The organism is Nocardioides sp. 503, from assembly GCF_004522095.1.
Classification (GTDB): domain Bacteria; phylum Actinomycetota; class Actinomycetes; order Propionibacteriales; family Nocardioidaceae; genus Nocardioides.
Map to the genome: position 1 here is coordinate 278,790 of NZ_SPUI01000003.1, position 225,455 is coordinate 504,244.

Annotated in this window: 220 protein-coding genes and 3 tRNA genes (2 of these 223 cut by a window edge); 75 read left to right on the forward strand and 148 right to left on the reverse strand. The window is 71.7% G+C overall.

Annotated features, from left to right (window positions below):
* A protein-coding gene (locus E4622_RS08680) for a uracil-DNA glycosylase (protein ID WP_134739818.1) crosses the window boundary here: on the forward strand, positions 1-94 show its final stretch. The gene continues 611 nt to the left of window position 1, outside the view; 94 of the gene's 705 nt are visible here — the last part of the coding sequence; its start codon lies off the left edge, out of view; it ends in the stop codon at positions 92-94.
* A gap of 43 nt (positions 95-137) precedes the next feature.
* On the forward strand, positions 138-911 hold the full coding sequence (locus E4622_RS08685; RefSeq protein ID WP_245155955.1) for a class III extradiol ring-cleavage dioxygenase: 774 nt from the start codon (positions 138-140) through the stop codon (positions 909-911).
* A gap of 214 nt (positions 912-1,125) precedes the next feature.
* Here E4622_RS08685 and E4622_RS08690 read toward each other — a convergent pair whose 3' ends face one another.
* Genes E4622_RS08690 through E4622_RS08705 form a run of 4 tightly spaced genes read right to left on the reverse strand, consistent with a single transcriptional unit; the run spans position 1,126 to position 6,951 of the window.
* The gene (locus E4622_RS08690; protein WP_209021846.1) at positions 1,126-2,085 is read right to left on the reverse strand and encodes an aldo/keto reductase; all 960 of its coding nucleotides are present in this window, start codon (positions 2,083-2,085) and stop codon (positions 1,126-1,128) included.
* A 46-nt stretch (positions 2,086-2,131) separates the two neighbouring features.
* Positions 2,132-3,706: an FMN-binding glutamate synthase family protein gene (locus E4622_RS08695; RefSeq protein ID WP_134739819.1), complete on the reverse strand. Its 1,575-nt coding sequence runs from the start codon at positions 3,704-3,706 to the stop codon at positions 2,132-2,134.
* A gap of 40 nt (positions 3,707-3,746) precedes the next feature.
* The gene (locus E4622_RS08700; protein ID WP_134739820.1) at positions 3,747-5,306 is read right to left on the reverse strand and encodes a succinic semialdehyde dehydrogenase; all 1,560 of its coding nucleotides are present in this window, start codon (positions 5,304-5,306) and stop codon (positions 3,747-3,749) included.
* 1 nt (position 5,307) lies between these two features.
* Entirely contained in the window at positions 5,308-6,951 is a 1,644-nt protein-coding gene (locus tag E4622_RS08705) for a GMC family oxidoreductase N-terminal domain-containing protein (protein ID WP_134739821.1), read from the reverse strand.
* Positions 6,952-7,045: 94 nt separating this feature from the next.
* Here E4622_RS08705 and pdxY point away from each other — a divergent pair, with 94 nt between their 5' ends.
* Both pdxY and E4622_RS08715 read left to right on the forward strand, forming a co-directional pair.
* On the forward strand, positions 7,046-7,897 hold the full coding sequence (gene pdxY, locus E4622_RS08710) for a pyridoxal kinase PdxY (protein ID WP_134739822.1): 852 nt from the start codon (positions 7,046-7,048) through the stop codon (positions 7,895-7,897).
* A 69-nt stretch (positions 7,898-7,966) separates the two neighbouring features.
* Positions 7,967-8,749 (forward strand): hypothetical protein, encoded by a 783-nt coding sequence (locus E4622_RS08715; RefSeq protein WP_134739823.1) that lies wholly within the window; start codon positions 7,967-7,969, stop codon positions 8,747-8,749.
* A gap of 6 nt (positions 8,750-8,755) precedes the next feature.
* Here E4622_RS08715 and E4622_RS08720 read toward each other — a convergent pair.
* The 3 genes from E4622_RS08720 to E4622_RS08730 form a co-directional block, all read right to left on the reverse strand.
* Positions 8,756-8,828, reverse strand: a tRNA-Thr gene (locus E4622_RS08720).
* Between the two features lie 64 nt (positions 8,829-8,892).
* Positions 8,893-9,789: a transketolase gene (locus E4622_RS08725; protein ID WP_134739824.1), complete on the reverse strand. Its 897-nt coding sequence runs from the start codon at positions 9,787-9,789 to the stop codon at positions 8,893-8,895.
* Positions 9,786-10,448, reverse strand: a complete 663-nt coding sequence (locus E4622_RS08730; RefSeq protein WP_209021847.1) for a thiamine pyrophosphate-dependent enzyme — start codon at positions 10,446-10,448, stop codon at positions 9,786-9,788. Before E4622_RS08730 ends, E4622_RS08725 begins: the two co-directional genes overlap by 4 nt.
* Positions 10,449-10,530: 82 nt before the next feature.
* Here E4622_RS08730 and E4622_RS08735 point away from each other — a divergent pair, with 82 nt between their 5' ends.
* Entirely contained in the window at positions 10,531-11,757 is a 1,227-nt protein-coding gene (locus E4622_RS08735) for an MFS transporter (RefSeq protein ID WP_134739826.1), read from the forward strand.
* Here the strand turns inward: E4622_RS08735 and E4622_RS08740 are convergent.
* The gene (locus E4622_RS08740) at positions 11,754-12,485 is read right to left on the reverse strand and encodes an SDR family oxidoreductase (RefSeq protein ID WP_134739827.1); all 732 of its coding nucleotides are present in this window, start codon (positions 12,483-12,485) and stop codon (positions 11,754-11,756) included. The two genes, E4622_RS08735 and E4622_RS08740, sit on opposite strands and share 4 nt — an antisense overlap.
* A gap of 121 nt (positions 12,486-12,606) precedes the next feature.
* Here E4622_RS08740 and soxR point away from each other — a divergent pair, with 121 nt between their 5' ends.
* Genes soxR through E4622_RS08755 form a run of 3 tightly spaced genes read left to right on the forward strand, consistent with a single transcriptional unit; the run spans position 12,607 to position 16,089 of the window.
* The gene (gene soxR / locus E4622_RS08745) at positions 12,607-13,023 is read left to right on the forward strand and encodes a redox-sensitive transcriptional activator SoxR (RefSeq protein WP_348536980.1); all 417 of its coding nucleotides are present in this window, start codon (positions 12,607-12,609) and stop codon (positions 13,021-13,023) included.
* Positions 13,020-14,852, forward strand: coding sequence for a glycoside hydrolase family 13 protein (locus E4622_RS08750; protein ID WP_134739829.1), 1,833 nt, complete (start codon positions 13,020-13,022; stop codon positions 14,850-14,852). The genes soxR and E4622_RS08750 overlap by 4 nt, the downstream gene beginning before the upstream one ends.
* Positions 14,853-14,862: 10 nt before the next feature.
* Positions 14,863-16,089, forward strand: coding sequence for a DUF4032 domain-containing protein (locus tag E4622_RS08755; RefSeq protein WP_134739830.1), 1,227 nt, complete (start codon positions 14,863-14,865; stop codon positions 16,087-16,089).
* A 71-nt stretch (positions 16,090-16,160) separates the two neighbouring features.
* Here E4622_RS08755 and E4622_RS08760 read toward each other — a convergent pair whose 3' ends face one another.
* The 7 genes from E4622_RS08760 to cysS all read right to left on the reverse strand — a co-directional run bounded on the left by E4622_RS08760 (position 16,161) and on the right by cysS (position 24,165).
* Complete coding sequence (locus E4622_RS08760; protein ID WP_245155956.1) at positions 16,161-17,315, reverse strand: acyl-CoA dehydrogenase family protein; 1,155 nt, start codon at positions 17,313-17,315, stop codon at positions 16,161-16,163.
* 38 nt (positions 17,316-17,353) lie between these two features.
* Positions 17,354-18,508 (reverse strand): sulfotransferase, encoded by a 1,155-nt coding sequence (locus E4622_RS08765; protein ID WP_134739831.1) that lies wholly within the window; start codon positions 18,506-18,508, stop codon positions 17,354-17,356.
* Positions 18,505-19,542 carry a zinc-binding dehydrogenase gene (locus E4622_RS08770; protein WP_134739832.1) on the reverse strand — a complete coding sequence of 346 codons (1,038 nt, stop codon included), beginning with the start codon at positions 19,540-19,542 and terminating at the stop codon, positions 18,505-18,507. The genes E4622_RS08765 and E4622_RS08770 overlap by 4 nt, the downstream gene beginning before the upstream one ends.
* A gap of 64 nt (positions 19,543-19,606) precedes the next feature.
* On the reverse strand, positions 19,607-20,236 hold the full coding sequence (locus E4622_RS08775) for a TetR family transcriptional regulator (protein ID WP_134739833.1): 630 nt from the start codon (positions 20,234-20,236) through the stop codon (positions 19,607-19,609).
* Positions 20,237-20,261: 25 nt separating this feature from the next.
* Positions 20,262-21,809, reverse strand: a complete 1,548-nt coding sequence (locus E4622_RS08780) for a metallophosphoesterase (protein WP_245155957.1) — start codon at positions 21,807-21,809, stop codon at positions 20,262-20,264.
* 8 nt (positions 21,810-21,817) lie between these two features.
* Positions 21,818-22,771 carry a 23S rRNA (guanosine(2251)-2'-O)-methyltransferase RlmB gene (rlmB, locus tag E4622_RS08785; protein WP_134739834.1) on the reverse strand — a complete coding sequence of 318 codons (954 nt, stop codon included), beginning with the start codon at positions 22,769-22,771 and terminating at the stop codon, positions 21,818-21,820.
* Positions 22,771-24,165 carry a cysteine--tRNA ligase gene (cysS, locus tag E4622_RS08790; RefSeq protein ID WP_134739835.1) on the reverse strand — a complete coding sequence of 465 codons (1,395 nt, stop codon included), beginning with the start codon at positions 24,163-24,165 and terminating at the stop codon, positions 22,771-22,773. The genes rlmB and cysS overlap by 1 nt, the downstream gene beginning before the upstream one ends.
* Before the next feature lie 102 nt (positions 24,166-24,267).
* On the opposite strand from cysS, the gene E4622_RS08795 reads away from it, so the two are divergent.
* On the forward strand, positions 24,268-25,557 hold the full coding sequence (locus tag E4622_RS08795; RefSeq protein WP_134739836.1) for a C39 family peptidase: 1,290 nt from the start codon (positions 24,268-24,270) through the stop codon (positions 25,555-25,557).
* 119 nt (positions 25,558-25,676) lie between these two features.
* Here the strand turns inward: E4622_RS08795 and E4622_RS08800 are convergent, their stop codons facing one another.
* The gene (locus tag E4622_RS08800; RefSeq protein ID WP_134739837.1) at positions 25,677-26,414 is read right to left on the reverse strand and encodes an SDR family oxidoreductase; all 738 of its coding nucleotides are present in this window, start codon (positions 26,412-26,414) and stop codon (positions 25,677-25,679) included.
* Complete coding sequence (locus E4622_RS08805) at positions 26,411-28,033, reverse strand: molybdopterin-dependent oxidoreductase (protein ID WP_245155958.1); 1,623 nt, start codon at positions 28,031-28,033, stop codon at positions 26,411-26,413. The genes E4622_RS08800 and E4622_RS08805 overlap by 4 nt, the downstream gene beginning before the upstream one ends.
* 32 nt (positions 28,034-28,065) lie before the next feature.
* On the opposite strand from E4622_RS08805, the gene ispF reads away from it, so the two are divergent.
* Positions 28,066-28,542 (forward strand): 2-C-methyl-D-erythritol 2,4-cyclodiphosphate synthase, encoded by a 477-nt coding sequence (gene ispF, locus E4622_RS08810; RefSeq protein WP_134739838.1) that lies wholly within the window; start codon positions 28,066-28,068, stop codon positions 28,540-28,542.
* Positions 28,543-28,614: 72 nt separating this feature from the next.
* On the opposite strand, the gene E4622_RS08815 is transcribed toward ispF, so the two are convergent.
* Complete coding sequence (locus E4622_RS08815; protein ID WP_134739839.1) at positions 28,615-29,325, reverse strand: FCD domain-containing protein; 711 nt, start codon at positions 29,323-29,325, stop codon at positions 28,615-28,617.
* Positions 29,326-29,419: 94 nt separating this feature from the next.
* Here E4622_RS08815 and E4622_RS08820 point away from each other — a divergent pair, with 94 nt between their 5' ends.
* Entirely contained in the window at positions 29,420-29,947 is a 528-nt protein-coding gene (locus E4622_RS08820; RefSeq protein WP_245155959.1) for a gluconokinase, read from the forward strand.
* Positions 29,947-31,332 (forward strand): gluconate:H+ symporter, encoded by a 1,386-nt coding sequence (locus E4622_RS08825; protein WP_134739840.1) that lies wholly within the window; start codon positions 29,947-29,949, stop codon positions 31,330-31,332. Before E4622_RS08820 ends, E4622_RS08825 begins: the two co-directional genes overlap by 1 nt.
* 37 nt (positions 31,333-31,369) lie before the next feature.
* Here E4622_RS08825 and nirD read toward each other — a convergent pair whose 3' ends face one another.
* On the reverse strand, positions 31,370-31,732 hold the full coding sequence (nirD, locus tag E4622_RS08830; protein ID WP_134739841.1) for a nitrite reductase small subunit NirD: 363 nt from the start codon (positions 31,730-31,732) through the stop codon (positions 31,370-31,372).
* Between the two features lie 110 nt (positions 31,733-31,842).
* Between nirD and E4622_RS08835 the strand changes: the two genes are divergently transcribed.
* Positions 31,843-32,523: a 2-C-methyl-D-erythritol 4-phosphate cytidylyltransferase gene (locus E4622_RS08835; RefSeq protein WP_134739842.1), complete on the forward strand. Its 681-nt coding sequence runs from the start codon at positions 31,843-31,845 to the stop codon at positions 32,521-32,523.
* Here E4622_RS08835 and E4622_RS08840 read toward each other — a convergent pair.
* Together E4622_RS08840 and E4622_RS08845 are read right to left on the reverse strand one after the other, a co-directional pair.
* Positions 32,507-33,079 carry a 2-C-methyl-D-erythritol 4-phosphate cytidylyltransferase gene (locus tag E4622_RS08840; RefSeq protein WP_134739843.1) on the reverse strand — a complete coding sequence of 191 codons (573 nt, stop codon included), beginning with the start codon at positions 33,077-33,079 and terminating at the stop codon, positions 32,507-32,509. The genes E4622_RS08835 and E4622_RS08840 overlap by 17 nt on opposite strands.
* A 76-nt stretch (positions 33,080-33,155) precedes the next feature.
* Positions 33,156-33,641, reverse strand: a complete 486-nt coding sequence (locus E4622_RS08845; RefSeq protein WP_134739844.1) for a CarD family transcriptional regulator — start codon at positions 33,639-33,641, stop codon at positions 33,156-33,158.
* 220 nt (positions 33,642-33,861) lie between these two features.
* Here E4622_RS08845 and E4622_RS08850 point away from each other — a divergent pair, with 220 nt between their 5' ends.
* The 3 genes from E4622_RS08850 to E4622_RS08860 all read left to right on the forward strand — a co-directional run bounded on the left by E4622_RS08850 (position 33,862) and on the right by E4622_RS08860 (position 36,202).
* Positions 33,862-34,749, forward strand: a complete 888-nt coding sequence (locus tag E4622_RS08850) for a UbiA family prenyltransferase (RefSeq protein ID WP_134739845.1) — start codon at positions 33,862-33,864, stop codon at positions 34,747-34,749.
* Between the two features lie 83 nt (positions 34,750-34,832).
* Complete coding sequence (locus tag E4622_RS08855) at positions 34,833-35,459, forward strand: hypothetical protein (RefSeq protein ID WP_134739846.1); 627 nt, start codon at positions 34,833-34,835, stop codon at positions 35,457-35,459.
* Complete coding sequence (locus E4622_RS08860) at positions 35,459-36,202, forward strand: phosphoglyceromutase (RefSeq protein WP_134739847.1); 744 nt, start codon at positions 35,459-35,461, stop codon at positions 36,200-36,202. Before E4622_RS08855 ends, E4622_RS08860 begins: the two co-directional genes overlap by 1 nt.
* Positions 36,203-36,403: 201 nt before the next feature.
* Here E4622_RS08860 and phoU read toward each other — a convergent pair whose 3' ends face one another.
* Entirely contained in the window at positions 36,404-37,066 is a 663-nt protein-coding gene (gene phoU, locus E4622_RS08865) for a phosphate signaling complex protein PhoU (RefSeq protein ID WP_134739848.1), read from the reverse strand.
* A gap of 120 nt (positions 37,067-37,186) precedes the next feature.
* On the opposite strand from phoU, the gene E4622_RS08870 reads away from it, so the two are divergent.
* The 4 genes from E4622_RS08870 to E4622_RS08885 all read left to right on the forward strand — a co-directional run bounded on the left by E4622_RS08870 (position 37,187) and on the right by E4622_RS08885 (position 40,480).
* On the forward strand, positions 37,187-38,344 hold the full coding sequence (locus tag E4622_RS08870; protein WP_134739849.1) for an ATP-binding protein: 1,158 nt from the start codon (positions 37,187-37,189) through the stop codon (positions 38,342-38,344).
* Entirely contained in the window at positions 38,341-39,018 is a 678-nt protein-coding gene (locus E4622_RS08875; RefSeq protein ID WP_134739850.1) for a response regulator transcription factor, read from the forward strand. Before E4622_RS08870 ends, E4622_RS08875 begins: the two co-directional genes overlap by 4 nt.
* Before the next feature lie 112 nt (positions 39,019-39,130).
* Entirely contained in the window at positions 39,131-40,078 is a 948-nt protein-coding gene (locus tag E4622_RS08880; RefSeq protein ID WP_134739851.1) for a DMT family transporter, read from the forward strand.
* Positions 40,079-40,126: 48 nt separating this feature from the next.
* Positions 40,127-40,480, forward strand: a complete 354-nt coding sequence (locus E4622_RS08885) for a DUF1304 domain-containing protein (protein ID WP_134739852.1) — start codon at positions 40,127-40,129, stop codon at positions 40,478-40,480.
* Here the strand turns inward: E4622_RS08885 and E4622_RS08890 are convergent.
* The 3 genes from E4622_RS08890 to E4622_RS08900 all read right to left on the reverse strand — a co-directional run bounded on the left by E4622_RS08890 (position 40,448) and on the right by E4622_RS08900 (position 42,702).
* Positions 40,448-40,984 carry a YbjN domain-containing protein gene (locus E4622_RS08890; RefSeq protein ID WP_134739853.1) on the reverse strand — a complete coding sequence of 179 codons (537 nt, stop codon included), beginning with the start codon at positions 40,982-40,984 and terminating at the stop codon, positions 40,448-40,450. The two genes, E4622_RS08885 and E4622_RS08890, sit on opposite strands and share 33 nt — an antisense overlap.
* Positions 40,981-42,240 carry a D-inositol-3-phosphate glycosyltransferase gene (gene mshA, locus E4622_RS08895; RefSeq protein ID WP_134739854.1) on the reverse strand — a complete coding sequence of 420 codons (1,260 nt, stop codon included), beginning with the start codon at positions 42,238-42,240 and terminating at the stop codon, positions 40,981-40,983. Before mshA ends, E4622_RS08890 begins: the two co-directional genes overlap by 4 nt.
* A 120-nt stretch (positions 42,241-42,360) precedes the next feature.
* Positions 42,361-42,702, reverse strand: coding sequence for a hypothetical protein (locus E4622_RS08900; protein ID WP_134739855.1), 342 nt, complete (start codon positions 42,700-42,702; stop codon positions 42,361-42,363).
* Positions 42,703-42,748: 46 nt separating this feature from the next.
* Between E4622_RS08900 and E4622_RS08905 the strand changes: the two genes are divergently transcribed.
* Together E4622_RS08905 and E4622_RS08910 are read left to right on the forward strand one after the other, a co-directional pair.
* Positions 42,749-43,519: an SDR family oxidoreductase gene (locus tag E4622_RS08905; protein ID WP_134739856.1), complete on the forward strand. Its 771-nt coding sequence runs from the start codon at positions 42,749-42,751 to the stop codon at positions 43,517-43,519.
* A 73-nt stretch (positions 43,520-43,592) separates the two neighbouring features.
* On the forward strand, positions 43,593-44,282 hold the full coding sequence (locus E4622_RS08910) for an amino acid racemase (protein WP_134739857.1): 690 nt from the start codon (positions 43,593-43,595) through the stop codon (positions 44,280-44,282).
* Positions 44,283-44,410: 128 nt separating this feature from the next.
* Here E4622_RS08910 and E4622_RS08915 read toward each other — a convergent pair whose 3' ends face one another.
* Complete coding sequence (locus tag E4622_RS08915) at positions 44,411-45,763, reverse strand: protealysin inhibitor emfourin (protein ID WP_134739858.1); 1,353 nt, start codon at positions 45,761-45,763, stop codon at positions 44,411-44,413.
* Positions 45,764-45,920: 157 nt separating this feature from the next.
* Between E4622_RS08915 and typA the strand changes: the two genes are divergently transcribed.
* The 7 genes from typA to E4622_RS08950 all read left to right on the forward strand — a co-directional run bounded on the left by typA (position 45,921) and on the right by E4622_RS08950 (position 55,588).
* A complete protein-coding gene (gene typA / locus E4622_RS08920) occupies positions 45,921-47,810 on the forward strand; it encodes a translational GTPase TypA (RefSeq protein WP_134739859.1) in 1,890 nt (629 codons plus the stop codon).
* Between the two features lie 312 nt (positions 47,811-48,122).
* Entirely contained in the window at positions 48,123-49,553 is a 1,431-nt protein-coding gene (locus E4622_RS08925) for an MFS transporter (RefSeq protein WP_134739860.1), read from the forward strand.
* A 345-nt stretch (positions 49,554-49,898) separates the two neighbouring features.
* Positions 49,899-51,227: an ABC transporter substrate-binding protein gene (locus E4622_RS08930; protein WP_245155960.1), complete on the forward strand. Its 1,329-nt coding sequence runs from the start codon at positions 49,899-49,901 to the stop codon at positions 51,225-51,227.
* A gap of 10 nt (positions 51,228-51,237) precedes the next feature.
* The gene (locus E4622_RS08935; RefSeq protein WP_134739861.1) at positions 51,238-52,254 is read left to right on the forward strand and encodes a sugar ABC transporter permease; all 1,017 of its coding nucleotides are present in this window, start codon (positions 51,238-51,240) and stop codon (positions 52,252-52,254) included.
* Positions 52,251-53,069, forward strand: a complete 819-nt coding sequence (locus tag E4622_RS08940) for a carbohydrate ABC transporter permease (protein WP_245155961.1) — start codon at positions 52,251-52,253, stop codon at positions 53,067-53,069. Before E4622_RS08935 ends, E4622_RS08940 begins: the two co-directional genes overlap by 4 nt.
* Complete coding sequence (locus tag E4622_RS08945) at positions 53,066-54,532, forward strand: GH1 family beta-glucosidase (RefSeq protein ID WP_134739863.1); 1,467 nt, start codon at positions 53,066-53,068, stop codon at positions 54,530-54,532. Before E4622_RS08940 ends, E4622_RS08945 begins: the two co-directional genes overlap by 4 nt.
* 18 nt (positions 54,533-54,550) lie before the next feature.
* Complete coding sequence (locus tag E4622_RS08950) at positions 54,551-55,588, forward strand: LacI family DNA-binding transcriptional regulator (RefSeq protein ID WP_245155962.1); 1,038 nt, start codon at positions 54,551-54,553, stop codon at positions 55,586-55,588.
* Positions 55,589-55,715: 127 nt separating this feature from the next.
* Here the strand turns inward: E4622_RS08950 and E4622_RS22720 are convergent, their stop codons facing one another.
* Positions 55,716-56,666: a hypothetical protein gene (locus E4622_RS22720; protein ID WP_167736024.1), complete on the reverse strand. Its 951-nt coding sequence runs from the start codon at positions 56,664-56,666 to the stop codon at positions 55,716-55,718.
* A 188-nt stretch (positions 56,667-56,854) separates the two neighbouring features.
* Here E4622_RS22720 and E4622_RS08960 point away from each other — a divergent pair, with 188 nt between their 5' ends.
* A complete protein-coding gene (locus E4622_RS08960; protein ID WP_134739864.1) occupies positions 56,855-57,859 on the forward strand; it encodes a TIGR03617 family F420-dependent LLM class oxidoreductase in 1,005 nt (334 codons plus the stop codon).
* Here E4622_RS08960 and E4622_RS08965 read toward each other — a convergent pair.
* Entirely contained in the window at positions 57,808-58,776 is a 969-nt protein-coding gene (locus E4622_RS08965; protein WP_167736025.1) for a DMT family transporter, read from the reverse strand. The genes E4622_RS08960 and E4622_RS08965 overlap by 52 nt on opposite strands.
* On the opposite strand from E4622_RS08965, the gene E4622_RS08970 reads away from it, so the two are divergent.
* On the forward strand, positions 58,775-59,338 hold the full coding sequence (locus tag E4622_RS08970) for a MarR family transcriptional regulator (protein WP_134739866.1): 564 nt from the start codon (positions 58,775-58,777) through the stop codon (positions 59,336-59,338). The two genes, E4622_RS08965 and E4622_RS08970, sit on opposite strands and share 2 nt — an antisense overlap.
* A gap of 104 nt (positions 59,339-59,442) precedes the next feature.
* Here the strand turns inward: E4622_RS08970 and E4622_RS08975 are convergent, their stop codons facing one another.
* Both E4622_RS08975 and E4622_RS08980 read right to left on the reverse strand, forming a co-directional pair.
* Positions 59,443-61,578, reverse strand: coding sequence for a fibronectin type III domain-containing protein (locus E4622_RS08975; RefSeq protein ID WP_209021850.1), 2,136 nt, complete (start codon positions 61,576-61,578; stop codon positions 59,443-59,445).
* Between the two features lie 154 nt (positions 61,579-61,732).
* Positions 61,733-62,944 carry a HupE/UreJ family protein gene (locus E4622_RS08980; protein WP_134739867.1) on the reverse strand — a complete coding sequence of 404 codons (1,212 nt, stop codon included), beginning with the start codon at positions 62,942-62,944 and terminating at the stop codon, positions 61,733-61,735.
* A gap of 190 nt (positions 62,945-63,134) precedes the next feature.
* Here E4622_RS08980 and E4622_RS08985 point away from each other — a divergent pair, with 190 nt between their 5' ends.
* The gene (locus E4622_RS08985; protein ID WP_134739868.1) at positions 63,135-63,833 is read left to right on the forward strand and encodes a hypothetical protein; all 699 of its coding nucleotides are present in this window, start codon (positions 63,135-63,137) and stop codon (positions 63,831-63,833) included.
* 80 nt (positions 63,834-63,913) lie between these two features.
* The gene (locus tag E4622_RS08990; RefSeq protein WP_167736026.1) at positions 63,914-64,411 is read left to right on the forward strand and encodes a thioesterase family protein; all 498 of its coding nucleotides are present in this window, start codon (positions 63,914-63,916) and stop codon (positions 64,409-64,411) included.
* On the opposite strand, the gene E4622_RS08995 is transcribed toward E4622_RS08990, so the two are convergent.
* From E4622_RS08995 to E4622_RS09010, 4 genes are all read right to left on the reverse strand, one after another.
* The gene (locus E4622_RS08995; RefSeq protein ID WP_134739869.1) at positions 64,408-65,004 is read right to left on the reverse strand and encodes a rhomboid family intramembrane serine protease; all 597 of its coding nucleotides are present in this window, start codon (positions 65,002-65,004) and stop codon (positions 64,408-64,410) included. The two genes, E4622_RS08990 and E4622_RS08995, sit on opposite strands and share 4 nt — an antisense overlap.
* Positions 65,001-65,897 (reverse strand): LLM class flavin-dependent oxidoreductase, encoded by an 897-nt coding sequence (locus tag E4622_RS09000; RefSeq protein WP_209021852.1) that lies wholly within the window; start codon positions 65,895-65,897, stop codon positions 65,001-65,003. Before E4622_RS09000 ends, E4622_RS08995 begins: the two co-directional genes overlap by 4 nt.
* Before the next feature lie 36 nt (positions 65,898-65,933).
* Positions 65,934-67,253 (reverse strand): MFS transporter, encoded by a 1,320-nt coding sequence (locus E4622_RS09005; protein ID WP_167736027.1) that lies wholly within the window; start codon positions 67,251-67,253, stop codon positions 65,934-65,936.
* A gap of 80 nt (positions 67,254-67,333) precedes the next feature.
* Positions 67,334-68,104 carry an enoyl-CoA hydratase-related protein gene (locus E4622_RS09010; protein ID WP_134739871.1) on the reverse strand — a complete coding sequence of 257 codons (771 nt, stop codon included), beginning with the start codon at positions 68,102-68,104 and terminating at the stop codon, positions 67,334-67,336.
* Positions 68,105-68,298: 194 nt separating this feature from the next.
* On the opposite strand from E4622_RS09010, the gene E4622_RS09015 reads away from it, so the two are divergent.
* Entirely contained in the window at positions 68,299-68,598 is a 300-nt protein-coding gene (locus tag E4622_RS09015; RefSeq protein ID WP_134739872.1) for a GIY-YIG nuclease family protein, read from the forward strand.
* 182 nt (positions 68,599-68,780) lie between these two features.
* On the opposite strand, the gene E4622_RS09020 is transcribed toward E4622_RS09015, so the two are convergent.
* The 12 genes from E4622_RS09020 to rfbA all read right to left on the reverse strand — a co-directional run bounded on the left by E4622_RS09020 (position 68,781) and on the right by rfbA (position 80,378).
* Entirely contained in the window at positions 68,781-71,405 is a 2,625-nt protein-coding gene (locus E4622_RS09020; protein ID WP_134739873.1) for a M12 family metallo-peptidase, read from the reverse strand.
* A gap of 116 nt (positions 71,406-71,521) precedes the next feature.
* Positions 71,522-72,193: a dihydrofolate reductase family protein gene (locus E4622_RS09025; protein ID WP_134739874.1), complete on the reverse strand. Its 672-nt coding sequence runs from the start codon at positions 72,191-72,193 to the stop codon at positions 71,522-71,524.
* Entirely contained in the window at positions 72,190-72,711 is a 522-nt protein-coding gene (locus tag E4622_RS09030) for a hypothetical protein (RefSeq protein ID WP_134739875.1), read from the reverse strand. Before E4622_RS09030 ends, E4622_RS09025 begins: the two co-directional genes overlap by 4 nt.
* The gene (gene folP / locus E4622_RS09035) at positions 72,708-73,571 is read right to left on the reverse strand and encodes a dihydropteroate synthase (RefSeq protein ID WP_134739876.1); all 864 of its coding nucleotides are present in this window, start codon (positions 73,569-73,571) and stop codon (positions 72,708-72,710) included. The genes E4622_RS09030 and folP overlap by 4 nt, the downstream gene beginning before the upstream one ends.
* Positions 73,568-74,488, reverse strand: a complete 921-nt coding sequence (locus E4622_RS09040) for a glucosyl-3-phosphoglycerate synthase (RefSeq protein ID WP_134739877.1) — start codon at positions 74,486-74,488, stop codon at positions 73,568-73,570. Before E4622_RS09040 ends, folP begins: the two co-directional genes overlap by 4 nt.
* A gap of 34 nt (positions 74,489-74,522) precedes the next feature.
* A complete protein-coding gene (locus E4622_RS22725; RefSeq protein ID WP_167736028.1) occupies positions 74,523-74,696 on the reverse strand; it encodes a hypothetical protein in 174 nt (57 codons plus the stop codon).
* A gap of 143 nt (positions 74,697-74,839) precedes the next feature.
* A complete protein-coding gene (locus E4622_RS09045) occupies positions 74,840-75,343 on the reverse strand; it encodes a DoxX family protein (RefSeq protein WP_134739878.1) in 504 nt (167 codons plus the stop codon).
* Positions 75,344-75,419: 76 nt separating this feature from the next.
* Entirely contained in the window at positions 75,420-76,331 is a 912-nt protein-coding gene (locus tag E4622_RS09050; RefSeq protein WP_209021853.1) for an alpha/beta hydrolase, read from the reverse strand.
* Positions 76,332-76,340: 9 nt separating this feature from the next.
* Complete coding sequence (locus E4622_RS09055; protein WP_167736029.1) at positions 76,341-77,558, reverse strand: O-antigen ligase family protein; 1,218 nt, start codon at positions 77,556-77,558, stop codon at positions 76,341-76,343.
* Between the two features lie 116 nt (positions 77,559-77,674).
* A complete protein-coding gene (locus E4622_RS09060) occupies positions 77,675-78,451 on the reverse strand; it encodes an N-acetylmuramoyl-L-alanine amidase (RefSeq protein WP_134739880.1) in 777 nt (258 codons plus the stop codon).
* Positions 78,448-79,452, reverse strand: coding sequence for a UDP-glucose 4-epimerase GalE (gene galE / locus E4622_RS09065; RefSeq protein WP_134739881.1), 1,005 nt, complete (start codon positions 79,450-79,452; stop codon positions 78,448-78,450). Before galE ends, E4622_RS09060 begins: the two co-directional genes overlap by 4 nt.
* Positions 79,453-79,499: 47 nt before the next feature.
* Complete coding sequence (gene rfbA / locus E4622_RS09070) at positions 79,500-80,378, reverse strand: glucose-1-phosphate thymidylyltransferase RfbA (protein WP_134739882.1); 879 nt, start codon at positions 80,376-80,378, stop codon at positions 79,500-79,502.
* Positions 80,379-80,400: 22 nt separating this feature from the next.
* Here rfbA and rfbB point away from each other — a divergent pair, with 22 nt between their 5' ends.
* Both rfbB and E4622_RS09080 read left to right on the forward strand, forming a co-directional pair.
* On the forward strand, positions 80,401-81,399 hold the full coding sequence (gene rfbB, locus E4622_RS09075; RefSeq protein ID WP_134739883.1) for a dTDP-glucose 4,6-dehydratase: 999 nt from the start codon (positions 80,401-80,403) through the stop codon (positions 81,397-81,399).
* A gap of 198 nt (positions 81,400-81,597) precedes the next feature.
* The gene (locus E4622_RS09080) at positions 81,598-82,995 is read left to right on the forward strand and encodes a bifunctional dTDP-4-dehydrorhamnose 3,5-epimerase family protein/NAD(P)-dependent oxidoreductase (protein ID WP_134739884.1); all 1,398 of its coding nucleotides are present in this window, start codon (positions 81,598-81,600) and stop codon (positions 82,993-82,995) included.
* Here E4622_RS09080 and E4622_RS09085 read toward each other — a convergent pair.
* From E4622_RS09085 to E4622_RS09115, 7 genes are all read right to left on the reverse strand, one after another.
* Complete coding sequence (locus E4622_RS09085; protein WP_245155963.1) at positions 82,962-84,728, reverse strand: nucleoside-diphosphate sugar epimerase/dehydratase; 1,767 nt, start codon at positions 84,726-84,728, stop codon at positions 82,962-82,964. The two genes, E4622_RS09080 and E4622_RS09085, sit on opposite strands and share 34 nt — an antisense overlap.
* 154 nt (positions 84,729-84,882) lie before the next feature.
* On the reverse strand, positions 84,883-86,343 hold the full coding sequence (locus E4622_RS09090) for a polysaccharide biosynthesis tyrosine autokinase (RefSeq protein WP_134739886.1): 1,461 nt from the start codon (positions 86,341-86,343) through the stop codon (positions 84,883-84,885).
* Between the two features lie 108 nt (positions 86,344-86,451).
* The gene (locus E4622_RS09095) at positions 86,452-86,736 is read right to left on the reverse strand and encodes a DUF2516 family protein (RefSeq protein ID WP_209021854.1); all 285 of its coding nucleotides are present in this window, start codon (positions 86,734-86,736) and stop codon (positions 86,452-86,454) included.
* Positions 86,737-86,854: 118 nt separating this feature from the next.
* Positions 86,855-87,538, reverse strand: a complete 684-nt coding sequence (locus E4622_RS09100) for a hypothetical protein (protein WP_134739887.1) — start codon at positions 87,536-87,538, stop codon at positions 86,855-86,857.
* A gap of 43 nt (positions 87,539-87,581) precedes the next feature.
* Positions 87,582-87,959 (reverse strand): helix-turn-helix transcriptional regulator, encoded by a 378-nt coding sequence (locus E4622_RS09105; RefSeq protein ID WP_134739888.1) that lies wholly within the window; start codon positions 87,957-87,959, stop codon positions 87,582-87,584.
* A gap of 251 nt (positions 87,960-88,210) precedes the next feature.
* Complete coding sequence (locus E4622_RS09110; RefSeq protein ID WP_134739889.1) at positions 88,211-89,176, reverse strand: asparaginase; 966 nt, start codon at positions 89,174-89,176, stop codon at positions 88,211-88,213.
* Positions 89,176-89,526 (reverse strand): phosphomannose isomerase type II C-terminal cupin domain, encoded by a 351-nt coding sequence (locus E4622_RS09115; protein ID WP_134739890.1) that lies wholly within the window; start codon positions 89,524-89,526, stop codon positions 89,176-89,178. The genes E4622_RS09110 and E4622_RS09115 overlap by 1 nt, the downstream gene beginning before the upstream one ends.
* A gap of 100 nt (positions 89,527-89,626) precedes the next feature.
* On the opposite strand from E4622_RS09115, the gene cysC reads away from it, so the two are divergent.
* The 5 genes from cysC (at position 89,627) to E4622_RS09140 (ending at position 96,219) form a co-directional block, all read left to right on the forward strand.
* A complete protein-coding gene (gene cysC, locus E4622_RS09120) occupies positions 89,627-91,519 on the forward strand; it encodes an adenylyl-sulfate kinase (protein ID WP_245155964.1) in 1,893 nt (630 codons plus the stop codon).
* The gene (locus tag E4622_RS09125; protein ID WP_134739892.1) at positions 91,516-92,544 is read left to right on the forward strand and encodes a sulfite exporter TauE/SafE family protein; all 1,029 of its coding nucleotides are present in this window, start codon (positions 91,516-91,518) and stop codon (positions 92,542-92,544) included. Before cysC ends, E4622_RS09125 begins: the two co-directional genes overlap by 4 nt.
* A 118-nt stretch (positions 92,545-92,662) precedes the next feature.
* A complete protein-coding gene (gene cysD, locus E4622_RS09130) occupies positions 92,663-93,577 on the forward strand; it encodes a sulfate adenylyltransferase subunit CysD (RefSeq protein ID WP_134739893.1) in 915 nt (304 codons plus the stop codon).
* The gene (locus E4622_RS09135) at positions 93,577-94,860 is read left to right on the forward strand and encodes a GTP-binding protein (protein WP_245155965.1); all 1,284 of its coding nucleotides are present in this window, start codon (positions 93,577-93,579) and stop codon (positions 94,858-94,860) included. Before cysD ends, E4622_RS09135 begins: the two co-directional genes overlap by 1 nt.
* Before the next feature lie 438 nt (positions 94,861-95,298).
* Positions 95,299-96,219 carry an oligosaccharide flippase family protein gene (locus E4622_RS09140; protein ID WP_134739894.1) on the forward strand — a complete coding sequence of 307 codons (921 nt, stop codon included), beginning with the start codon at positions 95,299-95,301 and terminating at the stop codon, positions 96,217-96,219.
* Positions 96,220-96,256: 37 nt separating this feature from the next.
* Here E4622_RS09140 and E4622_RS09145 read toward each other — a convergent pair whose 3' ends face one another.
* The 12 genes from E4622_RS09145 to E4622_RS09200 all read right to left on the reverse strand — a co-directional run bounded on the left by E4622_RS09145 (position 96,257) and on the right by E4622_RS09200 (position 108,349).
* The gene (locus tag E4622_RS09145; RefSeq protein WP_167736030.1) at positions 96,257-97,435 is read right to left on the reverse strand and encodes a glycosyltransferase family 4 protein; all 1,179 of its coding nucleotides are present in this window, start codon (positions 97,433-97,435) and stop codon (positions 96,257-96,259) included.
* A 1-nt stretch (position 97,436) separates the two neighbouring features.
* Entirely contained in the window at positions 97,437-97,997 is a 561-nt protein-coding gene (locus tag E4622_RS22730) for a DapH/DapD/GlmU-related protein (RefSeq protein WP_167736031.1), read from the reverse strand.
* Entirely contained in the window at positions 97,994-99,124 is a 1,131-nt protein-coding gene (gene wecB / locus E4622_RS09155; RefSeq protein WP_134739896.1) for a UDP-N-acetylglucosamine 2-epimerase (non-hydrolyzing), read from the reverse strand. Before wecB ends, E4622_RS22730 begins: the two co-directional genes overlap by 4 nt.
* Positions 99,121-100,236: an NAD-dependent epimerase/dehydratase family protein gene (locus tag E4622_RS09160; protein WP_134739897.1), complete on the reverse strand. Its 1,116-nt coding sequence runs from the start codon at positions 100,234-100,236 to the stop codon at positions 99,121-99,123. Before E4622_RS09160 ends, wecB begins: the two co-directional genes overlap by 4 nt.
* Positions 100,233-101,342 carry an SDR family NAD(P)-dependent oxidoreductase gene (locus tag E4622_RS09165; protein WP_134739898.1) on the reverse strand — a complete coding sequence of 370 codons (1,110 nt, stop codon included), beginning with the start codon at positions 101,340-101,342 and terminating at the stop codon, positions 100,233-100,235. The genes E4622_RS09160 and E4622_RS09165 overlap by 4 nt, the downstream gene beginning before the upstream one ends.
* The gene (locus E4622_RS09170) at positions 101,329-101,937 is read right to left on the reverse strand and encodes a GNAT family N-acetyltransferase (protein ID WP_134739899.1); all 609 of its coding nucleotides are present in this window, start codon (positions 101,935-101,937) and stop codon (positions 101,329-101,331) included. The genes E4622_RS09165 and E4622_RS09170 overlap by 14 nt, the downstream gene beginning before the upstream one ends.
* Complete coding sequence (locus E4622_RS09175) at positions 101,934-103,181, reverse strand: glycosyltransferase family 4 protein (protein WP_134739900.1); 1,248 nt, start codon at positions 103,179-103,181, stop codon at positions 101,934-101,936. Before E4622_RS09175 ends, E4622_RS09170 begins: the two co-directional genes overlap by 4 nt.
* 2 nt (positions 103,182-103,183) lie before the next feature.
* Positions 103,184-103,771, reverse strand: a complete 588-nt coding sequence (locus E4622_RS09180) for a sugar transferase (RefSeq protein WP_134739901.1) — start codon at positions 103,769-103,771, stop codon at positions 103,184-103,186.
* Positions 103,768-104,916 (reverse strand): DegT/DnrJ/EryC1/StrS aminotransferase family protein, encoded by a 1,149-nt coding sequence (locus E4622_RS09185; protein ID WP_134739902.1) that lies wholly within the window; start codon positions 104,914-104,916, stop codon positions 103,768-103,770. Before E4622_RS09185 ends, E4622_RS09180 begins: the two co-directional genes overlap by 4 nt.
* 109 nt (positions 104,917-105,025) lie before the next feature.
* Positions 105,026-106,759 carry a DUF4012 domain-containing protein gene (locus E4622_RS09190; RefSeq protein WP_134739903.1) on the reverse strand — a complete coding sequence of 578 codons (1,734 nt, stop codon included), beginning with the start codon at positions 106,757-106,759 and terminating at the stop codon, positions 105,026-105,028.
* A 120-nt stretch (positions 106,760-106,879) separates the two neighbouring features.
* Positions 106,880-107,293: a hypothetical protein gene (locus E4622_RS09195; RefSeq protein ID WP_134739904.1), complete on the reverse strand. Its 414-nt coding sequence runs from the start codon at positions 107,291-107,293 to the stop codon at positions 106,880-106,882.
* A gap of 201 nt (positions 107,294-107,494) precedes the next feature.
* Complete coding sequence (locus E4622_RS09200) at positions 107,495-108,349, reverse strand: 3-keto-5-aminohexanoate cleavage protein (RefSeq protein WP_134739905.1); 855 nt, start codon at positions 108,347-108,349, stop codon at positions 107,495-107,497.
* Between the two features lie 165 nt (positions 108,350-108,514).
* Here E4622_RS09200 and dtd point away from each other — a divergent pair, with 165 nt between their 5' ends.
* Positions 108,515-108,940: a D-aminoacyl-tRNA deacylase gene (dtd, locus tag E4622_RS09205; RefSeq protein ID WP_134739906.1), complete on the forward strand. Its 426-nt coding sequence runs from the start codon at positions 108,515-108,517 to the stop codon at positions 108,938-108,940.
* Between the two features lie 209 nt (positions 108,941-109,149).
* Here the strand turns inward: dtd and E4622_RS09210 are convergent, their stop codons facing one another.
* From E4622_RS09210 to E4622_RS09225, 4 genes are all read right to left on the reverse strand, one after another.
* A complete protein-coding gene (locus E4622_RS09210) occupies positions 109,150-109,446 on the reverse strand; it encodes a DUF1416 domain-containing protein (RefSeq protein ID WP_134739907.1) in 297 nt (98 codons plus the stop codon).
* Complete coding sequence (locus E4622_RS09215; RefSeq protein ID WP_134739908.1) at positions 109,446-110,294, reverse strand: sulfurtransferase; 849 nt, start codon at positions 110,292-110,294, stop codon at positions 109,446-109,448. Before E4622_RS09215 ends, E4622_RS09210 begins: the two co-directional genes overlap by 1 nt.
* Before the next feature lie 11 nt (positions 110,295-110,305).
* The gene (locus E4622_RS09220) at positions 110,306-110,770 is read right to left on the reverse strand and encodes a DUF4395 domain-containing protein (RefSeq protein WP_134739909.1); all 465 of its coding nucleotides are present in this window, start codon (positions 110,768-110,770) and stop codon (positions 110,306-110,308) included.
* Positions 110,771-111,023: 253 nt separating this feature from the next.
* The gene (locus tag E4622_RS09225; protein WP_167736032.1) at positions 111,024-111,455 is read right to left on the reverse strand and encodes a VanZ family protein; all 432 of its coding nucleotides are present in this window, start codon (positions 111,453-111,455) and stop codon (positions 111,024-111,026) included.
* 110 nt (positions 111,456-111,565) lie between these two features.
* On the opposite strand from E4622_RS09225, the gene gmd reads away from it, so the two are divergent.
* Both gmd and E4622_RS09235 read left to right on the forward strand, forming a co-directional pair.
* The gene (gene gmd, locus E4622_RS09230) at positions 111,566-112,564 is read left to right on the forward strand and encodes a GDP-mannose 4,6-dehydratase (protein WP_209021855.1); all 999 of its coding nucleotides are present in this window, start codon (positions 111,566-111,568) and stop codon (positions 112,562-112,564) included.
* A gap of 2 nt (positions 112,565-112,566) precedes the next feature.
* Entirely contained in the window at positions 112,567-113,544 is a 978-nt protein-coding gene (locus tag E4622_RS09235) for a GDP-mannose 4,6-dehydratase (protein ID WP_167736033.1), read from the forward strand.
* A gap of 3 nt (positions 113,545-113,547) precedes the next feature.
* Here E4622_RS09235 and E4622_RS09240 read toward each other — a convergent pair whose 3' ends face one another.
* Entirely contained in the window at positions 113,548-114,018 is a 471-nt protein-coding gene (locus E4622_RS09240; RefSeq protein ID WP_134739913.1) for a thioredoxin family protein, read from the reverse strand.
* Positions 114,019-114,183: 165 nt separating this feature from the next.
* Positions 114,184-114,339: a hypothetical protein gene (locus E4622_RS23130; protein ID WP_245155967.1), complete on the reverse strand. Its 156-nt coding sequence runs from the start codon at positions 114,337-114,339 to the stop codon at positions 114,184-114,186.
* 233 nt (positions 114,340-114,572) lie between these two features.
* Here E4622_RS23130 and E4622_RS09250 point away from each other — a divergent pair, with 233 nt between their 5' ends.
* Both E4622_RS09250 and mshD read left to right on the forward strand, forming a co-directional pair.
* On the forward strand, positions 114,573-115,313 hold the full coding sequence (locus E4622_RS09250) for a response regulator transcription factor (RefSeq protein ID WP_134739914.1): 741 nt from the start codon (positions 114,573-114,575) through the stop codon (positions 115,311-115,313).
* A gap of 21 nt (positions 115,314-115,334) precedes the next feature.
* On the forward strand, positions 115,335-116,141 hold the full coding sequence (gene mshD, locus E4622_RS09255) for a mycothiol synthase (RefSeq protein WP_134739915.1): 807 nt from the start codon (positions 115,335-115,337) through the stop codon (positions 116,139-116,141).
* A gap of 6 nt (positions 116,142-116,147) precedes the next feature.
* Here the strand turns inward: mshD and E4622_RS09260 are convergent, their stop codons facing one another.
* The 11 genes from E4622_RS09260 to E4622_RS09310 all read right to left on the reverse strand — a co-directional run bounded on the left by E4622_RS09260 (position 116,148) and on the right by E4622_RS09310 (position 124,416).
* Complete coding sequence (locus tag E4622_RS09260) at positions 116,148-117,170, reverse strand: hypothetical protein (RefSeq protein ID WP_134739916.1); 1,023 nt, start codon at positions 117,168-117,170, stop codon at positions 116,148-116,150.
* Complete coding sequence (locus E4622_RS09265; RefSeq protein WP_134739917.1) at positions 117,167-118,150, reverse strand: vWA domain-containing protein; 984 nt, start codon at positions 118,148-118,150, stop codon at positions 117,167-117,169. Before E4622_RS09265 ends, E4622_RS09260 begins: the two co-directional genes overlap by 4 nt.
* Positions 118,147-119,115, reverse strand: a complete 969-nt coding sequence (locus tag E4622_RS09270) for a VWA domain-containing protein (protein WP_134739918.1) — start codon at positions 119,113-119,115, stop codon at positions 118,147-118,149. Before E4622_RS09270 ends, E4622_RS09265 begins: the two co-directional genes overlap by 4 nt.
* A complete protein-coding gene (locus E4622_RS09275) occupies positions 119,112-119,576 on the reverse strand; it encodes a hypothetical protein (RefSeq protein ID WP_134739919.1) in 465 nt (154 codons plus the stop codon). The genes E4622_RS09270 and E4622_RS09275 overlap by 4 nt, the downstream gene beginning before the upstream one ends.
* Positions 119,560-120,447 (reverse strand): DUF58 domain-containing protein, encoded by an 888-nt coding sequence (locus E4622_RS09280; protein WP_134739920.1) that lies wholly within the window; start codon positions 120,445-120,447, stop codon positions 119,560-119,562. Before E4622_RS09280 ends, E4622_RS09275 begins: the two co-directional genes overlap by 17 nt.
* A 4-nt stretch (positions 120,448-120,451) precedes the next feature.
* Positions 120,452-121,402, reverse strand: coding sequence for an AAA family ATPase (locus E4622_RS09285; RefSeq protein ID WP_134740757.1), 951 nt, complete (start codon positions 121,400-121,402; stop codon positions 120,452-120,454).
* A gap of 204 nt (positions 121,403-121,606) precedes the next feature.
* Positions 121,607-122,260 carry an NUDIX domain-containing protein gene (locus tag E4622_RS09290; RefSeq protein ID WP_134739921.1) on the reverse strand — a complete coding sequence of 218 codons (654 nt, stop codon included), beginning with the start codon at positions 122,258-122,260 and terminating at the stop codon, positions 121,607-121,609.
* Positions 122,261-122,297: 37 nt separating this feature from the next.
* Positions 122,298-122,510, reverse strand: coding sequence for a hypothetical protein (locus tag E4622_RS09295; protein ID WP_134739922.1), 213 nt, complete (start codon positions 122,508-122,510; stop codon positions 122,298-122,300).
* Positions 122,511-123,506, reverse strand: a complete 996-nt coding sequence (locus E4622_RS09300) for a folate-binding protein YgfZ (protein WP_134739923.1) — start codon at positions 123,504-123,506, stop codon at positions 122,511-122,513.
* A complete protein-coding gene (locus E4622_RS09305; RefSeq protein ID WP_134739924.1) occupies positions 123,503-123,925 on the reverse strand; it encodes a transcriptional repressor in 423 nt (140 codons plus the stop codon). The genes E4622_RS09300 and E4622_RS09305 overlap by 4 nt, the downstream gene beginning before the upstream one ends.
* Positions 123,922-124,416 (reverse strand): FABP family protein, encoded by a 495-nt coding sequence (locus E4622_RS09310; protein ID WP_134739925.1) that lies wholly within the window; start codon positions 124,414-124,416, stop codon positions 123,922-123,924. The genes E4622_RS09305 and E4622_RS09310 overlap by 4 nt, the downstream gene beginning before the upstream one ends.
* Positions 124,417-124,438: 22 nt before the next feature.
* On the opposite strand from E4622_RS09310, the gene E4622_RS09315 reads away from it, so the two are divergent.
* Both E4622_RS09315 and E4622_RS09320 read left to right on the forward strand, forming a co-directional pair.
* Entirely contained in the window at positions 124,439-124,801 is a 363-nt protein-coding gene (locus E4622_RS09315; RefSeq protein ID WP_134739926.1) for a DsrE family protein, read from the forward strand.
* 19 nt (positions 124,802-124,820) lie between these two features.
* Positions 124,821-127,124 (forward strand): hypothetical protein, encoded by a 2,304-nt coding sequence (locus E4622_RS09320; protein WP_134739927.1) that lies wholly within the window; start codon positions 124,821-124,823, stop codon positions 127,122-127,124.
* A 6-nt stretch (positions 127,125-127,130) separates the two neighbouring features.
* Here the strand turns inward: E4622_RS09320 and E4622_RS09325 are convergent, their stop codons facing one another.
* Positions 127,131-128,198 carry an alpha/beta hydrolase gene (locus E4622_RS09325; RefSeq protein WP_245155968.1) on the reverse strand — a complete coding sequence of 356 codons (1,068 nt, stop codon included), beginning with the start codon at positions 128,196-128,198 and terminating at the stop codon, positions 127,131-127,133.
* Between the two features lie 58 nt (positions 128,199-128,256).
* Here E4622_RS09325 and E4622_RS09330 point away from each other — a divergent pair, with 58 nt between their 5' ends.
* From E4622_RS09330 to E4622_RS09340, 3 genes are all read left to right on the forward strand, one after another.
* Positions 128,257-130,440, forward strand: a complete 2,184-nt coding sequence (locus E4622_RS09330) for an RNA degradosome polyphosphate kinase (RefSeq protein ID WP_134739928.1) — start codon at positions 128,257-128,259, stop codon at positions 130,438-130,440.
* A gap of 101 nt (positions 130,441-130,541) precedes the next feature.
* Positions 130,542-131,159, forward strand: a complete 618-nt coding sequence (locus E4622_RS09335) for a DUF47 family protein (RefSeq protein WP_134739929.1) — start codon at positions 130,542-130,544, stop codon at positions 131,157-131,159.
* A 6-nt stretch (positions 131,160-131,165) separates the two neighbouring features.
* Positions 131,166-132,170 carry an inorganic phosphate transporter gene (locus E4622_RS09340; RefSeq protein ID WP_134739930.1) on the forward strand — a complete coding sequence of 335 codons (1,005 nt, stop codon included), beginning with the start codon at positions 131,166-131,168 and terminating at the stop codon, positions 132,168-132,170.
* A gap of 90 nt (positions 132,171-132,260) precedes the next feature.
* Here E4622_RS09340 and E4622_RS09345 read toward each other — a convergent pair whose 3' ends face one another.
* From E4622_RS09345 to E4622_RS09355, 3 genes are read right to left on the reverse strand one after another with little or no spacing between them, the layout of a single operon-like run.
* Positions 132,261-132,683, reverse strand: a complete 423-nt coding sequence (locus tag E4622_RS09345) for an arsenate reductase ArsC (protein ID WP_134739931.1) — start codon at positions 132,681-132,683, stop codon at positions 132,261-132,263.
* Entirely contained in the window at positions 132,680-133,768 is a 1,089-nt protein-coding gene (gene arsB / locus E4622_RS09350) for an ACR3 family arsenite efflux transporter (RefSeq protein WP_280633750.1), read from the reverse strand. Before arsB ends, E4622_RS09345 begins: the two co-directional genes overlap by 4 nt.
* Positions 133,765-134,109 carry a metalloregulator ArsR/SmtB family transcription factor gene (locus E4622_RS09355; RefSeq protein WP_134739932.1) on the reverse strand — a complete coding sequence of 115 codons (345 nt, stop codon included), beginning with the start codon at positions 134,107-134,109 and terminating at the stop codon, positions 133,765-133,767. The genes arsB and E4622_RS09355 overlap by 4 nt, the downstream gene beginning before the upstream one ends.
* A gap of 45 nt (positions 134,110-134,154) precedes the next feature.
* Between E4622_RS09355 and E4622_RS09360 the strand changes: the two genes are divergently transcribed.
* On the forward strand, positions 134,155-135,501 hold the full coding sequence (locus E4622_RS09360) for an NAD(P)-binding domain-containing protein (RefSeq protein ID WP_134739933.1): 1,347 nt from the start codon (positions 134,155-134,157) through the stop codon (positions 135,499-135,501).
* A gap of 74 nt (positions 135,502-135,575) precedes the next feature.
* Here the strand turns inward: E4622_RS09360 and E4622_RS09365 are convergent, their stop codons facing one another.
* The 6 genes from E4622_RS09365 to E4622_RS09390 form a co-directional block, all read right to left on the reverse strand.
* Entirely contained in the window at positions 135,576-136,643 is a 1,068-nt protein-coding gene (locus E4622_RS09365) for a hypothetical protein (protein ID WP_134739934.1), read from the reverse strand.
* A gap of 165 nt (positions 136,644-136,808) precedes the next feature.
* Positions 136,809-137,579 (reverse strand): phosphate ABC transporter ATP-binding protein PstB, encoded by a 771-nt coding sequence (gene pstB, locus E4622_RS09370; protein ID WP_209021922.1) that lies wholly within the window; start codon positions 137,577-137,579, stop codon positions 136,809-136,811.
* A 131-nt stretch (positions 137,580-137,710) separates the two neighbouring features.
* Positions 137,711-138,619 carry a phosphate ABC transporter permease PstA gene (gene pstA / locus E4622_RS09375; protein ID WP_134739935.1) on the reverse strand — a complete coding sequence of 303 codons (909 nt, stop codon included), beginning with the start codon at positions 138,617-138,619 and terminating at the stop codon, positions 137,711-137,713.
* Position 138,620: 1 nt separating this feature from the next.
* Complete coding sequence (gene pstC / locus E4622_RS09380) at positions 138,621-139,553, reverse strand: phosphate ABC transporter permease subunit PstC (RefSeq protein WP_134739936.1); 933 nt, start codon at positions 139,551-139,553, stop codon at positions 138,621-138,623.
* A gap of 21 nt (positions 139,554-139,574) precedes the next feature.
* Positions 139,575-140,531: a PstS family phosphate ABC transporter substrate-binding protein gene (locus E4622_RS09385; RefSeq protein ID WP_134739937.1), complete on the reverse strand. Its 957-nt coding sequence runs from the start codon at positions 140,529-140,531 to the stop codon at positions 139,575-139,577.
* Between the two features lie 195 nt (positions 140,532-140,726).
* Positions 140,727-141,596: an NUDIX hydrolase gene (locus tag E4622_RS09390; RefSeq protein WP_134739938.1), complete on the reverse strand. Its 870-nt coding sequence runs from the start codon at positions 141,594-141,596 to the stop codon at positions 140,727-140,729.
* Positions 141,597-141,644: 48 nt separating this feature from the next.
* Between E4622_RS09390 and E4622_RS09395 the strand changes: the two genes are divergently transcribed.
* Positions 141,645-142,709, forward strand: a complete 1,065-nt coding sequence (locus E4622_RS09395; RefSeq protein ID WP_134739939.1) for a hypothetical protein — start codon at positions 141,645-141,647, stop codon at positions 142,707-142,709.
* An 89-nt stretch (positions 142,710-142,798) separates the two neighbouring features.
* On the opposite strand, the gene E4622_RS09400 is transcribed toward E4622_RS09395, so the two are convergent.
* From E4622_RS09400 to E4622_RS09465, 15 genes are all read right to left on the reverse strand, one after another.
* Positions 142,799-145,036 (reverse strand): heavy metal translocating P-type ATPase, encoded by a 2,238-nt coding sequence (locus E4622_RS09400; protein ID WP_134739940.1) that lies wholly within the window; start codon positions 145,034-145,036, stop codon positions 142,799-142,801.
* A 13-nt stretch (positions 145,037-145,049) separates the two neighbouring features.
* A complete protein-coding gene (locus E4622_RS09405) occupies positions 145,050-145,256 on the reverse strand; it encodes a heavy-metal-associated domain-containing protein (RefSeq protein ID WP_134739941.1) in 207 nt (68 codons plus the stop codon).
* A 13-nt stretch (positions 145,257-145,269) separates the two neighbouring features.
* Positions 145,270-145,572 (reverse strand): metal-sensitive transcriptional regulator, encoded by a 303-nt coding sequence (locus E4622_RS09410; protein WP_134739942.1) that lies wholly within the window; start codon positions 145,570-145,572, stop codon positions 145,270-145,272.
* Between the two features lie 93 nt (positions 145,573-145,665).
* Positions 145,666-145,839 carry a hypothetical protein gene (locus E4622_RS22735; protein ID WP_167736034.1) on the reverse strand — a complete coding sequence of 58 codons (174 nt, stop codon included), beginning with the start codon at positions 145,837-145,839 and terminating at the stop codon, positions 145,666-145,668.
* A gap of 180 nt (positions 145,840-146,019) precedes the next feature.
* Positions 146,020-146,223, reverse strand: a complete 204-nt coding sequence (locus tag E4622_RS09415) for a cold-shock protein (protein WP_056863399.1) — start codon at positions 146,221-146,223, stop codon at positions 146,020-146,022.
* A gap of 287 nt (positions 146,224-146,510) precedes the next feature.
* Positions 146,511-147,071, reverse strand: coding sequence for a hypothetical protein (locus E4622_RS09420; protein WP_134739943.1), 561 nt, complete (start codon positions 147,069-147,071; stop codon positions 146,511-146,513).
* 93 nt (positions 147,072-147,164) lie between these two features.
* Positions 147,165-147,920, reverse strand: coding sequence for a sulfite exporter TauE/SafE family protein (locus E4622_RS09425; protein WP_134739944.1), 756 nt, complete (start codon positions 147,918-147,920; stop codon positions 147,165-147,167).
* Positions 147,921-147,926: 6 nt separating this feature from the next.
* Positions 147,927-149,114 (reverse strand): L-2-hydroxyglutarate oxidase, encoded by a 1,188-nt coding sequence (gene lhgO, locus E4622_RS09430; RefSeq protein WP_134739945.1) that lies wholly within the window; start codon positions 149,112-149,114, stop codon positions 147,927-147,929.
* A complete protein-coding gene (locus E4622_RS09435) occupies positions 149,111-151,966 on the reverse strand; it encodes an FAD-binding and (Fe-S)-binding domain-containing protein (protein WP_134739946.1) in 2,856 nt (951 codons plus the stop codon). The genes lhgO and E4622_RS09435 overlap by 4 nt, the downstream gene beginning before the upstream one ends.
* The gene (locus E4622_RS09440; protein WP_134739947.1) at positions 151,966-152,940 is read right to left on the reverse strand and encodes a cyclase family protein; all 975 of its coding nucleotides are present in this window, start codon (positions 152,938-152,940) and stop codon (positions 151,966-151,968) included. Before E4622_RS09440 ends, E4622_RS09435 begins: the two co-directional genes overlap by 1 nt.
* A gap of 3 nt (positions 152,941-152,943) precedes the next feature.
* Complete coding sequence (locus E4622_RS09445; RefSeq protein ID WP_167736035.1) at positions 152,944-153,837, reverse strand: carbon-nitrogen hydrolase family protein; 894 nt, start codon at positions 153,835-153,837, stop codon at positions 152,944-152,946.
* A 2-nt stretch (positions 153,838-153,839) separates the two neighbouring features.
* Entirely contained in the window at positions 153,840-154,814 is a 975-nt protein-coding gene (locus tag E4622_RS09450; RefSeq protein WP_134739949.1) for an ABC transporter permease, read from the reverse strand.
* Complete coding sequence (locus E4622_RS09455) at positions 154,811-156,400, reverse strand: sugar ABC transporter ATP-binding protein (protein ID WP_134739950.1); 1,590 nt, start codon at positions 156,398-156,400, stop codon at positions 154,811-154,813. Before E4622_RS09455 ends, E4622_RS09450 begins: the two co-directional genes overlap by 4 nt.
* A 1-nt stretch (position 156,401) precedes the next feature.
* Complete coding sequence (locus E4622_RS09460; RefSeq protein WP_134739951.1) at positions 156,402-157,415, reverse strand: ABC transporter permease; 1,014 nt, start codon at positions 157,413-157,415, stop codon at positions 156,402-156,404.
* Between the two features lie 14 nt (positions 157,416-157,429).
* On the reverse strand, positions 157,430-158,725 hold the full coding sequence (locus tag E4622_RS09465; protein WP_167736036.1) for a substrate-binding domain-containing protein: 1,296 nt from the start codon (positions 158,723-158,725) through the stop codon (positions 157,430-157,432).
* Positions 158,726-158,905: 180 nt separating this feature from the next.
* On the opposite strand from E4622_RS09465, the gene E4622_RS09470 reads away from it, so the two are divergent.
* Positions 158,906-159,607 carry a GntR family transcriptional regulator gene (locus E4622_RS09470; RefSeq protein WP_134739953.1) on the forward strand — a complete coding sequence of 234 codons (702 nt, stop codon included), beginning with the start codon at positions 158,906-158,908 and terminating at the stop codon, positions 159,605-159,607.
* Positions 159,608-159,619: 12 nt separating this feature from the next.
* On the opposite strand, the gene E4622_RS09475 is transcribed toward E4622_RS09470, so the two are convergent.
* Positions 159,620-160,861: an MFS transporter gene (locus E4622_RS09475; RefSeq protein WP_134739954.1), complete on the reverse strand. Its 1,242-nt coding sequence runs from the start codon at positions 160,859-160,861 to the stop codon at positions 159,620-159,622.
* Between the two features lie 82 nt (positions 160,862-160,943).
* Between E4622_RS09475 and E4622_RS09480 the strand changes: the two genes are divergently transcribed.
* Positions 160,944-161,825 (forward strand): LysR family transcriptional regulator, encoded by an 882-nt coding sequence (locus E4622_RS09480; protein WP_167736037.1) that lies wholly within the window; start codon positions 160,944-160,946, stop codon positions 161,823-161,825.
* A gap of 112 nt (positions 161,826-161,937) precedes the next feature.
* Here the strand turns inward: E4622_RS09480 and E4622_RS09485 are convergent, their stop codons facing one another.
* Positions 161,938-165,528, reverse strand: coding sequence for a M14 family zinc carboxypeptidase (locus E4622_RS09485; RefSeq protein WP_134739956.1), 3,591 nt, complete (start codon positions 165,526-165,528; stop codon positions 161,938-161,940).
* Positions 165,529-165,812: 284 nt separating this feature from the next.
* Here E4622_RS09485 and E4622_RS09490 point away from each other — a divergent pair.
* Positions 165,813-165,885: transfer RNA gene (locus tag E4622_RS09490), tRNA-Lys, on the forward strand.
* Positions 165,886-166,199: 314 nt separating this feature from the next.
* Here E4622_RS09490 and E4622_RS09495 read toward each other — a convergent pair.
* The 9 genes from E4622_RS09495 to E4622_RS09535 all read right to left on the reverse strand — a co-directional run bounded on the left by E4622_RS09495 (position 166,200) and on the right by E4622_RS09535 (position 177,072).
* Positions 166,200-166,856 (reverse strand): hypothetical protein, encoded by a 657-nt coding sequence (locus E4622_RS09495; RefSeq protein ID WP_134739957.1) that lies wholly within the window; start codon positions 166,854-166,856, stop codon positions 166,200-166,202.
* 146 nt (positions 166,857-167,002) lie between these two features.
* A complete protein-coding gene (locus tag E4622_RS09500; RefSeq protein WP_134739958.1) occupies positions 167,003-168,790 on the reverse strand; it encodes an ABC transporter ATP-binding protein in 1,788 nt (595 codons plus the stop codon).
* Complete coding sequence (locus tag E4622_RS09505) at positions 168,762-170,564, reverse strand: ABC transporter ATP-binding protein (protein ID WP_209021856.1); 1,803 nt, start codon at positions 170,562-170,564, stop codon at positions 168,762-168,764. The genes E4622_RS09500 and E4622_RS09505 overlap by 29 nt, the downstream gene beginning before the upstream one ends.
* Positions 170,565-170,585: 21 nt before the next feature.
* Positions 170,586-171,584, reverse strand: coding sequence for a 2-dehydropantoate 2-reductase N-terminal domain-containing protein (locus E4622_RS09510; RefSeq protein WP_167736038.1), 999 nt, complete (start codon positions 171,582-171,584; stop codon positions 170,586-170,588).
* The gene (locus E4622_RS09515) at positions 171,581-172,750 is read right to left on the reverse strand and encodes an acyl-CoA dehydrogenase family protein (RefSeq protein ID WP_134739960.1); all 1,170 of its coding nucleotides are present in this window, start codon (positions 172,748-172,750) and stop codon (positions 171,581-171,583) included. Before E4622_RS09515 ends, E4622_RS09510 begins: the two co-directional genes overlap by 4 nt.
* Positions 172,747-173,934: an LLM class flavin-dependent oxidoreductase gene (locus E4622_RS09520; RefSeq protein ID WP_134739961.1), complete on the reverse strand. Its 1,188-nt coding sequence runs from the start codon at positions 173,932-173,934 to the stop codon at positions 172,747-172,749. Before E4622_RS09520 ends, E4622_RS09515 begins: the two co-directional genes overlap by 4 nt.
* Complete coding sequence (locus E4622_RS09525; RefSeq protein ID WP_134739962.1) at positions 173,931-175,094, reverse strand: LLM class flavin-dependent oxidoreductase; 1,164 nt, start codon at positions 175,092-175,094, stop codon at positions 173,931-173,933. The genes E4622_RS09520 and E4622_RS09525 overlap by 4 nt, the downstream gene beginning before the upstream one ends.
* A 243-nt stretch (positions 175,095-175,337) precedes the next feature.
* Entirely contained in the window at positions 175,338-176,168 is an 831-nt protein-coding gene (locus E4622_RS09530) for a sulfurtransferase (RefSeq protein ID WP_134739963.1), read from the reverse strand.
* 1 nt (position 176,169) lies between these two features.
* Complete coding sequence (locus E4622_RS09535) at positions 176,170-177,072, reverse strand: LysR family transcriptional regulator (RefSeq protein WP_134739964.1); 903 nt, start codon at positions 177,070-177,072, stop codon at positions 176,170-176,172.
* A 141-nt stretch (positions 177,073-177,213) separates the two neighbouring features.
* On the opposite strand from E4622_RS09535, the gene E4622_RS09540 reads away from it, so the two are divergent.
* From E4622_RS09540 to E4622_RS09555, 4 genes are read left to right on the forward strand one after another with little or no spacing between them, the layout of a single operon-like run.
* On the forward strand, positions 177,214-177,993 hold the full coding sequence (locus E4622_RS09540; protein ID WP_245155969.1) for an alpha/beta fold hydrolase: 780 nt from the start codon (positions 177,214-177,216) through the stop codon (positions 177,991-177,993).
* A 2-nt stretch (positions 177,994-177,995) separates the two neighbouring features.
* Positions 177,996-179,372: an FAD-linked oxidase C-terminal domain-containing protein gene (locus E4622_RS09545; RefSeq protein WP_245155970.1), complete on the forward strand. Its 1,377-nt coding sequence runs from the start codon at positions 177,996-177,998 to the stop codon at positions 179,370-179,372.
* Between the two features lie 14 nt (positions 179,373-179,386).
* Positions 179,387-179,887 (forward strand): flavin reductase family protein, encoded by a 501-nt coding sequence (locus E4622_RS09550; protein ID WP_134739965.1) that lies wholly within the window; start codon positions 179,387-179,389, stop codon positions 179,885-179,887.
* Positions 179,887-181,233 carry an MBL fold metallo-hydrolase gene (locus E4622_RS09555; protein WP_209021857.1) on the forward strand — a complete coding sequence of 449 codons (1,347 nt, stop codon included), beginning with the start codon at positions 179,887-179,889 and terminating at the stop codon, positions 181,231-181,233. Before E4622_RS09550 ends, E4622_RS09555 begins: the two co-directional genes overlap by 1 nt.
* Here the strand turns inward: E4622_RS09555 and E4622_RS09560 are convergent, their stop codons facing one another.
* The gene (locus E4622_RS09560) at positions 181,234-183,528 is read right to left on the reverse strand and encodes a molybdopterin-dependent oxidoreductase (RefSeq protein ID WP_134739967.1); all 2,295 of its coding nucleotides are present in this window, start codon (positions 183,526-183,528) and stop codon (positions 181,234-181,236) included.
* Positions 183,529-183,740: 212 nt separating this feature from the next.
* Between E4622_RS09560 and E4622_RS09565 the strand changes: the two genes are divergently transcribed.
* The 9 genes from E4622_RS09565 to E4622_RS09605 all read left to right on the forward strand — a co-directional run bounded on the left by E4622_RS09565 (position 183,741) and on the right by E4622_RS09605 (position 193,629).
* The gene (locus E4622_RS09565) at positions 183,741-185,390 is read left to right on the forward strand and encodes an ABC transporter substrate-binding protein (protein ID WP_134739968.1); all 1,650 of its coding nucleotides are present in this window, start codon (positions 183,741-183,743) and stop codon (positions 185,388-185,390) included.
* 6 nt (positions 185,391-185,396) lie between these two features.
* Complete coding sequence (locus E4622_RS09570; RefSeq protein ID WP_134739969.1) at positions 185,397-186,407, forward strand: ABC transporter permease; 1,011 nt, start codon at positions 185,397-185,399, stop codon at positions 186,405-186,407.
* On the forward strand, positions 186,404-187,273 hold the full coding sequence (locus E4622_RS09575; RefSeq protein ID WP_134739970.1) for an ABC transporter permease: 870 nt from the start codon (positions 186,404-186,406) through the stop codon (positions 187,271-187,273). Before E4622_RS09570 ends, E4622_RS09575 begins: the two co-directional genes overlap by 4 nt.
* Entirely contained in the window at positions 187,252-188,955 is a 1,704-nt protein-coding gene (locus E4622_RS09580; RefSeq protein ID WP_134739971.1) for an ABC transporter ATP-binding protein, read from the forward strand. The genes E4622_RS09575 and E4622_RS09580 overlap by 22 nt, the downstream gene beginning before the upstream one ends.
* A complete protein-coding gene (locus tag E4622_RS09585; RefSeq protein WP_134739972.1) occupies positions 188,952-190,040 on the forward strand; it encodes an LLM class flavin-dependent oxidoreductase in 1,089 nt (362 codons plus the stop codon). Before E4622_RS09580 ends, E4622_RS09585 begins: the two co-directional genes overlap by 4 nt.
* Before the next feature lie 5 nt (positions 190,041-190,045).
* Entirely contained in the window at positions 190,046-191,011 is a 966-nt protein-coding gene (locus E4622_RS09590) for an NAD(P)-dependent oxidoreductase (protein ID WP_167736039.1), read from the forward strand.
* The gene (locus E4622_RS09595; RefSeq protein WP_134739973.1) at positions 191,008-192,177 is read left to right on the forward strand and encodes an LLM class flavin-dependent oxidoreductase; all 1,170 of its coding nucleotides are present in this window, start codon (positions 191,008-191,010) and stop codon (positions 192,175-192,177) included. Before E4622_RS09590 ends, E4622_RS09595 begins: the two co-directional genes overlap by 4 nt.
* 28 nt (positions 192,178-192,205) lie before the next feature.
* On the forward strand, positions 192,206-192,388 hold the full coding sequence (locus E4622_RS09600) for a hypothetical protein (RefSeq protein ID WP_134739974.1): 183 nt from the start codon (positions 192,206-192,208) through the stop codon (positions 192,386-192,388).
* Between the two features lie 68 nt (positions 192,389-192,456).
* Positions 192,457-193,629 carry an ATP-binding protein gene (locus E4622_RS09605; RefSeq protein WP_134739975.1) on the forward strand — a complete coding sequence of 391 codons (1,173 nt, stop codon included), beginning with the start codon at positions 192,457-192,459 and terminating at the stop codon, positions 193,627-193,629.
* Between the two features lie 22 nt (positions 193,630-193,651).
* On the opposite strand, the gene E4622_RS09610 is transcribed toward E4622_RS09605, so the two are convergent.
* From E4622_RS09610 to E4622_RS09620, 3 genes are read right to left on the reverse strand one after another with little or no spacing between them, the layout of a single operon-like run.
* The gene (locus E4622_RS09610) at positions 193,652-194,362 is read right to left on the reverse strand and encodes a response regulator transcription factor (protein WP_134739976.1); all 711 of its coding nucleotides are present in this window, start codon (positions 194,360-194,362) and stop codon (positions 193,652-193,654) included.
* The gene (locus tag E4622_RS09615; protein ID WP_134739977.1) at positions 194,359-195,642 is read right to left on the reverse strand and encodes an ATP-binding protein; all 1,284 of its coding nucleotides are present in this window, start codon (positions 195,640-195,642) and stop codon (positions 194,359-194,361) included. The genes E4622_RS09610 and E4622_RS09615 overlap by 4 nt, the downstream gene beginning before the upstream one ends.
* A gap of 60 nt (positions 195,643-195,702) precedes the next feature.
* A complete protein-coding gene (locus tag E4622_RS09620) occupies positions 195,703-198,309 on the reverse strand; it encodes a penicillin acylase family protein (RefSeq protein WP_134739978.1) in 2,607 nt (868 codons plus the stop codon).
* 79 nt (positions 198,310-198,388) lie between these two features.
* Between E4622_RS09620 and E4622_RS09625 the strand changes: the two genes are divergently transcribed.
* The 3 genes from E4622_RS09625 to E4622_RS09635 all read left to right on the forward strand — a co-directional run bounded on the left by E4622_RS09625 (position 198,389) and on the right by E4622_RS09635 (position 199,880).
* Complete coding sequence (locus tag E4622_RS09625) at positions 198,389-198,712, forward strand: FmdB family zinc ribbon protein (RefSeq protein ID WP_134739979.1); 324 nt, start codon at positions 198,389-198,391, stop codon at positions 198,710-198,712.
* 95 nt (positions 198,713-198,807) lie between these two features.
* Positions 198,808-199,461, forward strand: a complete 654-nt coding sequence (locus E4622_RS09630; protein WP_134739980.1) for an SAF domain-containing protein — start codon at positions 198,808-198,810, stop codon at positions 199,459-199,461.
* 50 nt (positions 199,462-199,511) lie between these two features.
* Positions 199,512-199,880 carry an MscL family protein gene (locus E4622_RS09635; protein WP_134739981.1) on the forward strand — a complete coding sequence of 123 codons (369 nt, stop codon included), beginning with the start codon at positions 199,512-199,514 and terminating at the stop codon, positions 199,878-199,880.
* Positions 199,881-199,982: 102 nt separating this feature from the next.
* Here E4622_RS09635 and E4622_RS09640 read toward each other — a convergent pair whose 3' ends face one another.
* Both E4622_RS09640 and E4622_RS09645 read right to left on the reverse strand, forming a co-directional pair.
* Positions 199,983-200,231, reverse strand: coding sequence for a hypothetical protein (locus tag E4622_RS09640; protein WP_245155971.1), 249 nt, complete (start codon positions 200,229-200,231; stop codon positions 199,983-199,985).
* On the reverse strand, positions 200,228-201,472 hold the full coding sequence (locus E4622_RS09645; RefSeq protein ID WP_134739982.1) for an LCP family protein: 1,245 nt from the start codon (positions 201,470-201,472) through the stop codon (positions 200,228-200,230). The genes E4622_RS09640 and E4622_RS09645 overlap by 4 nt, the downstream gene beginning before the upstream one ends.
* A 196-nt stretch (positions 201,473-201,668) precedes the next feature.
* Here E4622_RS09645 and E4622_RS09650 point away from each other — a divergent pair, with 196 nt between their 5' ends.
* Positions 201,669-202,298: a histidine phosphatase family protein gene (locus tag E4622_RS09650; protein ID WP_134739983.1), complete on the forward strand. Its 630-nt coding sequence runs from the start codon at positions 201,669-201,671 to the stop codon at positions 202,296-202,298.
* A gap of 191 nt (positions 202,299-202,489) precedes the next feature.
* Positions 202,490-202,565: transfer RNA gene (locus E4622_RS09655), tRNA-Arg, on the forward strand.
* 450 nt (positions 202,566-203,015) lie between these two features.
* On the opposite strand, the gene E4622_RS09665 is transcribed toward E4622_RS09655, so the two are convergent.
* The 8 genes from E4622_RS09665 to E4622_RS09700 form a co-directional block, all read right to left on the reverse strand.
* Positions 203,016-203,624 (reverse strand): hypothetical protein, encoded by a 609-nt coding sequence (locus E4622_RS09665; RefSeq protein ID WP_134739984.1) that lies wholly within the window; start codon positions 203,622-203,624, stop codon positions 203,016-203,018.
* 128 nt (positions 203,625-203,752) lie between these two features.
* The gene (locus E4622_RS09670) at positions 203,753-204,316 is read right to left on the reverse strand and encodes a hypothetical protein (protein WP_134739985.1); all 564 of its coding nucleotides are present in this window, start codon (positions 204,314-204,316) and stop codon (positions 203,753-203,755) included.
* 242 nt (positions 204,317-204,558) lie between these two features.
* Positions 204,559-205,728 carry a Fic family protein gene (locus E4622_RS09675; RefSeq protein ID WP_134739986.1) on the reverse strand — a complete coding sequence of 390 codons (1,170 nt, stop codon included), beginning with the start codon at positions 205,726-205,728 and terminating at the stop codon, positions 204,559-204,561.
* A 267-nt stretch (positions 205,729-205,995) separates the two neighbouring features.
* Positions 205,996-206,343: a hypothetical protein gene (locus E4622_RS09680; RefSeq protein WP_209021860.1), complete on the reverse strand. Its 348-nt coding sequence runs from the start codon at positions 206,341-206,343 to the stop codon at positions 205,996-205,998.
* A gap of 27 nt (positions 206,344-206,370) precedes the next feature.
* Positions 206,371-207,195 carry a hypothetical protein gene (locus E4622_RS09685; RefSeq protein WP_134739987.1) on the reverse strand — a complete coding sequence of 275 codons (825 nt, stop codon included), beginning with the start codon at positions 207,193-207,195 and terminating at the stop codon, positions 206,371-206,373.
* A complete protein-coding gene (locus E4622_RS09690; RefSeq protein ID WP_134739988.1) occupies positions 207,192-207,890 on the reverse strand; it encodes a hypothetical protein in 699 nt (232 codons plus the stop codon). Before E4622_RS09690 ends, E4622_RS09685 begins: the two co-directional genes overlap by 4 nt.
* Before the next feature lie 65 nt (positions 207,891-207,955).
* Positions 207,956-208,378 (reverse strand): hypothetical protein, encoded by a 423-nt coding sequence (locus E4622_RS09695; RefSeq protein ID WP_134739989.1) that lies wholly within the window; start codon positions 208,376-208,378, stop codon positions 207,956-207,958.
* Entirely contained in the window at positions 208,375-208,836 is a 462-nt protein-coding gene (locus tag E4622_RS09700) for a hypothetical protein (RefSeq protein WP_134739990.1), read from the reverse strand. The genes E4622_RS09695 and E4622_RS09700 overlap by 4 nt, the downstream gene beginning before the upstream one ends.
* 156 nt (positions 208,837-208,992) lie before the next feature.
* Here E4622_RS09700 and E4622_RS09705 point away from each other — a divergent pair, with 156 nt between their 5' ends.
* Positions 208,993-209,532 (forward strand): hypothetical protein, encoded by a 540-nt coding sequence (locus tag E4622_RS09705; protein WP_134739991.1) that lies wholly within the window; start codon positions 208,993-208,995, stop codon positions 209,530-209,532.
* Positions 209,533-209,542: 10 nt separating this feature from the next.
* Here the strand turns inward: E4622_RS09705 and E4622_RS09710 are convergent, their stop codons facing one another.
* From E4622_RS09710 to E4622_RS09785, 16 genes are all read right to left on the reverse strand, one after another.
* Entirely contained in the window at positions 209,543-211,426 is a 1,884-nt protein-coding gene (locus E4622_RS09710; protein WP_134739992.1) for an SGNH/GDSL hydrolase family protein, read from the reverse strand.
* A 37-nt stretch (positions 211,427-211,463) separates the two neighbouring features.
* The gene (locus E4622_RS09715) at positions 211,464-213,605 is read right to left on the reverse strand and encodes a tail fiber protein (RefSeq protein ID WP_134739993.1); all 2,142 of its coding nucleotides are present in this window, start codon (positions 213,603-213,605) and stop codon (positions 211,464-211,466) included.
* The gene (locus tag E4622_RS09720) at positions 213,602-217,678 is read right to left on the reverse strand and encodes a phage tail tape measure protein (RefSeq protein ID WP_134739994.1); all 4,077 of its coding nucleotides are present in this window, start codon (positions 217,676-217,678) and stop codon (positions 213,602-213,604) included. The genes E4622_RS09715 and E4622_RS09720 overlap by 4 nt, the downstream gene beginning before the upstream one ends.
* A gap of 24 nt (positions 217,679-217,702) precedes the next feature.
* On the reverse strand, positions 217,703-217,960 hold the full coding sequence (locus E4622_RS09725) for a hypothetical protein (RefSeq protein WP_134739995.1): 258 nt from the start codon (positions 217,958-217,960) through the stop codon (positions 217,703-217,705).
* Positions 217,961-218,140: 180 nt separating this feature from the next.
* Positions 218,141-218,485 carry a hypothetical protein gene (locus E4622_RS09730; protein ID WP_134739996.1) on the reverse strand — a complete coding sequence of 115 codons (345 nt, stop codon included), beginning with the start codon at positions 218,483-218,485 and terminating at the stop codon, positions 218,141-218,143.
* 32 nt (positions 218,486-218,517) lie between these two features.
* Entirely contained in the window at positions 218,518-218,901 is a 384-nt protein-coding gene (locus tag E4622_RS09735) for a hypothetical protein (RefSeq protein ID WP_134739997.1), read from the reverse strand.
* A gap of 2 nt (positions 218,902-218,903) precedes the next feature.
* A complete protein-coding gene (locus E4622_RS09740; protein WP_134739998.1) occupies positions 218,904-219,323 on the reverse strand; it encodes a hypothetical protein in 420 nt (139 codons plus the stop codon).
* 43 nt (positions 219,324-219,366) lie between these two features.
* Positions 219,367-219,552: a hypothetical protein gene (locus E4622_RS09745; protein ID WP_134739999.1), complete on the reverse strand. Its 186-nt coding sequence runs from the start codon at positions 219,550-219,552 to the stop codon at positions 219,367-219,369.
* A gap of 27 nt (positions 219,553-219,579) precedes the next feature.
* Positions 219,580-219,993 (reverse strand): hypothetical protein, encoded by a 414-nt coding sequence (locus E4622_RS09750; protein WP_134740000.1) that lies wholly within the window; start codon positions 219,991-219,993, stop codon positions 219,580-219,582.
* A 4-nt stretch (positions 219,994-219,997) separates the two neighbouring features.
* Complete coding sequence (locus E4622_RS09755) at positions 219,998-220,330, reverse strand: hypothetical protein (RefSeq protein ID WP_134740001.1); 333 nt, start codon at positions 220,328-220,330, stop codon at positions 219,998-220,000.
* 86 nt (positions 220,331-220,416) lie between these two features.
* Positions 220,417-220,626, reverse strand: a complete 210-nt coding sequence (locus E4622_RS09760) for a hypothetical protein (protein ID WP_134740002.1) — start codon at positions 220,624-220,626, stop codon at positions 220,417-220,419.
* A gap of 14 nt (positions 220,627-220,640) precedes the next feature.
* Positions 220,641-221,888, reverse strand: coding sequence for a phage major capsid protein (locus E4622_RS09765; protein ID WP_134740003.1), 1,248 nt, complete (start codon positions 221,886-221,888; stop codon positions 220,641-220,643).
* A gap of 69 nt (positions 221,889-221,957) precedes the next feature.
* Positions 221,958-222,812 (reverse strand): head maturation protease, ClpP-related, encoded by an 855-nt coding sequence (locus E4622_RS09770; protein ID WP_134740004.1) that lies wholly within the window; start codon positions 222,810-222,812, stop codon positions 221,958-221,960.
* Positions 222,802-224,052: a phage portal protein gene (locus E4622_RS09775; protein ID WP_209021861.1), complete on the reverse strand. Its 1,251-nt coding sequence runs from the start codon at positions 224,050-224,052 to the stop codon at positions 222,802-222,804. The genes E4622_RS09770 and E4622_RS09775 overlap by 11 nt, the downstream gene beginning before the upstream one ends.
* On the reverse strand, positions 224,049-224,252 hold the full coding sequence (locus E4622_RS09780; protein ID WP_134740005.1) for a hypothetical protein: 204 nt from the start codon (positions 224,250-224,252) through the stop codon (positions 224,049-224,051). The genes E4622_RS09775 and E4622_RS09780 overlap by 4 nt, the downstream gene beginning before the upstream one ends.
* Positions 224,253-224,262: 10 nt before the next feature.
* A protein-coding gene (locus E4622_RS09785) for a hypothetical protein (protein WP_134740006.1) crosses the window boundary here: on the reverse strand, positions 224,263-225,455 show its 3' portion. The gene runs 340 nt beyond the window's last position; only the last 1,193 of its 1,533 coding nucleotides appear in the window; the start codon falls outside the window, past its right edge; its stop codon occupies positions 224,263-224,265.

Consider the following 225,455-nt stretch of genomic DNA (forward strand, 5'->3'; position numbering starts at 1 on the left):
CGGCTTCTTCGGCTCCCGCCCCTTCTCCCGCGTCAACCGGCTCCTCGAGGAGCGCGGCGGGCAGCCCGTCGACTGGTCGCTGCCGCCTGCATGAATCCCCGACGCGTCGGGCTTGACCCGTCGGATATAGTTGAATCGTGAACTACCCGATGCCCGCCCTCTACCTCGGCCACGGCGCGCCGCCGCTCCTCGACGACCCGATCTGGTCGGGACAGCTGGCCGCGTGGGCCCGCGACCTCCCGCGCCCGAAGGCGATCCTCATCGTGAGCGCCCACTGGGAGTCGGCACCGGTCAGCCTGAGCGCCAACGGCGCCCCCCTGGTCTACGACTTCGGCGGCTTCGACGCGAAGTACTACCGGATGACCTACGAGACCCCCGACGCCACGGCGCTCGCCCGACGCGTGGCGGCGATGATGCCGGCCACCGAGCCCGTGCACCAGCACACGTCGCGCGGCCTCGACCACGGCGCGTGGGTGCCGCTGCGGATCATGTACCCCGACGCCGACATCCCCGTGCTGCAGATGTCGCTGCCCACCCAGGACCCGGCCCGACTGATGGCGCTCGGCGAGCGGCTGCGGCCGCTGCGCGACGAGGGCGTGCTGATCATCGGCAGTGGGTTCCTCACCCACGGGCTGCCGTTCCTCAAGGAGTTCCGCATCGAGGCGGCCGCCCCCGGCTGGTCGCAGGAGTTCGACGCCTGGGCCGGCGAGGCGCTGGCGCGCGGGGACGTCGACGCCCTCGCCAACTACCGCGCCGAGGCGCCGGGCATGCCCTACGCCCACCCCACGGTCGAGCACTACACGCCGCTGTTCGTCACCCTCGGCGCCGCCACCACCCCCGACGACCCCGGCATCCAGGTCATCGACGGCTTCTGGATGGGGCTGTCCAAGCGCTCGCTGCAGGTTGCCTGAGCAGCGGAGCGCGACGCGAGGCACGAGCGCCGCGCGTGGGCGAGCGAAGGTCGAGCGGGCCTCGCGCCTGAGCTTGCGAAGGCGCGACAGGAACGTCGAGACCCGGCGAGCTGAACGCCGATGGCGAGCCTTCCGGGGATTTCCTGGCGCTTCTGGGCCAGAACTCCGGCCCAGAAGCGCAGGTTTTTCAGCATCTGCTGAAAAACCTGCTCGCTCAGCCCGCCGTGACCTCGTCCAGCTCGACCAGGTCGGCCTCGGACGGCGTCCAGCGGAGTGCGGCGGCGTTGAGGCGGACCTGCTCGGCGGAGGTGGCGCCGGAGATCACCGACGACACGCCGGGCTGCGCGGCGAGCCCCGCGATGGCGACGTCGAGGACGGAGAGGTCGCGGGCGGCGGCGTACGCCGTCAGGGCCTCGATCCGGTCCCAGTCGGCCTCCGCGAGCCACTGGGCGCGCGAGGCGTCCAGGTCGGCGCGCGAGCCGGCGGGGGCGGCCTGGCCGCGGCGGTACTTGCCGGTGAGCAGGCCGTACTCCAGCGGGAAGAACGGCAGGATGCCCAGGCCGTAGGCCTCGCACGCGGGCACCACCTCGTCCTCGACCGTGCGGTCGAGCAGCGAGTAGCGGTTCTGCACGGACACGAAGCGCTCCAGCCCCGCCGTGCGTGAGGTCCAGTCGGCGTCGGCGACCTGCCAGGCGTCGAAGTTGGAGCAGCCGAGGTAGCCGACCTTGCCCTCGTGGACGAGGTCGGTCAGGACCGAGAGGGTCTCCTCGATCGGCGTCACGTCATCGGGCACGTGCAGCTGGTAGAGGTCGATGTGGTCGACGCGCAGGCGCCGCAGCGAGCCCTCCACCGCGCGCCGGACGTAGCGACGGGAGGCGCGCACGCCGTGGTCCGCGCCGTACTCCCCGCGCATGTCCATCCCGAACTTGGTGGCCACCACGAAGTGGTCGCGCTGCCCGGCCAGCGCCTCCCCGAGCAGCGTCTCGCTGGCGCCCGGCGGCTCGCCGTAGGTGTCGGAGGTGTCCAGCAGCGTCACGCCCGTCTCGCGGGCCGCCGCCAGGATGTCGCGTACGCCGTCCAGGTCGACGCGTCGGCTGAACGCGTTGCACCCGATGCCGACGGCGCTCACCATCAGGCCCGAGGACCCCAGCGCGCGGTACTCCATCTCGCTCATGCCGCCGAGCCTACGGCTGGCCCTACGACCGGACCCACGACCGGCTCTACGCTCGGCCCGATGCACCGGTGGCGACGTCGGCCGCGCGCTCGGAGCCCGGCACCGTCATCAGCCGGCGGACGTCGTCCTGGAGCGCCGCGCCCAGCTCGCCCCATCCGGGCTCGTAGCCGTAGCGCTCGCGCAGCGAGACCCGCGAGCGGGTGCCGTCGAGCAGGTCGACGTCCTCGGGGCCGATCAGCCCCGGGTGGACGACCCCCACGGCCTCGCTGACCTTGATCAGGTCGCGGCGCAGCGAGGTGACGTAGTTGGCGGCCCGCACCGACTTCAGCGTCGGGTCCAGCCCGCGCTGCAGCCAGGCGTTCTGCGTCGCGACGCCGGTCGGGCAGTGGTCGGTGTGGCACTTCTGGGCCTGGATGCAGCCGATGGCCAGCATCGCCTCGCGGCCCACCTGGATCATGTCCGCGCCCAGCGCGAACGCCACCGTGGCGGTCTCCGGGATGCCGAGCTTGCCACCGCCGATGAACGTCACGTCGTCGGTCAGCCCCGCGGCGGCGAAGCGCCGGTAGACCTCGCTGAAGGCGATGCGGAAGGGGTAGGCGACCGAGTCGGCGAACACCATCGGCGCCGCCCCCGTGCCGCCCTCGCCACCGTCGATGTTGACGAAGTCGACGCCGCGCTGACCGCCGACCATCTCCGCGACCAGGTGGTCCCAGAAGTCCAGGTTGCCCACGGCCGACTTGATGCCGACCGGCAGCCCCGTCTCGGCGGCGACCATCTCGACGAAGTCGAGCATCGAGTCGACGTCGTGGAACACCTCGTGCCGGCTCGGCGAGGCGCAGTCGACGCCGGCCTGGATGCCGCGGATCTCGGCGATCTCGTCGCTGACCTTGGCGGCCGGCAGCATCCCGCCGAGCCCCGGCTTGGCGCCCTGGGAGAGCTTGATCTCCAGCGCCCGCACCGGCGCGCTCGCCACGAGGTCCTTCAGGCGCCCCAGGTCGAAGCGGCCGTGCTCGTCACGGCAGCCGAAGTAGGCCGTACCGATCTGGAAGACCAGGTCGCCGCCGTTGCGGTGGTACGGCGAGAGCCCGCCCTCGCCGGTGTTCTGCAGGCAACCGGCCAGGTCGGCGCCGCGGTTGAGCGCCTCGATCGCGTTGGCCGAGAGCGAGCCGAAGCTCATGCCGGAGATGTTGACCACCGACGGCGGCCGGAAGGCCTTGGCCCGGCCGCGGGCCGCGCCGATGACCTTGGCCGCCGGCACCGGGACGCCCTCCTCGGCGTGCCGCCCGGTCGCGGCGCCCGGCCCGGTGAACGTGCGGTGCTTGATGATCGGGTAGCCGACGACGTTCTCGACGTCGTTGTCGGTGCCGAAGCCGAAGTAGGAGTTCTCCAGCTTGGAGGAGGCGTAGACCCAGCGCCGCTGGTCGCGGCTGAAGGGGCGCTCCTCGTCGTTGGAGGTGACGATGTACTGGCGCAGCTCGGGACCGAACCGCTCCAGCTGGAAGCGCAGGTGCCCCACGACGGGGAACGTGCGCAGGATCGCGTGCTTGCGCTGGGTGAGGTCGTGTGCGGCGACGGCGCCGAGCGCCGCGGCGCCGAGGGCCGCGACCCGGGTGAGCTTCATGCTCTAGAGGTACCCGCAATCGGCACCGGGCGATAGGGCGTCAGCGGATCCGTGTCTTGCGCATCATCCGCAGCCCCGAGAGCATCCCCTTGACGTACTCGTCGTAGTCCTGGCCCGGGCGGGCGCCCATGACCTGCTTCTTGAGCACCGCGAGGTTCTGCACGTCGGTGTACTTGGTCAGGCCCTGGTCGCCGTGGCGCGCGCCGACGCCGGACTGCTTGACCCCGCCCGAGGGCGTGCCCTTGGAGGCGAACGCCGTCGCGAGGATGTCGTTGATGTTGACGTTGCCGGACTGGATGCGTCGTGCCACGTCCTCGGCGCGCTTGAGGTCGCCGCCCCACACCGAGGCGTTGAGGCCGTACTCGGTGTCGTTGGCGAGCTCGACGGCCTCGTCGACCGTGCGGTAGCGGTGCAGGCCCACGACCGGGCCGAAGGTCTCGGTGGAGCCGGCCAGCATGTCCTTGGTGACGCCCTCGAGGATCGTCGGCTCGAAGAACGCCGGGCCGAGGTCAGGGCGCGCCTTGCCGCCGGTGACGACGGTGGCGCCCTTGGCGACGGCGTCGTCGACGTGCGACTGGACCCGCTCCTTGTGGTCGGGCGAGACGAGCGAGCCCATCTCCGGACCGAAGTCGTACGTCGCCCCGACGTTCAGCGCCTCGGCCGCGGCCGTGAAGCGAGACTTGAACTCGTCGTAGCGCGACTCCGGCAGGTAGATCCGCTCGATGTGCATGCAGATCTGGCCGGTGTTGCCGAACACCCCGAAGACCGCGCCCTGCACGGTCTCCTCCATGTCGGCGTCCTCGAGCACGATCATGGGGTTCTTGCCGCCGAGCTCCAGGCAGCAGCCGATGAGGTTGCGTCCGGCCCGCTCGCCGATCACCCGGCCGGTGGCGGTGGAGCCGGTGAACATCACGTAGTTGGCGTTGTCGATCAGCGTCGGCCCCACGTCCGGGCCCTCGCCGCAGACCACCTGGAAGAGGCCCTTCGGCAGCCCGGCGTCCTCGAGCATCTGGATCCCGTAGAGCGGGGACAGCGCGGTCTTGTTGTCGGGCTTGAGCACGACGCCGTTGCCGGCGATCAGCGCGGTGATCGCGTCGGAGAGCCCCGTGGCGAAGGGGAAGTTCCACGGGGCGATGACGCCCACGACGCCCTTGGGCTGGCGGATCTCCGTCGAGGTCGTGAGGAACGGCACCGGTCCCCCGCGCTTGACCGGCGCGAGCAGGTGCGGGGCCCGCTTGATGTAGTGGCTCATCACCATCGGCGGGTCGCAGCTCTCCTCGATCGCCATCCGCCGGTTCTTGCCGCTCTCGACCTGGATCAGGTCGGTCGTGGTGACCGCGTTGTCGAGGAAGAGCTTGTGGGCGCGCTTGAAGACCCCCAGCCGCTTCTTGAGCGGCCACGAGGCCCACTCGTGCTGCGCGGCACGAGCAGAGGCGAACGCGCGCTCGATGTCGGCGGGGGTCGACTGCGGCAGCTCGACCAGCACCTCACCGGTGTAGACCTCGGTCAGCTTCCAGGTGCCGCCGCTGGTCGAGGGGATGCGGGCCACGAGACCCTGCAGGAACGCGTCGGTGACCGACGCCGGGCGCTGCAGCGTCATGTCAGGCCCCCCGCGACGCGGTGCCGCCGAGGACCAGGTCGGCCCCGCGTTCGCCGATCATGATCGCGGGCGCGTTGGTGTTGCCGCCGGTGATCGACGGCATGATCGAGGCGTCGCACACGCGCAGCCCCTCGATGCCGCGGACCTTGAGGTCGGGGCCGACGACGGCGAGCTCGTCCACGCCCATCCGGCAGGTGCCGACGCCGTGGTAGACCGACGTGGCCCGGTTGAGGATCGCGTCGCGCAGCGCCTGGCCCTTGACGCTCGCGCCGGGGTGGATCTCCTCCTTGACCGCGCCGCCGAAGGCCGCACCGCCCATGATCTCGCGGACCATCTCGGAGCCCTCCGCGAGCACCTCGAGGTCCGCGGGGTCCGCGAGGTACTGGAAGTCGATGAGCGGCGCCGCCGTCGGGTCGGAGGAGGCGAGGCGCAGCGTGCCGCGGCTCTTGGGGTAGATCAGCGTGGAGAGCAGGGTCAGCGACGTGCGCGGGTCGACCTTGTGCTGGATCGGCTCGTCCTGGTTGGGCGAGACGTAGGACCACGGCAGCAGGTGCAGCTGCAGGTCGGGTACGTCGGTCGCCTGCGAGGTGCGCAGGAAGGCCACCGACTCGAAGACCGAGTTGGCCAGGAAGGTCTTGCCCGGTCGCAGCGCCTCCTGGGCCACGCCCTTGGCGAAGAAGAACGCGTTGCCGCGCATCTTCGAGGTCGTGGTGTGGAAGGTCAGCGCGTGGAACATGTGGTCGTGCAGGTTGTCGCCGACGGGCAGGTCGGCGAGCACCTTGATGCCGTGGTCGATGAGGTGCTGGGCGTGCCCGATGCCCGAGAGCATCAGCAGCTGCGCCGAGCCGACGAAGCCGGCCGAGAGGATGACCTCCTTGCCCGCGCGGACCGTGCGGCGCGAGCCGTCCTTGTCGGTGACCTCGACCCCGGTGGCGCGGCCGCCCTCGATGGTGACCTTGGTGACCAGCACCTCGGACTGCAGCTGCAGGGACGGCACCTCGAGGTTGTGGAGGTAGCCGCGCGAGGCGCTGTAGCGCAGCCCGTCGGCGGCGTTCTGCTGCATCCGGCTGACGCCCTCCTGCGACTCGCCGTTGTAGTCGTCGAGGATCTTGACGCCGAGTGCGTCGGAGGTCGCCTGGATGAACTGCAGGGAGCCCTCCTGGGGCGCCTTGTTGCGGGTGATCCTGATCGGCCCTCCGGCGCCGCGGTACTGGTCGGGGCCGCCCTCGAAGTCCTCCAGGCGCCGGTAGGCCTCGTTGACCTCGTCGGCCGACCAGCCGGTGTTGCCCTCCGCGGCCCAGGAGTCGTAGTTGGCGCGGTTGCCGCGCACGTAGACCATGCCGTTGATCGAGCTGGAGCCGCCGACGACCTTGCCGCGCGGGACCGGCATCTTGCGGTCCAGGAGGTGCTTCTGCGGGGTGGAGTAGTAGCCCCAGTCGACGCGGGCCTTGATCTGCGGCACGGAGTGCATCGGGCCGATCATCCCGGGCTTCTTGACGAGGTACTGCTCGTCGCTCTTGCCGGCCTCGAGCACGATGACACTGGCTCCCGACTGGGCCAGGCGGCCGGCCAGGGCGGCGCCGGAGCTGCCGGACCCGACCACCACGTAGTCGGCTTCATTCCTGTAGGGCGCAGCCTTGGCCATGTGTCGGTTCCTCGCGTCGGTCGGGTGATGGCGGCCACAACTGTAACGCGTTCTAGTTTGCCCCGTACACCCTTCCGCGAGGAGACTCAGCGGCGTGCAGATCCTCTCCATCCAGTCCTCCGTCGCCTACGGCCACGTCGGCAACTCCGCCGCCGTCTTCCCGCTCCAGCGCCTCGGCCACGAGGTGTGGCCGGTCATCACGGTGCACTTCTCCAACCACACCGGGTACGGCGCGTGGCGCGGGCCGCTGCTCGCGCCGGCCGACGTGGCCGAGGTGATCGCGGGCATCGGCGACCGCGGCGTCCTCGGCCAGGTCGACGCCGTGCTCTCGGGCTACCAGGGCGACCCGGCCATGGGCCAGGTCATCCTCGACGCCGTCGCCCAGGTCAAGGCGGCCAACCCCGACGCGGTCTACTGCTGCGACCCGGTCATGGGCGACGTGGGGCGGGGCATGTTCGTCCGGCCCGGCATCCCGGAGTTCCTGCGCGAGGTGGTCGTCCCCGCCGCCGACGTGATCACCCCCAACCACTTCGAGCTCGACTTCCTCGCCGGCACCACCACGACCACCCTCGACGAGGTGCTCGCCGCGGTCGACATCGTCCGCGAGGGCGGCCCCCGCGACGTGCTCGTCACCAGCGTGCTGCACACGGACTCGGCGGCCGACACCCTCGACGTGATCGCCGTCTCCGACGAGGGCGCCTGGGCGGTCACCACTCCCCTGCTGCCCATCACGCCCAACGGCTGCGGCGACGTGACCGCGGCCCTCTACCTCGCCCACCTGCGCACGACCGGCTCCCCCGAGCTCGCCCTGGCCCGCACCACCTCGTCGGTCTTCGGCATCCTCGAGACCACGCTCGCCGCCGGCACCCGCGAGATCCAGCTGGTCGCCGCCCAGGACGCCATCGCCGACCCCGCCGACCGCTTCCCGGTGCGGCGGCTGCGCTGAGCGTCGGCTCGGCCGTGGCAGGATGCCGGCATCCCTGCCGCCGTGCCGAGAGTGTGGAGAGTCCGTTCCATGATGTCTCGCCGTCGGATCCCGGCTCTCGTGGCCCTCGTCGTGGTCGCGCTGCTCGTCGTCGTCGCCTGGCGGTGGTGGTACCTCGACGACGGGCGCCGCGCGGACTGGGCGCGAGACGACCTTGCGGACCTGCCGGGCGTGCACGGGGTCGTCGACCGGGACGGTGTGCCGGAGGTGGAGCTGAGCAGGGACGTCGGCACCGAGGAGATCGCGGACGTCCTCGACGAGGCAGCGGACTACAGCGAGCTCGTCGAGCAGGCCGGCGGCGGCGCCTTCGTCACGGTCCGCGGAGGCCAGGCCGTGGTCCGCGTCGGGGACGGCCAGACGAGGGTCGAGCCCGACGCGCTCGACGAGGTCGGGGACTGGCCGCGTGTCCTGGAGGACGTCGAGGTGCTCATCACCGCCGGCGACGACGGCCTCCGGCTGAGTGCGACGTCCCGGTGGACCCCGTCGGTGCGGACCCTGCACTGGATGGCCGACGGGCTCAGCGCCTCCGACTCCGCGACGGCGGACTCGGTGCGCGAGCTAAGCGCGACGAAGGACGAGGGCACGCCCTCGCGGGTGCTCAGCCCGCCCGACCGGAGCATCACCGAGAGCAGCCCGGTGCTCGGCGGGCTCGCCGCGCTGGGCGACCTCAACCCGGTGATCGTGATGAGCGTGCCTCACGACGGTGTCGTGAGCGTCAGGACCGGACCCGACGAGATAGACCGGGCCCGCCGACGCGTGACATCCGCGACGAGCCCGTACCCCGACCTCGCGGTCGACGTCACGACCGGCTGACGACAGAGCCGCGTGAGAGAATCGAACTCTCGACATTCGCATTACAAGGGCGATGCTCTGCCAACTGAGCTAACGCGGCACGCGCTCTCGCGCGGGGCAATCCTAGGTGGTCCCGGCCTGGCACCGGCCACCCGCGCCGCGCCTCACGCGGCCGGGCGGAGGAACTCCTCGAGCGAGCGCGCGATGCCGGCGGCGTCGAGGCCGTGGGCGGCGACGTGCTGCTCGGGGGTGCCGTAGCGGCGGTGCTCGGCGCGGTCGACGCCGAGGGCGAGCAGGCGGTGGGGCACGTCGCGCAGGGCGTCGGCGACGTGGCGGGCCGACGTGCCGGCCAGCCAGGGCTCGACGAGCACCACGTCGGGGCTCCCGAGCGCGGCGCGCAGCCCGCAGGCGTCGAAAGGGCGCACCGTGCTGGTGTAGAGCACGGTGACGTCGCGCCCCGCCGTGGCCGCCACCACCGCGTCCAGCACCGGGCCGATCGCGACGACGGTCGCCCCGGCGCCACGGCGTACGACGTGGAAGGTCCCCGGCGTCACCGCGAACGCGCAGGCGTTGGCCTGGCCCACGACCCGCACGTAGTGCAGCCCCGAGCCGGCCACGGCCGAGCGCAGCACCATGTCGGTCTCGACGGCGTTGCCAGGGGCGTGCAGGGAGATCCCGGGCAGCGTGTCGAGCAGCGCGACGTCCCCGGGCGACTGGTGGGTGCGGCCGGCGCCGGACATGTCGAAGGACCCACCGGCCCCGACCAGCACACCGCCGACGTCCTGGTGGGCGAAGCCCAGCTTGACCTGTTCGAAGGCGCGCTCCACCAGGAACGACCCGAAGGTGTGCACGATCGGGCGCAGCCCCGTCAGCGCCAACCCGGCGCCGACGTTGACGAGCAGCTGCTCGCGGATGCCGACGTTGACCACCCGGTCGGGGTGGCGCGCCTCGACCTCGCGGAGGTACTGCCCGGAGATCTCGGCGTAGACCAGCGCGACGGAGTCGTCGGACTCCACCAGGTCGGCCGCGGTGGCCGCGAGCTGGCGGCGTGCGTCCCTCATCGCCGGCCCACCTCGGCCACGACGACGCTCGGACAACCGACCGCGCGGTGCGCGAGCGCCTTCTCCAGCAGGTCGTGGTCGCGGCCGTCCACGGTGACGGCGTGCCAGCCCTCGGTGCGGAAGCGCTGCTCGATCCGCCCCTCGACGGCGTACGACGCCGAGCGGTTGTCGACGACCACGACCGTGAGCGCGTCGAGCTCCAGCGCGGCCGCGAGCTCGAGGGCCTCGTGGTTCGAGCCCTCGTCCAGCTCGGCGTCGCCGACGAGGACGACGACCCGCGAGCCGATGCCCTGGGCGCGCAGCCCGAGCGCCGTACCGACGGCCAGCGGCAGCCCGTGGCCGAGCGAGCCGGAGGAGATCTCGACTCCGGGCACGAGGTTGCGGTCCGGGTGGTGCCCCAGCGGGGAGTCGTAGCCGCCCCAGCCCGCCAACCACGACTCGGGGAAGAAGCCACGCTCGGCGAGCACGGCGTAGTAGGCCATCGGGCCGTGGCCCTTGGAGAGATAGAAGCGGTCGCGGTCGGCGTCGGCCACGCGCTCGGGCGACACGTCGAGCACCCGCTCGTAGAGGACGCGCAGGACGTCGAGGGTGGAGGTGGCGGCCGCCGAGTGCTTCTCGTCGCCCGTCATCAGGCTCATGAGGCTGGTCGTGGTGCTCATGCCGACCATGCTCGAGCTTCAAGTCGACTTGAAGTCAAGACCCCGCCCCCCGGAGCCGCCCGACCTTTGACAGACTCCTCCGGTGACCGACGCGCCCGCCCCTGAGAGCCGCGCCGCGCGGATCCTGGTCCTGGTCGGCATCGTGGTGCTGGCCTTCAACCTGCGCCCCGCCGCCGTGAGCGTGGGCCCGGTCCTGGACGAGATCCGCGACGGACTCTCGATGTCCGGCACGGAGGCCGGGGTCCTCACCTCGCTGCCGGTGCTGGCGTTCGCGCTCTTCGGCGGGCTGGCGCCGCGCTTCGCCCGCGCGGTCGGCAGCCACCGGCTCACGCTGCTGGCGCTGCTGAGCGTCGTCGTCGGCCTGTTCTTCCGCGCCCGAATGGAGAACGTCCTGCCATTCCTGGCGCTGTCCCTGCTGGCCCTGGCCGGCATGGCGACGGCCAACGTGCTGCTGCCGTCGCTGATCAAGGCGCACTTCCCCGACCACACCGGGCTGATGACGTCGATCTACTCCACCGCGCTCGCCATCGGCCTGACCCTGGCCTCGGTCACGACGGTGCCGATCAGCGAGGCGACCGGCGGCTGGCGCGACGGCCTGGCGACCTGGGCGTTCACGGCCGCCATCGCCGCGCTCCCCTGGCTCGCGCTCATCCGCCACGACCGGCCGCAGGGCGACCCCGACCGCGCCGGCCACGCCCCGATCAGCCTCCTCGCCGTCGCCCGCACCCGACTGGGCCTCGGCATGGCGCTGTTCTTCGGGATCCAGTCGCTCCAGGCCTACGCGATCTTCGGCTGGTTCGCCGCGATCTTCCGCGACTCCGGCTACTCCGCGACGCAGGCCGGCATCCTGCTCGGCGTCGTCACCGGTGTCAGCATCCCGCTGTCGTTCGTGATCCCCACGCTCGCCGCCCGGATGCCCGACCAGCGGCCGCTCGTGTGGGCGATCCTGTCGTGCTACCCCGTCGGCTACCTCGGCATGATCCTGGCGCCGTACGAGGGCGCCTACCTGTGGGCGGTCCTGGTCGGGATCGGCACCACGACGTTCCCGCTGATCCTGACCCAGATCGGGCTGCGCTCCCGCACCCCCGCGGGCACCGCGGCCCTGTCCGGCTTCACGCAGTCGACGGGCTACCTGCTGGCGGCGCTCGGACCGTTCGGCGTCGGGCTGCTCCACGACGTCAGCGGCGGGTGGACCGTGCCGCTGGTCGCGCTCACCGTGCTGACGGTCCCGCTGGTGGCAGTGGGGTTGTCGGTCTCGCGCCCGGCCTACATCGAGGACGAGCTGGACGAGCGTCGGCGCACCGCCTAGCTCATGCCGCCGTCGAAGGCGAGCACGCTCCCGGTGATCATCCGCGCCTCCTTCGAGGCGAGGTAGACGATCGCGGAGCCGAGCTCGGCCGGCGTGATCGCGCGCCCGGGCAGCAGCATCATCAGGCGGTCGGCGACGCGGGCGTCGAGGTCCTCCGGGAAGATGCTGGCCACGTGGGACACGATCGGGGTGTCGACGGTGCCGGGGCAGACCGCGTTCACCCGCACCCGGTGCGGCGAGAGCTCGAGCGCCAGCGACCTGGTCAGCATGGTGAGCCCGCCCTTGGCGGCGGCGTACGCCGCGGCGTAGGGCTGGGGAACGTTGCCGGCCACCGAGGAGACGTTGACGATGTTGCCGCGGCTGGCCTTGAGGTGCGGCAGGGCCGCCTGCATCAGCATGAACGGGCCCTTGAGGTCGACCGCGTGCACGCGGTCCCACTCGGCGTCGGAGATCTGCTCGAACCGCCCGAACTGCACGATGCCCGCGACGTTGGCCAGCACGTCGATCCGCCCGCCCGCCGCGCAGGTCGCGATGGCCGCGTCCACGGACGCCCGGTCGCCGACGTTGCACTCGACGTAGGTCACGCCGTCGGGCACGGTCGCCTGGATGTCGAGGCCGAAGACCACGTCGCCCAGGTCGCGGAAGAGCTCGGCCGTCGCGAACCCGATGCCGGACGCGGCCCCGGTGATGACGACGACGCGCGGGCTCGGGGCGGGGGTCTGGCTCATGGCGCGGAGCGTACCAGCGGACTAGAACGTGTTCTAGGTTTGCGGACCGGGTCCTGCTCGGCGGACCGCGCATGTTGAAGTTCGCTTGAGGTACCGGCAGGCTGACGGAGTGGAGCTGACGGTGGGACAACTGGCGGAGAGGTCGGGCGTGGCGACGAGCGCGATCCGCTTCTACGAGTCGCGGGGGCTGGTGCACTCGCGGCGCACGACGGGCAACCAGCGGCGCTACCCGCAGGCCGAGCTGCGGCGGGTGGCGTTCATCCGCACCGCCCAGCGCGTCGGGCTGTCGCTCGACGAGATCGCCGAGGCGCTCGCGACCCTGCCGGACCGCCGGGCTCCCACGAAGTCCGACTGGCACCGGCTCAGCAAGGCCTGGCGGCCGCGCCTCGACGAGCAGATCCGCCGCATCGAGCTGCTGCGCGAGCGGCTCGACGGCTGCATCGGCTGCGGCTGCCTGAGCCTTCGGAGCTGCGCGCTCACCAACCCCGGCGACGCCGCGGCCGCCCGCGGCACCGGGGCGGTGTTCCTCGAGCCATGAGCCTCCTGCACGAGCCGCACCACGACGGCTCCCCCCTCTACCTGCCTGATGACCGCCCCACACCCGACGGCACCGTCACGGTGCGCATGCGCACGCACGTCGACGACCCCGTCGCCGCGGCCTGGGTGCGCACGACGTACGACGCCGAGCCGGTCTTCCACGAGTGCCGGCGCGAGGCGCCCGACCCGGCGGACGGCAGCACCGTCTGGTGGTCGGCGGAGCTCCCGGTGCACAACCCGGTGACCCACTACCGCTTCCTGCTCGCCGACGACGCGCAGGACGAGGCGACCGCCCCTCGTCAGCGCTGGCTGACGGCCGCCGGGATCGTCGAGCACGACGGGCCGGACGCCTTCGACTTCACCGTCACCTGGCACGAGCCGGCGCCCGACTGGGGCCGCGACGGCGTCGTCTACCAGGTCTTCCCGGACCGCTTCGCCCGCTCGGGCGCGGCCGACGGCCGCCCCACCCCCGACTGGGCGCTGCCCGCCGCGTGGGACGACGAGGTCGTCTTCGAGCTCGACGACCCGCGCACGGCGGTGCAGCTCTACGGCGGCGACCTGGACGGCGTGGTCGAGCACCTCGACCACCTGGCGCAGGTGGGCGCGACGATCCTCTACACGACGCCGGTCTTCCCCGGGGAGAGCAACCACCGCTACAACGCCTCCACCTTCGACGGCGTCGACCCGCTGCTCGGCGGCGACGAGGCCTACGCCCGGCTCAGCGCGGCCGTCCACGACCGCGGCTGGCGGATCCTGGGCGACCTCACCACCAACCACACCGGCGACACGCACGAGTGGTTCCTGGACGCCGCCGCCGACCCGGAGTCGGACCGCCGCACCTGGTACCACTTCGCGCCCGACGGCACCTACGAGTGCTGGATGGGCTGGCAGAGCCTGCCCAAGCTCAACCACGCCGACGCCGGGGTGCGGCGCGCGATGGTGGCCGGACCCGACAGCGTGGTCGCCCGCTGGCTGCGCCCGCCGTTCGACGTCGACGGGTGGCGCATCGACGTCGCCAACATGACCGGCCGGCTGGGCGCGATCGACGTCAACCACGACGTCGCCCACGACGTACGGCGCACGGTCGCCGAGGGCCTGCCCGACGGGCTGGTCATCGGCGAGCACAACCACGACGCCTCGGGCGACCTCGACGGCGCCGGCTGGCACGGCACCATGAACTACTCCGGCTTCGCCTGGCCGGTCTGGTCGTGGCTGCGCGACCCCGCCTCCCCGGCCCGCGCCTTCGGCCGGCCGGTGCCGGCGCCCCGGCGCGGCGGCGGCTCCGCCCAGCGGGCGCTGCGCGAGTGGCAGGCCCGCTACGGCTGGCGCGCCACCAGCGCGTCGTGGAACGTGCTGGGCTCCCACGACAGCGCCCGGATCCGCACCGTGACCGGCGACCCGGCGCTGCACCGGGTCGCGGCCGGGCTGCAGTTCACGCTCCCGGGCGTGCCGATGGTCTTCGCCGGCGACGAGCTCGGGCTCGAGGGGATCGCCGGGGAGGACTCACGCCGCCCGATGCCCTGGCACCGCCCCGAGACCTGGGACCACACCACGCTGGCGACGTACTCCTCGCTAGCAGCGGCCCGCGCCGAGCACGTCGCGCTGCGCCGCGGGAGCCTGCGCTGGGCGCACGTCGACGACGACTGCCTGATGTACCTGCGCGAGCACCCGGCCGGGTCGGTGCTGGTCTGCGCCCGCCGCGCGCCGGGCCCGGCGGTCGACCTCCCGGCCGACCTGGTCACCCTCCGCGAGCCGCTCGTCTCGACGGAGGCCGAGCCCGTGGGTCCGCACTCCTCCGACCACCCGGGACTGACCGTCTGGCGGGTCTAGGGTGAGCGCCATGGCGCTCCACATCGTGGCGAACCGGCCCGACCCGGCCCTCCTGCGCCTGCCCTGGGCGACGTGCCTGGAGGAGTGGGACGACGAGTACGTCGTGCCGCTGCCGCGCGGCCTCTCGCGCCACGTCGTGCGCATCGTGCGGCTCGGCACGCGCACCTACGCGATCAAGGAGACCGTCGCGGACATCGCGTTCAAGGAGTACCACCTCCTGCGCGACCTCAACCGGCTCGGCCTGCCGGCCGTCCTGCCCCAGGGCGTCGTGACCGGCCGCGTCGACGAGCAGGGCGAGGAGCTCCCGGCGGCGCTGCTGACCGAGCACCTGCAGTTCTCGCTGCCCTACCGCAGCCTGTTCGCGCACGGGCTCACCGCCGACAACGTCCCGTCCCTGATGGACGCCCTCGTCGTGCTCCTGGTCCGCCTGCACCTCGAGAGCTTCTTCTGGGGCGACGTGTCGCTGTCCAACGTGCTGTTCCGCCGCAACGCCGGCGGCTTCGCGGCGTACCTCGTGGACGCCGAGACCGGCGAGCTGCGCGGCAGCCTGTCGGAGCAGATGCGCGACTACGACCTCACCATCGCCACCGAGAACGTCTTCGCCGAGCTGCTCGACCTCCAGGCCAGCGGCTCCCTCGACGAGCATGCCGAGGCGCTCGAGATCGCGCACTCGATCCGGGAGCGCTACGCCGACCTGTGGGCCGAGCTCACCGACGTCGAGGAGTTCTCCGCCGAGGAGATGTGGCGCATCGAGCAGCGCATCGAGCGGCTCAACGACCTCGGCTTCGACGTCGACGAGCTCGACATCGTCACCGACATCGGCGGCGACCAGGTCCGCATCCAGCCCAAGGTCGTCGAGCTCGGCCACCACCGCCGCGAGCTCCAGGCCCTCACCGGCCTCAACGTCGAGGACGGCCAGGCCCGCCGGCTGCTCAACGACATCGCCTCCTTCACCGCCCACTACGACCTGGGCCGCGAGGACCGCACCCTGGTCGCCAACCGCTGGCTCACCAAGACCTGGGAGCCGCTGGTCGCGATGATCCCCGCCGAGCACCGCGGCAAGCTCCCGCCGGCGGAGTTCTTCCACGAGGTGCTCGTCCACCGCTGGTACCTCTCCGAGCAGGCCGGCCACGAGGTCGGCATCTTCGACACCGCCCGCGACTACATCGAGCACGTCCTCCCCCACCGCCCCGACGAGGTGGTGGAGGTGTCGTCCGGCGGCGACTCGTCGGGGTAGTCCCTAACAAATTCGTGGCCCGGCGGCCCCGGGGACCACGAATTCGTTAGGGACTATCCCGACCGTGCAGCTCAGCGGAGGAGGTCGCGGCCGATCACCATGCGCTGGATCTGGTTGGTGCCCTCGAAGATCTGGGTGACCTTGGCGTCGCGGAAGAGGCGCTCGACGGGGTAGTCGCGGGTGTAGCCGTTGCCGCCGAGGACCTGGATGGCGTCGGTGGTGACCCGCATGGCGGCGTCGCTGGCGGTGAGCTTGGCGATGCTGGCCTGGCGGGAGAAGGGGCGGCCGGCGTCCTTGAGCCGCGCCGCGTGGAGGTACGTCGCACGCGCGCGCTCGACGTCCGCGGCCATGTCGGCCAGCAGGAACTGCATCCCCTGGAACTCCCCGACGGCGCGGCCGAACTGCTCGCGCTCGCCGGCGTAGGCCACGGCGTGGGCGAGCGCGGCCTGCGCGATGCCGGTGGCGACGGCGGCGATGCCGAGCCGGCCGGCGTCCAGCGCCGAGAGCGCCACCCGCATGCCGGCGCCCTCGTCGCCGATGCGCTGGGCGGCCGGGATCCGGGCGCCGTCGAAGAGCACTTGCGTGGTCACGTCGCACGCCAGCCCGAGCTTCTTCTCGGGGGCGCCGAAGCTCATGCCCTCGGTGTCGGCCGGGACGATGAACGCGGACAGCCCGCGCTTGGGGTCCTCGCCGGTGCGGGCGAACAGGATGTAGTAGTCGGCGCACGAGCCGTTGCTGATCCACTGCTTGGTGCCGGTCACGACGTACTCGTCGGTGGCGGGGTCGAGCACGGCCTTGGTCCGGATGCCGCTGACGTCGGAGCCGGCCTGGGGCTCCGAGAGGCAGTAGGCGCCCAGCCAGTCGCCGCCGAGCATCCGCGGCAGCCAGGTCGCGCACTGCTCGTCGGAGGCGTTGGTCGAGACGACCGTGGCCGTCAGGGAGTGCACGCTCGCGCCGACGCCCACGCTCGGCCACGCGGTGGCGATCTCCTCGATCACCTGGAGGTAGACCTCGTAGGGCTGGGCGCCGCCGCCGACGTCCTCGGCGAACGGCAGGCTGAGCAGTCCCGAGCGTCCCAGCAGGCGGTAGGCGTCGGCGGGGAACTCCGCGCGCTCCTCCATCGCGTCCACCTGCGGCGCGAGCTCGCGCGCGGCGATGTCACGGGTCAGCGCGAGCAGTGCCTCGGCGTCCTCGTCGGGCAGCAGTCGGTCCACGGTGGTCGGCACGCCTCCCACCCTATGACCGCCCCCTGACCGGTCGGTCGTCAGCCGGTGACGGCCTCGGGCTCGACGCCGTAGCGCTCGGAGTAGCCCGCGAACCGCTCGCGCAGCTCCCCCTCGTCGAGGCCGAACTGCGCGACGTCGTAGGCGTGGGTCCCGAAGGCGCCGCGCGGCCGGTCCGCGACCGACGCGGCCATCGCGTCGAAGGCGCCGGCGCCGGGCTCGAGCCCGAGCGAGGCGTAGAGCGACCCGACGGTGGCGACGGGGTCGCGCGCGAGGTCGGCGTAGTGGACGTCGAGGATCGGGTGCTCGGGGCGACGGGCCCGGAAGTCGTCGATGCGCGCGACCGACTCCGCCAACGTGTCGGTCCAGTGGGCGGCGATGTAGTCGCGGTGGTCGGCGTCGGAGAACGTGCTCGACATCGTCGAGATCAGGCTGCACACCGAGCCGGTGAGCACGACCGGGTCGCGGTGCAGCAGCACCAGCCGCGCGTCGGGGTAGGTGTCGACGAGCGCGTCCAGGGCGAGCGCGTGGTGCGGGCTCTTGAGCGTCCAGCGCCCGCGCACCCCGCCGCTCTGCAGCACCTGCAGCACCATGCGGTGGTAGGCGTAGGCCGGCGCGTCGTCCGCGGCGCGCCACCACGCGCCGTACGACGGGACGTTGGCGATCGCCTCCCACGAGATGCTCTGGAAGGCCTGGCCCATCACCGCGATGCACTCGGTGGCGTCGGCGGCCCCCTCGTGGTGGATCTTGCTGATCTCGGGGTTGAGCATCTCGAGCATGTCGACACCGCCCTGCGCGGCGTCGACGCGCGGGCCGCTGCGCCGCTCGTCGGGCGCCGGCGGCGGCACCGAGTCGCCCGACTCCCACGCGAGGAGGGCGCGGTTGGCCGGGTCGCGGTCGAGCAGGTTGGAGAGGAACGTCGTGCCGGCGCGGAACATGCCGATCACCACGACCGGCGCCTCGATCCGCTCGTCGAGCACCTCGGGGTGGCGGGTGGCCCAGTCGACGACCTTGAGCCGGTTGGTCAGCGCCGCCACCACCGCGGGCCCGAGCGCCACGCCACCGAGGTCGTTGAGCTGCGCCTCGCCGTCCAGCGCGGCGACGTAGTGGTCCAGCCCCTCGCGGAACGCCGGGTCGCCGAAGTCGTCGAGCCCCGTGGCCGCGCTGGCCTGGGCCAGCAGCTCCTCGCTGTTCATGCGCGTGCTCCCGTCGTGAGGTCGGCGACCGTGCGCCCCGTCGTACGGCGGGCGGCGTGGGCCTCGAGGGCCTCCGCGACGCCGTCGAGGCCGACCGTGCGCCCGACGACCGGCCGCACCCGGCCCTCCGCGACGAGCTCCAGCAGCGCCGCGTGGACCCGGGCGCCGGTGGCGGGCGGGAACGGGTTGACCCCGAACTGGCGGAACGCGCGCGGCACCTCGAGGTAGGCCAGGATCACGCCCATGGCGGTCATGTTGGCCATGGACAGCTTGCGCAGCGCCCGGCCGGTCAGCCCGGACTCCGGGTCGTCGTTGAAGCCGACGGCGAGGTAGCGGCCCCCCAGCGCACCGCAGGTCCACATCGTCTCGGTCTGCTCGCCCCCCACGGGGTCGAAGATCACGTCGGCGCCGCGCTCGCCGGTCTCGTCCATGACGACGTCGAAGACGCTCTCGGTCTCCTGGTCGATCGCCCGGGCCGCGCCGAGCTCGAGGCACAGCCGGCCCTTGTCGGCCCCGCCGGCGACCGCCAGCACGCGGGCGCCCGCGGCGACCGCCAGCTGGATGGCGGCGGTCCCCACGGCACTGGCCCCGCCGCGGACCACCACGGTCTCGCCGGCCCGGAGCCCGGCCCGCTCGTGCAGGGCGAGGTAGGAGACGTGGAAGGGCAGCGTGAACGCCGCGGCCGACACGTCGTCCAGCGAGGGCGGCGCCTCGAAGAAGCTGCCGGCGAGGGCCCTCTCGGCGAGCCCGCCCAGCGACTGCGGGCAGATCCCGACCACGCGTCGTCCGAGCCACTCCTCCATGCCCGCGCCCGCGGCCTCGACCACGCCGGCGACGTCCATGCCGAGGGTGAACGGCGGCTCGGCCATCACCGCCGCGACCCCGCCGCGACAGCGCGCGATGTCGCCGAAGTTGAGGGAGGCCGCCGCCACGTCGACGCGCACCTCACCCGGCCCCGGCTCCGGGACGGCCACGTCCTGGACCTCGATGGCGTCACTCGGTGACGCGTGACGGACGACGCGGACTGCGCGCATGGCGACCCTCCCCCGGCCCCGACGACGATGTCGGGGACCGGTCGGAACCTACTGAGAGGTGGTACTACGCGTCAACGGTCGGTGCGGTCAGCATCGCGGACGCCATCTGCACCAGGTTGGCGACGAACCGGTCGGTCGGCATCTGGTGGCGGTGGTTCTCGTCGCCGGCGAGCGAGCGCACCCGGCGCGCGACCGTGCCGAGCACGAACGCCGTCATCAGGGCGAAGCGCTCCGAGCGCAGCTCGTCGTCGAGGTCCGGCAGTCGCTCGTGCAGGGTGCGGAAGACCTCGTAGCCGCCGCTCCCGGCCAGCGCGGCCTCGACCTCGGGGCTGTAGCTCGAGGGGTCCTGCTCGGCGAGCTCGGCGATGATCACCAGGTAGCTGGCGCCGCTCGGCCCCTGCTCGGCCAGCTCGACCGCGGGCCGGACGACGGCCTCCACGACCGACGCCACGTCGTCGTCGGAACGCTCGCGCGCCTGACGGAGGAGCTCCAGCTCGCGCTCCTGGAGGAAGGCGTTGTGCTGCTCCAGCACCGCGACGAGGAGCCCGTCGCGGCCGCCGAAGTGGTAGTGGACGGCGCCGCGGTTGCGCTGACCCGCCTGTCGGGTGATCTCGACGAGCGAGGCCGACTGGATGCCCTGGTCGGCGAAGCCCTTCGTCGCCGCCTCCACGAGTCGCTGCCGGGTGGTGACCATCCCCGCAGCGTAGAGCCTTACGGTGTCAGCCGCTGTCATCCAAGGACAAGAATTCTCCGACGTCGAAACGGCCGTTGGTCTGCAGGATCACCGGCTGCAGCCCGACCGGCCGTCCGTCGTCGTAGGTCACCAGCGTCACCTGCGCGGCGCGGCGCAGCTTGCTGCCGATCGCGATGGCGTACGCCGCCCCGCCGGTCGTGCCGGTCGTGAACGTGTAGCCGACGGCGCCGTCCTCCGCCGTGACCGCCGTCGGGCCCTCCTGGGTGTGCACGTGGCCGCCCAGCACGAGGTCGGTGCATCCGCGCGCGAGCGCCTCCGCGCCGAGGTCGGCGTCGTGCACGAGCAGGGTGGTCACCCGCTCGCCGTCCTCGTCGGCCGCGCAGGCGGCGTCGGCCAGCCGGTCGCCGACCTCGGAGAAGCTGAGCCCGGTCTCGTCGCGCCACGTGCCCAGGCCGCTGGAGCGGGGGTCGGCGACGCCGAGCAGCCGGCTGCCGCCGGGTCCGTCGACGGGCTCGCCCTCGAGGACCGTCCAGCCCTGACCGTCGAGGTAGTCGCCGACGAAGGTGCCGTTGTCGTGGTTGCCGGTGACCGCCCAGCGCTCGTCGAGGTCGTCGAAGGCGGCCGTGAGCGAGTCGAGGGAGAACGCCTCCCAGGTCTTGCCCGTCGAGGTGTCGTCGCCCGCGTCGAAGACCGCGGTGGCGCCGCCCGCGTCGCCGACGGCGCGCGCCACGGCGTCCATGCCGATGTTGTCGTGACGGTCGGAGACCAGCGTCACGACGGTCTCACCGTCCTCGGGCTCGCGCAGCTCGAGGCCGGCTGCGTCCTCGGCGGCCTGCGCGTAGAAGTCCTGGCTGCGGGCGTAGGTGTCGACCGCGCTCTCGATGAGCCGACGGGTCTGGGAGGTGGTCACGTCGCCGCGCACCTCCACCCGGGCGGCCTCGTCGGGCACCGCGACCGTCGGGCCGAGGAAGTCCGCCAGCGAGACCCAGTCGCGCTCGGCGGCGACGCTCTCCTCGTCGGCGTCCCAGGGCTCCCAGAGTCCCACGACCATGAGGGCCGCGATCAGGCCCGCCAGCGCGCCCTGCCGGGTCGCCGCCAGCCGCAGCAGCTCGCGGCGCCGGGCACTGCCGACGAGGGCGAAGACCAGGACCGGCACCAGGCCGATGATCGCCCCGCGCAGCACGGCGTCGACGAGCATCTCGCGCAGCGCGTCGCCGACCTTGGCGGCCACGCCGTCGGGCTGGCTGGCCAGCAGCGCGTAGCGCTCGACCAACGCCTCGGTGGAGGGCGCCTCGGTCTTGCCGAGGGTGATGTCGGCACCCACGGGGTAGCCCGAGTCGACCCGGAGGTCCGGCAGCACCGGGCCGGTGTGCAGCACCACCCGGCCGCTCAGGTCCGGCCGGATCACCGCGTCGTGGCTGGCCAGCGTGACGGTGCGGCTGCTCGTCAGGAACAGCACCGCGATCGCGACCAGCGCGAGCGCGCCCCACGCGGCGGCGTAGGCCAGCGCGAGCGCCCCGCGCACCGCCGTACGCCGGATCCGCGGGCGCGGCTGCGGCGTCTCGACCGTCACCGGCTCGGTCAGGTCCGCGCCTGGGCGATCGCGTAGAGGGCCACCGACGCGGCCACCCCGGCGTTGAGGGACTCCACGTTGTTGGCCATCGGGATCGACAGGAGCTGGTCGCAGGTCTCGCTCACGAGCCGCGAGAGCCCGTCGCCCTCGGAGCCGACCACGAGCACGAGCGGTCCGTCGGCCAGGTCGAGGTCGGGCAGCGAGACGTCGCCGTCGGCGGCGAGCCCGACCACCATGCACCCGGCGTCCTGGAACGCCTTGAGCTGGCGGACCAGGTTGACCGTCTGCGCGACGGGGATGCGCGCGGCCGCACCGGCGCTGGACTTCCACGCCGACGCGGTCATGCCGGCAGCGCGCCGCTCGGGGATGACGACGCCGTGTGCGCCGAACCCGGCCGCGCTGCGGATGACCGCCCCGAGGTTGCGCGGGTCGGTCACCGAGTCGAGCGCCACGATGAGCGCCGGCTCGTGGTTGGCCGCGGCCAGCTCGAGCAGGTCGTCGGGGTGGGCGTACTCGTAGGTGGGGATGCGTGCGGCGAGGCCCTGGTGGACCGCGCCGCTGGTCATGCGGTCCAGCTCGCCCTTGCTGACCTCGAGGAGGTTGAGGCCCCGGTCCGCGCAGATCGCGAAGACCTCGCGCAGCCGGCCGTCGCGCTCGGCGCCCTCGGCGACGTAGACGGCCGTGACGGGGACGTTCTCGCGCAGCGCCTCGACGACGGAGTTGCGCCCGGCCATCCACTCGGCCTCAGTGGTCTTGCGGCGCTGCTTGCTCGCGCCGCTGCCCGTGCGACCGCCGGCGCTCTTGGTCTTCTCGGCCTTGTAGGCCTTGTGGTACTCGCGCTCCTTGGCCTTCGGCGTCGGGCCGCGGCCCTCGAGGCCGCGCTTGACCCGCCCGCCGGACCCGGCGGTCGGCTTCTTGCTGGTCTTGCGGATGGCGCCCTTGCGGCTGCTGTTCCCTGGCATTACCACGTCCACCTTGCTCCGGCAGGGGTGTCCTCGATCTCGATCCCCGCTGCCTTGATCTGGTCGCGGATGGCGTCCGCGCGCGCGAAGTCCTTGTCGGCCCGGGCCTGGGCACGCTGCTCGAGGAGCCCGGCGACCAGCGCGTCGACCGCGCCCGACAGCTGCGTCAGCCGCGCGTCGTCGCCGGAGCCGCCCCACGCCGGGTCGGCGGGGTGCAGCCCGAGCACGTCGAGCATGGCGAGGACGTCGGCCACCTGGGCCGAGACGTCGTCGCCCGTCGCCAGCAGTCGGTTGCCCTCGCGCACGGTGTCGTAGAGGACCGCCACGGCCGCCGGAGTGCCGAGGTCGTCGTCCATCGCGGTCACGAACGCCTCGGGCAGGTCGCCCTGCTCGCCGGCGGGCGCGCGGTCGAGGAAGCCCTCGATGCGGCGGAAGCCGGCGGCGGCCTCGTCGAGCGCCTCGAAGCTGAACTCGACGTGGGAGCGGTAGTGGGCCATCAGGAGGTAGAAGCGCAGCTCGATGCCGCGGTAGCTCTCCAGCACGGCCGGGATCGTGAGCGAGTTGCCCAGCGACTTGCTCATCTTCTCGCCGGCGGTGGTGATCCAGGCGTTGTGCATCCAGTACGACGCGAAGGGGCGGCCGGCCGCGCGGGACTGGGCCTGCTCGTTCTCGTGGTGGGGGAAGCGCAGGTCGACGCCGCCGCCGTGGATGTCGAAGGCCGGGCCGAGGTACTTGCCGGCCATCGCGGAGCACTCGATGTGCCACCCGGGGCGGCCGGGTCCCCACGGGGACGGCCAGGCCGCGGTCGCCGGCTCCGTGTCCTTCTTCCAGCCCTTCCACAGGGCGAAGTCGCGCGGGTCGCGCTTGCCCCGGGGGTCGGCGTCGGAGGCGGCCTCCATGTCGTCGATGCCCTGGCGGGTGAGCTCGCCGTAGGACGGCCACGACCGCACGTCGAAGTAGACGTCGCCGGAGCCGTCCTCCGCGGCGTAGGCGTGGCCCTTGGCGATCAGCTCCCCGATCAGCTCGACCATCTCCGGCACGTGGCCGGTGGCGCCGGGCTCGTAGGTCGGCGGCGCGACGTTGAGCGCGGCGTAGGCGCGGTCGAGCTCGCGGTGCATGGCGTAGGCGAGGTTGTACCAGGGGCGGCCCTGCTCGGCGGCCTTGGTGAGGATCTTGTCGTCGATGTCGGTGACGTTGCGGATGAACGTCACGTCGAGCCCGCGGTGGCGCAGCCAGCGCTGCAGGACGTCGAAGACGACCCCGGAGCGGACGTGTCCGACGTGCGGCTCGCTCTGCACCGTGAGCCCGCACAGGTAGAGACCCGCCTTCCCCTCCTCGAGGGGGACGAAGTCACGGACCTCGCGGGTCGCGGTGTCATAGAGCCGGAACGTCACCTGCCGAGTCTAGGAGCCCCGCGTCCCGAGGTCAGCATCGAGCGTGCGGTGACGACCGCCTCACCTGTGACAGGAGTGACGGATGTGACCTATCGTGGGCGGGTGCGCCTCCCCTTCCCCGCCCTGCTCGCCACCACCGCCGCCGCCGGCCTGACCGCGGCCCTCTGCGCGCCGCTCGTGCCGTCCGCCGGTGCCGCCTCGTCGTCCTCGACCGCCTCGTCGGCTGCCACGACCACGCCGCGCTCCATCGCCTACACCGAGTGGGACACCGGGCCGCAGCTGCGCGCCGGCACCGCGAAGGGCGCTCGCGTCATCAAGGGCGGCCGCCTGGCCGTCACACCGACCGCGGCCGCACGCCGTACGTATGCGGGGCGCAGCTACCAGGTCGGCCGCTGGGTCTCGCCGTGGAGCGCGACCAGGTTCGGGCTGACGGAGCTCATCGCCTCGTGGGAGGCCACGACGCCCGGCAACAGCTGGGTCGAGATCGAGGTGCGCGGGCGCACCAAGGCCGGCGCGACCTCGAGCTACGACGTGCTCGGCCGCTGGACCTCCGGCGACGCCTACACCAAGCGCCAGACCGTCTCGGGCCAGAAGGACGACCTGGCCCGGGTCTCGGTCGACACGTGGCGCAGCAACGCCGCCGCCGGCCTGACCTCCTACCAGCTGCGCGTCTCGCTGATGCGCCTGCCCGGCAAGCCCAGCCCGACCGTCGACACCGTCGGCGCCGTGGCCTCGCGGCTGCCGTCGGGCCAGGTCGCCGAGTCGACGCCCGGCGTCGCCCGCGGCACGGTGCTCGACGTCCCGCGCTACTCCCAGATGATCCACCGCGGCCACTACCCGCAGTGGGGCAGCGGCGGCGAGGCCTGGTGCTCGCCCACCTCCACCTCGATGGTGCTCGGCTACTACCGCAAGCTGCCGCGGCCGGCGCGCTACTCCTACGTGCCCTCCGACCACGTCGACCCGTGGGTCGACCACGCCGCCCGCATGACCTACGACCACGCCTACGACGGCACCGGCAACTGGCCGTTCAACACCGCGTACGCCGCCGGCCTGACCGGCCACGCGTTCGTCACCAAGCTGCGCTCGCTGCGGGAGGCGGAGCAGTTCATCGCGGCCGGCATCCCGCTCGTCGCCTCGGTCGCGTTCGGCCCCGGCGAGCTCAGCGGTGCCCCGATCTCCTCCACCGAGGGCCACCTGCTGGTGATCGTCGGCTTCACCAGGTCCGGCGACGTCGTCGTCAACGACCCGGCCGCCTCGACGCGAGCGGGCGTGCTCCGTACCTATGACCGCGGGCAGCTCGAGAACGCCTGGCTCCCCACCACCGGCGGCACCGTCTACGTCATCACCGACGACGCCCACCCGCTCCCGGACACCGCCCACACCAACTGGTGACCCCCCGCCTCGGGGGTCGAGGAGGGACGAAGTCCCGTCGCGAAACCAAGCGGGCCGCCCCCGGAGGTTGAGGAGGTTGCGCAGCAACCGTCTCGAAACCCGCTGGCCGCGCAGGGCCGTCAGACGCCGTAGCCGCCGTCGACGTCGAGCTTCTGGCCGGTGACGAAGCCGGCGCGGTGCGACGCCAGGAAGCACACGGCCTCGGCGACGTCGGCGGCGTTGCCGAAGCGGCGCAGCGGGATGTTGCGGCGGGTGATCTCGAGCGCCTCGTCCGTGAGCTCGCCGGAGGAGATCAGCCGTTCGGCCATGCCGTCGGTGAGCATGCCAGGGCCGACGCAGTTGAGCCGGACGCCGTAGCGCCCCTCCTCCGCGGCGAGCGCCCGCACCATCGCCTCGACGGCGGCCTTGGGCGCGGACGACAGCCCGTCGCGCACCGGGAACCGCGACGTCGCCGCCGTGGTCACGGCCACCACCGAGCCGGCGCTGGCGCGCAGGTGCGGGAGCGCGGGCTGGACGACGGAGAAGAAGCCGGCGGCGTCCGTGGCGAGCTGCGTAGCCAGCTCCCTCGGCGCGACCGTGGACAGGTGGACCATGGGGACGTGCGGCCCGGCGGCGTACACGAGGGTGTGCAGGCCACCCAGATCCCCGACGGCACGGTCGACGACCGCGGCGCCGGCGGAGAGGTCGGCGAGGTCCAGCTCGTACGCCGGGTGGTCGCCCGCGGGGCGGCGCGTGCGGTAGGTGACGCCGACGGCCGCGCCCCTGTCGGCCAGCATCGCGGCGATCGCCAGCCCCAGCCCGCCGCTGCCGCCGACCACGAGCGCGCCGCCGGGGCGGTCGGCGAAGTCGGCGCTCACGCCGAGACCGACACGTCGACGCCGTGCCAGCCGGTGGCGCCGTCGGGGAGGACGTCGCGCTCGACGCCGGTCTGCACGAGGCCGTCCTTGTCGGTGGCCCGGACCTGCAGCACGTGGTCGCCGGGCTCCAGGTCGACCACCGCCCGCCACTGCACCCACGTGTCGACGGTCCCGGGGTCGGCGATCTCGCCGGCCGTCCAGGCGCCGCCGTCGACGGAGACCTCCACGCCCGCGATGCCGGTGTGCTGCGCCCACGCCACGCCGGCGACCACGACCTCGCCCGGCTCGAGCTCCGCGCCGGAGCCCGGGACGTCGATGCGCGACGACATCTTCACCGGTCCGCGCTCGCCCCAGCCCTTGGTCGTCCAGTAGGCCTGGACGTCGGCGAACCGGGTCACCTCGAGGTCGACGACCCACTTGGTGGCCGAGACGTAGCCGTAGAGACCGGGCACGATCGAGCGCACGGGGAAGCCGTGCTCGATCGGCAGCGGCTTGCCGTTCATGGCCAGGGCCAGCATCGCGTCGCGGTCGTCGGTGAGCGCCTCGATCGGCGTGGCACAGGTCCACCCGTCCTCGGAGGTCTGCAGCACCGCGTCCGCGCCCGGGCGCACCCCGGCCTCGGCGAGCAGCGTCGCGATCCGCACGCCGCTCCACCACGCGTTGCCGATGAGGTTGCCGCCGACGACGTTGGAGACGCAGTTGAGGGTCACCCAGGCCTCGGTCTTCTCGAAGGCGTTGAGCTCGTCGAAGGTCACCACGACCTCGCGGTCGACCAGGCCGTGGATGCGGACCTGCCACTCCGCGGGGTCGATGACCGGGACCGAGATCGCGGTGTCGATCCGGTAGAAGTCGTCGGCCCTGGTCAGCCACGGCGTGACGTCGGCGGTCCCGAGGAGGGCGCTGGGAGGTACGTCGGGGGCGGTCACGCCGGGCAGCCGCAGCAGCCCGCGGATCCGCTCGACCTCGCGGCGACCGGCGCCGACGAGGCGGCCCAGCACGCCGACGACGGCGGCCGCGCCGGCCATGGCGGCCGCGCCCACCAGGAAGCCGCGCCGCGACGACTCCGGCAGCCCGGCCTGTCCGGCCCGGTCCGTCGAGCCGGTCGCCTCGGCCGCAGTCGTCGCGTCGGCGGGGGTCGTCGCGTCGGCAGGGGTCGTCGCGTCGGCCCCGGGGCCCGCACCGTCCGCCGTACGGAGGGGGGCGGTGAGCAGCGAGAGGGCCAGCAGCCAGGTGACGAAGCCGACGGCGACCGGGAGCGCGTCGCTGCCGTTGGCCGTGCCCTTCGGCAGGAGCACGGCGAGGGCGGCCACGAGGGCCAGCGCGAGCAGCACCAGTGTCGGCGCCCACGAGGAGCGCCGCGCCAGGCGGCCCACGAGCGCGAAGAGGCCGACGCTGAGCAGCAGGATGACGGCGACGAGGACCGGCTTGTCGCGGTGCCCGAGCACGTCGATGGCCGCCTCGGCCAGGGCGCCGGGCGTCAGCCGGATGACGTCCTCGGCCACGGCCACGACCGGCGACTCGCGGATCGAGAGCGCGTTGGCCGTGAGATAGCTCGTCGACAGCCCCGCCGCACCGGCCAGGATCCCGGCCAGCGACCACGCCCAGCGAGTCGTCTTCACACCCTCGATTGTGGCTCAGGCATCATCTTCGGGTGAAGCAGCCCCGGATCGGCATCGGCACGGACGTCCACCGGCTCGTCCCCGGCGTGCCTCTGCACCTCGCCGGGCTGTCCTGGCCGGACGAGCCCGAGGGGCTCGAGGGCCACTCCGACGCCGACGTCGCGGCCCACGCCGCCTGTGACGCCCTCCTCTCCGCCGCGGGCCTGGGCGACCTCGGCTCCAACTTCGGCACGGCCGACCCGGCCTGGGCCGGCGCCTCGGGCGCGGCCCTCCTCGGCGAGACCGCCCGGCGCGTGCGCGAGGCCGGCTTCGAGGTCGGCAACGTCGCCGTGCAGGTCATCGGCAACCGCCCCCGGCTGGGCCCGCGCCGCGCCGAGGCCGAGGCCGCCCTTTCGGTGGCCCTCGGGGCCCCGGTGACGGTCTCCGCCACGACCACCGACGGCCTCGGCCTCACCGGCCGCGGCGAGGGCGTCGCCGCCATCGCCACCGCCCTCCTGCTGACCACCTAGCGACGTACGCACCGGTGCTCGAGCAGCGAGGAGCCCTGGCGACGAGCGCCCGTCGAGATCTCCGCCGGCCGACTAGGGGCCCTCTCCCAGCTCGGCCCGCATCGCGACCGCCGACTCGTCGATGATCTCGCGCATCGCGGCCTCGGCAGCGGCCGGCTCCCGCTCGCGGACGGCGCGGGCGACGGCGTCGTGCAGCGCGATCGCGTGCGGGTTGGGGCGGCTGGGCATCAGCCCGTGGTGCGTGCGCCCGGCCAGGATCTCCGCGACGACGGCCGCCATCGAGCGCAGCATCTCGTTGCCCGAGGCCGCGAGCAGGGTGCGGTGGAAGACCACGTCGGCCTGCAGGTAGGCCTCCAGGTCCCCCGTGCGCCCGTGGACGAGCATGTCGCTGGCCGACGAGGCGAGGACCCCGCACTGCTCCACCGTCGCGCGCTCCGCGGCGAGGCTGGCCGCGACCGGCTCGAAGCCGCGGCGCAGCTCGGAGAGGGACAGGAGCTGGGCGCTGCGCTCGGGGCTGTCCAGGCGCCACCGGATCAGCAGCGGGTCGAAGACGTGCCAGTCCGACCGGGGCAGGACGGTGACCCCCACGCGGCGCCGCGAGGCGACCATCCCCATCGACTGCAGCACCCGGATCGCCTCGCGCGCCACCGGCCGCGACACGGCGTGCTCGCGGGCGATCGCCTCCAGGGTCAGCACCCGACCGGGCGCCAGGTCCCCGGTCACCAGCCGCAGCCCGAGCGCGTCCAGGACGCTGCCGTGCAGGCCGGGCGAGGAGGCGGTCACGGGGTCATCCTGACAGGCAGACCCCGGAAAAAGAACAGATCTTTACATCCAGTTCTCTTGCAATGATCAGATCATTTGGGGCAGGCTGTGGGCCATGTCACGAGACGACGGTCACATCATCCCCGGCCCTGTGGTCGTCATGGGGGTCTCCGGGTCGGGCAAGAGCACCGTCGGGGCCGCGCTGGCCCAGCGGCTGCGCGCGCCGTTCGCCGACGCCGACGACTTCCACCCCGAGGCCAACGTCGCCAAGATGACCGCCGGCCACGCGCTCGACGACGACGACCGCCGCCCCTGGCTCGAGGCCATCGGCGTGTGGCTGGCCGCCCACGAGGCGGGCGGGGTGATGACCTGTTCCGCGCTCAAGCGCGCCTACCGCGACCAGCTGCGCGCCCACGCCCCCGCCACGACGTTCGTGCACCTGCACGGCGAGCGTGCCGTCATCACGCGGCGCCAGGCCACCCGGCCCGGCCACTTCATGCCGGCGTCGCTGCTCGACTCGCAGTTCGCGACGCTCGAGCCGCTCGAGGACGACGAGTCCGGCTTCGTGGTCGACGTCGACCAGTCCGTGGACGACATCGTCGCCGAGGCCGCCCGCCACCTGACCACCCCCGAGGAGAACTGATGTCCCCGACCATCGTCATGGCCGCGACCGAGCTGACCGAGCCGGTCGCCGGAGGCGGGCGGCTGGTGCTCTCCGCGCTCGTCGGCATCGCGCTCATCGTCGCGCTGATCACCTTCCTCAAGGTGCACCCGTTCCTGGCGCTGATCGTCGGCGGGCTGGCGGTCGGCATCGTGGCCGGCGTCGACGTGGCCGACGTCGTCACCAGCTTCACCACCGGCTTCGGCACGACCGCGGCCGGCGTCGGCATCCTGATCGCGCTCGGCGCGATGTTCGCCAAGCTCCTCGCCGACTCCGGCGGCGCCGACGAGATCGTCGACGCCATCGTGGGCCGAGCCAGCACGCGGAGCCTGCCGTGGGCGATGGCCGCGGTCGGGGCCCTCATCGGGCTGCCGATGTTCTTCGAGATCGGCCTGGTCCTGCTGATGCCGGTGATCTACCTGGTCGCCCGCCGCGCGCAGCTCTCCCTCGTCACCGTCGGCATCCCCGCCCTCGCCGGCCTGTCGGCGATGCACGGGCTGGTGCCGCCGCACCCCGGCCCGCTCGTCGCGATCGACGCGCTCGGCGCCGACCTCGGCACCACCCTGGCCCTCGGCGTCCTGGTGGCCGTGCCCACCGTCATCGTCGCCGGACCGCTGTTCGCTCCGATCGCCGGTCGCTGGGTCCCCGTCCCGGCCCCCGACCGCTTCGACGCTCGCGAGACCGAGGAGGCCGTCCGCCGGCCGTCGTTCCCCGTCACGCTCTTCACCGTCCTGCTGCCGGTGATGCTGATGATGGGCAAGGCGCTCGCCGACATCATCATCGACGACGAGGAGAACGGCCTCCAGCGCGTGCTGGACGTGATCGGCACCCCGGTCGTCGCGCTGCTCATCGCCGTCATCGTCGCGATCTTCACCTTCGGCCGGGGCGCCGGCATGGACGGCGAGGCCGTCGCCAAGTCCATCGAGTCCTCGCTGCCGCCGATCGCCGGCATCCTGCTCATCGTCTGCGCGGGCGGTGGCTTCAAGCAGGTCCTCGTCGACACCGGCATCGGCACCAAGCTGGCCGACTGGGCCCAGGACTTCGACGTCTCGGTCATTCTGCTCGCCTGGCTGCTCGCCGTCCTGATCCGCCTGGCCACCGGCTCCGCCACGGTCGCGACCATCACCGCCTCGGCGCTCGTCGTCGGCCTGGCCGAGGGCCTGAGCCAGGGTGAGACCTCGCTGGTCGTGCTCGCCGTCGGCTCCGGCTCGGTCTTCTTCTCCCACGTCAACGACGCGGGGTTCTGGCTGGTGAAGGAGTACTTCGGCATCTCCGTCGGCCAGACCATCAAGACCTGGTCGGCCATGGAGACCATCCTCTCGGTCACCGGCCTGGTCTTCGTCCTGCTCCTCAACATCGTCATCTAGCCGGCCGAGCCAGATCCATGTTCCGGGACGCCCGTCCTCAGGCCGCGTCGACCTTGCGGTGGCCGATGTGGACGACGCCGTCGACCACCTTGACGTCGTACGCCGGCACCGAGACGTGCGCGTCCTCGAGGCACTTGCCGCTGCGCAGGTCGAAGGCGTGCTTGTGGGACGGGGAGGCGACGAACGGGACCTGGTCACGGGTCCCCACGATCCCGCGCGCGATGACCGAGGCCTTGGCGAACGGGTCGTGGTTGCCGAGGGCGTAGACGTGGTCGTCCTGCGTCCGGAAGATCGCGATCGCCTGGCCGTGCACCAGCGCCGTGACGCCGCGCTCGACCTCGAGCTCGGCCACCCGGCAGACCGGCTGCCACTCCTCTGCGTAAGGGGAGCGAGGGGTCATCGCGACCTCCTTTCGTGACTCGGAACCTAGGTCGCGCGTGTGTGCCCCCTGTTTCGCCGTGTAACAGCCGTGAAAATGAATCCGCGCCCGCGGCTTCGTAGACTCCGGCCGTGCCTGCCGCCGTCGTCGTCCTCGCCGCCGGCTCCGGCTCCCGCGTCGGCGCGGGCGTCAACAAGGTCCTGCTCCCCCTGCGCGGGCGCCCCGTGCTCGCCTGGTCGGTCACCGACGCCCTCGCCGTGACCGACGTACGGCGGGTGGTGCTGGTCGTGCGCGACGGCGAGCAGGACGAGGTGGCGCAGGCGCTCGCCCCCCACCTGGGGCCGGCGGAGGTCCACCTCGTGACCGGCGGCGAGACGCGCCACGACTCCGAGTGGGCCGCGCTGCGCGCCCTCGCCGACGACATCCGCTCCGGCGAGGTCGACGCGGTCGCCATCCACGACGCCGCCCGTCCGCTCGCCGGGGCGCCGCTCCTCGAGGCAGCCCTGGCCGCCGCGCGGGAGCACGGCGGCGCGATCCCGGTGGTCCCGCTCGCGGGGCTCCTCGGGCGCGACGGCCGACACCCCGGCACGGCGCTCGCCGGGGTGCAGACCCCGCAGGCCTTCCGCGCCCCCGAGCTGCTGGCGGCCTACGAGCAGGCCGCCGCCGAGGGCTTCCAGGGCACCGACACGGCCAGCTGTGTCGCGAGGTACGGCGCATGGCCGGTCGCCGCGGTGGCCGGGAGCGCGCGCAACCTCAAGATCACCTTCCCCGAGGACGTCGCGCTCGCCGAGGAGCTCACGCAGGCGCGGTGAGCGCGGCCAGGACGGCGACGTCGTCCTCGGAGGAGACCCGGCGCGCGGCGGCCGGCGCGTCGGCGTACTCGACCGGGAAGCGCGCGGCCAGCGCCGCCACCAGCTCGGCGAAGTCGAGGCTGGGCAGCCCGTCGAGCGCCGCCACCACCGTGGCCGGCAGGACCACCGGGGAGCACACGGTGAGCAGGCCGTCCCGGTCGACGGTCTCGCCCACGAAGCCGTCGGCCACGACCTTGACCGTGTCGGTCACGGGGCGCACGCCCACGACGACGGCGCCGCTCGCGGCCGAGCGGGAGACGCACGCGGCGATGAAGGACGCGGGCGTCATGGGGCAGAGGCTGTCATGGAGGACGAAGGGCTCGCCGGAGTCGACCAGCCCCGCCCACTCGGTGCCGAGGTCGACCGGCGTCACCCCGGCCTCGCCCAGCGCCCACACCGCGCAGGTCACGAGCGCCTCGCCGTGGATGAGGGCGAACGGCAGCGACCCGCGGCCCTCCTCCACCACCGTCCCGAGGGTCGGCTGGGGGTCCGCGTCGTCGTACGGGCTGCTCGTCATGGTGCTCCCAACCTAGGACGGACGAAGGCCCCCGGCAGCAGCCGGGGGCCTTCGGTGGAGCGGGTGGAGCGGTCGCTCAGGAGGCGAGGACCTCGTCGAGGATGGCCTCAGCCTTGTCCTCGTTGGTGTGCTCGGCCAGGGCCAGCTCGGAGACCAGGATCTGGCGCGCCTTGGCCAGCATCCGCTTCTCGCCGGCCGAGAGGCCACGGTCACGCTCGCGGCGCCACAGGTCGCGCACGACCTCGGCGACCTTCATGACGTCGCCGCTGTGCAGCTTCTCGAGGTTGGCCTTGTAGCGACGCGACCAGTTGGTCGGCTCCTCGACGTGGGCGGCACGGAGGACGTCGAACACGCGGTCCAGGCCCTCCTTGTCGACGACGTCACGCACACCGACCAGGTCGAGGTTGCACGCGGGCACGCGCACGACCAGGTCCTGCTGGGCCACGATCCGGAGGACGAGGTACTCGCGGTCCTCGCCCTTGATGGTCCGCATCTCGATGTCCTCGATGACAGCGGCCCCGTGATTTGGATAGACAACCGTTTCGCCGACGGTGAAAGTCATATGTGATGAACCCCTTCCTAGGTGTCCATTCTAACACGGCCCTGGGCCGACACTTTCGGCGTTTCTGCAGGTCAGAGGCCTGCCGCAGGCTTGACGAAATCGACTTCGTGTGGTGGAGCCCCTCTCCGTCTACGCCTCCGACGGGCTGCGCCGAGGACGATCGCGAGGCGAACTGCGGCGTTCGTCGCCTCCCCGGCGCGCCGTGACCGATACTGCACGGATGGCCAAGACGCAGCGCTGGAGGCGACGCAGCCCCGCCCCGGAGACGGCGGTCGACGCGACCGTCGACCCCGTCGAGGACGAGGCCGAGGACGGCACGACGCTCACGGACCCCGAGCCCCCCGAGCCCGACGAGAAGACCGCCGAGGACCGGGCGCCGGCGCGCCCTCGTGGCCGCCTGCGACTCACCGACCGGGTGCCCGTGCTGCTGCTCCAGGCGGCGCACCCCCGCCAGGCGGTGCTGACCGCCGCCTTCGTGGGCCTCGCCGCCGCCCTGTCGGGGCGCGCCACCCGCGAGGTCGTGGTCGTCGTGGCCACCGTCCTGGTCGGGCAGGCCATCCTGGGGTGGCACAACGACCTCACCGACCGCGCCCGCGACGCCCGCCACGACACCCCCGGCAAGCCGATCGCCCAGGACCGCCTCGACCCCGGCACCGCGTGGTTCGCCCTGACCTGCGCCGTCCTGCTCGTCGTCCCGCTCTCGATCACCTCCGGGGTCACGGCGGGCGGCGTCTACCTGCTGTCCCTGGTCGTCGGGCTGCTCGGCAACGTCGCCCTGCGGCAGGGGCTGCTGTCCTGGCTGCCCTGGGCCCTCTCGTTCGGGCTGCTGCCCGCCTACCTGTCGTACGGCGGATGGGGCGGCGAGTTCCGCGGGGACGCCCCTCACCCGGTCATGACGCTGCTCTTCGCCCTGCTGGGCGTCGGCGTGCACTTCCTGCGGGCCCTGTGGGGCCTCGTGCCCGACCACGAGGACGGCTGGACCTACCTGCCGCTCAAGCTCGGGCTGCGACTCGGGGCCACGCGGCTCCTGGTGCTCTCGGGGGTCTACACCGCGGTCGTGCTGGCGCTGATCGCCTTCGCCGGCACCTACACCGGCCTGGCCCGCTGACCGCCCGGTCCGGGCGCGAGCCGGGGCACTAGGCTGAGGGCATCATCGCCGTGCGGCGCCCGATCGAACCGAAGGCTCTGACGATGCATCACCGCAGCAAGCTCGTCCTCGCCGTGGGAGCGCTCCTGCTCACCACCCCCGCGCTCAGCTCGTGCGGCTTCAACCTGGCGACCGACCGGATCAACACCGTCCAGCACGGCGGCACCAACCGCGACGCCTCCGTCGACCTGCTCGCGGTCGTGATCGTCTCGGCCACCGAGGGCTCCGGCACGCTCAGCGGGCGGATCGTCAACAGCTCCACGGACTCGACCGAGCTGAGCGCCGTCACCGCGCTCGACGACGCCTCGGTCAGCACCGGCGAGATCGCCTCGGTCGAGCTGGCCTCCGGCACCGCCCTGGCCATGGCCGACATCGGCGCCGGGATCCGCGTCGAGGGCGACTACCAGGCCGGCGACATCATCGACCTCACCTTCGAGTTCACCAACGGCGAGCAGGTCGAGGTGGAGGTCCCGGTCGTGCGCGAGTGCGGCTTCTACGACGGCCTCGACTCCGCCCCCACGATCGGCGAGGGCGGGCCCAGCGGCCCCAGCGAGACGTCCAGCGAGTCCCCGAGCCCCTCGGACGACGAGCCCTCCACCGAGCCCACCGACGAGGCCGGCGAGCAGACCGACGCCTCCTCGTGCGAGACCGAAGCCGACGAGGCGCACTGATGACCCACACCCTGATCCTGCTCCGCCACGGCGAGAGCGAGTGGAACGCCAAGAACCTCTTCACCGGCTGGGTCGACGTCGCCCTCACCGAGAAGGGTCGCGCCGAGGCGGTGCGCGGCGGCGAGCTGATGCGTGAGGCCGGCGTACTGCCCGACGTCGTGCACACCTCCCTCCAGCGCCGCGCCATCAACACCGCCTACCTCTCCCTCGACGCGGCCGACCGCCACTGGATCCCGGTGAAGCGGTCGTGGCGCCTCAACGAGCGCCACTACGGCGCCCTGCAGGGCAAGGACAAGAAGCAGACGCTCGAGCAGTACGGCGAGGAGCAGTTCATGCTCTGGCGCCGCAGCTTCGACACCCCGCCGCCGCCGCTCGCCGACGACGACGAGTGGTCGCAGGTGGGGCTGCCCCAGTACGCCGACCTCGGCGACGACATGCCGCGCACCGAGTGCCTCAAGGACGTCATCGAGCGGATGCTCCCCTACTGGGAGTCCGACATCACCGCCGACCTGGCCGCCGGCAGGACGGTCCTGGTCGCCGCCCACGGCAACAGCCTGCGCGGGATCGTCAAGCACCTCGACGGCATCAGCGACGCCGACATCGCCGGCCTCAACATCCCCACCGGCATGCCCCTGGTCTATGAGCTCGACGACTCCTTCGCCCCGACCACCCCGGGCGGCACCTACCTCGACCCCGAGGCGGCCGCCGCAGCCGCCGCCGCCGTCGCCAACCAGGGTCGCTGACCGCGAGCGTGCTCGCGACGTCAGCGAGATCGAGCGAGCCCCGCGACCGAGCCTGCGAGGTCGCGACGAGCGGGTCGAGATCCGGTCAGCTCGAGGAACGACCGACCCAGGTCCGACGTACGTCGGGATAGTCCCTGACGGTCGTGTCGTTCGAACAGGCTTCCAGCGACACAAGCGTCAGGGACTACCCCGGAGTCCGGCTCAGCCGAGCGCGTCGACCGAGCTGGGGTTGTGGCCGGTGACGACGAAGACGATGCGGTTGGCCACGGAGACGGCGTGGTCGGCGATGCGCTCGTAGTAGCGGCCGAGCAGGGCGATGTCGACCGCCGCCTCGACGCCGTTCTGCCAGTCGTCGGAGAGCAGCTCGATGAAGCTCTGGCGGCGCAGCTGGTCCATGACCTCGTCGTCGCGACCCAACTCGATGGCCGCCTCGACGTCGCGGCCGGTGATGATCTGCGAGACCCGGCGCACCATGTCCTCGGCGACCTCCGCCATCCGCGCCACCGTGGGCTGCACCTCGACCGGCACCGCCACCTGCGGGACGCGCAGCCGGGCGATCTTGGCGACGTGGACCGACAGGTCGCCCATGCGCTCCAGCTCGCTCACCATCCGCAGGGCGGACACCACGGTGCGCAGGTCGCCGGCGACCGGCTGCTGCAGCGACAGCAGCGCGAAGGCGTTGTCCTCGACCTGCTCCCGGGCCCGGTCGATCGCGACGTCGGCGCTGATCACCTGCTCGGCGATCGCGGCGTCACCGGTCATCAGGGCCTGGGTGGCCAGGCCGACGGCCGTCTCGACCTGGCGGCAGATGCCGGCGAGGTCGACGAACATCGCATCCAGCTGGTCATGGAAGAGCTCACGCATGTCCTGGACCGTAGGCGGCCGAGGTGTCCGGCAGGGGCGCAGGCGTGAACGACGGGTGAACACTCGGAAGTCACGCCTCGCTGGGCGAATTGGTGATGAACACGGCCGTACGATTCCTTCGTGGACCCGACGACGCAGGCGTTCCTCGCCGCACTGGCGGGTGCCCTCGTCGCGGGCGGCGGAGTCCTCGCCTGGGCGATCAGCGAGCGCCAGCAGCAGGGCAGCCGCGACGTCGAGGAGCCCGTCGTCCCGCCGGGCGTCGCCGCGGTGCTCTCGGTCCTGCGCAGCAGCGCGGTCGTCGTGGACGAGGCCGACGTCGTGCTGAAGGCGTCCGCCCCGGCGTACGCCTTCGGGCTCGTGCGCGGCGCGCAGCTGGTGTCGAGCGAGCTGGCCGAGCTGGTGCGGCAGGTACGCCGCGACGGGCAGATCCGCGAGACCGAGCTGGTCATGGCGCGCGCGATCGGCCCCGACCGCCACGTGACCGCCCGCGTCGCCCCCCTCGGGTCGCGGCTGGTGCTCGCGCTGGTCGAGGACCGCACCCGCGAGCGGCGGGTGGAGTCGGTGCGCCGCGACTTCGTCGCCAACGTCAGCCACGAGCTCAAGACCCCCGTGGGCGCGATCCGGCTGCTCGCCGAGGCGATGCACGAGGCCGCCGACGACCCGGTCGCGGTGAAGCGGTTCGCCAACCGGATGCTCACCGAGAGCGACCGGCTCTCACGCCTGGTGCAGCAGGTCATCGAGCTGTCGCGGCTGCAGGGCGACGACCCGCTGGACTCCCCCGCGCCCGTCTCGCTGGACCACGTCATCGAGGTCGCGATGGACACCAGCGCCATCGACGCCTCCTCCAAGCGGATCCGCATCGTCAGCAGCGGCGCCTCCGGCCTCGTGGTGCTCGGCAACGACGAGCAGATCACCGCCGCCGTGGCCAACCTCGTCGCCAACGCCGTCGCCTACTCCGAGCCGGACTCCACGGTCCTGGTGACCACGAAGCAGTCGGAGGAGATCGTGGAGATCTCCGTGGTCGACCAGGGCATCGGGATCCCCACCACCGAGATCGACCGGATCTTCGAGCGGTTCTACCGTGTGGACCCCGCCCGCCACCGCTCCACCGGCGGTACCGGCCTGGGCCTGTCCATCGTCAAGCACGTCGCCGCCACCCACGGCGGCGAGATCCGGGTCTGGTCCGCGGAGGGCCAGGGCTCGACGTTCACCCTCTCGCTGCCCCACCATGCAGGCAGCAGGACCACCGATCGACAACTGCAGGAGGAGATCCAGTGACGCGCGTACTCGTCGTCGAGGACGAAGAGAGCTACAGCGACGCGCTCGCCTACATGCTCCGCAAGGAGGGCTTCGAGGTCGCGATCGCCGCCGACGGCCACGCGGCGCTGAGCGAGTTCGACCGCAACGGCGCCGACATCGTCCTGCTCGACCTGATGCTGCCCGGGATCCCCGGCACCGAGGTCTGCCGCACGATCCGCCAGACGTCCAACGTCCCGGTGATCATGGTCAGCGCCAAGGACGACGAGGTCGACAAGGTCGTCGGCCTCGAGCTGGGCGCCGACGACTACGTCACCAAGCCCTACTCCCCGCGCGAGCTGGTCGCCCGGATCCGCGCCGTGCTGCGCCGCGGCACCGACCCCGACCTCACCCCCGACACCCTCGAGGCCGGCCCGGTCCGCATGGACGTCGAGCGCCACGTGGTCACCGTCGACGGCCACGAGCAGCGGCTGCCGCTCAAGGAGTTCGAGCTGCTCGAGATGTTCCTGCGCAACCCCGGCCGGGTGCTCACCCGCGGCCAGCTGATCGACCGCGTCTGGGGCTCCGACTACGTCGGCGACACCAAGACCCTCGACGTCCACGTCAAGCGCCTGCGCGCCAAGCTCGAGCCGGAGCCGAGCGAGCCCAAGTACCTCGTCACCGTCCGCGGACTCGGCTACAAGCTGGAGCTCTGAGCCCTCACCGGGGCCTGCTCCCGGCACGGCGGCGACAGCCTGTCCGCATCTCGCGCATCGACGTCCGAAAACCGCGTGTCGGTGGGCCGCAGCGGTCCCTAGGCTGTGACGAGTGACGACCACCGCGGCCTCCGGCCGCCCCACGCAGACGAGCACCGCTCCCCCGACCTGGCTGCCGGTCGCCGCCGTGGCAACCACCCTGGTGCTCTGGGCCTCCGCGTTCGTCGCGATCCGTCACCTCGGCCACGACTTCTCCGCCGGACCGCTGTCGCTGGGCCGCACCCTGATCGGGGCCCTCGTGCTCGGAGCGCTGGCCCTGAGCCGCGGGCTGCCCCGGCCCAGCCGAGGAGACTGGGTCTCCCTGGTCACCATCGGCGTGCTGTGGTTCGGCGTCTACAACGTCGCCCTCAACGAGGGCGAGCAGCGCGTGGACGCCGGCACCGCCGCGATGCTGATCCAGGTGTCACCGGTGCTCATCGCCCTGCTGGCGGCGGTGTTCCTCTCCGAGCGGTTCACCATCTACCTCGGGCTCGGGCTGGCCCTCGCCTTCTCCGGGGTCGCGGTCATCGGGCTGACCACCTCCTCCGACGACGGCGGCGGGCGCGACCTGCTCGGGGTCGCGCTGTGCCTGGTCTCGGCCGTCGTCTACTCCGTGAGCCTGATCCTCCAGAAGCCGCTGGTCGCCCGCCTCTCCGCGCTGCACGTGACCTGGCTGGCGTGCACCATCGGTGCGGTGGCCTGCCTGCCGTTCGCCCCGGCCCTGCTGAGCGAGGCCGGCGACGCGCCGACGTCGTCGTTGCTGTGGGTGGTCTACCTCGGGGTCTTCCCGACCGCGGTCGCGTTCACCACCTACGCCTACGCCCTGCAGCACATGACCGCGAGCAGCCTGGGCGTCACGACGTACCTCGTGCCGCCGATCACCATCGTCATGGGGCTGGTCTTCCTCGACGAGGTGCCTCCGGCGATGGCCTACGTCGGCGGCGCGCTCGCCCTGGTCGGCGTCGCGGTGGCCCGGCGCAAGCCGCGCTCGCACGCCCGCCAGGAGCCGGCACCCGCCTGACGGCGCGCACCCGCCCCACGAGGGGTCCGGTGCTGTCATGCTGCGGGGATGTCTGTCGTCGCCAACGTCCTGGTCGGCCTCGTGGCCGCCCTGCACCTGTACTTCCTCGTCCTCGAGATGTTCCTGTGGACCGAGCCGCTGGGGCGCAAGACCTTCAACAACAGCGTCGAGCTCGCCGAGACCACCAAGGTCCTCGCCGCCAACCAGGGCCTCTACAACGGCTTCCTGGTGGCCGGGCTGGTCTGGGGGCTCGTGAGCGACCAGACGGACGTCAAGGTCTTCTTCCTCGCGTGCGTCGTGGTCGCGGGCCTCTACGGCGCCGCGACGGTGAGCCGCCGCATCCTGCTCGTGCAGGCGCTGCCGGCGGCCCTAGGGCTCGCTGCGGTCCTCGTCGCCGCCTGACGCGGCGGCGGCGTCCTCGGCCTCCAGCCAGCCGCGGAAGGCCTCGAGGTTGTGCGTCGGCTCGCCGCGCAGCTTGCGCCACTCCCACTCCTTGCGGATGGACGTGGCGAAGCCGAGCTCGAGGATCGCGTTGAACGAGTCGTCGGCGTAGGTCAGGACCGAGCCGAGCAGCCGGTCCAGCTCGTCGGGGCTCACCGACGCCAGGGGCAGCCGCGCGTCGAGGTAGATGTCGCCCAGCCGGTCGACGGCGAACGCCACGGCGTACATCTTCAGGTTGCGCTCGAGCAGCCAGCGGTAGACGCGCTCGTGGTTCTCGTCGGGCTTGCGGCACACGAAGGCGTGCAGCCCCAGGGCGTGCGGCCCCACGTCGAGCCGGACGGCGGTCTGCAGCTTCTTCTCCCCGGGCAGGGTGAGGGAGAAGACGCCCTCGCTCGCCTCGTCGAACTCGATCTGGTTGTCGCGCAGGTAGTCGCGGACGAGCTCGGCCGGCGGGTACGTCGTCACGACACCGACTCTCGCATGAGGCTGTGTGCGCGCTCGTAGACCGCCAGGGTCTGCGCCGCCGTGGACTCCCAGGAGAACTGCCGGGCCTGCTCCAGGGCTCCGGCCTGGAGCCGGACCAGCAGGGCGGGGTCGGTGAGGGGCCGCGCGAGCGCCTGCGCCCACGCCTGCGGGTCGTGACCGGCGACCAGCAGGCCGCTGTGGTCGTCGCGGACGACGGTCGTCAGACCGCCCACGGCAGCGGCGACGACCGGGGTGCCGACCGCCTGCGCCTCGGCGGCGACCAGGCCGAACGACTCGTTGTAGGACGGGACGGCGACCACGGTCGCGGCGGCGTACCAGCAGGCCAGCTCGGCCTGCGAGACCGGGGGCACGAAGCGCACCACGTCGTCGATGCCCAGCTCGGTGGCCAGGGCCGCCAGCGACTCGGGCCGGTCGAGGCCAGAGCCGGACGGGCCGCCGACGACCGGGACGACCAGCCGGGCGCGCAGCCCCGGGTCGCGCTCCAGCAGGGCCGCGACCGCGCGGAGCAGCACGTCGGGCGCCTTGAGGGGCTGGATGCGGCCGGCGAAGAGCAGCACGTGGGCATCGGTCGCGAGCCCCAGCGACGCGCGCACCTCGGCCTGGTCGAGCGGGCGGAACACCGACAGGTCGACGCCGGGGTGGATGACCTGCACGCGGTCGGGCTCGGCGTCGTAGAGGTCGACGAGCTGGCGCGCCTCGAGCCCGGTGTTGGCGATGAGCACGTCGGCGGCCTCCACGACCTGCTCCTCGCCGATGAGCCGCGCGGACGGCTCGGGGGTGTCGCCCTCGGCGAGGGCGGCGTTCTTGACCTTCGCCATCGTGTGCATCGAGTGCACCAGCGGCACGCCCCAGCGGTCGCGCGCGAGCGCGCCGACCTGCCCGGAGAGCCAGTAGTGGGAGTGGACCGCGTCGTAGTGGCCCAGCGGCTGCGCCGCCTCGGCGCGCAGCACCTCGCGGGCGAAGACGCACAGCTGGCCCGGCAGCTCGTCCTTCGTGAGCCCCTCGAAGGGCCCGGCGTGGATGTGGCGCACGGTCACGCCGTCGCAGGCCTCGACCAGCGGCGGCAGCGCGGAGTTGGTCGCGCGCGTGAAGATGTCGACCTCGATGCCCTGGCGCGCGAGCCGCTTGGACAGCTCGATCACGTAGACGTTCATCCCACCCGCGTCACCCGTGCCCGGCTGGTCGAGAGGCGAGGTGTGGAGGCTGACCATCGCCACCCGGCGGATCCGCTGCATCTGACTCCTCGTGTCCCCATGGCCTCCCCTGCACCGGAAGGTCTCCCCTCCACCGAACCACGCCGGCGCGCCGCTGATTCCCGCGGGTCGTCCGGTGGTCGTCCGGTGGTCGTACGGCGTTCAGCCGGCGTGCGATCCCGCGGGCCGGCCGGACCCCCGCGCCATCGCGAGCAGGCAGGCCAGCGCGATGGCGGCCCCGGCCACCGCGTCGACCAGCGAGTCCTCCGCCGCGCCGTGCAGCACCTCCACCACCGACCAGACGAGCACCGGGAAGCAGACGGCCACGACCAGGCGCAGCCACGGCGCGCTGCTGCTGACGAGTCCGGCGCCGGCCGCGGCCAGCGCCACGCCCAGCAGGGTCAGGCCCGGCCAGCGCAGCTCCTCGAGGCCGGCGGCCTGGCGCACCACCCAGGCCAGACCCCCGAGCACGCCCGCGACGCGGGCCACGAGCATCAGGTGCACGGGGGGAGTCTGCCACCGGCTCGGAGCGGGCGGCCAGAATGTCCCCATGCCCTCCACCTCCTCCCCCACCTCGCGGCCCACGGCCGTCGTCACCGGCGCCAGCAGCGGCATCGGCGCCGCCACCGCGCGCACCCTGGCCCAGGCCGGCTTCCACGTCTTCTGCGCCGCCCGCCGCGCCGACCGGGTCGAGGCCCTGGCCGCCGAGATCGACGGCACGGCCGTCGTGTGCGACGTGACGTCGCAGGACGACGTCGCCGCGCTGGCCGCGCAGGTGGGCCAGCGGCTCGACGTACTCGTCAACAACGCGGGCGGGGCGTTCGGCGCCGCCCCCGTGGCACAGGCCGACAGCGACGAGTGGCGGCGCATGTACGAGGTCAACGTCATCGGCCTGATGCAGGTGACGCGGGCGCTGCTGCCGGCACTGGTCGCCTCGGGCGCCGGGGTCATCCTCAACGTCGGGTCGACCGCCGGACGCGTGGCCTACGAGGGCGGCGGCGGCTACACCGCGGCCAAGCACGGCACCCAGGTGGTGACCGAGACCCTGCGCCTGGAGCTGTGGGACCAGCCGGTCCGGGTGTGCGAGATCGCGCCGGGGATGGTGAAGACCGACGAGTTCGCGCTGGTGCGCTTCGAGGGCGACCGCGAGCGCGCCGAGGCCGTCTACGAGGGCGTGGCCGAGCCGCTCACCGCCGAGGACGTGGCCGACGCGATCGGCTGGATGGTCACGCGCCCGGCCCACGTCAACATCGACGAGCTGGTGATCCGCCCGCGCGCGCAGGCCGCCCAGCACAAGGTGCACCGGGTCCCGCGGGACTGAGCCCCCGCGCCCCGTCCGTTCGGTCATCGGGCGGTCGCCGGGACCATCCCTCACGAGGTGGCAGACTGCGCGCGTGCAGACCATCGGACTCGTCGGCGGCATGAGCTGGGAGAGCAGCGCCGTCTACTACCAGGCTCTCAACGAGGGCGTCGAGCAGCGGGTCGGCGGCCTGAGCTCGGCGCGCACGATGCTCGCGAGCGTCGACTTCGCGGAGGTCACCGCCCTGCAGGAGCAGGAGCGCTGGGACGACGTCGCCGCGATCCTGGTCGCCGCGGCGCAGGGCGTCGAGCGCGCCGGAGCCGACTTCCTCCTGCTGTGCACCACGACCTTCCACCGCGTCGCCGACCAGGTGGAAGCCGCCGTCGGCATCCCGGTGCTCCACCTGGCCGACGTCGTCGCCGAGGCCTGCAAGGCCCAGCAGGTGACGTCGGTGGGCTTCCTCGGCACCGAGTTCGCCATGTCGCGCTCGTTCTTCACCGACCGGCTCGCCCAGCACGGTCTCGAGGTGCACGTCCCCGACGCGCGCCACCACGCGGCGCTCAACGCGATCATCTACGACGAGCTGGTCCACGGCCGCGTGCTCGACACCTCGCGCCGTACGGTCGTCGGGCTGATCGACGACCTCTGGGACGCCGGCGCCGGCGGCCTGGTCCTCGGCTGCACCGAGCTCGAGCTGCTCGTCCGCCAGCCCGACTCCGAGCTGCCGCTCTTCCCCTGCACCACCCTGCACGTCGCCGCCGCGCTCGACCGCGCGCTGGGCTGAGGCGCCGTGAGTTTCACCGGGTACCCGGTGAAACTCACGCTCCCGTCACGAAGTTTCGTACCGGAAGCATGAGATTCACCGGGTAAGCGGTGAATCTTGGGACGGAAGTGACGGTCGCCCACACCACCTCACTGGTCGAGGACGAGCTCCACGACGCGGCGCAGGTCCTCGGTGAGGTCCTGCTCGAACACCCGGGCGGAGGCGCCGGGCAGCTCGACGTCGTAGACGAAGCGGTCGGGCTGGGGGCGGCCGGTGCGGAGGCCGGTGAGGTCGATGCGCTCCACCAGGCCGCGCAGCTCGCCGGCGCGCTCGTCGTCGCCGTCCAGGTCGACCTCGGCCTCGCTGGTCAGGCCGGCGAAGCCGCCCCCGCGCCGGACTCGAACGCTGCGCGAGCGCTCGCTCGGAGCGGGCGGCGGCAGCCCGGGGCCGCCGGCGCTGTCCCCGGCCGCGGCCGCGGTGACGCCGACCTGCGCCCAGGCCGCCTCGACGTGCTCGGCGACGCCCAGCTCGCGCGCCGCGGCCACGGTCGCCGCGGCGAAGCCGGCGAAGTCCGTGCGGGCGCCGACCTGTCCGCCGGTGAGCGCGGCGTACCAGACCCGACCCGCGCCGTCCCAGCTCGTGCCCCCGATGCCGAGCGCGGCGAGGTGGAAGGCCCGGTTGGGGATGCCCGAGTTGAGGTGCACCCCGCCGTGGTCGTCGGTCGTCTCGACGTAGTCGTCGAGGTGCGCGGGCTGCGGGTCCCGGCCGAGCGCGGGGTCGTCGTACGCCGTGCCGGGGTTGGCCATGTCGCGCAGCCCACGTGCCTGGACACCGGGGAGGAACAGGCCCTCGCCGATCAGCCAGTCGGCCTCGAGCGGGGTCTGGGCCAGCAGCCGCTGCTTGAGGCAGGCGGCGAAGACGTCGCTGACGGACTCGTTGAGGGCGCCGGACTGGCCCTGGTACTCCAACCCCGCCGTGCGCTCGGTGACGGCGTGGCTGAGCTCGTGGGCGAGCACGTCGACCGGCTTGGTGAACCGGTCGAACACCTCGCCGTCGCCGTCGCCGAACACCAGCTGGGTCCCGTCCCAGAACGCGTTGGCGTAGTCGCGCCCGTAGTGGACCGTCAGCGACACCGTCGCGCCCTCCCCGTCGTAGGACGACCGGCCGTAGACCTCGTCGAAGAGCGCCAGCGAGCCGGCGATGCCGAGCGCCGCCTCGTCCACGGCGGCGTCGCCCGAGAGCGGGTCGCCGGCCGCCCGTACGACGGCGCCGGGCAGGTCGGTGCCGTTGCCCGCCGTGTGCACGACCCACGCGGGCTCGCCGACGGCCGTGGTCGACGTCCTCGCCGGCCCCGGCGCGGGGCGACCGGCGAGCAACAGCCGCGACGACCGCAGCCGGTCGTCCTCCGCCAGTGTCCCCTCCCAGCGCGCGGCGACGTCGGGCCGTGCCCAGGCCAGGTGCTGGAGCAGGTACGGCGGAAGGAAGCAGCGGGTCCGAGACATGGGGTCCACGCAACCTCACCGTCCGGGCTGCCACAACCCCCTCGGACGCGCCCGCGCCGGGGGCGTCCGCCGATGCGGGTGCCCGTGCGTGGGCCGACTAGACTCATCAAGGCCCTCGGGCCCCCTGAACCTCCACCGGAAGAGTCGTCGTACACCCATGTCTGCCATCAAGACCGCCAACCTGCGCAACGTCGCCATCGTCGCGCACGTCGACCACGGGAAGACCACGCTCGTCGACGCCATGCTGCGTCAGGCCGGCGCCTTCACCGAGCACGAGGCGGAGAGCGTCGCCGACCGGGTGATGGACTCCGGTGACCTGGAGCGCGAGAAGGGGATCACGATCCTCGCGAAGAACACCGCGATCCACTACAACGGCGCGTCGGCCCCCGAGGGCATGACGATCAACATCATCGACACCCCCGGCCACGCCGACTTCGGTGGCGAGGTCGAGCGCGGCCTGTCGATGGTCGACGGCATCGTGCTGCTCGTCGACGCTTCCGAGGGCCCGCTGCCCCAGACCCGCTTCGTGCTGCGCAAGGCGCTCAACGCCGACATGCCCGTCGTCCTGGTGGTCAACAAGGTCGACCGCCCCGACGCGCGCATCGAGGAGGTCGTGGACGAGACCTACGAGCTCTTCATGGACCTGCTCGACGAGTCGCACAGCCAGGACGCGCTGGACTTCCCGGTCGTCTACGCCAGCGGCAAGGTCGGCATCGCCGCGCTCGCGCAGCCGGCCAACGGCACCATGCCCGAGGGCAAGGACCTCGAGCCGCTGTTCAAGACGATCATCGACACGATCCCGGCGCCCAAGTACACCGAGGGCGCGCCGCTGCAGGCTCACGTCACCAACCTCGACGCCTCGCCGTTCCTCGGCCGCCTCGCGCTGGTCCGCATCCACGAGGGCCACCTCAAGAAGGGCCAGCAGGTCGCCTGGATGCGCCGCAACGGCGACGTCAAGACCGTCAAGATCACCGAGCTGCTCGTCACCGAGGGCCTGGAGCGCAAGCCCGGCACCGAGGCCGGCCCCGGCGACATCGTCGCCATCGCGGGCATCCCCGAGATCACCATCGGCGAGACGCTGGCCGACCCGGAGAACCCGGTCGCGCTGCCGCTCATCCACGTCGACGAGCCGGCCATCTCCATGACCATCGGCACCAACACCTCGCCGCTGGTGGGCCGGATCAAGGGCACCAAGGTCACCGCCCGCCTGGTCAAGGACCGCCTCGACCAGGAGCTCATCGGCAACGTGTCGCTGAAGATCCTCAACACCGAGCGTCCCGACGCCTGGGAGGTCCAGGGCCGTGGCGAGCTGGCGCTGGCGATCCTCGTCGAGCAGATGCGCCGCGAGGGCTACGAGCTGACCGTCGGCAAGCCGCAGGTGGTCACCAAGGACATCGACGGCAAGCGCCACGAGCCCGTCGAGCGCCTCACCATCGACGCCCCCGAGGAGTACCTCGGCACGATCACCGAGCTCCTCGCCTCCCGCAAGGGCCGCATGGAGTCGATGACCAACCACGGCACCGGCTGGGTCCGCATGGAGTTCCTGGTCCCGGCCCGCGGCCTGATCGGCTTCCGCACGGAGTTCCTCACCGACACCCGCGGCACCGGCATCGCCCACCACATCTTCGAGAAGTACGAGCCGTGGGCCGGCGAGATCCGCTCGCGCAACAACGGCTCGCTCGTGGCCGACCGCAAGGGTGCCGCCACGGCGTACGCCATGACCTCCCTGCAGGAGCGCGGCGTGATGTTCCTCGAGCCGACCACCGAGGTCTACGAGGGCATGATCGTCGGCGAGAACTCCCGCGCCGACGACATGGACGTCAACATCACCAAGGAGAAGCAGCAGACCAACATCCGGTCCGCGACCTCCGACAACTTCGAGAAGCTGATCCCGGCCAAGAAGCTCTCGCTCGAGCAGAGCCTGGAGTTCTGCCGCGAGGACGAGTGCGTCGAGGTGACGCCCGAGTCCGTCCGCATCCGCAAGGTGATCCTCGACGCCAACGAGCGCGGGAAGATCGCGAGCCGAGCGCGTAAAGGGAGCAAGTAACCCGCCTCGATCCCAGACAGTGAGCTGACCGCCGACGTCTGGCGGGTTGCTTGCTCCCTTTCTGTGAGGCGAGCGATTCGCGACGAAGGAGCGACGATCGCGAGCCGGGCGCGCAGGGGCAGCAAGTAGCCCGTCGTCCGGCTGCACGTCCGGGGTAGTCCCTGACGTTGGTGTCATCGAAGCGCTCTCCCGATGACACGAACGTCAGGGACTACCCCTGCGACGTGACACACGTCCCATGCAAGAACGGTTGCCGACGGCAACCAACTCGGTAGGCTGCAGCTTCCCGACCGCTGCCACCTCGAGGATCTCGTGACCACCGTCTCCACCCCTGCGTCCACCGCCGAGCCTGCCGTTCCCGTGGGACCGGGGCTGTCCGTCGCCGTCCTGTGCCTGGGCGGGCTGATCGCCGCGCTTACCCAGACGTTCGTCATCCCGCTCCAAGGCGAGCTGCCGGTCCTGCTGTCGACCTCGGCGGCCAACGCGTCCTGGGTCATCACCGCGACGCTGCTGGCCGGCGCCGTGGCCATGCCGATCGCCGGCAGCCTGGGCGACCTGTTCGGCAAGCAGCGGGTGCTCTTCGCCAGCGCGCTGATCCTGGTGGTCGGCTCGCTCGTGGCCGCCCTGTCCGACTCGCTGCTCCCGATGCTGGCCGGCCGCACCCTGCAGGGCATCTCCATGGGCTTCATCCCCGTGGCGATCAGCCTGATCCGCGACATCGTCCCGCCGGCGCGTACGGGCACCGCCATCGCCGCGGTCAGCGCCACCCTCGGGGTCGGCGGGGCCATCGGCCTGCCGCTGTCGGCGTGGATCGCCGACAGCTACGACTTCCACGCGCTCTTCTGGGTCTCGACCGTCCTCGCCGCGGTGGTCGCACTCGCGGTCGCACTCGTGATCCCGCACGTCCCCTCGGCTCGCGGGGGCCGGCTCGACCTGGTCGGTGCACTCGGCCTCGCCGTCGGCCTGGTGTCGGTCCTGGTGGCCGTCACCAAGGGCCGCGAGTGGGGCTGGGACACCGCGCGACCGTGGACGTTCATCGGCGTCGGCCTGGTCGTGCTCCTCGCCTGGGGTCGCTACGAGCTCTCCCACCCCGCTCCGCTGTGCGACCTCCGCGTCACCGCCCGGCGCCCCGTCCTGCTCACCAACCTGGCGGCCGTGGCGATCGGCTTCGGGATGATGGGCCAGGCGATCATCGTGCCGCAGCTGCTCCAGCTCCCCGAGCTCACCGGCTACGGCCTGGGCCAGTCCCTGCTCGCCGCCGGCCTGTGGATGGCGCCCGGCGGACTGGTCATGATGGCCTTCGCGCCCGTCTCCAGCACCCTCATGACCCGCTACGGCGCCCGCGTGACGCTCGCCGTGGGCGCTGCCGTGCTCGGCAGCGGCTACCTCGTCGCCGTCGCCTTCCACGGCGCCCCCTGGCAGCTGCTCGTCGTCTCGTGCGTGACGTCGGCGGGCGTCGGCATCGGGTACGCCGCGATGCCCGCGCTCATCATGGCCTCCGTGCCCGCGACCGAGTCGGGCGCCGCCGTCGGCGTCAACTCGCTCATGCGCTCCGTGGGCACCACGACCGCCAGCGCCGTTATGGCCAGCGTCCTGGCCGCGTCGCTCACCGACTTCCACGGCTTCCCGGTGCCCTCCGAGGGCGCCATGGAGCTCGGCTTCCTGATCGGGGCGGGTGCCGCCTTCCTCGGCGTCGTGCTGACGCTGCTGATCCCCCGCCGCAGCACCGCCGCCGTCGCGTAGACGTCACCAGCCGCACCAGCGGCCCCACTGCCCGCCGATAACTCACGCTTCCCGTACGAAGCTTCGTGCGGGAAGCGTGAGTTTCACCGGGTACCCGGTGAATCTCCCGCGCCCGGACGCGCCTCCGCGCGCTCCGCTGCACTGAACACACTCACCCCTGCGATGGAAGCGCTCCCACCTCACAGCCAGACGAATTACGCCGAGTCCAGGCAGAAGGTTGCGGTGGCGATGTGACGCATGTCATCTTGAACGCGCCAAGACCGTGGAAGCGCTCTCACACCGAGTGCGCCCCATCCCCCGGGCCATCCGGCCCGCAGCCCAGCACTACGGCAGGAGCGTTCCCCCGTGCAGATCTCACCCTTCGGGCCCCGTCAGGAGCCCCGTCCGCCTCACACCTCGAGCCCGACCAGCACCACGCGCCGCCGGCGCCTCGCGCTGGCGTCGGTCGGCGCCCTGGTCCTCAGCCTGGGACTCGCCGCGTGCGGCGGGGACGACGAGGCCAAGGACGGCAAGACCACCCTCACGGTGGCGACCTTCAACGAGTTCGGCTACGAGGGCCTGCTCGACGAGTACATGAAGGAGAACCCCGACATCAAGGTCGTCCAGAAGAAGCTGGGCACCTGGGAGGAGCACCGCGACAACCTCTACACCAAGCTCGCGGCCGGCTCCGGTCTCTCCGACATCGAGGCGATCGAGGGCGACGGCATGCCCGCCATCCTCGAGGAGAAGGGCGCCTTCATCGACCTCAGCGACGACGCCGTCGACGGCCGCTGGCTGGACTGGAAGGTCAAGGCCGGCACCAACGCCGACGGCGAGCTCATCGGCTACGGCACCGACATCGGCCCGGAGGGCATCTGCTACCGCTCCGACCTGTTCAAGAAGGCCGGTCTGCCGACCGACCGCGAGGAGGTGGCCGCGCTCTTCGCCGACTGGGACACCTACTTCCAGACGGGCAAGGACTTCGTGAAGAAGATGCCCGACACCGCCTGGTACGACTCCTCCAAGGGCACCAGCCAGGCGATGATCAACCAGCTGGCCTACCCCTTCGAGGACGAGGACAACAAGGTCGTCGCCACCTCCAACCCCGAGGTCCGCGAGGTCTTCGACACGGTCACCTCGATGCAGTCGGCCGGCCTGGCGACCAACCTCGACCAGTGGTCGCCCGACTGGGTGGCGGCGTTCCAGAACGACGGCTTCGCCACGATGGCCTGCCCCGGCTGGATGCTCGGCATCATCGAGGGCAACGCGGCCGGCGTGAAGGGCTGGGACATCGCCGACGCCTTCCCCGGCGGCGGCGGCAACTGGGGCGGCTCCTACCTCACCGTGCCCGCCATGGGTGAGCACCAGGAGGAGGCCAAGAAGCTCGCCGAGTGGCTCACCGCCCCCGAGCAGCAGGTGAAGGCCTTCGACGCGAAGTTCACCTTCCCCAGCCAGGTCGAGGCCCAGGAGGACCCGGTCCTGCTGAAGGCGACCCAGCCGTTCTTCAACGACGCCCCGGTCGGCCAGATCCTGTCCAACCGCGCCCTGGCCGTGGAGCTGCAGCCCTACAAGGGACCCAAGTACGCCGACATCATCACCGCGTTCCAGGCCGCGATCCTCCGGGTCGACCAGGGCCAGGAGTCGCCGGACGAGGCATGGGACTCCTTCACCGCCGACGTCGAGCGGATCGGCTGAGCCCGAGTCGATGACCTCGCAACCCACCACCGCGCCCGCCGGGGAGGTCTCCTCCTCGACCTCCCCGGCCGGGCCGGCCCAGGCGGTGGAGCCGCTGCCCAGGGACACGCCACCCCGGCTGACCCTGCGGCAGCGGCTCTCCCGCTGGGACGTGCGCTTCTCCCCCTATCTCTACGTGTCGCCGTTCTTCCTGCTGTTCCTCGTCGTGGGCATGTTCCCCCTCGCCTACACCGCCTACGTGTCGGTGCACGAGTGGGGCCTCATCGGCGGCAAGGGCGAGTACGTCGGCCTCGACAACTACCGCGCGATCTTCGCGGACCGCTACTTCTGGCGGGCGATGCGCAACACCGTCAGCATCTTCCTGCTGTCCTCCATCCCGCAGGTCATCGTGGCGCTCGCGGTCGCGGGGCTCCTCGACACCCAGCTGCGGGCCAAGACGTTCTGGCGGATGAGCGTGCTCATCCCCTTCGTGGTCGCGCCCGCCGCGGCCACCCTGATCTTCGGCAACCTGTTCGGCGACCGCTACGGCCTCATCAACGGCGCACTCGGCCTCGTCGGCATCGACCCGATCGCCTGGCACGTCGACACCCTGCCCAGCCACATCGCCATCGCCTCGATGGTCAACTGGCGCTGGACCGGCTACAACGCGCTGATCCTGCTCGCCGCCATGCAGGCGGTGCCCCGCGACCTCTACGAGTCCGCGGCGCTGGACGGGGCCGGCAAGGTGCGCCAGTTCCTCTCGGTCACGATCCCGATGATCCGTCCGACGATGATCTTCGTGGTCATCACCTCGACCATCGGCGGGCTGCAGATCTTCACCGAGGCCCGCCTCTTCGACAACGTCGGTCTCGGCGGGTCCGACCGCCAGTGGCAGACCGTGACCCTCTACCTCTGGGAGCTCGGCTGGCGTCTGCGCGACCTCGGCATGGCCTCGGCCGTGGCGTGGCTGCTGTTCCTCTTCATCGTGATCTTCGCGCTGGTCAACCTCGCGGTGTCCGCACGCCTCGGGGCAGGAGGCCGCAAGTGAACCGCCGTCCGGGTTTCCTCGTCTACGGCCTGCTGGCGGCGTTCGTCCTCGCCTCGGCCCTGCCGCTCTACTGGTCGCTCATCGTGGGCTCGCACACCAAGGAGGTGGTCACCCGCGAGGTGCCGCCGCTGCTGCCCGGAGGCCACTTCTTCAGCAACGCCCAGCGGGTCTTCGAGACCGTCGACTTCTGGAAGGCCCTGGGCAACAGCATGATCGTGTCCACGGTCTGCGCCACGTCGGTGGTGTTCTTCTGCACGCTCGCCGGCTACGCGTTCGCCAAGCTGAAGTTCCGCGGCAGCAAGGCCCTGATGGTCTTCGTCGTCGGCACGCTCGCGGTGCCCACGCAGCTGGGCGTCATCCCGCTGTTCATCCAGATGGCCAAGCTCGGCTGGACCGGCCACATCTGGGCGATCATGGTGCCCACGCTGGTGACGGCGTTCGGCGTCTTCTTCATGCGCCAGTACCTCGTCGACGCCATCCCGGACGAGCTCATCGAGGCCGCGCGCGTCGACGGCTGCTCGATGTTCGGGACGTTCTGGAACGTCGCCGTGCCGGCCGCCCGACCGGCGGCCGCGATCCTCTGGCTGTTCACGTTCATGACCGTCTGGACCGACTTCTTCTGGCCCATGATCGTGCTCCCCGCCACCAACCCCACCGTTCAGATCGCACTCGCCCAGCTCCAGAGCAGCTACTACGTCGACTACAGCCTGGTGCTCTGCGCCGCGGTCCTGTCGACGATCCCGCTGCTGGCGCTGTTCGTCCTCACCGGCCGCCAGCTGGTCGCCGGCATCATGCAAGGAGCAGTCAAGGGATGACCCACCAACTCGACACCCGCGCCGAGGCCCTCCCGGGCCAGGAGCTGCGGTTCCCGCCCGACTTCCTCTGGGGCGCGGCCACCGCGTCGTACCAGATCGAGGGCGCCACCGGCGAGGACGGCCGCACGGCCTCCATCTGGGACACGTTCGCGAGCGTGCCCGGCGCCGTCATCAGCGGAGACACCGGCGACCCGGCGTGCGACCACTACCACCGCATGCCGCAGGACGTGGAGCTCATGAAGCGCCTCCACCTCGGCAGCTACCGCTTCTCGGCGGCGTGGCCGCGGGTGCGCCCCGACGGCGGCGCGGTCAACCCGGCCGGCGTGGACTTCTACTCCCGCCTCGTCGACGAGCTCCTCGGCCAGGGCATCAAGCCCTGGATGACGCTCTACCACTGGGACCTGCCTCAGAAGCTCGAGGACGCCGGCGGCTGGACCAACCGCGACACCGCCTACCGCTTCGCCGAGTACGCGCTCTCCCTCTACGACGCCCTCGGTGACCGGGTGCCCGTGTGGACGACGCTCAACGAGCCGTGGTGCTCGGCGTTCCTCGGCTACACCGGCGGCCAGCACGCGCCGGGCCGGCAGGAGGGGGTGGCCGGCCTGGTCGCCGCGCACCACCTGATGCTCGGTCACGGCCTGGTCGTCGACGAGCTGCGGCGGCGCGGCACCACCGCGCAGCTCGGCATCACGCTCAACCTCACCGTCGCCGACGCCCACGACCCGACCGACGACCTGGACCGCGACGCCGCACGCCGCATCGACGCCCTGCACAACCGGGTGTTCCTGGACCCGATCCTCACCGGCCGCTACCCGGTGGACCTGCTGGGCGACACCGCCCACCTCACGTGGGACGCACGCCCCTGGGGCACGGTGGTCCGCGAGGGCGACCTCGCCCTGATCAGCACCCCGCTGGACGTGCTGGGCGTCAACTACTACAAGGGCGACGCGGTCTCGGGGCGCCCGCAGGAGCACACGACCGGGGTCGACGGCGCCCACGCGGAGCGGGCGACCAGCACGCCGTTCGTCGGCTGCGAGGACGTCACCTTCCCCAGCCGCGGGCTGCCGCAGACCGCCATGGGGTGGGAGGTCCAGCCGGAGGGCCTGACCCGGCTGCTCAAGCGCCTGGACGCCGACTACGACGTACCTCAGCTCTACGTCACCGAGAACGGCGCCGCCTACGCCGACGAGGTGGGCGCCGACGGGCGCGTCGACGACCCGGAGCGCGTGGCGTACGTGATCGCGCATCTCGCCGCCGTGCATGCGGCCATCGCCGACGGGGTCGACGTGCGTGGGTTCTTCCAGTGGTCGCTGCTCGACAACTACGAGTGGGCCTACGGCTACGACAAGCGCTTCGGCATCGTGCACGTCGACTACGACACGCAGGTCCGCACGCCGAAGACGAGCGCGCTGGTCTACGCCGAGGTGGCACGTACCGGACGCCTGCAGGCACCGGAGAGCTGAGTCGATACCGTGGCGCGCGTGGAGGGGACCCGCAGTCTGGCAGGGCCGGGCGGTTCACCGACCCTGGACGAGGTCGCACGCCTCGCCGGGGTCTCGCGCGCCACGGCCTCGCGCGCCATCAACGGCGGCAACCGGGTCAGCTCGCAGGCGCAGACCGCGGTGGACGACGCCGTCCGGGCGCTGGGCTACACGCCCAACCCGGCGGCGCGCAGCCTCGTCACGCGGCGTACCGACTCCGTGGGGCTGGTCGTGCCCGAGCCCGACGAGCGGGTCTTCTCGGACCCGTTCTTCGCGCGGACCCTGCGCGGCGTCACCCGGGTGCTCGCCGAGCGCGACCTCCAGCTGGTGCTGCTGCTGACGCGGCCGGGTGAGGAGGAGGCGCGGATGCTGCGCTACCTGCGCAACCGCCACATCGACGGCGCGCTGGTGGTCTCCCACCACCGCAGCGACAGCCTCGCCGACCACCTCGCCGCACTCGACCTGCCGTGCGCGTTCGTGGGGCGGCCGTGGACGAGCGCCGACAAGGTCGCCTACGTCGACACCGACAACCTCGCCGGTGGGAGGCAGGGCGCGAGCGCCCTGATCGAGCGCGGCTGCCGGCGCATCGCCACGATCGCCGGACCGGACGACATGAGCGCGGGCGTCGACCGGCTCGAGGGCTGGCGCTCGGCGATGCGCGAGGCCGGCCTCGCGACCGACGCCGTCGTGCACGGCGACTTCACCGAGCGCGGCGGCGAGATCGCCGCCACCACGCTGCTGGAGCGCCACCCCGACGTCGACGGCATCGTCGCGGCGTCCGACCTGATGGCCGCCGGCGCCCTGCGGGTGCTGACGGCCTCGGGACGCTCGGTGCCCGGCGACGTCGCGCTCGTCGGCTACGACGACCTGGGCGTCGCGGAGCGCACGGTCCCCCAGCTCACCACCATCCGCAACCCGATCTCCGAGATGGCCGAGCAGGCCACCCGGCTGCTCCTGCAGCAGATCGACGGCGACAGCAGCGTCCGCGCCATGCGGGTCATCTACCCGCCCACGCTGGTCCGGCGCGACAGCGCCTGAGGCGCGCGCGGCGGGCAGTTTCCCCAAGGTATGCAGGGGAAGCTGCACTTCCCACGGTGTGCAACCCGAGGGAAGTGCCGCTTCAGGTGCATACCTTGGGGAAACTGTCGGCGGTCGCGCCGCCCGGCTAGCCCCCGGCGACGAGCTCCTCGCGCCGTGCGGCGAGCGCCTGCTCATCGGTCTCGGCCGCGCCGATCCTGCGGTCGAGGTCGCGGCGGACCTTGGCGACCCGCTCCTGCGCGGACGTCGTACGGCGGCGGGCATCGGCGATCCGGTCCTTCACGGCCCAGTCGCTGAAGATGTTGTCGAACCAGACGTCGAAGGTGCGGGTCATCCCGTCGACCTCGACGCCGTCGACCTGGCCGACGCCGACGTCGACGAGCTCGGCGGAGAGGTGCCGCAGCGCCGTGTCGGCGTCGCGCAGCCGCTGCTGCGCCTGGTCCATGCGGTCGTACTTCATCGCGTCGGTGAGCATGCCGCCGCCGAAGAAGGTGTCGTACGTCGCCCAGTCGCCGGCGCGCGAGAGCAGGTCCGCGGCTGCGGCCAGCCGGGAGGCTGCTCGCTCGGCGGCCGCGGATGCCTCCCGCAGCTCGGTCAGCTGGGAGCGCACGAACCCCAGTCGGTCGGCGAGCCCGGCCAGCTCGGTGCCGGCCTCGGTGTCCGCGTCGCGCAGCACCCGCTCCTTCGCCGCGACCGCCTGATCGCGGCGGGTGCGGACGTCTCCGAGGGCCTGGCGCGCCGCGCGGACGGTCACCAGCTCCGCCTCGGCCTGGGCCAGGCGCGCGTGGGCCTGCGCGGCGGCGTACTCCGCCTGCTGCTGCTCGGCCTGCTCGGTGGCGAGCTCGGTGTCGCGGGCGCCGCGCAGGGTCGCCCAGATGCGGGTGGGGCTGTAGCTCTCGAGCGCGCGGACGTCGGCCGCCTCGGTCTGCGCGGAAACCCGCGCCGCCTCGGCCGCCCGGGCCGCCGCCGCGACGTCCTCGCGGCAGCGCTCCTCGCGGGCGCTCAGACGGGCGTGCTCGGCGACCGCGGTCGTGGCGGCGGCGAGCTCCTCGGTGGCCTGGGCGAGGTCGGTGGTCACCTCGCCGAGTGTTCCAGACCTCGGCGCTCCCCCGCCGCGACAGCGCCTGCTCCCGACGGAGTTTCACCGGGTACCCGGTGAAACTCACGCTTCCGGTACGAAACTTCGTGCCGGGAGCGTGAGTTTCGTACCGGGAGTGGCCGCGAGAAACTGCAACGTGTTCTAGTCGACGGCGGTAGGTTCGTCCCATGCTCCTCGACCTGCAGCTCGACGGCCGTCCCGACACCGCCGCGGCGCGCGCGCAGGAGCTGGTGGGGGCCGGGGTCGCGGGGCTGTTCACGTTCGAGGGGCCGCACGACGTCTTCTTCCCGCTCGTGAGCGCGGCCGGGGTGGTCGAGACGGACCTGATGACCAACGTCGCCATCGCGATGCCTCGCAGCCCCATGCACCTGGCCCATGCCGCCTACGACCTGCAGCTGCTCTCGCGGGGACGGTTCCGGCTGGGGCTGGGCTCGCAGATCAAGCCGCACATCGAGAAGCGCTACGGCGCCACGTGGAGCCCGCCGGCCGCGCGGATGCGCGAGATCGTGCTGGCGGTCAAGGCGATCCTCGGCTCCTGGCAGGACGGCACCCGGCTCGACTTCCGCGGGGAGCACACCCAGCACACGCTGATGCCCCCGACGTTCGTCCCCGGACCGCACCCCTACGGGATCCCGCCGGTCCTGCTGGGCGCCCTCGGCCCGGTGATGACGCGCACGGCGGCCGAGGTGGCCGACGGGCTGCTGGTGATGCCGTTCCACAGCCACCGCCACTTCCGGGAGCGCACGCTGCCCGCGGTCGAGGAGGGGCTCGCCCGCTCCGGACGAGACCGCTCGTCGTTCTCGGTGTTCCCCCAGGCGATCTGCGCCATGGGCCGTACGCCGGAGGAGCAGGAGGCCGCGGCGGTCGGCGTGCGTGGGCTGCTGGCCTTCTACGGCTCGACGCCGGCCTACCGCCCGGTCCTCGAGGTCGAGGGCTGGGGCGAGGTGCAGCCCGAGCTCAACGCCCTGTCCAAGGTCGGCGACGTCGCGGCGATGATGGCGCTGGTCGGCGACACGATGCTCGAGACCCTCGCGGTCCGGGGCACGCCCGAGGAGTGCGCCGCCGAGCTCACCCGCCGCTTCGGCGACCAGGCCGAGCGCGTCTGCGCCTACTTCCCCGGCTACGAGCCCCCGCTGGACCAGGTCTCCGCGCTCGCCTCCGCACTCCGCTGACGCGGGAGGGCGGTCGTGACGACGACGCCGGCGACCACCAGGGCGAACCCCACCAGCTCGACGGGCGGCGGCAGACGGGCGTCGTGGATGTAGGAGTAGGTGTAGCCGGCCACGGTCTCGACGGTGATGAGCAGGCCGGCGAGCGTCGTGCTGAGCGCCGCCGAGGCGGCGTTCCACAGCGCCGTGCCGAGCCAGGACACCGCGAGCCCGAGCACCAGGGACACGGCGAGCAGCGCCCCCGCGCCCGTGACGGTCGCGTCGCGGGACCCGGTCGTCGGTCCCACCAGCAGGGCGACCGGCACCAGGAGGAGGGCGAGCGGGCCGGTGAGGGCTCCGATGGCGCTCGACCACTCCGAGCCGCCCACCTCGGGGTTGCGTCGGAGGAACACCGCGTTGGCGAGCCCGTAGCTGGTCCAGGTCGCCACGGCCAGGACCGCCGCGCCCAACCCGATCATGGTGGCACCCGTCGAGGAGCCGTCGGCGGCGGCCAGCTGGGGGACGTTCACGAACCCCAGACCGACTGCCACGAGGAGCATCGGGCCGGCGAGATGCCGCCACGCGTAGGTTCCCTCGCGCAGGTTCGCGGCGATCGCCATGACCACGGGGATGCTGCCGACGACGGTGGCCGCCACGGGCGCGCCCGCGCCCTGGATCGCGATGACCAGCAGCAGGTAGTAGCCGACGTTGCCGGTCACGGCATAGGCCAGTGCCGGTCGCCAGTGGCGGCGCAGCAGGGCGGTGGACGCAGGCCCACGCCGTACGGTCACCGCGACGACGGCCAGGGAGAGCAGCCCGTAGACGAGGTAGCGGCCCACGGTCACCGAGACCGCCGACCACCCGGGCGCCAGGTCCGGCAGGACGAAGGCCAGACCCCACAGGAGGCCGGCAGCCGTACCGGCGAGCACTCCGCGGCCCATGCTGTCTCCCCCCGAGCGGTTCGTGTGGGACAATATATGTATGAGCATTGCACATAGTTCGCGAGCGGCCAACCTCCTGGGCGCCGTCGCCACCGGCCTGGTGGACCGCTTCCGCGAGGCAGGCGACTGGTCCGACAGTGCGCGGGCCGCGCTCGTCCAGCTCGCCGACCATCCCGGGCTCACGGTGGAGGGGCTCCGGCGCCGCATGGGCCTCACGCACTCCGCGACCGTGCGGATGGTGACGCAGCTGGAGGCTCAGGGGCAGGTACGGCGCGGCGCCTCCGCTCACGACCGGCGCGCGGTCGCCCTGCGGCTCACTCCGGCCGGCATGGCGACCGCGGACGGCCTGCTCGCCCAGCGAGGAGCCGTCCTCGCCGACGCCCTGTCAGTGCTGAGCCCCACGGAGCGGCGTCTCCTCGAGGGCCTGCTGGACCGGGTGCTCGACCAGCTCCCGGACTCCGCGGACCGGGCCACCACCATCTGCCGCCTCTGCGACCTGCGCGCCTGCCCCCAGTCCCGCTGCCCCGTGGAGCGCAGCTACCTGCGCCACCTGGACCCCTGACGCCCGCCCCGCCGGGACAGTCCCTCCCCTGAGACGCACAACGGGCCCGGCGGAGGGGGGAGCCGCCAGGCCCGTTGTTGTCATGCGGTCATGCGGTCATGCGGTCAGCGGCGCGCCTTGACCTTCGCGGTCGCGGTGCTCACCTTGGTGACGGTGGTGTAGCCGGCCTGGCGGCCGGTGACCTGCACCGAGATCCGCTTGCCCTTCAGCTTGCCCGTGACGGTCAGGCTGCGACCGGTCGCGCCGGCGATGACCTTGCCGTTGGCGAGCCACCGGTAGCCGAACGACGTACCGGGCGTCCAGGCGCCGGGCAGGGCCGTGAGGCGCTTGCCGACCTTGGGCGATCCGGACACGCGCGGGCTCGAGGAGCGCAGCGTCCCGGCCACGACCGGCGAGGTCGCGGGAGCCGTCACGGAGGCGTCCTCGTAGAGCTCGTGGCTGCCCACGATCTCGACGGTGATGGCCTTGCCGAGCTGGGCGGCGCCCAGGACGACCGAGGCGCCGGTGCCGCCGAAGGCGACCCCGTCGGCCTTCCAGTGGTACGTCGGCGTCGTGCCGGGCGTCCACTCGCCGGTCACCGTGGCGGTCAGCGTGTTGCCGACCTTCGGGGTGCCGCTGATGGCGGCGGCCGCCGGGGCGGAGACCACGCGGTGCACGTTGACCTGGTCGACGACCGAGCCGATGCTGCCGCGGGGGTTCTTGGCGGCCTTCCAGGAGCCGTCGACCAGCGACAGGGCGTTGGACGCCGTGCCGCACCACTCGCCGTCGACGGTGTTGCGCTGCACGGCCGGGTTGGGCGTGCTGCCGTCGCACTCACCGCTGCGGATGTTGGCGATCGTCAGCTTCTTGTCGGTGACGGCGACCCGGACGTAGGTCGGGACGTGCTCCTGGTTCTCCACCGAGTTGGCGAAGTGGCGCACGTGACCGTCGGCGTCGGGACCACCGAGCGGGTCGGGGCCGTAGTCGCCGCGGTTCTTGGTGATGTCGGGCTCGCTCAGGTCGTAGTACTTCGAGCCGGAGGCGGAGTTGGCGGTGACGTAGAGGACGCCGCCCGGGCCGGCGGTCACGTCGGGCGCGCCCGGCTGCTCGCCGTCGTTCGCCTTCTTGCCGCGCTTGAGGAGGTAGCTGCGCGAGTAGGAGTGATCGTGGCCCTGCAGGACCACGTCGACGCCGAGGCGGGAGAACGCCTTCGGGAAGTCGATGCGGCGCTTGGCGTTGTCACCGTCGTCGGCGTGCGAGGCCGGCGAGTAGATCGAGTGGTGGTAGACGAGGACGGTCCACTTGGCCTCGGCACCGTGCTCCTCGATGACGTCGGTGACGTAGTTGATGTGCGCGGCGTTGCCGGTCCCGGTCGCGCCGCTGCTCACCGAGTAGCTGTTCGAGTTGATGTCGACGAACAGCACGTCCTTGTACATGTACCAGTAGTTGCCGCCCGAGGTGTTGGACGCCGGGTCGCCGTTGGAGTAGTACTCGCTGGAGTTGTCGGCGTTCGGCACGTGGAAGTGCTGCTCGTAGTTCTTCTTGCCGACGTCGTGGTTGCCGATGGTCGCGGCCCACGGGGTGGAGCGCAGCTGGTCGGGGCCGAGGAAGGCGTCCCACTCGGTCTCGCGGTCGGCGGTGTTGACCTGGTCGCCGCCGGAGACGTACAGCTCGGCCTCGGGGTCGAGGTCGGAGGCCACGTCCATCGTGTGCTCCCAGCCCGCGCCGTCGAGGGCGGTGTCGCCGGAGGAGCCGATCTGCGGGTCACCGAAGAAGAGGAAGTCGAAGTCGCCCTTCGCGGCACCCGTCTTGAAGGTGTACGTCGCCGACCAGTGGCCTTCGCTGCCGACCCGGTAGCTGTACTGGGTGCTCGGCGCGAGGTCGTCGAGCACCGTGTAGCCGTGGGCGAGCTCGACGGTGGGGCTGGCGTAGCCGGCCGCGGCACCGCTGGTGTTGAGGTCGACGTCGCCGGGGATGGTCACCGCCGAGGTGGGGAAGGTGCCGCCGGTGCCGAGCGCGCTGGTCGGAGCCAGCTGCACGCCCTGGGCGCCGTCGGTGCTGCCCGACCACGAGACGACGCGCTCGGTCTGGTCGGCGCCCACGGTGAGGACGATGTCGGTGATGTCGGCGGCCGGGGAGTCGGCCTGCGCGGACGGCAGGTTGAGGCCGCCGTAGACGGCGGCGCTCAGGGTCACGGCCGCGACTGCGGCTGCGGCCCGGCGACGGCCGCGAGGGGCGGCCGACGGGTGGAGGAGCTTCATCGAAGTGCTTCTTTCTCGACGAGGGAGGCGTGGAACCTGCGGTCAGGGCCGCAGCCCGGCCAACCTGTCGTCGTGGGGTGTCTCGTTCGTGAACGGAGGGCGTCTCCGGCCCGGCCGGGCGCGGAAGACGCCGCGCTCCGACCGCCGTACGCCGCTAGCCCAGGACGCGCTGGACGAACCAGACCAGGCCCATCACGGCGACCCCCGCCGAGACCAGACCCGTCACCCACAGGGCTGCGACCGGAGAGCGCCGGCGCAGCAGCACCAGCAGGGGGAAGGCCACCGCGATCAGGACGAGCTGCACGGTCTCGATGCCGACGTTGAACACCAGCAGGGACCACAGCAGCGTCCACGACCACGCCGCGTCGATGCCCAGCGCGCCGGCGAAGCCGAGGCCGTGGACGAGGCCGAAGCAGAACACGACGCCCAGCCGGCCCCACCCCGCGCGGTCCAGGCTGAAGTGGCCCCCGGAGGAGGACTCGATGTCCAGCGCGGCGCCGCGGCGGCGCCAGAGCGCTACCAGGTGCCAGGCCGCGACCACGGCGATCGACAGCGCGATCACCGGCTCGACGAGGTCGGCCGGGACGTCGACGAGCCCGAGCGCGGCGAGGACGAAGGTCACGGAGTGGGCCAGGGTGAAGCTCGTCGCGGCCAGGACCACCTCGCGCAGCCGCCGGGAGCCGGCGATCAGCGCGACCAGGAACAGCACGTGGTCGAGGCCGCCGTAGAGGTGCTCGGCCCCGAGCCGGAAGAACTCCCAGAACCGCTCGGCGCTGGACTGGTGCGTGGAGAACGACGGGTTCTCGGTGTCCAGGGCGGCGCTGCCCTCGCGCAGGTCGAGGTCGTAGGTGACGACGGTCTTGGTGTCCTTGACGTAGCCCTCGTCGTCCGGGAACAGCTCGCTGGTGACCTCGTGCGCGTCGGCGGCCGGGCAGTCGTAGTCGAGGACGAGGTGGGCGTAGGGCACGTCGCGCAGCTCGATCTCGTAGTCGCCGTGCACCGACGGCGTGCAGGCCGCCCCGTCGGCCGTGACCGCGAACCGGTCGGTGACGTAGGCGACCACCGCGTCGGAGTGCTCGCGCAGCACCGTCGCCTGGGCCGGCAGGTCGCCGTCCTCCCACGCCGCGGTGCCCTCCTGGAAGAGCAGGTCGTCCTCCTGGTCCTCGGCGGCGGAGACCACCAGGAGGTCGTACTCCAGACCCAGGTCGACGCGGACCACCCCGGTCTCGGGCGACGTCACGTCGGCGAAGACCGTCGAGGAGAAGCCGTGCGCCTGCGCGCTCCCCCACGGCAGCAGGACGGTGAGCGTCGCGAGCACGAGCACGAGCAGGGCGCCGGCGGCGGACCGGCGGAGGGCAGGGGGCACCAAGGACTCCTTGAGAGGGGGTGAGCGCGCGTCACCCTGGCGGGGTCATGCCAACGATCGGGGCGCACTCGGCGAACGACTGGCGAACAGGCGGTACGTCGGGCCTCTGCGCGTGTGTGGGGGCATGGCGCTCCTGCACACTGGCGACGGCCCCGCTCCGACGCGGTGCCCCGCCGATCCCAGGAGAACCGTGCTTCCGCGCCCCACGACGACCGTCGCCGTCGCCCTCGCCGCCCCCCTGCTGGCGGTGCTGCTGACCGGCTGCGGCGCCGACCCCGACCGGGGCGCGGCCGCGCCCGCAGCGTCGTCCCCCACCGGCGCCCCGACCTCGGCGGCGACGACCGCCGGGCCGGGCTTCGCCCCCGCGACGCCACCGCCCCCGGCCGGGACCTTCACCCCGAGCCCCGGCTCCTGGGACGGGGTCGCGCCGGAGCCGGGCTACCGCGTCGTCCTCCTCACGACCGAGGAGGACGCCGGGACGCGCGCGCTGTCCGGGGCAGTGCGGGCCTGGGCCGAGGAGGTGCGCGCCGACCTGACCGTCATCGAGGCCGACGAGCCCCACGACTACGTCGCCCGCATCCAGGAGTCCGCCGACGAGGCGGCCGACCTCGTCGTGACGACCGGCGAGGGACTCGTCGACCCGCTCGCCCTGGTCACGGCCAGCAACCTGGACCGCCAGTTCCTGGTCGTGGGCGCCGAGCTGGCCGAGCCCACGCTCAACGTCACCGCGGCGGACTGGACCGGCGCGTCCTACCGCGGGGAGGGCCTGGGCCGGCCCTCGACCCACGACCCCGCGACGTTCACCCCGGAGCGCGCCGCGCGCGCCGTCCGCGCCGGCGTGACCGCCGTACTGACCGGCCACTCCGGCACCGTCGTCTGGCTCGACTAGCGCGGGGATACCCGGTCGACCGGGGATCCCTGCAGCACCCACCCGACCCCGTGCGGGCCAGCGGCGGGTACGGTCGGCCCGTGACTGCTCAGCCCGCCTACGACCAGGTCGCCGCACTCCCGGCGTACTCCGAGCAGGCCATCCCGGCCGCGTTCGAGGACTTCAACGGCCACCTCAACGTGCGCCACTACCTCGGGATCGCCAGCGAGGGGCTCGACGAGTCCCTGGTGGAGGTCGGCATCCCGCAGAACTGGCCGCTGGCCGCCGGCCAGGCCGTGTTCTCCGCGGAGCACCACCTGACCTACTTCTCCGAGCTGCGCACCGGCGACCGGATCTCGGTGCGCGTGCGGCTGGTCGGCCGGTCGCGCCGCGCCGCGCACGTCGTGGTCTACCTGCTCGACGACTCGCACTCACGCGTCAGCTACGTGATGGAGGAGGTGCTGCTCCACATGGACATGGAGACCCGCAAGACCTCCGACTGGCCCGAGGACGTCGCCGACCGCATCGACGAGCGCCTCGCCGAGGAGAAGCAGCTGCCCTGGGTGCCGGCGCTCTCCGGCTCGATGCGGCTGCGCTAGAGCGCACCTCGACCGCGCCGCTCGCTCAGCGCGTACGCCGCCAGCGCGCCACCGGCTGCCCCGAACAGGTGACCCTGCCAGGAGATGCCCTCCTGCCCCGGCATCACCCCGAGCAGCACGCCGCCGTAGAGCACGAACAGCACGACGCCCAGCGCGATCTCGCGCAGCCGACCGGTGAAGAAGCCGCGGACCAGCAGGTAGACCAGCCAGCCGAAGATCAGCACCGAGGCGCCCAGGTGGGTGGTGCCGTCAGGCGCGACCAGCCACACGCCGACGCCGCCCACGACCCAGATCACGCCGGTGACCGCCAGCCCGCGGGCGAAGCCGGACACGAGCACCAGGAACAGCAGCACCAGCGCGGGGACGGTGTTTGCGGCCAGGTGGCCCCACCCGGCGTGCAGCACGGGGGCGAACACGATGCCGAGCAGGCCCTCGCCCTCGCGCGGCTGCACGCCGTACTGGTCGAGGCGGTGGCCCACCGCCGCGTCGACGATCTCGAGGGCCCACAGCAGCACCACGAAGGCGCCCGCGCCCAGCGCCGCCTGCGACCAGGCGGAGCGGGCCGCAGGGCTGTCGAGGCGGGAGGTGCTCACCGGAGCAGCTCCGCGACGCGCTCGACCTGGGTGACGTCGGAGCCGGTGGGGATCAGGTGCACCTCGTCGGCGCCGGTGTCCTCGAAGCGCCGCAGGGTCTCGCGGAGCTCCTCGAGCGTGCCGGCGAAGCCCGTGGTGGGTGCCATGGCGTCGACCAGGGAGACGGGCAGCCAGTTCATGTAGTGGCGCAGGTGGCGGTGCACCTGCGCGCGGGCCGACCCGTCGTCGTCGTCCAGGGCGAACCAGAACGACGTGGTGAGCCGCGGGGCGGGGCGTCCGGCCTCCGACCACGCGGCCCGCGCCCGGTCGAAGAGGCCCGCGACCGCGGCGGTGTCGAGGTCGAGCGTCACCCCGGCGAGGCCGTCGGCCCAGGCCGCGGAGTGGCGGATCGTGCGCGGCCCCATCGTGCCGACGAGCAGCTCCGGCCCGCCGGGTTGCGCCGGCGGCGGACCGACCGGGCGGGTGGCACCGGTGACGTCCTCCCCGGACCACACGCGTCTCATCACCGCGACCCGCTCGGCCATGCCGCGCATGGTCTGGGTGGCGGGGTCGGCGCCCGCGGCGCGGTAGTCCTCCTCGCGACCACCGACGCCGAGGCCGACGGTCAGCCGGCCCTCGCAGAGACGGTCGCCGGTAGCGAGGGCCTTGGCGAGCCAGACCGGGTCGTGGAGCTGGGGGACGATCACCGTGGTGACCACCCGCACCCGTGAGGTCCAGGCCGCGACGGCGCCGAGCAGGGTGAGCGTCTCGGGGTTGTCGAAGGCCATGCGCTCGCCGAAGCACAGCGAGGCGAACGGCCCCTCGTCGATCGCCCGCGCCCATTCCTCCAGCGTCCGGGCGCCCTGCTCCCACAGGTCGGGCTCCATCACCGGCAGCGTCATCCCCACGTGCATGGCGACACTGTGGCAGAGAGTCGGTGAGCGGTGGGCTCAGACGGGCTCGGGCACGCGCCGGAGCTCGGGCACCAGGGCCACGAGCCCGAGCAGCGGCAGGGCCGCGAGCATCGCCATCGACGCGGGGATCCCGGCGACCTCGCCGAGGCCACCGACCACGGCGGAGCCGACCGAGCCGCCCACGAGGAACAGCAGGGTGGCGACCCCGAGCGCGACGCCGCGGACATCAAGGGCCACCGACTCCCCCACGGCCGCCATCAGGGCGGGCTGGCCCAGCCCGAAGGCCACGGTCACGAGGGCGACCGCCACGACCAGGACGACCGGTGAGACCAGCCAGGTGCCGAGCGCGGCGAGGAGGAGAGCGACGGTCGAGACGATGCCGGCCAGCCCCAGCGCGGCGGCGGGACCGATCCGCGCCAGCAGGGTGCCGGCCGTGCGCGGCATCACCATGGCGAGCAGCGCGCTCGGCACGAGCAGCAGGCCGACCTGCCACGCCTCCCAGCCCTCGTGAACGAGCACGGCCGGTACGGCGACCAGGTGCGCGAACCACGCGGCCGGGATCGCCGCAGCGGCCAGCGAGCTGCGGACGACGGTGGCGTCGCGCACCACCGAGAGCGGCAGGAAGCCGAACGGCCGCTGGCGCACCCGCCACGTCACGGCCGGGACGCCGAGCACGAGCAAGACACCGCCCACCAGGGCGATGAGGAGGCCGGCGGCCGGCGACTGCACGAGCAGCACCAGCCCGGCCGCAGTCGCCGCGACCAGCACGGCCCCGAGGACGTCGAGGCTCGCGCCGGAGCCTTCCGGGCTGAGCGCGCGCCACAGGAAGGGGATGACGGCCACGCCCAGGATCGGCAGCGCCATCACCAGCCGCCACCCGAACGCGTGCTCCAGCAGGCCGCCGGCCAGCGGGCCCAGGCAGCTGATCGCGGCGGCCATGCCGGCCAGGCGGCCCAGCGCGACGCCGCGCACCTCACCGTCGTACCGCTTGCTCAGGACGGCCACGCCAAGCGTCGGGACGGCGGCGGCGCCGGCGCCCTGGAAGACCCGGCCCACGAGCAGCACCTCGAACGACGGCGCGAACGCCGCCACGAGCGCCCCAGCGGTCATCAGCCCGATGCCGACCAGCAGCGGGATCCGCACGCCGACCAGGTCGGAGACGCGGCCGTAGACGGCGGTCGTCACCGCCAGCATCAGCACGTAGAGGGTGATCGTCCAGGTGGCGTCACCGACGCCGACGCCCAGGTCCTCGCCCAGCAGCGGCAGCGCGATCGCCGCGGAGGAGGAACCCATGCCGGCCAGCCCGAACAGGATCCCGAGCAGCACGGACACGCGTCGTGAGTCGTTCGGGGTCATGTGACGGCACAACACCACCCCGCCACCCCCCATTCCCACGCCGGTGGTTGAGGTGCGAGCGAAGCGAGCCTCGAAACCACCTACCGCCCGAACGCCGGCCGCTCCTTCGCGAGGAACGCCCGGACGCCCTCGGCGAAGTCCGGACCGGTGTAGACCTCGCGCAGCACGTCGGCGTCGCCCTCCGGGCTCGCCTCGAGCCGCCGGGAGCGGTCGAGCAGCTGGTGCTTGGTGGCGCGCACGGTGACCGGCGAGAGGGCCAGGAGCCCCTCGACCAGCGTCTCGAGCTCGGCGTCCAGCGCCTCGACGTCGGCGACGACCGACATCACCGCGCCGACGGCGTAGGCGCGGTCGGCGTCGACCAGCCGCGCCGCGAGCAGCATCTCGCGGGTCAACGACTCCCCGAAGACCGCGGCGCAGCGGTAGACGATCGAGCCGGCCAGCGCGTTGCCGAGGGTGCGGGCGATCGGGTAGCCGAAGCGGCTCCCGGCGGTCGCGAGGCGCAGGTCGCAGTGGGTCGCCACGGCCAGCCCGCCGCCCACGCACACCCCTGACACCGCCGCCACGGTCACCTGCGGCAGCGCGTGCAGCGACTCGAGCAGCTCCCGGATCCAGTCCTCGTAGGCGACCGCGTCGGCCTCGAGGAAGTCGGAGATCTCGTTGCCGGCCGCGAACGCCCGCCCACCGGCCCCCCGCAGCACCAGCACCCGCACGGAGCTGTCGTCCCGCAGCTCGGCGCACAGCTCGCGCATCCCGGCGTACATCTCCCGGGTGAACGCGTTGTGCCGCTGCGGGCGGGCGAACGTCACCTCCACGACCCCGTCGGTACGCCGCACCTGCAGCTCGTCACTCACGTCCCGGAGCCTAGGCCAGCGCACCACCCCGGTGGTTGAGGTGCGACGAGCGCCAGCGAGGAGCCTCGAAACCACCGCACACGCGCAGGTGGTTTCGAGGCTCGCTGCGCTCGCACCTCAACCACCGAGGGCGCTGTCCACAGGTGGAGTTCGAGCACCTCGACGCCACACGCGTCCAGGCGCAACCTCTTGTCATGCCCTACACCTACATCGTGCGCTGCAGCGACGACAGCTACTACGTCGGCAGCACCTGGGACCTCGATGCCCGCCTCTGGCAGCACAACAACGAGGGCGGCGCGGCCTACACACGGCACCGTCGCCCGGTCGTCCTCGTGTGGAACGCCGAGTTCGACTCGATCGCCGACGCCTTCGCCGACGAGAAACAGATCCAAGGATGGAGTCGGTCCAAACGCGAAGCGCTCATTCGCGGCGACTTCGGTGCTCTGCCGGAGCTCGCCAGCCGCCCGTCAGCCAGGAGAGCCGACGGTGGTTGAGGTGCGACGAGCGCCAGCGAGGAGCCTCGAAACCACCCCCCACGCTCAGCTGGGGTGGTTTCGAGGCTCGCTGCGCTCGCACCTCAACCACCGAGGCCGGCTCGCTGCGCTCGCACCTCAACCACCGCGGCCGGCTCGCTGCGCTCGCACCTCAACCACCGAGGCCGGCTCGACCACGACGACTAGCGGATGCGGATCCTTCCGTCGTTGAGGTCGAAGAAGTAGTTGCCGTTGGCGGCGATCATGATCCGCGCGTTCTTCGACTTGCGGCGGGGGATGCGGACGGTCTCGCGGCCGTCGTTGGGGGTGGCGGAGCGCAGGGTGTAGCGCCAGGTGCGGCCACCGTCGACGGAGAGGAGGATCCGGACCCGCTTGGCGAGCTTGCGGGTGCCGTTGACCTTCCACGTGACCCGGTGGACCGAGCCGCGCTTGAGGATGACGTTCTTGGCGCGCTGGGAGGTCACGAGGAACGGCCCGGCGCTCGGGTCGAGGCGCAGGGTGACGCCGTCGTAGGCCACGCCGCCACCGTTGGGGAAGGTGTCGCGCGCCGTCAGCCGGAAGTGCATGGCCGGCTTGGGCGAGCCGGCCGTGCCGACGTAGCCCCGGGTCGGCAGGAACTCCGAGTAGCACGCGCGGACCTTCGACGGCACGGGCGTGTAGTCGTCCAGGTCGTCGGGCAACGGGGCCACGGCCGGGCAGCGACCCGTCTTGGCGTTGGTGTTGCCCTGGAGGATCTGGCTGAGGTCCGGGAACATCCGGGTGCCGTTGGTGCCGGCCAGGTTGATGCCGGGCGACGGGGACTCCAGCGTGCCGGCGTCGCTCACCGCTGCGGCCGTGCCGAAGACGCGGAAGAGCGGACCGTTGAGCTTGCGGTTGGAGACCAGCGCCGTGCCGCCGTCGGTCGTCTGGGTGTCCTCGGCGCCGATGTCCATCTGCTCCCAGAGGTAGACGAGTTTCTGGCCGTCGCGGTCGCGCGCCGAGCCCTTGAGCTGGAACGGCGTGCGCACCGGGATCGTCCGGTTGGCCGGGGCGCGGACCACGGGCGCGTGGTTGCGGGTGGTGGTGGTCGAGACACCGCCGTTGTCCGGGGCGCCGCCCTTGGCGGTCTCGCCGACGAAGCCGGAGGCTCCGCCGGTCGTGGCACCGATGCTCAGGGGTGCCACGTCGACGTGGGTGCCCGGCGCCTCGGGGTCGGCGGTCGGCGCGAAGATCACCTGGAAGCCGGTGTCGTCGGGCAGCGTGAGCGGGGCGATGTCGTTGGTGGGGGTGTTGAAGGGGTCGTAGCCCCACCCGGCGATCGTCACGTCCTGGCCCACGAGCCCCTCGACGGCGGTCTCGATGCCGGCCGCGTTGTAGTTGGCGCCGCGGGTCAGCGTCACCGACGACGCGCCGAAGGTGAGGTCGACGCTGTCACCGTTGTCGGCGAAGTCGCGCAGCGACACCGTCTGCACCTCCACGACCGGAGGCACGACGCCCTCGGTGTAGGCGGTGACCTCGTCGAGCGTCTTGCCCGCGAAGTAGGGGTCGGTGTGCGGCTGCAGGTCGTCCTGGAGGCAGATGCCGGCGTAGGCCATGACCGAGGAGCCGGAGCCCGGCTCGACCGACGTGCCGCCGTTGCGGTTGCCGCCGGCGCACGAGCCCTGGACGCCGTTGAAGGTGTGGTTGCCCGCGAACTGGTGACCCATCTCGTGGGCGACGTAGTCGATGGCGAAGAAGTCGCCCTTGGGCTGCGGGAGACCGGTGCAGCCGCCGCCCTTGAAGTCCCAGCCGACCACGCCGAGGTAGGCGACGCCGCCGCCGTTGACGCCGAGGGCGAGGTGGCCGATGTCGTAGTTGGACGCGCCGATCAGCTGTCCCAGGACGGTGCGGTTGCGCCCGAGGCCAGGCACGTCGCAGTAGTCGAGCTGGGAGTCCACGTCGTCCTGGGGGCCGGGCCCGCCCGCGTCGGCGGGGTCGAAGCACGGGTGCGCGCCGCACGGCCCGTCGGGGCCGGTGGCCTCCGCGGTCGTGTCGAGGTTGAGCCGGTCGGTCTGGTTGACCAGGCGCAGGTTGATCGCGAGGTCGTCGTTGTAGATCTGGTTGACGCGGTTGATCAGCGTCACCTTCTCGGCCAGCACGTTGTCGGTGCCGAAGTAGGCGGCGTACGACGGGTCGCTGGTCAGCGCGAGCCGGTAGACCTTCTGCGTCACCACGCCGCCCGGGGCCGTGCGGGCGCTGCCCTTGCGCAGCGCCTGGCGCACGGCCGGCGCCTCGCGCTCGGCGACCTGCTCCTCCATGCGCGGCACGGAGCCGCCGTAGTAGCTGAGGTGCTCGGTGGTGCCGCGACGGTCGTAGGCGGGGTCGACGTACCAGGCGCGCTGGCCCTGGGGGCCGCGGACGGCGGCGTGCAGGCCCATCGGCGTGACGTCGAGCGCGATCGAGGTGGAGGGGCGGTCCAGCGAGCTGCCCGCGAAGGTCTCGAGCTCGGGGTGGGCAGCGGCGAGCTTGGACTCCATCACCTGGGTGCGCTGCACCGCGAAGCGCTCGAGGGTGCCCGAGGGCGTCGGCACGCGGAAGACGACGCGGCCCTCGGCGCCGGCCGCGGGGGCCTGGGCCAGCGCGGCGCGCACCTGGCCGAGGTCGACGCGGACGGCGGCGTACTTGTCGGGAGCGATGCGGACGCGGTCGCCGGTGGGCGCGAAGCCCGGGAGGGACCGGTACATCGTGGGGCGGTCGGGTGCGGCTCCGGCGGAGGCGTCCAGCGCGGGCAGCATCCCCGCGGCCAGCACGACCGCGACTGCCGCGACGAGGCGGCGTGAACGAGACATCACGGGTGAGGCTCCTTGCTCTGGGAACGCCTGCCCACCGAGGCACAGGACCGAGACTCAGCACTCTAGGAGCGCCCGCCGACGGTGGGAAGCACCCCCGAGGAGGAACTTCCCGGTCAGCGCCTGACGAACCAGCGGGCGAGCAGTGTCCCGTCCTCCTCGAGGAGCGTGTGGAGCTCGAGAGGCACGTCGAGCCCGGGCGCTGCCACGATGCGCGGGTGGTCGCCGCCGACCAGCTGCGGCACGACCGTGCTCGTCAGCTCGTCGGCCACGCCCTGCGCGAGGAGGGCCCCCAGCAGCGAGGGTCCGCCCTCGGAGAGCAGGTCGACCAGGCCGCGCTCGACCAGCCGCTCCTTGAGCAGGGCCAGATCGACCTCGTCGTCGCCGAGCGTCAGCACCTGGTCGGCGCCGAGCACGTCGCGGGCCTCCCCCAGCCCCGAGGCGCCGGCGGTCGTCGCCATGAGCACCGATCCGGCCGGCGCGTCCCGCAGCCGCTCCGGTACGTCGGCGCGCCGGCTCACCAGCACGATCGGGACGTCCACGGGTCGGTAGCCCTCGGTGCGCGCGGTGCCGGCGCCCACGACGATCGCGTCGGCCAGCCCGCGCAGGGTGTCGAAGACCTGCTTGTCGGCGGCGTTGTTGATCGAGCCGCTCTTGCCCGACTCGCCGGTCGCCGCCCCGTCCACCGTCGAGACCATGTTGACGCGCAGCCACGGCGTGCGCGGCGCGGCGTACAGCGCCGGCAGGTCCGCCTCCTCCCCGGAGGTCGAGCCGATCAGCACCCTCATCGCCGCACGCCTTCCATCCGCATCACCCAGTACTGCACGCCGAACGGATCGGCGTCGTAGTCGATCGTCACCGAGGCCGGGTCGACCTCGACCTCCTGAGCCAGCCGCAGCAGCCCACCGACGTCGGCCCACAGCTCGCGCGCGAGGTCGGTGTCGACGGCGCCCGGTCGTCCGGCCCCCAGCGCGGCCCGCAGGTCGTCGTCGAAGCCCACTGCCCGGTCGTCGAGGTGTCCCGGCGCCTTCTCGGTGCGCGTCGCGCTGCCGTTGGCGACCACCACGACTCCCTGCGCCGGTGGTCGAGGTGGGACGGAGTCCCGACTCGACACCTCCCCGCACAGGTACGCCGCCACGCGACCCCCCTGCTCGGAGGCGAGCACCCCCGGCCCGGGGCCGAGCCAGGCGACGGCGTCGAGGCAGGCGGCGCGCAGGTCCGCGACCGGGTCCTCGAGGCCGCCGTACGACGGCAGCAGCGCGAGCACCCCGGGAACGAGCGCGATGCGGACCGGCTCGCCGCTCACTGCAGGCCTCGGATGGCGCGGCGCGGCGGGCGGCGCCCGGCGATGGTCCACACCATGTCGACGGTCTGACGGGTCTCGACGACCTCGTGCACGCGGTAGACGCGCGCGCCGGCCAGGGCACAGACGGCCGTGGCCGCGAGGGTGCCGGTCAGCCGCTCACCCACCGGGAGGTCGAGGGTCTCGCCGACGAAGTCCTTGTTGGACAGAGACACCAGCACCGGCCAGCCGGTCGCCACCATCTCGTCGAGGCGGCGGGTGACCTCGAGGGAGTGGAAGGTGTTCTTGCCGAAGTCGTGGGCCGGGTCGATGACGAGGGACTCGCGCGCGACGCCGGCGGCCAGCGCGCGCTCGGCGTAGCCGACCGTGTCCTCGATCGCGGAGCGCACGACGTCGTCGTACTCCACGCGGTAGGGGCGGGTGCGCGGCGTCGCTCCCCCGGTGTGGGTGCAGATCATCGCGGCCCCGAACTCCGCCGCCACGTCGACCAGCTCGGGGTCGGCGCCGCCCCAGGCATCGTTGAGCACGTCGGCGCCGGCCTCGCAGACCGCGCGTCCCACCTCGGCGCGCCAGGTGTCGACGGAGATGACCAGGCCGGGGAATGTCTCGCGGACCTGCGCCACGAAGTCGACGACCCGGGCCTTCTCCTCGGCGGCGTCGATCTCGACGCCGGGCGCGGCCTTGATGCCGCCGATGTCGACGATCTCCGCGCCCTGCTCGACCACGAGCCGGACCCGCTCGAACGCCTTGTCCTCCGCCCAGGTGGCGCCCTTGTCGTAGAAGGAGTCGGGCGTGCGGTTGACGATCGCCATCATCAGCGTGGCGTCGTCGGCGAACGTGTGGCGGCCCAGGCGCAGCGTCATGCGCTCACCGCCGCGGGCCGCTCGCCCACGTCGACGAGTCGCTCGGCCGGCACGATCGTCCCGCCCTCGGAGCGGTACTGACGCAGCACCACGCTCCCCCCGGTGGTCGAGGTGCGCGCGGAGCGAGCCTCGACACCACCCCGACGCCGCTCGACAGCCGCCAGGATCTGCGTCGCCATCGCGCCGAGGTCCAGCAGCGTCTGGTGTCCGTGCGAACGCCGCCCGAGGTCGACCTGCGCGATCGCGCCCGGTCCGCGCGCGGCCAGGGTGTCGATGAGCGCGGCCAGCTCGACGGCGTACCCGGTGGGCACCGACAGCGTCTCGAACAGCGAGCGGCGTACGGCCCACTCCCCCGCCAGCGGCTGCACGAGGCCGGCCAGCTCGGGGTACTCCAGCGCCAGCACCGGCCGCGCGACCAGCTCGGTGACGCGCCCGCCGTCGAGCGGACCGCCCTCGCCGCCGAGCAGCGGGCGCTCGTAGAAGCCCTTGACCAGCGCCACCTCCGGCTCGGTCAGCAGCGGCCCGAGGAGGCCCGGCACGAAGTGGGTGTCCCAGTCGAGGAGGTCGGCGTCCATGAACACGATGACGTCGCCGGTGGTCACGAACAGCGACTTCCACATCGCCTCGCCCTTGCCCCGCGTCGTCCCGAGGTCGGGGCGGATCTCCGATGAGCGGTGCACGACCGCGCCGGCGTCCGTGGCCACGTCGTACGTCGCGTCGGTGGAGTCGGAGTCGATCACCACCACCTCGTCGAGCAGCGCCACCGTGTCGACCAGCGCGCTGCGCACCCGTGTCACCACGTCGCCGACGGTGGCGGCCTCGTTGCGCGCGGGCACGACCAGGCTCACCCGGGTCTCCCCCTTGGCGGCCAGCAGGTCGTCGAGGGACCAGTCGTCCCAGTGAGCGGTGCGGAGCACGTGGCGAGCGTAGCCAGGTGCCCGGTACTGCGGTTCAGCCGATGAGCACCCGACGGAGGCGGCCCAGGCTGGCCCGAAGGCGCGCCCTCGGACGGTGCTGTCCCTCACCGGCGCCACCAGGCCCTTCGGACACCAGCTCCAGGCGCAGGTGGTCGTCGTCCATCCCCATCCACTCGGCGACCTCGAGCGGCAACGGTTCCCAGGCCATGCCCCCACGGTGCCGGGCACCCCGCAGCAGCGCATACCCCAAATGGGGGAAAGCGGCGGAGCAGGGGCGCCTGCGACCACCTCACTTGGGGTGGAACCGCCCCTGGCCTGGTCACAAGACGACGACGCCGTGTCAGGATCGGGCTACAGCTGACCGGCCGGGGTGGCGCGGCGGGCCGCCTCGAGCGCGCCGTACGCCGCGGCCACGCCGAGCGCCGCGGCACCCAGCGCGTAGCCGACGCCCTCGCGCTCGGTGCCCAGCAGGCGGTCGAGCGAGAGGTCCCCCGGACCGTCCTCGGCGATGGCCAGCACGGCCGCGATGAGGACCGCGTTGTACTCCCAGCCGCCCTCGCTGTTCCATGGCCCGTTGGCGCGGTGGGCCTTCTGGATCGCGACCAGCATGGTGCCGGTCAGCGAGGCGCTCGCCAGCGGCGTGAGCAGGCCCGCGGCCAGCAGCGCGCCGCCGACCGTCTCGGTCACCCCGGCGGCGTAGGCGTTGCGGCGCGGCGGGTGCATCCCCATCGCCTCCATGCCGGCGGAGAGCCCGTCGATGCCGGGCCCTCCGAACCAGCCCTTGAGCTTCTGGGTGCCGTGGCCGACGAACAGGCCGCCGATCAGGACGCGGGTGGCGAGCTTGGCGAGCTTCATGGGGTCTCCGAGGTGTCGTAGGTATTCAAATCTTCAACCACAACGTCGGGGAGCCGCCGGATCATCCCAGCTGGTGTCAGCCGTGCAGCAGGGTCCGCGTCCGGCTCACGAGGTCCTCGACGGCGGCAGCGGCAGCCGGGCTGGCGGGCACCATGTCGATGAAGCCGTGCACGAGGCCGTCGTACCGGAACCTGTCGACGGGTACGCCGGCCGCGTCCAGCGCCGCGGCGTAGGCCTCGCCCTCGTCGCGTAGCGGGTCGAACTCGGCCGTCGCCACCAGCGCCTTGGCCACCCCTGCCACCTGACCGAGCAGCGGGGAGACCCGTGGGTCGTCGAGCTGGTCCATCGGCACGCCGTAGTGGGTGAAGAACCACTCCATCGTGGCGTTCTCCAGCAGATAGCCCTCGGCGTTCTCCGTGCGCGAGGGATAGTCGCCTAGGACGTGCGTCGCCGGGTAGATCAGGAGCTGCGCATCCACGAGGTCCGGGTGCTCCTGCGCGATGACGGCCGCCAGGTTGGCGCCGGCACTGTCACCGCCGACCGCGACGACCTCGCTGCCACCGAGCTCCGCGCGACGCTCCGCCACCCAGAGCAGCGCGGCGACCGCGTCGTCGACGGCGGCGGGGAACGGGGCCTCGGGGGCGAGCCGGTAGGCGACGGACACCACGACCATCTCGGCTCCCGCGCAGAGCCGTCGGCAGAGCTGGTCGTGGGTGTCCAGGTCGCCGATGACGAACCCGCCGCCGTGGAGGTACAGCATCGTGGGCCAGGGACCGTCGCCCTCGGGTCGGTAGGTCCGAGCGGGCAGGTCGGCGACCGTCAGGTCCTCGACACTGCCCACCGGGACGACGTCCTCGGGCTTCACCCAGTCGACCGACATCGCGCGCAGCGCACGGCGGCCTTCCTCCGGCGTGCCCTCGTGCATCGGCGGGTAGCCGGACGAGGCGATGAGGTCGAGGAGGGCTCGGGTGGCGGGATCCAGGGGCACGCGCCCAACCTAGCGAGCGAGGGACCTTGAGACCTTGGAAGCACGAGACTGTGCCGGGTCCGGAGCCGATGACGCAGCCGGGGGACGCGTTGGAGGCAGCGCGGTCGCGAGCCCCACCCCGATCAGCACCCACAGGAGGCGAGTGCCGCCCAAGTCACTCGACACCATGGCATTGGCTATAGCGAAGAGACTGATGGCGAACAGCGCCAGGTCCGTCGTTGAGATCCCGGAAGCGGCTCTGAGCCTCGCGACCGCAATGACAAGGATGCACACCAGGCCGATGAGCGCGACGAAACCTCCCTCTAAAGCCGCTTCGATGAAGATGTTGTGCGCGTACTGCCGAGCGCCGGCGGCGACGTAGAAGCTCTGAGGGAGAGTCACTGTCTCGACCATGTCGCCCCATCCGGTACCCGCCCAAGGTCGTTCTGGTATGGCTTCGAGACAGCGATGCCACAACGTGATCCGTTCCTCACTTTGGAGTTCTCCCAGCCGCGCGGTGGCCGTCCCACGTGCCCCAGCAACGAGGGAGTAAGAGGCATATCCCGCGACGGCCACCAGCGCGAGCCCTTGGAACCGGCTGCGGCCCCGACCGAACGCGAACACCAACGCAAGAGCCAGTAAAGCAGCGAGTAGGGGCCCTCGACTTCCGGTCGTGCTCGACTGAAGCGCACATCCAAGCGACAGAACTACAAGCACTAGTCGCTTCGCAGGCGCCTTCACCTGGAATGCCGCGAGGCTCAATATGAGCGTCGCCAGCGCGCAGATGAAGCCGACGCCTAGGGGTGATGCGCCTGCGATCGTTGCGCGCCCACTGAGGGGATCGGTCGTCCCAGCAACGAACAGCGTGACCGATACTCCGATTCCGACCACGGCAAGGCAAGCGACGAATGCTCGTCGAGCACGATCACTTCGAAGTAGCTCTATCGCGCAGAACGCGCCAACGAACCCGATGACCATCGCAGGCAGCTTCGCCGCCGAGTACGAAGTTCCACCTGATTCGAAGATCCCCGGGAGGAAAGAGACGAAGAGAATCAGCAGGAGGGCGTGCGGCCGACCCACCAATAGATTCCTCGACAACCACGCGTGCAGCGCGACGACGCTGGTCAGGCCCAAGAAGACGATGGTCGGGTCCACAGGGACGCGATCGAGCGCCGGCAGGGCTTGATTGGACACCGCGAGTCCGCCGAGAAGAGTCCCGCCCACTACCCCGGCGCGCGAGTCACCCACTGCGTGCGCCGTGGGACTCATGGCGTTCTGCGGGTCTGGCCACGCGCAGCGAACAGGCACGACACCGCTTCGCCGTCTCGGCCCTCAGCAATACGTCGGTGACCCATGCCGGCATCCTAGCGATCGAGGTGTGCGCGCACCGCCGCCGTCAAGGCACGGGCGTACCGATCCTGGCCCCGCCTGCTCGTCATCCTCCGCGCATCACGGCGGTCGCGCATGTTGCCCAGCTCCACCATGACGGTCGGTACGTCGGACAGGTTAAGGGTCGCGAGGTCCCCACGGAAGTCGAGGCCGTCGCTGCCGGCGATGTAGTTCGCCACGCGGAAGCCGTTGTCGCGGAGGGCGGCGCGCGTCTCCACCGCCAGCCGCCTCGAGGGGCGGAAGATGTCGTGCGTCCAGCGACGCCGGTCCGTCGGCGCGATGACGTGGAAGCCGCGGGCGCCGGTCGTGTAGGAGCCGTCACCGTGGATGCTGATCTTGAGATCGGCCCCGGCCCGGTTGCCTGCCCGTCCGCGCACGTCGACGCACGGCCCCCAGCGGTCCTGGCGGTTGCTGTCGCGCGTGAGCACCACGCGGGCCCCGAGGGCCTGCAGCCGCGCGCGCAACCGAAGTGCCACCCGCCAGGCGAACGTCGCCTCGGCGTAGCCGCCGCGCGTCGAGGTGCCCGTCGTGTTGCACGGCTTGCGGCTGCCGCCCGCGGGGACGAGGCGGTTGATGCGGCGCGGGAAGCGATGGTTGCCGAGCTGGTGCCCCGGGTCGACGACCACAAGCCGGCCGGCCAGGGGCAGCGACGCTCGCTCCGACCCCTCCGCCGGCGCGGAGGAGGCCGGCCCGGCCGGGGCCAGGCTCAGCAGGAGCGCGGCGACACCGGCCGCCGCCGTACGACGGATCACTCGTAGCCCAGGATCTCCTGGCGCTTCTCGCCCCAGGCCAGGGCCGAGGCGATGGCGTCGTCCAGGGAGAGCTCGGTGCGCCAGTCCAGCAGCTCGCGCGACTTGTCGACGTTGGCGAACGCGCCGACGGCATCCCCGGGCCGCGGCGGCGCCTCGGCGATGGGCACCTCCTGGCCGAAGACCCGCTCGAACGACGCCACGAGATCTCGCACCGTCACGCCCTCGCCGGTCCCGACGTTGATGATCGAGCTCGGCGCGTCGACGGCGGTGATCACGTCGTCGAACCTCTCGATGGCGCGCACGTGGGCCCTCGCGAGGTCCCAGACGTGGATGTAGTCGCGGATGCCGGTGCCGTCGCGGGTCGGGTGGTCCACGCCGGTGATGGTGAACGCGTCCTTCTGTCCACGCGCCGCCATGACCAGCTGGCCGAGCACGTGGGACGGCTCCTTGGCGTAGATGCCGGACTCGAGGTCGGGATCGGAGCCGACGGGGTTGAAGTAGCGCAGGATGATCGCGCTGAGGTCGGTGGCCGCGGCCATGTCCTGCAGGACCTGCTCCATCATCCGCTTGGTCCGTGCGTACGGCGACGGCGGGTCGAGCGGGTCCTCCTCGGTCACCTCGAAGTCGTCCTTGGTCGCGTAGAGCGACGCCGAGGACGAGAACAGGACGCGCGTCCTGCCCAGGGCGTTGAGCTCGTCGAAGAGCTCCAGCGACTTGGCGACGTTGTCGCGGTAGTAGAGGTAGGGCTTCTCCACGGACTCCGGGACGACGATGCGCGCGGCCATGTGGATGGTGGCGTCGAGGTCGGGGTGGTCGGACACGATGCGGCGCAACAGCTCGCGGTCGGCGATGTCACCCTCGTAGAAGGCACGGTCCTTGACGAACACCCGCGGCCCGGTGAGCAGCGAGTCCAGGATGACCGGCGTGTGGCCGGCCTCCTCCAGCGCCTTGGCCGTGGTCGATCCGATGTAGCCGGCGCCGCCGGTGACGAGAACCTTCATCCGGGCAGCCTAGCGACGGGCCGGGAGCGCCGGACCATCCTGCTGGGCTACTCCTGGTGGCGCGGCTCTTCGAGCAGGTCGAGCAGATAGGCGCCGTAGCCACTCTTGAGCAGGCTCTTCCCGATCTCCGCCAGTCCGGCGTCGTCGATGAAGCCGAGCCGCCAGGCGACCTCCTCGGGCGCGCCGATCTTGGTGTCCTGCCGCTTCTCGATCGCGCGGACGAAGTTGCTGGCGTCGTTCATGTCGTCGAAGGTGCCGGTGTCGAGCCACGCGGACCCGCGGGGAAGGACCTCGACCTGGAGGCGCCCCTGGTCGAGGTAGAGCCGGTTGAGGTCGGTGATCTCCAGCTCCCCGCGTGCCGAGGGCTTCAGGGCCTTGGCCATCTCGACCACGTCGTTGTCGTAGAAGTAGAGGCCGGGCACGGCGTAGTGGCTGCGCGGGTGCTCCGGCTTCTCCTCGAGCGAGAGCGCCTTGCGGTGCTCGTCGAACTCCACCACGCCGTACGACGAGGGGTCGGCCACGCGGTAGCCGAAGACCGCGGCGCCGTCGATGTCGGCGAAGCGGCGCAGCCGGGTGCCGAGCCCGGCGCCGTGGAAGATGTTGTCGCCCAGGACCAGGCCGACCGTCTCGGAGCCGATGTGCTCCTCGCCGATCACGAACGCCTGGGCCAGGCCGTCGGGCGAGGGCTGCACGGCATAGCTGATCTCGATGCCGAACTGGGACCCGTCCCCCAGCAGCCGGCGGAACTGCTCGGCCTCGTGCGGGGTCGTGATGACGAGGATCTCCCGGATGCCTGCCAGCATCAGGGTCGACAGCGGGTAGTAGATCATCGGCTTGTCGTAGATCGGCATGAGCTGCTTGCTCACCGCATGGGTGATCGGGTGCAGTCGGGAGCCGGTCCCGCCCGCCAGGATGATTCCGCGCATGCGGAGACTCTAGGGTGAGCGCGTGGAACACGTACTCGTGACCGGCGGCGCCGGCTTCATCGGCTCCAACTTCGTCCATCACCTCGTGCGGGAGACCTCGGCGCAGGTGACCGTGCTCGACAAGCTGACCTACGCCGCCTCGCGCGAGTCCCTCGAAGGCCTCCCGAGCGACCGGGTGAGCCTGGTCGTGGGTGACGTCGCCGACGGCCCCACGGTCGACGGCCTGGTCGCCGAGGCCGACGCGGTCGTGCACTTCGCCGCGGAGTCCCACAACGACAACTCGCTGACCGAGCCGGGCCCCTTCATCCAGACCAACATCGTCGGCACCTTCCAGGTCCTGGAGGCCGCACGCCGCCACGGCACCCGCCTGCACCACATCTCCACCGACGAGGTCTACGGCGACCTGGAGCTCGACGACCCGCAGCGCTTCACCGAGGCGACGCCCTACAACCCGAGCAGCCCCTACTCCGCGGCCAAGGCCGGCTCCGACCACCTGGTGCGCGCCTGGGTGCGCAGCTTCGGCGTGAAGGCGACCATCAGCAACTGCTCCAACAACTACGGCCCCTGGCAGCACATCGAGAAGTTCATCCCCCGCCAGATCACCAACGTCATCGACGGGGACCGGCCCAAGGTCTACGGCGCCGGCACCAACGTCCGCGACTGGATCCATGCCCAGGACCACTCCGCCGCGGTCTGGCTCATCCTCCAGCAGGGTCGCATCGGCGAGACCTACCTGATCGGCGCCGACGGCGAGCGCAACAACCTCGAGGTGGTGGGCAGCATCCTGGAGCACTTCGGCCGCTCCGCCGACGACTACGACCTGGTCACCGACCGGGCAGGCCACGACCTGCGCTACGCCATCGACTCCACCAAGCTGCGCGACGAGCTCGGCTGGCGCCCGGTCTACTCCGACTTCGAGGCCGGCCTGGCCCGCACGATCGAGTGGTACCAGGAGCACGAGGACTGGTGGCGCCCCCACAAGCAGGCCACCGAGGCGTCGTACGCCGCCAAGGGCCAGTGACCTCCCCGGTGGTCGAGGAGGCACGAAGTCCCGGCTCGACACCACTGACCGGTGGTCGAGCCGCACTCTCGGTGGTTGAGGTGCGAGCGAAGCGAGCCTCGAAACCACTGACCGGTGGTCGAGCAGCGAGGAGCGCCAGCGACGAGCGCCCGTCGAGACCCCGCGAGCCGAGCACCGACCGCAACCACCGGAGGATCCATGCCTGACCTCACCGTCGAGACCACCCCGATCCCGGGACTGCTGGTGGTGCGTCTGGACCTCCGCACGGACGCGCGCGGCTTCTTCAAGGAGAACTGGCAGCGCGAGAAGATGGTCGCGCTGGGACTGCCCGACTTCGGGCCGGTCCAGAACAACATCTCGTTCAACGCCGACCGCGGCACCACGCGCGGCATCCACACCGAGCCGTGGGACAAGTTCATCTCCGTGGCCAACGGCCGGATCTTCGGCGCCTGGGTCGACATGCGCGAAGGCGAGACGTTCGGCGCGACCTTCCACGTCGAGATCGACCCGTCAGTGGCGGTCTTCGTGCCCCGCGGCGTCGGCAACAGCTATCAGACGCTCGAGGACGGGGTGGCCTACACCTACCTCGTCAACCAGCACTGGCGGCCGGACATCGCCTACCCGGCGCTGGACCTCGCCGACCAGACGACCGACATCCCGTGGCCGATCCCGCTGTCGGAGTGCGAGATCTCGGACAAGGACCGGCACAACCCCCGACTCGCGGACGCCTCGCGGGTGCCGCCCTCGCGACCGCTCGTCCTCGGAGCGGAGGGACAGCTAGGTCGAGCCCTGATGGCGGAGTTCCCCCACGCGCTGGGAGTCACGCGCCGAGACCTGGACATCACCGACCCCGCATCGCTCACAGCCTGGCCGTGGCACGACCACGAGGTCGTGCTGAACGCCGCCGCCTACACCGCCGTCGACGCCGCCGAGACGCCCGAGGGCCGGGTCGCTGCCTGGCGGGCCAACGCCTCCGGCCCCGCGGCGCTGGCGCGTCTCGCGGAGCAGCACCACTTCACGCTGGTCCACTTCTCCTCCGAGTACGTCTTCGACGGCACCGCGGCGGAGCACCCGGAGGACGAGCCACTCTCCCCTCTCGGCGTCTACGCCCAGTCGAAGGCCGCCGGGGACCTCGCCGTGTCGGCGACCGCACGCCACTACGTGCTGCGCACCTCGTGGGTGATCGGCGAGGGCCGCAACTTCGTGCGGACGATGCAGCAGCTCGCCGCGAAGGGCGTCTCCCCCGGTGTCGTGGACGACCAAGTGGGTCGGCTGACGTTCGCCGACGAGCTGGCCCGCGCGACCCGGCACCTCCTCGACACGGGGGCGCCGTACGGCACCTACAACGCGACCAACGGCGGTCCCACGACCAGCTGGGCCGACGTGGCGTCGGCGGTGTTCACCCACTCAGCACGGACCGCCGAGGACGTCAGGCGCATCACGTCCGAGGAGTACTCCGCAGGTAAGGAGCTGGCCCCTCGGCCGGCGAGCTCGGTCCTTCCGCTGGGCAAGCTCGAGGCGACGGGCTTCGCTCCCACCGATGCGATGACCGCACTGCGCGACTACCTGACGGGCAGTGCTCCGGCCGAAGGGTGAGGAACGCGGGCCGAGCTGCACAGATCGGCCATGGCTCCGCGGACGGTGTCGACCGTCCCGACAACGGGGAGTGACGCAACGCTCTCCGGCGACATCAGAGGCACCGGCACGTGGGACACCATCTGGTGGACCGGGCGGACGTCCTGGGGCTCGTCGTCGGCGAAGAGCTCCTCGTGCATCTTCTCGCCCTCGCGCAGGCCGGTGAACTCGATCTCCACCCGCGCGCCCGACTGGTCGATGAGCTGGTGCGCGACGTCGACGATCCGCACCGGGTCGCCCATGTCGAGGACGAGAGCCTCGCCCGCGCCGCCGATGGCCGCGGCCTGGATCACCAGCTGGCAGGCCTCCTCGATCGTCATGAAGTAGCGGGTCACCTCGGGGTCGGTCACCGTCACGGGCCCGCCCTCCGCGATCTGCTTGGCGAACGAGGTGAGGACCGAGCCTCGGCTGCCCAGGACGTTGCCGAAGCGGACCGACAAGAAGGTGCCGTCGGCGTCCTGCGCCTTGGCAGAGGTCAGGCACTCCGCGATGCGCTTGGAGTAGCCCAGGACGCTGCAGGGGTTGGCCGCCTTGTCCGTCGAGATGTTGACGAACCGGTCGACGCCCACGAGGTCGGCGGCGTCGAGGATGTTGCTGGTTCCGTAGATGTTGGTCTTGACGGCCTCGGCGGGGTACTGCTCCAGCATCGGCAGGTGCTTCAGTGCTGCGGCGTGGAAGACCACGTCGGGGCGGCGGGCCGCGAAGATCGCGTTCACCGCGGTCTGGTCTCGAATGTCGCAGAGGATGACCTCGTCGGAGTCGAGCAGCGCCCGACCATGGATCGAGAGCTGCAGCGAGTGAAGAGCTGACTCGTCTCGGTCGAGCATCATCAGCTCAGCAGGTCCGAAGCGGTGGATCTGCCGGCACAGCTCGGATCCGATGGACCCGCCGGCGCCGGTCACCAGGACCTTGCGGCCCGTCAAGTAGTCGGCGATCGACGCCACGTCGGTGTCGAGCTGGTTGCGGCCGAGCACGTCGGTGAGGTTGATGTCGCGCAGGTCGCGGATCCCGACGTGCTCGTCGAGCAGCTGGGTGCTGGCAGGGAGGACCTTGACGGCCAGATCGACGTCGAGCGCCGCCAGGCGAAGCCGGTTGATCGTTCCGGCGTCCGCGCTGGGCAGGGCCAGGACCACAGTCCCGACGCCGTACTCGACCGCCTTCTCCGCAAGCTGTGCGGTCGTGCCCACCACGGGGATGTGGCGGATGCGCAGGTGACGCTTGCGGCGGTCGTCGTCCAGGATCGCGACCGGGCGCCACTGGCGCTGCGGGTCGCGCATCATCGAGCTGATCAGCTCGCGGCCGGCCTCACCGGCGCCGACCACCAGCACGCGCGTCGATCCGTCGTCCGCGAAGCGCTCGTCGTCGTACTCGTTGAAGCGGCGCCACGACGCTCGCGCGTAGGCCATCAGGACGAGCGCGAGCAAGGTGGCGCCGGCGGGCACGGTGCGCGGCACCCACTGCGTGAACAGGTTGACCAGGGTGACTAGACCACCGGAGCTCGCGGCACACACGCCGAGGAGCAGCATCTCCTCCAGGCTGGCCACCCGCGCACGTCCCTGGTGCAGCTTGACCACGCGGGCAAGCGCGAGGAAGAGCAACGCGGTGAGGGCGCCCACCGCCGCAACCTCGCGCCACGGCACCCAGTCGGCGTCGGTGTCGAACCGGAGCCAGGCGAAGACGAAGTACGAGATCATCCAGGCCGAGACATCCAGCCCTGCTGAAAGAACGAGACGGTGGTGACGCACACGGGCGACGATGCTGCTCACGGGGACACGGCTCCAAACCTTCGTTGTGCCCCCAGAATTATCACTATAAAGAGGCCTCTGTGGCCAGTTACCGAAATCGCAGTCAAACTCCTGGCGAAGACTGGACATCCGCGTCTGCGCCGCGTGACGTCGCGGTGTCGATCTTGGTCGCCTTCGTCCGCTTGCCCGCGGAGGGCTGCTCGGAGGCATAGGAGTAACCGTAGCCATAGCCGTAGCCGTAGCCGGCCGACTTCTTGGCGGGCGCGAGGTTGACCACAACGCCGACGCACTTGGCGTCGACCTGCTCAACCCGCTCGAGCGCATGACGCAGCTGGTCTCGGGTCGTCTTGCCGTGGCGCACCACCGCCAGCATGCCGTCGGCCTGCGCCGAGAGGAGGGCGGCGTCCGTGACCGGAAGCAGTGGGGGGGCGTCGAGGATCACGACGTCGAAGCGCTCGCGGAGGTCCTTGATGAGGACCTCCATGGCCTGCGACTGCAGCAGCTCCGACGGGTTGGGCGGCAGCTGGCCGCACGCCAGGACGCTCAGGTCCGTGCCGTCATAGGTCTGCAAGGCGTCATCGAGGGAGACCTTGCCGATGAGCACGCTGGTGGTGCCCACCGCCTCGTCCAGGCCGAGGCGCCGCGCGATGAGCGGGCGCCGAAGGTCGCACTCGACGAGGGCGACGCGCTCGCCCGCCATCGACAGGGTGATCGCGAGGTTGACCGCCGTCGTCGACTTGCCCTCGGCCGGCAGCGAGCTCGACACCACGAACACCCGACGCTCGTGGTCGACGTCGACGTACTGCATGTTGGTCCTCAGGACGCGGAAGGCCTCGGCCCAGGGCGTCGACTCGGCCAGGGCCACGGCCGGCGCCTTCTTGACGGCGGCCGGGTCGCTGTTGATGTGCCCGAGAATGGGAGCCGACGTGACCAGACCAATGTCGTCGGACGATGACAAAGAAGTGTCCATAACGTCGCGGAGCACCGCCAAGCCGATCCCGATCACAAGGCCGAGCAGGGCACCGAGGCCGATGTTGCGGACCGGTTGCGGGCTCACGGGCGACGACGTGACCTGCGCATTGTCTACGATCGAGGCCGTGATGACCGCGTCTCGCTTGCCGGGTGGAGTCTCTAGGTCGGCGACAAGGTCACTGAGAGCCTCGGCGTAGGCCTGGGCGATGTCGCGCGCCCTGGTCGGGTCGGGATCTGTGGCGGTGAGAACGATGTTGACGGTCTCAGGGACGACCTGGGCTGAGATCGCCGATCGAAGGCTCTGCGGGTCGTTAGCCGCCGCGCCGCCCAGATCGTTGGCTACTCGATCAGCCAGCTTGCGCGTGGGGACGAGGTCGACGTAGGACGAGGCCCGCTGGGTGGCGAAGGTGTTGCCCGCGAGAGCATCACTGGTGTCTGCGGGTGTCGTGGACACGAAGATCCGCGCCGAGGAAGCGTACTGAGGGGTGGCCTGCCACGTGAGGAAGCCGGCAGCAGCCACGCATAGGAGGAAGACCACGACAACGAGCTTCCAGCGACGACGGATCGTCTGCCAGTAGTCCTTGAGTTCCACGATGGTCCCGTCCTGTTGTGCGCGCCCCACGTGTGCGCGCAGCCACCTTAACGGCAGGTCAGGGGGCGAATGAAACCGACCAGCGGGCAGGAAAGCCCCGCTGCAGCGCTACCGACGGCGGAGACCGGAGAGCGCCGGGCGCACGTCGACCAAGAAGACGATCGCTGCGATCGTGAACGCGAGGTTGATGAGCGAGCCGAGGATCGGCAGCAGCTGCATGACCACGGCCAGGCCCAGGATGATCGTCCAGGCCGGCTTCGTGAGCTTGCCGGCGGCGACGTACGCCTCGCCCGAGTAGGTCAGCGCGGTCACGAACGCGAAGATCTTCACCGCCAGCAGCGCCAGCACCAGCACGAGCCCGACCGTGCCCTGGAGCCCCACCATGCCGTCCATGGCACCAGCGTATCGGGGGCGGGGCAGGCACTCGCACGACGAGGCCCCCGGAGGACGTACCTCCGGGGGCCTCGTGGTCCGTTCAGAACAGCGTCAGCTGTCCCTCGTCGGGGTCTCTTCAGTCGCCGACCTTCGCAGCGGCGTCGGTGGCCGCCTTCGCGGCGCTCGACGCGGTCTTCTTCGCGGCGGTGGTCGTGGCCTTCGCGCTGCTGCGCGCGGGGCCGGTGGACTTCTTCGCAGTCGTGGCCGTCTTGCGAGCCGTGGTCTTCGCCCTGGTGGCGGTCGACTTGGTGGCCTTCGCACCCTGGGTCTTGGTCGTCTTGGCCTTGGCCGTGGCGGTCTTGGCGGACGAGACGGTGGCCTTCGTCGACTCCTGGTTGCGCACGCGGGCGACGAGCTTCTCGCCGCGCTGGGCCAGGTCGGCGTAGGTGCCGGTCACGGTAGAGACGTTCTCGTTGACGGCGCTCTGGACCTTCGTCGGGATGGCGAGGGCGTCGGCCTGGAGGGCCTCGACGCGCGCCTCGACGGCGGCACGGCGGGAGCGGGCGTCCTTGGACAGCGCCTCGACCCGCGCGTTGACGACGGTCAGGGCCTGGTCGCGCAGCGCCTTCGGCTCGAGGTCGAAGCCGGTGACGGTCTTCTGGACGTCCTTCTGGTAGCCCGCGAGCACCTTGCGCACGTCGGCGACGTAGTCGCGGACGATCTCGACGGCGAGGTCGGTCGCGCCGACGCCCGCGTAGAGCGGCTTGGCCGCGACGGGAGGGAGGTCGAGCGTCTTGATGTCGAACTTGGCCTTGGCCATGTCGTTCTCCTTTGGGTGGTGCGGTGGGGTGAAGTCGTGCGGGTCAGTCGTCGGCGGGCGTGGATCCGGCGTTCATCGCCAGGAACGACGAGTAGACGTCGAGCAGCGACTGCTTCTGCCGCTCGGTGAGGCCGCTGTCGTTGAGCACGGCCAGCTCGACCGAGCCGCCGACGCCGTCCTCCGGGCTGATGATCCCGGCGCGGATGTAGAGCTGCTCCGCGGAGATGCGCAGCGCCTTGGCGATCTGCTGGAGGACCTCGACGGACGGCTTGCGCAGTCCGCGCTCGATCTGGCTCAGGTAGGGGTTGGAGACTCCGGCCTGCTCGGCGAGCTGACGGAGCGAGAGCCGCGAGGCGACCCGCTGCTCCTTCAGGTAGTCCCCGAGCGACTCGACGGTCTTGCCGACCTTGCCCTTTGCCATGCCTCCATAGTGCTAACTCCAGCAAGCAAAATGCAAACTATGGCGGGGTGACATGAGGCACAAACCCTCTCATTAAGCCAGAACCGAGTCCGATTCCAGCAAGCACGATCGTCTGGCTCGGTGGTTGAGGCGTGAGCGCAGCGAGCCTCGAAACCACACCACCGGTGATCGAGCAGCGAGGAGCGCCAGCGACGAGCGCCCGTCGAGATCCCCGCACCCGACCGCAGGCCGCAAGCCAGGACGAGACCAGGTCAGAACGACGCGCGGATCTCCCCGACGCGCACGCCGCCGCCGAGCAGCTCGTGCACACCGGTCCGCCGTACGGCGTCACCGTCGACCCAGTCCTCGGCGTCGACCCCGGAGCGGTGCAGCGCCGCAGCCATGAGCACGGGGCGCACTCGCGGCGCCCCATCGTCGGTCTTGAGCGCGAAGGCGCGCCCGTCGGGCAGGGCCACGACGTAGCAGGACTCCGCTCCGGCCTTGCCGATCGCGCCCGGCATCGCCCGCAGGAGCGCGAGCTCGTCGCGCCGAGTGCCCGACACGAACTCCGGGTGCCGCCGGATGGCGGCCGCGATGCGTGCCTCCGGCCCCTGCTCCGCGACGGCGAGCGCCCGGAAGGCCCGAGCCAGGCCGACCAGCGTGGTCGAGAGCAGCGGTGCCCCGCAGCCGTCCACGGCGACGGTCTCGACCGGCACGCCGGTGAGCTCGGCGAACGTCGCCAGGATGCGCTGCTGCAGCGGATGCTCGGGCTGGAGGTAGGTGCCGAGGTCCCAGCCGTTGATGACGCACGTGGCGAGCATCCCTGCGTGCTTGCCGGAGCAGTTCATGGCGATCGACGTCTTCGGCAGGCCGGCGCGCAGCGCCTCGGCCCGCGCCTCGTCGTCGAGCGGGTAATCGAGCGGGGTCTGCAGCGCCGACTCGTCGATCCCCGCAGAGGCCAGAATCCGTCGGACGCCGTCGATGTGGAAGGCCTCGCCCGAGTGCGAGGCGCAGACCAGGGCCAGCAGGTCGTCGGGCAGGTCGAGACCAGCCCTCACCATGGCGAGTGCCTGCACCGGCTTGTTGCAGGAGCGCGGCAGCATCGGGCTCTCGACCGGCCCAACGGACCAGTCGACGCGGCTGTCAGCCGCCAGGGCGACGACCGACCCGTAGTGGTGCCCCTCGACGAAGCCCGACCGAACGATCTCGGCGATCGGCGGGCTGCTCGACGCCGCCATCACTCGGCCCGACCGAAGTCGTCCTCGAGGCGGTTGATGTCATCCTCGCCCGTGTAGGCACCCTGTTGGACCTCGATGATCTGCAGGTCCTCGGAGTGCTCGTTGGAGAGCCGGTGCGCTGCACCGCGGGGCACGTCGATGCACTCGCCAGGCCCGGCCACCACGACCTCACCGTCCACGCTGCACGTCGCGATGCCGAAGATGACGACCCAGTGCTCCGAGCGGTGCCGGTGGGTCTGGAGGGAAAGGCGCCTGCCGGGGTGCACGACGATCCGCTTCACCTTGTAGCCCTGACCGTCCTCGATGACGTGCCAGCTCCCCCAAGGGCGGTCTTGCGACAGGTCGGACATGGGCTCACTCTCGTCGGTGGCGCAGCGCTGCGCTGCCGAACGCTAGCAACGGTCAGCGGTGCGTTCGGGAGCGCCCCGAAAGATGCGGCAGGATGAGCGGGTGTCCAACTCACGCGCGCCACAGCACTGCCCCTTGCCGCGCGAGCTCGATGACCTCGAGCTGCTCAGCATCGGGGCGCTGCTGCCGACCCGGTCCTTCAACGAGCCGGGCAGCGCCGTCACCCTGACCCTGCCTGCCGAGGTGGCGGCCGCGGCGGCAGAGGCCGGCGCCGTCGAGCTGGTCGACCCGGAGGGTCTGCCGCTGGCGCGAGTCAGCGTGGGATCAACCGACGGCTGGTCCGTCGAGCCGCTCACCCACGCCCAGCACGGTCCGTTCCGCAGCCACTACCTCTCCCCCGCGGTCGTGCGGGAGCGCTACGCCGGCCGGGTCTTCGTGCCGGTCACGGACGCGCTGACGGACGTCCAGCTGCGCGAGATCCGCGACCTCGGCCCGTCGGTGCTGCTCACCCTCGTGGGCCACGGCACGCCTGAGCTCTCCCCCGTCGCGCTGCTGCGGGCCACCCTGGCCGCAGCCGACTTCCTGGACGCCGTCGTGGTCGCCGTCCCCCTTGCGTCCCACGGCGTCGCGACGGTTGACCACGACCTTGGCGTGCAGGTGGTCGCCAACTACGCCGGCATCGACCGGGTCCACGGCCTGCAGGACGGCGGGGAGCTTCCCCTGGAGATCGCGGAGATCGTGGAGGCGGACCATCCCGCGCCTGACGAGCAGGGGCTCGTGCTGTTCTTCACCGGTCTGTCCGGGAGCGGCAAGTCCACCCTCGCCCGCGCCCTGATGGACCGAATCCTGGAGCGCGGCGAGCGCACGCTGACCAGCCTTGACGGCGACATCGTACGTCGCAACCTCTCCTCCGGCCTGACCTTCTCCAAGGAGGACCGCGAGACCAACATCCGCCGCATCGGGTGGGTGGCTGCCGAGATCTCGCGCCACGGCGGCGTGGCCGTCTGCAGCCCGATCGCGCCGTTCGACGAGACCCGTCAGCAGGTGCGAGCCATGGTCGAGGAGGCCGGCGGTGCCTTCTTCCTCGTCCACGTGGCCACGCCCTTGGAGGAGTGCGAGCGGCGTGACCGCAAGGGCCTCTACGCCAAGGCCCGGGCCGGCAAGATACCCGAGTTCACCGGGATCTCGTCGCCCTACGAGGAGCCCCAGGACGCCGACGTGCGCGTCGACACCACGGGCCGCTCGATCGACGACGCGCTCGGCGACGTGCTCGAGGCGCTCGCCGACGCGGGGTACCTCGACCTCACCGACGATCCGGGATTCGAGACGGGCGGTAGCGCGCCCTCCTCAACCCCCGACGAAGCGGCGCCCCCCTCGGAGGTCGAGGGGGTCGCGCAGCAACCGTCTCGAAACCCAGGCGACGTGATCGATGATGACCGCGACGCGCCCATCGAGGACCGCACGCTCAACGTGCTGTTCGTGTGCACCGCCAACATCTGCCGCTCCCCCTACATGGAGCTGTCGGCGCGCGCGGCCACGGCCGAGGACGCGAGCGTCGTCTTCCGCAGCGCCGGCACCCACGGGTTCCGCGAGCACGCGATGGACGCCGTCATGGCCGAGGCGCTGGGTCGTCGAGGGGTCGACAGCGTCGGATTCGTGAGCCGTCCCCTCAGCCCCGCCCTCGTCGAGCAGTCCGACCTGGTGCTGACCGCTGAGACTTCGCACCGCGCGTTCATCCTCCAGGACCACCCCACGGCCTTCCGCAAGGTGTTCACGCTCGGGCAGTTCGCCGACGCCGCGGCCGGCATCGACCTCGTGGGGCCGGGGCTGCTCGCCGCCGTCAGCGAGCGGCGCGGCAACGCCGAGACCAGCCAGGACGTCCACGACCCCTACGGTCGCGGTCCTGAGGCGGCCGAGGCCTGCGCAGCCCAGATCGACGAGCTGCTGCGCGTCGTCGTCCCGGCGCTCACCGGGTCCACGAGGATCGGCGCATGAGCGACCTCGTCACCGCCGACTTCCCCTCGATCCTCGCGGCGGCATTCTTCGTCGGGATCGTGGTGGGCCTGACCGGCATGGGCGGCGGGGCGCTGATGACCCCGGCGCTGATCTTCTTGGGAGTGGGCGACACGGCCCGGATCGTCACGGCAGACCTCACCGCCGCCGCGATCTACAAGACCGGCGGAGCGATCGTCCACTCCCGCGAAGGCTCGCCCAACCTCGACCTCGCGAAGTGGCTGATCCTGGGATCGGTCCCGACGGCCCTGGCCGGCCCCCACATCCTGGCCGGGGTGGTGGACCCCGAGGACATCGACGACGTGCTCAAGATGAGCATCGGTTTCGCGCTGCTCCTCGCGGCCACGACGTACGCGCTGCGGCTCTACATCAACCTGCGCCGGGTGCGCGCCGGCGGCTCGGGCGGGGACCCCCACCCTCAGGTGCGGCCCCTCCCGACGCTGCTCGTCGGCGCCCTCGGTGGCCTGCTCGTCGGCATCACCAGCGTCGGCTCGGGCTCGGTCATCATGGTGGCGCTGCTGATGCTCTACCCCGGGCTCTCGGCGGTGAAGCTGGTCGGCACCGACCTCGTGCAGGCCGTGCCGCTGGTGCTCGCCGCCGCGATCTCCAACATCGTCGTCAACGACGGTCTCGATCTCGGCCTGACCCTGCCGCTCGTCATCGGATCGGTGCCCGGGACCATCCTGGGGAGCAAGCTCGCGCCGCGGGTCCCGCAGTCGTTCATCCGCCGCGCCATCGTCGTCGTGCTGACCATGTCCGGAGTCGCGCTGCTCGACAAGGCCGGCTGGGCGCCGCTGGGCGTCGAGGAGACGCACCCGATCCTCATCGGCGGCATCGGCCTGGCCATGGTGGTCCTAGTCCCCCTGGTGTGGGGGCTGCTGCGCAAGGAGCAGGGCCTGCCGATGTTCGGCGCCCCGACCGTCGCCCAGCTCGAGGACATGGGCTACCACCAGCCGGCCGGCCGGCCCGCCGGCAAGCCGGCGGCGCCGGAGGATGCCAGCCCGTAGGACGCCGCATGCCGGCGAAAAGTGATGTGCCACACTCGACAATGCTCGCTTCTTCGTCACCGGAGAGGCACGTGGCTACGATGTCGGTTGCTGTCCACCGAGAGGTCCCTGTTTCCCCATGTCGCAAACCCACCCCGACTACCGGCTGAGCCAGCTCGACCAGCTGGAGGCCGAGTCGATCCACATCTTCCGTGAGGTCGCCGCCGAGTTCGAGAAGCCGGTCCTCATGTTCTCCGGGGGCAAGGACTCGATCGTCATGCTCCGCCTCGCGGAGAAGGCGTTCTACCCCGCCAAGATCCCGTTCCCGGTGATGCAGATCGACACGGGCCTGGACTTCCCCGAGGTGCTGGTCACCCGCGACAACTGGGTCAACCGGCTGGGCGTCCGGCTCGTCGTCGCCAGCATCGACGACGCGATCGCCAACGGCGTCGTCGTCGACGACGGCAAGACCAGCCGCAACCGGATGCAGACCGGCACGCTGCTCAACGCCATCGAGGAGAACGGCTTCACCGCCGCCTTCGGAGGCGGACGCCGCGACGAGGAGAAGGCCCGCGCCAAGGAGCGCGTCTACTCCCACCGCGACGAGTTCGGCCAGTGGGACCCCAAGATGCAGCGCCCCGAGTTGTGGAGCCTCTACAACGGGCGCCTCCACGCCGGCGAGCACATGCGGATCTTCCCGATCTCCAACTGGACCGAGCTGGACGTCTGGGACTACATCGGTCGCGAAGGCATCGAGATCCCGCCCATCTACTTCTCCCACCAGCGCCGCGTCTTCGAGCGCGACGGCATGCTGATGAGCGAGACCCCGCTCAACCCGCTGCGCGCAGGCGAGGTGGCCGAGGAGCGCACCGTCCGCTTCCGCACCTGCGGCGACATCACCCTGACCGGGTGCGTGGAGTCCACCGCGTCCACCATCCCCGAGATCATCGCGGAGGTGTCGATCGCCAAGCTCACCGAGCGGGGCGCGACCCGCGGCGACGACCGGTTCTCCGAAGCAGCCATGGAAGACCGCAAGAAGGAAGGCTACTTCTGATGCCCGACGCCACCGACTCCATCACGGCCAACATGGACATGCTCCGCTTCGCCACGGCCGGCTCGGTCGACGACGGCAAGTCCACCCTGATCGGGCGGCTCCTCCTCGACTCCAAGTCGATCTTCGAGGACCAGCTGGAGGCCGTCCAGGCCACCAGCGTCTCCAAGGGCTACGACTACACCGACCTGGCCCTGCTGACCGACGGTCTGCGCTCCGAGCGCGAGCAGGGCATCACGATCGACGTCGCCTACCGCTACTTCGCCACTCCGGCACGCAAGTTCATCATCGCCGACACCCCCGGGCACGTGCAGTACACCCGCAACATGGTCACGGGCGCCTCCACCGCAGACCTCGGCCTGGTCCTCGTCGACGCCCGCCAGGGCCTCACCGAGCAGTCGCGCCGCCACGCAGTGATCCTGTCGCTGCTCCGGGTCCCCCACCTCGTGCTCGCGGTCAACAAGATGGATCTCGTTGACTTCTCGCAGGAGGTCTACGACAAGATCCATGCCGAGTTCACGACGTTCGCGACCAAGCTCAACATCCCCGACCTCGAGGTCATCCCGATCTCGGCGCTGGCCGGCGACAACGTCGTCAACCGCTCCGAGAACATGGACTGGTACTCCGGCCCCACGCTCATGCACCACCTCGAGAACGTCCACGTGGCCTCCGACCGCGACCTGGTCGACGTCCGCTTTCCGGTCCAGTACGTCGTACGGCCCAAGTCCGACGAGCACCACGACTACCGCGGCTACGGCGGCATGGTCGCGGGCGGCGTGCTCAAGCCCGGCGACGAGGTCGTGGTCCTGCCCAGCGGCATGACGTCGAAGATCGCCGGCATCGACCTGTTCGACCAGGAGATCACCGAGGCCTTCCCGCCCATGTCGGTGACGGTGCGCCTCGAGGACGACGTGGACGTCTCGCGCGGCGACATGATTGCCCGCCCGGCCAACGCTCCCAAGCCCAGCCAGGACATCGACGCGATGATCTGCTGGATGGCCGACGCCCCGCTCAAGCCCCGCCAGAAGCTGGCGATCAAGCATACGACCCGCTCCGCCCGGACGCTGGTGAAGGACATCCAGTACCGCCTGGACGTCAACACCCTGCACCGCGACCAGGAGACCAAGGAGCTCGGGCGCAACGAGATCGGTCGCGTTCAGCTGCGCACCACGGTGCCGCTGCTGTGCGACCCCTACTCGAAGAACCGGACCACGGGTTCGTTCATCCTCATCGACGAGGCCACCGGCATCACTGTTGGGGCCGGAATGATCAACTCCGGCGCGTAACTTGTCGCACCACTCTCGCGTCGTTGAGACGCCGCAGAGATACCGGGACGCGGGTAGGCGGAAACTGCAGTGGTAGGCGCCGCTTCCAGCAGCCCCCGGCGAGCGGTTCTTTCCATTGCGGCGGGAACGGGGGCGGCAAACCTCATCGTCGTCGCGGGTTCCCCCGTCATTGCGTACCTCTTCACGCCGTCGGAGTTCGGCACGTTCTCTAGCATCGCCGCAGTCGCGTTCATTCTCACTCCACTCCTCTCGTTACGCCTCGAGTTAGCAGTTCCCCTTGCTGAGGACGAAGTTGATAGCCGCACCTTGGTGGTCGTCGGCTGCGCGTGCTCACTCGTCCTTGGAGGGATCGTCGCCACTGCGCTCCTCACGATCAGCTTGGCCACTGGTAACGCGCTCTCCCACTGGGCCTGGACCGCTCCCCTCATAGCGGCGCCCATGGCCGTATTCCAGCTGTTGAACGCCCTCGCCATCCGCTCCCAGCGCTACGGTGCGATCGCCATCAGGAACGTCACCGTCGGCCTGGCCACCCTTGCTCTCCAGGTCGCATTGGGTGCTGCTGGTCTTGGTGTCAGTGGCCTGCTTCTCGGGTGGGGGCTCGGGCAGCTGGCTGGAGCGTTGTCTCTGCTCCGGAAGAGCGGTTTGAGCGATGCGAGCGCACGACAGAGCTACACCCTTCGCCAGGGCAAGGCGATCCTTCGGCGATTCCGACACGTTCCGACGGTCCTGGCGCCGGCCGGCGCACTCAACGTCATGGGATTGCAGTTGCCCGTCATCCTCCTCGCTGCACTTCACGGACCTGACGTGGCCGGGCAGTTTGGATTGACCCAGCGAGTCTTGACCGCCCCGGTGGCTCTGATTGGTCTAGCCGTCGCTCAGGTGTACCTGGGAAGTCTTGCTGCTGTGCGCCGAGCGGGCGGCGAGCCGCCCGTACGCGTGTTCCGTGATGCCACGCGCCAACTGGCTGTCATTGGCGCCATCGGCACAGCCGTCCTTCTCGTGTTCAGCGAGCCCCTCTTCCTATGGGTCTATGGAAGCTCGTGGGCCACCAGCGGACAAATGGCACGCATGCTGAGCATCGCCTTGCTGTTCCAGATCGTCGCGTCGCCCTTGTCGCAGACCCTGGTGGTCTACGGAAGACACAAGACGCAGTTGGCCTGGGACTCCAGCCGACTGCTCATCGTCGGATCGACGGTGTACTTCAGTAGTGCGTTGGGAGCCTCTCCCGTGCAGACGGTCGCCGGACTCTCCCTGGCCACAGCCGCCACCTATGCCCTGTCGTGGTACTTGTCCTGGCGAACGCTGGCCGTTGCGCACGCGCAATGGAGCCAAGAGCGGCCGCCTCGCCAGCTCGCGTGAGCAGTGAACGAGCGATCCATGCGCACAGGCCGCGGACTCACTGATACAGCCCGACGTGCTCCAGCACCTGGCGCGCAATCCCGGCACCACTGAACCTTGCGTTGCGCCTCGCGCGCTCGTCTCGCCGCTCGTCTGCGCGATCCTCACGGGAGTACTCATCGAGCGCGCGCGCCAAGCCGTCGACGCCCGTCTGCGTCTCAAAATACCTACCCGTGCCGGGTTCAACCAGATGTCCCACCCACTCGTTGTGAGGAAGCACGACGAAGAGTCCGGTGCCCATAGCTTGCTGAATGGAGATGGCTGGCAGCCGCGGCCAGACACCGATATCAGCCGCGTTGTACAAGGCGTTCAGACTTTCGGCATCTCGAAAGTCTAGAACCTCGACGGGGCAGGCGTCCTGGCCACGGGCAGCGACCATCGCGCGGATCTCCTCGCTGTACTCAGAAGAGTCAGCGCCGACAAGGAAAACGCGGAGGTTGACGTCCTGACGACTTGTGAGGTCGACCGCATTGACGATGTCTTCGATTCCCTTGTATCGCTGAAACTTGCCCACAGTGACGATGAGCACGTCGTCCTCGCCTAAGCCCAACTGAGACCTCGTAGCACGACGGAGCTCGGCGTTGTGAAAGAACCTGTCTGCGTCGTACGCGAGAGGCAGTACGTCCGCTGGCGTCTTGCCGAAGAAGCCGCGCAACCGAGTGATCGTGTCTGGTGTGTATCCGTAGGCGTGCACGGCACGCGAATTCACGTAACGGTAGGCAACGCCCTTCGAGATGGTGAACGCAACCCACTTCAAGGCCTGTTTCCACTGGGGCAGCGCCAGCCACATTGCGGCATTGTCGCCGTAGAGCGCGACGCGCCTCTTGCCCGCGGAGGCGAGTGACGCAGCGATGGGCAAGCCCTGGCCTGGCATCACCTGGACCACCAGATCGTGATCTGAGCGTCGTAGGTACGACACGGCCAGGGACGACCAGACCATGGACCGGACCTCCCGCACCGGGAACCTCGTCACAGTGACTCCGTTCTCGATCGTCGTGCCTGAGTCGTAGCCACGATCACGCCCCAGCTTCTCCAAGTGAGCATCGTTGAAGATCGGAGAAACTCGATCCCCTGCAATCACTTCAACCTCGCCATAGCGGGAGAACGCCTCGGCCAAGGCAACCTCTTGGTAGCCGCTGAACCAGTCGAAGTAGCCGCAGACCAGAGCGATACGCACGTCAGTCTCCCCGAAGCTCACCGGCGAACCGCGGCGCCAGCAGCGGTCCATCCAGCACTCGTGAGTGCTCCGCCTCTTCACGCTGACTGCTGAACCGGTCGCCGATCTTGGTCGCCGGTACGCCTGCGACCACGGAGAAGGGCGGGACGTCCTTGGTGACGACGGCGTTGGCAGCCACGATCGAGCCGCGCCCTAGCCGCACACCGCGCCTGATGATGGCGCGATACCCCACCCAGACATCGTCCTCGATCTCGGTCCTGCTCTGTCTGGGTCTGCCTGAGAACTGCATGGGAGTGCCCACAAGGTCGGTGACATGGTCGTCCCCCACAATGGCGACGTGGCTCGCGAGCATGGTGTAGCGACCGATCGTCACACCGGGGTCGATCTGGCAACCTGGCGCGACGAAGACGTACTCCGCGCAGGTGAGGTCCTTGGCTACCACCGCCGTTGCGTGCACGTATGCCGTCGGATGGACAGCCTTGAGGCCCTTCCTCACATGAATGGCCTTGTTCCGAAGCACGCGCAGGTTCTGACCTAGTCCGCTGTCGCGTGAGAGCCTCATGTCGCCGACTCCCTGATGCCAGCCCACGTCTTGTGACGGTGCGCCGTAGAGAGAATGAACCGGTATGTCCTCAGAGACGTGTCAAGCACCTCGTACCCAGCGGGAAGCGCACCTGACCCCTCACGGGCGAAGTCATCCATGACCGACCGGACGGCTGCGACGACATCGCCGCGGTGCAGTCCTGTCATGATGATCGCGCCGGCGTCCAGGGCTTCCGGCCGCTCGATGGAGTCTCGGAGGGTAACCGCAGGAAACCCCAGGACGGAGCTCTCTTCCGAGATGGTGCCGCTGTCGGAAAGGACGCACGCGGCCGCAGTCTGCAGCTTGTTGTAGTCGTGGAAGCCGAAGGGGTCCATGAACTCAATCCCCCTGACCTGATCGAAGTCATCCAATGCCTCCAAACGCTTGCGGGTGCGGGGATGGGTCGACACCACCACGCGATAGCCCCACTCCTCCCGCACTGCTGAGAGGCAGTCGAGCAGCATCCGGAGCCGGACGGGCGAGTCGACGTTCTCCTCGCGGTGCGCGCTCACCAGGAAGAACTTGGCCGGCTCCAGCCCGAGCCTCTCCACGACGTCCGAGGAATCGATCTGGCCGCGGTAGTGCTCGAGCACCTCTCGCATGGGCGACCCAGTGAGCAGGATTCTCCGTGGATGCAATCCCTCCGCCAGGAGGTTGCGCCGCGCGTGCTCCGTGTAGACGAGGTTGAAGTCGGCGACATGGTCCACCATCCGGCGGTTCGTCTCCTCCGGGACGTTCTCGTCGAAGCACCGGTTGCCCGCCTCCATGTGGTAGGTCGGGATGCGAAGCCGCTTCGCCATCACAGCTGCGATACAGCTGTTCGTGTCCCCCAGGACGAGTACGGCGTCCGGCTGCTCGGCCCGCATCACCTCCTCGACGCGGATCAACGTCTCTCCCAGCACGCGCCCGAGGGTGGAGGTGTCCACCTCTAGGAAGTGATCAGGCTCTCGGAGAGCCAGGTCGTCGAAGAAAACCTGGTTGAGCGAGTAGTCATAGTTCTGCCCGGTATGAACCAGGACATGGTCGACCGAGCGGTCCAGGCGCTCGATCACACGGGCGAGGCGAATGATCTCCGGCCTCGTTCCCACCACGGTCATGACCTTCATGTGCGGCCTTCCAGAGCGACGACTTCGGGGTACTGATCCGGATTCTCGGGATCGAGGAGCTGATCAGCCCAGAACATGGTGACGAGATCCTCGGTGCCGACATTGTTGATGTTGTGCACCCACATGGTGGGCATGTCGACGAACCCTGGCCGCTCTCCGTCGAGGCGAAAGGTCACCACGTCGTCCGTCAACAGGCGACGCAAGGAAATCTCCGCCTGTCCTCTCACGACAAAGAACCTCTCCACCTTGTGCAGGTGGTAGTGATCCCCACGTGTGAAACCCGGACGAGTGGTCGACACGAAGGCCTGACCCGTCCCTCCGTGGCTCCGTGCGGTCTCAACGAGCACCCCGCGGTCGTCGGCGTGTACCTGCGGATAGAAGGGGAACGCCTGCGGAAACGTGTAGGACCTGTAGGTGTTGAAGAGGTCGACGAGGAACTGCTCGCTCAGGTCCGGCACCTCGCCACGCGAGTAGAGGTCACGGAAGCCAACCAGCAGGTCCAGCACCTCGGAGACGAGGCGGCGTTCGGCCCGAGGCCGGATCTGGACGTTCTGCTCCCCCTGCATCGCCTCGATCAGGCACTCGGCTGCAGCCTGCGCGTGAAGCAGCGGGATCTCCTTGTCCCCCACGACCGACGGCGAGCCGCCCTCGGCCAGCACACTGCAGAAGGTCGCCACGAAGGAGTTGTAGTGCGGCTTCCCATGCTCACCGAACAGGTTGGGAAGCAGGACGTCGGCCAGAGAACCGCCCACTCGTGCCGCGGCCTCCGCCAGCATTCCAGCCGCCACCCTCTTGCCGGCGCCGTACGGGCTGTCTTCTAGCTCGGCTTGGATCGAGTTGGCGTAGACCAACCGCATCGGCCGCCCCGAGGCCACAACTCCGGCAGCCACCGCGCGAGCGAGGTCCTCATTGCCCTGTCGCACCGCCTCGTCCGACTCGGCGCGGTTGACCCCCGCGATATGGATCACAACGTCAGCGCTCGCGATGGCCCTTTCGAGGTCTGCCTGGTCTTCACGACCCAGGCGTGTCGCGTCGATCCCGTGCATGGCGCGTAGGCGGCATGCGGTGTGCCAGCCGAGGAAGCCGTAGCCACCCGTGATGACAACCCTCACGCGGTCGACTCCACCGGTCGCCCCGCAGCAGCCAGCTCGCGCCGAATGGCAGGAAGAGTGAGCAACAACGTCTTGACGCCCTCCACGTCCAGGCGCTCCGTGTTGTGAGAGGTGTAGTCGTGGTCGATCAGCTCCCGCTCGCCCTCTTCGAAGAAGAGTTCGTACTCCAACGAGCGCGCGTCGAGGGGCACCCGGTAGTAGTCGCCGTGGTCGTCGGCCTTCTGCAGCTCCTCTCGGCTCAGCAGCGACTCGTACAGCTTCTCGCCGTGGCGCGTGCCAAGGATGCGGATCTCGGGGTTCTCGACGCCGAAGAGAGACGCCACCGCCAGAGCGAGGTCCTTGACCGTGCTTGCCGGCGCCTTGCGCACGAAGAGGTCGCCCGGCTTCGCCTGGGTGAAGGCGTACTCGACCAGATCGACCGACTCGTCCAAGGACATGAGGAAGCGAGTCATCGTGGGGTCCGTCACCGTCAACGGCTTGCCCGTGCGCAGCTGCTCGACGAAGACCGGGATGACCGATCCACGGCTGTACATGACGTTGCCGTAGCGGGTGATCGAGACGATCGGCCCATCCTCACCGCGGTGGCGCGCGTGCGCCTGCGCCACCTTCTCCATCATCGCCTTCGAGATGCCCATGGCATTGATGGGGTAGACCGCCTTGTCGGTGCTCAGGCAGACCACCGACTCGACGCCAGCGCGTTCGGCTGCCCTGATCACGTTGTCACTTCCGGTGACGTTCGTGAGCACGGCCTGCTGGGGGAAGAACTCGCAGCTGGGCACCTGCTTGAGGGCGGCGGCATGGAAGATGTGCTTCACACCGTTGACAGCGTCTTCCACGCTGCGTGAGTCACGGACGTCGCCCACATGGAACTTCACCCGCCCGTCCCCGAGCTCGCGCCGTAGGTGGTCCTGCTTGGCTTCGTCCCTGCTCAGGATCCGGATCTCGTCGATGTCGGTCGCCAGCAGACGACGGACCATGGTGGACCCAAACGACCCAGTCCCGCCGGTGACGAGAACTGGGCCACTATTCGAACTCACGGTTCGGTGTTCCTTCCGATTTCGGATCGACCATGCAGGCAGTTGCGCCCGCGCGTCAGACGGCCCCATCCTGCCACGTGTAGCAGTTCATCTTCCGCCCCTCCGGAGTTTCGAAGGAGCCGTGCAACCCCCAGTTCGCGCCACGGTAGAAGGCGTTCACCCGGTCGTTGTCCTCGCTGTCGGTCGTGAGGTACGCCTCGCCGACGCCGGCCTCGACCACGGATGCCGTCCATGCCTCCAACAGGCTCTTGGCTGCGCCGGTACCTCGCGCCTCGTCCGCCACGCAGATGGAGCTCAGGAGCGCGCCGGGCACCTCCAAGGGCGTCTGGCCCCGGTAGGTCACGGCACGGAGAAGGCGGGGCGCGATGCTAGGTCGACGAAGCACGAGCCTGAGGCTCGCAAGAGCGAAGGCGTACCAGCGTCGGATCAGCAGACGGCGGAAGAAGCCGGCGGGCTGCGTGTGACCGACCGCCACGCCGACCAGCTGACCCGCCTCCGAACGAGCCACGAGCGCGATTCCCTGCGGTTCGAGGAAGGCCCTGTAGAACTCCCGCAGGAAGGGCTCCCCCAAGCTGCTGAGGAAGAACGAGGGGAAGGCCTTGCGGTGCAGCGCCGCGGCCTCTCGGACGTCGTCCCGGGTGAGCTCCCTGATCGTCACGTTCATGCTCCGCGCCCCCGCCGAGCTGCGCTGATCAACAGCTTCTCGATCGTGTCGACACCCTGGTGATAAGCGAACGTCCGTTCGTAGTACTCCCTGGCGGCACGCCGCCGCCCCGCCAGCCCCTGTGTCCCCAGGTTGGCGGCCTCCTGCAGGGCCCCCACCAGACCGCCCACGTCACCAGGTGCCACGGCCCAGCCCGCGCCCGAGTCGTTGACCACCGATGCCGCGTCTCCGCTCAGCGAGCCGACCACGACGCCGCCTGCCGCCAGGATCGCCTGCAGCTTGCTCGGCATGGTCACGCGCGCCAGCGGGTGGTCGTTGAGGGCCACGTAGTTGACGTCCGCGGCTGCCGCTAGCGCCGGCATCTCGTCCCTCGGCAGGCGCCCGAGGAAGTGCACGTTGTCCGCTCCGATCCGCGCGGCCATGTCTCGCAGGCGACTCTCCTCGGTGCCCGACCCGGCGATGAGGCACACGACGGACGACCGCTTCATCCGGCCGCAGGCCTCGATCAGGGTCTCGAGCCCCTGAGCGCGTCCGAGTGTCCCGGCGTACACGACTGCAAGCTGGTTCGGGTCGAGGCCATACCCTCTGACCTCTGGTCGGGAGGTCGGCTTGTGGAGCGTCTCATCGGCCCACATGGGCGCGTAGGCGAGCTTGGCGCGAGGGACTCCCCGCTCAGCGAGAATCTCGCCGACACCGGGCGAGATGTAGGCGACGTGCTCCGCCGTCCGGTACATCCAGTTGCACACCCCGTCCACCGCACGAAGCGCGGTCCGACCGCGCCCGCTGTCCGAGCCGAGCCCGACCGCCGCCAAGGTGTCTGGCCACAGGTCCAGGACGTGCACGACTGAGGGAGTCCTGCGGAAGAGGTGCTGGACGGCGAGGGGAAGACCGATCGTCACTGGCGAGTAGTTGACCCACAAGGCATCCACGTGTCGGAACGACGCCGGAACGCCGGCAACCGCAGCGGATGCGGCGAACGAGCCGTAGTTCAAGAGCCGTCGAGACATGGACTCGCTGTGCGATGGATACAGAGCCACCCGACTCACCCGCACGCCGTCCGCCTCTTCGGTCGACCGAGGGCGGATGCGATAGCCGGCGGCGAGAACTCCGTCCGGATAGTTCGGGTACCCGGTCACCACCTCGACCGAGTGCCCTCGCGATGCCAGTCCACGCGCCAGCGCCGCAGGAAGCGCGGCCGGTCCCGGTTCCGGGTCGTACCACTGGGTGAGCATTCCGATACGCATTCTCATCCCCTCGCGACGGCTGAAATCGTGTCGCCCAGGACTTTCAAGTCCCCGACCAGGGTGCGCGTGCGCGCGTACTGCAGATAGAGCTCGACCTTCTGCGGCAAGATCACCTGCACGTAGTAGGACTCTGCATCGGCGGCGGATGCCAAGAGCTCGGCCTCGCGCCGAAATGCGATGGAACCAGGATCCGTGATCCCCGGGCGGAGCGCCAGGATCTCCTGACGCGCCTCGGCCGGCCACAACGCCACGTACTTGGCGAGCTCCGGACGAGGTCCGACCAGGCTCATCTCGCCCCGCAGCACGTTGACGAACTGAGGCAGTTCGTCGAGCTTGGTCGACCTCAGCCAGCGACCTACTCGGGTGATCCGCGCATCACCTCCGGCGGTCACGCTGGCCCCGGAGGTGGCATGAGACATGGTCCGGAGCTTCAAGATCTCGAAAGGGACACCGTGCCTGCCGATTCGCTCCTGCCGGAACACCACCGGCCCCCGGGAGTCCAACCTGACGGCGGCGCAGGAGAGCGCGAGCAAGGGGGCCGACAAGAGCAGCCCGACAGCAGCGACGACAACGTCGATGGCGCGTTTCATCCAGTCGCCGCCTCACGAACCGCATGCACGACCCGGTCCACGTCGTCGCTCGACATGGACGAGAAGATCGGCAGGCTCACCACCCGCTGGAACTCCGCCGTGGCGGCGGGGAAGTCGCTCGGCGCATGGCCGGCGAAGTCGCGCCAGTAGGGCTGCAGGTGGAGCGGTATGAAGTGGACGCTGGACCCGACTCCAGACCGTGCGAGCGATGCGATGAACGCGTCACGATCCGTCCCGGACGGGACTCGGATGACGTACAGGTGCCAGGCGTGGAGGTCGGCGCTCGCGGCAGGTACAGGCAGGCCCAACCCGAGATCTGCGAGCTCGCGGTGGTACCGGTCGGCTATCGCAGCGCGCTTGTCACGCATCTCCGTGGCCCGACTCAGCTGCACCAAACCCATCGCTGCGGCGGGGTCGGTCATGTTGTACTTGTATCCGGGCGCAACGACTTCGTAGCGCCATGAGGGCACGTCCGACCGATAGCGATCGAAGGCGTCACGGTCGATCCCGTGCAGCCGCATGATGCGGATGCGCTTCGCGATCTCCGGGTCGCGAGTGACGACCATGCCACCCTCTCCGGTCGTCATGGTCTTGGTCGCATAGAAGCTGAAGACGACGGCCTCGCTCTCGCCGGCACCCACCATCTGCCCCTCGGTGACGGTCGGCAGGGCGTGGGCAGCGTCCTCGACCACCTTGAGGCCGTGTGACAGCGCGAAGGCACGAAGCGCACTCGGGGAGACGCCCAGTCCGGCGAAGTGGACGGGCATGATCGCCTTCGTGCGAGCGGTCACGAGCCGCGCCGCCTGCTCAAGGTCGATGTTGAGGGTGTCGGGGTCCACGTCGACCAGGACCGGAGTAGCCCCCAGGTAGCGCACCACCTCCGCCGTCGCCGTGAAGGTCCACGTGGGGAGCAGTACCTCGTCGCCTGCCGTGATGCCACAGGCCTCCAGAGCGAGGTGCAGGCCCGCTGTGGCTGAGTTGACGGAGACCGCCTCGACGCCGCTGTCGAGCAAGTCGGCGAAGGCTGCCTCGAACTCCTTGACCTTCGGTCCGGTCGAGACCCAACCGCTGCGAAGGGCCGTCACGACGGCATCGATCTCCGCCTCCCCGATGTCCGGGAGCGCAAAAGGCAGCTTGTCTCGCATGTGATTCTCCGTTCGTGCCTTCACAGATGAGAGGTGGTGTTGGGCCTCGCTCGACCCGCGCGATCCGCTTGACCCGAAGGCACTGACGGCCGTCCACGCGAGCGCACGTTCAGCAGGCGCTCTTGAAGGTGAGATCCTTGCTCCCCGGCTGGATGCCGGGCGTCAGACTGACCTCGCCGGCTCCCGTCTGGCCAGGGCCGCTCGTCATGGTCCAGGTGATCACCACGTCGTCACGGGTCGCGATCAAGATGGCAAGCACCACCACGGGTCGCCCGTCGATGGTCTGCGCATCCAGTGTCTGACGCTTCCCGTCCACCTTCAACTGATCGATGGAGCCGCCATAGGGACCGTAGATGCGGACGAGCGTGAGCTGTGCACCGGGTTCGGTCCCAAACGTGCCGCCGCCCGTCACCGAATCGGGCAGCTTGGCAGCCTCGGCCGGAGCGATCGCCTGGCTGAGGCTCATGGACCCGGACACGGTCTGTTGATCCTGGGAGCATGAGGTGGCTCGCGCGTCGGCCCAGTAACGCAGGTAGAAGGACATCTTCGAACCGGTCGCGTCGTTGACACCTACGTCGATGTGAGGAGTGCTGCCCTCATCCCCCGACAGTCGGCCCTGGATTGCTGAACCTTCCAACTCAGTTGAAACTGCCGGGTCGAATGACGCGAGCAGGAAGCGCCGCTCCGTTGCCGCTCGACTCAGGCCCCGCACCATGTCCACCGGAGAGGGAGGGTCGCGGGTCAACCGATCGAAGATGGCGCCGGCCGCATCCTCGAACAAGACATCTTGAGCCTGCACATCGAGGTTGCGATATGGCTTGTTCAAGAGCTCGTCGACAAGGTTCTCCGAAGTCAAGGTGAGGTCCCCAACCGAAACTGGGCCAGTGCCCTCGAGCAGGTAGGACATCGCGACGGGATCGAGGGAGATCACGCCGTCGATGGGGGTCGAGGGGAACTTGGCGTCCCAGTGTGCGCGCCACAGCTCCGCTGCCCGGGGGAAGTCGGGGGTGAAGCCGGGGTCCTGGAAGTACGTGCCGACCTCCTCGCCATAGACGGCGACCTCCTCCTCGGTGAGGGGCAGGACCGGCTTCTGAGCCGTGGGGAAGTCGAGAGCAGTGCCCTGCTTGACCATCTCGAGCTTGCCGTCCTCGGCGTGCACCTGGGCCCAGGCGCCAGGCATGCCGCCGGTGGCGCGAATCTCTGCGTTGTTCTGGAAGATGAGCAGGTAGTCGCGGGGACCGTCGGCCCCCACCATCGTCGGCAGCACCGCCGTAGCCGTGTCCGCTGCCGTGAGCGACTGGGCAGCCTCGTCCACTCGGTCGACGTAGTCGTCGAAGCGTGGGCGGAACGCGCCTACGAAGCCGCCACTGTCGATGTCATCGACCTCGTCAGCCGCCTGCTGGAAGGCGGCACCGGCTTCCGACACCGGCCCCTTGAGACCCTCCACGACCGTGACGTCGATGCGACCGTCGACCGAGAGCCGGTCGAGGTCGTCGATGGTGGCGGCAAGCGGTGTGATCCCTTCGTCGGCCATGACGTCGAGCGAGCTGCTCAGCGCGCGGACGCCCTGCACGTCGTCGCCGAGAAAGGGGAGCTTGGTCAGGGTCGCCCACCACCATCCGTCAGTCCGATCCGACGCAGCCGAGGACGCTTCTTGCAGGTCCGCGATGGCCTGGTCACGGGCATCGCTGTCGTTGTCTCGAACTGCGGCGGTGAGCGCATCGACGCTGGCTTCTGCGTCACGCAGGTCTCGTTGGACCTGCCATGCCTGCCATCCGGTGAGCAGAACCGCTGCGAGAATCACCCCGCCCAGTACGGCCAGGACCCTGCGACGTGTGACCACGCGGGCATCCTCTCAGGTCCGCTGCGCTCTGGTGGCAAGTGGATCATTCCCAGACCACGGTCGATCGTGCTCGGGCATGCGAAAGGCCCCACGTCACCGTGGGGCCTTCAGCAAGTCGTGTCAGCGGCGGCGCTTGACGACCTTGAGCTTGTAGGAGTCGCGCGAGCCCTTCCAGACCGAGTTCTTCGCCGGGGTGAACACCATCGTCACCGTGTAGCGGCCGGCCTTGCGCAGACGCGGGCCCTTGACGGACTTGGGGGATCCGGTGAAGGAGGTCGTGCGGGTGTTGTTGACACCGGGACCCTTGACGGTGACCTTGACCGAGCCACGCGGCCGGGCGTTGCCGTTCGCACGCACGTTGATCTTGAACTTGGGCGCGGTGTTCTGCTTCACCGACTTGGGGCCCGTGATCGACGAACTCGTGGCGATGCAGCCCGTGTAGGGGCAGGCAGCCGTGGACGGGGAACCGGTGAAGGCCACCAGCCCGGACGCGATCAGGAACGAGGCCAGCAGGCCCACGATCAGCTTCTTCATCAGGTATCTCCCCATGTGACGCCCTCGAGACGTCGGCTAAGTATTTGAAAGTGCATGAGTAGTGAATCACACCGCCATGACGTTTTGCCAGTTCAGAGCACCTTTCGTGCCCAAGAGGACTCCTATCCGGAAAGTTCACCGAATGGCCTACGTCGCGTGGCCCGTTGGGGCTATTGCCTTCCCCGACGCATGCTGGGTGCGCTAGACGATCGGGACCGCGTCGGCGATGTTGAGGAGGTTCCGCGCTTCGGCAGGGGTCATCGGCCGGCGCTGAGCCAGCGCACCCAGTGAGACCACACGCTCGACCAGCTGGGCGTTGCTCTCCACCGGGACGCCCCGACTGATGGTCAGCACGTCCTCCATCCCCACCCGCAGGTGGCCGCCCTTGGACAGGGACGCGAGGGCGACGGCAAGGGTCGTGCGGCCGATGCCGGTGGCCGACCAGGACGTGACCTCCGGCGGCAATGTCGCGACGCCCGCCACGAGGGCGTCGGCGGTGCCAGGCATCCCGCCGGGCACGCCCATGACGAAGTCGCAGTGGACACGACCGCCGTACGGGAGGCCGAAGCGGTCGATGAGGCGGGTGAGGGCGTGGGCCTGGCCGAGGTCGAAGAGCTCGAACTCCGGGACGATCTGTCGCTCCTGGCTGAGCTGGTAGAGCTCGCAGACGAACGGCCAGGGGTTGGAGAAGACGTCGTCGCCGAAGTTGGTGGTGCCCATGGTGAGGCTGCACGAGTCGGGCCGTGCGTCCAGGACCTTGAGGCGCTTGTCGAGGGGGTCGTGCACCGAGCCACCCGTCGAGAGCTGGACCACGAGGTCGGTGCTCTCGTGGAGGGCGTCGACGGTCTCGGTCAGGAGGCCCAGGTCGAGGGTCGGGCGATGCCCGGCGTCGCGCACGTGGACGTGGATCATGGCGGCGCCGGCAGCCTCGCAAGCCTGGGCGGTGGCGACGAGCTCCTCGAGCGTCGTGGGGAGCTGCGGGCAGTCGACCTTGGACGTCTCGGCGCCGGTGGGGGCGACCGTGATCAGCAGGGCCTCGGGAGGTACGACGGACATGCGGGTCATGGTGTCAGAGCGGCCGCAGAGGTGGTGGTGGGCGGTCGGCGGTCCGGGGTCTCGACGGGTGTTCGTCGCTGGCGCTCCTCACTGCTGGACCACTGGTGGGTGGTTTCGAGGCTCGCTCCGCTCGCACCTCAACCACCGTGAGCGAGGATCTCTGTCATGAGGGCGGTGGTGCAGCGGGTGGTGTCGGCGGCGGTGAGCATCGACGGGGAGGTGACCGGAGCCATCGACGGGCCCGGGCTGCTGGTCTATCTCGGGGTGACGCACTCCGACACCGAGGAGACCGTCCGGTGGCTGGCGCGGAAGGTGTGGGGGGTGCGCATCCTGCGGGAGGAACAGTCCGCCTCGGACGTCTCGGCGCCGATCCTGGTCGTCAGTCAGTTCACGCTCTACGGCGACGCCGCGAAGGGGCGTCGCCCCACGTGGGCGGCGGCAGCGCCTGGCGCCGTCAGCGAGCCGCTCTACGAGGAGTTCTGCAGGGAGCTGCAGACGCTGGGTGCGAGCGTCTCGCGCGGGGTGTTCGGCGCCGACATTCGGGTGGAGTCGGTCAACGACGGGCCGGTCACTCTCGTGCTGGAGCGGTGACTCAGCCGACCTGCATGGACTTGTAGACGACGAAGGCGGTGATGACCACCAGCACGAGCAGCCCCGCCAGCTGGAGGTAGGCCATCCGCTTGCGTGCCACTGCCGGGTTGCGCTTCGTCACTGCTGCCTCTCAAAGACACGGTATTAGACGCAGCATAGGAGCGGCCCCGGGCGTGTGTCTTGCGAACACACGGCCCGGGGCCGAACTCTCAGAGGCGGACGTTCACCTCGGCGACCGAGCCGACCGCCGCGACGACGCGGTTGTCGACGGGGTCCGCCTTGGGGGCGAGGGTGCGCAGCGTCCACTCGCCCTCGCCGGCGAAGAACCGGAAGTGGCCCGTGGCCGAGGTCGGGACCTCGGCGGTGAACTCACCGGTGCGGTCGAGAAGGCGCACGTAGGCGTTGCCGACGGGGTCCTCGCCGCGGAAGACCTGGCCCTGGATGATGGCCTCCTTCTTGACGTCGACGCCGTCCAGCGACAGCCCGCCCTCGGTAGCGCCGCACATCAGGCGTCCCCGGGCTCGTCGCCCAGCGCGATCGGGACGCCCACCAGGGAGCCGTACTCGGTCCAGGAGCCGTCGTAGTTCTTGACGTTCTGGTGGCCGAGCAGCTCCTTGAGCACGAACCAGGTCAGCGACGAGCGCTCGCCGATGCGGCACAGCGCGATCGTGTCCTTGGAGTCGTCGATGCCGACATCGGCGTAGAGCGCCTTGAGGTCCTCGTCGGACTTGAAGGTGCCGTCGTCGTTGCAGTTCTTGCTCCACGGCACGTTGAGCGACGTGGGCACGTGGCCGGCGCGCTGCGCCTGCTCCTGCGGGAGGTGGGCCGGGGCCAGCAGGCGACCGGCGTACTCGTCGGGGCTGCGGACGTCGATGAGGTTCTGCACGCCGATGGCGGCGACGGCGTCGTCGCGGAAGGCGCGGATGGACGTGTCCTGGTCCTGCGCGGAGTACGTCGTCTTCTCACGCGTCGGGACCGCGTCGGTGAGCTCGCGGGAGTCGAGCTCCCACTTCTTGCGGCCGCCGTCCATCAGGACGACGTCCTGGTGGCCGTAGAGCTTGAAGTACCAGTAGGCGTAGGCCGCGAACCAGTTGTTGTTGCCGCCGTAGAGCACGACGCGGTGGTCGTTGGAGACGCCGCGGTCGGACAGGAGGGCCTCGAACTGCTCCTTGTTGACGAAGTCGCGGCGGACCTGGTCCTGGAGGTCGGTGGTCCAGTCGAGCTTGATCGCGTTGCGGATGTGGCCCTTGTCGTAGGCCGTGGTGTCCTCGTCGACCTCGATCAGGACGACGTCGGGGTTGTCGAGGTTGTCCTCCACCCACTGGGGGGAGACGAGGGAGCTCTCGCGAGTCATGGTGTTGCCTTTCAGTTGGTTGCGGACCGGCCGGCGGCGACCGGGCCAGACGTGCTGGTGAAGCGGCGGATGAGCAGGTAGAGCTCGCAGCCCAGGCAGAACCGGAAGACCGCGTTGAGCAGGGCGGCGGTCAGGGCGAACCCGGTGGCCACCAGGCCGAGGAGGTCGGCACCGGAGAGGAAGCCGATGACACCGACGAGCGCGAAGCCGAGGCCGACCGCCTGGGCGAACCGCGGCGGGGCGGGGTCCTCCCACTCGGGCGCCTTGGTCAGGCGAGGGCGCACGAACGTGCGGAAGAACCAGGAGTGGGGGCTGCGCTGGACGCCCAGGACGGCGGCCCAGGCGAACAGCGCAGCCTGGACCGACAGCAGCACGGTGGCGAAGGTGCTGGGCGCGGTGGCGAGCACCGTCGCCAGGACGACGGCGGTCACCGCAGCGTTGAGCTGCGGGCCGCGCGAGTCGATCTGGGTGCTCATGGCTCTCCTGTGTCCTGGCTGCTGGGGAAGGCAGGGACCCGTGGCGCTCGGTGCGCGCGGCTCGGCAGGAAACTAGAGTGAACTAGTAGACTTAGCGGAGCAGTGGACGGGGCCCGTCAGGACATTCGACACAGGGACGAGTGGACGCGGCAGTGGTCCACCGCGCGTCGCTTCGTCAACCAGGTCGAGGTCATGACTCCAGAGTAGGGAGGGCCCTGTCAGGACGCCCAATCGGTGTCCGCATCGTGGATGGTCAGTCCGCCATTCGAGATGACCACGCTCGGGCCAGGCCCACGGACGCTCCGCCGAGAAGGGCGCCGAGCGCGTTGGCGACGACGTCGACGTACGTCGCCGAGCGCTCGTCGAGCAGCAGCGCCTGCACCACCTCCACGCTCCCTGCGAACACGAAGCCGTAGGCCGTCCAGTCGCGCCACGTGCGGCCGGCCCAGATCAGGGCGGCCAACCCGGTGGCCGGCACCAGGATCGCGACGTTGCACAGGAACTCGACGCGCGAGGGGACGAGCAAGCGGTCGGGGGCGCCGAGCCGGTCCAGGACGTCGCCGACCCAGCTGACGCTCGAGGAGGGGGTGTCCACCGACGGCGTGAGCAGCGCGAAGAGCAGCACCGCCAGGTAGCAGAGCAGCAGGACGCGCGCCGCTCGCCGTGTCCGGTCCCTCGTCTCCACGACGGACACCGTCCCATGTGGGCGAGCGGGGCCAGGGAGCCCCCCGGGCCGGGATCTCTATGCTCGTGGGCCATCCGACCTCCACTGCAGGGCAAGAGAACGGGACCACCGTGCCGAAGCGCGCATTCATCACCGGCATCACCGGCCAGGACGGCTCGTACCTCGCGGAGCTGCTGCTCGCCAAGGGCTACGAGGTGCACGGGCTCGTGCGCCGGTCCTCGAGCTTCAACCGCGGCCGGATCGACCCGATCTACCTCAACCCCGAGGCCAGCGAGCGGCTCTTCCTCCACTACGGCGACATGACCGACGGGGTCAGCCTGGTCAACCTGGTCCTCGAGATCCAGCCGGACGAGGTCTACAACCTGGCGGCCCAGAGCCACGTCCGGGTGTCCTTCGAGATGCCGGAGTACACCGCGTCCGCCGACGGCATCGGGACGATTCGCCTGCTCGAGGCGATCCGCGCCGCCAAGCTCGACTGCCGCTTCTACCAGGCGTCCACCTCGGAGATGTTCGGCGCGACTCCCCCGCCGCAGGGCGAGGACACGATCTTCTACCCGCGCTCGCCCTACGCCGCCGCGAAGCTCTACGCCCACTGGATGACGGTCAACTACCGCGAGGCCTACGACATGTACGCCGTGTCCGGGATCCTCTTCAACCACGAGTCGCCGCGACGCGGCGAGACGTTCGTGACCCGCAAGATCACCAAGGCGGTAGCAGCGATCAAGGCCGGCGTCCAGGACGTGCTGATGCTCGGCAACATCGATGCGGTGCGCGACTGGGGCTACGCCAAGGAGTACGTCGAGGGCATGTGGCGGATGCTGCAGGCCGACGAGCCGAGCGACTACGTGCTGGCGACTGGCGTCGGCACGACGGTGCGCGAGTTCGTGCAGATGTCCTTCGAGCACGCCGACCTGGAGTGGCAGGACTACGTGATGTTCGACCAGCGCTACGAGCGGCCCACCGAGGTGGACGCGCTCATCGGCGACCCGTCCAAGGCACGCGACCTGCTGGGCTGGAAGGCGGAGACCGGCGTGCGGGAGCTCGCGCGCCTCATGGTGGACGCGGACGTCGCCGCGCTCGCCGAGGGGTTCGGCACCCAGCCACGATGACCATGTCTCGGCAGACCGCGCTCGTCACCGGGGTCTCGGGCCAGGACGGCGTGTACCTCGCCCGGCGCCTGGTGTCAGAGGGCGTCCGCGTGGTCGGCACGGTGCGCCCGGGTGACGAGGCGAGCCGGGCGATGGCGGTCTACCTGGACGGCGTCGAGGTGGTCGAGCACGATCTGCGCGATGACGCTGGCTTCCGTCACCTCCTCGAGGCACACCGACCGACCCGGGTGTTCAACCTCGCCGGCTTCTCCTCCGTCGGCGCCAGCTGGGACCACCCCCAGCTGGTGGACGACGTCAACGGCGCCGCCGTCGAGCGGATGCTCGCCGCCCTCCTCGAGCTGCGCGACGAGCAGGCCGTCGACGTGCGGTTCTTCCAGGCGGGCTCCGCCGAGGAGACCGGCGACGCCTCCGACAGCCCGTATGCACGCTCCAAGGCTCGGGCTCACGCAGCGACCACGCGCTTCCGCGACGAGCACGGGCTCTTCGCCTGCACGGCCGTGCTGCACAACCACGAGAGCCCCCTTCGACCCCAGCGCTTCGTGACCCGCAAGATCGTCCGCGCCGCCGCCGAGATCGCCCTCGGGCGTCGCGACGAGCTCACGCTGGGCAACCTGGACGTGGCACGCGACTGGGGCGCCGCTGCCGACTACGTCGACGCGATGGTGCGGATGCTCCAGGCCGCAGCTCCGGCCGACCTGGTCATCGCCACGGGAGTGACCCACACGCTGCACGACCTGCTGGTGACGGCCTTCGAGGCAGCGGGGGCGGGCGACCCGGCGGCGTACGTCGTGCAGGACCCTGCCCTGCTTCGGCCCTCGGACTCCCCCACCATGGCCGCCGACCCGTCGCAGGCGCACCGGATGCTGGGCTGGAAGCCGACGCAGACGTTCGAGGACGTCGTGGCCCACATGGTGCGCGTGGACCTCACCCGGCTGGAGTCCGGTGTCGAGGAGTCGCCGGAGTACCTCTACCTCGGCTGACGGTCAGCCGATCCGGCTCAGCGCCTGGAGGACCTGATCCTTGCGCGGGGCGCCGGCGGCGCGCGTGACCTCGACGCCGTCAGCGTCGAGGACGATCGTCGTCGGGGTGCGCAGGATGCCCACGCGACGCACGAGGTCGAGGTGGTGCTCGGCGTCGACCTCCACGTGGGCCACGCCCGGGACGACCTCCGCCACCTCGCTGAGGATCCGACGGGTCGCGCGGCAGGGCGCGCAGAACGCCGAGGAGAACTGCAGCAGCGTCGCCTTGTCCCCCAGCTGGTCGGCCCACGCCGTGTCGACGAGGAGCGAGGGCGGGACGGGCTCGACCGCCTCGGGCTGCTCCGGCTCGGGCGGGGTCTCGGCGTCGCGGACCCGGCGGGTCCCGCGGAAGCGACCGTCGGTCAGGGCGCGGTAGCCGCCGAACGCGAGCGCCGCCACGACGGCGACGACGAGCACGAGGAGTCCGGTGGGCACGTCGACCTCAACGACGCGGCGGCGTACGACATTCCGCGACGTCGTCCACCGAGCCGTGGGTTGAGGAGGTTGCGCAGCAACCGTCTCGAAACCCCCGGCGGCGTACGGCACCCCGGCAGCCGTGGTTTCGAGACGGGACTTCGTCCCTCCTCAACCACCGGGGGCTCAGCCGCCGGCGAAAGGTGGGAGGAACTCGAGGGTCGAGCCCGGGGGGACCTGGAGCTCGGCGGGGTCCTCGGTGGCGACGGGGCGGTCGCCGAGCAGGACCGAGCAGACGCCGATGACGTCCATGAGGCGGGTGCCCTCGTGCAGAGCCGACACGCGCTCCATGACCTCGGCGAGCGAGATCGGGCCTGTTACCGGCAGGTCATCCCCGTCGACCCCGGCGGCCGATCGTGCGGCAGCCCAGTAACGGACCCGGATGAGATCGGTCTCATTTAACTTGGAACGATCCACTGTGTCTGACACGTTTCGGTACTCTTCTCCTGAGATTCGCCTGACCGGAGCCCAGCGTTGCGTTTCGGTCCCCGCCCCATTGTCGGGAGGAGACCATTGTGAGCACACTGCTGCTACTCACGAGCGCACTGCAGCCCTCGTCGGAGGTGCTGCCCGGGTTGTCGTTGCTCGGGCACCAGGTCAAGGTCCTGCCCGCGGAGGGCAGCGCCCTGCTGGAGGCGCCCGAGGCCGGGCTCCTGCTCGTCGACGGACGCCAGGACCTCGCCGGCGCCCGCGACCTGTGCCGCCTGATCCGTACGACGGGCACCGACGTGCCCGTCCTGCTCATCGTGACCGAGGGCGGCCTGTCCGTCGTCAACCACGACTGGGGCATGGACGACGTCGTCCTCCACACGTGTGGACCGGCCGAGCTCGAGGCCCGCATCAAGCTGGCGATCGGGCGGCTCCACGCCCGTCGCGAGGCCGCCGATCCCGACGCGCACGTCATCCGCTCCGGTGAGGTCGTCGTCGACGACGCCACCTACACCGCCAAGATCGGCGGCCGGTCGCTGGACCTGACCTTCAAGGAGTTCGAGCTCCTGAAGTTCCTTGCCCAGCACCCCGGCCGCGTCTTCAGCCGCCAGCAGCTGCTGCAGGAGGTGTGGGGCTACGACTACTTCGGCGGCACCCGCACCGTCGACGTCCACGTGCGTCGCCTGCGCGCCAAGCTCGGCCCCGAGAACGAGACCCTCATCGGCACCGTCCGCAACGTCGGCTACCGCTTCGTGGTGCCGGCGAAGGACAAGGAGGGCGCGGCCGACGCGGCCCTCGTCTCCGAGCGCCAGCAGCAGGACGCCTGAGCCCAGCCCTAGGCTGAGGCGATGAGCCGACTCGAGCTGATCGCGACCGAGGCCGAGGCCGTCGACGGCGCCGCCCCCATCGACGAGGGCACCTGGCGCACCCGACGCCTCCACCCCGAGCTGGCACGCGAATGGTCACACGACGACGGGTTCGCGCTGCTGGTGGGTGACGAGCTGAGCCTCGTGGTGCGGCCCGAGGCGCGACGCCACGGCATCGGCCGCGAGCTGCTGGAGCAGGCGCTCGCCGACCTGGAGGGCACGACGCTGCTGGCGTGGTCACACGTGGACCATCCCGGGGCGGCCGCCCTCGCTGCGACCCACGGGTTCGAGCCCGTGCGCGCGCTGTGGGTGATGCGTCGGCCCACCACCGCGGCGCTGCCGCCGCTCGCCGTACCGGACGGGGTGCAGGTGCGCTCCTACGTGCCCGACGACGCCGCCGAGGTGCTGCGGGTCAACGCGGCGGCGTTCGCGCACCACCCTGAGCAGGGCGCGATGGACACCGACGACCTGGCGGCGCGGATGGCGGAGGACTGGTTCGACCCGGCCGGGCTGCTGGTCGCCGACGCCGGCGACGGGCGGCTGCTGGGCTTCCACTGGACCAAGCGTCACTCCGCCGAGACCGGCGAGGTGTACGTCGTGGGCATCGACCCCGCCGCTCAGGGCAAGGGGCTGGGCAAGACGCTGACCCTCGCCGGGCTCCACCATCTCGCGGACGTCGACGAGATCATCCTGTACGTCGAGTCCGACAACGCGCCCGCGATCGCGGTCTACTCGGGCCTGGGCTTCACGCACGCCGACGCGGACACCCACGTGCAGTACCGGCGCTAGCCGCTCTCACCACTCAGGCAGCGGCACTGGCTCCGCCTGGGAGTTGGAGCGGGAGTCCCGGCGGGACTCGCGGCGCTGCTCCTCCAGACGGCGCTTCTCCAACGCTCGGCGGTTGCGCTCGGCGAGGCGCTGCTGGCGCTCGGCGACGGTCTCGTCCGCCGGCGGCGGGTCGGCGGCGTCCTCGGCGTCGGGTGGGTCGCGGTCGGCCAGCTTGTCCGCGAGGCGGTCGTCGATGACCACAGAGGACTCCTCCGGGCTCACTGAGCCGTCCCGGTCGGCGTCGGCGACCGCCGCGTCGGCGGCTGCCCGCTCCTCCGCGCTCACCTCACCGTCGCCGTCGGCGTCCGCGGCCGCCTCGGCAGCGGCTCGAGCCTCGTCGGCGCTGACAACCCCGTCCTCGTCGGTGTCCGCCTCGGCGGCGGCCTCCGCCTCCTGAGGGCTCACCTCGCCGTCCTGGTCCGTGTCCGCCTGCGCCGCCGCCTCCTCGGCGCTGATCTCGCCGTCCTGGTCGGTGTCGGCGTCGGCCGGGTCACGGGGATCGTCGAGCTCCTCGGCCTCTCGCGCGGCCTCCTTCGCGGCCTCGACCTCCACACAGCCCTCGAGCACCTCGCGGGCGATCAGCCACTCGTCCTCGGCGGCCAGCTTCCCGCGCTCCTCCACCAACGCGTCGCCCAGCTGCTCGTGGGCGAGCGCGAGGTTGTTGCGCACCCGGCACTCCCACTCGGGAGGGACGTCCTCGTCGAGCGCTCGCTCGTAGGCGTCCACGGCTTCGTCGAGCTCCTCGTCGCGATGCAACGAGGCGCCCTCGTCGAAGTGGGCGATCCACTGCTCGAAGGGGTTGAGGAGCTGATTGGCCGCGAAGTCGCCTCGCGCCCCGTCGTACTGCTCGGAGTCGAAGGCGGACAGCCCCTGCGCCTCCTCGACGAGCAGGAGTCCGATGCGACCTGAGACCAGGAGCATCAGGAGGGCCGGCAGGACCCCGACGAGATAGAGCCGGTTGCGAGCGCGTCTGCGGTTCGGGTTGCTCACGCCAGGGACCTCCCGGCGGCCCACGAGCGCCGCCAGTAGCGACGCAGGTCCACGAGACCGAGAGCGACGAGAGCGAGCGCGAACATCCAGTACAGGTCGAGGGCGACGGGGACCTCGGCCCCGTCGTACGCCGGATCCGGCTCCTGGAACCGGTCCGCCCACTCAGCGGCCATCGCGTCCAGACCGGCTGGGGCGGTCCGGTGCACGTAGGGCACGCCCATCTCCTGGGCCGCGGCCCGCAGGTTGGTCTCGTCGATCCGAGAGACCGCGTCCCCACCTCGCCGCGCCTGCACCCAGCCCTGCTCGGGCCTGCCCTCCACCAGCGGCATGCGCCCGCCGGCCACGGTCCCGTAGCCCAGAGCGACCCCGGCGTCGACCAGGGGTGCGAGCTGCGCGAACGAGCGCTGCGCCCGGGCGTCGGTGTTCTCTCCGTCCCCCATCAGCACGACCAGACGCGGCCGACGCGGAGACCGCTCCTCGAGCTCGGAGAGCAGGCTCGCCATCGTCGCCAACGGACGGTCCAGGCTCGAGCCGTCACCGGCGAAGGCCTCCTCGCGGCGCAGCAGCTGGATGTAGTCGGCGATCACCGTCTCGTCCTGGGTGGACGGCAGCTCGATGCGCACCCGCCGGCCGAACGAGACCACGGTGAACCGGCCTGTGGGCAGCGCGTCGACGAGCTCGTTGAGATCCGCTCGGGCTCCCGCGAGGCGAGGGCGTCGTCCCGCCCAGTCAAGCGCGGACATCGACGTGGTGCGGTCGAGGAAGACCAGCACCTCGAGGTCGGCCGTGCGGGTCGGCGCCACCGGCTCCTCCCCCGAGCCCGGACGCAGCGCGATGGCCACCAGCAGGGCGACCATCAGGCCTCGGAGGAGCCACCCGCCGCGCTCGCTCCGACGCGACCACGCGGCGCCGTAGACGACCATGGCGAGCAGCACCAACGCACCGACGACGATGAACGGAAGGTCCACGATGGGGTTCATCGGCGTCTCCCGAGGAGCGCGCCGCTGAGGAGGACGACGAAGCCGGCGACCGCCACCCCGAAGGGGACCACCGGCTCGTCGATCTCGACGCCGGTGGGCAGGGGACGCAGCCGGTCGCGCTCGATCTCCTGGATGCCGCGGATGACGTCGTCGACGCCCCCGGTGTCCTCGACCACGGACATGAACCCGCCGGTGTCCTCCGCGGCGTCGGTGAGCTCCGTGGCACGTGCGGGCTTCATGCCTGGGGTGCCGATGCCGTAGACGACGACCTCGTCGCGGCGGGCTTCGCCCGCGGCCTCCGAGAGGGTGAAGATGCCCTCGCCGAGCGGGTCGTTGTCCGTGGCCAGCACGATCGCGCGGCCCCGGTCGTCGTGGTCGACGTCGAAGCGCTGGAGGCACGACATGACCCCGTCCCCCGTCTGGCTCGCCCGCTCCTCCACCGCCTCCGTGCCGATGAAGTAGTCGTAGTCCTCGGTGGCGAAGGCGGCCTCCGCCTCGTCCAGCTTGCTGCGGACGAAGGCGTAGTCGTCCGTGAGGGGGAAGACGGAGATGGACAGGCCACTGTACATCGTCAGCCCCAGGCGCTCCCCGTTCAGGCCGTCCAAGAGCTGCCGGAAGCTCTCGACCACCTTGCGGTTCCAGGGGTCCATCGAGCCTGAGACGTCGAGGCAGAGCACGATGTCGCGCCCGTTGCGGTCGGGCTCGACCACCACCGGTCGAGCGGGACGCGCGCTCATCAGGATGGCGCCCGTCAGCATCGCCAGAGCGCCGAGCGTCGCCACCGCCGCGACCAGCTGCTCACGACGAGCGAGGGCGCGAAACCGCGGCAGGGTCCGCAGCCGGTCGGTGTGAGCCACCAGCAATCCGTCGTCCCTGCGACGCGGTTGACGGGTCCAGAGCAGCACCAGCAGCACGACGATCGATGCGAGACTCACGGCCAGCATGGGCCACCTGAGCTCGATCATGGTCGCCACCCGACGACGACGGCCCGGGCGTCCGCCAAGGCCTGCGCGAGCCGGTCGGCGGGGTCTCCCTGCGACCCCGGAGAGAACTCTGGCGGGTAGACCAGTGCCACCACCTCGGCCACCGGGGCGGGACCCCGCTGACGCAGCTGCTCGAGGTTCATCGGACGGGTGTCCACCGCTCCCACCGCGGCGGCGAAGGACCGGACGATCTCGCTGATCGCCTGGTGCGCCCCTCGAAGCGAGAGGTCTCCCGCGCCCACCTGTGCCTCCACCCGGTCAAGGCGGGCCAGGTGCTCCCGCCGGTGCGCCTCGGACCCGGTCTCTCGCGGCCGACCCGGGGACCGAGCCCACCAGGTCACCCCGGCGTACCACGCGACCACGAGCACCGGCAGCAGGATCGCCAGCCACGTCAACCACGGGGAGTACGACGTGGGCCCGGTGAACTCAGCGGCTGCGAGCATGCCGGTGCCTCTCCAGAAGCCGGAAGACAGCCGGCACGGCGGACTCGTGGTCCGCGACCCGCTCGTAGGGGATGCCCAGACGCGCCAGTCCGGCCTTGAGGTCCGCCGCCTGCGCCGCGGCCGCGTCCGCGAAGTCCTGCCTCAACCGCGCGTCCTCACCCAGCCAGTCGGGCAGGAGCGTGCCTCGGTCCACGTCCCTCAAGCCCGGCACGGAGCGCAGCGTCGGGTCGAGGTCGTCCAGGGTCACGAGCAGCACCTCGTGCTGCACACGGGCCCGCCCGAGCGCCGCGGCCACGCGGTCGTCGAGACCTTGCTCGTCACAGACGACGACCATGATCGTGCGGCGCCGACGCACGACGCGGGCGACGTGTTCCAGCAGCCCGGCCAGGTCAGCGGGCGCGGTCTGAGGCGTGATGGCGTCGTGGACGGCACCCAGAGATCGCTCCAGCCGCAGCTCCCCACCGGACGGTTGACGCACGTGGCAACCGCCCGCGTCTCCGTAGGCAACGCCTACGAGGTCGCCGTGGCGCACCGCCAACCAGCCCACGACCCCGGCGACGAAGACGGCGAGGTCGCGCTTGGGAAGGAGCCGCGCGTTGACGGCGGCCATGCTGTGGCCCGTGGAGACCACGACCAGGACGGTGTGCTTGCGAGTGGCGACGAAGCGCTTGACGAGCATCTGTCCACCACGGGCAGAGGCCTTCCAGTCGATGTCGCGCACGTCGTCGCCGCGGACGTACTCCCGCAGGTCGTTGAGGTCCATCGAGCGACCGACCGCCGTGGAGGCGTACTCGCCCTGGAGGAGGCCGCGCACCTTGCGGTGGGAGTGGATGGCCAGCCGAGCCTTGATCCGAGGGAGATGGGTGGTCATCCGCTCAGGGGGTCGGCACGACGTCGAAGAGCGCGTCGATGATCTCTTCCGGGCGCACCCGGTCGGCCAGGGCCTCGAACGTCAGGTGGATCCGGTGGCGCAGCACGCCGTGGCGCAGCCGACGCACGTCCTCGGGAAGGACGTGGTTGCGGCCGTCGAGGACGGCGAGCGCCCGCGAGACCTGCAGGAAGGCGATGCTGCCGCGGGGGCTCGCACCGATCTCGACGTACCTGGCCTGGTCGGACCCCAGCACGTCCCCGACGTGCCGGGTCGCGTGGACGAGCCGCACGATGTAGTCCTTGATCGAGGCGTCGACGTAGACCCGCTCGGTGAGCCGCTGCAGTCCCACCACCTGCGCGGTCGTGAGCACGGGCGACACGTCCAGGGCGTGCGGTCCGAGCGTGCCGTCGGCGACCCGGTCGAGGACGTCGAGCTCGTCGGCCATCGAGGGGTAGTCGACGACCTCCTTGAGCAGGAAGCGATCCATCTGCGCCTCTGGGAGGACGTAGGTGCCCTCCTCCTCGATGGGGTTCTGCGTCGCCAGGACCATGAACGGCTCGGGGAGCTTGTGCACGACGCCCGCGATCGACGTCTGCCGCTCCTGCATCGCCTCGAGCATCGCCGACTGCGTCTTGGCGCTGGCACGGTTGATCTCGTCGAGCAGCACGATGTTGGCGTGCACCGGACCCAGCTGCGTGTCGAACTCGTGGGTGCGGGGGTCGTAGACCTGCGTACCGATGATGTCGCTGGGCAGGAGATCGGGGGTGCACTGGATCCTGGCGAACACGGCGTCCATCGACCGCGCCAGCGTCGAGGCAGCCAACGTCTTGGCAAGACCGGGCACGCTCTCCAGCAGCAGGTGGCCCTCGGCCAGGACGGTTGTCAGCAGCGCGGTACGCACCTGCTCCTGTCCGGCGATCCTCGACGAGAAGACGTCCTCCACCGCCGCAAGCATCCGACGAGCATCGGTGAGCTCACCGGCCTCGATGGTGCTCGACTCAGCGGCCGCGATCGTGCTCAAGGGGACTCCTGGTCGGTGGTCGAGCGTGAGCGCCAAGTAAACCAAGGGTTGGCACTCCCCGCGGCCACTCCAGGATTCCCGGCGCTGACGGGACCGGGCTGCTCCCGCCGTGGTCACGGGGTGGGGAGCAACGCTCCCTCAGCGGGCGAAGGGGCCGCTGGTGGCGGCCCACTGCAGGAGGATCACGGTCTTGGCGTCGGTGATGGTCGTGCCGATGGCCTGGAGGGCGGCGTCGAAGTCGAGCTCCACCAGCTCGATGTCCTCGCCCTCGGCGTGCACCCCGTGGAGGCGGTGGTCGACGCTGCGGGAGTCGTAGGGGGCGGCGAAGAAGTGCAGCCGCTCGGTCACCGAGCCGGGGCTCATGAACAGGTCGAAGAGGTGCGTGACCTCACCGACCTCGACCCCGGTCTCCTCCACGGTCTCGCGCCGGACCGCGGTCTCCGGGTCCTGCTCGTCCAGGAGACCGGCCGCGGCCTCGGTGAGCATCCCGTCGGGGTGGCCGTTGACGTAGGCGGCGTACCTGAACTGGCGGGTGAGCAGGACCCGTCGCTGCTCGGTGTCGTGGAGGAGGATCGTGGCGCCGTTGCCTCGGTCGTAGGTCTCGCGCCGCTCGGTGAGCCAGGTGCCGTCGGCGCGGCGACGGTCGTAGGAAGTGGCGCGCAGGACGTACCAGTCGCACGCCAGCAGCTCGACCTCGCGGACCCTGATGTCGGGGTTGCGGTCGAGGTCGAGACCGGTGAGGTGCAGTCCGGTGCGACCTCGCTTGTCGGGTTCGTCCTCGCCGATCGTCACGTCGTCTCTCCTTGTCGTCTTGCTGCGGTGTGGGCCTTCAGTCCCTGCGGAGCAGAAGGTAGCCGCAGCCGGCCATGGCGACCGCCCACAGGAGCAGGACCGGCAGGTCGCCGCTGTTGAGTCCGTGCCGCGGGCTGAAGGCGATGAGGGTGCGTCCCGCCCACGGTCCGTGACCGGCGATCAGCAGCACCGTGAGCCCGGAGACCGCCAGGGCGATCAGGACGACGACCGCGCGGTCGGTGCCCCGCATCTAGCGGCGGGGCCTGACGTGCAGGCCGACCTCCGGGTCGACGACGACCTCCTGCGCGGCCGGCATGGAGTCCGTGGTCAAGGTGGCGTCGAGGGCGACGTTGCGCTTGACCAGGCCGAGCGCGATGGGGCCGAGCTCGTGGTGGCGCGCGGAGGTGCCGACGAGGCCGACCGGCTTGTCACCGAGGAGCAGCTCGCTCTCGCGGGTGGGGAGGCGGTTCTCGGAGCCGTCGAGGTGCAGCAGCACCAGGCGTCGCGGCGGACGGCCGAGCGTGTGGACGCGGGCGACCGTCTCCTGGCCGCGGTAGCAGCCCTTGTCGAGGTGGACCGCCGTACCGACCCAGCCGACCTCGTTGGGGATCGTGCGGTGGTCGGTGTCCAGGCCGAACCGGGGCTCGCCGCGGGCGATGCGCAGCGCCTCGAAGGCCCACAGGCCGCACGCCGGGCCGGCGGCCTCGGCGAACGTCGTGAGCTGGTCGCGCGGGACGAGGTAGTAGGTGCCTTCGTCTGGTTTCGAGACAGGCGCCAGCGCGCCTTCCTCAACCGACCGCGAGGAGGTGGGGCGCCAGGTGACGGCTACGTCGGCGGTGACGTCGGTGACCTCGACGCGGGTCATGAAGACCATCCGCTCGAGGAAGGCGATGAGCGGGCCGCTGGCGCCGGGCTCCGTGAACGCCGTGAACGACTCGCCGTCGTCGACGCCGCGGAGCTCGTGCTCGACGTGGCCGGTGGGGCTGAGGATCAGCGCCTGGGTCCACACGCCGGGGGCGAGGCCGGCGAAGAACTGCGTGGTGAGGTTGTGCAGCCAGTCGAGGCGGTCGGGGCCCTTGATGCGGATCACGTCGCGGTGGGACAGGTCGACGAAGCCCTCGCCTGCCTCCAGCGAGCGCTGCTCGGTGTTGAACGACCCGTAGTGGGCGGCGACCGGCGCGTCGATGCCGTTGCCGGCGACGGCGCCCGGCAGGGCGAGGAGCGGGGAGGGCGTGGGACCGGTCACGACTCACACCCTCGCGCACAGGTCCCGAAGACCGTGAGGTGGCCGACGTCCACGGCGAAGTCGTGGTCGTCGCGGAGCGTGTCGCGCAGGGAGGTCAGCACACCTGGGTCAACGGAGGTGACGCGCCCACAATTCCGGCAGACGGTGTGGAAGTGCTCGTGGTCGGTCACCGAGTGGTACGTCGGGGCGCGGTCCGACAGGTGCGCGTGGCGCACCAGGCCGAGCCCCTCGAGCACCTCGAGCGTGCGGTAGATGGTGGAGATGTTGACCGCCTCCGACCGCTGGCGCACGTGCGCGAGCACCTGGTCGGGCGTGGCGTGACCGAGCTCCTCGACGGCGGCCAGGATCAGCTCGCGCTGCGGGGTGAGCCGGTGACCGCTCTCCCGCAGGCGCGTGCGCCAGTCGTCGGCCACGGTCATCTCCGCTGGAGCCGGGCCCAGGTGTGGGGCTGCAGCTCCTGGCCCATGGCCGCCATGTCGAAGGCGTAGAGCAGGTCACCCTCCACGTTGCCGTAGAGGCGGTGGCCGCCGACGTACTCCTTGGCGGTGTGGGTGCGCACGACGGCGTCCGTGCTGACCTCGAGCTTCCCCTCGCCGGCGGTGCCGTAGTAGATCTCGACGAAGCCGGTGTTGTGGGTGAGCAGGAGCTCCATCTGCCCGTCGGGCTGGCAGCGCAGGAAGCCGGTCTCGAGCGCCGCGTCGCGCACCTTCTCGCCGGCCTCGTCGACGATCCACGAGCGGGCGAAGTAGTGCAGGAACGGGCGGCCGTCGTGGGTGAAGATCAGCTCCTGCCCGAACTGGTAGGGCTCGATCGTCGGGTAGTCGCCGTGACCGTTGCCGGCCCAGGTGCCGAGCATCCACGCCACCGGTCCGCACTGGGGGTGGAGGTTGTCCGGGAGTTCGAAGGCCACGACGCCAGCCTAGTCTGTCGCCATGTCGCGATCGCTGGTCGTCAAGGTCACCTGCGGAGCGGAGGACGCCGAGCGCAGCAACCAGGGCTTCACCGTCGCCGCCTCCGCTGTCGCCGCGGGGGCTCCGGTGTCCCTGTGGCTGACCGGGGAGGCCGCGTGGCTGGCGGTGCCGGGTCGCGCCGAGCTGTTCGACCTGCCCCACGCGACGCCGCTGGCCGACCTGATCGGCCTGGTCATCGACACCGGGCAGGTGACGGTCTGCTCGCAGTGCGCGGTACGGCGTGGCCTCACCGAGGCCGACCTGCTGAAGGGCGTGCGGATCGCCGGCGCCGCGGTGTTCGCCGAGGAGATCCTGGCACCGGACGCCCAAGCGGTCGTCTACTGAGGTCACTACGCTGCTGGGTGTGAGCTCCAGCAACCCGCCTCCCGACAGCGAGGGCGCCCGCCGCTGGCGCCGCAAGGGCCAGCCGGAGGCGCCGCCGACCTCGCAGACCACCGAGACCGTCGAGCAGGCCCGCGCCCGCGCCGACGAGATGACCTTCGCCGCGGCCCAGGCCGCCTCCCTGCACCGCGCCGCCGAGCTGGCGGCCGCCGAGCAGGCCGCGGAGCGGCTGGTCGCCGAGGAGTCGGCCCTCGCCGCCTCGACCGCGCGCGAGCAGGCCGAGCGCGCCACCTTCCAGCACGCGTCGGCCGCCGCCCAGGCCATCCAGGCCCGTGAGGCCGCGGAGCGGGCCGTCACGGAGCACGCCGAGGCCCGACGGGTCGCCGAGGAAGCCGCCGCCGAGACCGCCGTACGACGGGGCGAGGCGGAGGAGGCCGCCCGGCTCGCGGCCGTGGGCATCGAGGAGGCGACCGCCGCCCGGCTCGCGGCCGAGGAGTCGGCCACCGCGAGCGCCCGGGACCGCGAGGCGGCCGAGACGGCGGCCCGCGAGCGCTCGGAGGAGGCGGCCGCTGCCGCCCAGGCACGCGCCGCCGCCGACGAGGCCGCCGCCGCGGCGGCACGGACGGCCGAGGAGGCCGTGCAGGCCCGCGCCGCCGCCGAGGAGGCCGCCGCCCAGGCGGTCCGTGAGCGCGAGTCGGCCGAGCAGGCCGCGGCCGAGCAGGCCCGCCTGGCCGCGGAGGCCTCGCAGGCACGGGAGGCCGCGGAGCGCTCCGCAAGAGAGCAGGCCGCGGCCAGGACCACCGCCGAGCAGGCCGCCACCGCCCAGGCCGAGGCCCGGCGTAGCGCCGACGAGACCGCCGCCGCCCACGCCCAGCTCGCCGAGCAGGCCCACGAGGCGCGGGCGCTGGCCGAGGGCGCCGCGCAGCAGCAGGCCGAGCGCGCCTTCGCGGCCGCCGAGACCCGCCTGGCCGCCGAGGAGGGCGCGCGCGTCCAGGCCGCCGCCGCCGCCGCGGCCGCACAGGACGCGGCCGCCGCCCAGGCCGCCGGCGCCGAGCAGGCACGTCTCGCGGCCGAGGCCGTGGAGGCGCGGGTGGGCGCCGAGCGCGCCGCAGAGGAGCAGGCTCAGGCCCGGACCGCCGCGGAGCAGGCGGCCGCCGCGCAGGCCGAGGCCCGCCGTGCCGCCGACGAGACCGCCGCCGCCCACGCCCAGCTGGCCCAGGAGGCCCACGAGGCGCGAGCCCTGGCCGAGAGGGCCGCCCAGCAGCAGGCCGAGCGCGCCTTCGCCGCCGCCGAGACCCGGCTCGCCGCCGAGGAGGGCGCGCGCGTCCACGCGGTCGCCGCGACCGAGGCAGCCGAGAGCGCCACCGCCGCCCAGGCCGCGGCCGCGGAGCAGGCCGAGGCCGCCCGACTTGCCCACGAGGGCCGGGTCGCCGCGGAGCAGACGGCCACCGCCGAGAGCGAGGCGCGCGCCGCCGCGGAGGCGTCCGCCAGCGAGCAGGCCGAGGCCCGCAGGGCCGCCGACGAGGCCGCTGCCGAGCACGCCCGGGCGGCCCAGGAGGCGTGGATCGCGCGCGCCGCCGCCGAGCACGCCGCCCGCGCCCAGGCCGACACAGCTGAGGCCGTCGCCCGCGAGCGCCACGCCGCCGAGGAGGCCGCGCGCCTCCAGGGCGTCGCCGCGAGCGACGCCGCCGACAGCGCCACGACCGCCCAGGCGCGGGCAGCCGAGCAGGCCGAGGCCGCCCGCCTCGCCCACGAGGCCCGCGCCGCCGCGGAGGTCGCCGCGCAGGAGTCGTCCCGGCTCGCCAGCGAGGCCCACGAGGCGCGCGTGCAGGCCGAGGAGGCCGCGCAGGCGGCCCTCGCCGCACGCGCCCTGGCCGAGAAGGACGCCCGCGCGCACGCGGAGCAGGCCCGTGAGGCGGTCGCCGAGCGGCTCGAGCTGCAGCAGCAGCTCACCGCGCTGACCCGCGAGGCGGTCGCCACCGCCGAGACCCACGCCGAGGCGCTCCAGGAGCTGCGGACCGAGCTCGACGGGGCGCTCGCCGAGGCCCGCCGTCAGGCCGGGCTCCGCACCGAGGCGGAGGCCGCCGCCGAGAACCGCGCGATGGAGCGCAGCGCGGTCGAGGCCGCCGTACGCCGCCAGACCGAGCTGGTCGAGGAGACGATGCGCGAGCGGCTCGAGGCCGAGCAGCGGCTCGCCGAGCTCACCCAGCGCGTCGCGGGCTCCGCCCCCGAGCCCCGGCCCGAGACCGCACCGTCGTCACCGCCTCCCCCGGCAGCCGACGACGGCGAGGAGCACCGGACGCGGTGGTCACGCCGGCGTCGCTGAGCTGCGTCAGGCGGTCAGACCGGAGCGCAGCGCATCGGCGATCTCGTCGACGGCGGCCCGTGAGCGCCGGCCCACCCCGACGATCTGCAGGAAGCCGTGGATCTGGTCGGGGAAGCGCTGCAGGGTGACCTCCACCCCGGCCTCCGAGAGCCGGCGCGCGTAGGCCTCCCCCTCGTCGCGGAGCGGGTCGAAGCCGGCCGTGGCGACGTAGGCCGGGGCGAGGCCGGCCGGCAGCTCCGCGTGGTAGGGCGAGAGGCGCGGGTCGCGCAGGTCCTGGCCCGGCGGGTTGTAGGAGTCCTCGGCCAGCTGCATGAAGCCGCGGGTGAGGTAGAAGCCCTCATCGAACATCGTGTAGCTGCGGGTCGCGTGCTCGGCGTCGGTCATCGGGTAGACGAGCAGCTGGAAGGCGAGCGGCCAGCCGCGGCGGGCGGCCTCCAGGGCGACGCCCGCGGCGAGGTTGCCGCCGGCGGAGTCGCCGCCGACCGCCAGGCGGGCGGGGTCGCAGCCGAGTGACTCCGCGTGCTCGACGGCCCAGGCGTAGGCGGCCAGCGCGTCGTCGTAGGCGGCGGGGAAGGGGTGCTCGGGCGCCAGCCGGTAGGTCACCGCCAGCACCCGCGCCCCGGCCCGCTCCGCCAGCACCCGGCAGGGCGCGTCGTGGCTGTCGAGGTCGCCGTACATGAAGCCGCCGCCGTGGAAAAAGACGAGCAGCGGGAGGGGACCGGCCCCGGTCACCGCGGGGGTGTAGAGGCGGGCGGGGCGGTCGCCGGCGCGCAGGTCGCGGACGGCGCCGACGGGCTGCTCCCCCGCGACGAGGCGGGTGTGGTGGAGCATCGCGCGGCGCCCCTCGGGGATCGGCATCGTCTCCGCGCCCGGGACCCGCGCCAGGCGCTGCAGCCGCAGCGCCAGCTGCGTCTCGACCGCCAGCTCCTGGCCGTCCAGGCGCACCGGCGGGCCCGCAAGACGGCGCTGCACGCCGTCGGGGAGCGCGAGGGCGCCGCGCAGGAGCGCCTTCTCCAGGACGGCGCGCGCCGTCGTCACGCGTCGTAGCAGCGGGTGGCCCACGGAGTCCGTCACGCCGCGCACGCTACCGAGGTGACACCGCCCGTTCACCCGGCGGTGTCACACTGCGGGCATGCCTCTCGAGATCGTCCCGGAGCCCGTCGCCGTCGACGGGGTCACCCTCAGCGGCGACGCCAGCGACGGTGTCACCGACGAGCCCTACGACGCCGACGTCACCTACGTCCCCGACCCGGAGACCACGGCGGCCATCGAGCGCTTCGACGACCGCTTCCTCGACCGGGAGCTGTCGTGGCTGCACTTCAACCAGCGGGTGCTCGAGCTGGCCGAGGACGAGTCGCTGCCGCTGCTGGAGCGGGTGCGCTTCCTGGCCATCTTCACCAGCAACCTCGACGAGTTCTTCATGGTGCGCGTGGCCGGCCTCAAGCGGCGCATCGCCGCCGGGCTCGCCGTACGCGCCGCCTCCGGGATGCTGCCGCGCGAGACGCTGGAGCGGATCTGGACCGTCACCCGCGAGCTCACCGAGCGCCAGGCCCAGGTCTTCCGCGACCAGCTGGTGCCGGCGCTCAAGGAGCACGACATCGAGCTGGTCCGCTGGGACGACCTCGACCGCGAGGAGCAGAAGTCCTGCAAGCGGCTCTTCCGCGACCGGATCTTCCCGGTGCTCACGCCCCTCGCGGTGGACCCGGCGCACCCGTTCCCCTACATCTCGGGGCTCTCGCTCAACCTCGCGGTCGTGATCCGCAACCCCAAGACCGACAAGGAGCACTTCGCGCGGGTGAAGGTGCCGCCGATCTTCGAGCGGTTCGTGCCCCTGGGCAACGCGCGCTTCGTGCCGCTCGAGGACGTCATCGGCGCCCACCTCAAGCGCCTCTTCCCGGGCATGGAGGTGCTGGAGGCCCACACCTTCCGCGTCACCCGCAACGAGGACCTCGAGGTCGAGGAGGACGACGCCGAGAACCTCCTCGCCGCGCTCGAGAAGGAGCTGCTGCGCCGCCGCTTCGGCCCGCCGGTCCGGCTCGAGGTCGAGGAGTCGATCGCCCCCTCCGTGCTGGAGCTGCTCGTCTCCGAGCTGGGCGTCTCCGACGAGGAGGTCTTCCGGCTGCCGGGGCCGCTCGACCTGCGCGGGCTGCACGGCATCGCCGACCTGACCCACGAGGACCTGAAGTACCCCGCGTTCGTGCCGACCACCCACGCGCGCCTGGCGGAGGTCGAGTCGGCCGCGCCGGTCGACATCTTCAAGGCCGCCAAGCGCAACGACGTGCTGCTGCACCACCCCTACGACTCGTTCGCCACCTCGGTGCAGCGCTTCATCGAGCAGGCCGCGGCCGACCCGCACGTCCTGGCGATCAAGCAGACCCTCTACCGCACCTCCGGCGACTCCCCCATCATCGACGCCCTGGTCGACGCCGCGGAGGCCGGCAAGCAGGTGTTGGTGATCGTGGAGATCAAGGCGCGCTTCGACGAGCAGGCCAACATCCGCTGGGCGCGCAAGCTCGAGCAGGCCGGCTGCCACGTCGTCTACGGGCTGGTGGGCCTCAAGACCCACTGCAAGCTGTCGCTGGTGGTGCGCGACGAGCCCGAAGGCATCCGCCGCTACACCCACATCGGCACCGGCAACTACAACCCCAAGACCTCGCGGATGTACGAGGACCTCGGGCTCATCACGACCAACGAGCGCATCGGCGAGGACGTCGCCCACCTCTTCAACAACCTCAGCGGCTGGTCGCGCAACGCCCGCTACGAGGAGCTCCTGGTCGCGCCCGACAACGTGCGCAGCGGGCTCCTCGACCAGATCTACGCCGAGATCCAGCACCACCGCGCCGGCGAGCCCGCGGGCATCCGGCTCAAGGCCAACTCCGTCGTCGACGAGGCGACCATCGACGCGCTGTACCTCGCCTCCCAGGAGGGCGTCCCGGTCCAGCTCCTCGTGCGCGGCATCTGCGCGCTGCGCCCCGGCGTACCCGGCCTGTCGGAGAACATCGAGGTCCGCTCGATCCTGGGCCGCTTCCTCGAGCACAGCCGGGTGTTCTGGTTCGAGAACGCCGGGCAGCCGGTCGCCTGGATCGGCTCCGCCGACATGATGCACCGCAACCTCGACCGCCGCGTCGAGGTGCTGGTCCGGGTGCCCGCCGCCGACAGCGTGCGCGCCATCGAACGCCTCCTGGACCTGGCGTTCGCGCCGACCGCCAGCGCGTGGCTGCTCGGACCCGACGGCACCTGGGTGCAGAACGAGGGTGAGGTGCATCTCCAGGAGGCGTTGATCGAGGGCCAGCGCAGGCGGCGTACGACGGTCTAGCCCTGCGGCTGCCGCAGGACCCCGGGACCGCGAGTTGCGCACGCGCGACTCCCACCCCCTAGCATGAGGCGCGTTCGTCACCGCCTCATCAGGAGCGTTCCGTGGGTCTGCGATTCCGTCCGGTCGACACCTCTTTCTACGACCTCTTCACGGAGTCGGCCAATCACCTCGTCAGGGGCGCTGACCTGCTCGCGGAGATGCTCAGCGAGGGTGCCGACGCCGCCGACGTGGGGCAGCGCATGCGCGACGCCGAGCACGCCGCCGACGAGACCACCCACGCCATCGTGCGTCGGGTCAACAGCACCTTCATCACGCCGTTCGACCGCGAGGACATCTACTCGCTGGCCTCGGCGCTCGACGACATCATGGACCTGATGGACGAGGTCGTCGACATGATCCTGCTCTACGAGGTGAAGGTCCTCCCGACCGAGCTGTCCCAGCAGGTCGAGGTCCTCCAGCGGTGCGCCGAGCTGACGTCCGCGTCGATGCCGAACCTGCGCTCGATGCAGTCGCTCGAGGAGTACTGGATCGAGATCAACCGCCTCGAGAACGCCGGCGACAAGAACCACCGGCGGATCCTGGCCAACCTCTTCTCGGGCGAGTACAAGACCATCGAGGTGCTGAAGCTGAAGGACATCGTGGAGTCCCTGGAGGACTCCATCGACGCCTTCGAGAAGGTCGCCAACATCGTGGAGCAGATCGCCGTCAAGGAGTCCTGACCCACCGTGGAACTCGCGCTCGTCATCGCTGTCGTCGTCGTCGCCCTGACGTTCGACTACACCAACGGTTTCCACGACGCGGCCAACGCCATCGCCACCTCGGTGTCGACCCGGGCGCTGACGCCGCGCGTGGCGCTGATCATGGCCGCCGTCATGAACTTCGTCGGCGCCTTCCTGGGCCAGGAGGTCGCCAACACCGTCGGCAGCGTCATCTCGCCACCCGACGGCTCGCACGGCCTGGTCATCGTGATGTCCGGGCTCCTCGGCGCGATCGCCTGGAACCTCATCACGTGGTACTACGGCCTGCCCTCGTCGTCCTCGCACGCGCTCATCGGCGGCCTCGTCGGCGCGGCGCTGGCCTCCGGGACGTTCGTCAAGTGGTCCACCGTGCTGGACAAGGTCGTCATCCCGATGATCATCTCGCCGCTCTTCGCGTTCGCCGCCGGCTTCGCGCTGATGCTGGCGATCATGTGGATGTTCCGCAAGCGCAACCCCCACCGCGTGCAGCGCAACTTCCGCTTCCTGCAGACCCTCTCGGCCGCCGCGATGGCGCTGGGCCACGGCCTCCAGGACGCGCAGAAGACGATGGGCGTGATCTTCCTGGCGCTGCTGGCCGGCGGCTTCGTCAAGCCCGAGGACGACCTGCCGCTGTGGGTGATCATCGCCGCGGCCGGCGCCATCTCGATGGGCACGTACGCCGGCGGGTGGCGGATCATGCGCACCCTCGGGCGCCGCATCATCGCCCTCGACCCGGCCCGCGGGTTCGCCGCCGAGTCGGTCGCGGCCGGCGTGCTCTACACGACGGCGTTCGTCTGGTCGGCCCCCATCTCGACCACCCACACCATCACCTCGGCGGTCATGGGCGTCGGCGCCACCAAGCGCTTCTCCGCCGTCCGCTGGGGCGTCGCGAAGTCCATCGTCGCCGCCTGGATCCTCACCTTCCCCATGGCCGGCCTCGTCGCCGCCCTCTGCTACTGGGTGAGCCACTTCCTCATCGAGGTCCTGCCCTAGCCGCTCCGCTGGGGTAGTCCCTAACGAATTCGTGGGCGCGGACCGCGATCGTCCACGAAATTGTTAGGGACTATCCAGCCGGTCAGCCGGTCAGCCGGACAGCAGGTCCGCGAGGAGGGCACGCACGCGGCGGTCGATGTCGTCGCGGATCGGGCGTACGGCGTCAGGTCCCTGGCCGGCGGGGTCCGGGAGCTCCCAGTCCTCGTAGCGCTTCCCCGGGAAGATCGGGCACGCGTCGCCGCACCCCATCGTGACGACCACGTCCGAGGCGGCGACGTCCTCGGTGAGCAGCTTGGTCGGGACCGCCTGCGAGACGTCGATGCCCAGCTCGGCCATGACCTCCACGACCGCGGGGTTGACCGAGTCGGCCGGTGCCGAGCCGGCCGACCGCACGGCGACGCGACCGGCCCCGTGGTGGGCCAGCAGGGCGGCGGCCATCTGCGAGCGGCCCGCGTTGTGGACACAGACGAACAGGACCTCCGGCACGGCGGGGGGCTGCGGGGCGGTGGTCATGAGGTGCTCCTGACGGGGTCGGTGGACCAGGTGAAGCGGCGCCGCGCCCACAGGGCGACGTACACGAGCCCGACCAGGGCCGGCACCTCGATCAGCGGCCCGACGACGCCGGCGAGCGCCTGCCCGCTGGTGACGCCGAAGACGCCGATCGCGACCGCGATGGCGAGCTCGAAGTTGTTGCCGGCGGCGGTGAAGGCGAGCGTGGTGGAGCGCTCGTAGGACATCCGCAGGCGGTGGCCGAGCAGCATGGAAAGGCCCCACATGAGGGCGAAGTAGGCCAGCAGCGGCAGCGCGATGCGGGCGACGTCGCCGGGCCGGCCGCTGATCGCGTCGCCCTGGAGGGCGAACAGCACCACGATCGTGAAGAGCAGCCCGTAGAGGGCGAAGGGGCCGATCCGCGGGAGGAACGTCGTCTCGTACCACTCCCGCCCGCGCGCCCGCTCGGCTCCGGCGCGAGTGAGGTAGCCGGCCAGCAGCGGGACGCCGAGGAACACCAGCACGCTCAGCGCGATCTCGCCCGGCGAGACGTCGAGCGCGCTCTGCTCGAGACCGAGCCAGCCGGGCAGCACCTCGAGGTAGAACCAGCCGAGACCCGCGAAGGCCACGACCTGGAAGACCGAGTTGACGGCGACCAGGATCGCCGCGGCCTCGCGGTCGCCGCAGGCCAGGTCGTTCCAGACCAGCACCATCGCGATGCAGCGGGCGAGGCCGACGATGACCAAGCCGGTGCGGTAGTCGGGCAGGTCCGGCAGCAGCAGCCAGGCCAGCGCGAACATCAGCGCCGGACCGACCACCCAGTTGAGCACGATGCTGGCGACCAGGAGGCGCCGGTCGGCGGTGACGTGGCCCAGCTCGTCGTAGCGCACCTTGGCCAGCACCGGGTACATCATCACCAGCAGCCCGACCGCGATCGGCAGGCTGACCGACCCGATCTCGACGGCGGACAGCGCGTCGTCGAGACCGTCGACGCCGCGTCCGAGCAGCAGACCGAGAGCCATCGCCGCGACGATCCAGACCGGCAGGTAGCGGTCGAGCGTGGAGAGCCGCTGTCGAGTCTCGGTCGCGGCGGGGACGGTCGTGGTCACGCCGGCGCGAGGACGGAGTCGAAGAGGCTGCCGAGCGCGGCGATGGCCTCGGGGCGGGCGCGGTAGTAGACCCACACGCCGCGCTTCTCACGCTCGACGAGCCCCGACTCGTGCAGGACCTTGAGGTGGTGGCTGATCGTCGGCTGCGACAGCTCGAAGGCCGGCAGCAGCTCGCACGCGCAGGCCTCGGCACCCTCGCGCGACATCACCATCGACATCAGCCGCAGCCGCACCGGGTCGGCGAGCGCCTTGAGCATCGGAGCGATCGCCTCCGCCTGCGCTTCTCCCATGGGCTCCCGCGCCAACGGGGCACAGCAGGCCAGGTCGTCAGATATCGACATGCATCAATATTGACAGACGTCGATGTCACACGGCAAGTTGGTCGCATGAGCACGCACCCCGTCCTCCCCCTGGTCATCGTCGGCGCCGGCCCGATCGGCCTCACCGCCGCGGCGCACGCGCAGTCACGCGGTCTGCGCACCCTCGTGCTCGAGGCCGGCCCGACCGCCGGCGCGGCCGTGCGGCAGTGGGGACACGTCCGGCTCTTCTCGGCCTGGTCCGAGCTCGTCGACCCCGAGGCCCGCCGGCTGCTCACGGCCCGCGGCTGGGCGGCGCCCGACCCGGCGGCGTACCCGACAGGTGAGGAGTGGTCGCGGCACTACCTCGACCCGCTCGCCGAGGCGCTCCAGGCCACCGGCGAGGTGGAGGTGCGGCTGGGCGCGCGGGTGGTGGGCGTGACGCGCCAGGGCCGCGACCGGCTGGTCGACTCGGGTCGCGCGGAGGCGCCGTTCGAGCTGCGGGTGGCGACGGCCGACGGCGTACGCCGCGTGCTCGCCTCGGCGGTGATCGACGCGTCCGGTACGTGGGGCGACCCGAGCCCTCTGGGGTCCGACGGCCTCCCGGCGTACGGCGAGGCGGAGCACGCCGACCGCATCACCTACGGCATCCCGGACCTCGCCGCGCCCGAGGCCGTCGAGCGCTACGCCGGACGGCACGTCGCCGTCGCCGGAAGCGGCGCCTCGGCCCAGAACGTGCTCGTCGCGCTGGCCGGGCTCGCCTCCCGCGGCACGACCGTGTCCTGGCTCGTGCGCCGCGGGGCGACGGCCGACGCGTTCGGCGGCGGCGACAACGACCAGCTGGAGGCGCGCGGCGCGCTCGGCAAGGCGGCCGAGGCCGCGGTCGCGACGGGTCCGGTGCACGCCGTACCCTGCTTCCGGGCCGCGGAGGTCGGCGAGGACCCCGCGCGACCCGGCGCCCTGCGGATCACCAGCACCGACGGCGCCACCGTCGACGGCGTGGACGAGGTGGTCGTCGTGACCGGCTTCCGCCCGGACCTGGGCTGGCTGGGCGAGATGCGCCTCGACCTCGACCCGGTGCTCTCGGCCCCCACGCGCCTCGCGCCGCTGATCGACCCCAACGTCCACTCCTGCGGCACGGTCTACCCCCACGGCGCCGCCGAGCTCGCCCACCCGGAGCCCGGCCTCTACCTCGCCGGCATGAAGTCCTACGGCCGCGCGCCGTCGTTCCTGGCGCTCACGGGATTCGAGCAGGTCCGCAGCATCGTCGCGGCCCTCGCCGGCGACCATGAAGCCGCCGCCCGCGTCGAGCTCGTCCTCCCCGAGACGGGTGTCTGCGGCGGCTCCGGCACGTTCGACGACCCCGTCGCCGAGGACAGCGGCTGCTGCAGCACGTCGACCGCGGACCTGCTGACCATCGGCCGCCCGGCGGGATAGTCCCTAACGTTCTCGTGGTGACGGGCCGCGATTGACCACGAATTTGTTAGGGACTACCCCGGTGGTGGGGGCGTTCAGGCACGACGGTGGGCGAGGAGACGAGCGCGCTGCGACCGGGTGAGAGCGCGGCGCTGGGCGACGGTGTCGGTCGGGACCCACCACGAGGGGCGCTTGAGGGTCCAGCGGCGCTCGTCCGCCGTACGGCGTTCGGCCCGGCGGTAGCAGTCGCGCAGGCGCCACTCGAAGTGGTGGGGGTCGGGCGAGTCAGCTGCCAGCATGGTGACGTACTCCAGGCCCGCACGCCGCAGGTCCGCCTCACGCCGCACGTCCTTCGACCGCTGAGGGCCGGTGAGGTGATGGGCTCCGTCGTACTCCCCCACGACGCCGGCGACGGGATCGAGCAGGTCTGGGGTGCCGAGGTGCTGCCCGTCCAGACCGAAGACGGGGACGTTGCACAAGAGCCGCGGACGATCGGGCTCCGGGCGCCAGACCAGCCGCATGTCGACCTCCCGCGGGGACCAGGCGTTCTCCTCGGCGAGCGCGAGGGCCGCACGGCACTGAGGGACGCCGGTCCAGCCGTTGAGGTGCGGGAGGTACGCCGCGCACTCCTCGAGCGAGACGAGGTCGTCGTACGCCGCCATGTCGAGCGCCCTCACCGCCGCGCGCAGATCAGGCGCGTAGCGCGCCTCGAAGCACACTGACCGTGCGGCGACTGTCAGCGGCACGCCGTCGTGCACGAGAATCTCGCGCACGTTGAGACGCTCCTCGCTGATGAACACTCCGGGCTGGCGCCGAGCGTGGAGCATGGTCGCGACAGCGACGTCCCGCGACGCCGGCGATCCGTCTCGCCACAGGTCGTCGCCGCGGAACCACCGCCCGCCCATCCAGCACAGCGCCGCCCAGCCCGTGACGCCGCCGTAGCCGGGGATGAGCTGTGCGGCCTCGACGATCCTCTGCTCGGGAAGGTCGGCACCGACGGATGCGGGGACGAACAGATTGGGTCCGGTGCGTCGCCAGCGCGGACCCCGCGCCTCGTTGGGAGTCGGGCCCGCGAGCCCCCGGGGGTCGACCGGAACCGGGACGACCACGCCGGGGTGGCCGGCATGGGGACCCGTGGCTGCGAAGGTGACCTTCCGTCGCATGGCGACAGCGTCCCCGATGGCCACCCATCGCGTGTCCGTCCTCCACAGGGGCCGGTGGAGGGCAAACCCGACGGCGGGGTAGTCCCTAACGAATTCGTGGTGTTTGGCGGTGAATCACCACGAATTTGTTAGGGACTACCCCGACCGACAGCCCAACTGCCAGGCTCAGCCGAAGCGGCCCGAGATGTAGTCCTCGGTGCGCTTGTCGGTGGGGTTGGCGAAGATGTGGCTGGTCTGGTCGAACTCGACGAGGAGGCCGGTGCGGTTGCCGGTGGTCTCGTCGGGGCGGGCGGTGAAGAAGGCGGTCCGGTCGGAGACGCGGGCGGCCTGCTGCATGTTGTGGGTGACGATGATGATCGTGTAGTCGTCGCGCATCTGCAGCATCAGGTCCTCGATGCGCGACGTGGCGATCGGGTCGAGCGCGGAGCACGGCTCGTCCATCAGGATCACGTCGGGCTTGGTGGCGATGGTGCGCGCGATGCAGAGCCGCTGCTGCTGGCCGCCGGACAGGCCGTAGGCGGACTGCTTGAGCTTGTCCTTGACCTCGTCCCACAGGGCGGCGCCCTGGAGCGCCTCCTCGACCAGGTCGTCCATGTTGTCGACCTTCATGCCGGTGACCCGCGGGCCGTAGGCGATGTTGTCGTAGATCGACTTGGGGAACGGGTTGGGCTTCTGGAAGACCATGCCGATCTGGGTGCGTACGGCGATCGGGTCGACGTTGCGGCCGTAGATGTTCTGCCCGTGGTAGGTCACCTCGCCCTCGACGCGGGCGCCCGACACGAGGTCGTTCATCCGGTTCAGGCAGCGCAGCACGGTCGACTTGCCGCAGCCCGAGGGGCCGATGAGCGCGGTGATCTCGTGCTTGCCGAACGACAGGTTCACGTCGTGCACGGCGTGGAAGTCGCCGTAGTAGACGTTGAGCTTCAACGCCTCCATCACCGGCTCGGGCGGTACGGCGGGCAGCTCGCGCTCGGACTCGGCGCTGGCGCCGGTCATCATCGAGATCTCGCGACCGTCGGCGTTCACTCGCGTGGACGCGGTGGCGGGGTGGCTGGACATGGTTTCTCCTACCAGGTCTTCTGGAACTTGTTGCGGATGAAGATGGCGAGTGCGTTCAGACCGAGGATCATGATCAGCAGCACGATGATGGCGGCGGAGGCCGCGGTCCTGAGGTCCTCCTGCGAGTTCGAGGTCAGCGAGTAGATCTGCATCGGCAGCGCGGTGATCTCGCTCATCACCCCGGTGGGGTCGAAGAGCACGGAGCCGGCCAGGCCGACGACGACGAGCGGTGCCGCCTCGCCGATGGCGCGGGACAGCCCCAGGATGGTGCCGGTGGCGATCCCGGGGATCGCGGAGGGAAGCGTCTGGCGCCAGGTGGTCTGCCACACCGTCGCGCCCAGCGCGAGCGAGCCCTGCCGGATGTCCTGCGGCACGGCGCGCACGGCCTCGCGGGTGGTGATGATGATGACCGGCAGGATCAGCAGGGCGAGCGCGATGGCGCCGCCGAGCACGATGCCCGTGGTGTTGAAGCCCATCAGGGCCATCACGGCGACGGCGAGGAGGCCGTAGACGATGGCGGGGACGGCGGCGAGGTTCTGCAGGTTCACCTCGATCAGCCGGTTCCACCAGCGCTCCTTGTCGGCGAACTCCTCGAGGTAGAGGGCGGCCGCGATGCCGAGAGGTACGGCGAACAGTGCGGTGAAGAGCATCAGCCACAGGGATCCGAGGATCCCGGCGCGGAAGCCGGTGGACTCGGGCCGGACGATCGAGCCGTAGTTGGTGAGGAGCTCGGAGTCGAAGCGCGGGGCGCCCTTGACCGCGGTGTCGACGATCAGCACCAGGAGCACCATCACGCCGAAGAACAGGGAGAACCACAGCGCGCCGAGGAACACCAGCGAGCCGACGTTCTTGTCCTTGCTGCGTCCGCTGGAGATCGCGCGCGTGACCTCACGCGCTGTCGTGGTCGCGACACTCATGTCAGTAGGCCTGCCTGAATCGTCGGACGAGGGCGATGCTGATGACGTTGATGATGAAGGTGATGACGAAGAGCAGCAGGCCGACGGCGAACAGCTCGTTGTAGGAGCTGGAGCCCACGGCGTTCTCACCGCCTGCCGTGGTGGCGATGAAGCCGGTCATCGTCTGCATGCCCTCGCGGGGGTCCGCCGAGAGGTTCTTCAAGGAGCCCGAGGCCAGCGTGACGATCATCGTCTCGCCGACGGCGCGCGACATGCCGAGCACGATGGCCGCGGCGACGCCGGAGAGCGCGGCGGGGAGCACGACGCGCAGCGTGGTCTGCATCCGGTTGGCGCCCATGGCCATGGAGCCCTGCCGCATCGACTGCGGCACGGCGGACAGCGCGTCCTCCGAGAGGGACGCGACGGTGGGGATGATCATGACGCCGAGCACGAGCCCGGCGGCCAGGGCGTTGGTGAAGCCGACCTTGAGACTCAGGATGTCCTGCAGCAGCGTCGGTGTCACGAAGGTGAGCGCGAAGAAGCCGTAGACGACCGACGGGACGCCGGCGAGCAGCTCGACGGTGGGCTTGAGGTACTTGCGGGCCCGCTGCGAGGCGTACTCCGAGAGGTACATCGCCGCGCCCAGCCCGAGGGGGACGGCGACCAGCAGCGCGATGATCGTCGTCATCGCCGTGCCGGCCACCAGCGGCAGGACCGCATGGGTGCCCTTCGTCGCGAAGAAGTCGCCGACGGGCACGTCGCGGAAGAAGTCGATCACGGGGCGGACCAGGGCGAAGATGATGCCGATCGTGATCGCGACCGACAGCAGGGCGGAGGCCATCAGGACCGCACGGATGACGGCCTCGCCCGGACGGCTCTTCTTGCGCAGGTTGTGCGCGGCGGGCAGGCCCGTCCCGGAGGACGGGCCTGCCCCGGCGCTGGAGATGGTGCTCATCAGCTGGTCAGAGACTCTCGGTCAGCCCTTGATGCCCTCGAGCGCGGTCTGCGTCTCGGAGTAGAGCTCGTCGCTCAGCGGGATGAACTTGCCCACCTCGGCGATGTCGGAGAGGTTCTCGATGTAGAAGTCGACGTACGCCGCCACGGCCTTGTTGTCGTTGTACTTGGCGTTGTTGACGTAGACGAACAGCGGGCGGGCCAGCGGCGTGTAGCTGCCGTCCTGCGCGGTCTCGGCGGAGGGCTCGACGCAGCCGTCGCCGCTGTCGATGGCCAGCGCCTTCAGCGTGTCGGTGTTCTCCTCGTAGTACGTGTAGCCGAAGTAGCCGGTCGCACCCTCGGTGCCGCCGACGCCCTGGACCAGGACGTTGTCGTCCTCGGAGGACTCGTAGTCGCTGCGGGTCGTCTCCGACTCGGCGCCGATGACGTCGGCGGCCATGTAGTCGTAGGTGCCCGAGTCGGTGCCAGGACCGAAGAGCTTGATCTCCTGGTCGGGGAAGCTGGGGTCCAGCTCCTTCCAGTTCTTGACCTTGGAGTCGGGGCCCCACAGCTTGATGATCTGGTCGACGGTGAGGCAGTCGACGTCGAGGTCCTTGTTGACGACCATCGTCAGTGCGTCGGTGGCGACCTGGAGCTCGGTGTACTCGATGCCGGCCTCCTCGCAGATCGCGGCCTCTTCGTCCTTGATCGGGCGCGAGGCGTCGGAGATGTCGGTCTTGTCGGCGCAGAACGCCTCGAAGCCGCCGCCGGTGCCGGACTCGCCGACGGTGACCTTCACCTTCGGGCTCTCCTCGGCGAGCAGCTCCTGGGCCGCGACACTCATGGGGTAGACCGTGGACGAGCCGTCGACGGCGACCTTGCCGCTGACACTGTCGCCGCCGCCGTCGCTACCCGCGTCGCCGCCGCCGCAGGCGCTGAGCGCGAGGGCGAGGACGGCCATGCCGGGCACGAGGGCCCGTCGGACTGAAGTGCGGTTCACTGCGTATCTCCTGTGTCGTCTGTGGTGTGACGATCAGGAGTGTTGAGGCCGGAGGTGGACGGATCCGGGGTCGTCGGTGAACGAGGGGTGAACTCGGCCCGCCCAGTTGGCGACGCTCCGCCGTGCGTGAGACGGCAGTCACGTGAACAAGCCCGGGAGGGCTTGACGCGGGCGCACCATTCGTGACTAGGGCGACTAGCGGAGGGCGTGCCGCTCCGTGGCCACGACGCGGCCCTTGCGCAGGTGCGCGACGAGCATCTCCCCGACGTCCAGCTGGGGGTCCTCGAGCCCGAGCGCGTCGAAGACCTGGGGCAGGACCGGCCGGTGCGTGCACAGCAATGCGTCGCGCTCGTCCTCGAGCAGCCCGGCCACCACGCGGCGTACGCGCTTGGGGGTGGCGTCCTCCTCGCTGAGCCGGTCGTCGCGCTCCAGCTCCCACCCGGTCGTGCCGGCGTACGGCGCCACGGTCTGGACGCAGCGCTCGCTCGCGGACGTGACCACCCGGTTGACGCCGTACGCCGCCAGCACGGGGACGAGCCGCTCCGCCTGGGCACGCCCGGTCAGGAGCAGCGGCCGCTCGCGGTCGTCGCCGCGCCAGGCCTTGCGCGAGCGCGCCTTGCCGTGGCGCAGCACGACCAGGGTGCGGGTGCGGCGCCGTGCGCGCAGCGCCTCGCCGAGGGTGTCGCGGTCGTAGTCGTAGGTGAGGCGCGTGAAGGCCTCCTCGGCGTCGACCCACGCGACGGCGTCGATCTCGGCGTTGGGGGCGTAGCCGCTGACGTCGTCCTCCCCCACCGGGCGACCGGTCCAGTAGTGGACGGTCTTCATGCGGCCGGTCGTCAGGGCGTAGCGCTGGCTCGCCAGGGGCACGCCGAGCCGCACGTGCAGGCCGGTCTCCTCCGCCACCTCGCGCACGGCGGCGGAGGTCCGGTGCTCGCCGCGGTCGAGCTTGCCCTTGGGGAACGACCAGTCGTCGTACTTGGGCCGGTGCACGAGCAGCACCCGCTTGCCAGGGCGGAAGACCACGACGCCCGCGGACTGCACGTCCGGGGGTGGAGGGGCGGGCATGCCGACTAGTCTCACACCACCCGCGCCCGGAGGAGAGCCGACATCACCGTGACACGACGCCGACTGGTGACGACCGCCGTCGGCGTGCTCGTGGTGGCGCTCGTCGTGACGGCGGCCGTGGTCGGGGTGCGGTGGTGGCGCGAGGCGCACCGGACCGACCTGGAGCGCGCCCTGGACCTCGCGCCGGGCGACGGCGAGCGCTTCTCGTGGACCGACTGGGCCGCGGTGCGCGAGGAGCTCGGGGCGGACCTCTCCGCCGACAGCCCGCAGGACGAGGTCGTGGACTTCATGGGCGAGGGGTACGACGCCGACCTCACCTCCGCGTCGGCGCTTCCGGAGTCCGCGCAGCAGCTGCACGTGCAGTACGGCTTCTCCCCCGCCTCGGTCGACTGGGAGCTGTTCAGCCAGTCGAAGGCCGGCGCCGTGGTGATGCTGCACCTTCCGGACGCCGCCGACTGGGACGGGATCGCCGACCGGCTGCGGCGGCTGGGCTACCGAGAGCCCGACGACGAGGACGGCGTGTGGCTGGGCGGCAACGACACGCTCGGCCGGATCGGCGGCGTCACTCCGGAGCTGAGCTACGTCAGCCTGCTGGAGGACGAGTCGCTGATCCTCACCAGCGACGCCAAGGCCTACCTCGAGACCGCGGTGGACTCCGCGGTCGGCGACGGCGACCCCGTCGAGGGCCTCGACGAGGTGGTGGGGGCGTCCGGCGAGCCGCTGTCGGCGGCGATCTACACCGGCGCCCAGGCCTGCGCCGCGCTGTCGATGGGCCAGGCCGACCCCGACGACGAGGCCGAGGCCGACCGGCTGGTCGCCAAGGCCGGCGAGGTCGACCCGTTCACGGCGTACGCGATGTCGGTCCAGCCCGACCGCGACCTGCGCCTCGCGCTCTCCTTCGAGACCGACGACCAGGCGCGCCGCAACGCCGACTCCCGCGCGGCCCTGGCTGCCGGCCCCGCGCCCGGCCAGGGCGGCGACTTCGCCGACCGCTTCACCCTCGGCGACGTCGAGGCCGACGGCACCCTGCTCACCATGGAGCTCGCCCCCGTCGAGGGCACCTTCGTGCTCTCCGACCTCTCCACCGGCCCGGTCCTCTTCGCCACCTGCTGAGCGTCGCGTCGGGGTAGTCCCTAACAAATTCGTGGTGGGACACGTCGAATGGCCACGCTTTTGTTAGGGACTATCCCGGCGGAGCGGCGCTAGGAGAAGCGGCGGAGCCGGAGGCTGTTGGTGACGACGAAGACGGAGGAGAGGGCCATGGCGGCGCCGGCGATCATGGGGTTGAGGAGGCCGGCGGCGGCGAGCGGCAGGGCGGCGACGTTGTAGGCGAAGGCCCAGAAGAGGTTGCCCTTGATGACGCCCAGCGTCCGCCTCGACAGTCGTACGGCGGTCGCCGCGACGCGCAGGTCGCCCCGCACGAGGGTCAGGTCGCTGGCCTCGATGGCGACGTCCGTGCCGGTGCCCATCGCGATGCCGAGGTCGGCCTGCGCGAGCGCGGCGGCGTCGTTGACCCCGTCGCCGACCATCGCGACGACCTTGCCGTCGGCCTGCAGCCGGCGCACCACGGCGACCTTGTCGGCCGGCATGACCTCCGCGACGACGTCGTCGATGCCCACCTCGGCCGCCACGGCCCGCGCAGCGCGCTCGTTGTCGCCGGTCAGCAGCACCGGGGACAGCCCGATGCGCCGCAGCTCCTCGACCGCCTCGCGGGAGGTCGGCTTGACCGTGTCGGCCACCACCAGCACGCCGCGCGCCCGGCCGTCCCAGCCGACGGCGACCGCGGTGCGGCCCGCCCCCTCGGCCGCGTCGACCGCCGCGAGCAGGTCCTCGCCCAGCGGCATGCCCTCGCGGGCCAGCAGCGCCGGGCGGCCGACGACCACCGAGCGGTCGCCGACGGTGCCGCGCACGCCGAGCCCCTCGACGTTGCCGAAGCCCGTGGCGACCCGGACCGCCGGTGCGGCGTCCGCGATCGCCCGCGCGACGGGGTGCTCCGAGCCGGCCTCGACGGCCGCCGCGGCGGCCAGCACGTCGTCGGAGGACTCGCCCGCGCCCGCCACCGTGGACACCCAGGCCATGTGCCCGGTCGTGACGGTGCCGGTCTTGTCGAGCACCACGGTGTCGACGGCGCGCGTCGACTCGAGCACCTCGGGGCCGCGGATCACGATGCCCAGCTGCGCACCCCGGCCGGTGCCGACCATCAGCGCGGTCGGCGTCGCCAGCCCCAGGGCGCACGGGCAGGCGACGATGAGCACGGCGACCGCGGCGGTGAACGCCACGGAGGCGTCGGCGCCGTTGCCCAGCCAGAACCCCAGCGTCGCGACCGCCAGCGCGATGACCACGGGCACGAAGACACCCGAGATCCGGTCGGCCAGGCGCTGCACCTGCGCCTTGCCGTTCTGGGCGTCCTCGACCAGCCGGGCCATCTGGGCGAGCTGGGTGTCGGCGCCCACCCGCGTGGCCCGCACGACGAGGCGACCGCTGGCGTTGACGGTCGCGCCGACGACGGCGTCGCCGGGACCGACCTCCACCGGCACCGGCTCGCCGGTCAGCATCGAGGCGTCCACGGCCGAGTGGCCCGACTCCACGACGCCGTCGGTGGCGACCTTCTCCCCCGGTCGTACGGCGAACAGGTCGCCCACCGCGAGGCTCGCGGCAGGCACGCGGGTCTCGACGCCGTCCGGACCGTCACGCAGCAGCGCGACGTCCTTGGCGCCGAGGTCCATCAGCGAGCGGATGGCCGCCCCGGCCCGGCGCTTGGCGCGCTTCTCGAACCAGCGGCCGGCCAGCAGGAAGGTCGTGACCCCGGCGGCCGCCTCCAGATAGATGTTGGCGAGACCGTCGGTGCGCTCGACGGTCAGCCGGAAGGGGTGGGTCATCCCCGGCATGCCGGCCGTGCCCCAGAAGAGCGCGACGAGCGACCAGCCGAAGGCGGCCAGCACCCCGACGGAGACCAGCGTGTCCATGGTGGTCGCGCCGTGGCGGGCGTTGGCCCAGGCGGCCCGGTGGAACGGCCAGGCGCCCCAGACCGCGACGGGCGCAGCGAGCGTGAGCGAGGCCCACTGCCAGTAGTCGAACTGGAGCGCCGGCACCATGGCCATCGCCACCACGGGGACGGTGAGCAGCGCGGAGACGACCAGCCGCTGGCGCAGCGCGTCCAGCTCGGGGTCGCCCGCCTCCACCGGCGCACCCGAGCCGGCCTCGGGCTCGGCGGCCGGGAGGGCGGCGGCGTAGCCGGCGGCGCTGACCGTCGCGAGCAGGTCGTCGGTCGAGACCGTCGACGGGAAGGCGACCTTGGCCTTCTCGGTGGCGTAGTTGACGCTGGCGGTGACGCCCTCGAGCTTGTTGAGCTTGCGCTCGATGCGGTTCGCGCACGACGCGCAGGTCATGCCCGTGATGGCGAGCTCCACCTGGTCGGTGCGGTCGACGACGTCGCTCATGGGAGGCCGCCGCTCAGGTGAGCGCGTAGCCGGCCTCGGTCACGGCCGCCGCCACGGCGGCGCGGTCGAGGGGCTCGGCGCTGGTGACGACCGCGGTGCCGGCCTCGTGGGAGACCTCGACGTGCTCGACGCCGGTGATCTCCTCGATCTCCTCGGTCACCGAGGCGGCGCAGTGCCCGCAGGTCATGCCGGTGACGTCGTAGGTGGTGGTGATGCTCATCTGCTCTCTCCTCTCAGGACCGGACCAGGCGCGCGATCGCGTCCACGGCCTCGGTCACCTTCTCGCGCGCCTCGGCGTCGCCGACCCGGGCGGCGTCCACGACGCAGTGGTGCATGTGCTCCTCGAGCAGCCCGATCGACACCGCCTGGAGGGCCTTCGTCATGGCGGCCACCTGGGTGAGGATGTCGATGCAGTACTGCTCCTCCTCGACCATGCGCTGGAGACCCCGCGCCTGGCCCTCGATGCGGCGCAGCCGCTTGAGGTAGTCGTCCTTGCGCTGGATGTAGCCGTGCTGGTGCTCGTGCTCGTCTGCCATGCTCACACCATACCCCCCTATGGTATGAGAACCAAGGCATGGAAAAGCCCGCCGACCCTCGGTCGGCGGGCTCAGGACGTGCGGGCGCGGGGCTCAGGCCTCGCGGCGGGGCTCGGGCGGCTGCGGCTCGACCCCGAGGATCTCGTCGATCTCCTCGGGCGAGAGGTGCTCGTCGGCCTCGCTCGCCGCGATGATGAGGTTGGTGGTGAGCTCCACCTCCCCCAGGAGGTCGACGTCCTCCAGCGTCACGTCGAACTGGTCGTGCACGAGGGGTCTCCGTCCGGGTGGCAGGGGCGGCCGCCGGCGACCGCCGTGGTGCCCAGCCTACGTGCTGACCGAAAGTTCCGTCTGGTCATCACGGGCCATGCCGGAATGCTCCGAAATGGCCACGAGGCCCCGACCCTGTCGGGTCGGGGCCTCGCGTAGAAGACTTCTCAGCCGCGTCGGTCAGACGGGGCGGACGTTCTCCGCCTGGGGACCCTTGGGGCCCTGGGTGACGTCGAACTCGACCTTCTGGTTCTCGTCCAGGGACTTGTAGCCCTGGGTCTGGATCGCCGAGTAGTGCACGAAGACGTCGTCGCCGCCGTCCTCCTGCGCGATGAAGCCGAAGCCCTTCTCAGCGTTGAACCACTTCACGGTGCCTTGAGCCATGTGCTCGTTACTCCTGTTATCGGAACGAAAGCCGCCACTTCGGCGACCCGCATCAGATGCGGTGACACGTCGCTCCGACCCGTGATTGGTATTACCACAAACCAGAAACGCCGTTGGATCACAAACTCCGCGGGCGTCAGACCAGCTGGAACTTGCATCTGTTGCACCACAGACACTATCAAGCGATCCGCGGATGACGACCCCTTGGCACCCAGGAATCTTCCGTGCACCGATGAAGGTTGTGCTTCGCGCGTGTGTCCGGCGGGAAAACCGGGACCGAGCGTGCCTCAGACCGTGCCGCCGCCGGAGGAGCCGTCCGGCGTCGCGCGGTGGCTGCCCTGGGAGGGTGCCGCCGGCGCCGGAGGGGAGGCCGGGTCCGAGGGGTCCACGGGGCCGGGGTCGGCCGTCGTGGTCCCCGAGGTCGCGTGCGTGCCCGACGGGTCCGTCACCGTGGCGTCGGCCGGGCCGGCCGGGTCGGTCGTGCCGACGGCGCCGGGCTGGTAGTCCTTCGCCTTGTGGTCGACGTCGGGGTCGATCCGGTCGGCCTCGCGCAGCCGGTCCTCGACGCGCGCCTCCTCGACGTGGTGGCTCTGGCGCGCCTCGGCGGCCCGCTGCTCGGCGCGCTCGGCCTCGGCGCGCTTGATCTCCGCCTCGGCCTCCGCCTGCTTGGCGTCGCGCTGGGTCTCGGTCAGGACGCCCTGGTGGCTGCCGGCCTCGTGGCGCAGCCGCTCGGCCTCGTGGCGCCGTGACTCGGCCTTCTTCTTGTTCGCCATCGCGAGCGCGACGCCGATGACGGCGAGCAGCACGAGCACGACGACGACGAGGATGATGATGGTGGTGGTGGACATGGGTCCCTCCAAGCTTCTCGACTTCGCCTGAGGTACCCGGCCCCGGCCCTCCGGAAGCAAAGAGGGCTCCTATCGCGAGCGCGTTTGCCCTGGTCAGCCCGCCAGCAGGTGGACGGCGAGGCCGATGCCGGCGGCCCCGATCGCGTAGCGCAGCGGCCGCTCGGGCACGGCGCGCAGCACCCGCGGTCCGGCCAGGCCGCCGACCAGCGCCCCGGCCGCGAGCAGCCCGGCGACCGGCCAGTCCACCGGCCCGGCGACGGCGTAGATGAGCGCGCTGCTCACGTTGGCGGCGCCCGAGCCGAGGTTCTTGACCGCGTTGGTGACCGGCAGCGCGAAGTCGTAGCGCAGGGACATCGCCGCGAGCAGCAGGATGCCGGCGCCGGCGCCGAAGTAGCCGCCGTAGAGCCCGATCCCGAGGAACAGCACCCACCACCGGACGGCACCGCCGGCGCGACTGCCCCGGGGGGAGCGTCGCGCCAGCAGGACACGCAGCCGGTCCCGGGCCAGCAGGCTCACCCCGCCCAGCGCCACCAGCCACGGCACCAGCACCTCGAAGACCGAGGTCGGCGTGGTCAGCAGGAGCGCCGCGCCGAGGCACCCGCCCAGCGCCGTCACGGCGCACAGCCGCAGCACCAGCGGGCCCTGGCCGCGCAGCTCGCGCCGCGCCGCCAGCCCGGAGCCGGCCGTGTTGCTGGTCATGGCGACGGTGCTGGTGACGTTGGCGCTCACCGGCGAGAGCCCCGCGGCGAGCAGGGCGGGGTAGCTCACCACGGAGGCCAGGCCCGCGACCGAGCCGCACAGCCCGGCCCCGACGCCGGCGAGGACGAGGAGCCACCAGGGAGCGTCCACCCCGGCTCAGGCCGAGGCTTCGACGTGGTCCGCGAGGTGGCGGCCGATCTCCAGGGCGGCCGTCGCCGCAGGGGACGGAGCGTTGAGCACGTGCAGCTGGCGCGGTCCGTGCTCGACGTGGAAGTCGTCGACCATGCGCCCGTCGCGGCCGACGGCCTGGGCGCGGACGCCGGCGCCCGAGCGCACCAGGTCGTCGCCGGTGAGCTCGGGCAGGAGCTCCTGCACGCTCCGGACGAACAGCGAACGGCGCACGGACCTGGCCACCTCGCCGGCGCCGGTGCGCCAGTGCTGCCGCGCCAGCCGCCAGGAGCCGGGCCAGGAGACCTCCTCCCACAGGTCCCGCACGTCGACGTCGCCCCAGCGGTAGCCCTCGCGGGCCAGGGCCAGCACCGCGTTGGGACCGGCGTGCACCACGCCGTCGTGGCCGCGGGTGAGGTGGACGCCCAGGAACGGCAGCGCCGGGTCGGGCACCGGGTAGACGAGCCCGCGCACCAGGTGCCGGGCCTGCCCGCGCAGCTCGTGGTACTCCCCGCGGAACGGCACGATCCGCACGTCGGGGCTCAGCCCGGCCAGGCGGGCGACCCGGTCGCTCTGCAGCCCGGCGCAGTTGACCAGGTAGCTGCCGCGCACCGTGTGCTGCGACGTCGAGACCTCGACCGTCGCGCCGTCGGAGTCGACCGAGCGGACCTCCTGGCCGAGCAGCACGCTGCCGCCGGCCCCCTCGACCAGCCCGACCAGCGCGCGGGACACGCCGACGTAGTCGACGACCGCGGTCGTGCCCACCCGGAGCGCGGCGAGGCACGCGACGTGGGGCTCGAGCTCCCGCGCCTGCTCCCGGCTCAGCACGGTCGCGGGGACGCCGTTGGCCTCCGCGCGCCGCCGCAGCTCCTCGAGCTGCGGCAGCTGGCCGTCCTGGGTGGCGACGATGAGCTTGCCCGTGACATCGACGGTCACGCCGTGCTCACGAGCGAAGGCCACCAGCGAGCGGGCGCCCTGGACGGCGAAGCGGGCCTTGAGGCTGCCGGGGGCGTAGTAGATGCCGGAGTGGACCACCCCGGAGTTGCGCCCGGTCTGGTGCGCGGCGACCCGGTCCTCCTTCTCGAGCACCGTCACCCGGTGCCCCCGGGCGCCGAGCTCGGCGGCCGTGGCGAGGCCCAGGATGCCGCCGCCCACGACCACCACCTGCTCGCTCACCGGCCGGCCCCGTCGTCGTCGCGACGGTCGAGCGCGTCGGCGAGGACCTGCGCCAGGTGCCGGCCACCACGCGGTGCGAGGTCGTCGAGCTGGGTGCGGCAGGAGAAGCCGTCCGCGAGCACGGCCGTGGCGTCGTCGGCCGCGCGGACCGCCGGGAGCAGGTGCTGCTCCGCGACCGCCACCGAGACGTCGTAGTGCTCGGGCACCACCCCGAAGTTGCCGGCCAGGCCGCAGCAGCCGTCCAGCACCTGGGCCTCGACCCCGGCCCGCCCGAGCAGCTCGCGGTCCGCGTCGAACCCCAGCACGGCGTGGTGGTGGCAGTGCGGCTGCACCACGGCCCGCCCGCCCACCGCCGGCGGTGACCAGTCCGGCGTACGACGCAGGAGCTCGGCGAGCGTGACCACGGCGCCGGCCACGGCCCGGGCCTCCGGGGTGCCGAGCAGCTCGACGGCGTCGCTGCGCAGCACCGCGGTGCACGACGGCTCGACGCCCACGACGGGCACGCCGGCGACCGCGGCCGCGTGCAGCGTCGCGACGGTCTCGCTCAGCAGCCGGCGGGCGCCGTCGAGCTGACCGGTGGAGATCCACGTGAGCCCGCAGCACACCCGACGGTCCGGCAGCTGCGGGCGGAAGCCGGCGTCCTCGACGACGCGGACCAGCGCGCGGCCGACCTCGGGGGCGAAGTACTCGGTGAAGGAGTCGACGAACAGCACCACCGGCTCGCCGACGCTGCGGCGGGCCGCCGCCGTCCGCCGGAACCACGCGCTGAACGACTCCTCCGCGAAGTCCGGCAGCGAGCGCCGCTGGTCCACACCCGCGGCGGCCAGCGCGAGCCGGCGCAGCGGCTGAAGGGACAGCAGCCGGTTGACGAGCCGGGCGACCGGCTGCGCGAGACGCGCCCACCGCGGCAGCCAGCCGAGCGAGTAGTGCGTGACCGGGCGCAGGCGGCGCCGGTAGGTCTGGTGCAGCACCTCCGCCTTGTACGTCGCCATGTCGGTGCCGGTGGGGCAGTCCGACGCGCAGCCCTTGCAGGCCAGGCAGAGGTCGAGCGCGTCGTGCACCTCGGGCGCCCGCCAGTCCTTGACGGGCGAGGTGCTGTTGAGCATCTCCTGGAGGGCCCGGGCCCGCCCGCGGGTGGAGTCCTTCTCCTCGCGCGTCGCGGCGTACGACGGACACATCACGCCGCCGGTGAGCCGCGTGTCGGCGGTGCACTTGCCCACGCCGGTGCACCGGTGGACGGCCTGGGAGAAGTCGCCCTGGTCGTGCTCGTAGAGGAACGCCAGCGGGGTGCGGGGTCGCTCCGCGGAGGCCACGCGGATCCGGGCGTCGACCGGCTCGGGGTCGACCAGCACCCCGGGGTTGAGCACGTTGCCGGGGTCGAGGGCGTGCTTGAGGGAGGCGAACGCCTGGAGCGCCTCGGGGCTGTACATGATCGGCAGCAGCGCGCTGCGCGCCCGGCCGTCGCCGTGCTCGCCCGACAGCGAGCCGCCGTAGCCGGCAACCAGGCGGGCCGCCTCCTCGAGGAAGGTGGCCAGCTGCGCCGGGCCGCTGGGCTCGCCGAGCCGGAAGTCCAGGCGCACGTGCAGGCACCCGTCGCCGAAGTGCCCGAAGGGCATGCCGGTGAGGTCGTGCTCCTCGAGCAGGCGGTCGAAGTCGCGCAGGTAGTCGCCGAGGCGGTGCGGCGGCACGGCGGCGTCCTCCCAGCCGGCGTGGGCCGGCCGGCCCGAGGGCGAGCGCCCGGCCAGACCGGCGCCGTCCTCGCGGATGCGCCACAGCGGCGCGATCTCGAGCGGGTCCGTGACGACGCGGTGGTCGAGCGGTGCCAGGTCGCGGGCGAGGTCGGCGGCCCGACGCAGGAGCTCACCCGGCTCGTCGCCGGCGAGCTCGACGAACAGCCAGGCCGCGCCGCGCGGCAGCGGCGGCACGGCGTCCGGGCCCTTCCGCTCCACCAGCGTCGCGACGATGCGGCGGTCGAGCCCCTCGCAGGCCGTCGGCCGGTGCGGCAGCACGGCCGGGGCGGCGTCGCCCGCGGCGGCGATGTCCGGGAACCCCAGGACCACGAGGAGGCGGTGGGCGGGGTCCTCGACCAGCCGCACGGTGGCCTCGGTGACCACACCGAGCGTGCCCTCGCTGCCGACCAGCGCCCGGGTCAGGTCGAAGCCCCGCTCGGGGAGCAGGTGCTCCAGGGCGTAGCCCGACACCTGGCGCGGGAAGGTGCCGAGCTCGGTGCGGATCGTGGACAGGTGCGAGGACGCGACCTGGCGTACGGCGTCCACCAGCACCCGCCGCGGGTCGCCGGCCGCCAGGTCGCCCACCTGGTCGGTCCGCAGGACGTGCCCACCGGCGGTGAGGAAGTCCATGCCCACGACGTTGTCGCTGGTGCGGCCGTAGGCCAGCGTGCGGGAGCCGCAGGCGTTGTTGCCGATCATCCCCCCGATCGTGCAGCGGGAGTGGGTGGAGGGGTCGGGGCCGAAGCGCAGCCCGTGCCCCCGCGCCTGCTGCTGCAGGACGGCGTGCACGACGCCGGGCTGCACGACCGCCGTCCGCGCCTCCGGGTCGATCGAGACCACGGCGTCGAGGTGCCGACCGAGGTCGAGGACCACCCCGTCGCCGATGGCGTTGCCGGCCACGGACGTGCCGGCGCCGCGGGAGGTGAGCGGCACCCCCTCGGCGGCGCACACCTCGACGACGCGGGCCACCTCGTCGGCGTCGCGCGGGCGGGCCACCAGCAGCGGCTCCACGCGGTAGATCGAGGCGTCGGAGGAGTAGACCGCCCGGGTCGTGGAGTCGTCGAGGACGTCCGCGACCCCGGCGGCCCGCAGGCGCGCGGCGAAGGAGCTCCCCGTCGCCACTAGCGGCTGAGGAAGGGCATGGCCAGCGGCCGCATCGGCGCCGCCGTGGCGCCGCGCAGCTTGATGCCCGCGCCGATGAAGGCGAACTCGTAGAGCTTCTCCTGCGAGAGCCGCTCCATGTCGACGACCTCCATGATCGGGATCCCCGCCTCGGCGAAGAGATAGGTGTGCACGGGCAGCCAGTTCCCCTCCTCGGTCGAGGGGATCTGCTCGAAGGACAGGTTGTCAGAGCACACCACGGCGGCGCCGCCGCGCGCCAGGAACTCCGCGGCCTCGCGGGTGCAGCCGGCCTCGTTGGTGATGTAGGCCTGCGGGTCGTCCCACAGCGTCATCTGGCCACCGCGGATGAGGACCACGTCACCCACGCGCAGCTCGACCTCCTGCTTGCGGGCGGCGTCGGCCAGGTCCTGCGCGGTGATCCCGTAGCTCTGCGGCAGCACGTCCACGCCGTGCAGCGCGGCGACGTCGAGCATCACCCCGCGGGCGATGATCGGCGGCTGCTTCTCCGCGCCGGCGCACAGCCAGTGCCGGGCGCCGAGGTAGGTGTCGGCGTCGAAGTTGTTCCAGATCTTGGTGCCGTAGCCGAAGTGGTTGAGCGTGTCGATGTGCGTGCCGCAGTGGGTGTACATCGAGACGGCGTCGCCGGAGTAGCCGACCAGCTCGTTCTGAGCTCCGAAGCCGGTGGAGTCGTCGAGGGCGGTGCCGCGCGGGGTGTTGGTCATCCAGATCTGGTACGGCGGCTGGCCGGCCGCCGTGAAGGACGGCATGCCCAGGAAGTAGTCGACGCTCAGGTCGATCGTGTGCCCGGCGTCGGCGCGCGACATGACGGCGCGCATCGACTCGGGGGTGATCAGGTTGAGCATCCCGATCTCGTCGTCCTCGCCGAACGGGCTCGTGGTGATCTGCCGGAAGGTCGCGGCCGCCGCGGCGATCTTGCGGGCGGTGGCCTCGTCGACAAAGTTGGTTCCGCACATGGTTCAGGCCCTTTCGGCGTCGGAGGTCAGGTCGGGCAGGCGGGTGAGCGCCTCGTAGAGGTGGGGGCGGCGCCCGCTGAACAGCGAGATCGCGAAGTCGGCGTCGGGGACGACGATGTCCTTGTCGCGGGCGGTCAGGGGCGCGATGTCGGCGACGACCAGGCCCTCCTCGCGCTCGCTGGTCGCCAGGACCGTGCCCACCGGGTCGATCACCTGGCTGCGGCCGATGAAGGGCACGTTCCGCTCCTCGTCGCCCCGGTTGGCCGCGATCACGAAGACGTGGTTCTCCGCGGCGCGCACCCGGGTGTACAGCTCGGCGACGCGCTGCGCCGGCTCGGGCCAGTTGGTGGGGTTGACGATGATGTCAGCACCGCCGAGCGCCAGGCACCGCGCCCACTCGGGGAAGCGCAGGTCGTAGCAGATGCTCAGCCCGACGACGCCGTACGGCGTGGTGACCAGCACCGGCTCGTTGTCCCCCTGCGTCACGAACCGGTCGGCGCCGAGGAACGGCAGGTGCGTCTTGCGGTAGTCGGCGCGCAGCCCGCCCGGGCCCAGCAGGACGGCGGTGTTGTGCACCGTGCCGCCCACCCGCTCCAGGAAGCCGATCACGACGACCAGGCCGAGCCGCTCGGCGGCCGCGGCGACCGCGGCGACCTCCGGACCCTCGCGGTCCAGGGCGACGGGGAGCATGTCGGCGAGGCTGTCGAAGACGTAGCCCGTGAGCCCGCACTCGGGCAGCACGAGCAGCTCCACCCCGGCGGCCCGCGCCTCGGCCATCACCTCCAGCGTGCGCTCGAGGTTGGCGGGCACGTCGGCGAAGACGCTGCCGATCTGGCCGGCGGCGACCCGCACGGTGGTGCCGGGGGTGGGCCCGGTCGTGGAGAGGGAGGTGGGCATGGTCATCGTGCCTTTCGCTTGCGGTCCCAGGCGCCGTTCGCCACGATCGCGACGATCAGCACGACGCCGTAGGCCATCTGCAGCTCGAAGGACGAGGCCTCGGTGAGGGTGAGGTAGTTCTGGATGAGGAAGAGCAGCACGGCGCCGACGGCGGCGCCGAAGAGCCCGCCGCGCCCGCCGGCGAGGCTGAGCCCGCCCAGGGCCACGGCGGCGATCGCCTGCAGCGTGTAGGTCGGGCCGACCGTGGCGTCGGCGCCGCCCAGCACCGCGGTCAGCACGAGCCCCGCCACCCCGGCCATGACGCCGGTGAGCAGGTAGGCGAGGAACCGCACGGCCGTGACGTTGACGCCGGCGGTGTAGGCGGCCCGGTCGTTGGAGCCGACCATCAGCAGGTTGCGCCAGTAGGCCGTGCGGGTCAGCAGCAGCCAGACGAGGCCCACACCGAGGATGACGTAGAGGACGTTCGGCAGCACGCCGTCGACGGAGGTGAACCACGACATCCACTCCGGCAGGAAGCCCGTCGGGGCGCCCAGCACCTGGGTGGCGAGCCCGGCGAAGACGAGGTAGGTCGCGAGCGTCGCGATGATGGGCGGGATCCGCACGAGGGTCACCAGCGTCGCGTTGACGGCGCCGGCGGCAGCCCCGGTGAGGAGCGCGACGACGATGACCAGCCACGCGACCGAGAGGTCCCGCGGGATCAGCACCGCCGCGATGACCACGCTGACCAGCCCCGCGGTGGGGCCGACCGACAGGTCGAGCCCGCCCCCGCCGCTGAGCACGACGGGCGCCTGGGCCATCGCGAGCAGGACCAGCGGGGAGGCGTAGACGAGCACGAGCTTCCAGCCGCCGCTGAGGAAGGTCTCGCTCTCGGAGGCCGTGAGGAGGAGCATCACGGCGACGGCGACCAGCGCCGGGACGAAGTACGGCACCTTGCGGGCCACCGTCTGGAGCAGGGGGGTCGCGACGGTCGCGCTCACAGCGTCACCTTCCGGTGGGTGTCGTGGTCCGAGGACTGCTCGTCCGAGGACTGCTCGTCCGAGACATGGCGCCCGAACATCGCGGCCAGCACCGCGTCGTAGGTCAGGTCCTCGCCCTCCAGCACGTCGAAGACGCGCTCGGCCTGGCAGACCGCCACGCGGTCGCAGCAGGTGAGCAGCTCCTCGATCTCGGTGGAGAGCATGACCACCGTCGTGCCGGCCTCGGTCAGCTCGCGCAGCAGCGCGTAGAAGTCCCGCTTGGTGCCCAGGTCGACGCCGCGCAGCGGGTCGTTGAGGATCAGCACGTCCGGCTCGGCCGCCAGCCACCGGCCGACCAGGACCTTCTGGGCGTTGCCGCCGCTGAGGCCGGTGATCGGGTACGACGGGTCGTGCGGCACCACGCCGAGGCGCGTCATCTCCTCGCGCACCCGGGTGAGCACCGACGAGGACCGGAACAGTCCAGCGCGCGCGTGCCGCGGCAGCGTGGCCATCGACAGGTTGTCGCCCACCGTCATCGAGGGGAACAGCCCCTCCTCCTGGCGCTTGCCGGGCACGTAGGCGATGCCGGAGCGGAAGGCCTGCCGGTAGCCGGTGACCCGCGTCCACGAGCCGTCGCGGTCGACCTCGACCCGGCCGGAGGCGGTGGGCCGGACGCCGGCCAGGACCTCGACCAGGTGGGAGCCGCCCTGCCCGTCCAGGCCGCCGATGCCGAGGATCTCCCCACGGCGTACGTCGAGGTCGAACGCCGGCGCCTGCGCGACCAGGCTCAGGTCGACGCCGCGCAGCACGACGTCGGCGGCCTGCCTCGAGCGGGCCCCGGCCCGCACGTGGTGCTCGCCGGCGTCGCTGCGCCCGCTCATCATGGAGAGCAGGCGGGCGGGGGTCGCCTCGTCCTTGCCCACGGTGCCGACGGTCCGACCCGAGCGCTGCACCGTGGCGCGGTCGATGAGGATCTCGAGCTCGTCCATCCGGTGGGAGACGAAGAGGACGCTGCGCCCCTCGCGCCGGTGGTCGGCGAGCACGGCGAAGAGCCGGTCGCGGGTGGACAGGTCCAGCGCGGAGGTCGCCTCGTCGAGGATCAGCAGCTTCCACGGGCGCACCAACGCACGGGTGAGGGTCAGCACCTGGCGCTCGGCGAGCGAGAGGTGGTGCGGCGAGCTCTGCAGGATCGCGGGCGAGGCACCCAGGGACGCCACGACCCGCTCGGCGGCCTCGCGCTCGGCCCGCCCTGAGCGGGCCCTGCGGAAGATGCCGTCGGTGCCGGCGAAGACGTTGTCCAGGCCCGAGCACTCGTCGGAGACCAGCGTCTCCTGGAAGACCGTGACGATCTCGTGGCGCTGGGCGGCGGCCGGCGAGCGCAGGTCGACGGCCTTGCCACCGACGCGGACCTCGCCCTCGGTGGGGCGCATGATCCCGCTGAGCAGCTTGACGACGGTGCTCTTGCCCGAGCCGTTCTCGCCCACGAGGCCGTGCACCTCGCCGGGCGCGATGCTCAGGCGGCAGTCGCTCAGGGCGACCGTGGGGCCGTAGCGGTGGGTGATGCCGGCCAGCTCGACGACGGCCGGCTCGAGGGGAGGAGTGCTCATCTCACAGCCTCTGGGCGACGTGACGGTCACGGCCGTAGACCGTGATCAGGAGGAGGATGGCGACGCCGAGCATCACCTGCTGCATGTTCGGACCGATCTCGAGACCGACCAGCAGCGTGGTGAACATGGTCGTCACCAGCACCCCGGCGACCGTGCGGGCGTAGGTGCCGGCACCGCCGAGCAGGGAGGTGCCGCCCACGACCACCGCGGTGATGGTGGAGAAGAGGTAGGGGTCGCCGATGCTGACCGACGCGCCGCCGCTGAAGCCGGCGAGCAGCACGCCCGCGGCGCTGGCGCACAGCGCACCCACGGAGTAGACGACCACGCGGACCACGACCGGGCGGACCAGCGCGAGCCGGGCCGCGCGCTCGTTGCTGCCGAGGGCGTAGAGCCGGCGACCGAAGACGGTGCGCCGCTCGACGAGGAGCACCACCGCGAGGGTGGCGAGCCAGAGGATGACCGCCGCCGGGACGCCGATCCCCCACACCGACCCGACCGGTGAGACGGCGTCGGTGATGAAGCCGGGCACGTCACCGCCGGTGTTGCCGTCGGTGGCGACCAGGACCGAGCCGGTCACGAGGGAGGCCATGCCGAGCGTGACCACCAACGGGTGCAGCCCGAAGAGGCTGGACAGCAGCCCGTTGGCGGTCCCGATCGCGAGCGACACCACGACGACCAGCAGGACGATGCGGGGGAAGCCCCACCCCTCGGCGTACAGGGTGGTCACCAGGACGTTGGCCATCCCGATGGTGGCGGGGATGGAGAGGTCGATGCCACCGATCATCACGGCCCACGTCTGCCCCACGGCGGCGAGGCCGAGGACCGAGGCCAGCACCAGCAGCGACATGACGCCCGTCGTCGAGAGCACACCCGGTGTGGTGAGCGTCAGGACGACGAACATGGCGACCGGCGACAGGTAGACCAGCACGCTGGAGGCGCGCGCCGTCCTGCGCTTCGGGGGCGGCGGGGACGCGGCGGCCAGCGACGGGTCCCCGTGGGTGATGGTGGTGGACATCGACCTCTCCTGGACTACTTGACGGGGAGCTGGTCGAGGCGCGACTCGAACGTCGCCGGCTCGTCGCCCCCGCTGAACAGGTCGTCGTAGTAGCTGCTGGGCACCGACTCGCCGTCGAGCGGCTGGGCGTTGCACCCGCTGCTCAGCGTCATCTCCGGCTTGTAGAACTCGTCGAAGTTCGAGGCGTTGATCTCCGGCAGCGGGTAGAGCAGCGTGTTGAGCTCGGGCTGCTGCCCGGCGAGCATGCGCAGCGCGACCTTGAACGCCTCGACGACTCCCTGGCCGGCGCCCTGGGTGAAGCCGATGGACTCCTTGTCCGTCTTCTTCCAGTTGGCGAGCCAGGCGCAGGCGCCCTCGAAGCCGGTGACGAACGGCAGGTCGCGACCGGCCTGCTCGAAGGCCTCGGTCACGGGCACGGCGCAGACGCCGCCGTCCCAGACGCCGGCCACGTCGTCGGGGTGGGTCGTGAGGTACTGAAGCATCTGCGACTTGATCGTCGAGGGCGTCCACTCACCGGTGATGTGCTCGACGGTGAGACCGGCCTCCTCGAAGACCTGGGTGGCGCCGGCCTGCCGCGCCTCGGCCGCCGCGACGCCGGGGATGCCGTCGCACATGACGACCGTCCCCTCGCCGCCGGTCTTCTCGACCAGCCACTTCGCCGACGTCTGGCCGGCGAAGTAGGAGCCGAAGTCGGACTGGATCGCGTTGGTGCAGTCGGTGCCCGTCTGCATGACGACCACGAGGACACCGGCGTCCTTGGCGCTCTCGAACGCGTTGCACAGGCCCACCGTCGGGGGCTGCATCACCAGGACGACGTCGCAGCCCTTCTGCACCATGGTGTTGACCTGGGTGGCCTGGAGGCTGGCGTTGTTGTCGGCGTCGGAGACGATCATGTCGCCGTCGACCAGGCCCTGCTCGTCGAGCTGGTCGACGATGCCCTCGGCCACGGTCAGGCCCTCCTGGCGCCAGGTGTTGCCCTGGTAGGAGCTGGAGTAGCAGAACTTCCACGGAGCCTTGGACGGCTTCCAGTCGGCGTAGGGGTTGGGGCCCAGCCGGGTGGAGTGCCAGAAGCCGGCGTAGGCGTCGCGGGCCGAGGCCGGCACGTCCTCGAGGGCGGCGGTGTCCGCCTCGGTGGCGGGCTTGCCCGTCCCGAGCGCCGTGTACTCGTCGGCCGACGCGCTGTCGCCGTCCTCGTCGGCGGACAGCCCGCCACACGCGGTGAGCAGGACGACGAAGCCGACGAGCAGGACGGCCAGCGCGGATCGGCGCCAGCCTGCCCGCGAGGTCTCAGGTGTTGAAGGTGCGGTCACGACAGTGCTCCTCGTTCGAACGGTGGATGTGCGGCAGGTCACCTCGATTGACATGTAACATACAACACGTCACATGCCACACCGTCAACGTTCGTGATCCAGGTGAGAGCGGACCGTTACGATCTGCTTCGCTCACCCCTGGCGACCCACCGCCGAGGCACACCCGACGATCGGAGTCCGATGGAACCGCTCCAGAGCCAGGGGTCGATGACCGACCGCGCGACGTCCGCGCTCCGTTCGGCGATCCTGCGCGGCGACCTGGAGCCCAACACGCTGCACGCGGTGCACACCGTGGCGGAGTCGCTCGGGGTGTCGCGCACGCCCGTGCGCGAGGCGCTGATCCGCCTGGCGGCCGAGGGCATGGTGCGGGTGCAGCGCAACCGCGGCTTCGTGGTGCTGCGGCACTCCCCCCGGGACCTGGTGGAGATCTTCTCGCTGCGCCTGCTGCTGGAGGTGCCGGCCACGCGCGCCGCGGCGTCCCTGGCGACCCCCGACGACGTCGCCGCCCTGGACGCCGACATCGCGCGGATGCGCGACGCGATGGCGGCCGACGACGCCGAGCTGTTCCTGCGCGAGGACCGCCAGTTCCACCGGACCCTGCTGTCGATCAGCGGCAACGAGCGGCTGACCGAGTTCGTCGACAGCCTGCGCAACGTCGTGCTCAGCAGCGGCGTCAGCACCGCCAACCGGACCGAGTCGATCGGCGAGATCCTCGAGCCCCACCTGGAGCTGCTGCGCCTCGTGCGCGACGGCAAGCCGACCGAGGCGGCGGCGTCCATGCACGAGCACCTGGTCAGCACCGGGCACAAGCTGCTCACCCAGGAGTTCGGCGACGAGGCCGCCGCCAGCTTCGCCGACGCCCTGGGCGCCTACGAGGCCTGAGCTCCGGACCGCTCAGGCGAGCGCCAGGCTGCGCCACGTGGTCAGGACCGCGGCCGTCATCGTGACGGCGGCGAAGCCGAGCAGGACCGTGACCGGAGCGAGGACCAGCAGGGCCAGGCCGGTGAGCAGGACCGGGACGGTCAGACCCGCGTAGGCGGTGAGGAACAGGGCGGCGAGGACCTCGCCGCGCGACTCCGCCGGAGCCAGCGCCGCGGCCCTGGCCACCGCGGAGCGGAAGACCAGTCCGACCCCGACGCCGGTGACGACCGCACCGACCAGGAACGCCGGCAGAGAGGCCCCGGCGCCGCCGGCGGCGACGGTCGCGAGACCGACGACGAGGGCGGCGGTGCCGTCGCGGAGCTGGCGCCGGGGCGACCAGGCGCCGGCGAGCACCTGGGCGAGGGCGGCAGAGGCGAACACGGAGAACGTCACGGCCCCGGCGAGCAGGTGGTCGCGGTGGCCGAGCACCGTGACCAGGAAGGTCGGGGCGAGCGCCGTGAACATCCCGAAGACCGCGAACGCCGCGCAGGCACTGGCTCCTGCGGCCCAGAAGGCGCTTCGCGCCTCCGGCGGCACGGCGACGCGTTGCGGACGGTAGGGCGCGCGGACCTCGGGCCGGGACACGGTCTCGGGCACCCGGCTCATTGCCACCGCAGCCACGACGAGGAGCACCAGGAACACGGCGTACGGCGTGACCAGCGGCGCCGGCGCGTACTCCGCGAGGAGCCCACCGACGAGCGGGCCCAGCGCGAGGCCGCCGATGTTGGCGAGCCCGGCCACGGTCGAGGCGTGCCGCGGGCCGGCCCCGGGCCGAGCGACCCCGCGCAGCTCGCCGAGGTGGGCCGTGGCCGACGCGGTGAGGGTCCCGACGCCGATCCCGCAGAGGAGCCGGGCGACCAGCAGGGCCGGCAGCGAGGTGGACGCGAGGAACACCAGCGCCGAGACGACCTCGACCAGGATCGAGACCAGGATGAGCGGTCGCCGGCCGAGGGCGTCGCTGAGGTGGCCGGCGAGCAGGAGGCTGGCCATCACGCCCACCGCGAAGGCCGCGAAGATGACGGTCACCACGACCGGCGCGAAGCCGGACTGCTGCTGGTAGATCGCGTAGAGCGGCGTCGGCACGGTCGCGAAGGCCATGACCGTGAGGAACGAGAGAGCGACGACCCAGTAGCCGCCTGCGTGGCGGGCGCGGTGGGTGTGGTCGGGGACGAGGACCGGGCGAGCAGTGGCGCTGGTGGGGGCGGTGGTGGACATGCGACCAGCGTGCGCCGTCGGACTCCGTGAGTCCAACGAAGAATCATGGACGCGCTCATCGATCAGACCGCATAATCATGGCATGGAGCTCCGCGCACTCGAGCAGTTCGTCGCCGTCGCCGAGGAGCTGAGCGTGACCCGGGCGGCCCTGCGGCTCTTCGCCGCGCAGTCGACGGTGTCCGCCGGGCTGCGCAGCCTCGAGCGAGAGCTGGGCACCACGCTGTTCGTGCGCACGACGCGGAGCATGCGGCTGACCCCGGCCGGCGAGCGGGCCCTGCCCGAGGCGCGGGCGACGCTGGCCGCGGCGGGCCGGCTGCGCGACGCCACCGCCGAGGACGACGGCGAGCTGCGGGGTCGGGTGCGCCTGGGCTCCTTCGCCGCGCTCGACGTGCTCGACCTGCCCCGACTGGTCGCGGACTTCCGCGGTCGCCACCCCCTGGTCGACCTGGCTCTCGTCGCGTCCCCGACCGGCTCCTCCGGCCTGCTCGACGACCTGCGCCACGGCCGCATCGACGTCGCCTTCTCGGGCCTGCGCGACCAGGACGACGCGAGCCTCGAGGCCGTCGCGCTCCTCTCCTTCCCGTTCGTGGCCCTGGTCCCCCAGGGCCACCACCTCGCCCGGCGCAAGCGGGTACGGCTCGCCGAGCTGGCCGACGAGCCGTGGGTGGACACCGTGGCGGGCTACGGCAACCGGGTCCTGCTGGACCGGACGATGCTCGAGAGGTCGCTGCGGCGACGGCTCGTCGTCCAGCTCGGGGACCTGCCGTCGGTGGCGGGGTTCGTGGCCGCGGGGGTCGGGGTCGCGGTGCTCCCGGACGCCGTGCCCACCGGCGACTGCGTCAGGCTCGCCCTCGCCGACGGCCCGCCGCCGTGGGAGGTCTCGCTCCACTGGCGGCGGGACCAGCCGCTCGGGGCCGCGGCACGGGCCCTCGTGGACACGCTGGTCGAGGCCGCAGGCCACTGAGCGACGACGAGGGTCTCGAGACAGGCGCCAGGGCGCTCCTCAACCCCCGGGGCCCGGACGCAGCAGGGCCGGCAGCACCCGAGGGTGCTGCCGGCCCCGTGCTCGGCTCAGGTCAGCGGACGCGCACCACCTTGCGGGTGGTGGACGCCTTGACCCGGGCGTTGCCGGCGTAGCTGACGACCAGCGTCTTCTTGCCGGCCTTGCCCAGCTTGGAGAGCGTCAGCACGACCCGGCCGTTGGCGCCGACCGTCCCGCGGCCGACCACCTTGCCACCGGAGCGGACCACGACCTGCCCGGCGACGGGCGCCGAGGCCGTGACCTTCACGGTCAGCCGGGCCCGGGTGCTCCGGGTGATGCGCCCCGGGGCCACCTTGGTGACGGCGACCTTGGAGGCCACCTTCACCACCGGCGCCGCAGTGACCTGCACCGTCACCGGGGCCGAGGAGCTGCCGGCGGTGACGTCGTCACCGGAGTACGTCGCCACGACCGGGACGGACCCGGCCTTGGTGAACGGGCCCACGGCGCCGCTGGCCTTGCCGTCGGCGCCGACCGGCAGGGTGCCGATGGTGTCGCCGCCGGCCGTGAGGGTGACCGTGCCCGAGGGCGCGAGCTCGAAGTCGTTGGTCGCGGTCACGGTGACCGTGGCCGTGGACTTCTGCCCCTGCTTGACGCTCGTCGGGGCGAGCGACAGCTCGACCGTCGACGCGGCCGCCTCCGGCGACCACTCCGGGTCGGCGATCCACTTGCGGTAGCTCCGGTCGGCCGCGTCGGTCGGGTCGTAGCCGGCCTCCACGTTGTCGGCCGGGTCGACGGCGTACCAGTGGATCGGGGTGCCCTTGGCGACGCTCAGGCGCTTGCCGCCCTCGCGGTCGCCCTCGGACTCCCAGCGGATGCCGTTCTCCTTCGTGGGAGCGGTGCCGTCCAGCGTGTAGTAGATCTCCGCCGCCTCGTCCGAGGTGAAGGTGAAGTCCACCCGGTCGGGGTCGCTGGTCTCCGCGAACTCGATCGCCGTGGTCGGCGCCTTCACGTCCAGCTCCTCGTCGCGGGCGACGCGGAGCAGCTCGATCAGGCCGTTGGCGTACTCCAGGGCCTCCTGGTGCGCGCCCGGACCGGTCGGCGTGAGGGACTCGAAGGGGGGCTGGAAGGTGCGGCCCACCTCGAAGTTCCAGCCGTAGAGGCCGTACTTGTACCAGGCGAGGTCACCGGAGTTGCCCGCCGCGGAGTAGAGCACGTCGATGATCGGGCCCGTGCGGGCCGGGGTCACCGTCATGCCGCGCTGGCGCTTGATCGCGGTGAGGATCCGGCTCGAGGCCTGCCAGAAGTAGGCCTCCTCGCCGACGGTCGGACGAGGTGCCGTCACCCGACCCTCGTCCTTGTACGCGCCCGGGGCCCACATGAAGTAGTCACCCGAGGAGTGCATGTTCATCGAGTAGCGCATGTTGGGCTTGGCCATCATCCAGTCGACGTTGCGCGCCTCCGGCTCGGACAGCTCCGTGGGGCCGGCGTAGGTGTCGCTGGTGCAGTTCGTCGCCGACGCCCCCGAGTAGCCGTCGTGCGCGCTGTACTCGGTGAAGTTGCGGTTGAGGTCGACGCCCCAGCTGTTGCGGCCGGCGGCGTCGTAGACCCCGCCCTTCGCGCAGTGCCGCGTCATGTTGCGACGCTGCGAGGCGAAGTCGAAGAACGAGTAGTGACCGCCGTCGGGGTTGATGGACGGGGCGATCCAGATCTCGAGGTTGTCGACGAGCTCACGCGTGGGGGCGTGCGTCGAGTAGTTGCGCAGCAGCCGCTCCGCGGCCTCGAGGGTGACCAGCGGCGGGACCCACTCGCGGGCGTGCTCCTGGGCGTAGGCCAGGACACCCGGCTTGGAGCCGTCGCGGGTCTTGCCGATCTTGATCGCGTAGACCTTCTGCGGGTCACGGGAGACCCATGCCGGCGCGCTGAGGTTGTCGCTCAGCGCGATGACCGGGGTCGCACGCACGACGCCGGTGCCGGTCTCGGCCCGGTAGGGGTAGGCGTCGACCAGCGCAGCAGCAGTGGGGTTGGCCTTGATCGCGGCCACCACCTCGGCCACCGTGCTGACGATCGCGCCCGCACCGTCGGTCGCGGGAGTGATCGTGACGGCGTTGCCGGCCACCGTGACCTCGAGGACCGCGTTAGCCGCGCCGGGGTCGACGATCTGGGCCGTGAGGTCGTTGCCACCCTCGTGGCCCCAGGCCAGGGACTCGATGCCGAGCCGGGAGGCGTTGGGGGTCGCGGTGACGGGGAGCAGCTGGCCCGTGACGGTGGTGCCGCCGTTGCGGATCCTGGTGGCGTCCTGCAGCGAGATGCCGACGGTCGGCAGGGTGACGGCCGTCGTGCTGCCGGTGGGGGTGGCGGCACCGCTGGGAGCGGTGGCGAGGCCCGGCGTGGCGTTGACCAGGGCGACGGCGACGGCGCCGGCGTTCTGGGCGTTCAGCACCTTGTCGGCCAGGCTGCACTCACCGCGGTCGATGACCGCGATCGCGCCGGCCGGGAAGCCGGTGAACGCGCCGCAGCCCATGCTCGGCGTCGCCGCCGGCCAGGCCGGGTTGGCGGCCGCGGTGACGCGGCGCACCGCGACCGGCGCGGTCGTGGTCGTGGCGGTGGGAGCCAACGTCGCCCAGGCGCCGCTGGCTGCCGCGGCGTACGGGAGGTCGACGCTGCGACCGCCGATCGTCGCGCTGAGCCGGCTGACCGGCTCGAGCAGCGCCTGCGCCTTGCGCCGGTAGCCCTGGGAGGCGTTGGGGAGCTCGACGACCTCGGCGAGATCGGGGTACGTCGCCGCCAGCTGCTTGATCCGGGCGTAGAGCTCGGTCGGCACGAGGTACTTGTTGACGAAGTCCTCCTGGTAGCCGGCGCCCTTGAACGGGTCCTGCTCGGAGCCGGTCGGGAGCCAGTCGTTGACCTTCGCGATGGCGACGTCGCCGCTCGGGCTGGTGATCTGGACCCGGTCGGGACGGGTGGACTCACCGCGGACGTCGACGTTCACGTTGGTCGCACCGAGGTGGTAGAGGTAGACGCCGGCGTCGACGAAGCGCGTGATGGTCTGCGTCCCGCCGGAGCCCATCGGGGTCCCGGGGCCGCTGTCTCGCTGGACGACCAGTGGGGTGGCGGACGTGGCGCCCTCGGCCCACTTGGCCTCGACCGAGAGCACCCCGGCGCCGAAGCTCGTGTAGTAGTCGGCGCGGATGATCCGCACGTCGGAGGAGTCCGCGGGCGTCGAGCCGGGGAGCGCGCGGAGGCCGGAGGCCTTCCCGCGCTTGAGCCCGGCGTTGGCCGCCCGCTCCGCGGCGATGGTGTCCTCGCGGCCGGCCAGGGCCTTGGCCGAGTCCTCGGCGGAGTAGAGGATCTCGCCGACGTCGTAGCCGCCGGCCTTCAGCTGCTCGATCTCGCTGTCGGTGACGACCGCGCGCACCGACAGCCCGTCGGGGCCCTGCTCGACGCCGTGGTCGAGGTCGACGCCGGTCGCGACCAGGCGGTCCAGCTCGGCGGTGTCGGCGAGGCGCACCTCGACGACCATCGCCTCCTCGTCGGGCAGCCGCTCGAGGACGACGTCGGGGTCGGCCGTGGCGGCGGCCCCGGACGGCGTGCCGGTGAACGACAGGGTGGCCAGCACGAGAGCGGCGGGGGCGGCGAGTGCGAGCCCGCGCCTCCTCCAGCCGTGCCGTCGGTGGGGTAGGGACATGCGCGCTCCTTCACGAAGGGACGCTTCGCGCGCGCCACATCGACCGGCCGGACAGTGGCGGTCCGGTCGTGAACGGAGGGTGGCCCGAGAAGGTCCGGGGGGTGCAGAAAACCAACCAGGTCCGTTGACACGCGTCAACCGATTCCGCGTACTTTTCTCGAGGAATCGTCGGAAGGTGCCTGTCGATCGCCACTCGGCGACGCTAGGAGGCCGCCCTCTAGACTCTCGCCCTGAACGCGTACGACGCCGGCCGGGACCCGCTCGCCCTCGCCGGCCCAGATCCCGGGCCCCTAGCTCAATTGGCAGAGCAGGAGACTTTTAATCTCTTGGTTGTGGGTTCGAGTCCCACGGGGCCTACCGGCGCCGGTGGCTTGGGTAAAACTTGCGCCAAGGCCACGCGAGCACGCACGAGGAGCACTAGCGTCCGGGTCACTCGGCCCCGTGCCGGGGCTGGGTGGGGAAGGCTGGGGGGTCTTCCCACCCGTCGTGCGGAAGGGGCGCCATGACCCGGCCCTTCGAAGTGATCGCGATCCTGGCCAGCGTCTGCTGGCTCGACGGCGCGACCAGGACCCTGTCCAACCTGATGTCGATGCTGTGGTGACGGCGTGAGGGCCTGAGGACCGCAGCCGGCGCACCGGCGCACCGGCGCGGCAACGAGAGCTGCCCGCGAGTCAGGGTCGGCCGACGAGGATCCGCGCGACTCGGGTCCGGTCGCCCGCTGCGTAGCGGACCCCTGCCGGACTGCCGTCCTCGCTGACCGCGACGTTGACGACGGCACGGTAGCGACGCAGGTAGCGCGACGTGCCGAGGCACGAGCGCTTGAGGGAGACCGTCAGCTTGTGGCGTGCGGGGCGCACGACGTGGCGGACCGCGCAGGTCCGTCGAGGATCGTCGATGACACCCGCGTGCGTCTTCAGGACCGTCTTGAGCCTCAACCGCCCGGAGCTGCGGGTGAGCCTGGTGCTCAGGTAGGTGTCGAGGGTGCGGTGCTCGGTGGCGAAGATCGAGTCGAAGTACTGCGCCGCCGCGCCCGGCTGACCGGCGGCCAGGACGTCGCCCACCTTGTAGGTGAAGACGACCCGCTCGCCCACGCGACGGACGACGACCTTGCGGATGTCACCGAAGACCTGGGCGTCGTCGAACGTCGCGGTGTCCGGTGCGTCCGGAGTCCGCTCCTGGTCACCCGAGGGGTCGAGGATGACCCGCTTCGCGCTCACCCGGTCGGCGGCAGGGCCTTCGGCCGCGAGGCCGGCTCCCGCGGAGCTGACGGTGCACGCCACCGCCGTGGCGACGATGACGGCGGTACGGCGCGTCCTGCTGAGGCTCATGGGCGTGGTCCTTCTGCTGGGTCCGGGGGGGTGGGGGCGTCGTCGTACGGGCACGGCGCACGGGGAGCCTCCCCACCGGTGGGTCCTCCTGAAACCCCCTCACCGATGCGCTCGTCCTTCCTCGACCGTCGGGGTTGCCGTCCGGCTCAGCGCCAGGCCGCGAACAGGTCGGCGTAGGGACCCTGCGCGACGACCAGGTCGCCGTGGTGGCCGACCTGCACGATGCGGCCGGCCTCGAAGACGAGCACCACGTCGGCGCGCTCGGCGGTGGCCATCCGGTGCGCGATGGAGACCGTGGTGCGGCCCTCGGTGAGCCTGGCGAGCGCGGCCTGCACGCGCACGTCGGTGGCCGGGTCGACCGCGCTCGTGGCCTCGTCGAGGATCACCAGGTCGGGATCGACCAACGCGGTGCGGGCCAGCGCCACCAGCTGTCGCTCCCCGACCGAGAGCCGGTCGCCGCGGACCCCCACCCGGGTCGCCAGCCCGTCGGGCAGCTCGGCGAGCCAGTCGGCGAGGCCGAGGTCGCCGAGGACCCGGCGTACGTCGGCCTCGACCACGTCGGGCAGGCCGACGGCGATGTTCTGCCCGAGCGTGGTGTCGAAGAGGAACGGGTCCTGCGGCACGATCACCACGCGGCGCTCGAGCGCGGCGTCGGCGATCGAGCCCAGGGGGCGGCCGCCCAGGCGGATCTCGCCGCCGAGGGGCTGGATGCGCCGCGTCAGCAGCTTGGCGAACGTGCTCTTGCCGGAGCCCGACTCCCCCACGACGGCGACGTGCTGGCCCGGGGCGATGCGCACGGTGAGGTCGTGCACGACCGGCGGCCCGCCGGCGTACGACGCCGAGACCGCGTCCAGCTCGACGCCGACGGGCCCGCCCGCGAGGTCGACCGCGTGCGCTCCGCTCACGACGGCGGACGGGGTCGTGACGAGCTCGAGCGCGCGCCGCCACCCGACCAGGGCGTTCTGCGCCTCGCCGAGCGACTGCACCAGGAACTGCAGCGGGCGCACGAAGAACGTCACCAGGAAGACCATCGCCACCAGCTGGCCCGCGGACAGGTCGGGGGCAGGGCCCCACTGCTGGTGGGTGGTCCAGCCGACACCGAGGAGGATGACCAGCACGGTCATCGTCGAGATGGCGACCTCGCCGAGCGCCGTGTTGCCGTGCAGCGGGACGAGGGTGCGCAGCTGGCTGGAGCGGGTGCGGTCGACGGCCTCGTCCAGCTGGGCCCGCATCCGGTCGGCGGTGCCCGTCACCCGGATCACCGGCGCCCCGATCACGGCTTCGGCCACGACGCCCTGCATGGTCGAGACGTCCGCGCGCACCACGGCGAAGCGGCGTGCCACGACCCGCTGCAGCCGCGTCATGCTCAGCAGCAGCACGAGGGCGAGCGCGACGACCGGCACCGTGAGCTGCCAGCAGAAGGCCGCCATCACCGCGGTCGCCAGCAGGAGCTGGGCGAGGTTGGTGATCATCTGCACGCCGCCGTTCTGCGTGAAGGTGGTGATCGTGTCCACGTCGCTGGTGAGGCGGGCGACGAGGTCGGCGCTGCGCACCTGGTCCGCGGTGGTGGCCGACATCTCGTGCGCGCGGGCCAGGCCCTCACGGCGCAGCGAGGCGAGGGCGCGCTCCGTGCGCCGCTGCACGCGGCGGTTGAGCGCCCACGAGGACAGCCCTGCGACGACGAGGGCCGCGGCGCCGACCTCCAGCGCGTGCGTCACCGCAGCGGGAGCGAGCCCCCGGTCGATCGCCCGCTGCACGGTCAGCGGCGCGATGATCCGGCCGGCGCCGGCCGCGAGGGCGAGCAGCACGGTGACCACCCAGCCGCTGGCCAGCACCGGCGTGACCCGGATCCCCAGCGCCACCAGCGATCGCGGTCCGAGGTCGGCCAGGTCGGCGAGCCCCGGGTCAGCCGGCGAGAACGGCGCGGTCCTCATCGTCGGTCCTCCCGCCGTCGTAGGCCGAGACGATGTCGCGGAAGTCGGCGTGGCGCTCGCGCAGCTCGTCGTGGGTGCCCGCGTCGACGACCCGCCCGTCGGCGAGGAAGACCACCCGGTCGGCCACGGCCAGGGAGCCGTGCCGGTTGGCGACGAGCAGCACCGTGGGGCCGCCGTCGTCGACGAGCGCACGCAGCCGGGCGAGCACCCGCAGCTCGACGCGAGGGTCCAGCGCGGAGGTCGCGTCGTCGAGCACCAGCAGCCGCGGCCGGCGGAGCAGGGCCCGGGCCAGGCAGAGGCGCTGTCGCTGCCCGCCCGAGAGGGTCGCCCCGCGCTCGCCGACCACGGAGTCGAGGCCGGCGGGCAGCGCGCCGACGAAGTCGGCCGCGTCGGCCACCTCGAGCGCCGTCCAGAGCTCGGTGTCGGTGTAGGCGCGCAGCCCCTCGCGGGGGTGGCCGTCGAGGGCGAGGTTGTCGCGGATCGTGGTGCTGAAGAGGAACGGCGACTGCCCGACCAGCCCGAGCGTCGCGGCGCGGCGGGCGAGGTCGAGGTCGTCCAGCGGCCGCCCGTCGACCAGCACCTCGCCCCTGCTGGGTCCGATCTGTCCGCAGACCAGGTCGACGAGGGTGGTCTTGCCGGCACCGGTCGCGCCGACGACGGCGCAGACGGTGCCCGGCTCGACCGTCAGGTCGACGGCGTGGAGCAGCGTCGCCTCCCCGCGGACCACGTCGGCGCCGCGCACCTCGAGCAGGGCGGGTCCGTCCGGACCGGCCCCGCCCACCACGCCGTACGTCGCCGTGGGCGCGTCCAGGACGGCCTCGACGCGCTCGTGGCCGGCGGCCGCGAGCGGCAGGATCGACAGGAAGCGGCTGAGCACGCTGAGCGGGATGGACACCGTGAGCAGCAGGTAGCAGACGCCCACGAGGGAGCCGAGCGTCAGGTCGCCGGCGCTGACGGCCCGCGACCCGATGCCGAGGACGGCGAGCACCGCCACGGTCGGGAGGAGCTCGAGCAGCGGGTCGAAGACCGCGCTGATCGCGGCCATCCTCGTGTTGGCCTCGCGGACCCGCTCCACCTCCGGGGCGAACCGGGCGTCCTCGGCCCCTGCCAGGCCCAGGCTGCGCACCACGGGGCCGGCCTCGATGCTCTCGTGCGCGGTGCGCGCGACGTCACCCCGCGCCGCCTGGCCGTCGCGGGCGCGCGGCGTCAGCAGCCGCTGGTAGACGACGTTGAGCACCAGGACCCCGGCTACGAGGAGCAGCCCGACCGTGCCCAGCGCAGGGGCGGTGAGGGCGAGCTGGGCCAGCGCACCGACCAGCATGAAGACCATGCCGAGGGCGAAGTAGAGCCACTGCACGGGCGACCACACGGCGTCCACGTCGGAGACGGCGTGGGCGAGCAGGCGCCCGGGCGGGTGCTCGCGGTGCCAGGCGAGGTCCAGGTGCAGGTAGCGGCGTACGACGGCGCGCCGCGTCGCGGCCTGCGCGCGGTGCTGGACCCGGCCGGTCGCGACCCCGCGGACCCAGATCGTGCCGCAGCGCACGGCGGAGACCCCGAGGATGACGCCCGCGCCCGCCCACCACGTGGCCGCGCCGACGGGCCGGCCGTCGAGGACCGGGAGCACGAGGTGGTCGGTGGTCCACCCGACGGCGGCGGCGCCGAGCACCATCGTGCCGCCGTTGACCAGACCCGCCGTGGTGGCGACGGCGGCCGGCCCGGGATGGTCGCGCGACCCGCGCGCGAGCACCCGCAGTGCCCGCCCGACGGCGCTCACCGCGGCGGCCGCGCGCGCGGCTCAGACAAGGAGCCGGTCGGTCGCGAGGAGCGCCTCGAGGCTCGGACGGGGCAGCTCGCCGTCGACCTCGGCAGGCGGGCCGAGCAGGCGCTGCACCGCGGCGTTGAGCGGGGCCTCGAGCCCGTGCCGGCGCGCGAGGAGCACGACCTCGCCGTTGAGGTAGTCGATCTCGCTCGAGGCACCCCGGGCGAAGGACTGCCAGGTCGACAGGCGGCCCCCGACGTGGCCCTCGACCGCCAGCACCGAGAAGTCCACGGCGCCCCGGTCGAGCTCGCCACCGGGCGGGAGGGGCGTGCCGGCGGCCTCGAGGACCAGGGCGGCCTCCTGGCGCAGCAGGGTGCGCGCCCGCGCCCGGGTGTCGTCGTCCCCGACGAACAGGTCGAGCCCGTTCCCGACGTTGCCCAGCAGCTTGGCCGCCTTCTGCGCCCGCACGTCCGGGACCGCCCAGGCCGCGAGGCCCGCCCCGGCGAGGTCGGCGACCAGCTCGTCCTGGAGCTCGTCGGCGGGTGCGACGTAGCGACCGAGCCAGACCAGACCCACCGCCGGTGGCAGCGACGGGGAGACGATCTCCCCGGGCGTGAGGTGGCTGGCGGCGATCGCGATCGTCGCGCCGTAGACCCGCCCGAACCGGCGCAGCGCGAGGTCCTCGGTCAGCAGGCCGTTCTGGAAGGTGACCACCGGCAGGTCGGCGGCCAGGCCACCGCCCGCGACGGGCTGCCAGGCCCACGCGGCCAGTGCCGCCTCGGCGTCCTGGGTCTTGACGGTGAGCAGCAGGACGTCGTCGGGACGCAGGTCGACGGCCTCGGGCCCCTCGGCGACCGGGACATCGACCACGTCGACGCGACCGGGACGCCGCACGACCAGGCCGTGCTCGGCGATCGCCCGGCCGTGAGGTCCGCGGGCGACCAGGACGACGTCGTGGCCGGCCGGCACGAGCTGCGCCACGAGGGCGCCGCCCACGGCACCGCCGCCGATGACGACGTAGCGACGCGCGCTCACGCGCCCAGGACCCGACGGCCGGTGGCGAGGAGCGCGGTGTCCTCCTGCGGCGGGTGGATGCGCACGCACTGGACGTCGCGGAAGTGCCGCTCGAGGGAGTTCGTGCGGCTCAGTGCGGGGTTGCCGAGCGCGGCGACGGCGGTCTGCACGGCCGCGACGACCGAGCGGGCGATCTGCACCTTCACGACGGACAGCTGGGGGCCCACGTCGTGACCGGCCTCGAGGCGGAGCAGCGTGCCGAAGAGCAGCGCCTCGGCCTGGGCGATCTGGGCCTCGATCTCGCCGGCGACGCCCTGGATGCGCTCGGTGGTCGCGATCGGGCGGCCGAGGGCGGCCGGGACGCGCTCCTGGGCGTAGGCGACGAACGCCGCGCGCGCGGCACGCGCCACCCCGAGGTAGAGCGCCGGGTGGCCGAAGCTGCCCGGCCCGGCGACCGCCGCCGGGTCGCGGTAGACGCCGTCGGCGCCCCGCGGGATCTCGACGAAGCTCTCGAGCGGGACCGGGGTGTCGTCGTACACGACGTCGTGGGTGTTGGACGCACGGAGCCCGAGGTGGTCCCAGGTCTCGACCCAGGTGATGCCGGGCGCCTCGGCCGGCACCAGCAGGTGGCCCACCCGCTGCACGGGCTCGTCGGTGACGACCCAGACGACGTGGTAGGCCAGGGCCGTGCCGCCGGTCGCGTAGGCCTTGCGGCCCGAGAGCGACCACCCGTCCGTCGTCCGGCGCGCCGTCGTGCTCGGCAGGCCACCGCGCGCGGGTGCGCCGAGCTCGGGCTCGGCGCGGATGGCGTTGACGAGCGCCGGGCCGGCCTGCGACCTGCGCAGGAGGTCGTCGTACGCCGCCGTGGGCCAGTGGGCGTTGGCTGCCTGACCCTGGTGGGTGTTGAGGTTGTTGGCGGCGAGCAGGCCGACGGAGGCGTCCCCCTCGCCGAGGGCGGCGAGCACCCGGGCGGTGTCGACGAGGCCGAGGCCCGGCCCGCCGAACTGCGCGCCGACGGTCGCGGTCAGCAGGCCGGCGCGGTGGGCGGCCTCGAGACCGGCCTGCGGGACGGCGCCGCTGCGGTCGTACTCCGCCGCGGTCTGCGCGACCTCGGCGGTCACGGCGGCGAGCGCCTCGTCCGAGACGTCGACCTCGGCGAGCACGGGCCGCTCGGAGGTGACCGTCATCGGGCGCCCTCCGTGGCGAGCGCACCGAGGTGCTGGGCCTGGAGGTGGCCGCGCTGCCCGGTCGCCTCCCGGTGGGCGAGCTCCTGGCGCACCAGCGGCATGACGTAGCGCCCGTAGTCGACGGCGTCGTTGAGCGTGTCGTAGCCGCGGATGGAGACCAGGTCGGCGCCGATGTCGACGTAGTCGAGGATCGCGGCGGCGACGGTCTCCGGGCTGCCGACGAGCGCGGTCGACGCCCCGCCCGCGTTGGTGACGGCTGCGGTGCGCATCCACAGGGCGCGGTCGTAGACGTCCTGCTGGGCGGCGAAGCCCAGGAGCCGCTGGGACCCGACGTTCTGCGGGGTTCCGGCGCCGAGGTACTTCTTGTGGAAGCCGCCCTGCTCGTAGGTGCGGCCGATCTTCTCGACGTAGTCGTGGGCCTTGGCCCAGGCGAGCTCGTCGGTCGGGGCCACGATGGGGCGGAAGGTCACCCAGATCCGCTGGCGCCGGCGCCCGGCGGCGTCGGCGATCGCGTGGACCCGCTCGATCTGCGCGCGGATGTCGGCCAGCGGCTCGCCCCAGAAGCTGAAGATGTCACCGAGCTGGCCGCCGAGGGTGAACGCCTCGTCGGAGGAGCCCCCGATGGAGATCGGGATCGTGTCGCCGTACGGCGCGAAGCCCGGGCCGAAGTCGTCGAACCGGTAGTAGGTGCCGTCGTGGCTGAAGGCGCTCGGCTCGTGCCAGGCACGGCGCAGGATCTCGACGTACTCGGTCGAGCGCGCGTAGCGCTCCTCCTTGGGCAGGTAGTCGCCCTGGCGGGCCTGCTCGGCGTCGCTGCCGCCGGAGATGATGTGGACGACCGCGCGGCCCTCGGTCAGCTGGTCGAGGGTGGCGAGCTTCTGCGCGCCGACCTGGGGAGGCGTGGTGTTGGGACGCAGCGCGACGATGGGCTTGAGCCGCTCGGTGAGCTGACCGACGGCCGAGGCCACCACGAACGAGTCGGCGCTGGCCGACCCGTAGGGCAGCAGCGTGTAGTCGTAGCCGCCGTCCTCGAGGGCGGCGACGTAGCGGCGCAGGTAGGGCAGGTCGATGCCGCGGGTGGGGATCGGCTCGAGCTCGGTGCTCGGGTTGAGGTGGCTCAGGCTGATGAACTCGACCTGGCGGGCGGCGGTCTCGGGGACGGCGTTCTCGGGGAGGGTGCTCATGCGAGCGCTCCTTCATGGGTCGGGGTGGCCAGGGCGCCGAGGTGGTCGTCCTGGAGGGTGCCGCGCCGGCCGGTGGCCTCGCGGTGGGCGAGCTCCTGCCGCACGAGGGGCAGGACGTGGCGGCCGTAGTCGACGAGGTCGTTGAGGTTGTCGTAGCCGCGGATGGAGATCAGGTCGGCCCCCACGTCGACGTAGTCGAGGATCGCGGCGGCGACCGTCTCCGGAGTGCCGACGAGCGCGGTGCTCGCGCCGGCCGCTCCGGTGGCCGCCGCGGTCGGCGTCCACAGTGCGCGGTCGTGCACGTCCTGGCGCGAGGCGATCTCCAGCAGGCGCTGGGACCCGACGTTGGCCGGGGCGCTGCCGCCGAGGGTCAGGCCGCGCCAGCCGGACGCGCCCGAGACGCCGTCCTGCAGGACGGCGAGCGTGCGGTGCGCCTTCTCCCAGGCCAGCTCCTCGGTGGCGGCGATGATCGGGCGGAAGGTCACCCAGGTGCGCGGCACGTCGCTGCGCCCGGCCTTGGCGGCCTCGGCGGCGACCCGGTCCATCTGGGCGCGGGTGTCGGCGAGCGGCTCGCCCCACAGCCCGAAGATGTCGGCGCGCGATCCCCCGACCTCGTAGGCCTGGTCGCTGCTCCCCCCGACGCTGACCGGGATGGTGCCGCGGGTCGGCCGGATCGCCGACACGAAGTCGCGGAACTGGTAGTAGGTGCCCTCGTGGTCGAAGGGCTCGGTGCTGGTCCACACCTTGCGCAGCACGTCGATGTACTCCGCGGTGCGCTCGTAGCGCTGCTCCTTGGTCAGGTGGTCGCCCTCGCGCGCCTGCTCGTGGTCACTGCCGCCGGCGATGAAGTGCACCGCCACGCGGCCGCCACCGAACTGGTCGAGCGTCGCGAGGGCCTTGGCGGCGACCGTCGGGTACATGATGTTGGGTCGCAGCGCGACGATCGGCGAGATCCGCTCGCTGCGCGCCACGATGGCGTTCGCGATGGCGAAGGGGTCGTGGTACGACGACGCGTAGGGCACCAGCGTGTAGTCGAACTCCGCCGCCTCCAGCTCGCGCACGTAGCGCCGGAAGAAGGCCGGGTCCACGGCCGTCTGCCCGAGCCGGTTGAGCTCGTTGCTGGGGTTGACGTTGATGGCACTGATGAACTCGACGGGCATGCCCTCGACGCTAGGTGCGGCGCCCCCGGTCGGTCCAAGAGCAATGCGGGATGCGAATCGATAGTCGAGCGTGATGGGTGACTTTGAGAGGGCGCGGCGGCGCCGACGTTTCCCCAAGGTATGCAGGGAAGCCGTCACTTCCCGGGGGTTGTACACCACGGGAAGTGCAGCTCCGGCTGCATACCTTGGGGAAACGTCACCGCCCCGCGGCGGGCCGGGTCCGGCACCACCGGACGGACGGGCTCAGTCGCCGGTGGCGACCGGCTTGTCGAGGTTGCTCCACTGCGACCACGAGCCCGGGTACAGCGCGGCGTCGATGCCGGCGAGTCCGAGGGCGAAGACCTCGTGGGCGGCCGTGACACCGGAGCCGCAGTAGACCGCGACCTCGTCGTCCCCCGCACCCGCACCGAGACCGACGAACCGGTCGCGCAGCTCCTCGGGCGACCGGAAGGTGCCGTCGGGCCTGAGGTTCTCGCCGGTCGGCGCCGAGACCGCGCCGGGCACGTGCCCGGCCCGGGGGTCGACGGGCTCGACCTCGCCGCGGAAGCGCTCCGCGGCACGGGCGTCCAGGAGGGTGGCGGACCGGGCGAACGCCTCGACGTGGTCGACGTCGAGGACGGGCAGACCACCGCCGACGAGCTCGACGTCACCGGGCTCGGGCACGACGTCGTCGGTCTCGAGCGGGAGGCCGGCCGCGACCCACGCGGGCAGCGCTCCGTCGAGCAGGCGTACGTCGCCCAGTCCCGCCCAGCGCAGCAGCCACCACGCCCGCGCGGCGGCGAGGTTCCCCTCGCCGTCGTAGGCGACGACGGTCGTCCCGGCGCGGACACCCCACCTGCGGGCGCTGGCCTGGAGGGCCTCGAGCGACGGCAGGGGGTGCCGACCGTCGGTGGGCTCGCCGTGCGCGGCGAGCTCGGTGTCGAGGTCCACGTAGACGGCGCCGGGGACATGGCCGCCGAGGTAGGTCTCGTGACCCGGGGGCCCACCGAGCTTCCAGCGGACGTCGAGCACCACCACGTCGGACCCGCTGCTCACCAGGGCGGCCAGCTCGGCCGGGGTGACGACGGCGCCCACGTCAGGCACCCGAGGTCGAGCGGACGAGGGGGGACGGCACGAGGCGCAGCTGGGGCCTGGTGCTGAAGAAGCGGGCCACCGCGTCGGCGGCGGCGAGCTCGACGTCGGGCTCGAGCCCGCGCCGGACCACCATGCGCAGGCTCACGTCGCCGGTCGTCGGCAGGTCGTCGCGCTCCACCAGCCCGTGGGGACGCCCACCGCTGGTGGGCAGGAGGGCGACCCCCAGCCCGGCGCGCACCCCGGCGGTGACGCCCTCCAGGGTGGACGACTGCCCGGTTACCGTGACCCGGTGCCCTTCGCCGTCGAGGGCGACCAGAGCCCGCTCGCGCAGGCCGCACGGCTCCTCGAAGGCGACCAGCGGCCAGGCGGAGCCGTCGGCGGGCGGCGTCCAGGACGGGGCGGCGTACCAGGTCAGCGGCAGCCGAGCGACCTCGTGGCCGGCGCCGGCGGAGCCCGGGTCGAGCACGAAGGCGAGGTCGACGACGCCCTTGGTGACCGCGTCGACCAGCGCGGTGGACCGGCCGATCTCGAAGCGGGTGGCGGCCCCCGGGAAGCCGTTGTCGAGGGCACGGAGCATCTCGGGGAGCACCTGCTCGGCGGCGTGCTCGGTGCAGCCGACCGTGATGGTGCGGGGCTTCTCGACGGTCAGCCGCTCCATGGCCTGGTCGTGCACGGCCAGGATCTGCCGGGCCTCGGCGAGCACCGTCTCGCCGTCGTGGGTGAAGCGCATGACGCGACCGTCCTTCTCGAACAGCTTGCGCTTCAGGCCGCGCTCGAGCAGCCGGACGTGCTGGCTCAGGGCGGGCTGGCTGATGTGCCGGACCGCGGCGGCGCGACTGAAACCGCCGCACTCGGCAATGGCGACGAGGGTGCGCAGGTGGTCTATGTCGAGCGAGTTGGTCATGTTAGGAGACTAATGCCTCCACCCAACGATGCCGGCGTCATCTCATGATGAATGTCTAGGAGATTGATCACGATAGGACAACAAAAGTCATCCACGACTGCTCTTGGACGGCGCCACCCCTTCGGTGCCAACCTCGGCAGGGTGACCACGACACTCATCTCGGCAACCGAGGCACCCACACCGACCACCGGCCCGCGCACGTCGTACGACGAGCCGGACGGCGTCGCCGCACGGGGCACCCTCATCCTGCTCACGGGCCGCGGCGAGACCGCTGCCGCCTACGCCCGCTTCGGGCGACGGATCTCGGCCGACGCCTACAAGGTGCGCGTCGTCGAGCTGGACCTCGACGACCTCGGCGCCGCTCGCGACCGCGTGCACGAGCTGCTGGCCGACGACACCCTGCCCGCACCGCGGGTGCTGGTCGGGACCGACACCGGCGCGACGTACGCCGCCGCCCTCGCGCGAGCGGGGCAGCACGACGTCGACGGGGTCGTCCTCGCCGGTCTCGCCCTCCCCGGGACCAGCGCGACCGACGACCAGTCGTGGGACGACGAGCTCGAGACCCGCTCGGCCTGTCCGGCCCACCGACGCGTGCTCAGCGAGGACGCCGACTTCCAGCGCGGCGCCCTGCGCCAGGAGCTCCCCGCGGCCTGGAGCGACTACCACCCCGGTCCCTCGGGGCGCCCCACGCTGGTCCTCCACGGCAGCGACGACCCCCTGTCGCCGGTCGACGACGCGCTGGCCCCCTTCCGTGGCGACACCGCGGCGCACCTCCGGGTCGTCGAGGGCGGACGCCACGACGTGCTCAACGACGTCACGCACCGCTCGGTCGCCGCCACCGTCGTGCTCTTCCTCGAGCGCCTCAAGCTCGGGGCCGACCTGCCCGTCATCGTCCGGGCCGACGCGCCCGAGCGAGCCTGACCGTGTCGGACGCCCTGGTCTCCGCCCTCCTCGGCGCCGTGCCGGGCGCGACGACCGACCCGGTCGCGCTCGGCACCCACCGGACCGACCGGTCCGGAGGCGCGGGGACCGCGGGCGCCCCGCCACCGGCACTGCCGCTGGCGCTGGTCCGCGCGGCCTCCGTCGAGGACGTGCAGGCGACGCTCCGGCTCGCGCACGAGGCCCGCGTGCCCGTCGTGCCGCGCGGTGCGGGGAGCGGGGTCGCGGGCGGCGCGATCGCCGGGGCCGGGTCGGTGGTGCTGGACATCAGCGGCATGGACCGCGTGCTCGAGCTCGACCCCGTCGACGAGGTGGCGGTCGTCGAGCCCGGGGTGATCACCGCCCACCTGGATGCGGCCGCGCGCGAGCACGGGCTGATGTACGCCCCGGACCCGGCGAGCGCGGCGATCTCCACCTTGGGCGGCAACATCGCCACCAACGCCGGCGGCATGCGCTGCGTCAAGCACGGCGTGACCCGCGAGGCCGTCCTCGGGCTGGACGTCGTGCTCGCCGACGGCCGCCTCCTGCGGACCGGACGCCGGACCCTCAAGGGCGTCGCCGGGCTCGACCTCACCTCCCTCTTCGTGGGCTCCGAGGGCACGCTCGGCGTGATCGTGGGCGCCGCGCTGCGGCTCAAGCCGGCCCCGGTCGTCACCCTCACGGCAGCTGCGGCGTACGGCGACGTCCGCGCGGCCGCCGCGGCCTGCGCCGCCGTGAGCCGCGAGCGGCTCCAGCCCAGCCTGCTGGAGCTGCTCGACCGGGCGACGCTGAAGGTCGTCGACCGGGCCCAGGGCACGGACCTCGCCGCACGCGGCGGGGCCCTCGTCATCGCCCAGGCCGACGGACCCGGGGCGCGCCAGGAGATCGAGGCCATCGCCGCGGTGCTCGGGAAGGAGGCGACCTGGGTCGAGCAGGGTGTCGACGACGCCTCCTCCGAGCAGCTGCTGGCCGCCCGCCGGCTCGCGCTGCCCTCGATCGAGAGGTTCGGTCGGGCCCTCATCGAGGATATCTGCGTGCCGCGCTCCCGCCTGGCCGACGCGATCCAGGGCGTGGAGGCGATCGCGGCTCGCACCGGCGTCGCCATCTACTCCTTCGCCCACGCCGGCGACGGCAACCTGCACCCGATCATCTCCTACGACGCCGCGCTGCCCGAGGCGCCGCCCGCGGTCCACGAGGCCGCCGACGCCATCTTCGGGCTCGCGCTCGACCTGGGCGGCACCGTCACGGGCGAGCACGGCATCGGCCTGCTCAAGCGCGAGTGGCTGGCACGCGAGCTCGGCCCCGACAGCCTCGACGTGCACCACTCCCTGAAGCGGGCCCTCGACCCCCACGGGATCCTCAACCCCGGAAAGGCCTTCTAGCCATGGCGCAACCGATGAGCATCGAGACCGACCCCGACCTGCAGGCGGCGTTCCGCGCCGCCATGGGCAACGTGGCCGGCCCCGTCTCCGTCGTCACCACCCACGCCGCCGGCAAGCCGGCCGGCACCACCGTCTCGGCCTTCGTGTCGCTGTCGATGGAGCCCCCGATGCTGCTGGTCTCGCTGCAGCGCGGCTCCTACCTGCTCTCGCTGCTCTCGGTCGGCTCGACCGTGGGGGTCAACGTGCTCGGCGCCGACCAGGCCGACGTGGCCACGCGGTTCACCGGCCGGCACGACGAGCGGTTCACCGGGATCGACTGGGTGCTCCTGGACGGCGCACCCGCGCTCGAGGACGCCCATGCCTGGATCTCCCTGCGCGTCGCCCGGCTCGTGCCGGCCGGCGACCACGTGCTCGTGCTGGGCGACGTCGTCGACGCCACCAGCAGGGGTCCGGAGCCGGCGAGCGGTCCGCTGACCTACCACCGGCGCTCCTTCGGCACCCACCGCGACCACTGATGCGCGTCCGCACCCTCAGCACCCCGGAGCTGGGCAACCGCAGCTACGTCGTCGACGACGGCGCCGTCAGCATCGTCATCGACCCCGCCCGTGACCTCGACCGGCTCGAACCGCTGCTCGACCACGACGTCTCCCACGTGCTGGAGACGCACGTCCACAACGACTACGTGTCCGGCGGCCACGAGCTGGCCCGGCGCACGGGAGCGGCGTACGCCGTCAACGCGGCCGACGAGGTCGCCTTCGACCGCCTGCCGCTGCACGACGGGGAGGAGCTGCGCGCAGGCTCCCTCAGCATCGGCGTGCTGGCCACGCCGGGCCACACCCCGACCCACCTGTCGTACGTCGTGCGGGACCTCGCCGCCCCGCTCGACGCGCCGGTGGTGTTCAGCGGAGGGTCGCTGCTCTACGGCACCGTCGGACGCACCGACCTGGTCTCACCCGACCTCACCGCCGACCTCGCGCAGGCGCAGCACGCGTCGGCGGCGCGGCTCGGCGCGCTCCCGGGCGACGCCGCGCTCTACCCCACCCACGGCTTCGGGTCCTTCTGCGCCGGCGGCGCCTCCTCCGGCGCCGAGGCCTCCACCATCGCCCACGAGCGGCTCCACAACCCGGCGCTGACCACGGCCTCGCCCGTGGAGTTCGCCGACGTGCTGGTCGCCTCCTTCACGGCCTACCCGGCCTACTACGAGCACATGGCGCCGCTCAACCGCCGCGGCGCGGCGGCCGTCGACCTCACGACCCCGCTCACCCCGGCCCCGCCGGCCACGGTCACGGCGCTGCTGCGCGGCGGCGCGATGGTCGTCGACCTCCGCCCGGCCGCCGACTTCGCCGCGGAGCACGTCGCAGGCACGGTCAGCGTCAACCTCGGCACGCAGTTCGCGACCTACGTCGGCTGGCTCGCCCCGTGGGGCCGGCCCTTGGTCGTGCTCGGTGCCAAGCCCGAGGAGGTCGCCGAGGGACGGCGGCAGCTGGTGCGCATCGGCATCGACGACGTCGTCCCCGCCTGGGGCGCCCCCGACGAGTACGGCGGACCCGGCGAGGTGCGCGCCTACCGGCGCGCGACCTTCGCGGACCTCGCCGCCGACCGCGCCCCGGGCGACGTCGTGGTCGACGTGCGCCGGCGCGACGAGCACGAGGAGGGTCGCGTCGTCGGGGCGGTCAACCTGCCCCTGCACGAGCTCGAGGAGCGCCGCGGCGAGATCCGGCCCGGGGCGCGCGTGTGGGTCCACTGCGCCGGGGGCTTCCGAGCCGGCACCGGCGCCTCCCTGCTCGAGCGCCACGGCCGCGAGGTCGTCCACGTGGACGACTCGTTCGACGCCGCGGTCGCGCTGGGCCTCGTCGAGTAGTCAGCCCCGGGTCAGCGGGGGCGGCTCGTGCGCCGTCACCGGCGGGAGCGGACCGTCGTACCGCTCGACGCGCACCAGCACGTGCGCGCCGCTCGTGGCCTGCGACAGGGTCGAGGTGGGCTCGTCGGGGGTGAGGACGTTGACGTTGCCGTGCACGCAGTCGGCGACCTCCGGCGCCGAGGGGTCGTACCACGCGCCCGTGTGCATCTGTGCGACTCCCGGCAGCAGGGCGTCGCTGACGTGGACGCCGGCGAGCAGGGACCCGTGGGCGCTGACGACGCGCACGACGTCGCCGTCGGCCAGGCCACGGGCGGCGGCGTCCGCGGGGTGGAGCCGGATCGGCTCCCTGCCGGCCACCTTGGTCGAGCGGCTCGCCGCGCCCATGTCGAGCTGGCTGTGCAGGCGGTGGGTGGGCTGGTTGCACAGCAGGTGCAGGTCGTACGTCGCCGCGTCGGCCGAGCCCCACCACCGGCGGGGCTCGCGCCACTCGGCGTGCGGCGCGACGTCCGCGAGGCCGGCCGCCTCGAGGGAGGAGGACCACAGCTCGATCCGCCCGCTCGGCGTCTGCAGCGGGTGCGCCTCGGGGTCGCGGACGAAGGCGGTGAAGACCGGGTCGTCGTAGGGCGGCGCGTCGAGGTCGACGCCGCCGGTCTCCCAGAACTCCGCGAACGCAGGGGCGCCGGCGGGCGCGCGTCCGGTGGAGCGCCAGTCCTCGTAGAGCCGCTCGAGCCAGGCGCGGGCGTCGAGCCCGTGGTCGTGCGACGACCCGAGCCGCTCGGCGAGCCGGCCGAAGATCCACAGCTCCTCGCGCGCCTCGCCCGGCGGCGGCACCGCCCGCGGCGAGGCCCGCAGCCGGGTGTCGCCGTTGCCGGCGGCGACGTCGTCGCGCTCGAGGCTCGCCGCGACCGGGAGCACGACGTCGGCGTGCTTGGCGGTCGCGGTCCAGTGCGTCTCGTGCACGACGAGGGTGTCGAGGCGCGCCAGCGCACGACGCAGCCGCCGCAGGTCCTGGTGGTGGTGGAAGGGGTTCCCGCCCGCCCAGTACGCCAGTCGCACGGCGGGCAGCCGCAGGGACCCGCCGTCGTAGGGCAGGTCGGCGCCGGGCGTGAGCAGCAGGTCGGCGATCCGCGCGCACGGGATGTGGTCCGGCACCGGGTTGGCGCCCTGGCCGAACGTCGGCAGCGGCACGGCGACCCGGCCGACGCCGTAGTCGCCCATCGACCCGAGCCCGTGCGTGAAGCCGCCGCCGGGGAGCCCGACCTGGCCGAGGAACGCCGCCAGCGTCAGCCCGGCGAAGACCGGCTGCTCGCCGCGCTCCCCGCGCTGCAGGGCGTAGACGACGTTGACCAGCGTGCGGCCGGCCGCCATCTCGTGCGCGAGCGCCCGGATCCGCTCGGCCGGGGTGCGCGAGATCGCCGAGGCCCACGCGGGCGTCTTGGGCACCCCGTCGGTCTCGCCCAGCACGTAGGCCCGGACGCGGTCGGCGCCGACCGTGCACCTGGCCAGGAACTCCTCGTCGGCCAGGCCGTCCACCACCAGCACGTGGATCAGGGCGAGCATCACGGCGGTGTCGGTGCCGGGCATCACCCCGACCCACTCGGCGTCGAGCCCGTCCATGGCGTCGTCGCGCTGGGCCGACAGCGAGACCACGCGCGTGGTCCGCGCGGCCGACCGGGCGAGGGCACCGCCGACGTGGCGCGTCTGCCCGCCGGGAACGACCCAGCCGTTGCTCCGCCGTACGCCACCGAAGGTGACGAGGAGGTCGGTGTGCTCCTCGACCTGGGTCCACGACACCGGTCGCTGCCGGACGTCGGCGGCGGCGGGCGCACCGACGAGGTGCGGCAGCAGCACGATGCTCGCGCCCCGGCTGTAGTCGTTGACCGAGCGCACGTAGCCGCCGATCCCGTTGAGGAACCCGTGCACCTGGCTCTGCGGGTGGTGCAGGCGTCCGGCGCTCCCCCAGCCGTAGGAACCGCCGAAGATCGCCTCGTTGCCGTGGGCCGACCGCACCCGGGCGAGCTCGCCCGCGACCAGGTCGAGGGCCGTGTCCCACTCGACCTCGACGTACTCGGCGCCGGCCCGGCCGCGGTCGTCGTCCGGGCCGGGGCCGCCCTCCAGCCACGCCCTGCGGACGGCAGGTCGGGTGACCCGCGAGCCGTGCCGCACCCCGTCGACCACGTTGCCCATGGCCGCGGCCGACTCGTCCCCGTCGTGCGGCCGCACGGCCACCACGCCGGACTCGTCGGAGTCGACGAGGTAGGAGCCCCAGTGCGCACTGGTCTCGGTCGTCCTCATGGCGCTCGACGCTAGCGCGGCCGGACGCCGCGACGCACCGGATGAGACGGGAGCGGCGATCACACTCGTGGATGGGTTTGCATCCATGACTCCTCTTGGACCCCCCTCGCCCGCCCGGCCTACAGTCGGACCGTCGCATTGACTACTAATTCGATCGACATACAGCGCTGTGCCGGTTCCGCACGGCACGACCCACCCGAGGAGAACCCCCGATGACGTCCCACCGAACCCGGCGCCACCCCTGGCGCGCTCTCGCCGCCGTCGCCGCCGTGCTGACCCTGGCCTCCGGCTGCGCGGCCTCGGGTGCCGGCAGCGAGCAGGGCAACGGCGAGAAGCAGGACGGCGGCGACCTGACGTTCCTCATCGACTCGCTCGGCGACACCTGGATCCCCAACAACAGCGCGATCTCCAGCTTCCAGGGCCACATCTGGGGCCACGTCACCGACAAGCTCGTCTACGTCGACGAGGAGGGCGCCGTCAGCCCGTGGGTCGCGGAGAGCTGGGAGCAGAACGCCGACGCGACGGAGTTCACCATCAAGCTCAAGGACGGCGTGACGTTCTCCGACGGGTCCCCCGTCGACGCCGACGCCGTCGTCGCCAACCTCGAGATCTGGGCCGACGGCCGGCCCGACGAGGGCATCAACCCGATCGGGCTGTTCCCGACGACGTACGACAGCGCCGAGGCGGTCGACCCGCTCACGGTCAAGGTGTCCTTCACGGCGCCGACGCTGGGCTTCATCCCGACCCTCGGCTACCACGGCTCGATCCTGGTCTCCCCCAAGACGCTGGCGCTGCCGGCCGAGGAGCAGGCCGACCTGAGCAACGACATCGGGAGCGGCCCCTTCGTCGTGAAGTCGTGGAAGGAGGGCGACAGCGTCGTCCTCGAGAAGCGCGACGACTACGACTGGGCGCCCGAGGCGCTCGGCAAGCAGGGTCCGGCGACGCTCGACACGGTCACCTACAAGATCGTCGCCGAGCCGTCGGTCCGCACGGCCGCCGTCCAGTCCGGCCAGGCCGACGTCGCCTACAACCCCTCCCCGCAGGAGCTGGCGCCGTTCAAGGAGCAGGGCTACACCGTGGCCGCACCTCGCTACCTCGGCTTCGTCAACGGCTACGCGCTCAACACCAAGGTGGCGCCGTTCAACGACGTCAAGGTGCGCCAGGCGCTCCAGCAGGGCATCGACCGCCAAGAGATCCTCGACACCGTCTACACCCAGGACTGGCTGCCCGCCGAGTCCTTCATCCAGAGCAACGTCCCGGGCGCGACCGACCACAGCGACGAGTTCGCCTTCGACCCCGACGCCGCCAAGGCGCTGCTCGACGAGGCCGGCTGGACGCCCGGTGGTGACGGCGTCCGCACCAAGGGCGGCAAGAAGCTGTCGCTGACGCTCTACCCCAACCCCTACCTGGCCACCTCGCAGGCGGTCGACGAGCTCGTCGCCCAGCAGCTCGGCGACCTCGGCTTCGACGTGAAGATCCAGGCCTACGACGTCGTGACCTACGGCGAGAAGGTGTCCTTCAGCAACCCGTCGGTCCCGGCCTACGAGGTGACGCGCAGCTTCATCGACGCCGGCACGGTGGCCGGCATCCTCACCGACAGCGACGGCGGGGAGAACTGGTTCAACGTCGGCCAGGACGACCCCAAGCTCGCCGAGCTCGGTCAGCAGGTGGCCAGCTCGGTGAACACCGAGGAGCGCGAGCCGGTGCTCGACGAGCTGCAGAGCTACGTGCTGAAGCAGGCCTACTTCGTGCCGCTGACCCAGATCGTGCAGCGCCTCTACCTGCAGTCGCCCAAGCTGAAGGGCGTCAGCTACAACGGCGTCGCCTACGCGAACTTCTACACCGCCTACTTCGAGGGCTGAGCGCAGATGACGGACACCCGGTCCCGGCGCCTGGTCTCCCGCCCGTACCTGACCTACGCGCTGCAGCGCGTCGTCCAGGCCGCGGTCGTGGTGCTGCTCGCCTACTGCTTCACGTTCCTGGTGATCAGCGTGCTGCCGGGTGACCCCGTCTCCAACACCCTGCGCAACCCCGAGAACAACTTCACCGAGGACGAGATCGCCCGGATCATCGGCTACTACGGGCTCGACCAGCCGATCCACGTGCAGCTGTGGGAGTCGCTCACGCGCTTCCTCCGGCTGGACCTCGGCGTCTCGCTGCGCAGCAACCTGCCGGTCTCGCGCGCCATCAGCGAGGTGATCGGCTCGACGGTCGTGCTGGCCCTCAGCGCCCTCGTCGTCGCGGTGGTGCTCGCCTTCGGCGTCGCCTACGGCGTCCGCAACCTGCCGACGCCGCTGGCTCGACCGCTGCGCGCACTGCCCTCGCTGTTCCTGTCGGTGCCGAACTTCGTCATCGGCCTGCTGCTGATCAACGTCTTCGCCTTCCAGCTCGGGCTGTTCTTCGTGACCGACTCCGAGGGCGGGACGGCGACCTTCTTCGCCGCGGTCGCGCTCGGCATCCCGGTCTCGGCGCAGATCGCGGAGGTGCTCATCGCCAACCTCGACCACGAGTCGCGGCAGGAGTACGCCAGCTTCGCCACCTCACGGGGACTCAGCAGGTCGAGGCTCTTCTGGCGTCACCTGCTCAAGCCGTCGTCGCTGCCGGTCGTGACCGTCATCGCCCTCACCGTCGGCGAGCTGCTCGGCGGGGCGCTGATCACCGAGACGATCTTCGGCCGGACCGGCATCGGCAGCCTCGTGCAGCGCGCGGTGACCACCCAGGACCTGCCGGTCCTCCAGGCCGTCGTGGTGCTGGCGGCCGTGACGTTCGTCGTGGTCAACCTGGTCGTCGACCTCGTCTATCCCCTGCTCGACCCGCGGGTCGACCTGCGCGGCGCCACCAAGCGCGTCCGCCCCGTCACCGAGGCGGTGCCCGCATGACGACCATCACCACCGAGGCCCCCCAGGCTCCCGGCGGCTGGAAGCCGTCGGCACTGCGCCGGGGCGGGGGCTCGCGCCGGGTGCCGCCGGTCGGCGTCCTGCTCTCGTTCACGATGCTGCTGCTCGTCGTCGGCTGGTCGCTGGCCCCCGGCCTGTTCACGGGGCAGGACCCCGCCCGCGGGGTGCCCGCCGAGGCCTTCCAGGGCCCGAGCCTGGCGCACCTGTTCGGCACCGACCACCTCGGCCGCGACGAGTTCGCGCGCGTCGTGCACGGCTCTGCCTCCTCCGTCACCAGCGCCCTGGTCGCCGTGGCCATCGGCGTCGTCGTCGGCGGCCTCGTCGGTCTGGTCGCCGGCTTCATCGGCAGCTGGGTCGACGTGGTCCTCTCACGGGTCGTCGACGTGCTGCTCGCGATCCCGAGCTTCCTGCTGGCCGTCGTGGTCGTCAGCGCCCTGGGCTTCGAGACCATCAACGCCGCCATCGCCACCGGCGTGTCCGCGGTCGCCGTCTTCGCGCGGGTCATGCGCTCGGAGGTGCTCAAGACCCGTCGCGCCGTGTTCGTCGAGGCCTCGCTGCTGCTCGGCGGCTCCCGCTGGCACGTGCTCGTGCGCCACGTGCTCCCCAACGCCTCCCGCTCCGTGCTCAACCTCGCGGTGCTCCAGTTCGGCCTCTCGATCCTGGTGATCGCCGGTCTGGCCTTCCTCGGGTACGGCGACCCGCCCCCCGCCTCCGACTGGGGCCTGCTGGTGTCCAGCGGCAAGGACTACCCGCTGGCCCCCTGGCTGGTCTACGCCCCGGCCGTCGTCACGATCGCCACCGTCCTCTCTGCGAACAGGATCAGCCGATGGCTCCGCAAGACCGACTGAACGCGCTGTCCGAGGGCGGCACCGCCACCCTCGAGGTCCCGCCCGCCACGGAGGCCGGAGCGCCACCGGTGCTGGTCTCGGTGCGCGACCTCTGCGTCTCCTACGGCGGCCACCAGGTCGTCTCCGACGTCTCCTTCGACCTCCCCCGCGGCCACCGCCTGGCCCTCATCGGCGAGTCGGGGTCGGGCAAGTCGACGATCGCGCGCTCCCTGCTGCGGCTGCTGCCTGCCGGCGTCGGCAAGGCGCGCGGCACCATCGAGGTGCAGGGCCAGGACGTGCTGACCCTTCCCGAGCGGCACTTCCGGCCGCTGCGGGGCCGCACGATCGGGTTCGTCCCGCAGGACCCCGCGAGCTCGCTCAACCCGGTGCGCACCATCGGCTCCCAGGCCCGCGAGGCCTCGGCGCTGCTGCCCGGCGACCTGTCCAAGGCGCAGCGCCACCAGGCGGTGGTCGAGGTCCTCCAGCGGGTGGGTCTCGACGACCCCGAGCGGGTCCTGGCGTCGTACCCGCACCAGCTCTCGGGCGGCATGCTCCAGCGGGTGCTGATCGGCTTCGCGGTGCTGCCCGAGCCCGCGCTCCTGGTGGCCGACGAGCCCACCTCGGCGCTCGACGTCACGATCCAGAAGCGGATCCTCGACCTGCTCGACGAGCTGCGCGACTCCCTCGACATCAGCCTGCTCCTGATCACCCACGACCTCGCGATCGCCGCCGAGCGCGCCGACTCGGTGGTCGTGCTCAAGGACGGCCGCGTCCAGGAGGCCGGACCCACGGCACGGGTCTCCAGCGCACCCACCTCCGACTACGCCAAGCGGCTGCACGCCGACGTCCCCGCGCTCAACCCCGACCGGTACGCCGACCTCCGCGACGTCGGCGCGGCCCGCCGCGCCCGGGCGTCGGACGAGGGGCCCAAGATCGCCGTCCGCGGGGTCAGCAAGACGTTCACCGTCGACCGCAGCAGGCTGACGGCGGTCGACGACCTGTCCTTCGAGGTCCCGGCCGGCACCACCCACGCGATCGTCGGCGAGTCCGGGTCGGGCAAGACCACGACCATCCGGCTCCTCCTCGGCCTCGAGACGCCGGACGCCGGCTCGATCGAGGTCGCCGGCGAGCGGGTCGACGGGCGCACCCACGGCGAGCTGCGCAGCCTGCGACGCCACCTCCAGTTCGTCTACCAGAACCCGTTCACCTCGTTGGACCCGACGTGGAAGGTCGAGCGCCTGGTCCGCGAGCCGCTCGACCGGTTCCGGATCGGCACCAAGGACGAGCGTCGTGCTGCCGTGCGCGAGGCGCTCGACGCCGTCGGGCTCGACCAGACCCTGCTCGCGCGCCGTCCCGACGCCCTCTCGGGCGGACAGCGTCAGCGCGTCGCCATCGCGCGGGCGCTCGTGCTGAAGCCCGACGTCATCGTGCTCGACGAGCCGACCTCGGCCCTCGACGTGAGCGTGCAGGCCGACATCGTGCAGGTGCTGCTGACCCTGCAGGCCGAGCTGGGGCTCACCTACGTCTTCGTCTCGCACGACCTGGCGCTGGTGCGCCAGCTCGCGCACACCGTCACCGTCGTCCGGCGCGGGCGGGTCGTCGAGGAGGGCACCGTCGCCCAGATCTTCGACGCGCCCCGCGAGGACTACACCCGGACGCTGCTCGACTCGATCCCCGACGCCCACCACGGGAGGACGTCGTGACGACCACCGCCTCGCCCCCCGCCGCGGCGAGCGCGCCGCGGACCAAGCAGCGCCTCGGGTTCAACACCCGGGTCTCGTTCTCGGACCTGGCCGGCCCGGCCGCCGGGCTGCAGGAGGGCATCGCGCTGTTCCGCGCGGCCGAGGAGCTGGGCTACCAGTCGGGGTGGGTCTACCAGCGCCACTTCGACCACTACCTGTCCTCGCCGCTCCCCTTCCTGTCCGCGGTGGGTCAGCACACCTCGTCGATCTCGCTCGGCACGGCCGTCCTGCCCATGCGCTACCAGGAGCCCGTGCTCCTGGCCGAGGCCGCCGGCGTCACCGACCTCCTCGTCGGGGGGCGGCTGCAGCTGGCGCTCTCGGCCGGGGCGACGGCGTCGTTCGACGCCGTCTTCGGCGCCGTCGAGGACGACGCCCGCTCGGAGGCGCGTCGACGGCTGCGCCGCTTCCTCGCGGCCGTGTCGGGCGAGACGCTGCACGTCGTGGACGGCGAGGGTCAGGGCGCCCCCGTCGGCACCGAGCTGAGGGTCACCCCGCACAGTCCCGGCCTGCGCGGCCGCGTGCGCCAGGGCGTCGCGAGCATCGGGTCGGCCGAGCACGCCGCCGACCTCGGTCTCGCGATCATCTGCGGCACCGTGCTCAGCGGGCTCGCCGAGGGCGAGACGTTCCCGCAGCACCAGGCGCGGGTCATCGCCGCCTACCGCGCGCGCTGGAGCAGCGTGCACGGGACCGAGGCGCCTCCGGTCGCCGTCGCGGCGTCGGTGCTCCCCGCCACGACCGCCCAGCTGGCCCGGCGCTACGCCGACTACGACCACCAGCGGCGCACGGAGGGCATGGCCGCCTCGCGCCCTGCCGGCGCCCTGACCCCCGTCGTCTCCGCCGACCTGCCCGCCGGCATGCGCATCAGCCCCGTCCACCACGGGGCGCCCGACCAGGTGGTCGAGGCCGTGCTCGCCGACCCCGGCCTCGCGGAAGCCGACGAGCTGGTGCTGTTCCTGCCGCCGGCCTTCACGCTGCCCGAGCACGTGCAGGTGCTCACCGACCTGGCGCGCGAGGTGGCGCCCGGCCTGGGCTGGGTGCCCCGCTGAGCACCGTGGTCGTCGCCGACGACGTCCGGCACCGTGGTCTCGCCGGCCTCGCCCCCGACCTCGTCGTCCGGCACGTCGGCGGCACCGGTGGGGACGCGGCCGCGACGATCGCGGCCCTCCAGGCCGCCGACGCGGTGCTGGTGCGCAACCGCACCGTCATCGGTGCGGCGGTGCTCGAGGCCTGCCCGCACCTGCGCGCGGTCGCGCGCTTCGGGGTCGGGCTCGACAACATCGACCTGCCTGCGGCCGACCGGGCCGGCGTCGTGGTGCTGAGCCTGCGCGGCGCCAACGCGGTCAGCGTCGCCGAGCACGCGTTGGGCCTCGCCCTCGCGCTGGCCCGCCGCACGGTGACCGTCGACCGCTCCGCCCGGCTCGGCGGGTGGGACCGGCGCGACGGGCGCGAGCTGCACGGGGGCACGTGGGGGGTCCTCGGCGCCGGTGCGACCGGGAGCGCGGTCGCCGTGCGGGCCCGCGCCCTTGGGATGCGGACCCTCGCCCACGACCCCGGCGTGCCGGACCTCCTCCTGCGCGAGGCCGGCATCAAGCCGGTCGGCATCGAGGACCTCGCCCGGCGCTCCGACGTCCTCAGCGTGCACGTCCCCGGCGGTGCCGCCACCCGCGGGCTCGTCGACCGCCACCTGCTCGGGCTGCTCCCGGACGGCGCCTACCTGGTCAACCTCTCGCGCGGCGACGTCGTCGACGAGGACGCCGTGCTCGCCGCGCTCGAGTCGGGGCGGCTCGGCGGCGCGGCCCTGGACGTACGCCGTGAGGAGCCGCCCGTCGTCGGGGCGCTCGAGCGGCGGGACGACGTCGTCCTGACACCCCACGTCGGGGGGCTGACCACCGCCAGCACGGACCGGATCGTGCACGCGCTCGTCGACGACCTGCGCCGGCTCTTCGCCGGCGAGCCCGCCCACCACGCCGTCGGCGCCGCCCGGCACCTGACCCCGCCCGCCGAAGGAGCACCATGACCGCCCAGGCCGAGCACCCGCCTCCCCCGGCGCCCGCGCGCCGCGTCGAGTTCGTCCACTCGTTCCTCCAGGCCATCACGGCCACGAGCCCAGGCGGCGGGTCCGCGCGCAAGGCCACCGACCCCGCCCGCGCCGACCGCTTCGCCCGGACGCTCGACGACTACGGCTTCGACTACACGCTGCTCGGCTACAGCTCCGACGGCGCCGACCCCTTCGTCGTGGCCTCGCACGTGCTGGCCCGCACCGAGCGGCTCAAGGCCATCGTCGCCCTGCGTCCCAACACGACGCACCCGACCGTCGCCGCGCAGTCGCTGGCCACGCTCGACCACCTCAGCGGGGGGCGCGCCGTCGTCCACATCATCTCGGGTGGCAGCGACGCCGAGCAGCGCCGGCAGGGCGACTACCTCGACAAGGCCGACCGCTACTCCCGCTCGGCCGAGTACATCGAGATCCTGCGGCGCGCCTGGACCGAGGACGAGCCGTTCGACCACCACGGGCGGCACTACCGGTTCGAGGGCTTCGGCCCCGGCTCGCAGCCGCTCTCGGGCGGGCCGCTGCCGATCTCGATCGGCGGCGCGTCCGACGAGGCGTTCGACGTCGGGTCCCGTCTCGCGGACGTCTTCACGCTGTGGGGCGAGCCCCTGCGCGAGACCGCCGGGCAGATCGCCCGCGTCCGAAGCCTCGCCTCGGCCGCCGGCCGGGACCCCGCGGACATCCGGTTCTGGGTCACCTTCAGACCCGTCGTCGCCGAGACCGACGAGCTGGCCTGGCGCAAGGCGGAGGAGCTGGTGGCGCGGTCCGCGGGTCGGCTGTGGCCGACGCGGGGAAGCCGTCGCGAGCAGCACACCAACGTCGGCTCGGTGCGGCTGCGCGAGATCGCCGAGCGCAGCGAGCGTCACGACACCGCGCTGTGGATGCCGCGCAGCATCGCCGGCGCCGGCGGCGCGTCCTCGTTGCTGGTGGGCAGCCCGGACACCATCGCCTCCGCCCTGGAGGAGTACGTCCGCCTCGGCGCGGACATCATCAGCCTGCCCAGCGCCGGTGACCTCGACGGCGCGGTCGACACCGGGCGCTACCTCATCCCACTGGTCCGCGAGCGGCTCGCCTCCTGGCCGGCCGAGCCGCCGGCGAGGTCTCCCCGACCGCCGAGTCGGGCTACTCTTTAGTCGAGCGAGTTGATGGACTAAATCGGTCATGGGAGGCGTGGTGCGGGTGGACCGGTCACGGCGTACCGACACCTCGGGGGACGTGTGGCCGGTGCTGCTCGGCGTCGTCTGCTTCACGACGCTCACCCTGCTCGCCCTGACCGAGCACTTCGCCGAGCTCCCGGCTGCGGCCGTGGCCTTCGCGGCCGCCTGGCGGATCTCCCGATGGTGAGCCCCGGCGGCCCGTCGCCCCTCGGGACGTAGGGTCGCTCCCACCACGAGGAGCGGAGGTGAGCGGGCATGGACACCGGAGCCGAGCATCGCTCCGGCGAGGACGCCGAGCGCCTGGTCGCGGTCGAGCGCGCGATGCGCGAGACGAGCGAGCGCTACCGCTCACTCTTCGAGTACCACCCCAATGCCGTGTTCTCGCTCGACCTGGAGGGCCGCTTCACCAGCGCGAACCCCTCCTCGCAGCTGCTGAGCGGCTACTCCGAGGCGGAGCTGCAGGGGATGCTGTTCACCGACCTGCTGCCGCCCGAGGAGCTCGAGCCGACGCTGGCGGCGTTCCTGCGCCTGCTGGACCGCGAGCCGCAGCGCTTCGAGGTCGGCTTCCTGCACAAGGCCGGGCACCTGGTCGACCTGTCCGTGACCGGACTGCCGATCATCGTCGAGGACGAGCTGGTCGGCGCCTACGGCATCGCCGAGGACGTGACCGCGCGCAACCGGATGCGCGCCGACCTGGACGACGCGCGCCGGGCCGCGGAGGAGGCCAGCAACGCCAAGTCGCTCTTCCTCGCCAACATGAGCCACGAGATCCGCACGCCCCTCACCAGCGTGCTGGCGGCCGCGGAGATGCTCAGCGACACCGCGCTCGACGACCAGCAGCGGCGGCTCGCCGCGGTCATGGACCGTCAGGGGGCACAGCTGCTGCGCCTGGTGGACGAGATCCTGGACTTCTCCAGGATCGAGGCCGGCAAGGCCGACCTCGTCCGGCTCCCCTACAAGCTGCGTGAGGTGGTGGCGCAGGCCGTCGGCACCCAGACGGCGGCCGCCGCCGACAAGGGGCTCGAGCTGACCCTCGAGGTCGCCGACGAGCTGGACGACGCCGCCACCGGCGACGCGGCCCGACTCGCCCAGGTCCTCACCAACCTGGTCGGCAACGCCGTGAAGTTCACCGAGGCCGGCTCGGTGCGCGTGGAGGTGGGGCCCGGACCGCGCGGACCCGCCGGGGCGAGCGTCCTCGTCTCGGTCACCGACACCGGGATCGGCGTGACCCCCGAGCAGCGGGGCCGGCTCTTCACGTCGTTCAGCCAGGCCGACCCCTCGATCACCCGCCGCTACGGCGGCACCGGCCTCGGGCTGGCCATCTGCAAGGAGCTGGTGACGCTCATGGGGGGCGAGATCGGCCTCGAGCTCCCCGACGAGGGCGGCTGCCGGTTCTTCTTCCACGTGCCGCGGCACCTGCCGGCCTAGCGGAGAGTCACCGCGGCCGGGGTCAGCGCAGGCGCCACCAGTCTCGGGACGCCGACCCATCGGTGGGCTCCGCCCCGGCGCCCGGCCAGAAGTCCAGCAGGTCCCCCGGCCCGAGGCCGAGCGCGCGCTCGATGTCGGCCGGCGTGGTCTCCTGCAGGTAGCGCGAGACCCCCAGCGTCAGCTCGCGCCAGTAGCCGCGCAGCGTCGACTCCGACAAGAAGAGCGACCGGCTGAGCTCGGCGTACGTCAGCCCCCGCGCGCGGCCGGCGAGCACCTGTCGCTGCCGGGGCCCGAGGATCGTGATGCAGTTGCGGCGCACGAGCAGCTCCATGAGGCTGATGACCGCCTGCGGTACGACGATCTGGCCGGACATCGCGTCCAGGAACATGCTCTGCGCCGACTCCACCGGCTCGGACTTCGACACGATGCCGGTGGCTCCGGCGGCGAGACAGGCCGCCAGGACGAATCGCCGCTCCTCCTGGCTGTAGACGCAGGCGCGGTAGCCGGCCCCGACGACGGCGCGCACCGCGGCCACCCCCTGCCGCGCCGACGGCTGGGCGGAGTTCACGAGGTGCAGGTCGAGGATCACCAGGTCGGCGTGGGGCCGCTCGGCGATCAGCGCCTCGACGCGCGGGTAGGAGCCGACGACGTCGAACGCCGGCATCAGCGCCGGGATCGAGTGGCGGATGACCGTGGCGTCGTCGACCACGACCGCGGTGGGGCGCTCGCTCATCGGGTCGACCCCCCGCCGGCCGCCGGGAAGCCCGCGACGGCCCCCGTCATGGTCACGGTCGTCCCGCCACCGGACGTCGACTCCAACCGGACGTCCACCCCGTGCCGCCCGAGCTCGCCGTGGACCACCTCGCGCAGCCCGACCCCCAGCTCGACGGCCGTCGGGTCGAAGCCGCGCCCGTCGTCGTGGACCGTGAGCACCCAGCCGGTCGGGGGAAACTCGTCGCCGGCGTCGAGGTGGACGACCACGAGCCGGGCGCCGGAGTGCGCCCGGACGTTGAGCAGGAGGCTGGTCAGCGCGTTGTCGACGGCCTCGGCGACGGCGGGGTCGACCAGCACGCCCTGCCCGAGGTCGAGCGCGAGCTCGATGACCAGGTCGTCGAACTCCCGGCACCGGCGGCTCACCACGTCGGCGAGCGGCCGGGGCCCCGACGCGTCGGTCCCGGGGTCCAGGTGCGACCGGGGCACCCCCCGCAGGTAGGCGCGCATCCGCGTGGCCTCGTACTGCGCCTGCTCGAGCAGCCGGTCGCGCGTGGTGTCGTCGAGGCTGGGGTCGCCCAGCAGGTGCATGACCGCGGCACCGTTGTGGATCGCGACCTGGGCGCGCTGCTCCTCCCGCAGGCGGGCCAGCTCGGAGGCCTGGGCCCGCGCCTCGTCGGCGTCGTCCGCGACCCGGCGGAGGTACTGCACGCTGCCCCGGCCCACGAGGCCCAGCACGATGACGGTGAACAGGTTGCCGACGATGGTCGTGGCGCTGGCGGTGTCGGAGGCCGAGGCGAGGTAGACGACCTCGGCGGCGACGAGGGCGCTCAGGCCCGCCACCCACACGCCGGAGCTGCGCATCGCGATCATCGACAGCACGACCGAGAGCGCGTAGCCCGGCTGGAAGCCCTCCCAGGATCCGATCCGGTCCTCGACCGAGACCGTCCAGGGCCCCAGCAGCACGATCACGACGGCGAGCGCGATGTCGGCGACCTGCGCGGCGTCGGACAGCGCCCGTCCCCGGCGGTACGACGCCACGCTCACCGTGATGGACGCGGCGGCCGCCGCGGCCCAGCAGGCGACGTACCCGGCGGCCGCGGGTGAGCTGGACACGCCACCGGGGAGCGAGGGCAGGGCCTGGACCAACGTCCCGAGCCGGGCGCCGATCACCAGCAGCACCACCGCGCTCTCCGCGCCGGCCACCGTCGTGGGCGGACCACCGCCGCCCAGCCAGGACCAGGTGCGGGGACCCGGCGTCACGTCCTCGCTGGCCCCGCGCGGGTCTGGTCCTCGGCTCACGGGGTCACATCCTGCCGGAGGGCCGCGCCGCCCGGCAGCGCGGATTCCGCGGTGTCGCGGTCAGTCGTCGTCCGCGGGCACCAGCGTCAGGGTGTCGGCGCCGGCGTCGAGGACGGCGTCGCGGGAGAAGACCCACGGCAGCGAGTCGCCGGCGGCCCACAGGTCGGTCTGGTCGGTGTAGTGCTCGCTGAACGGGTGCCCGGACACGCCGGTGAGGTTGATCCAGCGCGACGCGTCGAGGTCTCCCAGCGAGACGACCATCCGCATCGACGGCGCGGTCGTGACCTCGTAGCCCTCGCGGGCGTCCCACCCGGTCGCGTCGACGGTGGCCGCCCCACCGCCGACGTCCCAGCCCCCGCGGTTGACCATCCGCTCGACCGGCCCGATACCGGACTCGCCGAGGGTGCTGGAGCGCAGCTCGAGCTGGTGCAGGTCGCCCCAGCGCCACTCGTCGGGGTCGGGCGAGACCCGCGACGTCAGCTCGTCCCGCGCCGCCAGCAGCGCGGCGGTCAGGACGTCGTCGCGGGTCTCGACGACGTCCTCGGTCGTGACGTCGTCCCACCACGGGGACCGAGGCCTCTCGAGCAGCTGCTCCACCACGCTCATCCAGCGGGCTCCGCCGTCGGGGCGCTGGTCGCCCGTGAGCTCGTCGTGGAAGGTGAGCCCGAGCAGGTTGCGCCAGACCACGTGGTAGTAGGCAGCCGCCGCGCTGTCGGCCTGCTGGCGGAAGTCCCAGCCGCGCAGCAGGCGCTGACCGTCGTCGGCGTAGCCGGGGCGCAGCCGCTGCTCCAGCAGGTACGGCGTGAGGACCGGCGCGAGCGGGTGGCGGTCGTCCAGCTGGAGGGCCTCCATGTCGGCGACCGACAGCTCGTCGTCCTCGAGCAGCTCGTGGCGGATGCGCTCGGAGCGGTAGCCGCGGTCCCAGTCGCCGGTGAGGAAGTAGGGATAGTCGTCCTCGCCGACGACCGCCTGGTTGGCCGTGACCACGAATCCCTCCTCGGGGTCCAGCACGCGCGGCAGCCCGTCGTAGGGGACGAACTCGCCGGTCCAGTCGTTCTCCGGGCGCCAGCCGGCCGACGGCACCGTCCCGTCGTTGCCCGACCGGCGGATCGGCACCAGCCCGGGCGCCTGGTAGCCGATGTGGCCCGCCCGGTCGGCGTAGACGAGGTTCTGGGCCGGCACGGCGAAGTCGGCCGCGGCGTCGCGGAAGGAGTCCCAGTCGGTCGCGGCGTCGAGCCCCAGGATCGCGTCGGCGGTGGTGCCCGGCTGCAGGGCGGTCCACGCCAGCGCGACGGCGTACTCGTCCTCCTCGGGGCCCGGCCCCTGCTTCTCCGCCAGGCCGGCGACGCGCGCGAGGGTGTCGTCGACGTCGGAGACCAGTGGGCCGTGCTCGGTCTCGCGCACGGTGAGCTCCACGTCGTCCCCTCCGGCGACCTCGACGGTCTCGGTGCGCACACGCAGCGGGCGCCGACGGCCGTCGTAGCGCCAGGTGTCGCCGCGCACGCGCTCGACGAACAGGTCGGTCACGTCGGGGCCCAGGTTGGTGAAGCCCCAGGCGATGTCGGCGTTGTGGCCGATGATCACGCCGGGCACCCCGGAGAACGTGGAGCCCGCGACGTCCAGCGGGCACTCCGGGCCGACGCGACGGCAGTGCAGGCCCATCTGCATCCACACGCCGGGCACGCCGACGCCGAGGTGCGGGTCGTTGGCGAGCAGCGGCTCGCCGGTGGCGGAGTGCTCGCCGTCGACGACCCAGGAGTTGCTGCCGAGCCCCTCGCCGCGGCCAAGCCACGCCGGCATCCGCGACAGGCCCTCGCCCAGCGCCGCGAGCGGAGCGCGCTGGGCGGCCGTGAAGGGCGCTCGCTGCGGGTTGCGGGTGCCGCCCGTCGTCGCGTCCTGCTCGAAGACGCCGTCCACGACGGCGCCCTGCTGGACGATCGGCGCGTGCTCCGCGTAGGGGTAGGCCGGGTAGAGCTGGGCCGCCCGCTGCTCCCCGACCGCGTCGGCGGTCAGGACCCGGTCGATCTCCTCGGCCATGTTGCCGCGCAGGTCCCAGGCCATCGCCTTGAGCCACGCCAGCGAGTCGACCGCGGTCCAGTCCTCCGGGTGGTAGTCGAGGCCACCGGCGTCGAGCACGGTGTACTCCAGCGCGGTCTCGGTCGGCGAGCTCTCGGCCAGGAACGCGTTGACGCCGGCGGCGTACGCCTCGAGGGCCGTGCGGGTCGACGGCTCGACCAGCGCCAGCTCGCGCTCGGCGACGCGGCGCCACCCCATCGTCCGCACGTAGAGGTCGCTCTCGAGCGCGTCCTCGCCGAACAGCTCCGCGAGGCGTCCCGCGGTCGCGTGGCGCCGGACGTCCATCTCGAAGAACCGCTCCTGGGCGTGCACGTAGCCCTGGCCGCGCATCAGGTCGTCGAGGGTGTCGGCGTAGAGCTGGGGGATCCCGTGCTCGTCGCGCACCACCTCCACGTCGCCGACCAGCCCGGGGAGGACCAGCTCGCCGGAGGTCTGCGGCAGCGGTCGTCGGGCGAGCACGACGAACGTCGCGAGCCCGGCGACCAGCACCAGGACGACCAGCCCGGCGACGTACGACGTGAGGCGGAGGGGCCGCGGGAGGCCCCGGAAGCCGGGCCGCCGCTGCTGCGGTGGTGCAGTGTCCTCGGCCATGGCGCGACTCATTGTGCCGTGCCGTAGAATTGGCAGTCGCCAGGGCGGAGTGCCAGATCCGTGCCACCGAGGAGTCACAGTGCCGACCTACCAGTACGCCTGCACCGAGTGCGAGCACTCGTTCGAGCAGTTCCAGAGCTTCTCCGAGGACTCGCTCACCGAGTGCCCGGAGTGCCACGGCCGGCTGCGCAAGGTCTTCAACGCGGTCGGCGTGGTCTTCAAGGGCTCCGGCTTCTACCGCAACGACAGCCGCTCCACGACGGCCTCGGCCGACGCCCCGGCGCCGAAGTCCGAGACCAAGTCGGAGTCGAAGAGCGACACGAAGACCGACAAGAAGTCCGACTCCTCGGCGAGCAGCACGCCCAAGAGCGACAGCAAGCCGGCCGCGGCCACCACCGCCTGACGCATCCGGGGTTTGAGGAAGACGCCCTAGCTCCTGTCTCGAAACCCCTGTGGAGAGCGGCCGCACCGTCGCCGCCGCTCGCCTAGCGTCGGGGCATGGACTCCCCCGCCCCCGCTGACGGCATCCGCCAGCGTCTCGCGCGGGTCCGGCGCGGCCTGCGCCGCGCGGTGCTGCGGCGCCGCCGGCTGCTCGCCGCGCTGCTGACCGCGGTCGCCGTCGCGGCCGGGCTGCACGCCGTCGCCGCCCCGCCTCCGGCGCGCGTCCCCGTCGCCGTCGCGGCCCACGACCTGCCCGCCGGCGCCGTCCTGGGCCCGGACGACCTGGTGGAGGTCGCCTTCGCGCCCGGGTCGGTGCCCGACGACCTGGCGGGTCGGCCCGAGGGACGCACCCTCGCCTCCCCGCTGCGCCGCGGCGAGGCCGTCACGTCGGTGCGGCTGGTCGGCCCGGCGCTCACCGCGGGTCAGCCCGGCCGGGTCGCCATCCCCGTGCGGCTGCCCGACCCGGGCATGGCGGCCCTGCTCACCGTCGGCGACCGCATCGACCTCGTGGCCGCCGACCCGCAGGGCGGGGACGCGGTCGTGGTGGCACGCGACGTACCCGTGCTCGCGCTGCCCGCTGACGACGGCGCCGCCTCCGCGACGGGCCTGCCGGGCCGGCTCGTCGTCGTGGGCGCCACTCCCGACGACGTCCCGGCCGTCGCCGCGGCGGCGGTGCGGGCCGTCGTGACATTCACCTGGGGCGGACGCTAGTTTCGAGATCACGGTGGGCACGCCCACGTTCTCGGCACCTAGGAGCAGCCATGACCGGCTTCAAGAACTTCATCCTGCGTGGCAACCTCATCGACCTGGCCGTCGCGTTCATCATCGGCGGCGCCTTCGCCACGGTCGTCACCTCCTTCACCGAGATGCTGCTCTCGGCGATCGCGAAGGTGCTGGGCGGCAAGGAGCCCGACTTCAACGACTGGACCCCGGGCGACATCGCCGTCGGGTCCTTCCTCACCGCGCTGGTCGCCTTCCTCATCCTCGCCGCGGTCGTCTACTTCTTCGTGGTGACGCCCTACGTCGCCGCCAAGGAGCGCTTCTTCCCCAGCCCCGACCCGGGCACCCCCGAGGACGTCAAGCTCCTCCAGGAGATCCGCGACCTGCTCGCCTCGCGGCCGCCGGGCTGAGGCGCGGGTTTACCAGCAGATGCTGAAATCCCTGACGTTCTGGGGCGAAATAACGGCCCAGAACGTCAGGGAAATGCCCAGAGGCTACGTCGGGGATCGGCCCTAGCCGCCGTGATGGGGCGGGACCTGGGCGCGGAGCCAGGCGTCGTTGTCCTCGCGGCCCGCGGGGTCGCGCTCGTCGCTGGTGGTGTCCGGGAGGGCGTCGCCGAAGACGGCCTCGAGGCGGCGCCGGCGCTTCCAGTCCGACTCGCCGGCCTCGCCAGACTCCGCCGTCGGTACGTCGGGCTCCCCCGACTCCAACGTCGGCTCGTCCGGCTCCACCGACCCGGTCGGCTCGCGCGGCTCGCTCATGCGCAGAGCCCGGCCGCCTCGCGCGCGGCGGCCCGCTCCTCGGCGTCCGGCGAGCTCGACCCACGCGGGCCGGCACCAGGCGATCCGCTGGGCGACCCGCTCGGGGACCCCCCGGGCGACCCACTCGGCGTCGCGCCGGGCAGGTTGCCGGCGTCGATCGAGCCCTCGCTGAGGCGCTTGCTCAGCGGCTCGTCGTTGCGCACCTTGCGCCACACGTTCGTGGCCTCGGGCAGCCAGACGACGCGGCCCTCGTAGCCCTCGCGGGTGTCGTAGGCCCACGGCACGGTGACGAACTTGATGTTGTCGAGGCCGATGCCCTTGAAGCCGAGCCCGAGCTTGCTCATGTCAAAGACGCTCTTGAGGCCGGGGTCGACGATCAGCGACTTGGTGGCGGCGTTGAGGAAGCGGATGACGCGGTCGGGGCGCGCGAGGGTGCCGCCCGAGACGACCTTGTTGGCCATGGCGGCGACGAAGGCCTGCTGGCGCTGGATCCGGCCGATGTCGGAGCCGTCGCCGAGGGTGTAGCGCGCCCGGACGTAGTTGAGCGCCTCCTTGCCGCGGATCTGGCGGGTGCCGGCCGGGATGCTGATGCCGTGGGCGGGGTCCTCGATGTCCTCGGGGATGCAGACCTCCACGCCGTCGATGGCGTCGACCATGTCGCGGAAGCCCGCGAAGTCGACGACGACGAAGTGGTCGATCCGGAGCTTGGTCAGCTGCTCGAACTGCTGGATGGTGCAGGCCGGACCGCCGAGCGCGAAGGCGGCGTTCCACATCTCGTTCTCCCCACCGGGGATGGTCGTGCCGTCCTTCTTCTTGCAGTCGGGTCGGGTCACGAGCGAGTCGCGCGGGATGCTGACGCCGTAGGCGTGCTTCCGGTCGGCCGAGAGGTGCATCAGGATCGTCGTGTCGGACCGGGCGCCGTCGCCGGTGAGCCCGTCGATGTTGTTGCCGGCCCCGTCGCGGGCGTCCGAGCCCATCACCAGGATGTTGAGCGGCTCCTGCGGACCGGTGTCGACCTTGTCCGGCCGGTTCGACAGCTGGGCCGTCGGGTCGAGCACGGTGACGTTGCCCTCGAGGTGGCGCGTGAGGAACACGACCGAGAGCCCGGTGACCATGCCGAGCACGAGCACGGTGGTGACCAGGACCCGCGCGACGATGTGCCGCTTGCGGGTCCGGCCCCGGCGTCGGCCCCTCCGTGGGGTCGGCGGCTCCGACTGAGCGGTCTGCTGCTCGTCGGACATCTGCACCTCTGGTCGCGGGGTCGCCTTCGCAGTGGCGAAGGTACGTGCTGAGGCCAAATTGTCTCCGTGACCGGCGAGTAGGCCAAACCCTGGCCGGTCACGGTCGCGCGACAGATGTGCGAGTCCCGACGGACGGGCGCGGGTGTCCTGTCGGTGTGGCCACCTAGTCTGTGACCTTTCGGCCCCAGGAGGTTCCATGCGACGGGTCTACGTGGTCGCCCACCCAGAGTCACAGCACCACCTCGACGACCTGGTGGGTGGCTGGTACGACAGCGAGCTGACCGACAAGGGACACCACGAAGCCACGCTGATCGCACGTCGCCTACGTGAGCTGATCCCGGAGGGCGAGTCGGTGGCGGTGCACTCGTCCGACCTCAAGCGCACCGTGCAGACCGCAGCACACATCGCGCCCCTCTTCGGGGTGGGCCCACAAGCCCACAGGTCGCTCCGGGAGAAGTCCTACGGGGTGGCCGAGGGCAGACCGCAGGCGTGGCTCGACGAACGGTTCGTCCCGCCCCCGTCCGAGGGGGACCGCATGGGTCACCACGAAGGCGTCGAGGGGGCCGAGACCAGACGTGCCTTCGCGGAGCGCATCTACGCCGCCATGTCGTCCATCGAGTCCGACCCGGCGAGCCACCAGGTGGTGGTCACTCACGGGTTCGCCGTCACGTTCCTCATCGCGGCCTGGATCCGCATGCCCCTGGAAGCCACCGGCTACGTCAACTTCCGCTCGACCAGCGGCGGGTTGACGCTCCTGGGTGAAGACGACTTCTTCCACAACCGAGCCGTTCTGAGCGTCAGCGAGACGGCGCACCTCTCCCGCTGAGAGGACCGGGACGTGGGGACCACCACCGGCCCCGGAAGGTGAGCGGTCCGGTCACGTCGTCCCCGTCGTCCACGAGCAGCCGCAGGGGGACCGCTTCACCGCGCGGAACGGCCGGGTTCGGCCACTCCGGTCCGGTCCTGACAAGATGTAGCCCGCCATCGTGGTTCTCGACGTGAGAGTGCACCTGGCCCGCCCCAGTAGCTCAGTGGATAGAGCAGCCGCCTCCTAAGCGAAAGGTCGCAGGTTCGACTCCTGCCTGGGGCACCACACTTGCCGATTCGACTGTAGCCAAGTCTGTAGCCAAGTACGTCTAGGACGCCCTCCGGCGCCTGCTGCGCCGCTGCTCGCGGAGACGCTGCAACCGGTGCACGAGGGCCGGATAGGCGGCAAGCCCGGCAGGTTGGTCGATGAGGTGGTCGACGACCTGCCAGAACCGTGGCTCGGTGTAGCCGAGCTCGACTCGGGCACTAGTCACGCGCACGGCCTCACGTGGTCCGTAGGTCTGCGCGGCCAACTGCAGTGTCATGTGCTCGCGGACTGTGAGTCCGGCCCCCATCGTCGTCACGGGGCAGAGGTTAGGACTGCCCGGCCCCTACCACCGGTCCGGCCCCTCGCCAGTAGAAGTCAGGAGAGGGGCCGAACAGGTCTGCTGAGGTAGCAGCCAAACCGCTGCTGCAACTTCACTGGAGGCAGTAGGAGATGCTGCTGGATTTCAGGTTATTCCGGGAGTACATCCTCCGGTTCGCCCGTCGCAACAACGTCCTCTGCGTAGGGCACGACGTAGCCGTCCTGCTTGGGCGTACCGATCACGAGACCTTGCGGGTGCGCCACTGCCCAAAGGCGCTCCCCATCCGGCACCTGCGACTCGCCCTCGGAGAATTTTATGTGCTTTGAGCCAGCCTGCGCCTCGTTCAAGAAGAGCGTCAGGTTCAGGTCTTCAGGAAGACGCGGAAGCAAGAACTCAGGATCGACTGCAACCTCAACCCAGATCACGTCTCCTAGAGCAACCTCGCCGGCCCCTTTGCTCACGCTGTCAACTCGCACCGCGAGGGCCGACAAGTGAGCGGCGAAGGGATCTTCACTCGATTCTCCTTCGATGCGGCCAGGGACCGCCTGCACCAAGGATCCGGAGATCGCTACCGACGACCGCTCGGCCACCTCCTCATAGCTGAGCGCCTGGTAGTCGAACTGCGTCGTGGTCGCGAACATCTCGATGAGCTCGGATGGTGACGTCTCGGCGACGGGCGCAACCTGAGATGCGCCGTCGGTCCCGACAGCGGTCTCGCTGCCGCAGCCGGCTGTCAGAAGGGCGAGCGTCAGGCCCAACCCAGCGCCTAGAATTTGAGTCTTGGTTCTCGAATCCAACATGCTGGCTCCCGCAGATAGATGATCAGATGAGTCTTCGACGTGGCACGGTAACTTTTGGTTCCGAGCCCGAGCGCGCTTGAGTGGCATCAGAAAAGGTCGTTGATGTAGCCCTTATGCACGCCGCCGTACTGCACGTGTCCCGTCGACACAGGTCCACGGACCAGGCAGTCCCCATAGGGCGGGTCATGGTGGGTCTGGCCGACCGAATGCCCAACTTCGTGGCAGGCAGTCTTGTTGAGGTTGAGCAAGAACGGCCCCGCCTCGGCAGCAATTACTTCTGGCCACAGGGTGACGATGGCCTTGCCGCAGATCCCGGACGACGGGTTATAGGTCACGCAACGCCAAGCACCACGTTCATCACCTGCCTGCCCCCCGTCACCGGCTCGGAATTGAACGTCGGTGGCGGTCCCGCATTCGGCTTGCTGCGTGCCATAGAACTCGGTCTGGGCTTCGAGATTGTCCATGGCGTAGCGCTGGGCCGCACGCACGTTCGGGTTGTCGTCCGTCGTGGTGCCGAAGCACCAGACATGGTTCTTATTGTCTGGTGATACTCCTGAGGGATGTGCAGACGCGGCAGTGGGATGGAGCGCCACCACCAACATCAGGACTGCCAGTGCCGCGAGAGAATGGAATCGCTTCGACCAAGACATTCGACCACCTACATCTCTGTGACGGTCATGCCGCCAGTGCTGGGGGTTGAGATTGGAAGGCGACCATAAGTCAAGAGGGCGTCTTAGGCACCAGGTATTGGACACAGTCAGGCGCGGTCTAGACCACTAGTGGATCAGTCTGCAACCGATGACCCACTTCTACCGCCGGCTTCGCATCGACCAACCGATGAGGATGCCGCCAGCGGCCGCGGCGACGTGGGTGAGCACCAAGAACGGATCCACTATGGAGCAGAGACGGGAGGGATGAAGGCCTCCACCACGCCCCGGTTGCTCCGGTACTTGCGGCTTCCGGTCTTGGTCACGAGTTCGAGCTTTACGAGGTCGTTGAGATCGCGTGCGGGCACGCGTTCGCCGCACTTGCCGTAGAGCTTCGCGAGGCGGGTGGTGAGTTCGGTGGCAGCCTCCGGCGACACCGCTTCATCGTGCGGCATGGCCAACGCCAGGTGCCGCTGACGAGTGCGCGCCGGCGTGCTCGGCTGGTCGCGAAACTTCTCGTAGACGTAGCTCTCCCAGTGGATCGTGAGGCTCTCTGCTCGGAGGACCTTCACTGCGTCGCGCAACTCGTCGAGGAAGCCCTGCACGGAGTAGCCGACGAAGTGAAGGACGTCGCGCTGCGCAGCGTCCAATGCGACGTAGTAGGCATCGCGCGTCTTGTTGTAGTGGTCCGACAGGAAGTTGGTGGCCACGAGCGGGATGACACCCGACTCGGACAGGATCTGCACCTCGACCAGGCGAGCAAGTCGCCCGTTGCCGTTGCCGAAGGGGTGCACCCAGGCGATGTAGAGGTGCGCCAGGATGGCGCTCAGCACAGCGTTGACGAAGCGGTCCTCGCGGCGAGAGTCCGTGGTAACGGTGTCTCGAAGTTCGTCGAGCCACTTGACGAGCTGCTGGGTGAGGTCGGGCACCTCCGTCCAGTGGGGCGCCTTGTAGCGCCCGGCTGCAACGTCGTGCTCTCGGAAGCGGCCAGGAACCACCTCGGGGCCCTGCGGGGTGTCGCGAAGGACTTGCTCATTCAGCCGGCAGAGGCGAGCCACGTCGATGGGAAGGCGAGCTCCCTCGTGAAGGGCGGCGTCAATCTCGGAGATGGCAGCGAGGATGTTCCTGACTTCCGTCTCGAGGTAGGTCCGGGACTCGGAGACGTTGGCGGTGCCCTTGTCGACAATGGCCTGGACCTCAGAGTCGGAGAGCGTATTGCCTTCGATCGCGGTCGTAGCTTGGACGCCGCGGGCCAGCGACACCGACATCATGGTCTGCGCCGCCGCGGGCTTGAGGGGGACGCCTGCGAGGTGCTGGCACTTGCTCATCGCTTCGCCGATCGCGATCCACGTGCCGGCGCCGATGCGGTCGGTCTCGATGTTGAAGTTGATGAAGGGGTGGGAAGTCGCGCTCATGCGCCATAGTTACGCATCGTGACTGCGTTCACAAGTGGAAACGCCTTATTGACCCCCTAGTTTGTCCATTTGTTCATCCTCGGCGTAATCCGCTGGCTTGACGGGCAGCATGACGTGCAGAACCGCCCCCACTCCGGGCCGGAGCCTGGGTGGGGGCGGTGTTCCCGTCGGTAGCGGGTCAGTGGGTGCAGCGGTGATGCAGGACGTGACCGAGGACCGGGCCGAGGGCGTAAGCCACCGCGAGGGTGGCCAGCCGGCGGCGCACGGCTACTGCTTCGGTGCGGCCGCGAGGAATGGCAGGAAGCGCCGCAGCCAGGCCTCCACGCCGGGGATCGCCATGATGCGGGTCACCGCGGCCGCGACGCCGAGCACGACGCCCAGCCACGGCAGCTGCGCGACGGTGAGGCCGGTCGCGCCCACGATGAGCGGCGCCAGGACGCAGAGCCCGATGAACGCCTGGAAGACGGTCCGCGCCGTCGACCGCCACGGGCGGCGGACCTGGGTGGGCGAGACCACGACCGCGGTGCGGGTGGAGCCGTCGCGGGCGTTGGCCGTGACGGGGACGACCTCGGCGGCCGGCTGCGGGACGTCGACGCTCGGGCTTCTGTAGTTCATCGGATCTCCTTCGGTGGGTTGGGCGGGCTACGCACGGCCGAGGAACTGGATGACGCCGCGCAGGGGTCGGTGGTCGTACTCGTCCGGCATGGGCACCTCGCGGTCGGGGACGACGCGGCCCCAGCCGACCCACTCGACGCCCCAGCCGTAGAGGAAGGCGCCCACGATCAGGCGGCCGCCGCGGTGGTCGCCGATCGTGCGGACGCCGCGCGCGAAGATCGACTCGCCGTTGAGCCAGCTGCCGAGCCGGCGGCGCTGCGCGGGCCGCTTCTGGTCGAGGTTGAAGTCGCCGATGACGAGCGAGAACGCGCGCGCGACCAGCCGCGGCGCCCCGGTGCGCGCTGCAGCCCTCGCCCGCCGCCCGAGGCGGGTGAGGCCGGTGCGCGCCGACTGGACCTTCAGGTCGGCGCTGCTGCGCAGTCCGTCGCCCCACTCGATGCCCGAGTTGCTGTGGGTGATGAAGACCTTGAACCGGCGCTGCGACGCGACGTGGCGGAAGCGGAAGCGGCCGGCGAAGACGTTCTGCCAGTCGGGCAGCCCGGGTACGTCGGTGAACCGGACCACGACCGCGGCGAGGGTGCGCGACGGGAGGTCGAGGCGGATCGTGTCGAGCCGGTGGACGGCGAGGAACTCCCCCGCCTTGACCGCCGCCCAGCCGTCGGGCAGCTCGGCGCGCACCTCCGCGAGCACGCCCTGGTCCTGCGACTCGGTCGTGCCGATGAGCACGACGTCGGGGAACTCGCGGATGAGGCGTGCGAGGTAGCGCCCGGTCGTCTCGCCGGCCGCGGACCAGTGGCCGGCGGCGAACAGGAACGGCAGTCGGTACTTGCGCCACCCGCGGGGGATCTTCATCGAGGCGGGAGGTCCTTGAGCGACTGCTCGAGGATCCGGTCGGCGCGACGGAGGTCGGTGATCTCGCGGTGCACGGCGGTGCGGGCGTCGGGGGTGGCGTCGAGCAGCGCGACGGCCTGGTCGATCTTGGCCTGCGCCTCGGCGAGCCGGTTGCGCGCGCGGGTGACGCGGGTCCGGGTCGGCTTGGGCGGCGGCGTCGCGAAGGTGGCGCGGTAGTCCTTCATGGTGAACACCCGCTCGGGCTTCGGTCGGTAGGCGCCCTGGACGTCGGGGCCGTCGCCCTTGAGGCCATTGCGGCCGCGGAAGAAGGAGCCGATCTGGCGCAGCGCGGCTGCGGCGATCCGTCGCGCGTTGGACCGCGACTCGAAGACCAGCACGTAGTGCCCGTGGGCGCCCCAGAGGCCGGGCACGTAACCGCGCGGCCAGCCGATGAACCCGACGTCCTTGAGCGCCCGGTCCTTGCGCGAGATGTCCCAGGGCGCGACGTCGATCGCGCGGCCCTCGATGTGGGTGCCGCCGGACGCCGCGGCGCCGCCGATGCCCTGGATGATCGTGAGCTGGTAGCCGAGGATCGCCTCGGCGACCTTGGTGGCCGCGATCGTGGCGTTGTCCAGGAGCTTGCCGTGGTACGTGCTCAGGGCGTAGGGGTCGGGCACGGTCGTTCGTCGAAGGACGCGGTCGAGGATGCGGGGCATGGAGATCTCCTTCGGGGATGGCTGATCACCGCCCGTGGTGAGTCGGGCGGTGCGGAGGCGGAGGGTCAGGGGGTGAGGGGCGGCGGGATCGCGATGCCCGTGGCGCGCATGGTGTCTTCGAGCTGCGCGACGCGCTCCTCGAGCCGCGCGGAGCGCTCGGCGAGCTCGCCAGCATTCCTCGCCGCGATCCCGGCACGGCGCTCGGCGTCCTTGGCGCGCTGCTCGGCCTCTTCAGCGCGGCGCTCGGCCCGCATCCGGGCTCGCTTCTCGTCGTTGAGGTCGATCACGAGACCGTCGACACGTCCCTGCAGGGCGTCCAGGGACTCCTTGAGCACGGACAGGTTGACGCTCTTGTCGCCCTGGTCGACCTTGCGGCTCTCCAGGGCGTTGGTGGCGGCCTGTGAGCGGCGGTTTGCGCGGTTGGTGCCGTACCAGATCAGGAGCCCAACGACGCTGGAGACGATCGCGGACTGGACGGCGGGGTTCACCGGGTGCGCTCCGCGAGGTCTTCGAACGCGACCTTGGGGATGCGCAGGCAGGTGAGGAGGATCGCCGAGTAGAGCACCCACGCCACGGCGCTGCCGACGGCGCGCAGGGGGGCGTCGTAGAAGAGCCAGCCGCAGACGTAGCCGGTGGCCCAGAGCCCGGACCAGATCGCCGCGGCGCGGTAGCCCCACTGGTCGAGGTTGTCAGAGAGGTAGCCGGCGACGATCGCGAAGGTGCCCACGACGACGAAGATGAGGCCGTAGGGCCAGGCGGCGCCGCGGGTGAGGGTGAGCGCGAACTCGAGGTAGCCGCGGGTCAGGGCGGGCAGGGTGGTCCCGAGGTAGTTGAGGCCGCCGACGATGATGAACGCCCAGCCGAACAGCCAGAGGACTAGGCCGCGGACGGTGGGAGGCCAGGGCCGCCGGTGGCGAGCTCTGGGATGGCTCTGGGCATCGGACACGGGGGCTCCTCGCGGGTCGGGCCTCGGGCGTGACGACGCCGTGGCGTGGGTGGTGCTACGGAGGGCCCGGTGCTCTCGCGTCCAGGCGGGCCCTCCGTGTCCGTGGGGGTGGTGCTTCCGTGCGGGGCCGCCGCCGGCGGGCTAGGGTCCCCGGTCATGCGCGAGTGGGGTACCGAGGAGTGGTCGACCGTCGCCGAGATCGTCGCGGCGGTCGGCACGGTCGCGGCGGCCGTGGTAGCTGCGTTCACTGCCTGGCAGGCTCGTCGAGCCGCCGAGGCAAGCCAGGAAGCCGCATCGACGGCGCGCCGGGCGCTGGCCCTGCACTTCCAGCCTCTGGGTGGCTACTCGCTTGGCGACACCTCTCACGGTGGCGTTCCGTGGCTCCTATGGGACTTCCACGTTCCGGCACCCGACCGCGTCTTGGTTCGGTGGCAGACATCTGACGGACGATTGCGCGAGCGCTACGGCACCCGAGGAGCACTGTTCGAGCTCGAGGGGGTCACCCTCGCTCAGGGCACCGAAGGCGACGCCACGTCGCAAGGGTGGCTCGTGCTCGATGAGCTCGAGTTGCGGGTGCACCTCGGCGGCGCCTGGTGGTCACTGGTCGTTCCGGTACGTGAGATCGCGACCAGCGATGGCGTGCTGGTGCGGGGTGTGCCCGACGGCCACATGGCGCCGTTCGAGTTGGTGGGCTGACGCGCTTTCCCTAGATGGCCTTGAAGGCGGCCACCACGACATCACGCCACAGGTCGTAGCCTGCCGCGTTCGGGTGCGTGACGTCGGCCTTGAGGTCGGCCGCCCAGTCTCCGTAGTCGAGGAACGCCTTGTAGGTGTCGATCGCGTCGACCTGGTTGATTCGGGCGTAGGCGAGGGTGTCCGTGCGGCGGCGGGCGTGCTCGGCGGCCCAGTTTGTGACGGCGGGCGTCTCGGGGTTCTGGGTCAGCAACACCGGGGGTGCAAGGGGCAGCCGCGCCTTGACAGCCGCCAGCCAGCCGGTCAGGAGGTTCGACCACAGGACGCCCTGAGCCAGGCCCTCGTTGTGGGAGCTGGAGAGGATCGTGACGGCCTGGCCGTAGTCCGGGGTCATCTTGGGCAGCCGCACGCTGTCGTTGAGGTAGGCGATGTTCGCCCCCGAGCGCGATCCATTGACGATAGTGCAGATCGGGGCCCCGACGACGATGGCGCTGCTGATGTTGTACGGGGGCCAGAGGTCGGGTAGAGCGGGGACGATGTTGGGGCCGTCCTCGCCGTCGCGGATGCGGATCTCGTAGACCTTCAGCCCAGCGTTCCCAATACCGGCCGCGACGCCGCCGACCTCGTAGCCCACGTTCGGGTTGAAGAGCGTCACAGTGCCCGCCGAGGTCTGGGTAGTCCCGACCTGGGTCCAGGTGACGCCGTCGTCGCTGGTGTAGCACTTCAGTACCTTGTTGCCCGAGCCGTCGTTCGGGGTGAAGACCCAGCGGAGCCACTTGGTGGAGCCGTCAGTGAGACCGAGGACGGCGCCCGGGCTCACGGTGGCGAGGGCGGTGCCATCGACGGAGTAGACGAAGGTCATGAGTCCTGCGGTGTTGACCAGGACGTACCAGCCTCGTGTGCCGCCGGCGCCGGAGCGGCCGGCCATGATGGTCTGCGCCCCGGGAGTCCAGTCCGCCATGCTGACCTTGATCTGGACGTCGATCGTGCCTGCGAGGTGTGGGGAGACCAGGGGGTCGAGTCGCCTGGTGGTAGTTCCGGTGGAGCAGTCGAGGTAGCGGACCCCGGCGGTCCCGGTCTGCATGACGGTCGTCGGGCCGTAGCGCTGGTTGGCGTCGTCCCACAGGCGGTAGTGGAAGGTCCACGCGGGGAACATCACCATGAGCAGCTGGGCGAACCGGTAGACCCACTTGATCGAGGCGTCTGCTGCGGTGGAGTCGGACAGCACCTGAATGGCAGTCGATCGGGTGGCCGCAGTGAGGGAGGCCTTCAGCGACTCGAATGCGCGCACGGGCGCCGCGAACCGCGCCCGTCCCGCCTCCCCGAACGCCTGGCCGACCTCGCTCTCAGGGTCGGGGATGTCGGTCGCCACGGTGGTCCGCACGAAGACCTCGGAGTCCACGAGCTTGGCCGCCGCCTCGACGGCCGCCGCCTGCGCGAGCGCAACCGCCTCGGACCAGGAGTCCGGCAGCGAGATCGTCGCGCCGCCCTGCGTGGTCGCGGGGATGAGCTTGTCCGCGTCGATCGGGGAGCCGTCGCCCTCGGGGATCGAGAACGGTCCCAGGGTGGCCGTCGAGACCGGCCGTGAGACGCCCTCGGCGTAGAACTCCAGCCCGATGATGTAGTAGTGGGACTGCTTGCCTTCGGTGACGTCGACGATGGCGCCGTTGAGGAGCCAGCCGGCCTGGTCGGTGACGGGCAGGGGGAACTCCAGCTCGAGCCCGGCCTCGTTCTCGTAGGTCTTCTCCACCGAGCGCACGGCGGTGCCGGTGGCGGCCCAGACGAGGTCACGCGAGGACTTCACGGTGGCCTTCACGCCGAGGGCGTCGCCGGCCTCCATCGTGGTGCCGGGTCCGAGGGTGACGAGGCGGGTGGTGATGCCTGCGGGGAACGGCATGGGGTCTCCTTCGGGAGGGTGCGGCGGGTGGGGAGGGTCAGACGGCGCGGATGATGAACCAGAGAGCGCGCCACGGCGGAAGCCCCTCGGATGGGCTCCCGGTGATGCCGGCGCCCGAGGAGGTAACGCCGCCGGACATCGCATGGGTGCCGGTCGTGACCCTGTTCGCCGTTCCGGTGTTCGGGCCCTCGTCGGAGTTCACGTTGTGTGCGGCGACCGCGAAATTGTCCGTGTGCGTGTGGTTCGGGGTGCCGTGCGTGTGCGTCACGGCGCCGCCGGTGGTGCCCAGCGCCTTGGTGCCCGCGCCGATCGGGAAGCGGTCAGTAAGGTCCGGCAGGGTCGTGCCCCCGAGGTGGGCCTCGAGGCGGGGGTAGGTCTCGCCGTCGAACTCGGTGCCGTCCAAGGCGAGCCAGCCCGGTGAGATGTCGGCCTTGGCGCCGTAGAACATCTCGACGTGCCCCACTGGCTGCATCAGCTGGCCGAACGTGAGGCCGTCGGCGCCGCCGCTCGGCGAGGGCACGAACGTCGGGGTCGCCACGCCGCCGTCGACGCTGAAGCCGAGCGTCATCAGCCACTTGTCGGTCGTGATGGCGTGCTTGACCGAGGTGACCCGGTCGGCCTCGTCGAGCTCGGCGGTGTCGTTGACGACGTTGACCAGGTCGTAGAGGTCGCGGCGGGCGTGAGTCGCGACTGCGGCGGCCGTGGGGAACGGGATCGTCACCTCGTTGACGCGGACCTGCGGCACGGCGTTGGCTGCCAGGATCGCGGACGCGAGGGCCTCGATCGCGGTCTCGTCCTCGATGGCCGCCTGGATCTTGAAGTCGGCGGAGTGGGTGCCCCACTCGTCGGCCGACGCCTGATCGACGTAGGGCCCGTAGGTGATCTCCTCGGTCTCCCCTGTCGACGCGTTGCGGCGCAGGAAGATCACCTTCACCGAGTTGATGCACCGGTCGGTGTCGTAGTCGATCGCTACGTCGGCGTTGTAGACGCTCTCGTCGAGCACCGCGACCGGGGTGGCGGAGATCTCGTCGCGATCCCAGACCTGCAGCACGCCGCGGCGGTCGATCCAGGCGTAGCCGAGGTTTGAGTCGCGGGTGAGAACGACCTGGTCCATCGCGGTGGCCTGGTCGTTGACGGCCACCACCTCGACGTCGTCGGGGTCCACCTGGTTGCCTGAGCCATTCACGTTCCACGGGACGCCGCAGCCCTCGAGCACGTAGGGCAGGTCCGCGATGTCGGCAACTCCCTCGTGGCGGGGCCGGCCGAGGGTGGGCATGTCGTCTGTGGCGGTCAGGGTGATGCGCGCGCGCTTCGTGGCCTCGCGTTGCGTGAGCGAGTAGCTGACCTTGCCGTTGCTGACCTTGCCTGTAAAGATCGGCTCCCACGTGCCAGCGCCCGTAAGAGCGCGGAGACGGATCCGGCGACCGGGGCGGATGAGGGTGCTCTGCGAGGGGTCGAGTGTCGAGTCGGCGATCGTCGCGGTGAGGACGCCGAGGTTGAGCTCTGAGCGCTCCACGCCGATCTGCAGGGTGGGGCCGAGGACGTCGACGTAGGGCACTGGGGCGATGTACGGCAGGATGCCGGACCCGAGTGCCGCCGAGGTGTTGGCGACAGCCACGGTGGCCTCGGTGAACTGCAGCCACGACCCAGCCGGCGCCGGCATGAAGCCGGACCCGACCGGAGCGGTGGCCAGCAGGGCGACACCGAGGGCGACGTAGTGCGTGCCGGCCGGCGCGACGATGGGCGCGGGGGTGCCCTGGCGCGCGGCCTGCGGGAGCAGCTTGTCGACGATCTTGACCAGGCCGGCGGGAAAGCCGCCGATAACCCCGTCGAGCGTCCCGGTGACGTCGAGGAACGCGATGAACGCCACCAGGCGGCCGCCGCTGGTGTCCGCGGGTAGGTCGGAGGCCCCGGCCCGGAACGACGCGGCGACGTACTGGCCCGGGGTCATCGGGTGGGGCTCGGTGTAGACGCCGTTGATGGAGGGCGAGCCGAGGGTGTGACGGAGCCACGGTTGACCGCCGACGTCGACGCCGGCCAGGACGTCGTCGAAGGGAGTGATCCAGCCCCAAGCGCCGAGCTCGCCCGTCGGGTTGGGGACGCGGTTGACCAGGCCGGTCGGGTTGGTCTCGACCTCGAGCTTCAGAACGTCGGTGGTCTTGAAGGTCTGCCGGCTCATCCGTTGCTCCTCGTGACGACGATGTTCTTGGTCCGCGCGCCCTTGTCCAGAGCCAGGTCGATGTCAGCGATGAGTTCCTTACCCCGGCTGAGGCGGTCGATCTCCTGCGCGCTGAGCGTCAGGCGAAGGGAGCCGAGGGCGGCGGCGCCCTGGGCGCCACCGGCCGAGGTGGCGGCCATGGCCTCGAGCTTCGGGACGCCGAAGCCCTCCTGCAGCGAGGCGGCCAGCGTCACACCGGCGCGGCGGGCGTAGGTGTCGTCCAGGCCGATTGCCAGGCCGCGCACGCTCTGGTCGCCGATGTCCTTGAAGACCCGGGACGGGGAGCGGATCCCGAGCGCCTTCTTGATCGCCTTGACCATCTGGTTCGCCAGCCGGGTTGCGACGCGGTCGAGGCCTGCCGCCTGCGACTCCAGGCCCCTGACGAGCCCGGCCGCGGCCTGGATCCCGGCGCCGTAGAAGTGAGTCGCCATCTCGTCGCCGAGCCGGCCGCCCGCCTGCGCGATCTGGGTCGTCAGCTGGTTGACCTGACCGATGACCGTTGACCCGCCGGAGATGAGCGCCTCCGCCGTGGCGAGGCCGGCCTCGGGCCCCTTGTCGATGAGGTCCTGCAGCGACGTGTCGTTGAGGCCGGCGTCGCGGAGTTGCTGGATCAGGAGGGCATAGCGGTCGGCCGCCACAGCGCGCTGCTGTAGCTGGTCGAGGAGGTTGCCGACCGCGACGGTGCCGTCCTCGCTCTGGCCGAGGTTCGTGATGTCCCCGTAGTCGGCGAACGCCTGCTGGATGCTCGCGTTGTACTGGGTCGACGCCTCCGCGAGGTCCTTGTACTTCTGGCGGGCCTCTTCGAGGTTCTTCACGCCGAGCCTGGTCATCTGGACCCAGAGCCGGGACCCTCGCACGAGCGTCCCGAGATAGTTGCCGCTCTGCAGGCGGTCCTGCGCCCGGCCGTTGGCGGTCAGCGCCGCGCGCTCGTCGCGGACGCTCTTGAGGCGCTGGCGAGCCGCCTTCTGCTGCGCCTTCGTGCGCTTCTTCAGGACCTTGTCGATGTAGTCGTCCACCCGGCCGAACGAACTCTCGACGCCCTCGGAGCCGTTCACCACGCCGGCCAGGAGCTCCCGGACGATGTTCCGGCCGCCCCGTCGCGCGGCGTCCTCCCGGCGGGCCAGTCCGTCGACCAGGCCCGCGCCGAGCATCTCCCCGGTGTAGCGCGTCTCCTTCGAAGGCGACCGCACCTTGCCCTCGGCCCGGCCAGCGTTGATGGCCGCGCGCACGGCCGCGCGCGCCTGGGCGGCCAGCACCGTGGCGGTACCCGAGAAGCCCGCCTGAATCCCAGCCTTCATGGCGGCGCCGACGGCCACGGAGCCGCTGCGCCCGTCCGCGACGGCGGCGAACGCACCAGCGCGCACGGACTGCTGCCACGGCGCGAGGTTGGCCTTCGTCCCGCGCAGGGGTCGCTCGATGCCCTCGCGGACACGCTTCGCGCCTGCGCCGCCGACCTTCTGGGCGCCCTGGACGGCGTCGTCGACACCGCGCTTTACCCCGGGGAGCGTGACCTTGACCTTGTCGGTCTCCCGCAGAGAGCTGCGGACGCGCTCGCTGCCCTTGACCGTCGCCGCCACGCCCTCGAGGCGGGCCACAGTCCGGATCTGCTTCGGCGTGAGCCGGTACTGCTTGCCGAGCCGCTCCACCTGGGTGCGGGACAGGTTGACGCCGGGCGCCGAGACCACGGCCTTGATGGAGCGGAAGTTCTGCAGGCCCTTGTACTGGCCGATGAGCCGCACCGCGTCCCGGGCGGTCTGCGGCAGCCCCTCCGCCTCGAACCGCGTGCGCACCTCCTTCGGGAAGGTCTTGTACTGCGCGACCGTGATCCCCAGCTCGCCGGCGAGGGTCTTCAGCTGGGCTGCATGCTCGGCGACGGCGCCGGTGTTCTCGCTGATCCGCTTGCCGAAGTTCTCCTCGACGTCGACGAGCGCCTGCAGGCTCGCCTTCGCCTCGTCCAGCCCCTCCTTGTTGGCCACGCGGGCCGGGCCGGTCGAGTTGTCGTATGCCTCCTGGTAGGTGGCCACCAGCCGCTCGTAGTCGGTGATCTGCGCCGACAGGGCGTCGTTGACGATCTTCTGCGCGCCGGCCTGGCCCAGGGTCGCGGACACGATGGTGTCCATGGAGACGCCGAGGTCGCGCAGCGTCTGGACGTCCTTCTCGGTCTTGCCGTCCTTGCCGGTGAACGACGCCTCGATGGCCGCGCGAGGGACCTTCCCGTAGGCGTTGACCACCCCGAGGAGCGCCTCGCGCAGCGAGTCCGCGTCGGCCTCGGCGTCCTTGAAGCCCTCGGCCTTCATCAGCTCGCGGCGCGCCCGCGCGGCTTCCTCGCTGGTCTGCTGGAAGGCACCCACGAGGGCGGTCAGGCCGCCACCGACGCCGGCCCCGACGAGGGCGCCGACGGGGCCATACATCGCGCCGATCCCGGCGCCGCCGGCCGCCCCCTTCATGACGCCGCCGAAGGTCAGCCCCTTGTCGGACGCCTCGGTCAGCCCGGAGGTGAGCGCCATGAGACCGCCGATGCCGGCGGCGTTCTTGGCGACGCCGCCCACCTTGGTGAGCGCGCCCTGCATCAGCGCCGCTCTGGAGGTGCTGTTGCGCATCTCGAGGCCGAGCACCTGCGCGTAGATCGCTCCGTTGCGCATCGAGGTCGTGGCAGCGGTGATGGCCGGGCTGAGCTTGTAGAAGGCCAGCGCGGCGATGCCTGCCTGGACGCCGATGTCCTTCACCGGGCCGGGGAGGTCGTCGACGAAGCCGACGACGCCGGCCGTGATGTCGGCCAGGGTGCTGATGGCGGGGATCAGCCGGTCCTCGAACATCGAGGACGCCTCGTCCCCTGAGGGGATCAGCCCGTCGAGCGCGTCCGTGACGGCGTCGACGGCCGGCGCCACGGCCGACCCGAGCTCCTTCGCCCCATCGATGCCGGCCTCGATGGCCGGGACCAGGTTGTCGGAGAGCCCATCGGCGACGTCGCCCACGACGGGCGCGAGCTCCTGGCCGATCCGCAGCCGCGCGGTCTCCATGGCCCCCGACAGCCGCTCGGTGGCACCGGCGGTGCCCTTCATGCGGGCTGCGGCCATCTCCTGAGCGGCGTTCTGGTCGTTCGTCGCCTGGATGTACTTCCGGATCCCGCCGGCGCCCTCCTTCGCCAGCACGATCGCCGCGCGAGAGGCGTCCGAGCCGAAGGCTGCGTTCAGGGCCCGCGTGCGCTCGGCGTCGGAGAGGCCCTTCATGCCGCGTTGCAGCTGGCCGGCGATGTCCGTGAGGCTGCGGAAGTTGCCCTGCGCGTCGAGCGCGTTGACGCCCAGGGCCTCCATGGCCGCGGCGGCCTTGTCGTTGTCCGGCACCAGCCGAGCGAGCATCGTCTTCAGCGAGGTGCCTGCGTCGGACCCCTTGACCCCGGCCGCGTCGAACGCGGACAGAGCCGCCACGGTCTCCTGCAGCGACAGCCCAGCGTTGGTGGCGCCGGGCCCGACCTGCTGGAGCCCCTGGGCGAGCGACTCGATCGACGCGGAGGAGGCGTTGGCGCCGCCGGCCATGGCCGCCGCGACGGACGCCATGTCCTCGCCCTGGAGGTTGAATGTGTTGAGCGCGTTCGAGGCGACGGTGGCCGCGGTCGCGAGGTCGGTGCCGCCCGCCTCGGCGAGGGTCAGCGTCCCAGCAAGGGCGCCGGCCTGGATGGTCGCCGGCGACAGCCCGGACTTGGCCAGCTCGAGCATCGCGTCGGCGGCCTCGTTGGCCGAGAACGAGGTGTCGGCGCCGAGCTTGATGGCCAGGTCGTTGAGCGCTCGCAGCTCCGAGGCCGGCGCCTTGGTGGCCGCCGCGATGAGGTTCATCCGCTGGCTAAACTGCGCCTCGGTGGCGATCGACGCCTTGCCGAGCCCGACCGTGCCGGCGATCAGCCCCGTGATCCCGAGAGCGGCGCCGCCACGCACGAGGCTGCGGCCCAAGCTGGAAAAGGCGCGCGAGGTCTGGGCGACCTCTGCACGAGCCTGCTTGCCGTTCGCGAGGATCGAGATGCGGATGGGTCCGGCCACCGAGTCACCTCCTCGTGTCGTGGGTCATCGGCGCCGGTGGGCGCGGTGGATCGCGTCGGCCATGGCGTTGCGCTCAAGGCGGGTCAGGCGGTGCCAGGCGCGGTCGTCCTGGCGGGTGACGAAGCACCAGAGGCCGATCTCCTCGGCTTCCTCGATGGCGTAGTGCCGGCGCAGCTCTGCGGGGTCGCCGAGGAACTGGTCGTCTTCAGCGGGGGGAGTGGTATCGGACCCGGCGTCGCTCAGGTCGAGCCAGGGCACGAGGAGGTCGCGGGGCGTCGCCATGGCGGCCGCGTGGGCGGCCCGGTCGTCAGGCGCGGATCGTCGTTCCACAACGAAACTGGGCGGCTCTCAGGAGCGCGTAGCCTCGCGTGGCGTGCAGCGGGGCACCGAACTGCTCGCGCAGGGCCCGCTCCTCAGCGCCGGTGAGGCTCTCGTGGAGTTCCTGCAGGGTCTGGCGCTCCATCACTCGGCCGCAGCGGCGTCGCTGTCGCCGGCGGCCGGCTCAGGGGTCTCGTCGGTCTTCGGGTCTGCCGGGTCGGAGAGGTCGGGGTACTCGTTGAAGATCTGCCGGACCGTCATGCCCATGACCTCGCGCCGGGCGGCACTGGCCTCGACCTTGCCGCGCAGCCGGGAGACGAAGACGAGGGCGCGCAGCTGGAGGCCGAAGCCGAGGCTGTCGATGTCGCGCCCGAAGGTCTGCTCGATCGCGAGCTCCTCGTACCCGTCGAGGGTGCGCAGGAACTCCATGTAGGGCAGGTCGGCCACCGTGGGCTTGGCCTGCTCCGGGGGTGCGGTGGTGTCGGTCATGGGTGCCTCGTTCCTGGTGATGGTGCCGCGGGCTAGTTCAGGCCGCGGCGCCGGATCTGGATGTTGATCTCCGCCTCGAGCCGGCGGAGCGCGAAGGGGCGCACCGCGTTGTCGGCGCGCTGCATGAACATGGAGGGCTCGATGTTGTGCTTGGCCCAGCCGTAGTTGATGGGACCCGCGTAGGGCAGGGCCGCGCGGCCGGCGGTGACGACAGCCTTCGACCGAGCGCGGTTGCCTCGGACGTCGCCGGCCAGCCGCCCGGAACGCTTGGGAGCGAACCGGGCGGCCGTGCGAGCGCCCATGTCGGCGATCGAGGAGAAGGCCCCCTTGAGGTCTTCGACCTCGACACCGATTTCCAGGAGCCCGCGCACGACCTGGTTCAGGCCGTCGACGCGGAATCCCAGGGTGCGAGCCATGGTCAGGCGACGACCTTGGTCGGCTTCGCCGAGAACGTCCACTCGAAGTCGAAGGTGAACTTCGCCGTGGGGGACGCGTTCGCCTCGCCGCCGACCAGGTCGCCGTCGGGCTCGACGATGGTCACGTTGCCCGTGAAGTGCGGCTGCGTCGCCGATGCGGTGGAGCCGCCGGCGGGCTTGATCAGAACGGGGATCGTGGTCCCCGCGCTGGTCCAGATCTTGTCCCAGACGCTGTCCACGGCCATGTCCTGCGTGGCCGTGCCGGCGAGCTTGTACTCCCGCGCGCCGCCGGCCGCCGCGTCGGCGAACGACGTGAAGTCCGAGTCGGCGGCGCCGGAGGTGATGCGGCAGTTGGAGACCTGCGCGGTGACCTCGTCACCGTCGAGGCTGAGGGTGAGGAGGCGGGTGCCAAGAGCTGCCATGGCGGGTGTTCCTTTCGGGTGGTGGTGCCGGAGGAGCCCGGCGCTACTTGGCGGTGACCTCGCGGTCGCCGAGGCGGAAGGTGCCGGGCACGTCGAGCGCGTAGCTCTTGCCGGCGGTGACGGTGGAGCCGTCGGGGCGGGTCACGGTCGTGCCGCGCTCCACGTCGACGATCTCGCCCACCGTGAAGTTCTTTCGGCGGTCGGTGCTGGCGGTGGTGGCCTCGGCCATGGGGGTTCCTCCTGGTGGGTGGGGTGGTCAGAGCCCGAGGTTGAGCTCGATGGCGACGTTGATCGGCGCCGCGATGTGGTTGCCCTGGCCGGCGAGGGTGATCTGGCCGGGCCGGTCGACGCCCTCGACGAAGAAGCCGTGCGGGTCGTCGGGGTTCTCGCGCAGCGCGGCGAGGACCTGCAGCACACCGGCGTCGGCGTCCTCGGCGGTCTTCTCGTTCACGCCAGGGCGGGCGACGTAGCCGACCTGGAAGCGGGCGATGACGCAGCCGAAGTTGGCGTCCTCGTAGTCGAGGTAGGGGTCGTTGGGGCCGACGTAGGCGAAGGGCGGAGTCGCAGGGTTGGGGGCGACCGTGAAGGCGTGGAGGTCGGCGGCCTTGAGCAGGTCGCGGAGCTTCTCCCGGGCCTCGGTCAGCGGGTTGGTCTGCGGGGTGCTGCTCACCAGGTCAGCCGATCGCCGGGACGAGCCAGAGGCTCAGGATCGGGTAGGCGACGCCCAGCGGGTCGCTGGAGAGCCGAAGGGGTGTCGCAGCGCCGCCCTCGTCGAACTGCTGCCACAGCACGCCGTTGGGGGCCTTGCGGCGGTTGAACATGTCCACGGCCACGGCGAGGTGTGCCTGGTCGAAGACCTCGTCGGGCAGGTCGTCGTCGGCGTCCTCGGTCAGCTTGAGCAGCTGCACCAGGCTGACCTTGATGACCTCGGCGAGCAGCTGGTCGTCGTCCGCGACCGTACCGACCTCTTCGCGGAGGCGCGCGATCTCGATGCCGGTGAAAGGCATGGGTCCTCCGTTCGCCGCTGTGGAGTTGAAGGGGTGGTGCACCGCCCGCCCCGCCACGAGGCGGCAACGGGGCGGGCGGTGGTCGGTCAGCCCTGCGAGCGGCGAGAGCCGCGCTTGGGCGTGGTCGGCTGGTCCACGGGCTCCACGGGCTCCACGGGCTCCACGGGCTCCACGGGCTCGGCGACCGGTGCCGTCACCACGACCACCGCGGTGGCGTTGGTGTAGCGCTTGGCGTCCTCCTCGTCGAGGAGCAGCACGTGCTTGGTGCCGTTGATCTCGACCTCGTACTCCTTCATCGTTCCTCCCCCTCTCACGCCGCACCGAGCGTGACCTTGACCAGCCCGGCGGGCCGGCGCACCGCGAGGGCCTTGCGGCGCTCGGCGCGGATGGTGATGCGGTTGTTGGTGAAGTCGTCCTGGTCCGAGTTGGTCGCCTCGACCCGCGTGCCGCCCTTGGTGTAGACGGTCGCCGCCGTGCGGAAGGCGCCGACCAGGACGGTGCCGGCCGCGATGGCCGGGGTGACTACGGTGCGCTTGCCCCAGAGCGGGGGCTCCTCGAGGACGCCGCCGACGCCGTACTGGCCGGAGAAGAAGCCGCCGCCCATGTACTGGCCGTTGCCGTCCTTCTTCAGGCGGAAGGCCTGGTAGTCGACGGGGTTGATGACGATCCCGTCGGCCTCGAGGCCGGCACCGGTGGAGACGGCGGTGATGGCCTGGAAGATCCGGTCGGCGTTGCCGGGTGCCGGGTCGCCGATGACGCCGAGGGACTGGATGCCGGAGCGCTGCAGGAGACCCCGCAGGTTGGTCCCGGTGCCGTTGCCGTTGAGGATCTGGTTCTCGGTGAAGAGGTCCAGCTGGTAGAGCAGCCGGTTGTTGATCGCCGAGGCGAGGAACGGCAGGTCCTCGATGAGCTCGTCGGACTCCTTGATGAAGCCGGCGATCTTCTTCAGCGCGTCGGTGACCGCCGTGGGGTTGGCGAAGTGCAGCTGCGGCTTCGCGCCGTTCTCCGCGACGGTGGTGAAGTCGCCCTCGAGCGCGCCCTCGACGAAGTAGGTGATCGCCTGGCCGCTGATGGTGCCGGAGTCGAGGAGGTCCTCGATGGTCATCCGCCGTCGGACGCCGGTGACGATCGTGGTGTCGACCTCGGTCAGCACCGCGCCGAGGCTGCCGCCGGTGCCGTCGGTGACCTGGACGTCGGAGGCCGCGTTGCGGAACTCCGGGGCGGAGATCGTGAAGCGCGAGCTGCTGTCGGCGTTGGTGAGCTGCTCACGCGCGCTGTTGACGAAGTGGTCGCCGAGCGAGCGCGCGGTGGCCGGGGTCGGGTCGAGCGGGTCGGTGCTGGGCTCGGCGGGCGTGGAGCCGGCCGCCTGGTTGCGCTCGTGCGCCTCCATGCGGGCCAGGTCGGCACGCTGGGTGGTCAGCGCCTGGGCGTGACCGTCGTACGTCGCGCGCTCCTCGTCGGTGAGGCTGCGCTCCTCGGCGCGAGCGGTGGCCATGATCGTCTCCATCTGGTTCCAGGTGGAGGCGATCTGCCCGCGAAGCGTCTCGATCGGGTTCATCGGGTATTCCTTTCGTGAGCAGGGCTGCTCGCCCGGCAGAGGTCTGTCGGGTCGTGTTGGGTTGCGGGGTCAGCCGCGGAGGGTGGCGAGGTGGCGGTGCCAGTCCTCGTCGGCACGGCGTCGGGCCTCGGCGTCTGCGCCGGGCTCGCTGGACTGGTCGGCCAGCGCCGTCGGTGCCGGGTCGGCTTCGTGCGGGTCGGCGACCGTCGGGCTGGGCACCTGGGCCGAGGCGGTGAGCGCGTTGATGGCGGCTCGGTGCGTCTGGGCTCGTGCCGCGGCCGCTGGCTCGGACTCCACGAGCTCGGGCGCTTCGGCGATCCGGTCAACGAGGCCGGCGTCGAGCGCCTGCTGGGCGGTGTACCAGACGGTGCCCTTCATGGTCGTGCGCCAGTCCTCGACGGTGCCGCCCGCCTTGCGTGCGTAGACGCCGGCGATGGTGTCCGAGAGGGTGTCGAGGACGGCCGCGACCTCGCGCATGTCGTCCGCGGTGCCCATGCAGAACCCCGAGCCGTCGTGGACCATCAGCAGGGTGTCGGGGTTCATGACGGTCTCGTCGGCGCCGACGGCGATGACGGAGGCGATCGAGGCGGCTACGCCGTCGACGATGGCCACCACGCGGGCGGGGTGCTGGCGCAGCTGGTTGAGAATGGCGATGCCTTCGAAGATCACCCCGCCAGGGCTGTTGATGTGCAGGTGGATCTCGTTGACGGCGGAGGGCAGTGCGTCGAGGGCGGCCGCGAACTCGCTGGCCGAGACGCCCCAAAACTCACCCCAGTCGTCGACGGGGTCGTAGAGCCGCATGACCGCGGTGGTGCCGTCGACGGTGGTCGCGGGCAGCTCGTTGGTCGCCGAGAGGATCGGGGTGCGGCTCTCGGTGGTTGGCTTCTGGTAGCCGCGGAAGCGGTACACGGGGTCACGGCGCATCGGGGCCTCCAGTCGGGTCGGGCGGGTTGTCAGGGGTGTCGGTGCTGCCGAGCTCGCCCATGTTGAGCGGCCGGTATCGGACGTCGCCGCCTTCGACCGGGCCGAGGTCTTCGTAGGCGCGGATCTCGTTGGTGGAGAGCGCGCCGAGGTCCCACAGCGCCTTGTAGAAGCTCGAGCGCTGGCCCGAGTCGCCGCGGAGCAGCCCCTCGAGCGAGAAGCGGACGTACACGGTGTCGGGCCGCAGGAGCCTGGTGAGTCGCTGCTCGATGCGGGCGAGCCAGGGGCGCAGCGTGTAGGTGACGAAGCCGATGGTCTGCTGCTCGATGCCGGTGCCCCAGGACGTGGACTTCTCGGTGTCGGAGAGCATGTGGGGCGGGATCCCGAACATGCGCGCGATCTCGGACACCTGGAAGGACCGCGACTCCAGGAACTGCGCGTCCTCGGGCGGGATGGTCAGCTGGGTGAACTTCACGCCCTTGTCGAGCACGATGGTCCCGTGCGCGCTCTTGAGGCCGGAGCGCTTTTCGTTCCAGCGGTCCGAGAGCTTGTCGGCCTGGCCCTGGGTGAGTCGCTGCTCGGTCTGCAGGATGCCGGTGGCCAGTGACCCGGAGCCGAAGAGCTTGCCGCCGAACTCCTCGGCAGCCAGGGCGAGCGCCACGCCTTGCCGCGCGGCACGGATGGGCGAGACGCCGCAGATGCCGTCGTAGCCGAATCCAGGGATGTGGAGAACGTCGAGGTCTCCGAGCGTGCGTGCGTTCGAGCCGTCCGGCAGGGGGCCGGTGATGGCGTAGCGCTTGGCTCGGTCGCTCTTGCGGCGCCCGACCTGGACCTGCGAGGGATGAATCGGAAGCAGGTAGAGGACCCGTCCGAAGCCGTCGCGCTGGATGAGCAGGTAGGCGTTGCCCCACAGTGCGAGATGGGCCACGACGAGCTCGAGCCACTCGAAGACCGTGAGGTCGGGGTGGGGGTCGGAGAGCACGCGGGTCGACTGTGAGGAGCTGCCGGCGCGGACCCGTGTATCGCCTTCCTGGCGGTAGGCGTGGATGGGCAGTCCCGCGATGGAGCCGGCGAGCAGAGTGACGGCTCGCCACACCGCGGGCATGGTCAGCGAGCGGGCCTCGGTGACCTTGACGCCGGTGGCGGTCTTGCCGCCGCCGACCAGCTCGATCAGGGAGCTGTCCGTGATGGAGCCGTCTTCGCCGAGATCGATGCTGCCGGTCCATGCGCTGAAGAGGGTCACCGGGGGGTCACCGCCTCGGCGCGGCGGAGGGCGGCGGTCTTGTTGGCCGTGATGACGAGCAGGACGCCTGCGGGCAGCGCGAGTGTGCCCCCCGTGAGGAGCGCGGCCTCCAGCGAGACCAGGGCGGCGCCGACGACCAGGAGTGCGGCGCCGGCCAGGGCGAGGAGGATGCCGAGGAGCTCGGTGACTGCGGGACTCATCGTGGGCTCCTCACCATGCGAACTTCTCGGCGCCGTAGGCGGCGAGGGTTGCCGCTTCGAGCATGGACACGTCTGTAGCGGACTTCCGTCGACCCCAAACCCCGCGGTCACCGACGGTGCGCCAGGTGGCACCGGCCACGGCTTCGTCGAGCTCAGTCGACGAGGGGTGGAGAAGATTGCCGCCGCGGACCTTGTCGAAGAATCTCGAGCACGCTTCGGCGTACTCGTCGAGGGTCACCGTCTCCACGGCGACGTCAGCGTCCTCAAGGTCCTTGAGCAGGTCCTTGGTGGGGCCCTTCTCATCGATCACGATCGCGCAGTCGGTCTTGGCCTGGATTCGTTTCAGCTCCGCCACCAGCCAGGTAACGTCCTCGCGGCGGTCAGTGGCTGCCACGAATACCCGATCGATCGGCTCAGCCTCCGAGTCGTTGGGGTCCTCGAGCACCTCGACGATCGAAGCCGCTGCGATGGAGGCCCACAAGCGGTCCACCGACACAGCCACCCCGATGACAGCCGGCGCTTCGGGCTGCTCAAACGGTTCCCCCGCGCACGCCTCCCACTTGCCAGTGCCGAAGATCGGTGGGACGACATCCGTCTTCGGCTCGTCCCAGAACCCCATGCACTCGCGGAACCACTCGTCGGCGGTGAGTACCTGGCGCACGTTGGCTAGCGTCTCGATCGTGATGCGGCCTGTAGTGAGCGTTGGGTTGGCGTGCTCGATGAGCTCCAACCGATTGGCTACGCATGGGTCGCCGTAGGTGAAGCCAGTCTTGGGATGCTGGCAGTCGGGGTCGGCACAGGGCGGGCGCTTACCGTTGCCCCACTCGAGGTAGGTCATGGCCGGGCTGCTGCCTGCGCGACCGCGTTCCCGCTCGTCGAACAGAACGTCGCTGTCTTCCTTGCCTGGCGAGGATCCCAGCAGCATCTGTGGGTCCTTCTGGGCCAGCATGATCGGCACCAGCGCGCCCATCATCGCGGCCCTGAGCGCGAACGCCTCGTCGAGCACCAGCTTGGGCTTCGCGAGACCGCGACCGCCATCACGGGTCCTGGCCTTGAACCAGACGGTCTGCGGCTGGCCGTCAGGCCCGAGGAGCTCGATCCGCTCCTCGCCGTTGGCGTCGTAGATGCCGTCGTTCTTCTGCGGCAGCATCCGCTTACGAAGGCTGGGAGCACCGAGAAGAACGTTAGCCAGGTCGCGCTGTG

What these genes read in the sequence shown, in the direction of transcription:
- E4622_RS08690 (WP_209021846.1), bottom strand. Translation starts at nt 2,085, where the DNA reads ATGAGCGAGATGGAGTACCGCGCGCTGGGGTCCTCGGGCCTGATGGTG.
- E4622_RS08695 (WP_134739819.1), bottom strand. Translation starts at nt 3,706, where the DNA reads ATGAAGCTCACCCGGGTCGCGGCCCTCGGCGCCGCGGCGCTCGGCGCC.
- E4622_RS08700 (WP_134739820.1), bottom strand. Translation starts at nt 5,306, where the DNA reads ATGACGCTGCAGCGCCCGGCGTCGGTCACCGACGCGTTCCTGCAGGGT.
- E4622_RS08705 (WP_134739821.1), bottom strand. Translation starts at nt 6,951, where the DNA reads ATGGCCAAGGCTGCGCCCTACAGGAATGAAGCCGACTACGTGGTGGTC.
- E4622_RS08715 (WP_134739823.1), top strand. Translation starts at nt 7,967, where the DNA reads ATGATGTCTCGCCGTCGGATCCCGGCTCTCGTGGCCCTCGTCGTGGTC.
- E4622_RS08725 (WP_134739824.1), bottom strand. Translation starts at nt 9,789, where the DNA reads ATGAGGGACGCACGCCGCCAGCTCGCGGCCACCGCGGCCGACCTGGTG.
- E4622_RS08730 (WP_209021847.1), bottom strand. Translation starts at nt 10,448, where the DNA reads ATGAGCACCACGACCAGCCTCATGAGCCTGATGACGGGCGACGAGAAG.
- E4622_RS08740 (WP_134739827.1), bottom strand. Translation starts at nt 12,485, where the DNA reads ATGAGCCAGACCCCCGCCCCGAGCCCGCGCGTCGTCGTCATCACCGGG.
- E4622_RS08750 (WP_134739829.1), top strand. Translation starts at nt 13,020, where the DNA reads ATGAGCCTCCTGCACGAGCCGCACCACGACGGCTCCCCCCTCTACCTG.
- E4622_RS08755 (WP_134739830.1), top strand. Translation starts at nt 14,863, where the DNA reads ATGGCGCTCCACATCGTGGCGAACCGGCCCGACCCGGCCCTCCTGCGC.
- E4622_RS08765 (WP_134739831.1), bottom strand. Translation starts at nt 18,508, where the DNA reads ATGAACAGCGAGGAGCTGCTGGCCCAGGCCAGCGCGGCCACGGGGCTC.
- E4622_RS08770 (WP_134739832.1), bottom strand. Translation starts at nt 19,542, where the DNA reads ATGCGCGCAGTCCGCGTCGTCCGTCACGCGTCACCGAGTGACGCCATC.
- E4622_RS08775 (WP_134739833.1), bottom strand. Translation starts at nt 20,236, where the DNA reads ATGGTCACCACCCGGCAGCGACTCGTGGAGGCGGCGACGAAGGGCTTC.
- rlmB (WP_134739834.1), bottom strand. Translation starts at nt 22,771, where the DNA reads ATGCCAGGGAACAGCAGCCGCAAGGGCGCCATCCGCAAGACCAGCAAG.
- E4622_RS08820 (WP_245155959.1), top strand. Translation starts at nt 29,420, where the DNA reads ATGTCACGAGACGACGGTCACATCATCCCCGGCCCTGTGGTCGTCATG.
- E4622_RS08825 (WP_134739840.1), top strand. Translation starts at nt 29,947, where the DNA reads ATGTCCCCGACCATCGTCATGGCCGCGACCGAGCTGACCGAGCCGGTC.
- nirD (WP_134739841.1), bottom strand. Translation starts at nt 31,732, where the DNA reads ATGACCCCTCGCTCCCCTTACGCAGAGGAGTGGCAGCCGGTCTGCCGG.
- E4622_RS08840 (WP_134739843.1), bottom strand. Translation starts at nt 33,079, where the DNA reads ATGACGAGCAGCCCGTACGACGACGCGGACCCCCAGCCGACCCTCGGG.
- E4622_RS08845 (WP_134739844.1), bottom strand. Translation starts at nt 33,641, where the DNA reads ATGACTTTCACCGTCGGCGAAACGGTTGTCTATCCAAATCACGGGGCC.
- E4622_RS08850 (WP_134739845.1), top strand. Translation starts at nt 33,862, where the DNA reads ATGGCCAAGACGCAGCGCTGGAGGCGACGCAGCCCCGCCCCGGAGACG.
- E4622_RS08855 (WP_134739846.1), top strand. Translation starts at nt 34,833, where the DNA reads ATGCATCACCGCAGCAAGCTCGTCCTCGCCGTGGGAGCGCTCCTGCTC.
- E4622_RS08860 (WP_134739847.1), top strand. Translation starts at nt 35,459, where the DNA reads ATGACCCACACCCTGATCCTGCTCCGCCACGGCGAGAGCGAGTGGAAC.
- phoU (WP_134739848.1), bottom strand. Translation starts at nt 37,066, where the DNA reads ATGCGTGAGCTCTTCCATGACCAGCTGGATGCGATGTTCGTCGACCTC.
- E4622_RS08885 (WP_134739852.1), top strand. Translation starts at nt 40,127, where the DNA reads ATGTCTGTCGTCGCCAACGTCCTGGTCGGCCTCGTGGCCGCCCTGCAC.
- mshA (WP_134739854.1), bottom strand. Translation starts at nt 42,240, where the DNA reads ATGCAGCGGATCCGCCGGGTGGCGATGGTCAGCCTCCACACCTCGCCT.
- E4622_RS08905 (WP_134739856.1), top strand. Translation starts at nt 42,749, where the DNA reads ATGCCCTCCACCTCCTCCCCCACCTCGCGGCCCACGGCCGTCGTCACC.
- E4622_RS08915 (WP_134739858.1), bottom strand. Translation starts at nt 45,763, where the DNA reads ATGTCTCGGACCCGCTGCTTCCTTCCGCCGTACCTGCTCCAGCACCTG.
- typA (WP_134739859.1), top strand. Translation starts at nt 45,921, where the DNA reads ATGTCTGCCATCAAGACCGCCAACCTGCGCAACGTCGCCATCGTCGCG.
- E4622_RS08935 (WP_134739861.1), top strand. Translation starts at nt 51,238, where the DNA reads ATGACCTCGCAACCCACCACCGCGCCCGCCGGGGAGGTCTCCTCCTCG.
- E4622_RS08945 (WP_134739863.1), top strand. Translation starts at nt 53,066, where the DNA reads ATGACCCACCAACTCGACACCCGCGCCGAGGCCCTCCCGGGCCAGGAG.
- E4622_RS08960 (WP_134739864.1), top strand. Translation starts at nt 56,855, where the DNA reads ATGCTCCTCGACCTGCAGCTCGACGGCCGTCCCGACACCGCCGCGGCG.
- E4622_RS08970 (WP_134739866.1), top strand. Translation starts at nt 58,775, where the DNA reads ATGCTGTCTCCCCCCGAGCGGTTCGTGTGGGACAATATATGTATGAGC.
- E4622_RS08965 (WP_167736025.1), bottom strand. Translation starts at nt 58,776, where the DNA reads ATGGGCCGCGGAGTGCTCGCCGGTACGGCTGCCGGCCTCCTGTGGGGT.
- E4622_RS08975 (WP_209021850.1), bottom strand. Translation starts at nt 61,578, where the DNA reads ATGAAGCTCCTCCACCCGTCGGCCGCCCCTCGCGGCCGTCGCCGGGCC.
- E4622_RS09000 (WP_209021852.1), bottom strand. Translation starts at nt 65,897, where the DNA reads ATGCACGTGGGGATGACGCTGCCGGTGATGGAGCCCGACCTGTGGGAG.
- E4622_RS09005 (WP_167736027.1), bottom strand. Translation starts at nt 67,253, where the DNA reads ATGACCCCGAACGACTCACGACGCGTGTCCGTGCTGCTCGGGATCCTG.
- E4622_RS09015 (WP_134739872.1), top strand. Translation starts at nt 68,299, where the DNA reads ATGCCCTACACCTACATCGTGCGCTGCAGCGACGACAGCTACTACGTC.
- E4622_RS09020 (WP_134739873.1), bottom strand. Translation starts at nt 71,405, where the DNA reads ATGTCTCGTTCACGCCGCCTCGTCGCGGCAGTCGCGGTCGTGCTGGCC.
- E4622_RS09025 (WP_134739874.1), bottom strand. Translation starts at nt 72,193, where the DNA reads ATGAGGGTGCTGATCGGCTCGACCTCCGGGGAGGAGGCGGACCTGCCG.
- folP (WP_134739876.1), bottom strand. Translation starts at nt 73,571, where the DNA reads ATGACGCTGCGCCTGGGCCGCCACACGTTCGCCGACGACGCCACGCTG.
- E4622_RS22725 (WP_167736028.1), bottom strand. Translation starts at nt 74,696, where the DNA reads ATGGCCTGGGAACCGTTGCCGCTCGAGGTCGCCGAGTGGATGGGGATG.
- E4622_RS09045 (WP_134739878.1), bottom strand. Translation starts at nt 75,343, where the DNA reads ATGAAGCTCGCCAAGCTCGCCACCCGCGTCCTGATCGGCGGCCTGTTC.
- galE (WP_134739881.1), bottom strand. Translation starts at nt 79,452, where the DNA reads ATGAAGGTTCTCGTCACCGGCGGCGCCGGCTACATCGGATCGACCACG.
- rfbA (WP_134739882.1), bottom strand. Translation starts at nt 80,378, where the DNA reads ATGCGCGGAATCATCCTGGCGGGCGGGACCGGCTCCCGACTGCACCCG.
- E4622_RS09080 (WP_134739884.1), top strand. Translation starts at nt 81,598, where the DNA reads ATGCCTGACCTCACCGTCGAGACCACCCCGATCCCGGGACTGCTGGTG.
- E4622_RS09085 (WP_245155963.1), bottom strand. Translation starts at nt 84,728, where the DNA reads ATGATCTCGTACTTCGTCTTCGCCTGGCTCCGGTTCGACACCGACGCC.
- E4622_RS09095 (WP_209021854.1), bottom strand. Translation starts at nt 86,736, where the DNA reads ATGGACGGCATGGTGGGGCTCCAGGGCACGGTCGGGCTCGTGCTGGTG.
- E4622_RS09100 (WP_134739887.1), bottom strand. Translation starts at nt 87,538, where the DNA reads ATGGCCAAGGCCAAGTTCGACATCAAGACGCTCGACCTCCCTCCCGTC.
- E4622_RS09105 (WP_134739888.1), bottom strand. Translation starts at nt 87,959, where the DNA reads ATGGCAAAGGGCAAGGTCGGCAAGACCGTCGAGTCGCTCGGGGACTAC.
- E4622_RS09110 (WP_134739889.1), bottom strand. Translation starts at nt 89,176, where the DNA reads ATGGCGGCGTCGAGCAGCCCGCCGATCGCCGAGATCGTTCGGTCGGGC.
- E4622_RS09115 (WP_134739890.1), bottom strand. Translation starts at nt 89,526, where the DNA reads ATGTCCGACCTGTCGCAAGACCGCCCTTGGGGGAGCTGGCACGTCATC.
- E4622_RS09125 (WP_134739892.1), top strand. Translation starts at nt 91,516, where the DNA reads ATGAGCGACCTCGTCACCGCCGACTTCCCCTCGATCCTCGCGGCGGCA.
- cysD (WP_134739893.1), top strand. Translation starts at nt 92,663, where the DNA reads ATGTCGCAAACCCACCCCGACTACCGGCTGAGCCAGCTCGACCAGCTG.
- E4622_RS09135 (WP_245155965.1), top strand. Translation starts at nt 93,577, where the DNA reads ATGCCCGACGCCACCGACTCCATCACGGCCAACATGGACATGCTCCGC.
- E4622_RS09140 (WP_134739894.1), top strand. Translation starts at nt 95,299, where the DNA reads ATGGCCGTATTCCAGCTGTTGAACGCCCTCGCCATCCGCTCCCAGCGC.
- E4622_RS22730 (WP_167736031.1), bottom strand. Translation starts at nt 97,997, where the DNA reads ATGAGGCTCTCACGCGACAGCGGACTAGGTCAGAACCTGCGCGTGCTT.
- wecB (WP_134739896.1), bottom strand. Translation starts at nt 99,124, where the DNA reads ATGAAGGTCATGACCGTGGTGGGAACGAGGCCGGAGATCATTCGCCTC.
- E4622_RS09165 (WP_134739898.1), bottom strand. Translation starts at nt 101,342, where the DNA reads ATGGGGCCGTCTGACGCGCGGGCGCAACTGCCTGCATGGTCGATCCGA.
- E4622_RS09170 (WP_134739899.1), bottom strand. Translation starts at nt 101,937, where the DNA reads ATGAACGTGACGATCAGGGAGCTCACCCGGGACGACGTCCGAGAGGCC.
- E4622_RS09175 (WP_134739900.1), bottom strand. Translation starts at nt 103,181, where the DNA reads ATGCGTATCGGAATGCTCACCCAGTGGTACGACCCGGAACCGGGACCG.
- E4622_RS09180 (WP_134739901.1), bottom strand. Translation starts at nt 103,771, where the DNA reads ATGAAACGCGCCATCGACGTTGTCGTCGCTGCTGTCGGGCTGCTCTTG.
- E4622_RS09185 (WP_134739902.1), bottom strand. Translation starts at nt 104,916, where the DNA reads ATGCGAGACAAGCTGCCTTTTGCGCTCCCGGACATCGGGGAGGCGGAG.
- E4622_RS09195 (WP_134739904.1), bottom strand. Translation starts at nt 107,293, where the DNA reads ATGAAGAAGCTGATCGTGGGCCTGCTGGCCTCGTTCCTGATCGCGTCC.
- E4622_RS09200 (WP_134739905.1), bottom strand. Translation starts at nt 108,349, where the DNA reads ATGTCCGTCGTACCTCCCGAGGCCCTGCTGATCACGGTCGCCCCCACC.
- dtd (WP_134739906.1), top strand. Translation starts at nt 108,515, where the DNA reads ATGAGGGCGGTGGTGCAGCGGGTGGTGTCGGCGGCGGTGAGCATCGAC.
- E4622_RS09210 (WP_134739907.1), bottom strand. Translation starts at nt 109,446, where the DNA reads ATGTGCGGCGCTACCGAGGGCGGGCTGTCGCTGGACGGCGTCGACGTC.
- E4622_RS09215 (WP_134739908.1), bottom strand. Translation starts at nt 110,294, where the DNA reads ATGACTCGCGAGAGCTCCCTCGTCTCCCCCCAGTGGGTGGAGGACAAC.
- E4622_RS09220 (WP_134739909.1), bottom strand. Translation starts at nt 110,770, where the DNA reads ATGAGCACCCAGATCGACTCGCGCGGCCCGCAGCTCAACGCTGCGGTG.
- E4622_RS09235 (WP_167736033.1), top strand. Translation starts at nt 112,567, where the DNA reads ATGTCTCGGCAGACCGCGCTCGTCACCGGGGTCTCGGGCCAGGACGGC.
- mshD (WP_134739915.1), top strand. Translation starts at nt 115,335, where the DNA reads ATGAGCCGACTCGAGCTGATCGCGACCGAGGCCGAGGCCGTCGACGGC.
- E4622_RS09265 (WP_134739917.1), bottom strand. Translation starts at nt 118,150, where the DNA reads ATGAACCCCATCGTGGACCTTCCGTTCATCGTCGTCGGTGCGTTGGTG.
- E4622_RS09270 (WP_134739918.1), bottom strand. Translation starts at nt 119,115, where the DNA reads ATGATCGAGCTCAGGTGGCCCATGCTGGCCGTGAGTCTCGCATCGATC.
- E4622_RS09275 (WP_134739919.1), bottom strand. Translation starts at nt 119,576, where the DNA reads ATGCTCGCAGCCGCTGAGTTCACCGGGCCCACGTCGTACTCCCCGTGG.
- E4622_RS09280 (WP_134739920.1), bottom strand. Translation starts at nt 120,447, where the DNA reads ATGACCACCCATCTCCCTCGGATCAAGGCTCGGCTGGCCATCCACTCC.
- E4622_RS09285 (WP_134740757.1), bottom strand. Translation starts at nt 121,402, where the DNA reads ATGCTTGCGGCGGTGGAGGACGTCTTCTCGTCGAGGATCGCCGGACAG.
- E4622_RS09295 (WP_134739922.1), bottom strand. Translation starts at nt 122,510, where the DNA reads ATGCGGGGCACCGACCGCGCGGTCGTCGTCCTGATCGCCCTGGCGGTC.
- E4622_RS09305 (WP_134739924.1), bottom strand. Translation starts at nt 123,925, where the DNA reads ATGACCGTGGCCGACGACTGGCGCACGCGCCTGCGGGAGAGCGGTCAC.
- E4622_RS09315 (WP_134739926.1), top strand. Translation starts at nt 124,439, where the DNA reads ATGTCGCGATCGCTGGTCGTCAAGGTCACCTGCGGAGCGGAGGACGCC.
- E4622_RS09330 (WP_134739928.1), top strand. Translation starts at nt 128,257, where the DNA reads ATGCCTCTCGAGATCGTCCCGGAGCCCGTCGCCGTCGACGGGGTCACC.
- E4622_RS09345 (WP_134739931.1), bottom strand. Translation starts at nt 132,683, where the DNA reads ATGACCACCGCCCCGCAGCCCCCCGCCGTGCCGGAGGTCCTGTTCGTC.
- E4622_RS09355 (WP_134739932.1), bottom strand. Translation starts at nt 134,109, where the DNA reads ATGTCGATATCTGACGACCTGGCCTGCTGTGCCCCGTTGGCGCGGGAG.
- E4622_RS09360 (WP_134739933.1), top strand. Translation starts at nt 134,155, where the DNA reads ATGAGCACGCACCCCGTCCTCCCCCTGGTCATCGTCGGCGCCGGCCCG.
- E4622_RS09365 (WP_134739934.1), bottom strand. Translation starts at nt 136,643, where the DNA reads ATGCGACGGAAGGTCACCTTCGCAGCCACGGGTCCCCATGCCGGCCAC.
- pstB (WP_209021922.1), bottom strand. Translation starts at nt 137,579, where the DNA reads ATGGAGGCGTTGAAGCTCAACGTCTACTACGGCGACTTCCACGCCGTG.
- pstA (WP_134739935.1), bottom strand. Translation starts at nt 138,619, where the DNA reads ATGAGTGTCGCGACCACGACAGCGCGTGAGGTCACGCGCGCGATCTCC.
- pstC (WP_134739936.1), bottom strand. Translation starts at nt 139,553, where the DNA reads ATGAGCACCATCTCCAGCGCCGGGGCAGGCCCGTCCTCCGGGACGGGC.
- E4622_RS09390 (WP_134739938.1), bottom strand. Translation starts at nt 141,596, where the DNA reads ATGCCCGCCCCTCCACCCCCGGACGTGCAGTCCGCGGGCGTCGTGGTC.
- E4622_RS09400 (WP_134739940.1), bottom strand. Translation starts at nt 145,036, where the DNA reads ATGAGCGACGTCGTCGACCGCACCGACCAGGTGGAGCTCGCCATCACG.
- E4622_RS09405 (WP_134739941.1), bottom strand. Translation starts at nt 145,256, where the DNA reads ATGAGCATCACCACCACCTACGACGTCACCGGCATGACCTGCGGGCAC.
- E4622_RS09410 (WP_134739942.1), bottom strand. Translation starts at nt 145,572, where the DNA reads ATGGCAGACGAGCACGAGCACCAGCACGGCTACATCCAGCGCAAGGAC.
- E4622_RS09415 (WP_056863399.1), bottom strand. Translation starts at nt 146,223, where the DNA reads ATGGCTCAAGGCACCGTGAAGTGGTTCAACGCTGAGAAGGGCTTCGGC.
- E4622_RS09420 (WP_134739943.1), bottom strand. Translation starts at nt 147,071, where the DNA reads ATGTCCACCACCACCATCATCATCCTCGTCGTCGTCGTGCTCGTGCTG.
- E4622_RS09440 (WP_134739947.1), bottom strand. Translation starts at nt 152,940, where the DNA reads ATGTGCGGAACCAACTTTGTCGACGAGGCCACCGCCCGCAAGATCGCC.
- E4622_RS09445 (WP_167736035.1), bottom strand. Translation starts at nt 153,837, where the DNA reads ATGCCCACCTCCCTCTCCACGACCGGGCCCACCCCCGGCACCACCGTG.
- E4622_RS09455 (WP_134739950.1), bottom strand. Translation starts at nt 156,400, where the DNA reads ATGAGCACTCCTCCCCTCGAGCCGGCCGTCGTCGAGCTGGCCGGCATC.
- E4622_RS09460 (WP_134739951.1), bottom strand. Translation starts at nt 157,415, where the DNA reads ATGTCCACCACCATCACCCACGGGGACCCGTCGCTGGCCGCCGCGTCC.
- E4622_RS09470 (WP_134739953.1), top strand. Translation starts at nt 158,906, where the DNA reads ATGGAACCGCTCCAGAGCCAGGGGTCGATGACCGACCGCGCGACGTCC.
- E4622_RS09475 (WP_134739954.1), bottom strand. Translation starts at nt 160,861, where the DNA reads ATGTCCACCACCGCCCCCACCAGCGCCACTGCTCGCCCGGTCCTCGTC.
- E4622_RS09480 (WP_167736037.1), top strand. Translation starts at nt 160,944, where the DNA reads ATGGAGCTCCGCGCACTCGAGCAGTTCGTCGCCGTCGCCGAGGAGCTG.
- E4622_RS09485 (WP_134739956.1), bottom strand. Translation starts at nt 165,528, where the DNA reads ATGTCCCTACCCCACCGACGGCACGGCTGGAGGAGGCGCGGGCTCGCA.
- E4622_RS09495 (WP_134739957.1), bottom strand. Translation starts at nt 166,856, where the DNA reads ATGAGCCTCAGCAGGACGCGCCGTACCGCCGTCATCGTCGCCACGGCG.
- E4622_RS09500 (WP_134739958.1), bottom strand. Translation starts at nt 168,790, where the DNA reads ATGAGGACCGCGCCGTTCTCGCCGGCTGACCCGGGGCTCGCCGACCTG.
- E4622_RS09515 (WP_134739960.1), bottom strand. Translation starts at nt 172,750, where the DNA reads ATGACGGTCACCTCCGAGCGGCCCGTGCTCGCCGAGGTCGACGTCTCG.
- E4622_RS09520 (WP_134739961.1), bottom strand. Translation starts at nt 173,934, where the DNA reads ATGAGCACCCTCCCCGAGAACGCCGTCCCCGAGACCGCCGCCCGCCAG.
- E4622_RS09525 (WP_134739962.1), bottom strand. Translation starts at nt 175,094, where the DNA reads ATGCCCGTCGAGTTCATCAGTGCCATCAACGTCAACCCCAGCAACGAG.
- E4622_RS09535 (WP_134739964.1), bottom strand. Translation starts at nt 177,072, where the DNA reads ATGACCAACTCGCTCGACATAGACCACCTGCGCACCCTCGTCGCCATT.
- E4622_RS09550 (WP_134739965.1), top strand. Translation starts at nt 179,387, where the DNA reads ATGAGCATCGAGACCGACCCCGACCTGCAGGCGGCGTTCCGCGCCGCC.
- E4622_RS09555 (WP_209021857.1), top strand. Translation starts at nt 179,887, where the DNA reads ATGCGCGTCCGCACCCTCAGCACCCCGGAGCTGGGCAACCGCAGCTAC.
- E4622_RS09560 (WP_134739967.1), bottom strand. Translation starts at nt 183,528, where the DNA reads ATGAGGACGACCGAGACCAGTGCGCACTGGGGCTCCTACCTCGTCGAC.
- E4622_RS09565 (WP_134739968.1), top strand. Translation starts at nt 183,741, where the DNA reads ATGACGTCCCACCGAACCCGGCGCCACCCCTGGCGCGCTCTCGCCGCC.
- E4622_RS09570 (WP_134739969.1), top strand. Translation starts at nt 185,397, where the DNA reads ATGACGGACACCCGGTCCCGGCGCCTGGTCTCCCGCCCGTACCTGACC.
- E4622_RS09575 (WP_134739970.1), top strand. Translation starts at nt 186,404, where the DNA reads ATGACGACCATCACCACCGAGGCCCCCCAGGCTCCCGGCGGCTGGAAG.
- E4622_RS09580 (WP_134739971.1), top strand. Translation starts at nt 187,252, where the DNA reads ATGGCTCCGCAAGACCGACTGAACGCGCTGTCCGAGGGCGGCACCGCC.
- E4622_RS09595 (WP_134739973.1), top strand. Translation starts at nt 191,008, where the DNA reads ATGACCGCCCAGGCCGAGCACCCGCCTCCCCCGGCGCCCGCGCGCCGC.
- E4622_RS09600 (WP_134739974.1), top strand. Translation starts at nt 192,206, where the DNA reads ATGGGAGGCGTGGTGCGGGTGGACCGGTCACGGCGTACCGACACCTCG.
- E4622_RS09605 (WP_134739975.1), top strand. Translation starts at nt 192,457, where the DNA reads ATGGACACCGGAGCCGAGCATCGCTCCGGCGAGGACGCCGAGCGCCTG.
- E4622_RS09610 (WP_134739976.1), bottom strand. Translation starts at nt 194,362, where the DNA reads ATGAGCGAGCGCCCCACCGCGGTCGTGGTCGACGACGCCACGGTCATC.
- E4622_RS09620 (WP_134739978.1), bottom strand. Translation starts at nt 198,309, where the DNA reads ATGGCCGAGGACACTGCACCACCGCAGCAGCGGCGGCCCGGCTTCCGG.
- E4622_RS09630 (WP_134739980.1), top strand. Translation starts at nt 198,808, where the DNA reads ATGGACTCCCCCGCCCCCGCTGACGGCATCCGCCAGCGTCTCGCGCGG.
- E4622_RS09635 (WP_134739981.1), top strand. Translation starts at nt 199,512, where the DNA reads ATGACCGGCTTCAAGAACTTCATCCTGCGTGGCAACCTCATCGACCTG.
- E4622_RS09640 (WP_245155971.1), bottom strand. Translation starts at nt 200,231, where the DNA reads ATGAGCGAGCCGCGCGAGCCGACCGGGTCGGTGGAGCCGGACGAGCCG.
- E4622_RS09645 (WP_134739982.1), bottom strand. Translation starts at nt 201,472, where the DNA reads ATGTCCGACGAGCAGCAGACCGCTCAGTCGGAGCCGCCGACCCCACGG.
- E4622_RS09650 (WP_134739983.1), top strand. Translation starts at nt 201,669, where the DNA reads ATGCGACGGGTCTACGTGGTCGCCCACCCAGAGTCACAGCACCACCTC.
- E4622_RS09670 (WP_134739985.1), bottom strand. Translation starts at nt 204,316, where the DNA reads ATGTCTTGGTCGAAGCGATTCCATTCTCTCGCGGCACTGGCAGTCCTG.
- E4622_RS09675 (WP_134739986.1), bottom strand. Translation starts at nt 205,728, where the DNA reads ATGAGCGCGACTTCCCACCCCTTCATCAACTTCAACATCGAGACCGAC.
- E4622_RS09680 (WP_209021860.1), bottom strand. Translation starts at nt 206,343, where the DNA reads ATGAACTACAGAAGCCCGAGCGTCGACGTCCCGCAGCCGGCCGCCGAG.
- E4622_RS09685 (WP_134739987.1), bottom strand. Translation starts at nt 207,195, where the DNA reads ATGAAGATCCCCCGCGGGTGGCGCAAGTACCGACTGCCGTTCCTGTTC.
- E4622_RS09690 (WP_134739988.1), bottom strand. Translation starts at nt 207,890, where the DNA reads ATGCCCCGCATCCTCGACCGCGTCCTTCGACGAACGACCGTGCCCGAC.
- E4622_RS09705 (WP_134739991.1), top strand. Translation starts at nt 208,993, where the DNA reads ATGCGCGAGTGGGGTACCGAGGAGTGGTCGACCGTCGCCGAGATCGTC.
- E4622_RS09710 (WP_134739992.1), bottom strand. Translation starts at nt 211,426, where the DNA reads ATGCCGTTCCCCGCAGGCATCACCACCCGCCTCGTCACCCTCGGACCC.
- E4622_RS09715 (WP_134739993.1), bottom strand. Translation starts at nt 213,605, where the DNA reads ATGAGCCGGCAGACCTTCAAGACCACCGACGTTCTGAAGCTCGAGGTC.
- E4622_RS09725 (WP_134739995.1), bottom strand. Translation starts at nt 217,960, where the DNA reads ATGGCGACGCCCCGCGACCTCCTCGTGCCCTGGCTCGACCTGAGCGAC.
- E4622_RS09730 (WP_134739996.1), bottom strand. Translation starts at nt 218,485, where the DNA reads ATGACCGACACCACCGCACCCCCGGAGCAGGCCAAGCCCACGGTGGCC.
- E4622_RS09735 (WP_134739997.1), bottom strand. Translation starts at nt 218,901, where the DNA reads ATGGCTCGCACCCTGGGATTCCGCGTCGACGGCCTGAACCAGGTCGTG.
- E4622_RS09740 (WP_134739998.1), bottom strand. Translation starts at nt 219,323, where the DNA reads ATGGCAGCTCTTGGCACCCGCCTCCTCACCCTCAGCCTCGACGGTGAC.
- E4622_RS09745 (WP_134739999.1), bottom strand. Translation starts at nt 219,552, where the DNA reads ATGGCCGAGGCCACCACCGCCAGCACCGACCGCCGAAAGAACTTCACG.
- E4622_RS09755 (WP_134740001.1), bottom strand. Translation starts at nt 220,330, where the DNA reads ATGCCTTTCACCGGCATCGAGATCGCGCGCCTCCGCGAAGAGGTCGGT.
- E4622_RS09760 (WP_134740002.1), bottom strand. Translation starts at nt 220,626, where the DNA reads ATGAAGGAGTACGAGGTCGAGATCAACGGCACCAAGCACGTGCTGCTC.
- E4622_RS09765 (WP_134740003.1), bottom strand. Translation starts at nt 221,888, where the DNA reads ATGAACCCGATCGAGACGCTTCGCGGGCAGATCGCCTCCACCTGGAAC.
- E4622_RS09770 (WP_134740004.1), bottom strand. Translation starts at nt 222,812, where the DNA reads ATGCGCCGTGACCCCGTGTACCGCTTCCGCGGCTACCAGAAGCCAACC.
- E4622_RS09780 (WP_134740005.1), bottom strand. Translation starts at nt 224,252, where the DNA reads ATGAGTCCCGCAGTCACCGAGCTCCTCGGCATCCTCCTCGCCCTGGCC.